Annotated in this window: 220 protein-coding genes and 2 pseudogenes (1 of these 222 cut by a window edge); 201 read left to right on the forward strand and 21 right to left on the reverse strand. The window is 41.0% G+C overall.

The genetic code is table 11. The features are described from left to right. From pknB to spoVM, 5 genes are all read left to right on the forward strand, one after another. On the forward strand, window positions 1-1,840 hold the 3' portion of the coding sequence (gene pknB / locus ACYH0L_RS07530) for a Stk1 family PASTA domain-containing Ser/Thr kinase (protein WP_249705499.1). Its footprint begins 116 nt before the window's first position; the window shows 1,840 of its 1,956 coding nt (coding positions 117-1,956); the start codon falls outside the window, past its left edge; the stop codon is at window positions 1,838-1,840. Window positions 1,841-1,852: 12 nt separating this feature from the next. Then, the gene (gene rsgA / locus ACYH0L_RS07535) at window positions 1,853-2,749 is read left to right on the forward strand and encodes a ribosome small subunit-dependent GTPase A (RefSeq protein ID WP_230031473.1); all 897 of its coding nucleotides are present in this window, start codon (window positions 1,853-1,855) and stop codon (window positions 2,747-2,749) included. 3 nt (window positions 2,750-2,752) lie between these two features. Next, a complete protein-coding gene (gene rpe, locus ACYH0L_RS07540) occupies window positions 2,753-3,403 on the forward strand; it encodes a ribulose-phosphate 3-epimerase (RefSeq protein WP_256499551.1) in 651 nt (216 codons plus the stop codon). Window positions 3,404-3,463: 60 nt separating this feature from the next. Beyond that, window positions 3,464-4,108, forward strand: a complete 645-nt coding sequence (locus ACYH0L_RS07545; RefSeq protein WP_099725894.1) for a thiamine diphosphokinase — start codon at window positions 3,464-3,466, stop codon at window positions 4,106-4,108. A gap of 71 nt (window positions 4,109-4,179) precedes the next feature. Next, window positions 4,180-4,260: a stage V sporulation protein SpoVM gene (gene spoVM, locus ACYH0L_RS07550; RefSeq protein ID WP_008354550.1), complete on the forward strand. Its 81-nt coding sequence runs from the start codon at window positions 4,180-4,182 to the stop codon at window positions 4,258-4,260. Window positions 4,261-4,329: 69 nt separating this feature from the next. On the opposite strand, the gene rpmB is transcribed toward spoVM, so the two are convergent. Continuing rightward, the gene (rpmB, locus tag ACYH0L_RS07555; RefSeq protein ID WP_003212514.1) at window positions 4,330-4,518 is read right to left on the reverse strand and encodes a 50S ribosomal protein L28; all 189 of its coding nucleotides are present in this window, start codon (window positions 4,516-4,518) and stop codon (window positions 4,330-4,332) included. A gap of 270 nt (window positions 4,519-4,788) precedes the next feature. Here rpmB and ACYH0L_RS07560 point away from each other — a divergent pair, with 270 nt between their 5' ends. From ACYH0L_RS07560 to ACYH0L_RS08020, 93 genes are all read left to right on the forward strand, one after another. Beyond that, window positions 4,789-5,151, forward strand: coding sequence for an Asp23/Gls24 family envelope stress response protein (locus tag ACYH0L_RS07560; RefSeq protein WP_099725893.1), 363 nt, complete (start codon window positions 4,789-4,791; stop codon window positions 5,149-5,151). Between the two features lie 15 nt (window positions 5,152-5,166). Beyond that, window positions 5,167-6,840, forward strand: a complete 1,674-nt coding sequence (locus tag ACYH0L_RS07565; RefSeq protein ID WP_256499552.1) for a DAK2 domain-containing protein — start codon at window positions 5,167-5,169, stop codon at window positions 6,838-6,840. A gap of 149 nt (window positions 6,841-6,989) precedes the next feature. After that, complete coding sequence (sdaAB, locus tag ACYH0L_RS07570; protein ID WP_099725891.1) at window positions 6,990-7,652, forward strand: L-serine ammonia-lyase, iron-sulfur-dependent subunit beta; 663 nt, start codon at window positions 6,990-6,992, stop codon at window positions 7,650-7,652. A gap of 20 nt (window positions 7,653-7,672) precedes the next feature. After that, window positions 7,673-8,575 (forward strand): L-serine ammonia-lyase, iron-sulfur-dependent, subunit alpha, encoded by a 903-nt coding sequence (sdaAA, locus tag ACYH0L_RS07575; protein ID WP_099726000.1) that lies wholly within the window; start codon window positions 7,673-7,675, stop codon window positions 8,573-8,575. Next, a complete protein-coding gene (recG, locus tag ACYH0L_RS07580; RefSeq protein WP_256499553.1) occupies window positions 8,553-10,601 on the forward strand; it encodes an ATP-dependent DNA helicase RecG in 2,049 nt (682 codons plus the stop codon). Before sdaAA ends, recG begins: the two co-directional genes overlap by 23 nt. A gap of 110 nt (window positions 10,602-10,711) precedes the next feature. Beyond that, window positions 10,712-11,278: a transcription factor FapR gene (gene fapR / locus ACYH0L_RS07585; protein WP_099725889.1), complete on the forward strand. Its 567-nt coding sequence runs from the start codon at window positions 10,712-10,714 to the stop codon at window positions 11,276-11,278. Between the two features lie 15 nt (window positions 11,279-11,293). Then, window positions 11,294-12,292 carry a phosphate acyltransferase PlsX gene (plsX, locus tag ACYH0L_RS07590; RefSeq protein WP_099725888.1) on the forward strand — a complete coding sequence of 333 codons (999 nt, stop codon included), beginning with the start codon at window positions 11,294-11,296 and terminating at the stop codon, window positions 12,290-12,292. A 15-nt stretch (window positions 12,293-12,307) separates the two neighbouring features. Beyond that, window positions 12,308-13,252 (forward strand): ACP S-malonyltransferase, encoded by a 945-nt coding sequence (fabD, locus tag ACYH0L_RS07595; protein ID WP_230031477.1) that lies wholly within the window; start codon window positions 12,308-12,310, stop codon window positions 13,250-13,252. Further along, on the forward strand, window positions 13,252-13,995 hold the full coding sequence (fabG, locus tag ACYH0L_RS07600) for a 3-oxoacyl-[acyl-carrier-protein] reductase (RefSeq protein ID WP_099725886.1): 744 nt from the start codon (window positions 13,252-13,254) through the stop codon (window positions 13,993-13,995). The genes fabD and fabG overlap by 1 nt, the downstream gene beginning before the upstream one ends. Before the next feature lie 80 nt (window positions 13,996-14,075). Then, window positions 14,076-14,309, forward strand: a complete 234-nt coding sequence (gene acpP / locus ACYH0L_RS07605) for an acyl carrier protein (protein ID WP_003212028.1) — start codon at window positions 14,076-14,078, stop codon at window positions 14,307-14,309. Between the two features lie 183 nt (window positions 14,310-14,492). After that, window positions 14,493-15,236, forward strand: coding sequence for a ribonuclease III (gene rnc, locus ACYH0L_RS07610; RefSeq protein WP_034317819.1), 744 nt, complete (start codon window positions 14,493-14,495; stop codon window positions 15,234-15,236). A 105-nt stretch (window positions 15,237-15,341) separates the two neighbouring features. Next, window positions 15,342-18,902, forward strand: a complete 3,561-nt coding sequence (gene smc / locus ACYH0L_RS07615) for a chromosome segregation protein SMC (RefSeq protein WP_256499554.1) — start codon at window positions 15,342-15,344, stop codon at window positions 18,900-18,902. Window positions 18,903-18,923: 21 nt separating this feature from the next. Then, window positions 18,924-19,910 carry a signal recognition particle-docking protein FtsY gene (gene ftsY, locus ACYH0L_RS07620; RefSeq protein ID WP_099725884.1) on the forward strand — a complete coding sequence of 329 codons (987 nt, stop codon included), beginning with the start codon at window positions 18,924-18,926 and terminating at the stop codon, window positions 19,908-19,910. A gap of 141 nt (window positions 19,911-20,051) precedes the next feature. Then, window positions 20,052-20,384 (forward strand): putative DNA-binding protein, encoded by a 333-nt coding sequence (locus tag ACYH0L_RS07625; RefSeq protein WP_099725883.1) that lies wholly within the window; start codon window positions 20,052-20,054, stop codon window positions 20,382-20,384. A gap of 13 nt (window positions 20,385-20,397) precedes the next feature. Continuing rightward, window positions 20,398-21,738, forward strand: coding sequence for a signal recognition particle protein (gene ffh, locus ACYH0L_RS07630; protein ID WP_230031480.1), 1,341 nt, complete (start codon window positions 20,398-20,400; stop codon window positions 21,736-21,738). Window positions 21,739-21,843: 105 nt separating this feature from the next. Then, window positions 21,844-22,116, forward strand: coding sequence for a 30S ribosomal protein S16 (gene rpsP, locus ACYH0L_RS07635; protein WP_003212139.1), 273 nt, complete (start codon window positions 21,844-21,846; stop codon window positions 22,114-22,116). Then, window positions 22,116-22,361, forward strand: a complete 246-nt coding sequence (locus ACYH0L_RS07640) for a KH domain-containing protein (protein WP_099725881.1) — start codon at window positions 22,116-22,118, stop codon at window positions 22,359-22,361. Before rpsP ends, ACYH0L_RS07640 begins: the two co-directional genes overlap by 1 nt. 103 nt (window positions 22,362-22,464) lie before the next feature. Next, entirely contained in the window at window positions 22,465-22,851 is a 387-nt protein-coding gene (locus ACYH0L_RS07645) for a YlqD family protein (protein WP_024424191.1), read from the forward strand. Between the two features lie 8 nt (window positions 22,852-22,859). Beyond that, entirely contained in the window at window positions 22,860-23,384 is a 525-nt protein-coding gene (rimM, locus tag ACYH0L_RS07650) for a ribosome maturation factor RimM (RefSeq protein ID WP_256499555.1), read from the forward strand. Then, window positions 23,381-24,115 (forward strand): tRNA (guanosine(37)-N1)-methyltransferase TrmD, encoded by a 735-nt coding sequence (gene trmD, locus ACYH0L_RS07655; protein WP_099725879.1) that lies wholly within the window; start codon window positions 23,381-23,383, stop codon window positions 24,113-24,115. The genes rimM and trmD overlap by 4 nt, the downstream gene beginning before the upstream one ends. A 137-nt stretch (window positions 24,116-24,252) precedes the next feature. After that, on the forward strand, window positions 24,253-24,600 hold the full coding sequence (rplS, locus tag ACYH0L_RS07660) for a 50S ribosomal protein L19 (protein ID WP_003212364.1): 348 nt from the start codon (window positions 24,253-24,255) through the stop codon (window positions 24,598-24,600). 90 nt (window positions 24,601-24,690) lie between these two features. Next, the gene (gene ylqF / locus ACYH0L_RS07665) at window positions 24,691-25,539 is read left to right on the forward strand and encodes a ribosome biogenesis GTPase YlqF (protein WP_099725878.1); all 849 of its coding nucleotides are present in this window, start codon (window positions 24,691-24,693) and stop codon (window positions 25,537-25,539) included. Window positions 25,540-25,615: 76 nt separating this feature from the next. Then, window positions 25,616-26,380 (forward strand): ribonuclease HII, encoded by a 765-nt coding sequence (locus ACYH0L_RS07670; RefSeq protein ID WP_256499556.1) that lies wholly within the window; start codon window positions 25,616-25,618, stop codon window positions 26,378-26,380. 27 nt (window positions 26,381-26,407) lie between these two features. Next, complete coding sequence (locus ACYH0L_RS07675; RefSeq protein WP_099725877.1) at window positions 26,408-28,144, forward strand: glycosyltransferase; 1,737 nt, start codon at window positions 26,408-26,410, stop codon at window positions 28,142-28,144. Next, entirely contained in the window at window positions 28,141-28,416 is a 276-nt protein-coding gene (locus ACYH0L_RS07680; protein WP_099725876.1) for a FlhB-like flagellar biosynthesis protein, read from the forward strand. Before ACYH0L_RS07675 ends, ACYH0L_RS07680 begins: the two co-directional genes overlap by 4 nt. Window positions 28,417-28,592: 176 nt before the next feature. Next, entirely contained in the window at window positions 28,593-29,753 is a 1,161-nt protein-coding gene (sucC, locus tag ACYH0L_RS07685) for an ADP-forming succinate--CoA ligase subunit beta (protein ID WP_024426972.1), read from the forward strand. 22 nt (window positions 29,754-29,775) lie between these two features. Continuing rightward, complete coding sequence (sucD, locus tag ACYH0L_RS07690) at window positions 29,776-30,678, forward strand: succinate--CoA ligase subunit alpha (RefSeq protein WP_099725875.1); 903 nt, start codon at window positions 29,776-29,778, stop codon at window positions 30,676-30,678. Between the two features lie 63 nt (window positions 30,679-30,741). After that, a complete protein-coding gene (dprA, locus tag ACYH0L_RS07695) occupies window positions 30,742-31,644 on the forward strand; it encodes a DNA-processing protein DprA (protein ID WP_256499558.1) in 903 nt (300 codons plus the stop codon). A 193-nt stretch (window positions 31,645-31,837) separates the two neighbouring features. Continuing rightward, complete coding sequence (gene topA / locus ACYH0L_RS07700; RefSeq protein WP_230030144.1) at window positions 31,838-33,913, forward strand: type I DNA topoisomerase; 2,076 nt, start codon at window positions 31,838-31,840, stop codon at window positions 33,911-33,913. Window positions 33,914-33,983: 70 nt separating this feature from the next. Next, the gene (gene trmFO / locus ACYH0L_RS07705) at window positions 33,984-35,288 is read left to right on the forward strand and encodes an FADH(2)-oxidizing methylenetetrahydrofolate--tRNA-(uracil(54)-C(5))-methyltransferase TrmFO (protein ID WP_034317774.1); all 1,305 of its coding nucleotides are present in this window, start codon (window positions 33,984-33,986) and stop codon (window positions 35,286-35,288) included. A 62-nt stretch (window positions 35,289-35,350) separates the two neighbouring features. Then, on the forward strand, window positions 35,351-36,268 hold the full coding sequence (xerC, locus tag ACYH0L_RS07710) for a tyrosine recombinase XerC (protein ID WP_099725871.1): 918 nt from the start codon (window positions 35,351-35,353) through the stop codon (window positions 36,266-36,268). 14 nt (window positions 36,269-36,282) lie between these two features. Then, a complete protein-coding gene (hslV, locus tag ACYH0L_RS07715; RefSeq protein WP_024424181.1) occupies window positions 36,283-36,828 on the forward strand; it encodes an ATP-dependent protease subunit HslV in 546 nt (181 codons plus the stop codon). Window positions 36,829-36,844: 16 nt separating this feature from the next. Next, window positions 36,845-38,245 (forward strand): HslU--HslV peptidase ATPase subunit, encoded by a 1,401-nt coding sequence (gene hslU / locus ACYH0L_RS07720; RefSeq protein ID WP_230030146.1) that lies wholly within the window; start codon window positions 36,845-36,847, stop codon window positions 38,243-38,245. A gap of 34 nt (window positions 38,246-38,279) precedes the next feature. Then, window positions 38,280-39,059: a GTP-sensing pleiotropic transcriptional regulator CodY gene (gene codY, locus ACYH0L_RS07725; protein WP_099725869.1), complete on the forward strand. Its 780-nt coding sequence runs from the start codon at window positions 38,280-38,282 to the stop codon at window positions 39,057-39,059. A 288-nt stretch (window positions 39,060-39,347) separates the two neighbouring features. Then, entirely contained in the window at window positions 39,348-39,737 is a 390-nt protein-coding gene (gene flgB / locus ACYH0L_RS07730) for a flagellar basal body rod protein FlgB (protein WP_180275453.1), read from the forward strand. Next, window positions 39,737-40,189 (forward strand): flagellar basal body rod protein FlgC, encoded by a 453-nt coding sequence (gene flgC / locus ACYH0L_RS07735; RefSeq protein ID WP_024424179.1) that lies wholly within the window; start codon window positions 39,737-39,739, stop codon window positions 40,187-40,189. The genes flgB and flgC overlap by 1 nt, the downstream gene beginning before the upstream one ends. Before the next feature lie 11 nt (window positions 40,190-40,200). Continuing rightward, on the forward strand, window positions 40,201-40,518 hold the full coding sequence (gene fliE, locus ACYH0L_RS07740) for a flagellar hook-basal body complex protein FliE (protein ID WP_007499609.1): 318 nt from the start codon (window positions 40,201-40,203) through the stop codon (window positions 40,516-40,518). Between the two features lie 49 nt (window positions 40,519-40,567). Beyond that, window positions 40,568-42,160 carry a flagellar basal-body MS-ring/collar protein FliF gene (fliF, locus tag ACYH0L_RS07745; RefSeq protein WP_099725867.1) on the forward strand — a complete coding sequence of 531 codons (1,593 nt, stop codon included), beginning with the start codon at window positions 40,568-40,570 and terminating at the stop codon, window positions 42,158-42,160. Window positions 42,161-42,171: 11 nt separating this feature from the next. Next, the gene (gene fliG, locus ACYH0L_RS07750) at window positions 42,172-43,188 is read left to right on the forward strand and encodes a flagellar motor switch protein FliG (RefSeq protein WP_034317753.1); all 1,017 of its coding nucleotides are present in this window, start codon (window positions 42,172-42,174) and stop codon (window positions 43,186-43,188) included. Then, a complete protein-coding gene (gene fliH, locus ACYH0L_RS07755; protein WP_256499559.1) occupies window positions 43,181-43,945 on the forward strand; it encodes a flagellar assembly protein FliH in 765 nt (254 codons plus the stop codon). The genes fliG and fliH overlap by 8 nt, the downstream gene beginning before the upstream one ends. Then, complete coding sequence (gene fliI / locus ACYH0L_RS07760) at window positions 43,942-45,258, forward strand: flagellar protein export ATPase FliI (RefSeq protein ID WP_099725865.1); 1,317 nt, start codon at window positions 43,942-43,944, stop codon at window positions 45,256-45,258. The genes fliH and fliI overlap by 4 nt, the downstream gene beginning before the upstream one ends. Before the next feature lie 7 nt (window positions 45,259-45,265). Next, window positions 45,266-45,709 (forward strand): flagellar export protein FliJ, encoded by a 444-nt coding sequence (fliJ, locus tag ACYH0L_RS07765; RefSeq protein WP_099725864.1) that lies wholly within the window; start codon window positions 45,266-45,268, stop codon window positions 45,707-45,709. A gap of 12 nt (window positions 45,710-45,721) precedes the next feature. Then, window positions 45,722-46,423: a MotE family protein gene (locus tag ACYH0L_RS07770; RefSeq protein WP_256499560.1), complete on the forward strand. Its 702-nt coding sequence runs from the start codon at window positions 45,722-45,724 to the stop codon at window positions 46,421-46,423. Next, window positions 46,424-47,746, forward strand: a complete 1,323-nt coding sequence (locus ACYH0L_RS07775; RefSeq protein ID WP_482354445.1) for a flagellar hook-length control protein FliK — start codon at window positions 46,424-46,426, stop codon at window positions 47,744-47,746. Further along, a complete protein-coding gene (gene flgD / locus ACYH0L_RS07780) occupies window positions 47,746-48,189 on the forward strand; it encodes a flagellar hook assembly protein FlgD (RefSeq protein ID WP_099725861.1) in 444 nt (147 codons plus the stop codon). Before ACYH0L_RS07775 ends, flgD begins: the two co-directional genes overlap by 1 nt. 21 nt (window positions 48,190-48,210) lie before the next feature. Beyond that, window positions 48,211-49,002 (forward strand): flagellar basal body rod protein FlgG, encoded by a 792-nt coding sequence (gene flgG / locus ACYH0L_RS07785; protein ID WP_099725860.1) that lies wholly within the window; start codon window positions 48,211-48,213, stop codon window positions 49,000-49,002. A gap of 37 nt (window positions 49,003-49,039) precedes the next feature. Beyond that, window positions 49,040-49,255 (forward strand): swarming motility protein SwrD, encoded by a 216-nt coding sequence (swrD, locus tag ACYH0L_RS07790; RefSeq protein ID WP_008344794.1) that lies wholly within the window; start codon window positions 49,040-49,042, stop codon window positions 49,253-49,255. Beyond that, window positions 49,252-49,680 (forward strand): flagellar basal body-associated protein FliL, encoded by a 429-nt coding sequence (gene fliL / locus ACYH0L_RS07795; RefSeq protein WP_099725858.1) that lies wholly within the window; start codon window positions 49,252-49,254, stop codon window positions 49,678-49,680. The genes swrD and fliL overlap by 4 nt, the downstream gene beginning before the upstream one ends. Window positions 49,681-49,712: 32 nt before the next feature. Further along, a complete protein-coding gene (gene fliM, locus ACYH0L_RS07800) occupies window positions 49,713-50,711 on the forward strand; it encodes a flagellar motor switch protein FliM (RefSeq protein ID WP_034317724.1) in 999 nt (332 codons plus the stop codon). Then, window positions 50,701-51,825 carry a flagellar motor switch phosphatase FliY gene (fliY, locus tag ACYH0L_RS07805; RefSeq protein ID WP_099725857.1) on the forward strand — a complete coding sequence of 375 codons (1,125 nt, stop codon included), beginning with the start codon at window positions 50,701-50,703 and terminating at the stop codon, window positions 51,823-51,825. Before fliM ends, fliY begins: the two co-directional genes overlap by 11 nt. A gap of 27 nt (window positions 51,826-51,852) precedes the next feature. Continuing rightward, a complete protein-coding gene (locus ACYH0L_RS07810; RefSeq protein WP_007499584.1) occupies window positions 51,853-52,215 on the forward strand; it encodes a response regulator in 363 nt (120 codons plus the stop codon). Between the two features lie 18 nt (window positions 52,216-52,233). Further along, window positions 52,234-52,893: a flagella biosynthesis regulatory protein FliZ gene (gene fliZ / locus ACYH0L_RS07815; RefSeq protein ID WP_099725856.1), complete on the forward strand. Its 660-nt coding sequence runs from the start codon at window positions 52,234-52,236 to the stop codon at window positions 52,891-52,893. Continuing rightward, window positions 52,886-53,551, forward strand: coding sequence for a flagellar type III secretion system pore protein FliP (gene fliP, locus ACYH0L_RS07820; RefSeq protein WP_007499580.1), 666 nt, complete (start codon window positions 52,886-52,888; stop codon window positions 53,549-53,551). Before fliZ ends, fliP begins: the two co-directional genes overlap by 8 nt. Window positions 53,552-53,567: 16 nt before the next feature. Then, window positions 53,568-53,837 (forward strand): flagellar biosynthesis protein FliQ, encoded by a 270-nt coding sequence (gene fliQ, locus ACYH0L_RS07825; protein WP_003211206.1) that lies wholly within the window; start codon window positions 53,568-53,570, stop codon window positions 53,835-53,837. A 6-nt stretch (window positions 53,838-53,843) separates the two neighbouring features. Beyond that, window positions 53,844-54,623: a flagellar biosynthetic protein FliR gene (gene fliR, locus ACYH0L_RS07830; RefSeq protein ID WP_099725855.1), complete on the forward strand. Its 780-nt coding sequence runs from the start codon at window positions 53,844-53,846 to the stop codon at window positions 54,621-54,623. Next, the gene (gene flhB, locus ACYH0L_RS07835; RefSeq protein WP_099725854.1) at window positions 54,620-55,708 is read left to right on the forward strand and encodes a flagellar biosynthesis protein FlhB; all 1,089 of its coding nucleotides are present in this window, start codon (window positions 54,620-54,622) and stop codon (window positions 55,706-55,708) included. Before fliR ends, flhB begins: the two co-directional genes overlap by 4 nt. A 29-nt stretch (window positions 55,709-55,737) precedes the next feature. Continuing rightward, on the forward strand, window positions 55,738-57,771 hold the full coding sequence (flhA, locus tag ACYH0L_RS07840) for a flagellar biosynthesis protein FlhA (RefSeq protein WP_099725853.1): 2,034 nt from the start codon (window positions 55,738-55,740) through the stop codon (window positions 57,769-57,771). Next, window positions 57,771-58,886 (forward strand): flagellar biosynthesis GTPase FlhF, encoded by a 1,116-nt coding sequence (gene flhF / locus ACYH0L_RS07845; protein WP_099725852.1) that lies wholly within the window; start codon window positions 57,771-57,773, stop codon window positions 58,884-58,886. The genes flhA and flhF overlap by 1 nt, the downstream gene beginning before the upstream one ends. Beyond that, entirely contained in the window at window positions 58,883-59,788 is a 906-nt protein-coding gene (locus tag ACYH0L_RS07850; protein ID WP_230030153.1) for a MinD/ParA family protein, read from the forward strand. The genes flhF and ACYH0L_RS07850 overlap by 4 nt, the downstream gene beginning before the upstream one ends. Continuing rightward, window positions 59,785-60,858, forward strand: a complete 1,074-nt coding sequence (locus ACYH0L_RS07855; protein ID WP_230030154.1) for a protein-glutamate methylesterase/protein-glutamine glutaminase — start codon at window positions 59,785-59,787, stop codon at window positions 60,856-60,858. Before ACYH0L_RS07850 ends, ACYH0L_RS07855 begins: the two co-directional genes overlap by 4 nt. Before the next feature lie 5 nt (window positions 60,859-60,863). Continuing rightward, entirely contained in the window at window positions 60,864-62,894 is a 2,031-nt protein-coding gene (locus ACYH0L_RS07860; RefSeq protein WP_099725849.1) for a chemotaxis protein CheA, read from the forward strand. Window positions 62,895-62,918: 24 nt separating this feature from the next. Beyond that, window positions 62,919-63,380, forward strand: coding sequence for a chemotaxis protein CheW (locus ACYH0L_RS07865; protein ID WP_099725848.1), 462 nt, complete (start codon window positions 62,919-62,921; stop codon window positions 63,378-63,380). 12 nt (window positions 63,381-63,392) lie between these two features. Then, on the forward strand, window positions 63,393-64,019 hold the full coding sequence (locus tag ACYH0L_RS07870; protein WP_099725847.1) for a chemotaxis protein CheC: 627 nt from the start codon (window positions 63,393-63,395) through the stop codon (window positions 64,017-64,019). Beyond that, window positions 64,019-64,519, forward strand: a complete 501-nt coding sequence (locus ACYH0L_RS07875; RefSeq protein ID WP_099725846.1) for a chemotaxis protein CheD — start codon at window positions 64,019-64,021, stop codon at window positions 64,517-64,519. Before ACYH0L_RS07870 ends, ACYH0L_RS07875 begins: the two co-directional genes overlap by 1 nt. Window positions 64,520-64,543: 24 nt before the next feature. Beyond that, the gene (locus ACYH0L_RS07880) at window positions 64,544-65,311 is read left to right on the forward strand and encodes a FliA/WhiG family RNA polymerase sigma factor (RefSeq protein WP_099725845.1); all 768 of its coding nucleotides are present in this window, start codon (window positions 64,544-64,546) and stop codon (window positions 65,309-65,311) included. Window positions 65,312-65,332: 21 nt separating this feature from the next. After that, window positions 65,333-65,869 (forward strand): Swarming motility protein SwrB, encoded by a 537-nt coding sequence (locus ACYH0L_RS07885; RefSeq protein ID WP_099725844.1) that lies wholly within the window; start codon window positions 65,333-65,335, stop codon window positions 65,867-65,869. 154 nt (window positions 65,870-66,023) lie between these two features. Next, a complete protein-coding gene (gene rpsB, locus ACYH0L_RS07890) occupies window positions 66,024-66,758 on the forward strand; it encodes a 30S ribosomal protein S2 (protein ID WP_024426991.1) in 735 nt (244 codons plus the stop codon). Between the two features lie 91 nt (window positions 66,759-66,849). After that, complete coding sequence (gene tsf, locus ACYH0L_RS07895) at window positions 66,850-67,731, forward strand: translation elongation factor Ts (RefSeq protein WP_482354446.1); 882 nt, start codon at window positions 66,850-66,852, stop codon at window positions 67,729-67,731. Between the two features lie 134 nt (window positions 67,732-67,865). After that, window positions 67,866-68,588 (forward strand): UMP kinase, encoded by a 723-nt coding sequence (gene pyrH, locus ACYH0L_RS07900; RefSeq protein ID WP_008344767.1) that lies wholly within the window; start codon window positions 67,866-67,868, stop codon window positions 68,586-68,588. 1 nt (window position 68,589) lies between these two features. Continuing rightward, the gene (gene frr, locus ACYH0L_RS07905; protein WP_024424150.1) at window positions 68,590-69,147 is read left to right on the forward strand and encodes a ribosome recycling factor; all 558 of its coding nucleotides are present in this window, start codon (window positions 68,590-68,592) and stop codon (window positions 69,145-69,147) included. Window positions 69,148-69,276: 129 nt separating this feature from the next. Continuing rightward, a complete protein-coding gene (locus ACYH0L_RS07910; RefSeq protein WP_099725843.1) occupies window positions 69,277-70,059 on the forward strand; it encodes an isoprenyl transferase in 783 nt (260 codons plus the stop codon). Window positions 70,060-70,071: 12 nt separating this feature from the next. After that, window positions 70,072-70,866, forward strand: coding sequence for a phosphatidate cytidylyltransferase (locus ACYH0L_RS07915; RefSeq protein ID WP_099725842.1), 795 nt, complete (start codon window positions 70,072-70,074; stop codon window positions 70,864-70,866). Window positions 70,867-70,905: 39 nt separating this feature from the next. Next, window positions 70,906-72,057 carry a 1-deoxy-D-xylulose-5-phosphate reductoisomerase gene (dxr, locus tag ACYH0L_RS07920; RefSeq protein WP_256499562.1) on the forward strand — a complete coding sequence of 384 codons (1,152 nt, stop codon included), beginning with the start codon at window positions 70,906-70,908 and terminating at the stop codon, window positions 72,055-72,057. Window positions 72,058-72,063: 6 nt separating this feature from the next. Then, window positions 72,064-73,329 carry an RIP metalloprotease RseP gene (rseP, locus tag ACYH0L_RS07925; protein WP_099725840.1) on the forward strand — a complete coding sequence of 422 codons (1,266 nt, stop codon included), beginning with the start codon at window positions 72,064-72,066 and terminating at the stop codon, window positions 73,327-73,329. Between the two features lie 80 nt (window positions 73,330-73,409). After that, window positions 73,410-75,107, forward strand: coding sequence for a proline--tRNA ligase (locus ACYH0L_RS07930; protein ID WP_099725839.1), 1,698 nt, complete (start codon window positions 73,410-73,412; stop codon window positions 75,105-75,107). Window positions 75,108-75,180: 73 nt separating this feature from the next. Continuing rightward, window positions 75,181-79,494: a PolC-type DNA polymerase III gene (locus ACYH0L_RS07935; RefSeq protein ID WP_099725838.1), complete on the forward strand. Its 4,314-nt coding sequence runs from the start codon at window positions 75,181-75,183 to the stop codon at window positions 79,492-79,494. 428 nt (window positions 79,495-79,922) lie between these two features. Next, on the forward strand, window positions 79,923-81,773 hold the full coding sequence (locus tag ACYH0L_RS07940; protein WP_256499564.1) for a glycoside hydrolase family 9 protein: 1,851 nt from the start codon (window positions 79,923-79,925) through the stop codon (window positions 81,771-81,773). A 32-nt stretch (window positions 81,774-81,805) separates the two neighbouring features. After that, window positions 81,806-83,911 (forward strand): glycoside hydrolase family 48 protein, encoded by a 2,106-nt coding sequence (locus ACYH0L_RS07945; RefSeq protein WP_256499565.1) that lies wholly within the window; start codon window positions 81,806-81,808, stop codon window positions 83,909-83,911. 85 nt (window positions 83,912-83,996) lie between these two features. Further along, window positions 83,997-85,223 (forward strand): endo-1,4-beta-xylanase, encoded by a 1,227-nt coding sequence (locus ACYH0L_RS07950; protein ID WP_410609285.1) that lies wholly within the window; start codon window positions 83,997-83,999, stop codon window positions 85,221-85,223. A 21-nt stretch (window positions 85,224-85,244) separates the two neighbouring features. Continuing rightward, on the forward strand, window positions 85,245-86,375 hold the full coding sequence (locus ACYH0L_RS07955; protein ID WP_099725835.1) for a glycoside hydrolase 5 family protein: 1,131 nt from the start codon (window positions 85,245-85,247) through the stop codon (window positions 86,373-86,375). A 240-nt stretch (window positions 86,376-86,615) separates the two neighbouring features. Then, complete coding sequence (gene rimP, locus ACYH0L_RS07960; RefSeq protein ID WP_003211398.1) at window positions 86,616-87,089, forward strand: ribosome maturation factor RimP; 474 nt, start codon at window positions 86,616-86,618, stop codon at window positions 87,087-87,089. Window positions 87,090-87,121: 32 nt separating this feature from the next. Continuing rightward, window positions 87,122-88,237 (forward strand): transcription termination factor NusA, encoded by a 1,116-nt coding sequence (gene nusA / locus ACYH0L_RS07965; protein ID WP_099725834.1) that lies wholly within the window; start codon window positions 87,122-87,124, stop codon window positions 88,235-88,237. A 15-nt stretch (window positions 88,238-88,252) separates the two neighbouring features. Beyond that, window positions 88,253-88,537, forward strand: coding sequence for an RNase P modulator RnpM (gene rnpM, locus ACYH0L_RS07970; protein WP_008344742.1), 285 nt, complete (start codon window positions 88,253-88,255; stop codon window positions 88,535-88,537). Beyond that, complete coding sequence (locus ACYH0L_RS07975; RefSeq protein WP_034317646.1) at window positions 88,530-88,832, forward strand: YlxQ family RNA-binding protein; 303 nt, start codon at window positions 88,530-88,532, stop codon at window positions 88,830-88,832. The genes rnpM and ACYH0L_RS07975 overlap by 8 nt, the downstream gene beginning before the upstream one ends. 19 nt (window positions 88,833-88,851) lie before the next feature. Beyond that, window positions 88,852-90,963 carry a translation initiation factor IF-2 gene (infB, locus tag ACYH0L_RS07980; RefSeq protein ID WP_099725833.1) on the forward strand — a complete coding sequence of 704 codons (2,112 nt, stop codon included), beginning with the start codon at window positions 88,852-88,854 and terminating at the stop codon, window positions 90,961-90,963. Then, on the forward strand, window positions 90,960-91,238 hold the full coding sequence (locus ACYH0L_RS07985) for a DUF503 domain-containing protein (RefSeq protein WP_099725832.1): 279 nt from the start codon (window positions 90,960-90,962) through the stop codon (window positions 91,236-91,238). The genes infB and ACYH0L_RS07985 overlap by 4 nt, the downstream gene beginning before the upstream one ends. An 18-nt stretch (window positions 91,239-91,256) precedes the next feature. Then, a complete protein-coding gene (gene rbfA / locus ACYH0L_RS07990; RefSeq protein ID WP_007499525.1) occupies window positions 91,257-91,607 on the forward strand; it encodes a 30S ribosome-binding factor RbfA in 351 nt (116 codons plus the stop codon). A gap of 68 nt (window positions 91,608-91,675) precedes the next feature. Then, window positions 91,676-92,605, forward strand: coding sequence for a tRNA pseudouridine(55) synthase TruB (gene truB, locus ACYH0L_RS07995; protein WP_099725831.1), 930 nt, complete (start codon window positions 91,676-91,678; stop codon window positions 92,603-92,605). A gap of 18 nt (window positions 92,606-92,623) precedes the next feature. Continuing rightward, window positions 92,624-93,589, forward strand: a complete 966-nt coding sequence (gene ribF / locus ACYH0L_RS08000; RefSeq protein WP_099725830.1) for a bifunctional riboflavin kinase/FAD synthetase — start codon at window positions 92,624-92,626, stop codon at window positions 93,587-93,589. Between the two features lie 140 nt (window positions 93,590-93,729). Next, the gene (rpsO, locus tag ACYH0L_RS08005) at window positions 93,730-93,999 is read left to right on the forward strand and encodes a 30S ribosomal protein S15 (RefSeq protein ID WP_008354438.1); all 270 of its coding nucleotides are present in this window, start codon (window positions 93,730-93,732) and stop codon (window positions 93,997-93,999) included. A 181-nt stretch (window positions 94,000-94,180) separates the two neighbouring features. Continuing rightward, window positions 94,181-96,298, forward strand: a complete 2,118-nt coding sequence (gene pnp, locus ACYH0L_RS08010) for a polyribonucleotide nucleotidyltransferase (RefSeq protein WP_099725829.1) — start codon at window positions 94,181-94,183, stop codon at window positions 96,296-96,298. Between the two features lie 171 nt (window positions 96,299-96,469). Beyond that, window positions 96,470-97,378: a polysaccharide deacetylase family protein gene (locus ACYH0L_RS08015; RefSeq protein WP_230030528.1), complete on the forward strand. Its 909-nt coding sequence runs from the start codon at window positions 96,470-96,472 to the stop codon at window positions 97,376-97,378. Between the two features lie 33 nt (window positions 97,379-97,411). Further along, window positions 97,412-98,644 carry a M16 family metallopeptidase gene (locus tag ACYH0L_RS08020; RefSeq protein WP_099725827.1) on the forward strand — a complete coding sequence of 411 codons (1,233 nt, stop codon included), beginning with the start codon at window positions 97,412-97,414 and terminating at the stop codon, window positions 98,642-98,644. Window positions 98,645-98,702: 58 nt separating this feature from the next. On the opposite strand, the gene ACYH0L_RS08025 is transcribed toward ACYH0L_RS08020, so the two are convergent. Further along, a complete protein-coding gene (locus ACYH0L_RS08025; protein ID WP_256499567.1) occupies window positions 98,703-98,966 on the reverse strand; it encodes an acyl carrier protein in 264 nt (87 codons plus the stop codon). Window positions 98,967-99,136: 170 nt separating this feature from the next. Between ACYH0L_RS08025 and ACYH0L_RS08030 the strand changes: the two genes are divergently transcribed. The 3 genes from ACYH0L_RS08030 to ACYH0L_RS08040 all read left to right on the forward strand — a co-directional run bounded on the left by ACYH0L_RS08030 (window position 99,137) and on the right by ACYH0L_RS08040 (window position 103,713). Further along, window positions 99,137-100,054, forward strand: coding sequence for an aminoglycoside phosphotransferase family protein (locus ACYH0L_RS08030; RefSeq protein ID WP_482354447.1), 918 nt, complete (start codon window positions 99,137-99,139; stop codon window positions 100,052-100,054). Window positions 100,055-100,231: 177 nt separating this feature from the next. Continuing rightward, the gene (locus ACYH0L_RS08035; protein WP_142353652.1) at window positions 100,232-102,001 is read left to right on the forward strand and encodes an ABC transporter ATP-binding protein; all 1,770 of its coding nucleotides are present in this window, start codon (window positions 100,232-100,234) and stop codon (window positions 101,999-102,001) included. Next, a complete protein-coding gene (locus ACYH0L_RS08040; RefSeq protein ID WP_256499569.1) occupies window positions 101,998-103,713 on the forward strand; it encodes an ABC transporter ATP-binding protein in 1,716 nt (571 codons plus the stop codon). The genes ACYH0L_RS08035 and ACYH0L_RS08040 overlap by 4 nt, the downstream gene beginning before the upstream one ends. On the opposite strand, the gene ACYH0L_RS08045 is transcribed toward ACYH0L_RS08040, so the two are convergent. Further along, window positions 103,700-103,960 (reverse strand): acyl carrier protein, encoded by a 261-nt coding sequence (locus ACYH0L_RS08045; RefSeq protein WP_099725822.1) that lies wholly within the window; start codon window positions 103,958-103,960, stop codon window positions 103,700-103,702. The two genes, ACYH0L_RS08040 and ACYH0L_RS08045, sit on opposite strands and share 14 nt — an antisense overlap. Window positions 103,961-104,061: 101 nt before the next feature. Here ACYH0L_RS08045 and ACYH0L_RS08050 point away from each other — a divergent pair, with 101 nt between their 5' ends. The 4 genes from ACYH0L_RS08050 to ACYH0L_RS08065 are packed head-to-tail and all read left to right on the forward strand — an operon-like array spanning window position 104,062 to window position 108,015. Next, window positions 104,062-105,072, forward strand: coding sequence for a hypothetical protein (locus tag ACYH0L_RS08050; RefSeq protein ID WP_256499570.1), 1,011 nt, complete (start codon window positions 104,062-104,064; stop codon window positions 105,070-105,072). Window positions 105,073-105,091: 19 nt separating this feature from the next. Next, entirely contained in the window at window positions 105,092-105,670 is a 579-nt protein-coding gene (locus tag ACYH0L_RS08055; protein WP_256499571.1) for a CYTH domain-containing protein, read from the forward strand. A 6-nt stretch (window positions 105,671-105,676) separates the two neighbouring features. Further along, window positions 105,677-106,822 (forward strand): nucleotidyltransferase domain-containing protein, encoded by a 1,146-nt coding sequence (locus tag ACYH0L_RS08060; protein WP_256499572.1) that lies wholly within the window; start codon window positions 105,677-105,679, stop codon window positions 106,820-106,822. A 23-nt stretch (window positions 106,823-106,845) separates the two neighbouring features. After that, window positions 106,846-108,015 carry a hypothetical protein gene (locus ACYH0L_RS08065; protein WP_482354448.1) on the forward strand — a complete coding sequence of 390 codons (1,170 nt, stop codon included), beginning with the start codon at window positions 106,846-106,848 and terminating at the stop codon, window positions 108,013-108,015. On the opposite strand, the gene ACYH0L_RS08070 is transcribed toward ACYH0L_RS08065, so the two are convergent. After that, complete coding sequence (locus ACYH0L_RS08070; protein WP_180275451.1) at window positions 108,012-109,094, reverse strand: serine hydrolase domain-containing protein; 1,083 nt, start codon at window positions 109,092-109,094, stop codon at window positions 108,012-108,014. The two genes, ACYH0L_RS08065 and ACYH0L_RS08070, sit on opposite strands and share 4 nt — an antisense overlap. 107 nt (window positions 109,095-109,201) lie before the next feature. Here ACYH0L_RS08070 and ACYH0L_RS08075 point away from each other — a divergent pair, with 107 nt between their 5' ends. From ACYH0L_RS08075 to mutL, 52 genes are all read left to right on the forward strand, one after another. After that, window positions 109,202-110,434 (forward strand): methionine adenosyltransferase, encoded by a 1,233-nt coding sequence (locus ACYH0L_RS08075; RefSeq protein WP_256499574.1) that lies wholly within the window; start codon window positions 109,202-109,204, stop codon window positions 110,432-110,434. 5 nt (window positions 110,435-110,439) lie between these two features. Then, window positions 110,440-111,483: a hypothetical protein gene (locus ACYH0L_RS08080; RefSeq protein ID WP_482354449.1), complete on the forward strand. Its 1,044-nt coding sequence runs from the start codon at window positions 110,440-110,442 to the stop codon at window positions 111,481-111,483. 13 nt (window positions 111,484-111,496) lie between these two features. Beyond that, window positions 111,497-112,048, forward strand: coding sequence for a P-loop domain-containing protein (locus ACYH0L_RS08085; protein WP_482354450.1), 552 nt, complete (start codon window positions 111,497-111,499; stop codon window positions 112,046-112,048). Window positions 112,049-112,052: 4 nt separating this feature from the next. After that, window positions 112,053-113,042, forward strand: coding sequence for a phosphotransferase enzyme family protein (locus ACYH0L_RS08090; protein WP_099725814.1), 990 nt, complete (start codon window positions 112,053-112,055; stop codon window positions 113,040-113,042). After that, window positions 113,039-113,767, forward strand: coding sequence for an SDR family NAD(P)-dependent oxidoreductase (locus ACYH0L_RS08095; RefSeq protein ID WP_099725813.1), 729 nt, complete (start codon window positions 113,039-113,041; stop codon window positions 113,765-113,767). The genes ACYH0L_RS08090 and ACYH0L_RS08095 overlap by 4 nt, the downstream gene beginning before the upstream one ends. A gap of 13 nt (window positions 113,768-113,780) precedes the next feature. Next, window positions 113,781-114,554 carry an SDR family NAD(P)-dependent oxidoreductase gene (locus tag ACYH0L_RS08100; protein ID WP_099725812.1) on the forward strand — a complete coding sequence of 258 codons (774 nt, stop codon included), beginning with the start codon at window positions 113,781-113,783 and terminating at the stop codon, window positions 114,552-114,554. A gap of 15 nt (window positions 114,555-114,569) precedes the next feature. After that, complete coding sequence (locus tag ACYH0L_RS08105; RefSeq protein WP_099725811.1) at window positions 114,570-115,376, forward strand: histidinol-phosphatase; 807 nt, start codon at window positions 114,570-114,572, stop codon at window positions 115,374-115,376. 24 nt (window positions 115,377-115,400) lie between these two features. Continuing rightward, window positions 115,401-116,483, forward strand: coding sequence for an inositol-3-phosphate synthase (locus ACYH0L_RS08110; RefSeq protein ID WP_257213594.1), 1,083 nt, complete (start codon window positions 115,401-115,403; stop codon window positions 116,481-116,483). A gap of 3 nt (window positions 116,484-116,486) precedes the next feature. Next, a complete protein-coding gene (locus tag ACYH0L_RS08115; RefSeq protein ID WP_099725809.1) occupies window positions 116,487-117,338 on the forward strand; it encodes an HAD hydrolase family protein in 852 nt (283 codons plus the stop codon). After that, the gene (locus ACYH0L_RS08120; protein ID WP_099725808.1) at window positions 117,339-118,475 is read left to right on the forward strand and encodes an aminoacyl--tRNA ligase-related protein; all 1,137 of its coding nucleotides are present in this window, start codon (window positions 117,339-117,341) and stop codon (window positions 118,473-118,475) included. After that, window positions 118,462-119,592: a nucleotidyltransferase family protein gene (locus ACYH0L_RS08125; protein WP_099725807.1), complete on the forward strand. Its 1,131-nt coding sequence runs from the start codon at window positions 118,462-118,464 to the stop codon at window positions 119,590-119,592. Before ACYH0L_RS08120 ends, ACYH0L_RS08125 begins: the two co-directional genes overlap by 14 nt. Window positions 119,593-119,596: 4 nt before the next feature. After that, entirely contained in the window at window positions 119,597-120,823 is a 1,227-nt protein-coding gene (locus tag ACYH0L_RS08130) for an ATP-grasp domain-containing protein (RefSeq protein WP_099725806.1), read from the forward strand. A gap of 16 nt (window positions 120,824-120,839) precedes the next feature. After that, window positions 120,840-122,129: a type III PLP-dependent enzyme domain-containing protein gene (locus ACYH0L_RS08135; RefSeq protein WP_180275450.1), complete on the forward strand. Its 1,290-nt coding sequence runs from the start codon at window positions 120,840-120,842 to the stop codon at window positions 122,127-122,129. Then, window positions 122,116-123,309 (forward strand): acyl-CoA dehydrogenase family protein, encoded by a 1,194-nt coding sequence (locus ACYH0L_RS08140; RefSeq protein ID WP_180275449.1) that lies wholly within the window; start codon window positions 122,116-122,118, stop codon window positions 123,307-123,309. The genes ACYH0L_RS08135 and ACYH0L_RS08140 overlap by 14 nt, the downstream gene beginning before the upstream one ends. Window positions 123,310-123,336: 27 nt before the next feature. After that, the gene (locus ACYH0L_RS08145) at window positions 123,337-124,329 is read left to right on the forward strand and encodes a hypothetical protein (protein WP_230030171.1); all 993 of its coding nucleotides are present in this window, start codon (window positions 123,337-123,339) and stop codon (window positions 124,327-124,329) included. Further along, entirely contained in the window at window positions 124,301-124,855 is a 555-nt protein-coding gene (locus ACYH0L_RS08150; RefSeq protein WP_327925263.1) for a hypothetical protein, read from the forward strand. Before ACYH0L_RS08145 ends, ACYH0L_RS08150 begins: the two co-directional genes overlap by 29 nt. A gap of 18 nt (window positions 124,856-124,873) precedes the next feature. Continuing rightward, complete coding sequence (asnB, locus tag ACYH0L_RS08155; RefSeq protein ID WP_327925262.1) at window positions 124,874-126,835, forward strand: asparagine synthase (glutamine-hydrolyzing); 1,962 nt, start codon at window positions 124,874-124,876, stop codon at window positions 126,833-126,835. Window positions 126,836-126,897: 62 nt separating this feature from the next. Further along, window positions 126,898-127,170: a YlmC/YmxH family sporulation protein gene (locus ACYH0L_RS08160; protein ID WP_099725800.1), complete on the forward strand. Its 273-nt coding sequence runs from the start codon at window positions 126,898-126,900 to the stop codon at window positions 127,168-127,170. 123 nt (window positions 127,171-127,293) lie between these two features. Next, window positions 127,294-128,196 (forward strand): dipicolinic acid synthetase subunit A, encoded by a 903-nt coding sequence (gene dpaA, locus ACYH0L_RS08165; RefSeq protein WP_099725799.1) that lies wholly within the window; start codon window positions 127,294-127,296, stop codon window positions 128,194-128,196. Then, complete coding sequence (gene dpaB / locus ACYH0L_RS08170; protein ID WP_099725798.1) at window positions 128,193-128,786, forward strand: dipicolinate synthase subunit B; 594 nt, start codon at window positions 128,193-128,195, stop codon at window positions 128,784-128,786. Before dpaA ends, dpaB begins: the two co-directional genes overlap by 4 nt. Before the next feature lie 139 nt (window positions 128,787-128,925). After that, window positions 128,926-129,945, forward strand: coding sequence for an aspartate-semialdehyde dehydrogenase (asd, locus tag ACYH0L_RS08175; RefSeq protein WP_099725797.1), 1,020 nt, complete (start codon window positions 128,926-128,928; stop codon window positions 129,943-129,945). A gap of 92 nt (window positions 129,946-130,037) precedes the next feature. Beyond that, a complete protein-coding gene (gene dapG, locus ACYH0L_RS08180) occupies window positions 130,038-131,252 on the forward strand; it encodes an aspartate kinase (protein WP_099725796.1) in 1,215 nt (404 codons plus the stop codon). A 30-nt stretch (window positions 131,253-131,282) separates the two neighbouring features. Then, window positions 131,283-132,149 carry a 4-hydroxy-tetrahydrodipicolinate synthase gene (gene dapA, locus ACYH0L_RS08185; protein ID WP_099725997.1) on the forward strand — a complete coding sequence of 289 codons (867 nt, stop codon included), beginning with the start codon at window positions 131,283-131,285 and terminating at the stop codon, window positions 132,147-132,149. Window positions 132,150-132,320: 171 nt separating this feature from the next. Continuing rightward, window positions 132,321-133,988, forward strand: a complete 1,668-nt coding sequence (gene rnjB, locus ACYH0L_RS08190; protein ID WP_099725795.1) for a ribonuclease J2 — start codon at window positions 132,321-132,323, stop codon at window positions 133,986-133,988. 120 nt (window positions 133,989-134,108) lie between these two features. Continuing rightward, on the forward strand, window positions 134,109-134,837 hold the full coding sequence (locus ACYH0L_RS08195) for a ClpP family protease (protein ID WP_230030173.1): 729 nt from the start codon (window positions 134,109-134,111) through the stop codon (window positions 134,835-134,837). Further along, complete coding sequence (locus ACYH0L_RS08200) at window positions 134,834-135,070, forward strand: YlzJ-like family protein (RefSeq protein WP_034317598.1); 237 nt, start codon at window positions 134,834-134,836, stop codon at window positions 135,068-135,070. The genes ACYH0L_RS08195 and ACYH0L_RS08200 overlap by 4 nt, the downstream gene beginning before the upstream one ends. Window positions 135,071-135,180: 110 nt before the next feature. Further along, window positions 135,181-137,550 (forward strand): FtsK/SpoIIIE family DNA translocase, encoded by a 2,370-nt coding sequence (locus ACYH0L_RS08205; RefSeq protein WP_142353648.1) that lies wholly within the window; start codon window positions 135,181-135,183, stop codon window positions 137,548-137,550. 164 nt (window positions 137,551-137,714) lie between these two features. Next, window positions 137,715-138,440: a GntR family transcriptional regulator gene (locus ACYH0L_RS08210; RefSeq protein ID WP_099725793.1), complete on the forward strand. Its 726-nt coding sequence runs from the start codon at window positions 137,715-137,717 to the stop codon at window positions 138,438-138,440. A gap of 105 nt (window positions 138,441-138,545) precedes the next feature. Beyond that, window positions 138,546-139,775 carry a bacillibactin exporter BcbE gene (gene bcbE, locus ACYH0L_RS08215; RefSeq protein ID WP_230030529.1) on the forward strand — a complete coding sequence of 410 codons (1,230 nt, stop codon included), beginning with the start codon at window positions 138,546-138,548 and terminating at the stop codon, window positions 139,773-139,775. Between the two features lie 316 nt (window positions 139,776-140,091). Next, window positions 140,092-143,208 (forward strand): MMPL family transporter, encoded by a 3,117-nt coding sequence (locus tag ACYH0L_RS08220; protein ID WP_327925261.1) that lies wholly within the window; start codon window positions 140,092-140,094, stop codon window positions 143,206-143,208. A gap of 145 nt (window positions 143,209-143,353) precedes the next feature. Then, window positions 143,354-144,634 (forward strand): EF-P 5-aminopentanol modification-associated protein YfmF, encoded by a 1,281-nt coding sequence (yfmF, locus tag ACYH0L_RS08225; RefSeq protein ID WP_327925260.1) that lies wholly within the window; start codon window positions 143,354-143,356, stop codon window positions 144,632-144,634. Further along, window positions 144,631-145,923 carry an EF-P 5-aminopentanol modification-associated protein YfmH gene (gene yfmH / locus ACYH0L_RS08230; protein ID WP_099725789.1) on the forward strand — a complete coding sequence of 431 codons (1,293 nt, stop codon included), beginning with the start codon at window positions 144,631-144,633 and terminating at the stop codon, window positions 145,921-145,923. Before yfmF ends, yfmH begins: the two co-directional genes overlap by 4 nt. 151 nt (window positions 145,924-146,074) lie before the next feature. Continuing rightward, window positions 146,075-146,551, forward strand: coding sequence for a MarR family winged helix-turn-helix transcriptional regulator (locus ACYH0L_RS08235; protein WP_099725788.1), 477 nt, complete (start codon window positions 146,075-146,077; stop codon window positions 146,549-146,551). Continuing rightward, window positions 146,529-149,648 (forward strand): MMPL family transporter, encoded by a 3,120-nt coding sequence (locus ACYH0L_RS08240; RefSeq protein ID WP_099725787.1) that lies wholly within the window; start codon window positions 146,529-146,531, stop codon window positions 149,646-149,648. The genes ACYH0L_RS08235 and ACYH0L_RS08240 overlap by 23 nt, the downstream gene beginning before the upstream one ends. Before the next feature lie 29 nt (window positions 149,649-149,677). After that, the gene (ymfI, locus tag ACYH0L_RS08245) at window positions 149,678-150,406 is read left to right on the forward strand and encodes an elongation factor P 5-aminopentanone reductase (RefSeq protein ID WP_249704915.1); all 729 of its coding nucleotides are present in this window, start codon (window positions 149,678-149,680) and stop codon (window positions 150,404-150,406) included. Window positions 150,407-150,479: 73 nt separating this feature from the next. After that, window positions 150,480-150,737, forward strand: coding sequence for a DUF3243 domain-containing protein (locus ACYH0L_RS08250; RefSeq protein WP_034317570.1), 258 nt, complete (start codon window positions 150,480-150,482; stop codon window positions 150,735-150,737). A gap of 131 nt (window positions 150,738-150,868) precedes the next feature. Further along, a complete protein-coding gene (locus tag ACYH0L_RS08255; RefSeq protein WP_482354451.1) occupies window positions 150,869-151,660 on the forward strand; it encodes a DUF3388 domain-containing protein in 792 nt (263 codons plus the stop codon). A 23-nt stretch (window positions 151,661-151,683) separates the two neighbouring features. After that, window positions 151,684-152,598, forward strand: coding sequence for a helix-turn-helix domain-containing protein (locus ACYH0L_RS08260; protein ID WP_327925258.1), 915 nt, complete (start codon window positions 151,684-151,686; stop codon window positions 152,596-152,598). A gap of 73 nt (window positions 152,599-152,671) precedes the next feature. Next, a complete protein-coding gene (gene pgsA / locus ACYH0L_RS08265) occupies window positions 152,672-153,253 on the forward strand; it encodes a CDP-diacylglycerol--glycerol-3-phosphate 3-phosphatidyltransferase (RefSeq protein WP_099725783.1) in 582 nt (193 codons plus the stop codon). 17 nt (window positions 153,254-153,270) lie between these two features. Further along, on the forward strand, window positions 153,271-154,521 hold the full coding sequence (locus tag ACYH0L_RS08270) for a competence/damage-inducible protein A (RefSeq protein ID WP_327925257.1): 1,251 nt from the start codon (window positions 153,271-153,273) through the stop codon (window positions 154,519-154,521). 177 nt (window positions 154,522-154,698) lie between these two features. Then, entirely contained in the window at window positions 154,699-155,742 is a 1,044-nt protein-coding gene (gene recA, locus ACYH0L_RS08275; protein WP_099725781.1) for a recombinase RecA, read from the forward strand. A 491-nt stretch (window positions 155,743-156,233) separates the two neighbouring features. Then, window positions 156,234-157,796 carry a ribonuclease Y gene (gene rny / locus ACYH0L_RS08280; RefSeq protein WP_007499477.1) on the forward strand — a complete coding sequence of 521 codons (1,563 nt, stop codon included), beginning with the start codon at window positions 156,234-156,236 and terminating at the stop codon, window positions 157,794-157,796. An 89-nt stretch (window positions 157,797-157,885) separates the two neighbouring features. After that, window positions 157,886-158,680 carry a TIGR00282 family metallophosphoesterase gene (locus ACYH0L_RS08285; protein ID WP_099725780.1) on the forward strand — a complete coding sequence of 265 codons (795 nt, stop codon included), beginning with the start codon at window positions 157,886-157,888 and terminating at the stop codon, window positions 158,678-158,680. A gap of 202 nt (window positions 158,681-158,882) precedes the next feature. Beyond that, on the forward strand, window positions 158,883-159,143 hold the full coding sequence (gene spoVS / locus ACYH0L_RS08290) for a stage V sporulation protein SpoVS (RefSeq protein WP_003211281.1): 261 nt from the start codon (window positions 158,883-158,885) through the stop codon (window positions 159,141-159,143). Window positions 159,144-159,347: 204 nt separating this feature from the next. Continuing rightward, window positions 159,348-162,395: an efflux RND transporter permease subunit gene (locus tag ACYH0L_RS08295; protein WP_482354452.1), complete on the forward strand. Its 3,048-nt coding sequence runs from the start codon at window positions 159,348-159,350 to the stop codon at window positions 162,393-162,395. Between the two features lie 174 nt (window positions 162,396-162,569). Beyond that, window positions 162,570-163,634, forward strand: coding sequence for an L-threonine 3-dehydrogenase (gene tdh / locus ACYH0L_RS08300; RefSeq protein WP_099725778.1), 1,065 nt, complete (start codon window positions 162,570-162,572; stop codon window positions 163,632-163,634). After that, on the forward strand, window positions 163,634-164,812 hold the full coding sequence (locus ACYH0L_RS08305; RefSeq protein WP_327925255.1) for a glycine C-acetyltransferase: 1,179 nt from the start codon (window positions 163,634-163,636) through the stop codon (window positions 164,810-164,812). Before tdh ends, ACYH0L_RS08305 begins: the two co-directional genes overlap by 1 nt. Window positions 164,813-164,973: 161 nt before the next feature. Beyond that, complete coding sequence (gene miaB / locus ACYH0L_RS08310; RefSeq protein WP_099725776.1) at window positions 164,974-166,500, forward strand: tRNA (N6-isopentenyl adenosine(37)-C2)-methylthiotransferase MiaB; 1,527 nt, start codon at window positions 164,974-164,976, stop codon at window positions 166,498-166,500. Between the two features lies 1 nt (window position 166,501). Next, window positions 166,502-166,936 (forward strand): regulatory iron-sulfur-containing complex subunit RicA, encoded by a 435-nt coding sequence (ricA, locus tag ACYH0L_RS08315; protein ID WP_099725775.1) that lies wholly within the window; start codon window positions 166,502-166,504, stop codon window positions 166,934-166,936. Window positions 166,937-167,410: 474 nt separating this feature from the next. Then, window positions 167,411-167,956, forward strand: a complete 546-nt coding sequence (gene cotE / locus ACYH0L_RS08320; protein WP_007499466.1) for an outer spore coat protein CotE — start codon at window positions 167,411-167,413, stop codon at window positions 167,954-167,956. A 124-nt stretch (window positions 167,957-168,080) separates the two neighbouring features. Next, window positions 168,081-170,657, forward strand: coding sequence for a DNA mismatch repair protein MutS (mutS, locus tag ACYH0L_RS08325; protein ID WP_482354453.1), 2,577 nt, complete (start codon window positions 168,081-168,083; stop codon window positions 170,655-170,657). A 21-nt stretch (window positions 170,658-170,678) separates the two neighbouring features. Continuing rightward, window positions 170,679-172,580 (forward strand): DNA mismatch repair endonuclease MutL, encoded by a 1,902-nt coding sequence (gene mutL / locus ACYH0L_RS08330; protein ID WP_482354454.1) that lies wholly within the window; start codon window positions 170,679-170,681, stop codon window positions 172,578-172,580. A gap of 227 nt (window positions 172,581-172,807) precedes the next feature. On the opposite strand, the gene bslA is transcribed toward mutL, so the two are convergent. Further along, entirely contained in the window at window positions 172,808-173,344 is a 537-nt protein-coding gene (gene bslA, locus ACYH0L_RS08335; RefSeq protein WP_099725772.1) for a biofilm surface layer hydrophobin BslA, read from the reverse strand. 126 nt (window positions 173,345-173,470) lie between these two features. Continuing rightward, on the reverse strand, window positions 173,471-173,872 hold the full coding sequence (locus tag ACYH0L_RS08340) for a hypothetical protein (protein ID WP_230030188.1): 402 nt from the start codon (window positions 173,870-173,872) through the stop codon (window positions 173,471-173,473). A gap of 591 nt (window positions 173,873-174,463) precedes the next feature. Here ACYH0L_RS08340 and ACYH0L_RS08345 point away from each other — a divergent pair. The 3 genes from ACYH0L_RS08345 to ACYH0L_RS08355 all read left to right on the forward strand — a co-directional run bounded on the left by ACYH0L_RS08345 (window position 174,464) and on the right by ACYH0L_RS08355 (window position 177,315). Beyond that, window positions 174,464-174,937, forward strand: a complete 474-nt coding sequence (locus ACYH0L_RS08345) for a CarD family transcriptional regulator (RefSeq protein ID WP_099725769.1) — start codon at window positions 174,464-174,466, stop codon at window positions 174,935-174,937. Window positions 174,938-175,251: 314 nt separating this feature from the next. After that, a complete protein-coding gene (locus tag ACYH0L_RS08350) occupies window positions 175,252-176,001 on the forward strand; it encodes a poly-gamma-glutamate hydrolase family protein (RefSeq protein ID WP_256499590.1) in 750 nt (249 codons plus the stop codon). Between the two features lie 165 nt (window positions 176,002-176,166). Then, window positions 176,167-177,315 (forward strand): response regulator aspartate phosphatase, encoded by a 1,149-nt coding sequence (locus ACYH0L_RS08355; RefSeq protein WP_230030190.1) that lies wholly within the window; start codon window positions 176,167-176,169, stop codon window positions 177,313-177,315. An 89-nt stretch (window positions 177,316-177,404) separates the two neighbouring features. On the opposite strand, the gene ACYH0L_RS08360 is transcribed toward ACYH0L_RS08355, so the two are convergent. Next, window positions 177,405-178,730: a S8 family peptidase gene (locus tag ACYH0L_RS08360; RefSeq protein WP_482354455.1), complete on the reverse strand. Its 1,326-nt coding sequence runs from the start codon at window positions 178,728-178,730 to the stop codon at window positions 177,405-177,407. Between the two features lie 584 nt (window positions 178,731-179,314). Here ACYH0L_RS08360 and ACYH0L_RS08365 point away from each other — a divergent pair. Beyond that, window positions 179,315-180,049: a poly-gamma-glutamate hydrolase family protein gene (locus ACYH0L_RS08365; protein WP_099725766.1), complete on the forward strand. Its 735-nt coding sequence runs from the start codon at window positions 179,315-179,317 to the stop codon at window positions 180,047-180,049. A gap of 77 nt (window positions 180,050-180,126) precedes the next feature. Continuing rightward, window positions 180,127-180,576: an OsmC family protein gene (locus tag ACYH0L_RS08370; RefSeq protein WP_099725765.1), complete on the forward strand. Its 450-nt coding sequence runs from the start codon at window positions 180,127-180,129 to the stop codon at window positions 180,574-180,576. A gap of 45 nt (window positions 180,577-180,621) precedes the next feature. Here ACYH0L_RS08370 and erbB read toward each other — a convergent pair whose 3' ends face one another. The 4 genes from erbB to ACYH0L_RS08390 all read right to left on the reverse strand — a co-directional run bounded on the left by erbB (window position 180,622) and on the right by ACYH0L_RS08390 (window position 182,221). After that, window positions 180,622-180,990, reverse strand: coding sequence for an SMR family multidrug efflux transporter EbrB (gene erbB / locus ACYH0L_RS08375; RefSeq protein ID WP_099725764.1), 369 nt, complete (start codon window positions 180,988-180,990; stop codon window positions 180,622-180,624). Between the two features lie 16 nt (window positions 180,991-181,006). Then, complete coding sequence (gene erbA, locus ACYH0L_RS08380; RefSeq protein WP_482354456.1) at window positions 181,007-181,324, reverse strand: SMR family multidrug efflux transporter EbrA; 318 nt, start codon at window positions 181,322-181,324, stop codon at window positions 181,007-181,009. 2 nt (window positions 181,325-181,326) lie between these two features. After that, window positions 181,327-181,869: a TetR/AcrR family transcriptional regulator gene (locus tag ACYH0L_RS08385; protein WP_099725762.1), complete on the reverse strand. Its 543-nt coding sequence runs from the start codon at window positions 181,867-181,869 to the stop codon at window positions 181,327-181,329. A gap of 112 nt (window positions 181,870-181,981) precedes the next feature. Then, window positions 181,982-182,221 (reverse strand): spore coat protein, encoded by a 240-nt coding sequence (locus ACYH0L_RS08390; protein WP_099725761.1) that lies wholly within the window; start codon window positions 182,219-182,221, stop codon window positions 181,982-181,984. Between the two features lie 104 nt (window positions 182,222-182,325). Between ACYH0L_RS08390 and ACYH0L_RS08395 the strand changes: the two genes are divergently transcribed. From ACYH0L_RS08395 to ACYH0L_RS08435, 9 genes are all read left to right on the forward strand, one after another. Continuing rightward, window positions 182,326-182,727, forward strand: coding sequence for a YmaF family protein (locus ACYH0L_RS08395; RefSeq protein WP_099725760.1), 402 nt, complete (start codon window positions 182,326-182,328; stop codon window positions 182,725-182,727). A 69-nt stretch (window positions 182,728-182,796) separates the two neighbouring features. Continuing rightward, window positions 182,797-183,753, forward strand: coding sequence for a tRNA (adenosine(37)-N6)-dimethylallyltransferase MiaA (gene miaA / locus ACYH0L_RS08400; RefSeq protein ID WP_256499594.1), 957 nt, complete (start codon window positions 182,797-182,799; stop codon window positions 183,751-183,753). A 25-nt stretch (window positions 183,754-183,778) separates the two neighbouring features. Then, complete coding sequence (gene hfq, locus ACYH0L_RS08405) at window positions 183,779-184,000, forward strand: RNA chaperone Hfq (RefSeq protein ID WP_003211269.1); 222 nt, start codon at window positions 183,779-183,781, stop codon at window positions 183,998-184,000. Between the two features lie 161 nt (window positions 184,001-184,161). After that, window positions 184,162-184,488 (forward strand): YmzC family protein, encoded by a 327-nt coding sequence (locus tag ACYH0L_RS08410; protein ID WP_099725758.1) that lies wholly within the window; start codon window positions 184,162-184,164, stop codon window positions 184,486-184,488. A gap of 79 nt (window positions 184,489-184,567) precedes the next feature. Then, on the forward strand, window positions 184,568-184,780 hold the full coding sequence (locus ACYH0L_RS08415) for a hypothetical protein (protein ID WP_099725757.1): 213 nt from the start codon (window positions 184,568-184,570) through the stop codon (window positions 184,778-184,780). Between the two features lie 265 nt (window positions 184,781-185,045). After that, window positions 185,046-185,438 carry a class Ib ribonucleoside-diphosphate reductase assembly flavoprotein NrdI gene (gene nrdI / locus ACYH0L_RS08420; protein WP_041816236.1) on the forward strand — a complete coding sequence of 131 codons (393 nt, stop codon included), beginning with the start codon at window positions 185,046-185,048 and terminating at the stop codon, window positions 185,436-185,438. Continuing rightward, window positions 185,398-187,500 (forward strand): class 1b ribonucleoside-diphosphate reductase subunit alpha, encoded by a 2,103-nt coding sequence (gene nrdE / locus ACYH0L_RS08425; protein ID WP_099725756.1) that lies wholly within the window; start codon window positions 185,398-185,400, stop codon window positions 187,498-187,500. Before nrdI ends, nrdE begins: the two co-directional genes overlap by 41 nt. A 17-nt stretch (window positions 187,501-187,517) precedes the next feature. After that, window positions 187,518-188,498, forward strand: coding sequence for a class 1b ribonucleoside-diphosphate reductase subunit beta (nrdF, locus tag ACYH0L_RS08430; RefSeq protein WP_024424085.1), 981 nt, complete (start codon window positions 187,518-187,520; stop codon window positions 188,496-188,498). An 84-nt stretch (window positions 188,499-188,582) separates the two neighbouring features. Further along, entirely contained in the window at window positions 188,583-189,200 is a 618-nt protein-coding gene (locus ACYH0L_RS08435) for a hypothetical protein (RefSeq protein WP_099725755.1), read from the forward strand. Between the two features lie 67 nt (window positions 189,201-189,267). Here ACYH0L_RS08435 and ACYH0L_RS08440 read toward each other — a convergent pair whose 3' ends face one another. Beyond that, on the reverse strand, window positions 189,268-190,026 hold the full coding sequence (locus ACYH0L_RS08440; protein ID WP_099725754.1) for an N-acetylmuramoyl-L-alanine amidase: 759 nt from the start codon (window positions 190,024-190,026) through the stop codon (window positions 189,268-189,270). A 320-nt stretch (window positions 190,027-190,346) separates the two neighbouring features. Between ACYH0L_RS08440 and spoVK the strand changes: the two genes are divergently transcribed. From spoVK to glnA, 5 genes are all read left to right on the forward strand, one after another. After that, window positions 190,347-191,306, forward strand: a complete 960-nt coding sequence (gene spoVK / locus ACYH0L_RS08445) for a stage V sporulation protein K (RefSeq protein ID WP_024424083.1) — start codon at window positions 190,347-190,349, stop codon at window positions 191,304-191,306. Window positions 191,307-191,427: 121 nt separating this feature from the next. Further along, window positions 191,428-192,690 carry a GTPase HflX gene (gene hflX / locus ACYH0L_RS08450; RefSeq protein ID WP_327925249.1) on the forward strand — a complete coding sequence of 421 codons (1,263 nt, stop codon included), beginning with the start codon at window positions 191,428-191,430 and terminating at the stop codon, window positions 192,688-192,690. Between the two features lie 18 nt (window positions 192,691-192,708). Next, a complete protein-coding gene (locus tag ACYH0L_RS08455; protein WP_099725994.1) occupies window positions 192,709-193,989 on the forward strand; it encodes a methionine gamma-lyase family protein in 1,281 nt (426 codons plus the stop codon). A 90-nt stretch (window positions 193,990-194,079) separates the two neighbouring features. After that, window positions 194,080-194,490, forward strand: coding sequence for a MerR family transcriptional regulator (locus ACYH0L_RS08460; RefSeq protein WP_099725752.1), 411 nt, complete (start codon window positions 194,080-194,082; stop codon window positions 194,488-194,490). A 60-nt stretch (window positions 194,491-194,550) separates the two neighbouring features. Continuing rightward, window positions 194,551-195,885, forward strand: a complete 1,335-nt coding sequence (glnA, locus tag ACYH0L_RS08465; protein ID WP_099725751.1) for a type I glutamate--ammonia ligase — start codon at window positions 194,551-194,553, stop codon at window positions 195,883-195,885. 350 nt (window positions 195,886-196,235) lie between these two features. On the opposite strand, the gene ACYH0L_RS08470 is transcribed toward glnA, so the two are convergent. Both ACYH0L_RS08470 and ACYH0L_RS08475 read right to left on the reverse strand, forming a co-directional pair. Further along, a complete protein-coding gene (locus ACYH0L_RS08470) occupies window positions 196,236-196,808 on the reverse strand; it encodes a hypothetical protein (RefSeq protein WP_327925247.1) in 573 nt (190 codons plus the stop codon). Window positions 196,809-197,197: 389 nt separating this feature from the next. Beyond that, window positions 197,198-197,329: a hypothetical protein gene (locus ACYH0L_RS08475; protein WP_257213593.1), complete on the reverse strand. Its 132-nt coding sequence runs from the start codon at window positions 197,327-197,329 to the stop codon at window positions 197,198-197,200. A 346-nt stretch (window positions 197,330-197,675) separates the two neighbouring features. Between ACYH0L_RS08475 and ACYH0L_RS08480 the strand changes: the two genes are divergently transcribed. From ACYH0L_RS08480 to ACYH0L_RS08515, 8 genes and pseudogenes are all read left to right on the forward strand, one after another. Further along, complete coding sequence (locus ACYH0L_RS08480) at window positions 197,676-198,812, forward strand: Rap family tetratricopeptide repeat protein (protein WP_230030194.1); 1,137 nt, start codon at window positions 197,676-197,678, stop codon at window positions 198,810-198,812. 729 nt (window positions 198,813-199,541) lie between these two features. Continuing rightward, window positions 199,542-201,308: a T7SS effector LXG polymorphic toxin gene (locus tag ACYH0L_RS08485; protein WP_327925246.1), complete on the forward strand. Its 1,767-nt coding sequence runs from the start codon at window positions 199,542-199,544 to the stop codon at window positions 201,306-201,308. Window position 201,309: 1 nt separating this feature from the next. After that, window positions 201,310-201,876 (forward strand): SMI1/KNR4 family protein, encoded by a 567-nt coding sequence (locus ACYH0L_RS08490; RefSeq protein ID WP_327925245.1) that lies wholly within the window; start codon window positions 201,310-201,312, stop codon window positions 201,874-201,876. A 483-nt stretch (window positions 201,877-202,359) separates the two neighbouring features. Beyond that, complete coding sequence (locus ACYH0L_RS08495; RefSeq protein ID WP_419180185.1) at window positions 202,360-202,521, forward strand: YolD-like family protein; 162 nt, start codon at window positions 202,360-202,362, stop codon at window positions 202,519-202,521. Further along, a pseudogene (locus ACYH0L_RS08500) lies at window positions 202,475-203,588 on the forward strand (DNA/RNA non-specific endonuclease); the annotation flags it as partial. The gene ACYH0L_RS08495 and the pseudogene ACYH0L_RS08500, both read left to right, overlap by 47 nt. A 5-nt stretch (window positions 203,589-203,593) precedes the next feature. Continuing rightward, window positions 203,594-204,079 (forward strand): antitoxin YezG family protein, encoded by a 486-nt coding sequence (locus ACYH0L_RS08505; protein ID WP_327925244.1) that lies wholly within the window; start codon window positions 203,594-203,596, stop codon window positions 204,077-204,079. A gap of 69 nt (window positions 204,080-204,148) precedes the next feature. After that, window positions 204,149-204,500, forward strand: a pseudogene (locus ACYH0L_RS08510) (DNA/RNA non-specific endonuclease); the annotation flags it as partial. A 3-nt stretch (window positions 204,501-204,503) separates the two neighbouring features. Then, entirely contained in the window at window positions 204,504-204,986 is a 483-nt protein-coding gene (locus ACYH0L_RS08515) for a TIGR01741 family protein (protein ID WP_482354457.1), read from the forward strand. A 75-nt stretch (window positions 204,987-205,061) separates the two neighbouring features. Here ACYH0L_RS08515 and ACYH0L_RS08520 read toward each other — a convergent pair whose 3' ends face one another. After that, window positions 205,062-205,310, reverse strand: coding sequence for a macro domain-containing protein (locus tag ACYH0L_RS08520; RefSeq protein ID WP_327925242.1), 249 nt, complete (start codon window positions 205,308-205,310; stop codon window positions 205,062-205,064). Between the two features lie 351 nt (window positions 205,311-205,661). On the opposite strand from ACYH0L_RS08520, the gene ACYH0L_RS08525 reads away from it, so the two are divergent. Next, on the forward strand, window positions 205,662-206,204 hold the full coding sequence (locus ACYH0L_RS08525) for a GNAT family N-acetyltransferase (RefSeq protein ID WP_249705571.1): 543 nt from the start codon (window positions 205,662-205,664) through the stop codon (window positions 206,202-206,204). Window positions 206,205-206,359: 155 nt separating this feature from the next. Continuing rightward, window positions 206,360-206,941, forward strand: a complete 582-nt coding sequence (locus tag ACYH0L_RS08530; RefSeq protein ID WP_249705570.1) for an undecaprenyl-diphosphatase — start codon at window positions 206,360-206,362, stop codon at window positions 206,939-206,941. Between the two features lie 52 nt (window positions 206,942-206,993). Here ACYH0L_RS08530 and ACYH0L_RS08535 read toward each other — a convergent pair whose 3' ends face one another. Then, window positions 206,994-207,365 carry an iron chaperone gene (locus tag ACYH0L_RS08535; protein WP_256499605.1) on the reverse strand — a complete coding sequence of 124 codons (372 nt, stop codon included), beginning with the start codon at window positions 207,363-207,365 and terminating at the stop codon, window positions 206,994-206,996. Window positions 207,366-207,840: 475 nt separating this feature from the next. On the opposite strand from ACYH0L_RS08535, the gene ACYH0L_RS08540 reads away from it, so the two are divergent. Both ACYH0L_RS08540 and ACYH0L_RS08545 read left to right on the forward strand, forming a co-directional pair. Continuing rightward, window positions 207,841-208,953: a response regulator aspartate phosphatase gene (locus tag ACYH0L_RS08540; protein WP_099725742.1), complete on the forward strand. Its 1,113-nt coding sequence runs from the start codon at window positions 207,841-207,843 to the stop codon at window positions 208,951-208,953. A gap of 457 nt (window positions 208,954-209,410) precedes the next feature. Further along, on the forward strand, window positions 209,411-209,629 hold the full coding sequence (locus tag ACYH0L_RS08545; protein ID WP_099725741.1) for a hypothetical protein: 219 nt from the start codon (window positions 209,411-209,413) through the stop codon (window positions 209,627-209,629). 43 nt (window positions 209,630-209,672) lie between these two features. On the opposite strand, the gene ACYH0L_RS08550 is transcribed toward ACYH0L_RS08545, so the two are convergent. Both ACYH0L_RS08550 and ACYH0L_RS08555 read right to left on the reverse strand, forming a co-directional pair. Next, on the reverse strand, window positions 209,673-210,368 hold the full coding sequence (locus ACYH0L_RS08550; RefSeq protein ID WP_099725740.1) for a YoaK family protein: 696 nt from the start codon (window positions 210,366-210,368) through the stop codon (window positions 209,673-209,675). 34 nt (window positions 210,369-210,402) lie between these two features. Then, window positions 210,403-212,268, reverse strand: a complete 1,866-nt coding sequence (locus ACYH0L_RS08555; protein ID WP_482354458.1) for a DNA ligase D — start codon at window positions 212,266-212,268, stop codon at window positions 210,403-210,405. Window positions 212,269-212,383: 115 nt separating this feature from the next. On the opposite strand from ACYH0L_RS08555, the gene ku reads away from it, so the two are divergent. Beyond that, complete coding sequence (ku, locus tag ACYH0L_RS08560; protein ID WP_327925238.1) at window positions 212,384-213,232, forward strand: non-homologous end joining protein Ku; 849 nt, start codon at window positions 212,384-212,386, stop codon at window positions 213,230-213,232. Between the two features lie 181 nt (window positions 213,233-213,413). Here the strand turns inward: ku and ACYH0L_RS08565 are convergent, their stop codons facing one another. Then, window positions 213,414-213,857, reverse strand: a complete 444-nt coding sequence (locus ACYH0L_RS08565) for a DUF2188 domain-containing protein (protein ID WP_367307599.1) — start codon at window positions 213,855-213,857, stop codon at window positions 213,414-213,416. A gap of 160 nt (window positions 213,858-214,017) precedes the next feature. Between ACYH0L_RS08565 and ACYH0L_RS08570 the strand changes: the two genes are divergently transcribed. The 8 genes from ACYH0L_RS08570 to ACYH0L_RS08605 all read left to right on the forward strand — a co-directional run bounded on the left by ACYH0L_RS08570 (window position 214,018) and on the right by ACYH0L_RS08605 (window position 222,011). Then, a complete protein-coding gene (locus tag ACYH0L_RS08570; protein ID WP_230030197.1) occupies window positions 214,018-214,491 on the forward strand; it encodes a VOC family protein in 474 nt (157 codons plus the stop codon). A gap of 48 nt (window positions 214,492-214,539) precedes the next feature. Further along, window positions 214,540-214,953, forward strand: a complete 414-nt coding sequence (locus ACYH0L_RS08575; RefSeq protein WP_230030198.1) for an Rrf2 family transcriptional regulator — start codon at window positions 214,540-214,542, stop codon at window positions 214,951-214,953. 139 nt (window positions 214,954-215,092) lie between these two features. After that, complete coding sequence (locus ACYH0L_RS08580; protein ID WP_482354459.1) at window positions 215,093-215,944, forward strand: SDR family oxidoreductase; 852 nt, start codon at window positions 215,093-215,095, stop codon at window positions 215,942-215,944. 254 nt (window positions 215,945-216,198) lie between these two features. Beyond that, entirely contained in the window at window positions 216,199-217,797 is a 1,599-nt protein-coding gene (locus tag ACYH0L_RS08585) for a M48 family metalloprotease (RefSeq protein ID WP_099725732.1), read from the forward strand. Between the two features lie 276 nt (window positions 217,798-218,073). After that, window positions 218,074-218,790, forward strand: coding sequence for a (Fe-S)-binding protein (locus ACYH0L_RS08590; RefSeq protein ID WP_099725731.1), 717 nt, complete (start codon window positions 218,074-218,076; stop codon window positions 218,788-218,790). 21 nt (window positions 218,791-218,811) lie between these two features. Further along, window positions 218,812-220,236, forward strand: coding sequence for a LutB/LldF family L-lactate oxidation iron-sulfur protein (locus ACYH0L_RS08595; protein ID WP_230030200.1), 1,425 nt, complete (start codon window positions 218,812-218,814; stop codon window positions 220,234-220,236). Further along, window positions 220,233-220,955 (forward strand): LutC/YkgG family protein, encoded by a 723-nt coding sequence (locus tag ACYH0L_RS08600; RefSeq protein ID WP_230030201.1) that lies wholly within the window; start codon window positions 220,233-220,235, stop codon window positions 220,953-220,955. Before ACYH0L_RS08595 ends, ACYH0L_RS08600 begins: the two co-directional genes overlap by 4 nt. Before the next feature lie 147 nt (window positions 220,956-221,102). After that, window positions 221,103-222,011 carry a DMT family transporter gene (locus ACYH0L_RS08605; RefSeq protein ID WP_230030202.1) on the forward strand — a complete coding sequence of 303 codons (909 nt, stop codon included), beginning with the start codon at window positions 221,103-221,105 and terminating at the stop codon, window positions 222,009-222,011. 12 nt (window positions 222,012-222,023) lie between these two features. Here the strand turns inward: ACYH0L_RS08605 and ACYH0L_RS08610 are convergent, their stop codons facing one another. After that, window positions 222,024-222,215, reverse strand: coding sequence for a hypothetical protein (locus ACYH0L_RS08610; RefSeq protein WP_327925234.1), 192 nt, complete (start codon window positions 222,213-222,215; stop codon window positions 222,024-222,026). Window positions 222,216-222,325: 110 nt separating this feature from the next. On the opposite strand from ACYH0L_RS08610, the gene ACYH0L_RS08615 reads away from it, so the two are divergent. Next, window positions 222,326-224,542: an RNA ligase gene (locus ACYH0L_RS08615; protein WP_482354460.1), complete on the forward strand. Its 2,217-nt coding sequence runs from the start codon at window positions 222,326-222,328 to the stop codon at window positions 224,540-224,542. Window positions 224,543-224,750: 208 nt separating this feature from the next. Here the strand turns inward: ACYH0L_RS08615 and ACYH0L_RS08620 are convergent, their stop codons facing one another. Then, window positions 224,751-225,338, reverse strand: a complete 588-nt coding sequence (locus ACYH0L_RS08620) for a DUF6944 family repetitive protein (RefSeq protein WP_099725725.1) — start codon at window positions 225,336-225,338, stop codon at window positions 224,751-224,753. A gap of 482 nt (window positions 225,339-225,820) precedes the next feature. On the opposite strand from ACYH0L_RS08620, the gene ACYH0L_RS08625 reads away from it, so the two are divergent. From ACYH0L_RS08625 to ACYH0L_RS08635, 3 genes are all read left to right on the forward strand, one after another. Continuing rightward, complete coding sequence (locus ACYH0L_RS08625) at window positions 225,821-226,399, forward strand: TetR/AcrR family transcriptional regulator (protein WP_099725724.1); 579 nt, start codon at window positions 225,821-225,823, stop codon at window positions 226,397-226,399. A 21-nt stretch (window positions 226,400-226,420) separates the two neighbouring features. After that, entirely contained in the window at window positions 226,421-229,564 is a 3,144-nt protein-coding gene (locus tag ACYH0L_RS08630) for a bifunctional cytochrome P450/NADPH--P450 reductase (protein WP_482354461.1), read from the forward strand. A gap of 186 nt (window positions 229,565-229,750) precedes the next feature. Then, window positions 229,751-230,659 carry a trypsin-like serine peptidase gene (locus ACYH0L_RS08635; protein WP_099725722.1) on the forward strand — a complete coding sequence of 303 codons (909 nt, stop codon included), beginning with the start codon at window positions 229,751-229,753 and terminating at the stop codon, window positions 230,657-230,659. Window positions 230,660-230,686 lie beyond the last annotated feature (27 nt).

Genomic DNA, 230,686 nt, shown 5'->3' on the forward strand with positions numbered 1-230,686 from the left:
TAAAATTTTACGATTTGACTTTGCAAGCGATGATGATTTTATTAGACGGTTCCGGCGAGAAGCGCAATCAGCAGCAAGCTTAGATCATCCGAACATTGTCAGCATCTACGATGTAGGAGAAGAAGATGACATTTATTATATTGTCATGGAATATGTCGAGGGAATGACGCTGAAGGAATACATACACGCCAATGGCCCGCTTCATCCGAAAGAAGCCGTTCGCATTATGGAGCAAGTCGTTGCGGCGATGGAAGAAGCCCATGCGAAACAGCTCGTCCACCGGGACATTAAGCCTCACAATATATTAATAGACAACATGGGGAATATCAAAGTCACTGATTTTGGAATTGCCATGGCACTCAGCTCAGCGACCATTACCCATACAAATTCTGTCCTAGGATCCGTGCACTATTTGTCTCCAGAACAAGCACGCGGAGGTCTTGCAACAAAAAAGTCAGACATCTATTCACTTGGTATTGTGCTCTATGAACTCATCTCAGGACGCATGCCGTTTGAAGGGGAATCAGCGGTTAGTGTCGCGCTGAAGCATTTACAATCAGAACCCCCATCTGTGAGAAGATGGAATCCTTCTGTTCCACAAAGCGTGGAAAACATCATTTTAAAGGCGATGGCCAAAGATCCATTTTATCGATTTGAAGATGCATCTGAAATGCAAAAAGACTTAAAAACAGCCTTCGACCCTGCAAGACTAAAAGAAAAACGCTTTGTCATTGAAGAAGATCATGAAGCAACGAAAGCCATCCCAATCATCCAAGATCATCAAGTCGGCCAAGACGTTGAAAAAACAGCCGTCCATCCTGCTCAAAAACCAAAGAAAAAAGAGAAACAAAAACCGAAAAAGAAACGAAAAAAATGGCCTTGGATTGTGGCATCAATCTTATTTATTCTGACAGCCGCGACAATTTTAGCCATCACTGTGTTTCCAGGGTTACTCTTTCCAAAAGATGTTGAGATCGCAGATGTATCGGGCATGACGGTTGAAAAAGCAGAAGACACCTTGAAGAAAGCTGGATTTACTGTCGCTGGTGAACCTATTGAGATCGCTGATGAGAAAATTGAAAAAGGGCTTGTCGTCAAAACAGATCCGAAAATCGGCACAAAGGTAAAAGAAGGAACAGAGATTCAGCTTTACGAAAGTACAGGCAAAGAAAAGACCGAATTACCTGATGTAACAGGCGAAAAGGTCGAGAAAGCAAAAGAATTATTAGAGAAAAAAGGGTTTAAACAGGTCGTTGTGGAGGAAGTGAATGATAATGACACCGAATCAGGGCTTGTCATGGAACAGCAACCTTCAGCGAATACAGAGCTTGTCGCAGCAGATGAAGAAGTGACTTTGACAGTCAGCATAGGCCCTGCCGATATTACATTAAGGGATTTAACGACGTATAGTAAACAGGCGGCATCGAATTATCTAGAGGATAATGGACTAAAGCTTGATGAAAAAGAAGCGTATTCTGATGATGTGCCAAAAGGTGAGGTCATGAAGCAGGAACCAGGAGCGGGAACTGCTGTCAAACCAGGTGATACGGTCAAAATCACATTCTCTCTTGGACCGAAGGAAAAACCGGCCAAAACGGTAACTGAAAAGATTGCGATCCCATATGAACCAGAAACAGAAGGGCAAGAAATGAATGTCCAAATTTCCATTGATGATGCAGAACACAGCATTTCTGATTTATATGAAACCTTTAAAATCAATGCCCCAACCGAACGAACCATTAAATTTAAGATTGAACCAGGTCAAAAAGGGTATTATCAGGTGACGGTTGATGATAAAGTGGTGAGCTCCAAAACGATCGAATACCCTGATGATGAATAAAGGAGGGACTTTATGCCTGAGGGCAAAATTATTAAAGCATTAAGCGGGTTTTATTATGTACTGGATGAGTCTGAAGAAAGTGGAAAAGTGATTCAGTGCAGAGCGAGAGGCATTTTTCGAAAAAATAAAATAACACCTCTTGTCGGAGATTATGTCGTCTATCAAGCAGACAACGATAAGGAAGGCTACTTATTGGAAGTAAAAGAGCGGACAAACGAGCTTGTTCGGCCGCCTATCAGTAACGTCGATCAAGCGGTGCTTGTTTTCTCAGCGATAGAGCCAACCTTTAGCACATCGCTTTTAGACAGATTTCTAGTACTTGTTGAAGCCAACCATATTGAGCCGATTATCTGCATTACAAAAATTGACTTGCTGAAAACAGAGCAAGAACGCAAAACCATTCAAGCATATGCAGAGGACTATCGGCAAATTGGATATGACGTTCATTTAACATCTACGATCGAGAGGGACGGAATTGAAAAGCTGACCCCGCACTTTCATCACAAAATAACCGTATTTGCAGGTCAGTCTGGTGTAGGCAAGTCCTCACTTTTAAATGCGATGAGCCCGGATTTGGCGCTAAAAACAAATGATATTTCATCCCATCTTGGCAGGGGAAAACATACGACAAGACATGTGGAACTCATTCGAACAGCTGAAGGACTCATTGCAGATACACCTGGTTTTAGCTCACTCGAATTTACAGGCATAGAAGCGGAAGATTTAGGTCTGTACTTTTTAGAAATCAGAGAGCGGAGTGCAGATTGTAAGTTTAGAGGCTGCCTGCACGTGAAAGAGCCAGGCTGTGCAGTAAAAGATGCGGTAGAACATGAGCAAATCAGAAAGTATCGCTATCAGCATTATTTAGAGTTTTTAACTGAAATCAAAGACAGAAAGCCGAGGTACTAAATCATGGTTTATATTGCCCCTTCCATTTTATCAGCAGATTTCGCCAATTTGGAGAAAGATATCCGTGATGTGGAACAAGGCGGAGCGGATTATATTCATATTGATGTCATGGATGGTCAATTCGTACCGAATATCACATTTGGGCCGAATGTAGTGGAAGCGATCAGGCCGCATACAAAGCTTCCGCTGGATGTTCATTTAATGATTGAACATCCAGACCGTTATATCCCTGCATTCGCAAAAGCGGGCGCTGACATCATTTCTGTCCATGTGGAGGCTTGTCCGCACTTGCACCGCACGATACAGCACATTAGAGAACAAGGTGTAAAAGCAGGGGTCGTCCTAAACCCGCACACACCTGTTTCTCAAATTGAGCATGTATTAGAGGATGTGGACCTTGTGTTATTCATGACGGTGAATCCTGGTTTTGGTGGACAAGCGTTTATTCCATCTGTCCTCACTAAGGTAAAAGAAGTGAAGGCACTTAGTGAACAAAAGGGCTTAACCGATTTACTTATTGAAATAGACGGCGGTGTCAATGTAGAAACAGCAAAGAGCTGCAAGGAAGCAGGCGCTAATTTACTTGTAGCCGGCTCAGCGGTATACGGTAAAGACAACCGCGCAGCAGCCATTCAAGCGATTCGAAAAGCGTAAAGAAAGGAACCAAAGGCATTGTGATCTTTGGTTCTTTTTACATGGAGAGGAGCGTATATCATGTACATACATATCGTAGCCGGCGGTCCTTTTGAATACATCCCGCCCCTTGAACGGGAAGCGTCTAAAGATGACATCCTCTGGGTCGGCGTAGACAGGGGAACCCTCTTCTTACTAGAGCATGGAATTTTACCTGCCAAAGCATTTGGTGATTTTGATAGTGTGACAGAAGAAGAGCTTCGCGAGCTAAAAAAGAAATTACCTGCCCTGAATGTATTTCAGGCAGAAAAAGATGAAACCGATTTAGAGCTTGCGCTTAACTGGGCCTTGCATCAGCACCCAGCCCATATTCAAATATACGGCATAACAGGCGGAAGAGCCGATCATTTTCTAGGAAATATCCATCTCCTTTACAAAGGCATTCAGCACAAGCAGACCATCACACTTGTAGACAAACAAAATATCATTCAAATGTTTGGACCTGGCACATACGAAATAAAACAAGACTTGGACAAAAAATACGTGTCGTTTCTCCCCTTTGGTACACCTGTTGAAAAGCTGACATTAAAAGGTTTCAAATATCCTCTGAAAAATTGTCATATTGAGCCTGGTTCCACACTATGTATTAGTAACGAACTCATCCACTCAAATGGTACTTTTTCTTTTCATGAAGGCATATTAATAATGGTAAGAAGCAAAGATTGACCAACCTATCAATGTGGATGGCTGATTAAGCTCAATTGTGCTGCAAGCGGTACTTTTAGGAGGGGGACAAAATGAAATTTTATACAATCAAACTGCCTAGATTTCTTGGGGGCATTGTCCGTGCGATGCTTGGTTCATTTAAGAAAGATTAATGAGTAATCTCCTTTATTTCCACATAAAAACGCCTGCTACAGTTAATTGTAGCAGGCGTTTACTCTTGCTTATACACGCTCAACTTTACCAGATTTCAAAGCTCGAGCTGATACATATACTCTTTTAGGCTTACCGTCCACTAGAATACGAACTTTTTGAAGGTTCGCGCCCCATGTACGTTTTGTAGAGTTCATTGCGTGAGAACGGTTGTTCCCAGCTTTTGTTTTTCTGCCTGTAATAACGCATTTACGTGCCATTTGTTTCCCTCCTAACTGCGAAAACATATCATATTCTTCATATACGTTCTTAGAGAAGCCTCAAGATACTTTAATAATTTACCACAGCTTCAAGGGGTTTGCAAGGATTGTTTGCTCCTCTTTCAAGAAAAACACCTTGACATCTTGATAAAAAATCAAGGCTATAGTATAAGTAGGATTGGGTCGGATTGAATGATTTCTTTTAAAAAGAAGGGTCTTATAGTAAAATAGTGATAACTCAGGGCAATTTCTCAAAAAGGGGGAACCAATGTGTCCATCGAACTTAGAACGAAATACGGACAAATTGATATATCAAATGAAGTCATTGCAATGGTGGCAGGAGGCGCTGCAATTGATTGCTATGGTATTGTTGGCATGGCGTCCAAAAATCAAATGAAGGACGGCTTGACGGATATTCTCCGCAAAGAGAACTTCAGCCGGGGTGTTCTTGTGCGTCAAAAAGAAGACAGCATTCATATTGATATGTACATCATCGTTAGCTACGGTACAAAAATATCAGAAGTCGCACATAATGTTCAAACGAAAGTCAAATATACGATTTCTCACACGATTGGACTTTCTGTTGATTCGGTCAACATTTATGTACAAGGAGTAAAAGTTACGAACCCGTAGTAAGGAGGAAATATATTGTCTATTAGAAATCTTGATGGCCGCTCATTTGCAAAAATGATTCTTGCAGGTGCTCACCATCTTTCTCAAAACGCACAAATTGTTGATGCGTTAAATGTTTTTCCAGTGCCAGACGGAGACACGGGGACAAATATGAATTTGTCGATGACTTCAGGGGCAAAAGCAGTTGAAGAAACAACTACCGATCATATTGGTAAGGTCGGGGTGGCCCTTTCAAAAGGACTATTGATGGGAGCAAGAGGAAACTCGGGTGTGATCCTGTCACAGCTCTTCAGAGGTTTCAGTAAAAATATAGAACAAAAAGAGTCGATTGATGCCAAAGAATTTGCCCTTGCCTTACAGGCGGGTGTTGATACAGCATATAAAGCCGTGATGAAACCGATTGAAGGGACCATCTTAACAGTTGCAAAAGATGCTGCAAAGAAAGCGGTTGCTGTTTCAGCGACAGAAGATCAAATTGACCGCGTGTTAGAATTAACAATTGAGGAGGCAAGAGCGTCACTTGAGCGAACGCCAGATCTGCTTCCTGTTTTAAAAGAAGTAGGCGTTGTAGATAGTGGAGGTAAAGGACTTCTTTGCGTATATGAAGGTTTCCTTGCTTCTTTAAGAGGAGAAGAGCTTCCTTCTAAAATGGCCTCTTTGCCAACCCTCAAAGAACTAGTAAGTGCAGAACATCATAAAAGTGCGCAAAGCCATATGAACACAGAAGATATTGAATTTGGCTACTGTACAGAATTTATGGTGAAATTTGAAGAAGACAAACAGTCCTTTGAAGAGAATACATTCAGAGAAGACTTAAGCGAATTCGGAGATTCACTTCTTGTGGTATCTGATGATACGCTAGCGAAGGTTCATATTCATGCAGAGCAGCCAGGAGATGTTTTGTCATATGCACAGCGCTACGGCAGCCTGATCAATATGAAAATTGAAAACATGAGAGAGCAGCATAGCTCGATCGTGAATGAAGAAAGAGATCACTCGCCTGCTGCACCAAAAGCACCCGCTGCTGAAAAACAGCGCTTCGGAGTAGTGAGTGTCGCAATGGGAGAAGGAATTGCTGACTTGTTTAAAAGTATCGGGGCTTCCGTCGTCATCGAAGGTGGACAAACGATGAATCCGAGCACAGAAGACATTGTCAAAGCAATTGATAGCATACATGCCGAAACCGTCTTTATCTTACCTAATAATTCTAATATTGTCATGGCAGCTAAACAGGCGGCAACTGTCTCAAGTCGTGAGGTCGTTGTCATTCCGACGAAGACCGTACCTCAAGGGATGTCAGCACTTCTTTCTCTAAATGAAACAGCTTCAAATGAAGACAATGAAGCAGCGATGTTAGAAGCGATTGATCATGTGAAAAGCGGCCAAATTACCTTTGCAGTGAGAGATACTCAAATTGATGGAATCGACATTGCCAAAGGCGATTATATGGGTCTATTCAACGGAAAAATCACCTTAACAGCGAAAAATCAATTAGATGCAGCCAAAGAGCTTTTGACCAAAATGGTGACAGAAGATGATGAGATTGTCACAATCATTAAAGGGGAAGACGCATCATCTGATGAGATGGAAGCGTTAGAAGCCTTTATTGAAGAAACATTTGAAGATGTAGAAGTTGAAGTCCACGATGGAAAACAGCCGCTTTATTCATATATTTTGGCTGTTGAATAACGAAAGAAGGGCAAATCAAGCCCTTCTTCTTCTTTTGCAATTTTTTACTAGGGATTCCTCGGTGAAATGAGTTGCGGGAAACGAATGAATCCATTAGTCTAAAGGAAGAAACAAACCAATACGTGAGTGGTTATGAGAGGGGAAGACCTATGAAATTTAGAAGTGTGTTTGATATTATTGGACCCGTCATGATTGGTCCATCAAGTTCGCACACAGCGGGTGCGGCTCGTATAGGAAGAGTGGCTCGCAGCTTATTCGGAAGAGAACCGAAACAAATTGTCGTTTCATTTTATGGTTCTTTTAAAGATACGTATAAAGGGCACGGTACAGATGTCGCGATTATCGGCGGTGTTCTTGACTTTGATACATTTGACGAACGAATCAAAACAGCGATTGATATTGCAAAAAGCAAGGGGATCGACATTGAATTTAAAGAAGAAGATGCAGTACCAGCGCATCCGAATACAGCAAAAGTAGAGATTTCAGATGCGAACGGAAAGCTTGAATTAATCGGGATTTCCATCGGCGGAGGTAAAATTGAAATCACAGAATTAAATGGCTTTGAGCTCAGGCTTTCAGGAAATCACCCTGCCATTCTTGTCGTTCATAACGATCGCTACGGTACAATTGCGGCAGTTGCCAATGTATTAGCGAAGTTCGCTATCAACATCGGTCATATGGAAGTGGCGCGTAAAGATGTCGGGCAAGAGGCACTGATGACAATTGAAGTGGATCAAAATATTGACCCAGCTGTCCTATCAGAGCTTGAAACGCTGCCTAACATTATTCAAGTCACACAAATTGCAGAGTAACAACAAGGAGGTAATGTATGATGTTTAAAAACGTCAAAGAACTCGTGCAGCTAACAGAAGAACGAAATACCTCCATTTCAGAAATCATGATCGCGCAAGAAATGGAAGTGACAGGGAAGTCACGTGAAGAGATATTTTCGCAGATGTATCGCAACCTAGAAGTGATGGAGCAGGCGGTTGAAAACGGACTTAAAGGTGTGAAATCATTATCAGGCTTAACAGGCGGAGATGCAGTCAAACTTCAAGCATATATCGCATCAGGCAAAACATTGTCTGGTCATACGATCTTAGATGCTGTCAGTAAAGCAGTTGCAACGAATGAAGTCAATGCAGCAATGGGGACCATCTGTGCGACGCCTACGGCAGGTTCAGCAGGTGTTGTACCTGGTACGTTATTTGCAGTAAAAGAAACATTACAGCCAACAAAGGAACAAATGGTCAGATTCCTATTCACTTCTGGCGCATTTGGTTTTGTTGTGGCCAATAATGCCAGTATCTCCGGTGCAGCAGGAGGCTGTCAGGCAGAGGTAGGCTCAGCATCAGGCATGGCGGCGGCAGCCATTGTAGAAATGGCGGGCGGCACGCCCCAGCAATCTGCTGAAGCGATGGCCATTACACTGAAAAATATGCTTGGACTTGTTTGCGATCCAGTAGCAGGACTTGTCGAGGTACCATGTGTGAAACGAAACGCAATGGGTGCATCTAATGCAATGATTGCAGCAGATATGGCACTTGCCGGCATTACGAGCCGTATTCCGTGTGATGAAGTCATTGATGCCATGTATAAAATTGGTCAAACGATGCCAACAGCTCTTCGTGAGACCGCACAAGGCGGACTCGCTGCAACACCGACAGCAAGAGAGCTTGAAAAGAAGATTTTCGGAGGTGTGACCTCATCTCGTGATACAGAAACTGCTAGATAATATCTCAGTCCTAAAAGGGATTGGAGCCGAAACAGAAAAAACCTTAAATGAACTTGGAATCCATACAGTAGCCGATTTACTCGGCTACTTTCCTTATCGATATGATGACTATGAGCTTCGCAACTTAGAAGAAGTGAAGCATGACGAACGTATCACAGTTGAAGGCAAAGTGCACAGTGAGCCCGTTCTCACCTATTATGGAAAGAAACGAAGCAGGCTGACATTCAGGCTGCTTGTCGGGCGTTTTCTCATTACGGCGATTTGCTTCAATCGCCCATATTTAAAACGAAGTCTTGTTTTAGGTGATACGGTATCAGTCACAGGAAAATGGGATAAAAACCGTCAATCCATTATGGTGCAGGAATTTAAAAAAGGGACACACGAGCAAGATGGCAGTATAGAACCTGTTTATTCGGTCAAAGAAAATGTAACGGTGAAGATGATGAGGCGCTTTGTGAAACAGGCTCTGTCGCTTTATGTAGACAAAGCCGAAGATCCACTGCCAAAGCAGCTTGCCTTGGCCTATAAACTCATGTCCTATCAAGACGCATTAAAAACCATTCATCTCCCTGAAACAAGAGACTCGCTCAAGCAAGCAAGACGCCGCTTTGTGTACGAGGAATTTTTAATTTTTCAGCTGAAGATGCAGGCGATCAGAAAGAAAGAACGAGAAAAAACATCAGGTATCCAGCATCCGTTTTCAAAAGAGGCTGTCTTTGAGTTTGTTCACGGCCTGCCATTTCCGCTGACGAAGGCACAATCAAGAGTGCTTGATGAAATTATGTCCGATATGGCGTCCCCTTATCGAATGAACCGGCTGCTTCAAGGAGATGTTGGATCAGGGAAAACAGCTGTTGCAGCCATTGCACTTTATGCTGCTCATTTATCCGGCTATCAAGGTGCGCTGATGGTGCCAACTGAAATTTTGGCAGAACAGCATGCAGATTCACTGTACCAGCTCTTTGAAAAATGGGGGCTGAATATCGCCCTGCTGACGAGCTCTGTGAAAGGAAAGCGCCGCAGAGAATTGCTGGAACGTTTGAAAGAGGGCGAGATTGATATATTAGTCGGCACGCATGCTCTCATCCAAGACGAAGTCGAATTTCAGCAGCTCGGTCTTGTCATTACAGATGAACAGCACCGGTTTGGCGTGGAACAACGGAAAAAACTGAGAAGTAAAGGGCAGGACCCAGATGTCTTGTTTATGACCGCAACACCTATTCCGCGAACACTTGCGATCACTGTATTTGGAGAAATGGACGTATCCGTCATCGATGAATTACCAGCTGGCCGAAAGCAAATCGAAACGTATTGGGTCAAGCATGACATGCTCGAGAGGATTCTTGCTTTTGTGGATAAAGAGCTGAAAAAAGGAAGACAGGCGTATATTATTTGTCCGCTCATTGAAGAATCAGACAAACTGGATGTTCAAAATGCGATTGATGTCCACAGCATGCTGACGGAGGCGTATCGCGGCAAGTGGTCGATCGGCTTAATGCACGGGAAGCTTGCAAGTGATGAAAAAGATCAGGTGATGAGAGCCTTTACTACAAATGAAGTCCAGATTCTCGTTTCGACCACAGTCGTTGAAGTAGGGGTTAACGTGCCGAATGCTACCATCATGGTCATTTATGATGCAGACCGATTCGGACTGTCTCAGCTTCACCAGCTAAGAGGACGTGTCGGCCGCGGAGAGCATCAATCATTTTGTATTTTAATGGCTGATCCGAAATCAGAGACGGGTAAAGAGCGAATGCGAATTATGTCCGAAACGACCGATGGATTTGAGCTGTCTGAAAAGGATTTAGAACTAAGAGGGCCTGGCGATTTCTTTGGCAAGAAACAAAGCGGGATGCCTGAATTTAAGGTGGCAGACATGGTCCATGACTACAGAGCACTTGAAACTGCTAGAAAAGATGCAGCAGACCTTGTGCAATCGGACGCCTTTTGGACAGATCCTGAATACAAAGAACTTCGGCAAACGCTTGTGGACAGCGGTGTGCTGGGCGGAGATAAATTAAGCTGATCGAGCTGGAGGAATTTTCTTGTCTTTTTGAAACAAGGATTGATTTATCATCTATGAGATTATATACTACTATTAGTACCTAGTCATAAATGTACGGATGGTGTCTGCATATGAAACTAAATAAAAAAGAACGTCAAAGGCTTCTCCAGCAAACGATCAGCTCGACTCCGTTCATTACTGATGAAGAATTGGCAAGTAAATTCGGTGTAAGCATTCAAACGGTTCGTCTTGATCGTTTGGAGCTGTCAATCCCTGAATTACGCGAAAGAATTAAGCATGTGGCCGAGAAGACATTAGAGGATGAAGTGAAGTCACTTCCGCTGGATGAAGTGATTGGAGAAATGATTGATGTAGAGCTTGATGACCAAGCCATTTCGATTTTAGAAGTAAGAAAAGAGCACGTATTTAGCCGAAACCAAATTGCCAGGGGACATCATCTCTTCGCCCAGGCAAATTCGCTGGCAGTGGCCGTCATTGACGATGAGCTGGCGCTGACAGCAAAAGCGAATATTAGATTTACAAGGCAGGTTAAACAAGGCGAACGAGTCGTCTCTAAAGCCAAAGTAGCCTCGCATGATAAAGAAAAAGGCAGAACCGTAGTTGAAGTAAACAGCTATGTGGGTGAGGAAGTTGTCTTCTCAGGTGACTTCGTCATGTATCGCTCAAAACAAAAGTAAAAGGTGGCACATAACATGAGAATTGCAGTCGATGCAATGGGGGGAGATCATGCCCCTAAAGCCATTATTGACGGTGTGCAAAAAAGCTTAGCAGCATTTTCAGATGTCGACATTACACTTGTCGGCGATGAAAGCAAAATCAAACCATACATAACAAATAACGAGCGCATCACGATTTTAGATGCAAAAGAAGTCATTGAACCGACAGATGAACCAGTGCGTGCAGTCAGACGTAAAAAGGATTCATCCATGGTGAAAATGGCCCAGGAAGTATCTGAAGGAAGAGCAGATGCCTGCATCTCAGCAGGAAATACGGGAGCACTCATGACAGCAGGACTGTTTATCGTAGGCAGAATCGATGGTATTGACAGACCAGCACTTGCTCCAACTTTGCCAACACTTGATGGCAGCGGGTTTTTATTACTAGATGTCGGTGCAAATGTCGATGCCAAGCCAGAACATCTGGTGCAATATGCCATGATGGGGTCTATTTACGCAGAGCGCGTCTTCCCGAAGAGCAATCCGCGCGTTGGACTTTTAAATGTAGGAACAGAAGATAAAAAAGGCAATGATTTAACGAAAAAAACCTTCGAATTACTAAAAGCATCAGACTTAAATTTCGTAGGAAATGTGGAGTCTCGTGATTTATTAGAAGGTGTAGCCGATGTCGTTGTCACAGATGGTTTTACAGGAAATATTGCGCTTAAAACGATTGAAGGCACAGCCCTTTCCGTATTTAAAATGCTGAAAGAAACATTAACATCCAGCTTTACTGCAAAAATAGCAGCTGGCATGATGAAGCCTAAATTGATGCAGATGAAATCTAAAATGGATTACTCCGAATATGGCGGTGCCGCTTTATTTGGTTTAAAGGCTCCTGTTATTAAAGCGCACGGCTCCTCTGATGAAAACGCCATTTTTCATGCAATTCGTCAGGCACGTGATATCGTTGAAAAAGACGTTTCAGCCATCATTCATCAAGAAGTCCAAAAAGAAAACACGAATGAGTCTTAATGGAGGTAGAGCAGCATGAGCAAAATTGCATTTTTATTCCCTGGCCAAGGCTCTCAAAAAATTGGCATGGGAAAAGATTTATTTGACCAAGAATCAGCATCTAAAGCTGTGTTTGAAGAAGCAGACAAGACCCTTGGTTTTGACTTATCTTCTATGATTTTTGAAGGGGAAGCAGAAGAACTGACGCTGACATATAATGCGCAGCCAGCTCTTTTAACAACAAGTATCGCCATCTTAAAGAAACTTGAAGAGAGTGGAATCAAAGCAGATTATGCAGCAGGACACAGTCTTGGTGAATACACAGCCCTCGTTGCAGCAGGCGCTCTTTCGTTTAAAGATGCTGTATACGCCGTCAGAAAACGCGGCGAATTAATGAATGAAGCTGTTCCAGCAGGTGAAGGCGCAATGGCAGCGATCCTCGGAATAGATCAAGCTTCGCTTTTGGAAGTAACAAAAGAAGTAACAGAGAGCGGTCATCTTGTAGAACTCGCTAACTTAAACTGCCCTGGACAAATCGTCATCTCTGGTACAGCAAAAGGTGTAGAACTTGCATCAGAAAAAGCGAAAGAAAAAGGCGCAAAACGTGCAATTGCACTTGAAGTGAGCGGGCCTTTCCATTCAGCTTTAATGAAACCAGCAGCTGAAAAATTCACAGATGTTCTGTCAAAACTAGACATTGCGGATGCCAAAACACCGGTCATTTCAAATGTAACAGCAGACATCGTGACATCTCGTGATAAGATTGAGACAAAGCTCATTGAACAATTGTATTCGCCTGTTCGTTTTGAAGAAAGTGTGGAACGCCTTATTGATTTAGGTGTGACAACGTTTATTGAAATTGGTCCTGGCAAAGTGCTTTCAGGTCTTGTGAAAAAGGTCAATCGCCGACTGACGACTATTTCCGTTTCAGATCAAGAAACAATTGAAGCAGCAATTCAAACATTGAAGGGGGATTCTTGATGCTTACAAATAAAACAGCCGTTGTAACAGGTGCATCACGCGGTATTGGCCGTTCCATCGCGATCGATTTAGCGAAGAATGGTGCAAATGTTGTCGTGAATTATTCAGGAAACGAAGCAAAAGCAAATGAAGTAGTGGATGAAATCAAAGCACTTGGCAAGCAGGCTTTTGCTGTCAAAGCTGATGTCTCAAATGCTGAAGAAGTACAAGCATTAATGAAACAAGCGATTGATACATTCGGCTCAATCGACATTCTTGTGAATAACGCTGGCATTACAAAGGACAACCTGCTCATGAGAATGAAAGAAAATGAATGGGATGATGTCATTAACATAAACTTAAAAGGTGTCTTTAACTGTACAAAAGCCGTGACGCGTCAAATGATGAAACAGCGAAGCGGAAGAATCATCAATGTGGCATCAGTCGTTGGCGTATGCGGAAACCCTGGACAAGCAAACTACGTTGCAGCAAAAGCTGGCGTCATTGGGTTAACGAAAACAACAGCAAAAGAGCTGGCAAGCCGCCATATTACAGTCAATGCAGTAGCACCAGGCTTTATTTCTACAGATATGACAGATAAGCTTGATGACAATGTGCAGACAGAAATGCTCAAACAAATCCCGCTTGCACGCTTTGGTGCGCCTGAAGATATTAGCAACGTTGTTGTCTTTTTAGCTTCTGAAGGAGCAGGCTATATTACAGGCCAAACCATCCAAGTGGATGGCGGAATGGTCATGTCCTAAGAAATATCAAATTTCGTTACGTTTTCTCTAGTTTTTTAAAAACGAATCAACTATAATACTTTGAGGGGAGGTGAAAGGCAATGGCAGACGTATTAGAGCGTGTATCAAAAATTATTGTAGACCGCCTTGGCGTTGATGAGGCTGACGTGAAAATGGAAGCTTCATTTAAAGAAGATTTAGGCGCTGATTCCCTTGATGTAGTTGAGCTAGTTATGGAACTTGAAGATGAGTTCGATATGGAAATTTCTGACGAAGATGCTGAAAAAATTGCAACAGTCGGTGACGCTGTGAACTACATAAATAGCCAGCAATAAGTGTAACAAAGTCCCGTCTACTTCCATGACGGGACTTTGAAAATTTATGTTAGTTTCAACACATTCAGCTGATCAATTGTCAGCCTTTTTCAGATGCTGGGAGCAATGTTTCCTTGCATGTAGAAAGAGAGACTCCATATAATCAGTATCCTTAAAGGCGATTAAGCCTACCTGGAGGTTGCTATGCCAAAACACTATAAAGACAAACAGAAACAGAGCAAAAAACTAGAGCAATTTAGAGAATTCCAGCAGCGTATTTCCGTACAGTTTAAAAATGAAAAGCTTCTATATCAAGCCTTTACACATTCCTCTTATGTGAATGAGCACCGGAAAAAACCTTACGAGGATAATGAAAGACTTGAATTTTTAGGAGATGCTGTTTTAGAATTGACCATCTCTCAATTCTTATTTGCGAAATATCCAGCGATGAGCGAGGGAGATTTAACAAAACTGAGAGCGGCGATCGTGTGTGAACCGTCACTTGTGTCACTGGCACATGAGCTGTCCTTCGGAGACCTTGTTCTTTTAGGAAAAGGCGAAGAAATGACTGGCGGCAGAAAGCGCCCCGCACTCTTAGCAGATGTATTCGAGGCCTTTATCGGGGCACTTTATTTAGATCAAGGGCTGGAACCTGTTGAACGATTTCTAGAAGGGTATGTGTATCCGAAAATTAACGACGGAGCTTTCTCGCATGTCATGGACTTTAAAAGCCAGCTTCAAGAATTTGTTCAGCGTGATGGAAAAGGTGTGCTGGAATACCGAATCCTGCATGAAAAGGGACCTGCACATAACCGGGAATTTGAAGCAAATGTATCACTTCGAGGAGAAGTGCTCGGGATTGGAAATGGCCGCTCTAAAAAAGAAGCAGAACAGCACGCTGCACAGGAAGCACTTGCTAAATTGCAGAAACATCATATGAACCAATAAAATCCCCCTCGTTATTCAGGGGGATTTCACTCTGTTTTCCATCATCTTTTTTCTCTTCATATGGTAAGATGATAGTACTTTAAATACATAAGGAGGATCACTCTCATGTTCCTCAAACGTTTAGACGTGATAGGATTCAAATCTTTTGCACAGCGAGTGACCGTGGACTTTGTCAAAGGTGTCACAGCTGTTGTTGGACCTAACGGAAGCGGTAAAAGTAATATTACTGATGCCATCCGCTGGGTACTTGGAGAACAATCGGCGAAAAGTCTCCGCGGAGGAAAAATGGAAGACATCATTTTTGCAGGAAGTGACTCAAGAAAAAGAGTCAACCTAGCAGAGGTGACTTTAACGTTAGATAACGAAGATCACTTTTTACCGATCGATTTTCACGAAGTCAGTGTAACAAGAAGGGTGTATCGTTCAGGAGAAAGTGAATTTCTCATAAACAATCAATCTGTCCGCTTAAAGGATATTATTGATCTTTTCATGGATTCAGGCCTTGGTAAGGAAGCTTTTTCTATCATCAGTCAAGGAAAGGTAGAGGAAATTCTATCGAGTAAGGCAGAAGAGAGAAGAAGTATCTTTGAAGAAGCGGCTGGTGTCTTGAAATATAAAACAAGAAAGAAAAAAGCTGAGAATAAACTGTTTGAAACGCAGGACAACTTAAACCGAGTAGAAGATATTCTGCATGAACTAGAAGAACAAGTAGAACCATTAAGAATGCAAGCATCCATTGCAAAGGACTATTTGCAAAAAAAAGAAGAGCTTGAAAATGTAGAAATCGCCCTAACCGTTCATGATATCGAAGCACTTCACGAAAAATGGACAACACTTGGAGAAGCTGTCGAGCGGTTCAAACAAGATGAAATGAAGCAGTCCACAGACATTCAAGCAAAAGAAGCCAAAATTGAAGAGTCGAGAGACCGAATTCAGGCGCTGGACGAATCCATTAATGACCTGCAAGAAGTCCTTCTGTTCACAAGTGAGGAATTAGAAAAGCTTGAAGGGAAAAAAGAAGTTCTAAAAGAACGAAAAAAAAATGCAGCCGCCAACCAAGGACAGCTGGAGGAAACGCTTGTTCGCTTAACTAAAAAGCAGGCGCTGTTAACCGAAAAGATTCAGCAGCAGAAAATCACACGGGACAGCCTGCAAAAAGAAGTGCAGCAGCTAAAAGATGAAGTGAAAACAAAACAGCATCAACTGTCACTTCACAGTGAAGATGTGGAAGGTCAAATTGAACAGCTGAAAAGCGATTATTTTGATCTGCTAAATGAACAGGCTTCAATCCGCAATGAACGTAAATTACTAGAAGAGCAGCAGCGCCAAGCGGCCATGCAGCTAGAGCGTCTAACGCAAAATAATCAGAAACATATCGAAGAACGTGTGTCTGTCAAAGAGCAGAAAACGGAAGCTGAGCAGCAGCTTTCAGAACTAGAAGAAGACATTTTGACTCAGGTGAAACGCTTTAGAGAGGCAGAACAAAAGCTTGAGCAAATGAAACGTCAATACGAAAAAAAAGAAACGACTCTTTATCAAGCCTATCAATATGTTCAGCAGGCAAATTCAAAAAAAGAGATGCTTGAATCCATGCAGGAAGACTTCTCAGGCTTTTTCCAAGGAGTGAAAGAGGTCTTAAAGGCAAAGGACCGGTTAGGCGGTATTCACGGTGCCATTGCAGAGCTGATTCAAACAGATCAGCAGCATGAGACAGCGATTGAAATTGCGCTAGGTGCAGCAACGCAGCACGTGGTTACGGAAAATGAAGCAGCGGCGAGACAGGCTATTGGTTACTTGAAGCAGCATTCCTTTGGACGTGCGACCTTCCTGCCAATGAACGTGATCAAAGAAAGAACCATTCAGTTCAGAGACGTCCAAACCGCTGAGCAGCATGCAGCGTTTATCGGCGTAGCGAGTAACCTCGTTTCTTTTGACGAAAAGTACCAAAAGGTCATTCAGAACTTGCTTGGAACCGTCCTAATTGTCAGAGATTTAAAAGGCGCCAATGAACTGGCGAAAATGCTCGGACATCGTTATCGCATCGTGACCCTTGATGGGGATGTTGTCAACCCAGGTGGTTCAATGACCGGGGGCGGCGTGAAGAAAAAGAGCAATTCCCTTCTTTCAAGAAATCGAGAGATCGAAACATTGACGAAGCAGCTCGTAGAAATGGAAGAAAAAACAACGATTCTTGAAAAAGAAACAAAAGAAACGAAGCAATCGATTGCAGCAAGTGAAACCCAATTAAATGAACTGCGTCAGCGCGGTGAGACGCTTCGAGAAAAGCAGCAAGAGCTCAAAGGGAAACTATACGAACTGCAAGTAGCAGAAAAAAATATTAACTCTCATCTAGAGATCTATGATCAAGAAAAAGCAGAATTGCAGCAGCGCTCTTCTGAACTTGCGAGTAAAGACAAAGAGCAGGTCACCCTTGAAGCCTCTATAGGTGAGAAACTGACGTCTCTTGATGAAGAGATCAACACATTAACAAAGCGTAAGCAGACCCAAAGCTCAACGAAAGAAACCATTTCTGCGGAATTAACAGAGCTGAAAATCTCGCTTGCGAAAAAAGAGCAGTCCTTAGCCAATGAACAAGAGAAGCTTTCGATCTTGATGGCTGAATTGGAAGAGGCGGAACAGACGCTGATTGAAACAAAAGAAGATCTGTCACTCTTAACAAATGAAATGTCATCAAGCTCAAGCGGAGCAGAACAGCTGGAAGAAGCTGCGAAAGAGAAGCTTGAAAATAAAAATAAAACGACAGCACTCATTTCCGAGCGTCGTAAACAGCGCCTGGCTCTTTCAGAAACATTAGAATTTGCTGAACGTGAACTCAAAGAGCAAAAACGTCTTTACAAGCAGCTCACCACAAGCTTAAAAGATGAAGAGATCAAGCTTGGCCGCATGGAGGTTGAGCTCGATAATCTTATCGCCTATTTGAACGAAGAATATGCACTTTCGTTTGAAGGAGCAAAAGAAATGTACCATCTGACATTAACGCCAGATGAAGCAAGAAAACGAGTGAAACTGATCAAACTAGCCATTGAAGAGCTTGGAACAGTGAACTTAGGCAGTATTGATGAGTATGAACGCGTGAATGAACGTTATCTCTTCTTAACAGAACAGCGAAATGATCTGACAGAAGCGAAAAATACGTTATTCCAAGTCATCGAAGAAATGGATCAAGAAATGACGAAGCGTTTCTCTGAGACATTTTCTCAAATCCGCGGGCATTTTGAATCTGTTTTCCAAGCATTATTTGGCGGGGGAAGAGCAGACCTGAAGCTGACCGATCCAAACGATTTACTCAACTCTGGCGTCGATATTGTCGCGCAGCCGCCGGGGAAAAAGCTGCAAAATTTAAGCCTGCTTTCAGGCGGAGAGAGAGCATTAACAGCGATCGCTTTACTATTTTCCATCTTAAAAGTCAGACCTGTTCCATTCTGCGTGTTAGATGAAGTAGAAGCAGCGCTTGATGAAGCCAATGTCTTCCGTTTTGCGCAATATTTAAAGAAATACAGCGAAGAAACACAGTTCATTGTCATTACGCACCGCAAGGGAACAATGGAAGAAGCAGATGTCCTGTACGGTGTCACAATGCAGGAGTCAGGCGTCTCAAAACTAGTATCCGTTAAACTAGAAGAAACGAAAGAGCTTGTCCAGTAATAAAAGGAGGTCTATGAACCAATGAGCTTTTTTAAGAAATTAAAAGAAAAATTTACGCAGCAAACCGATTCAGTATCAGAAAAGTTTAAAGATGGACTTGAAAAAACGAGAAACTCATTCCAAGGAAAAGTAAATGAACTGATTTCTCGCTATCGTAAGGTCGACGAAGACTTTTTTGAAGAATTAGAAGAAGTTCTTATCGGCGCTGATGTCGGTTTCACGACCGTGATGGAACTGATTGATGAGCTGAAAAAAGAAGTAAAATTAAGAAACATTCAAGACCCAAGTGAAGTACAGGTGGTCATCTCTGAAAAGCTTGTTGACATCTACAATAGCGGAGAGGAACAAATCTCTGCGCTGAACATCGAAGACGGGCGTTTAAATATCATTTTATTTGTGGGCGTCAACGGCGTTGGGAAAACAACGACCATTGGTAAGCTTGCAAACAAGCTGAAAAATGAAGGAAAATCCGTCATATTAGCAGCAGGAGATACGTTCCGTGCCGGTGCCATTGAGCAGCTTGAAGTATGGGGAGAGCGTTCAGGTGTCCCTGTCGTCAAACAGACGGCGGGCTCTGATCCAGCAGCGGTAATCTTTGATGCCGTTCAGTCAGCAAAAGCGAAAAATGCGGATGTCCTTATCTGCGATACAGCTGGAAGACTTCAAAACAAAGTCAACTTGATGAAAGAGCTGGAGAAGGTCAAAAGAGTCATTGAGCGCGAGGTCCCAGATGCACCGCACGAAGTACTGCTTGCCCTTGATGCAACAACAGGTCAAAACGCCATGGCACAAGCGAAGGAATTTTCTAAAGCGACAAATGTGACAGGAATTGCCTTAACAAAGCTTGACGGCACTGCAAAAGGCGGAATTGTGCTTGCGATTCGAAATGAACTGAACATCCCAGTGAAGCTTGTCGGTTTAGGTGAAAAGGTGGACGATCTACAAGAGTTCGATGCAGAATCATATGTGTATGGTTTATTTTCAGACGTGATTGATCAAGAAGACTAACAAAAATGCCGGCTAAGTTGCTGGCATTTTTGTTTATACACCGCCTCATGAAGTGACAAGATAAAAACTTGACACACAGGAGAGAACCGTGTAAACTTAGTTGATGTAAAGGGAATGAACTTAACAAAGGGGAGAGAGCCCATGACGCTTGAAAAAACAACGAGAATGAACTACTTGTTTGACTTCTATCAATCGTTGTTGACCGCAAAGCAAAAGAGCTACATGTCGCTTTACTACCTAGACGATTTTTCCCTCGGTGAAATTGCGGATGAATATGAAGTATCAAGACAGGCTGTTTATGATAATATTAAACGGACTGAAGCGATGCTCGAACAATATGAAGAAAAGCTGCTCTTGTTTAAGAAATTTAAAGAGCGTAAAGAACTTCTCAATAAACTGAGAGAGCTTGTAGCAGATTCCCCGCAAAAGGAAGAAGCAGAAGCTTTAATTGAATCGCTTGAGAAATTAGATTAGGAGGCGGCACAGTATGGCATTTGAAGGATTAGCCGACCGACTGCAGCAGACGATTTCAAAAATCCGCGGCAAAGGAAAAGTGTCAGAGCAAGATGTAAAAGAAATGATGCGCGAGGTACGCCTTGCCCTTCTTGAAGCTGACGTCAATTTTAAAGTAGTCAAAGACTTTGTGAAAAAAGTAAGCGAGCGGGCAGTTGGACAAGAGGTCATGCAAAGTCTTACCCCTGGACAACAGGTCATTAAAGTTGTAAAAGAAGAACTCACTGAATTAATGGGCGGGGAAGAGAGTAAAATCGCTGTGGCGAAAAAATCTCCGACAGTCATTATGATGGTCGGTCTTCAAGGGGCAGGTAAAACGACCACAACTGGGAAACTTGCCAATTTACTTCGCAAAAAACATAATCGCAAGCCGATGATGGTGGCTGCAGATATTTACAGACCGGCAGCGATCCAGCAGCTTCAAACCCTTGGGAAACAGCTTGATATGCCAGTGTTTTCATTAGGTGATCAAGTAAGTCCTGTCGAAATTGCCAAACAGGCAATTGAAAAAGCGAAAGAAGAACACCACGATTATGTCATTTTAGATACAGCAGGACGTCTTCATATCGATGAGGAATTGATGGATGAACTTCAGAAAGTAAAAGAAGTAGCAAATCCAGAAGAAATTTTCCTTGTTGTTGACTCTATGACAGGTCAAGATGCTGTCAATGTAGCAAAAAGCTTTAATGAACAGCTTGGCTTAACAGGTGTCGTTCTAACGAAACTAGACGGTGATACAAGAGGCGGAGCAGCACTTTCGATTCGTGCTGTCACAAATACGCCGATTAAATTCGCTGCACTAGGAGAAAAGCTTGATGCGATTGAACCATTCCACCCGGAGCGGATGGCATCAAGAATTCTTGGCATGGGAGATGTGCTCACACTTATTGAAAAAGCACAGGCAAACGTTGACCAAGATAAGGCGAAAGAACTTGAACAAAAAATGAGGACCATGAGCTTTACGCTTGATGATTTCCTCGAGCAGCTTGGCCAAGTTCGTAATATGGGTCCACTTGATGAGCTGATCCAAATGATGCCGGGAGCCGGTAAAATGAAAGGGCTCAAAAACGTCCAAGTAGACGAAAAGCAGCTCAATCACATCGAAGCGATTATTAAATCAATGACGACCGAGGAAAAAGAACAGCCAGAGGTCATTAATGCAAGCCGAAGAAAACGGATTGCAAAAGGAAGCGGAACATCTGTACAGGAAGTCAATCGCCTTTTAAAGCAATTTGACGAAATGAAAAAGATGATGAAGCAAATGACCAACATGTCCAAAGGAAAGAAAAAAGGCTTTAAATTACCATTTATGTAATTGGTTATACATGATAAAACCGTTGTTAAGAAAAAACACTTTACAAACCCTTTTATCATTGTTAATATACTATCTTGTTGAAATATTTTCGGAGGTGCTAGTAAAATGGCAGTAAAAATTCGTTTAAAACGTATGGGATCAAAAAGATCTCCTTTCTATCGTATTGTTGTAGCAGATTCTCGTTCACCACGTGACGGTCGTTTCATTGAAACAGTTGGAACTTACAACCCAGTGTTATCACCAGCTGAGGTGAAAATCAACGAAGAATTAGCGCTTAAATGGCTTCAAAATGGTGCGAAACCATCTGATACAGTTCGCAACCTTTTCTCAAGCCAAGGAATTCTTGAAAAATTTCATAATGCGAAAAACAGCAAATAATGAATGAGCTGTCCTTGGAAGAATTGATTGTGTCCATCGTCGAGCCACTTGTTGATTTCCCAGAAGATATTCATGTATCTTCATTAGAAAAAGATGAGCAGGTGATTTACACACTGTCTGTCAATGCCGAAGATACCGGAAAAGTGATCGGAAAGCAGGGGCGTACAGCAAAAGCGATACGAACAGTCATTTTTGCAGCAGGTGCAGAGTCTTCTAAGAAAGTTCAACTTGAGATTGCTGACTAAAAAGGGAGAGGGCTTAGGACCTCCCCTTTTTTTACACGTTTAAATCTATTTTTCGTTATACTGTAGAGGACAAATGCCTTCGGATAGGGGGACAAAAAGGAAGATGCAGATCATTCAACATGTCACCGTGATGCAAGTATTAACTGAAAGCAGTAAGGACAAACTGTTAACGACTTTTTTGGAGAAAAAAGAAAGACTAGAACGTGAATGCAATCAGCTATATTTTCAACTAAAGAAGCATGAAAAAGAACCACATCAGCAAGAAGCCATCCCTCAATTTCAAAAAGCCATTGATAAAAGGCAAGAGAAAATCAGACAAATTGATTTTCAAGTAGAGCAGCTGCATATCTTGCCGCTTGGAAGTGAAATGAAAGAAACAGAAGTGGATGCGCTGGTTGAAGTGAAAATAGGTGATAAATGGGATGACAAAATGCAAGATAATGTCATTGTCGTCAAAGACGGCACCATTGTTGAAATACGTCAGGGGTGATTGAGAACATGGAGCTAGATTGGTTGAATGTCGGAAAGATCGTCAATACACACGGAGTGCGCGGTGAAGTGCGCGTTGTGTCAAAGACCGATTTCCCGGAAGAGCGCTACAAAAAAGGAAGCGTCCTCTATATTTTTAAGCAAGGTCAAAAGGACCCGCTGAAAGTCACTATAGCATCACACCGGCAGCACAAACAGTTTGATTTGCTCACATTTGAAGAAATAGGCTCTTTAAATGAAGCAGAGCAATTGAAAGAATCAATTTTAAAAGTAGAAAAAGAACATCTCGTTTCATTAGATGAAGGAGAGTTTTATTTCCATCAAATCATTGGCTGTGAAGTATACGATGAAAAGGACAAACTCATCGGCCACATCAAAGAGATTTTAACGCCGGGGGCAAATGATGTCTGGGTCGTTGAAAGAAAAGGAAAAAAGGATGCCCTTATACCTTATATTCCACCTGTCGTCAAAAAGATCGATATCTCATCCAAAACAGTACACATTGAAGCGATGGAAGGACTCATTGACGAATGAAAATTGACTTTTTAACGCTTTTTCCTGAAATGTTCGAAGGAGTGCTACACTCATCAATCTTAAAAAAAGCACAGGAAAAAGAAGCTGTCTCATTTCATGTCGTCAATTTTAGAGAGTATTCGGATCATAAGCATAAAACAGTGGATGACTATCCGTATGGCGGCGGTGCTGGTATGGTACTGAAAGCACAGCCTGTATTTGATGCGGTAGAAGATTTGACGAATAAAGCAAGCAAGAAGCCCCGAATCATTCTTGTCTGTCCTCAAGGGGAAAGATACACACAAAAGAAGGCAGAAGAGCTTGCAAAAGAAGAGCATCTTATGTTCATTTGCGGCCACTATGAAGGCTACGATGAGCGCATCAGGGAGCATCTTGTCACAGATGAAATTTCAATTGGAGATTTCGTTCTCACAGGCGGAGAGCTGCCGGCGATGATGATTGCAGACAGTGTGGTCAGGCTTTTGCCTCATGTGCTTGGAAAAGAAGCGTCTCACATCGAAGATTCATTTAGTACAGGTCTGCTTGAGCACCCGCACTATACAAGACCAGCCGATTATAAAGGACTAAAAGTGCCGGATGTGCTCCTCTCTGGAAATCATGCCAAAATTGAAGAGTGGCGGCGCAAAGAATCCTTGAAGCGAACCTATACAAGACGGCCAGATTTGATTGATTCATGCAAAACTTTAACGGATGAAGAAAAAAGATGGCTTTGGCAGCTTCATAATGACTAGATTGTATTGCACAGGGCATAGAGGTATGGTATGATACTACTTGTGACTTGGACGGCTTGCCGATTCAAGTTTGAAAACGATGTTCCGCTGCAATGAAGAAAGAGGACATGAGCATCTGTTGGAAGGAGTTGAAAACGATGCAACATTTGATTGAAGAAATCACAAAAGAACAATTACGCACTGATCTTCCAGCGTTCCGTCCTGGTGACACTTTACGTGTACACGTTAAAGTTGTCGAGGGTACTCGTGAGCGTATCCAGATCTTTGAAGGTGTTGTAATTAAGCGTCGTGGTGGTGGAATCAGCGAAACTTTCACAGTTCGTAAGATTTCTTACGGTGTAGGCGTTGAGCGTACATTCCCTGTACACACACCAAAAATCGCTAACATCGAAGTTGTACGTCACGGTAAGGTACGTCGTGCGAAACTTTACTACCTACGTGAACTTCGCGGTAAAGCGGCTCGTATCAAAGAAATCAGACGATAATGATATCAAAGGAAAGAGCTTGTTACCCGTAACAGGCTCTTTTTTTGTACAATGTATATAGACAACTAATAGAAGAGAGAAGGTGCACCTATGACGATTCAATGGTTTCCAGGCCATATGGCAAAAGCAAGACGTGAAGTCACAGAAAAATTAAAGCTCATCGACATTGTATTTGAATTAACGGATGCAAGAATCCCGATGTCCTCTAGAAACCCAATGATCGAAGAAATCCTTCAAAATAAACCTAAAATCATGCTCTTAAACAAAGCAGATAAAGCAGATCCTCGTATGACAAAGGAGTGGCAGGCGTATTTTGAGCAGCAAGGCGTTCGGTCACTTGCCATTAACTCTGTCGATGGACAAGGGTTAAATCAGATCATCACGACTTCAAAAGAAATCTTAAAAGAAAAATTCGACCGCATGAAAGCAAAAGGCGTCAAGCCGCGTGCGATTCGAGCGCTGATTATCGGGATTCCCAATGTCGGGAAATCGACCTTGATCAATCGTTTAGCAAAAAAGAACATCGCCAAAACAGGAGACAGGCCTGGTATTACCACATCACAGCAATGGGTGAAGGTAGGGAAAGAACTTGAACTGCTCGATACCCCTGGAATCCTCTGGCCAAAATTTGAAGATGAGCAAGTAGGACTCAGGCTGGCGGTTACTGGAGCGATCAAAGATTCAATCATCAACTTACAGGATGTCGCCGTGTATGCACTGCGTTTTCTAGAAGAGAACTACCCAGAGCGATTAAAAAAACGCTATGACCTCGCAGATATACCTGAAGATACGGTTGAGCTGTTTGATGCAATTGGCACAAAGCGCGGCTGTCTGATGAGCGGAGGATTCATTAATTACGACAAAACCACCGAAATCATTATTCGGGATATTCGAACTGAAAAATTTGGTCCCCTCACTTTTGAGAAGCCTGAAAGCTAAAAGACACGCAGCTCATGCGGGTCTTTATTTTTTGTGAAAAACTGCCGATATAAAGAAGGAGGCTGCGAAAGAGCCTATGTACACTGTGAAACAAATAAAAGAACTGATAGAAAAGCATTCGCACGACGAGTCATACATTCGTGAGCTTGTAAAAGATGATACAAGAAAAAGTGTCCAAAAGCTTATAGAAAAGTGGCACAAAGAGAGAGAAAAGCAGCAAGAACTTCGTGCAGCATGGAATCAAATGATGCAATTTGAAAACCAAGCAAAGGCGCAAGGATACACGTGTATTGCAGGTATAGATGAAGCAGGAAGAGGCCCGCTGGCAGGCCCAGTTGTCGCAGCAGCTGTCATATTAAAAGAAGAAACAGTCCTGCTCGGTTTAAACGACTCAAAGCAACTATCTGAGAAAAAAAGATTGGCTTATTATGATTTGATTCAAGAAAAAGCACTCGATATCGGAATCGGCATTGTTGATGCGGCTACGATTGATGAAATCAATATTTACGAAGCATCAAGACTGGCGATGGTGAGAGCTGTGGAGCAGTTAACTCATACACCTGATTATCTACTCATAGATGCAATGACACTCCCGCTTCCTACTCACCAGGAGAATATCATCAAAGGAGATGCAAAAAGTGCATCCATCGCAGCTGGTGCATGTATTGCGAAAGTGACAAGGGATCAGATGATGGAGGAGTATGGACGTCAATACCCTGAGTACCAGTTTGAAAAACATAAAGGGTACGGAACGAAAGAGCACCTGGCTGCCATTCAAAAACACGGTGCCACCCCCATCCATCGATTATCGTTTGCACCAGTGAAATCCGTCATTTCATAAATTTTTGACATAAGGAGGCTGCCTGTGATGACAAGAGTGGAAGACATACATACAGCACTGAATAGCCGGTTAAATACGGCAGAATCTGTTCCATTAAACACCGAAGGAAAGGAAAATGTGCACCGGCTGATTCTCGGAAAAGTACTTAAAATGCTTGGAGATGATACAGCGCTTGTTCAAATAGGCTCGACCAAAATAAAAGCGCAGCTAGCAGCTCAGCTAAAAGCGGATGCATTCTATTGGTTCCAATTTGAACAAGAGGGTGGAGGCAGTCTCAATAAACTAAGGCCCGTTCAACAATTTGATCAAGATCCCAAGACGTTAAAGGATGCAGCAGCCAAACTATTAGAAGGCCTGTCACTTAAAAATGGGATTGAAAACATATTAACGGCTACAGCCTTTTTAAAAGAAAAATCGGTCATCAATGAAGCCGAGTTAAAAACGGCAGTGAAATGGATCGAACAGTTTCAAGGAGCCGATGTCAAAAAAGGGCTGCAGGCACTCCTGTTTGCTTTGAAGAAAGATTTACCGATTCAGCAAGGGGTTCTCCAATCGATATTAGCAGTGAAATCATCTTCTGCTCTTCATCAGGATATAAAAGCGCTGCTAGATCGTTTAACACAGCTGCCGAAGCAATCAGATGCCACACAGGCCCTTACACAAGCCGTTCGGTCAGTCATAGATGCTGAGACTACTGTTCATGCAGAAAAGCTCTTATCGGTCCTTCTAACAGCGAAAGAAGGCCAAGTGAAGCAGGGAGGCAGTATGACAGTGCCATCTCATTTCAATCCGTCTCAGCAAACAGAGAATAGCCAAGCTTCAATCGTCCAAGGGCGTCAGACAGTTTCAATCAATCAGCCTAACGCGCAGCAGTTGATAAGTCCAAAGCAGCTGCCTATCCCGATTCAGCAAATAGAGCGCATACTGACAAGCATGACAAAGCAAGGTGCAGACGGACAGCAGCAGCCCGACTTAAAACCGTTCACATCACTGCTTCAAGGGCTCCAGCAGGCAGGATCTCAGCCTGACGCAAAGGCATCCGTGCTTCTAAAAGAATTTCCGTTCCTTTCAAAAACAGAGGCGAATGCATTGGCTCAGGTCATTCAGCAGACTGAACCAACATTAAGCAATAAAACCGATGTGCTCGATTTACTTACGACGATGAAAAAGGCGATAGGTGTACGTGATGAAATCGGTATGCTGAAACTACTGGAAAAAGGCAGCCAGGATGTAAAAAGTCAGGAGCTTCATCAACTAAAGCTCGTCTTAAATGATGTGAGGCAGGCGGATTTACCGGAGCACGTTAAAAAAGAAGCGGATCAATTGTTTCATAGATTGAATGGCCAGTTATTCGTGCAGCAGGAAAACCAAACCGTCAGTCAGATGATGGTCTCCTATCCTCTTTTCTCAAAGCATAGTGTTCAAGATTTAACGTTTATTTTAAAAGGACATAAGAAAAAAGATGGTTCTATTGATATTTCTCAGTGCCGCCTCATGTTTTACTTAAACATGGAAAATCTTGAAGAAACATTAATAGACTGTACGATTCAGCAAAAGGTCATGGCGATTACAATTGAGACAGCCCATGAACTGCAAGGAACAATTAATCCGATGATTCCAGCTGTTCGAGAGAATTTAAATGCCTTAGGATATAGTTTAACGGGTATTACAGCAAAGAAGAGGCAAGAACAAATAGATCCGTCTCATTTTCTAGATGAACACTTTCATAAAATCAGCGAGAAAGGGCTGGACTTACGAGTATGAAGGATTCAAAACCGCTTAGAAGAGCGGTCGCTCTACATTACGATGAAGAAAAACAAAAGGCGCCAAAAGTCATCGCAACAGGAAGCGGCTATGTGGCAGATCATATTATTGAAGAAGCAAAGAAATCAGGAGTTCCCATCCAAGAAGACCCTAATTTAGTAGAACTCATGCGCCATTTAACGCTTGATGAAGAAATACCTGAAGCATTATACGATACTGTAGCAGAAATATTTTCGTTTATCTATAGGTTAGATCAAAAAATGAAAAAATAAGGTAAAATAAGTGATTTGGATGAAAAATTTATATTTTTAATAAAATAAAAGTTTGAATGTTTAGAAGGATTTTACGATTTTACATAGAACCCTAGACATTCTCTTTTTTATTCTTTAAAATGAAAGCGCAGTCTATTTTATAATTTTTGTTTCTACATATGTTGGGAGGATGGGAAATGAATATCCATGAGTACCAAGGAAAAGAAATCCTAAGAAAATATGGGGTTTCAGTTCCAAATGGTAAAGTAGCATTTACACCTGATGAAGCAGTGAAAGCATCAGAAGAGCTAGGAAGCTCTGTATATGTCGTAAAAGCACAGATTCATGCAGGCGGCCGTGGTAAAGCAGGCGGGGTAAAAATTGCAAAAACAAAAGATGAAGTGAAAGGGTTTGCAGAGGAATTGCTCGGCAAAACACTTGTCACACATCAAACTGGGCCTGAAGGGCGCGAAATAAAACGCTTACTTATTGAAGAAGGCTGCGATATTCAAAAGGAGTACTATGTTGGACTTGTTTTGGACAGAGCGACATCAAGAATTGTATTGATGGCTTCTGAAGAAGGCGGTACTGAAATTGAAGAAGTAGCAGAAAAAACGCCAGAGAAAATCGTCAAAGTGGTCATCGACCCAGCGATTGGCTTGCAAGGCTATCAGGCAAGAGAAGTAGCGTTTAAAATTAATATTCCAACAAAATTAGTTGGCCAAGCTGTTAAATTTATGACTAGCCTTTACAACGCGTTTATTGAAAAAGATTGTTCAATTGCTGAGATTAATCCACTTGTTGTAACAGGCGATGGAAAAGTCATGGCACTTGATGCGAAATTAAACTTTGATAGCAATGCCTTATATAGACAAAAAGATATATTAGAATACCGTGACCTTGATGAAGAGGACCCAAAGGAAATTGAAGCTTCTAAATATGATCTAAGCTATATTTCCCTAGACGGAAATATTGGCTGTATGGTCAATGGAGCAGGTCTTGCGATGTCTACAATGGATATCATCAAGCATTACGGGGGGGACCCTGCAAACTTCCTAGATGTTGGCGGCGGTGCAACGGCTGAAAAAGTAACGGAAGCATTTAAAATCATCTTATCTGATCAAAATGTAAAAGGGATTTTCGTGAACATTTTTGGCGGCATCATGAAATGTGATGTCATTGCAGAAGGTGTCGTTGAAGCGACGAAACAAGTCGGCTTAACATTACCACTCGTTGTGCGTCTTGAAGGAACAAACGTTGAATTAGGGAAGAAAATTCTGAGTGATTCAGGCTTAAATATCACTTCTGCTGAGTCTATGGCTGACGGGGCAGAAAAGATTGTATCTTTAGTCAAGTAGAGCAGAAAGGCAGGGAACCTAAATGAGTGTATTTATTGATAAAAATACGAGAGTAATTGTTCAGGGAATTACCGGTTCAACCGCATTGTTCCATACTAAACAAATGATTGAGTACGGAACAAATATTGTTGGCGGTGTCACACCTGGAAAAGGTGGAACTGAAGTAGAAGGAGTTCCTGTATTTAATACTGTATCTGAAGCCGTACAAACAACTGGAGCAAACGCTTCTGTTATCTATGTACCAGCACCATTTGCAGCAGATGCCATTTTAGAGGCAGTTGATGCAGACGTGGATCTAGTCATTTGTATTACTGAACATATTCCAGTACTTGATATGGTCAAAGTGAAACGGTATATGGAAGGTAAGAAGACAAGACTTGTTGGACCAAACTGCCCTGGTGTGATTACACCTGAAGAATGTAAGATTGGCATCATGCCTGGCTACATTCATAAAAAAGGTCATGTTGGAGTTGTTTCTCGTTCTGGAACGCTTACATATGAAGCGGTACATCAGCTTTCAGAGGCTGGCGTAGGTCAATCGACAGCTGTAGGAATCGGCGGAGACCCCGTAAATGGAACGAACTTTATTGATGTATTAAAAGCCTTTAATGAAGATCCTGATACACACGCTGTCATTATGATCGGTGAAATCGGCGGTACGGCCGAAGAAGAAGCAGCTGAATGGGTAAAAGCAAATATGACAAAGCCAGTTGTTGGCTTTATTGGCGGTAAAACGGCACCTCCAGGAAAACGCATGGGACATGCTGGTGCCATTATTTCTGGTGGTAAAGGAACAGCTGATGAAAAAGTAAAAACAATGCGTGAATGTGGAATTGAAGTGGCAGAGACACCATCTGTCATGGGAGAAACCTTGATTAAAGTGCTAAAAGAGAAGAATCTCTTCGAAGCTTGTAAAACGCATTAATGACACAAGAAGACTTGTTCTTTGACAAGTCTTCTTCTTTCTATCTTAAACTGGAGGAATGGTATGTACAACGTGTCCGAAAGAATGATTTTTCACCGCTTAAAAGGCCTCATCTCACCCTCTTTGTTAACAAAATGGTGGAAAGTTGATCCTGAGTTATATATAAATGAAGAAACACATCATTACAAACAGGATCGATCATTACAAACGATCGACTTTACCCGCTTAAAACAAGCTGAAGAAAATGAATTCCCCATTTTTCAACACATCGTTCAAGCCTATTTAAAGCAAAACATTCACATGATTCCCATCACATCACCCTTATATCCCAGAACACTAAAACATATTTATGATCCTCCCCCTGTGTTATTCCTAAAAGGAAACGTAACATATTTAAATGAAGAAAAAGGTTTAGGTGTAGTAGGCACGCGTGTTCCATCGTCTTATGGAGAAGCATGTGTGAAGAAAATTGTTGGTGAACTTGTTAAGGAAGATTGGATGATTGTCAGTGGCTTAGCAAAAGGAATCGATGGACTTGCACACAAGGAGTGCATCAGAAAAAAAGGGAAAACCATTGGTGTTGTAGCTGGCGGTTTCCAGCATTTATATCCAAAGGAACATGTGCAAATGGCTCAATACATGGGAGAGCATCATTTGCTTTTGTCAGAGCATCCGCCTTATATCAAACCAGAAAAATGGCACTTTCCAATGAGAAATCGTTTAATTAGTGCACTAACAAAAGGAACCATCGTGATCCAGTGTAAAGAAAAGAGCGGTTCGCTCATTACAGCGTATCAGGCGCTTGAGCAAGGAAAAGAAGTGTTTGCGGTGGCAGGATCAATCTTTGATCCTAATTCCACAGGTCCAGCTAGACTCATTCAGCAGGGAGCAAAGCTTGTTCATTCTACGAAGGATATTTTAGAGGAATTCTCCTTCCGTGGCGTTCAATATACTGAACTCTCATAAAAATATCGTTTGACAAACGACACAGGAATATTTAATAATAGTGAGGATTTAAGTTTACACTTCGTTTTTCGTGTTTATAATGATGTTCATCATAAAGAATTTTTAACGATTGCCTGTTAGATAGGTGCAATTAACATAAATATGAATTGTGAAATGTATAAAGAGAGAACACCTCTTAAGGGGGATTTTGAGTATGGCTGATTATTTAGTCATCGTTGAGTCGCCAGCAAAGGCGAAAACGATTGAGCGTTATTTAGGAAAAAAGTATAAAGTAAAGGCTTCAATGGGGCATATAAGGGATTTACCGAAAAGTCAGTTAGGTGTTGACACTGAGCATGACTTCGAACCGAGATATATTACGATTCGCGGAAAAGGCCCCGTTTTAAAGGAATTAAAAACAGCGGCGAAAAAAGCAAAGAAAGTCTATCTCGCAGCTGACCCCGATAGAGAGGGAGAAGCGATTGCTTGGCATTTAGCACACAGTCTTGACCTTGACCTCTCTTCAGATTGCCGCGTTGTCTTTAACGAGATTACAAAAGATGCGATTAAAGATTCCTTTAAGCATCCACGTATGATTAATATGGACTTGGTTGATGCGCAGCAGGCAAGACGGATTTTAGATCGTTTAGTTGGGTATAAAATCAGTCCGATTTTATGGAAGAAAGTTAAAAAAGGATTAAGTGCTGGGCGTGTTCAATCTGTAGCACTCCGCCTGATTATTGATCGCGAGAATGAAATTAATGAATTCAAACCAGAAGAATACTGGACAATTGATGGTACATTCCTAAAAGGAAAAGAAACCTTCGAAGCTAGTTTCTTTGGCGTGAGTGGCAAAAAGCACCCATTGAAAACAAAAGAAGATGTAAAAGAAATCCTTTCGAAACTAAAAGGTAGCAAATTCTCTGTAGAAAAAGTGACGAAAAAAGAGCGGAAACGCAATCCAGCTGTCCCGTTTACGACATCTACCCTACAGCAGGAGGCTGCAAGAAAACTCAACTTCCGTGCGAAAAAGACGATGATGATTGCGCAGCAATTATATGAAGGAATAGATCTTGGTAAAGAAGGTACAGTAGGACTCATTACATATATGAGAACGGACTCAACACGTATTTCCAATACGGCGATTGAAGAAGTATCTGCTTTCATTGATCAAACGTACGGTAAGAATTTCTTAAACACAACAAAACGAACCGCCAAAAAGAACGAAAATGCACAAGATGCGCACGAAGCCATCAGGCCTACTTCTACGCTAAGAAAACCGGCAGATGTCAAACATGTGCTAAGCAGAGACCAGCTTCGTCTTTATAAATTGATTTGGGAACGATTTGTGGCAAGCCAAATGGCGCCAGCTGTTCTCGATACAATGAGTGTGGATCTTGAAAATAACGGTCTTACGTTCCGTGCTAATGGAAGTAAGGTGAAATTCCCTGGATTTATGAAGGTATATGTGGAAGGGAAGGACGACCAGCTAGAAGAAAAGGACAAAATGCTTCCTGATCTAAAAGAGGGAGATACGGTTCTTTCAAAAGATATCGAACCTGAACAGCACTTCACGCAGCCGCCTCCGCGCTACACAGAGGCAAGACTTGTCAAAACGCTTGAAGAGCTTGGTATAGGCCGTCCATCTACGTATGCACCAACATTAGACACGATTCAAAAGCGTGGCTATGTCGCACTTGATAACAAACGGTTTATTCCAACTGAGCTTGGAGAAATTGTACTCAACTTAATTATCGAATTCTTCCCCGAAATCATTAACGTGGAATTCACGGCGAAAATGGAAAAAGAACTTGATAGCGTTGAAGAAGGTACGATTGAATGGGTTCGCATTATCGACAGCTTCTATCAAGACTTTGCCAAACGGGTAGAAAAAGCAGAAGCAGAGATGCAAGAAGTGGAAATTGAGCCTGAATACGCTGGAGTTGATTGTGAAGAGTGTGGGCATCCGATGGTGTACAAAATGGGTAGATACGGTAAGTTCATGGCGTGCTCTAACTTTCCTGACTGCCGTAACACGAAACCAATTGTCAAAGATATCGGTGTCAAATGCCCGACATGTCATGAAGGAAACATTGTTGAACGAAAATCTAAGAAACGCCGCATTTTTTATGGCTGTGATCGTTTTCCAGAGTGTGAATTCGTCTCTTGGGACAAACCAATTGAAAGAAAGTGTCCAAAATGCGAAAATATGCTTGTAGAGAAAAAGCTGAAAAAAGGCATTCAAGTTCAATGTGTGAACTGTGATTATAAAGAGGAACAGCAAAAATAGCGGTGAGCAACCTTGTTCACCTGCTTTTTTGTGTCATCAAACAGAACTTACGAAATAGGAGAGTTGTACAATGAGTCAATTTGTAAATGTGATCGGAGCAGGTTTAGCAGGAAGTGAAGCTGCATGGCAAATAGCCAAGCGCGGAATTAAAGTCAATTTGTATGAGATGAGACCTGTCAAACAAACGCCAGCTCACCACACAGATAAATTTGCGGAGCTCGTATGCAGCAACTCATTACGTGCGAACGCTTTGACGAATGCGGTAGGTGTATTAAAGGAAGAAATGCGTCATTTAGATTCGGCGATTATCGCAGCAGCAGATGAAAGCTCAGTTCCTGCTGGCGGAGCACTTGCAGTAGACCGTCATGAATTTGCAGCAAACGTCACAGATCGTGTGAAGAATCATCCGAATGTCACTGTCTTTCAAGAAGAAGTACAAAGCATTCCAGAAGGCCCGACAATTATCGCAACTGGCCCACTTACATCTGAAGCACTTTCAAAAGAATTAAAATCACTAACAGGTGAAGAGTATTTATATTTCTACGATGCAGCGGCACCAATTCTAGAGAAAGATAGCATTGATATGGATAAGGTGTACTTGAAATCACGCTATGATAAAGGGGAAGCCGCTTATTTAAACTGTCCAATGACCGAAGAGGAATTCGATCGTTTTTATGAGGCGTTAATTTCTGCTGAAACGGTGCCTTTAAAAGAGTTTGAAAAAGAAATCTTCTTTGAAGGCTGCATGCCAATTGAAGTCATGGCGAAAAGAGGAAAGAAAACGATGCTGTTTGGTCCGATGAAACCAGTAGGACTTGAAGATCCGAAAACAGGAAAAAGACCTTACGCTGTTGTTCAATTAAGACAGGATGATGCAGCAGGTACTTTATATAACATCGTTGGTTTCCAAACTCATTTGAAGTGGGGCGATCAAAAGGAAGTATTCCGTTTGATCCCAGGTCTTGAAGAAGCAGAGATTGTTCGTTATGGCGTGATGCACCGTAATACATTTATTAACTCTCCAAGCCTTTTAAGACCGACTTATCAGTTTAAAAATAGAGATGATCTATTCTTTGCCGGACAAATGACAGGCGTTGAAGGCTATGTCGAGTCCGCGGCTTCAGGACTAGTGGCTGGAATTAATGCGGCTCGTTTTGTCAAAGGAGAAGAGCTTGTCACACTTCCTGAAGAAACGGCGATTGGCAGTATGGCTTACTATATCACGTCGACAAACAAGAAAAGCTTCCAGCCGATGAATGCAAACTTTGGCTTGCTGAAAGATCTTGGCGTTCGGATTAAAAACAAACAAGAGCGGTATGCAGAGTACGCTAAGCGCGCAATTGAAACTATTCAAACTATTTCGAAATCTCTGTAGTAAAACATTGCACGGAAAGCAAGATATGTGATACCATTTAAAAGCCTTAAAGAGGTGTAAAAATGACGAATAAACAGCGTCTTGTCCACTTATTCATTGAATATTTGCAAATTGAAAAAAACTATTCAGCTTTAACGATCTCAGGATATTCAGAAGCCATTGAAGAGTTTGTCAGATTTATGAACATTCAAGGAATAGACGGTTTTGAAGAGGTATCCTATCAAGATACGAGAATTTATTTAACAGAAGCTTATGAAAAAGGCCTGACAAGAAGAACGATTAGTAAGAAAGTCTCTGCGCTTCGCAGCTTTTATAAATTTTTATTAAGAGAACAGCTTGTGAAAGAAAACCCTTTTTTACTCGTTAGCTTACCAAAACAGGATAAGCGAATTCCTTCATTTTTGTATGAAGAAGAACTAAAAGAGCTTTTTACAGTTTCTGATGTAAGCACACCGCTTGGACAAAGAAATCAAGCCATTTTAGAAATTCTTTATGCAACAGGTATGAGGGTCAGTGAGTTATGTTCATTAAAAGAATCTGATCTTGATTTATCGATGGATACAGTGCTTGTTCATGGGAAAGGCAGCAAACAGCGGTATGTTCCTTTCGGTTCGTACGCACATGAAGCGCTGGTCACTTATTTAGAGGATGGAAGGCAGAAGCTGACAGCTAAGGCGAAAGAGCGTGCTGATGCGTATGTGTTTTTGAATCAGCGCGGAGCCCCTCTTACAGATCGAGGCGTTCGATTCATTCTCACTGAATTAATGAAAAAGGCGTCAGGCACATTACATATCCATCCTCACATGCTAAGGCACACCTTTGCCACGCATCTCTTAAACGAGGGGGCGGATTTGAGAAGTGTTCAAGAACTTCTCGGTCACTCAAACTTATCATCAACACAGGTGTACACGCATGTATCAAAAGATTCTTTAAGAAAAACGTACATGTCTCATCACCCAAGGGCTTTTAAACGATCCTAAAAGGAGGTTTTTTCATGTCATCATTTCATGCAACAACCATCTTTGCCGTTCAACATAAAGGAAAAAGTGCGATGGCTGGAGACGGTCAGGTCACATTCGGGCAGGCTGTCGTGATGAAACACACAGCAAAAAAAGTGCGCCGTCTTTTTGGAGGCAAAGTGCTCGCAGGTTTTGCAGGTTCAGTAGCAGATGCATTTACACTCTTTGAAAAGTTTGAAACAAAGCTTGAAGAATATGGTGGTAACTTAAAGCGAGCAGCTGTAGAACTAGCGAAAGAATGGCGAAGTGACAAGATGCTCAGACAGCTAGAGGCTATGCTCATCGTCATGAACAAAGAAAGCATCCTGCTCGTATCTGGAACAGGAGAGGTCATCGAGCCAGATGATGGTATTTTGGCGATCGGCTCAGGCGGCAACTATGCGCTTAGCGCCGGGAGAGCACTCAAAACACATGCAGGTGATCATCTCTCAGCTAGAGAAATTGCAAAGGCTGCTCTTGAAACGGCAGGAGAAATCTGTGTCTACACGAACGACCAAATCACTTTAGAAGAGCTTGAATAGAAAGGACATGAGACGTATGGAGAAAAAGCCGTTTACCCCAAGAGAGATAGTTGAAAAGCTTGATCAGTACATCATTGGTCAGCTTGATGCGAAAAAAGCAGTGGCGGTGGCTTTAAGAAACCGTTACAGAAGAAGTCTTTTACATGATAAGCTAAAGGATGAAGTCGTTCCTAAAAACATTTTAATGATCGGCCCAACAGGTGTGGGGAAAACAGAGATTGCCCGCAGAATTGCACGAATTTCTGGTGCGCCTTTTATTAAAGTGGAAGCGACGAAGTTTACTGAAGTTGGATATGTCGGCCGTGACGTAGAGTCGATGGTCAGAGATTTAGTTGAGACTGCGATTAGACTTGTCAAAGAAGAAAAGATGAAAGATGTTCAAGAAGAAGCAGAAAAACAAGCAAACAAACGTCTTGTTCATTTGCTTGTTCCTGGTAAGAAAAAGAGCCAGTCTGTGAAAAATCCTTTTGAGATGCTGTTTGGCGGTTCTGATGCAGACGACCGTGATCGAGATGACTCAAATGAAGAAGTAGAGCTTGAATCGACAAGAAAACGTATTGCTCACCAGCTGGCTATGGGTGAACTTGAAGATCATTATGTCACAATCGAAGTGGATGAGCAGCAGCCGTCCATGTTTGATATGCTTCAAGGCTCGGGTATGGAGCAAATGGGCATGAACATGCAGGATGCGCTCAGCAATCTCATGCCTAAAAAGAAAAAACGCAAAAAACTGACCGTCAGAGAAGCTAGAAAGGCGTTAACTGCTGAGGAAGCTTCAAAACTGATTGATATGGATGAAGTCAGTCAGGAAGCCGTCTATAAAGCAGAGCAGCAAGGGATTATTTTTATCGATGAAATCGACAAAATTGCCAAAAGCGGCGGTGCATCATCTGCAGATGTTTCTCGTGAAGGGGTTCAACGTGATATTTTACCGATTGTAGAAGGTTCAACTGTGATGACGAAATATGGGGCAGTGAAAACGGATCATGTGCTTTTTGTAGCAGCAGGTGCATTTCATATGGCGAAACCCTCAGATTTGATTCCAGAGCTTCAGGGGCGCTTCCCAATCCGTGTAGAATTAGATAAATTAAGTATAGAAGACTTTGTGAAAATCTTAACGGAACCAGATAACGCGTTATTAAAGCAATATAAAGCTTTACTTGAAACAGAAGGTATATCTCTTGAATTTTCTGACGATGCTATTCATAAGATTGCCGAAATGGCTTATCACGTCAATCAGGAGACGGATAACATCGGTGCAAGAAGGCTTCATACCATACTTGAGAAGCTGCTTGAAGAGCTCTCATTTGAGGCACCGGATATTACACTCGAGACGGTGACCATTACCCCTCAGTATGTAGAAGAGAAGCTAGGAAAGATTGCAAATAACAAAGACTTAAGTCAATTTATACTTTAACAAATGAATAAAGTAATCTAGGAGGATCATTATTATGGCGTTACTACAAAAAACAAGGATTATTAACTCAATGCTGCAAGATTCAGCGGGGAAACCAGTTAATTTTAAAGAAATGGCGGAAACACTGAGAGATGTCATTGATTCAAACATTTTTGTGTTGAGTAGAAGAGGGAAACTTCTTGGTTACTCAATCAATCAACAGATTGAAAATACACGTATGAAAAAAATGCTTGAAGATCGTCAGTTCCCAGAAGAATATACGAAGAGTCTATTCAACGTACCTGAAACTTCTTCAAACCTTGATATTAACAGTGAATATACAGCTTTCCCAGTTGAGAACCGTGATTTATTCCAATCAGGTTTGACAACCATTGTTCCGATTATCGGCGGTGGGGATCGTTTAGGAACGTTAATCCTGTCTCGTTTGCAAGATAGATTCACTGATGATGATTTAATACTTGCTGAGTACGGAGCAACAGTTGTTGGAATGGAGATCCTTCGTGAAAAAGGAGAAGAAATCGAAGAAGAAGCAAGAAGTAAAGCAGTTGTTCAAATGGCGATTAGTTCTCTTTCATATAGTGAGCTCGAGGCGATTGAGCACATCTTTGAAGAACTTGATGGAAACGAAGGACTCCTTGTGGCAAGTAAAATTGCAGACCGTGTCGGTATCACTCGTTCAGTGATCGTGAACGCCTTACGTAAATTAGAAAGTGCAGGCGTGATCGAATCTCGTTCTCTTGGAATGAAGGGAACGTACATCAAAGTGTTAAACAACAAATTTTTAATTGAGCTTGAAAATTTAAAATCTCATTAATCCAAAAACCCTTTTCGGCCGAAATAAATGCTGAAAAGGGTTTTTTTGTATGATAAAGGGGGATTTGTCCGAAAAATGACACTCTTTTTTCCAAGAAACCCCTTACAATTCTGTAGTGCTTTGAATCTAGGTCTTTGTGCCTATCTGTAAAATAGATATATATTACGAGTTTTTTTTACATATACATCATAGACTTTAATCCTATTATTTCTTACAATGAACATATGGTTTTACAAATCTCGACATGATTAAATGGAATGAAATACATATGATTGGAGGTATATGGTTTTGGATATATTTTCTGGAACGATAAGCAACCTTGAGAATGCCTTGGGTAGAGCGAATGTTAAGCAAAAAGTCATAAGCAATAATATCGCGAATATAGACACACCGAACTACAAGTCGAAAAACGTCGCATTCCATGATATGCTAAATGACGCGTCAATCAAATTAGATGCCAAAAAAACATACGAAGGTCACATTGATTTTTCTAAAACAGGGTCTAATTATTCAGTTGTTTCGAGCAACCGTACTTCTTATCAAGAAAACGGAAATAATGTCGATATTGATCAAGAGATGAGTGAACTCGCTAAAAACCAAATTCAGTATAATGCGTTGGTTGAAAGAATGAGCGGAAAGTTCAATTCTCTTAAAACAGTTTTGACAGGAGGTAAGTGATGTCGATTTTTTCAGGAGTTAACGCTTCGGCCTCAGCATTAACAGCACAGAGGCTCAGAATGGACGTTGTATCCTCGAACCTTGCAAATATGGATACAACAAGAGCTAAACAGGTTGATGGTAACTGGGAGCCTTATAGACGTAAGCTCGTCACATTACAGCCGTCAGGTGAATCATTTTCATCTATATTGAACTCAAGTATGAATTCGAGCGGCAAATTAGGAAACGGCGTCAAAGTAACGAAGATTACAGAAGACGAAACTCCATTCAACCTTCAATATGACCCTACAAATCCCGATGCCAATGAAAATGGATATGTTCAAACACCAAATGTTGATCCATTAAAGGAAATGGTTGACCTCATCAGCAGCTCAAGGTCATATGAAGCAAATGTGACTGCGCTAAATGCGAATAAAAGCATGCTGATGAAAGCTTTAGAAATAGGAAAGTAAGGTGAAAAGAATTGGTTAATGCAATATCTCCTTTCCAGCTTCAAACCGCTCAGCAAGCAAGTGAATTGACGAATGCATCGTCTGTGCAGGCGGCTGCACCTAAAAGCCAAACGAATTTCTCTGATGTGCTGAAAAATTCCATTGAGGCATTAAATCAATCACAGCTGAAATCAGACCAGTATACAAATGCTCTTGCACAAGGTAAAGATGTCAATCTCGATGAAGTCATGATTGCTTCGCAAAAAGCGAGTGTGACACTCACAGCTGCGACGGAGTTTCGAAATAAAGCAGTCGAAGCGTACCAAGAGATTATGAGAATGCAGATGTAGGAGGTGCTGACGGACAAAAAAAGACTGAATGGAATGACCGGGGGTTAAGATGAATCGTACTTTAATGCAATTAAGGACAAAAACAGTTGAGTTTTGGCGAAATCGATCAAAATTACAAAAAATACTCATGATTGGCGGCGTTGCTGCCCTAGCAATCATTATTACGGTTGTTAGCATCTTTGCTTCTTCTGAAAAAATGGTTCCGCTGTTTAGAGATTTGTCTGAGGCAGAAGCAGGGCAAATTAAACAGGAACTGGATGGCAAAAACGTCAAATCGGAACTCGCAAATAATGGAACGACGATTTTAGTTCCAGAAAAGCAAGCAGATTCTTTAAAAGTCACTCTCGCATCAGAAGGACTTCCTAAGACAGGGAATATTGATTATTCCTTCTTTGCGAACAACTCCGGCTTCGGTTTAACAGATAATGAATTTGATGTTCTGAAAGTAGACGCAACTCAGACAGAACTATCCAATCTGATCAACACGATTGATGGGATTAAAGATTCAAAAGTTATGATTAACCTGCCTAAAGATTCCGTTTTTGTTGGAGAAGAGCAAAGTAATGCATCAGCATCAATTGTGTTGCAAGTTGAGCCTGGCTACACGCTTACTCAGCAGCAAGTAAAAGGCCTTTATCATCTTATTTCAAAAAGTGTGCCGAATTTAAAAACAGAAAACATTGTCATTATGGACCAAGATTCGAACTACTACGACTTAAATAGCAGCTCCGATTCCTATGCAAGTGGAATGGATGCGCAGCAGCAGAAAAAAGAAGAAATTGAAAAGAACCTTCAAAGAAAAATTCAACAGCTGCTCGGAACGATGATGGGTCAAGAGAAAGTGGCCGTATCGGTCACAACAGACATTGATTTCACTGAAGAAAAAAGAAAAGAAGACCTAGTAGAGCCAGTTGATAAAGAAAACATGCAAGGCATCGCTGTCAGCGCTGAAAAGATTGCTGAAACCTATTCAGGTAATGGCGCAGCAGCTGGAGGCACCGCTGGAACAGGCGACAATGATGTCACAAATTATCAAGGCGCCGATGGAGCAAATGGAAGCGGAAATTACGAAAAGAATGAAGATCGTATCAATTATGAGGTAAACCGCATTCATAAAGATATCAAAGAAAGTCCTTATAAAATCAGAGACGTTGGCATTCAAGCATTGGTTGAACCACCAACTGCAAACGATGCGAACTCTTTAACTGCTGAAAGGCAAGATGATATCAAAAAGATTCTTTCAACGATCATTAGCACATCGATTGATAAAGAATACACAAATGGTCAAGCGCTCACTCAGGCTGACTTAGACAACAAAATCGTTTTATCTGTATCAAAATTAGACGGTAAACAGCAAACAGCAGCAGAAAACCCTTCAAACAATATTCCGATCTGGGTTTATATTGTAGGCGGTGTGCTACTCCTTGCAATTATCGCTCTCATTATTCTTCTTGTGCGTAAGCGCAGAAAAGAAGAGGAAGAAGAGTTTGAGCTTGATGAACGTTCACCAATCCATGTTCCTGATATCGATACTGAACCAGAAACAGAAGAAATGGTGAGGAAAAATCAGCTTGAAAAAATGGCAAAAGAAAAACCAGAAGACTTTGCTAAATTGCTACGCAGCTGGCTGTCCGAGGATTAGGAGGAATACACATGTCGAGAAAAGATCCAAATCGACTAACAGGCAGACAAAAAGCAGCAATCCTAATGATTTCCTTAGGGCTAGACGTGTCAGCATCTGTATACAAACATCTGTCTGAAGACGAAATAGAAAAATTAACATTAGAAATTTCCAATGTACGAAGTGTAGATACTGCTAAAAAAGATGAAGTCATCGAAGAGTTTCACAGCATTGCCATCGCGCAGGACTACATATCACAAGGCGGCCTTATGTATGCAAGACAAGTGCTTGAAAAAGCGCTTGGTGAGGACAAAGCGGATAGCATCTTAAACCGATTGACATCCTCTCTTCAAGTGAAACCATTTGATTTTGCTAGAAAGGCTGACCCGGAGCAAATCCTAAACTTTATTCAACATGAGCATCCACAAACCATTGCGCTCATACTTTCCTACTTAGATCCAGTACAGGCTGGGCAAATTTTATCTGAGTTAGGCGAGGATGTACAAACAGAGGTTGCGAGACGAATTGCCTTAATGGACCGCACATCTCCAGAGATCATCAATGAGGTGGAACGCATTCTTGAACAAAAGCTTTCTTCAACCTTTACGCAAGACTATACCCAAACGGGCGGGGTCGAAGCGGTTGTGGAAGTGTTAAATGGTGTAGACCGTGCAACGGAGAAGACCATTTTAGATACACTTGAAATTCAAGATCCTGAGCTTGCTGATGAAATTAAGAAACGTATGTTTGTCTTTGAAGATATTGTCACTCTTGATAGCAGAGCCATCCAGCGAGTCATTAGAGATGTTGAAAATGATGACTTATTGCTCGCCCTCAAAGTGGCAAGCGAAGAGGTCAAAGAAATTGTCTTCCGCAACATGTCCCAGCGGATGGTCGAAACGTTCAAAGAAGAAATGGAGTTTATGGGGCCTGTCCGGCTTAGAGATGTCGAGGAAGCACAAACCCGTATTGTCAGCATCGTAAGACGACTCGAGGAAGCTGGAGAAATCGTCATAGCTCGAGGCGGAGGAGACGATATCATTGTCTAGGATTATCAAACATGAAACATCTGTTATTCCTGAGCAAGGCCGGCAAACGATTCCTTTGCAGCAAGTGGAGTTCAAAAAAGAACATCACGAAGAGGAGCTTTTCAATGAAACGGAAGCATCACAGCTTATCCTAAGTGATGCAGAAGATCAAGCAAGCCGTATTCTAGAACAAGCAAACAGTGAGCTAGAAAAAACAATGGCTGAAATCAATCAGCGCCGAGCTGATTTTGAAGCAGAAAGAATGCAGCTCATTGAAGAAGCGAAACAAACTGGTTATCAAGAAGGCTTCCAAAAGGGCGAGGCAGATGCGAACTTGCAGTACCAAGCTATGCTTGATCAAGCAAATGACATTGTCAATCTTGCGAAACAGGACTATGAAGAAAAAATTGAAAGCTCTGCTGAAGAAATTGTGGAACTGGCTTTCGAACTCGCCAAACGAGTTTGGTATGCAGCTGAGGACACGAAAGATCAATTTTTAGCTATTGTGAAGCAGGTCATTTCAGAAGTGAAAGAATATGATGATATTTCCATCTATGTCGACCCTGAACATTACGAGCATGTGATGCAATATAAAGACGAATTGATCAGAATTCTTCAAAAGGATACACATCTTGCCATATACTCGGATGAAAAAGCACCAAAAGGGACTTGTTACGTAGAAACAAGCTTTGGAAAAGTGGAAGCGAGTGTTGATACACAAATGAATCAGTTAAAAGAAAAACTCTTAGAAGTCATTGATTCAGGTGATCACAAATGAACATAGATGTGTTAAAAGAAACGATTGAAACCGCCGATCCTTATAAACGATTTGGTAAAGTCAATCGAGTTGTTGGGCTGATGATCGAGTCCAAGGGGCCAGAGAGCTCTGTTGGAGATGTTTGTCTCATTCATAAAAAAGGAAGTAAGCGCCATCCGATCAAAGCAGAGGTCGTTGGTTTTAGAGATGAAAACATTCTGCTCATGCCTTATGTTGAAGCATCCAATATCTCACCAGGAAGTCTAGTTGAAGCGACAGGTGAGTCGTTAAAGGTCAAAGTAGGTACTGGCTTAATTGGTGAAGTCGTTGACGCATTCGGTGATCCACTGGACGGCAGTATGCTTCCAAAGGGACTTGCACCTGTTTCGACAGAACAGTCTCCTCCAAACCCGATGGACAGGCCGCCGATTAGAGAAAAGATGGGCGTTGGTGTCAGAGTGATCGATAGTCTGCTCACAGTTGGCACTGGTCAAAGGATCGGGATTTTTGCTGGAAGTGGTGTTGGAAAAAGTACCTTAATGGGAATGATTGCAAAGCAGACAGAAGCGGATCTAAATGTCATTGCCCTTGTTGGAGAGCGTGGCCGTGAAGTTCGTGAGTTTATCGAAAAGGATTTAGGTGCTGAAGGACTGAAGCGTTCGATTGTTGTCGTCGCAACTTCTGATCAGCCCGCACTGACGAGAATGAAAGCAGCCTATACAGCGACAGCCATTGCGGAATATTTCAGAGACAGAGGCAAAAATGTCATGTTTATGATGGATTCTGTCACGAGGATCGCCATGGCACAAAGGGAAATAGGTCTTGCAACAGGCGAACCGCCAACTACAAAAGGATATACACCTTCAGTGTTCGCTATACTGCCAAAATTGCTTGAACGAACTGGAACGAATCAGCTTGGTTCCATCACAGCGTTTTACACAGTGCTTGTTGATGGTGACGACATGAATGAGCCGATCGCTGATACAGTCAGGGGGATTTTAGATGGCCACATTGTACTTGATCGTGCTTTAGCAAACAAAGGACAATTTCCCGCTGTCAATATTCTGAAAAGTATCAGCCGTGTCATGAGTAATATAGCAAGTCATGATCACAAGGAAGCGGCCAATCGGTTCCGTCAGCTTTTATCCACTTATCAAAACGCTGAAGACCTCATTAACATTGGAGCATATAAAAAAGGCTCCTCTAAGGATATTGATGAGGCCATGCAGGCTTATCCTCATCTTATTTCATTTTTGAAACAGGATGTAGAAGAGGCTGTATCTATTGAAGACAGTGTAAATTTATTGCTCGGTTTGATGAATAGAGAGGATTGACAAAAAAGTGAGATATCAATACAAATTTCAAAAGCTCTTGGAACTGAAAGAAAGTGAAAAAGACAAATCACTCTCAGCGTATCAACAATCCGTTTCCGCATTTGAGCAAGTCGCTGAAAAACTCTATGAAAATATGAGTAAAAAAGAGCTAATGGAAAAAAGCAAAGAAGAAAAGCTGAGAAGTGGAATGAGTGTCCAAGAAATGCGTCATTACCAGCAATTTGTGACCAACTTAGATAACACCATCCAGCATTATCAGCAACTTGTGATCATGAAACGTCATCAAATGAATGAAAAACAATCTGATTTAACTGAAAAAAACATTGAGTTTAAAAAGTTTGAAAAAATGAAAGAAAAGCAATTTGAAAAGTTTTCCCTTGAACATAAGGCAATTGAAATGAAAGAAATGGATGATATCTCTATCAGCCAATTCATGTTTCAAGGACATTAGGAGTCGAGATGAATGCCTAAGAAGGAAAAAGCGAAGGAATCAAGCGGCGGAAAATTTCAATGGATCTTGTTTATTGTCATCATCCCATTGATTGTGCTTGTGATTGTAACTGGCACAATCCTTTATATTGCGGGTTTTGATCTAAAGAAACCGCTCCAAAACATTCCAGTGATCAGCAGTTTGGTTGGTTCAGATGACAGCTCAAAAACGTCATCTTCACATAATGATCAACGTGATGAAGAGTTGGAAAAATTGAAAAATACCATTAAAGAGCAAAAAAATGAACTCGAAATTGCACAAAAAGACTTGAAAACAAGTGATGAAGAGATTAAAAGACTGAACCAAAAAATCAATTCACTTGAAAAAACAACTGAAAATGACGCAGAAAATACGTCAGCAAATGACAGTTCATCAAACAACAGCTCATCAAACAATACGTCAGGCAATAACGCAGCAGGGACAACCTCTGATGGGGCAGCAGCCTCTAACCAGAAAACTAAAGGGAAGATTACCAGCATTTATGAAAGCATGGACGCAGGGAAATCCGCCAAAATTTTATCAGAATTAAGTGATAAAGAGGCTTTGAAGATCCTTGAAGAGCTGAGCAAAAATAAACTAACAGACATATTAGCAAAACTAACACCTCAGAAGGCAGCTACGTTTACGAAAGAGCTTGCTAAAAAAGAAGAAAGTGAAAATGGGGGTGGACAATAAGTGAAGCTATTGGATATTGGAGCCTTACAGCAATCGTCTCAAGGTCTCTCGGGACCAAAGGGGGGCGGCGTGGCATCTGCACGCGGGTTGTTTAAACAATTACTTAGCGGGGCAGGCGTACAAAGCGGTCTAGTTAATGCTGAGACAGCGGATGCCTCTCTTTCCATCAATGATGCGATGCAAATCATTGAAAAATGGATGCAATCACCTGAAAAAGGGATCGACGGAGACCTTCTTGGCGCGCTTCAAACACTTCAAGGTCAAACGCTTGATTCGTCTGATCTCAAGTCACTAGAAGAGTTATTTCAAAAAATGGAATCATCCATTTACGGTGATCAAGCTGATAAGCAAACTTCTGAACATAGTGAGCAGCTCATACAAGTCCACTTTTTCTTATATCAACTGCTCAATCAACAGCCGCTCAGCTTTGATGCAAAGCTAGTGAAGGATATTGAAGCAAAGGGTCAAGACTTCATCCACTTTCTTTCGAAAAATGGGGTGGATGAGAAACTGATTCAGCAAGTAAAAGAGCAGTTTTTCTCGCAGGGTTCAGCACCAAAGCTGAATTCAATGTCTCAAAGTGAGCTGAAACACTTTAATCAGTTAATCGACCATATGATGGCGAATGCGAAAGGGTCAGATAAAGAGTGGAAAATTTCTCTAGGAGAGTTGAAAGAATTGGTCTCTCCAAGACAGGAATCTGCTCTTGCTTCCCCGGCAAAAGGTGATGCCTCCCTTGAATGGCTCATCAAAAAGGAAGTTGTCAAAGGACAAAGCACTTCTGCACCTGCTTCTGAAAAAACGATCACTCATACGCTTTTTCAAGGTCATAAGCAGTTTTTTCAATTGCAATCAGCAGCTCCTGTTCAGCAGACACATACAACTGATGAAAAGCCCGGAACGGTTGATCAGCAAATTCTAAATACGTGGAAGCAAATGAAATTCACGCCATTTGGCAACTCAAGCGGACGCTTTACCGTTCGATTAAATCCAGAGAATCTCGGATTTATCACAATTCAGCTGACGAAGCAAAATGGTATGTATGCGAGTAAAATTACAGCTTCGACACAGGCAGCGAAAGAGCTGTTAGAGCACCATCTGCCGCAGCTCAAACAGGCGCTTCCGAATATGTCGGTTCAAGTGGACCGTTTCCATATACCGCTTCAATCAAATGAACAGCCGTTATTTGGACAGTTTAGTGAAGAAAACAAACAGCACCAGTCAAAAGGGCAGAATTCTCAGCAGTCTGATGAACAGGAAGCGGAATTCCAGGATGTACTGGACGCTCTTGTTGGGTCAGATGAAGAAGAGGAGGAGATCTAATGGCAACAGTTGATTCTACTAATAGAGCAACCGCAACAACAGACACTTCTTCAAGTGCAGCAAAAAAAACAGACACGCTGGGACGAGATCAATTCTTGAAAATATTACTCACGCAGCTTCAAAACCAAGATCCGACAAACCCAATTGATGACCGTGAGTTTGTCACGCAGCTTGCAACATTTTCTTCTTTAGAACAGCAAATGAATATGAACGAATCAATCACCCAGCTGAATCAGGTCATGTCTACATTTGTTGCACACCAAGATCCATTTACGACATATGTAGGCTGGATTGGTAAAGAAGTAGCGGGCAAACAAGATGATAAAGACATATCTGGCACTGTGAAGTCTGTGAAAAACATAAACAATGAATATTTCCTATATCTAGAGGATGGAACGAAAATCAGCCCTTGGGACGTTACAACTGTTGGAGAAAAATCGTAAGCAAATCGAGGAGGAAAATAAATGTTACGCTCACTTTACTCAGGAATTAGCGGAATGAAAAACTTCCAAACGAAATTAGATGTTGTAGCCAATAACGTGGCCAACGTGAATACACACGGATACAAAAAGAGCCGAATCACTTTTAAAGATATGGTCAGTCAGACAATTGCAAGCTCTGGTGGACCGACAAACAACTCAGGTTCGATCAACTCGAAACAAGTTGGACTAGGATCTTCTTTGTCATCTATTGATAAGATCATGTCAGCGGGTGCTTCCCAAAATACAGATGAACCGTATGACTTCTATATCAATGGTGATGGATTCTTCCGTATTGAAAGCCAAGGAGAAATTCTTTATACAAGAACTGGGAATTTCAAACCTGATTCAGAGGGCAGCTTAGTCACTCCTGATGGAAACTATCTACTTGGAATGGATGGACAAAAAATAACGATTCCAGATGGCATTTCAAGTGTGAGTGTTGGTCCAGACGGAACGATTTCGGTTGTTGAAAATAATGTATCGAGAACCGTTGGACAGGTTTCACTCGTGTCATTCCGAAACGCAGGAGGGCTTGACAAAGTCGGAGACAATCTTTACCGCCAAACGCTAAGCTCAGGTGCACCAAGTAATGCCATCGTACCTGGTGAAGAAGGAACAGGTGTCATCCAAACAGGTAGACTTGAAATGTCAAACGTTGATTTAACAGACGAGTTTACAGAAATGATTATCGCGCAGCGCGGATTCCAATCGAATGCAAAGACGATCACAACATCAGATGAAATTCTGCAAGAGCTTGTGAATCTGAAACGATAGGAGGTAGGGGGAGCGGTTTATCGCTTCTCTGCTTAATATGATTGAAGTGACGAGATTAAATGGCAAAGGATTTATGCTGAACGCTCTCCATATCGAGCAAATCGAAAGCTTTCCAGACACGACCATTACACTCGCCAATGGAAAGAAATTCGTTGTGAAAGAAGATGAAGAGCAGCTTCAAGAGAAAATCATTTCTTTCTACAGAAAAATCCAAGTCATTTCATTGAATCAAGGAATAGAGGAGTTTGAATGAAGAAGAAATTAGTCGTAGTAATGCTAATCATGATTATTGCCATCGTCGGAATTGGAGCTGGCATTGTTTTTCTGCTGAATGGCTCAGACGAAGCAAAAGCAGAAAAAGAGCCGACAGCAGATGAAGTCGCAAAAGCTTCTATTGAAATTCCTGAGATTATTACCAATTTAAAGTCTGAAGGAAATGCCGTCAAACTTGTACTAAATATTGAAACGGACTCTGAAAAAGCAAAAGAAGAGCTTGAAAAAAGAAGTTTTCAAGTGAAGGATGCCGTGATCGACATTTTATCAGACACGAATGCAGATGAACTTGATGGCAAAAAAGGCAGAGATCATTTTAAAACACTAGTCAAAAACAAAGTGAATCACTATTTGCAAGATGGCAAGGTGAAAGAAGTTTATATAACCTCCTTTAATCTGCAATAGAGGCGATTAATTGACACGATGGAGGTGAAGAAATGTCAGGAGAAGTGCTTTCCCAGAATGAGATCGATGCATTATTATCTGCCATATCTACAGGCGAAATGGATGCAGAAGAGCTGAAAAAAGAAGAAACGACGAAAAAAGTGAAGGTGTATGACTTTAAACGTGCTCTTCGCTTTTCAAAAGACCAGATTCGAAGTTTAACAAGGATTCACGATAACTTCGCTAGACTGCTCACCACGCACTTTTCAGCGCAGCTAAGATCATATATTCAAATTTCTGTCAGCTCGGTTGACCAAGTACCATACGAAGAATTTATTCGTTCGATTCCTAATATGACCTTATTAAACTTATTTTATGTCAGCCCGCTTGAAGGAAGAATTATGCTTGAAGTGAACCCAACAATCGGCTATGCCATGATGGACAGGCTGATGGGCGGGATTGGCATTAGTCATAATAAGACAGAATCACTTACAGAAATCGAAACAAAGATTATCTCAAACATGTTTGAGGGAGCTTTGGAAAATTACAGAGAAGCGTGGCAGTCCATAACCGACATCGAGCCAGAGATGGCAGATTTCGAGGTAAATCCCCAGTTTGTTCAAATGGTGTCACCAAACGAAACAGTTGTCGTCATTTCTCTTAATACACAAGTTGGTGAGGTGAGCGGGGTTATTAACCTATGTATTCCTCACGTTGTATTAGAGCCTATTATTCCGAAGCTGTCTGTACACTACTGGATGCAGTCTGAACGAAATGAACCGAAACAAGAAGAAACAAAGGCCATTGAAAAACGGATTATGACGGCAAAAATACCGGTAGTCGCAGAGCTTGGGCAATCGGAAATGACGGTGGAAGAGTTTTTGAATTTGGAAATTGGTGATTGTATTGCCTTGGACAAACCAGTAAATGCGCCTCTTACTGTTATGGTCGGAAATAAACCGAAATTCTTGGGACAGGCCGGCCGCGTGAATCGGAAACAGGCGATTCAAATTCTAGATCACGACATAAGAGGTGAAGAAGATGGAGAATAACGGAAGTAAATTATCACAAGATGAAATCGATGCGCTCCTTAAAGGAGGCAGCAATGACGATATAGAGCCCGATACACTCCTTTCTGCAATGGAACAAGATGCCATTGGGGAAATCGGAAATATTTCATTTGGTAGCTCTGCAACAGCACTTTCAACCCTATTAAATCAAAAAGTGGAGATTACAACTCCAACTGTCACAGTGATTCAAAAAAGCAAGCTGAATGAGGAGTTTCCTCATCCATATGTTGCGATTGAAGTGAATTATACAGAAGGCTTTAGTGCAAGTAACCTGCTTGTGATCCAGCAAACAGATGCGGCAGTCATTGCGGACTTAATGATGGGCGGAGATGGAACAAATGCTGACCCGTCTTTAAGTGAAATTCACTTAAGTGCAGTGCAAGAAGCGATGAACCAAATGATGGGTTCAGCAGCGACATCTATGTCGACAGTCTTTAATAAAAAGATTGACATTTCTCCGCCGCGCGTCGAATTACTCGATGTAAAAGAAGGAGAAGGCACAGACCGCATTCCAGCTGAAGAAATGCTTGTCAAAGTGTCCTTTAGATTAACGATAGGTGAACTCATAGACTCAAATATTATGCAGCTTTACCCTATTACGTTTGCGAAGGATTTAATCGCAGAATTAACAGTCCCGACGCAAGAAGAAGAGCCTGTTCAAGAAACTCCAGTAAGCGCACCTGAACCACATCAGGCAGCTCCGCAAGCACAGTCTGCTCCTGTGCAGCAAGCGGCACCGCCGAAAAGACAGGCGAAGCAAAAGCCAGCAGAACCTGTAAATGTGGCGCCAGTTGAATTTGAAGCGTTCAGTGAGCCTCAGCATTCAACGAGCCAGCTAGGAAATCTCGATATGCTGATGGATATTCCGCTTTCTATTACGGTGGAACTTGGTAGAACGCAGCGCAGTGTGAAAGAAGTACTTGAACTTTCAGCTGGAAGTGTCATTGAACTGGACAAACTTGCGGGTGAGCCAGTCGACATTCTGGTTAACAAACGAATCGTCGCCAAAGGGGAAGTCGTTGTGATCGATGAGAACTTTGGTGTTCGTGTGACTGATATATTAAGTCAATCAGAAAGACTTTCTAATTTAAAATAAACAAACATATAGGGAGAGAATAAGTAAATGGCTACTAAGGTATTAATCGTAGATGATGCAGCATTCATGAGAATGATGATTAAGGATATTCTTGTAAAAAACGGATTTGATGTAGTAGGAGAAGCAGAAAACGGCGCACAAGCTGTTGAAAAATATAAAGAAACATCTCCTGATCTTGTGACAATGGATATCACAATGCCAGAAATGGATGGGATCACTGCGTTAAAAGAAATTAAACAAATCGATGCTTCTGCAAAAATCATTATGTGTTCTGCGATGGGACAACAATCAATGGTTATTGACGCCATTCAAGCAGGTGCAAAAGACTTTATCGTAAAGCCATTCCAGGCAGACCGTGTACTTGAAGCAATTAATAAAACGTTAGGCTAAAAAAGGGTGTAAGACTTGTTGAAAAAACGTTTGATATGTATAGCAATGATCAGTTTTATGCTTTTCTTGACGATGCAGCCTGCTTCACTGTTCGCTGAAACGAAAGATCCTGAAAATGGTACAGTGAATGACTGGATCAAAGGTGAGAAAGAAAGCAAAAAGGATACAGAAAAGAAAACCACTGACAATCAAACGAATCCGGCAGAAGAAGTTCCCTCTTCTTCTGTCTCCATTATGGATTTTGTCAAAATGATTGGTGCCTTACTTTTTGTCATCCTGCTCATTTATGGATTGGTGAGATTTGTTGGTAAGCAAAACCGCTTACTCAAACCATTCCGCTATGTTGAAAATATTGGCGGAACTACGGTTGGCCAAAACCGTTCGGTCCAGCTTATCAAAGTGGGCAAGCGTGTACTAGTTGTCGGCGTAGCAGACTCAATCCAGCTGCTAAAAGAAATTGACGATGAACAAGAATGTGAAGCGATTGTGAAACAATATGAAGAAGCGATGGAAAGCAAGACAGATTTACCAAAAATCGTTCAAAAATTCACATCGCAGGTGAAGAAACATGACCAGACAACCACTTCTTCTTTTTCAGCCAATTTAAAGGCGCAGTTAGCCGAATTGAAAAAGACCCAATCAGAAGTCAGAAAGAAAGGCCCGAAACAAAATGAATGAGTTTATCGATTTATTTAATTCCAGCGGCGCAGGGAATATCAGCACGTCTGTCCGTCTTCTTTTACTTTTGACCGTATTTTCGGTTGCACCAGGCATTCTCATTTTAATGACGTGTTTTACACGGATTGTGATTGTCCTTTCATTCGTCAGAACATCACTTGCAACCAACTCAATGCCGCCAAACCAAGTGCTTGTTGGACTTGCTTTGTTTCTCACATTTTTTATTATGGCACCCACGTTCTCAGAAATAAATAAAGAGGCGCTTACGCCGCTTTTAAATGATGACATTACGTTAAACCAGGCGTATGAAAAAGCCGAAGTGCCAATCAAAGAGTTTATGAGTAAGCATACGAGACAGAAAGATTTGGCTTTATTTCTTAGTTACGCAAAAATGGATACACCTGAATCGATTAAAGATATCCCATTAACGGCGATGGTACCAGCTTTTGCAATTTCAGAATTAAAGACGGCATTTCAAATTGGTTTCATGATCTTTATTCCATTTTTAATTATTGACATGGTGGTCGCAAGTGTCCTGATGTCAATGGGGATGATGATGCTTCCGCCGGTTATGATATCGCTCCCTTTCAAAATATTGTTATTTGTTTTAGTCGATGGATGGTATTTGATAGTAAAATCCTTGCTGCAAAGCTTTTAGAGTAGGTGCTTAAAACATGAGTTCAGAATTTGTCATTACGATGGCTGAAAGATCAGTGTATGTTGTATTGCTTGTCAGCGGGCCGCTTCTAGCGCTCGCACTAATTGTGGGACTGATTGTCAGTGTGTTTCAGGCGACAACCCAAATTCAAGAACAGACGCTTGCGTTCATTCCTAAGATTGTTGCTGTGCTCATTGGGCTTGTTGTGTTTGGTCCGTGGATGCTTTCAACAATTGTGTCCTTCACGACAGAGCTATTCTCGAATTTAGATCGATTTGCAGGTTAAACAGCGATGTCAATCATAGAATTATTCCCTGCTTTTCTTCTCGTTTTTATTCGGATCACCGCTTTTTTTGTGACAGTACCACTTTTAGCGCATAGAACGATACCAGCTGTACACAGAGTTGGATTCTCACTGTTTTTGGCTGTCATCAGTTTTAGCACGATTAAAGAACCGCCAGCACTCGATATAGACGGTCTTTATATGATGCTTGCGGTGAAAGAAGCCATGGTCGGACTTCTTCTTGGGCTGATTGCATATATCATGGTGTCCGCTGTTCAAATTGCCGGCTCATTCATTGATTTTCAAATGGGTTTTGCGATCGCCAATGTTATTGATCCGCAAACAGGAGCGCAAACACCGCTGATGGGGCAGTTTTTTTATACGGTCACACTGCTATTGATGCTTGCAACGAATGCACATCACCTGCTGCTTGATGGGATATTTTACAGCTTTCAATATATTGCAGTTGATCAGTACGCGCTGAATTTCGGCAGTGAATCCTTTGCTTCCTTTATCGCAAAGAGCTTCAACCAAATGTTCATCATTGCCTTTCAAATCTCGGCACCTGTTGTGGCAAGTTTGTTTTTAGTCGATTTGGCATTAGGGATTGTAGCACGTACGGTTCCGCAAATGAACGTATTCGTTGTCGGACTTCCTATTAAAATGGGTGTGAGTTTTATTATGATCATCATCTGTATGGGTGTCATCTTCGGAGTTGTCCAAAATACATTTGAAACGATTGTGCTCACCATGAGGAATTTCTTAGCATTGGTCGGTGGTTCGTCATGATGACAAGGCTTAGACTAGACTTACAATTTTTCGCAGGTGAAAAAACAGAAAAAGCAACGCCAAAAAAGAGACAGGATTCACGAAAAAAAGGGCAGGTTGCCAAAAGTACCGACGTCAATACAGCCATCTCATTTCTATTAATCTTTTTATCATTCTTTTTTATTGGGCCTTTTATGAAAGAGCGTATTATTGCGCTCATTGAACGTTTTTATTCAACAACAATGCTAATGAAAGTTAGCACATCTAATATTCATCAACTATTCTTGGAGTTGCTTCAAGAAACAGCACTCCTCCTCATGCCGATTCTTGGTGTTGGTATGCTGGCAGGTATCATCAGTAACTATTTACAAGTCGGGCTTCTCTTTTCGACAGAAGTGATCAAACCGAAATTAGAAAAGCTCGATCCAATCAAAGGGTTTAAACGAATATACAGTATTCGAGCCCTCGTAGAGCTATTAAAATCCATTCTGAAAATTGGTTTTGTTGGTTTTGCGACATTTATTGCACTATGGACGCACTTTGACGAAATCCTGCGGCTCCCTCTACTAACAGCGGAGGAAACCCTGCATTTCGTCGCAAATATGACCTTGATTATGGGTCTATATGCAGCATGTGCTCTTCTGATCTTAGCATGGCTTGATTACATGTATCAGAAATTTGATTATGAAAAAAACTTACGGATGTCTAAGCAAGACATCAAAGATGAGTATAAAAAATCAGAGGGTGACCCGCTCATAAAATCAAAGATTAAACAGCGCCAGCGGGAAATGGCCATGAGACGGATGATGCAGGAAGTCCCAAAAGCGGACGTCATCATTACAAACCCAACTCACTACGCAATTGCCTTGAAATATGACGAAGAAAAGATGGATGCGCCCTTTGTTGTAGCAAAGGGAACAGATATTTTGGCTATGAAAATTAGAACGATTGCGAAAGAGCACGATATCATGACCATAGAAAACCGGCCGCTAGCTCGTGCGCTATATGATCAGGTCGATATCAATCAAGCGGTGCCAGAAGAATACTTTAAGGCCATCGCAGAAATTTTAGCTTACGTATATAAAACGAAACAAAAGATTTTATGAATTTTTGGTTTTAAAAGGAGAGAACAGGCATGTCAGCAAGAGATTTATCTGTTTTATTCAGTGTTATTTTAATTGTGGCGATGCTGGTCATACCGTTTCCGCCCATTCTATTAAGTATTTTAATCATTATTAATATTTCTCTTGCGCTTATCGTGCTTCTCACCACAATGAACATGCAAGAACCACTGCAATTTTCGATTTTTCCATCATTGCTTTTGCTCTTAACGCTGTTTCGCTTAGGGCTTAACATCTCTACAACACGTTCTATTTTATCAACTGGAGATGCTGGAAAGGTTGTAGAAACGTTTGGTTCATTTGTTGTTGGAGGAAATGTACTCGTTGGTCTGGTTGTCTTCCTTATCCTGATCATCATTCAGTTTGTTGTGATCACCAAAGGGGCTGAGCGTGTATCAGAGGTTGCTGCAAGATTTACACTTGATGCGATGCCAGGTAAACAGATGAGTATTGACGCAGATTTAAATGCAGGAATGCTGACAGAAAGTGAAGCAAGAAATCGCCGTGAAAAGGTATCGAGAGAGGCAGACTTTTATGGTGCGATGGATGGTGCAAGTAAGTTCGTCAAAGGGGATGCCATCGCAGGTATTATCATCGTCATTATCAATATTATTTTTGGAATCATTATTGGGATGCTTCAACAAGGAATGTCGATTCAAGAATCAGCTTCCCACTTTACGCTATTAACGGTAGGGGACGGGATTGTTTCACAAATTCCTGCACTCCTCATTTCAACAGCGACAGGGATTGTCGTCACGAGGGCTGCTTCTAACGGAAACCTTGGGTCTGACATTACTAGTCAGCTCTTTGCATTCCCGGCTATGCTTTACGTCACAGCAGGCACGATCTTCCTTCTTGGTTTGTTTACTCCGATTGGCGTACTTTTGACAGGACCGATCGCAGGTTTTCTTGCACTCGGGGCATACATGATGTCGAAAAACAAACAGGATCAAGAAGAAATTGAAGAGGTGCTGGAGGAACAAGCTGAGGTAGAAGAGATGAAAAGTCCAGAAAGCGTCATTCATCTCCTGCAAATGGATGCCATTGAATTTGAATTTGGCTATGGTCTGATTCCGCTCGCTGATGCCAATCAGGGCGGTGACCTGTTAGATCGAATTGTGATGATCCGAAGGCAGCTTGCCCTCGAACTAGGCCTTGTCATTCCAGTTGTCCGAATTCGAGACAACATTGCACTTAACCCAAATGAATACCGGTTGAAAATTAAAGGGAACGAAGTGGCAAAAGGTGAGCTGCTGCTTGATCACTACTTAGCGATGTCCCCAACGCCGGATGATGATCCGATTGAAGGAATTGAAACGATCGAACCATCCTTTGGCTTGCCGGCTAAATGGATATCAGAAGCAGAAAAAGATCAGGCTGAAATGCTTGGCTATACGGTTGTGGATCCGGCATCTGTTGTGTCTACTCACATCACAGAGAAGATTAGACAAAACACACACGAACTGCTCGGACGCCAAGAAACGAAGCAATTAATCGATCATCTTAAAGAAAGTTATCCTGTCTTAGTGGATGAGGTGACACCAAATCCGCTAGCAGTCGGTGATATCCAAAAGGTACTGGCAAAGCTGCTGAAAGAAAAGGTCTCTATTCGAAACCTTGTGACCATTTTTGAGACGCTTGCAGACTATGGAAAATTAACGACGGATACAGATTTGTTAACGGAATATGTTAGACAGGCGCTGGCAAGACAGATTACTGCACAGTATGCAAGAGAAAATGAATCATTGAAAGTTGTGACATGCTCAGGCCGAGTTGAAAAGGTAATTGCTGACAGCGTACAGCAGACAGAGCATGGCAACTACTTATCGTTAGATCCAGAATCCTCTGAAAGTGTGATTCAATCCGTGGCGAGAGAAATTGAACAGCTTTCGCTTCGCCAGGAAACGCCGGTTCTATTATGCTCACCTCCTATAAGAATGTACGTCAAGCAGCTGTTAGAAAGATATTTTCCAGAATTACCGGTACTATCATATAACGAACTAGAAGCAAATGTGGAAGTACAGAGCATCGGAGTGGTGGATATCTAATGAAAATGAAAAAAATCACAGCGAATTCTATGCAGGAGGCAACGATTCAAATTAGGCAGCAGCTTGGGAAAGATGCCGTCATTTTAAATTCTAAAACCGTTGTCAAACGAAAGCTGTTCGGTTTAAAAAAACAGCAAATGGTCGAAGTGATTGCGGTGCTGGATCAAGATTTTGAAGAAAGAGCTGGTAATGGACTAAACCCACCGGCTCCTATCCCGGTGTTACCGAAAAAGGAGCCGGTTCAAAAGCAGGCGCAAGAACCAGCCTTTGCTCCTGAGGCAGTCAAAGCCATTTCCCCTCATTCTCAGCCTTTAGAATATACAAGGAACGAGCGGCATGCTGGCATTTTGCCTGATTCTCTTATGGCGGTCGATCAAAAGCTAAAGGATCAAGGTCTTGATGATGAGATTCGAGATGAGTGCTTAAAGGGTCTTTTAACGAAGGGTGCTGTCAAGGAAGATCAAATTAAAAAAGAACTTGAAAAACTGCTCACAGAGATGCTGCCAGCTCACACCTCTGATGAGCCGATGATTCGTTCGAAATATATTGTGCTGTTTGGTTCAACGGGCGCTGGCAAAACGACAACGATTGCAAAGCTGGCTGCCAAAACGGCTATTCAGCATCAAAAGAAAATCGCTTTTATTACAACGGATACGTACCGAATTGCAGCGATCGAACAACTGAAAACATATGCTGAACTGCTGAATGCGCCGCTTGAGGTTTGTTATTCAAGAGAGGATTTTGTGAAAGCGCAGCAGACCTTTAAAGATTATGATCATATTTTCATAGACACAGCAGGCCGTAACTTTAAAGAAGAAGCGTATATGAAAGAGCTGACAGACATTATTCCATTTGATGAAAGCATTCAAAGTTTCCTTGTCATGAGTGCAACGTCGAAGTATCAGGACATGAACGCCATGGTCAAACGTTTTGAACACGTTCCAGTCCATCAATTCATTTTTACGAAAGTAGATGAAACAGACACGATGGGAACGATCTTTCAAATCATTGCAGAATCTCAAATTGGGCTCGGCTTTTTAACAAATGGCCAAAATGTACCTGAGGATATTCTTGAGGGCTCTCCTCTTGAATTAACAAGGATGGTCTTACAATGATGAAGCCTGACCAAGCAGAAGGTCTAAGAAAACTTGTTCAGCAGAGTCAAACGATAACGCCGGCCCCTCTTAGCGTAAGCGGACTGGCAAAAACCATTGCAGTCATGAGCGGTAAAGGCGGGGTAGGTAAATCGAATTTGACGCTGAATATGGCACTGTCTGTCGCTAGTGCAGGTAAGCGAGTGTTAGTCATCGACCTTGATTTTGGCATGGGGAATATTGATATTTTATTAGGGAAAACATCGACTAGCTCTATATTAGATGTTCTCGTTAGGAAGAAATCCTTCCAAGCGGCTATGACAAAAGGAACTGACAATCTTTATTACATTTCTGGCGGAAGCGGACTTGAACAGCTGTTTTCTTTAGATAAAGAGCAATGGTCATTCTTTCTGGAGGAGATGGAGAGAATGATGCGTGATTTCGATTGTATATTCTTTGATATGGGTGCAGGCTTGTCAAAAGATCAACTGCCTTTTGTCTTATCGGCAGGAGAAGTGGTGGTCGTGACAACGCCAGAACCAACATCCATCATGGATGCCTACAGCGCGATTAAACACTTAACCATTCATCAGTTTGGGCAGTCAGTGCAAATCATTGTTAACCGGTGTAAAACCCCGTCAGAAGGGTCTGAAACCTACCGGAAATTAGCAGGAGTGGTCACATCATTTCTACACAGAAAGCTTGTGTTTGCTGGGGCTGTGCCTGATGATCCTGCGGTTCCTAAAGCAGTAGCGGAACAAATTCCATTTTATATCAAGCAGCCTCATTCAAGGCTGAGTAAAACAATTAAAATGCTTGCAGAAACACTTTATCATCAGCAGTTAAGAGAGGCACGGAGAGAGCAGCATACGTTTATAGATAAGTTGTCCTCTTTTTTTAAAAGGAGGAAGGTGGACTCATGATTAGAGTACTTGTAGTAGATGACTCGGCCTTTATGCGAAAGCTCATTAGTGATTTCCTAAGTGCCGAACAAGAAATTGAAGTCGTGGGAACGGCGCGAAATGGGGAAGATGCCTTAAAACGGATCAAGGAATTGAATCCAGATGTTGTCACACTAGATGTGGAAATGCCTGTTTTAAATGGAACAGAAGCATTAAAACAAATTCTGGCTGAACACGACCTTGCCGTGATTATGGTGTCAAGCCAGACAAAGCAAGGGAAGGATTTAACCATCCATTGCTTAGAGCTCGGTGCGTTTGACTTCGTGACAAAGCCTTCGGGAAGTATTTCGCTCGATTTACACAAAGTAAGAGGTCAAATTGTAGAGCGGGTACTTGCGGCAGGTCTGTCTAGGAAACGCACTGAGAAACAGGTTTCTCCTAAGCCAGTCATCAAGCCGCCAAGTCCAGTGGCTGTTCCCCGTCTGAAAGAAGTAAAAAGCGGCTCACTCCAAAAGATTATTTCAATCGGAACATCTACGGGAGGGCCAAGGGCGCTTCAACGAGTCGTCACGAAGCTGCCAAAGGACATAGAGGCGCCAATTTTGATTGTGCAGCATATGCCGGCAGGATTTACGGCATCACTTGCTACGAGGTTAGACCATTTATCACAAATTGCGATTAAAGAAGCACAAGATGGAGATATCGCTAAAAATGGAGTGGCTTACATAGCTCCTGGTGGAATGAATATGTCACTTCATGAACAAGGGGCGTCTTTAGTGATCAGGCTGTCCCCAGAAGATACTGACAGCCGGCACAAACCTTCTGTTAACTATTTATTTGAATCTATCAGCAACATAAAAGGTTACGAGAAAATTGCTGTCATTATGACAGGGATGGGTAGCGACGGCACAGAAGGTGTCAAAAAAATGGTCGCAAGCGGTCATACAAAAGTCATTGCAGAAAAAGAAGAATCATGTGTTGTTTTCGGAATGCCTAAATCAGTCATTAAAGCAGGCCTTGCACATGAAACAAGGCATGTGGATGACATCGCACATGCAATTATAAGCTCCATGAAAAAAGAGAGGGCGTGAACACGTTGGATGTAAACCAATACTTAGATATCTTTTTAGATGAAAGCAGAGAACACTTACAAGCTTGTAATGAAAAACTTCTCGAATTAGAAAAGAACCCAACCGACTTGCAACTAGTGAATGATATTTTCAGAGCGGCTCATACATTGAAAGGCATGAGTGCAACGATGGGCTATGCTGATATGGCTCAACTGACGCATCACTTAGAAAACATGTTTGATGCCATCCGGAATGAACAAATGATTGTCACTCCTGAGTCAATGGATACGATGTTTGAAGCACTCGACCACCTTGAAGCAATGGTTCAATCGATTGCAGAAGGCGGGGACGGGAAACGTGATGTCACAGAGATTAGTAAAAAGCTAGACGTGACAGGAAGCCATGCGGAGGCAGCTTCTAGCGTTGAGACAGCTGATGCATCAGCTCCTGCCGCTAACGACTTAGACTATAATGAATTTGAACGAACAGTTCTTGATGAAGCGAGAGAACAAGGCTTTAAATGCTATGAGCTGACCGTGACATTAAGCGACGCATGCTTATTAAAAGCAGTTCGTGTCTATATGATTTTTGAAAGACTCAATGAAGCAGGCGAGGTCGTCAAAACGGTTCCGAATGCAGAACTTTTAGAATCAGAAGATTTCGAATCTGAATTCAGTATTTCTTATCTATCTAAACAGCCAATGGACGAAGTGAAGAAAATCGTGACGGCGATCTCAGAGGTTGAACATGTTGAGATCTCTGAAGTCTCTGCATTTGAAGAAACTGCCTCGGCTGAAAAACGAGAAGCAAAACCTGAACAGAAAAAAGAAGAAGTATCCGTGCCTGCTGCTAAAGCGCCAGCAAACGAAGGGCCAAAAGCAAATGGCAATAACGGTGCAGCTGCCGGCGGTACGAAAACAATTCGTGTCAACATCGATCGTCTAGATTCTCTTATGAATCTGTTTGAAGAACTTGTTATTGATAGAGGACGTTTAGAACAGATTGCAAAAGAGCTTGAAAACAACGAACTCACTGATACGGTCGAAAGAATGACACGTATATCAGGCGACCTGCAATCGATCATCCTGAACATGAGAATGGTACCTGTAGAAACTGTGTTTAACAGGTTCCCGCGTATGATTCGTCAATTGACGAAAGAGCTTAATAAGAAAATTGAACTCATCATTGAAGGCGCTGAAACAGAGCTTGATCGAACAGTGATCGACGAGATTGGAGATCCGCTCTTACACTTACTCAGAAACAGTCTAGATCACGGGATTGAATCGCCAGAAGAACGTGTGAAAAAAGGCAAGCCAGAAAAAGGAACCGTTCTATTAAAGGCTTATCATAGTGGAAACCACGTCTTCATTGAAGTAGAAGATGACGGTGGCGGGATTAACCGTAAAAAGGTGCTTGAAAAAGCACTAGAGCGCGGGGTTATTACAGAAAGAGAAGCGGAAACCATTGAAGATCATCAAATTGATTCATTGATCTTTGCAGCAGGATTCTCTACAGCTGATGAGATATCTGACATCTCAGGCCGCGGTGTAGGTCTTGACGTCGTGAAAAACAAGCTGGAATCATTAGGCGGTTCTGTAAGCATCAACTCAACAGAAGGCCAGGGCTCATTGTTCTCTATCCAGCTCCCGCTCACATTGTCAATTATTTCCGTTCTTCTTGTGAAACTGGAAGAGGAGACATTTGCGATTCCGATTTCTTCTATTATTGAAACGGCTGTGATTAAGAAAAGCGACATCCTTCAAACGCATGATCGTGAAGTGATTGATTTCCGCGGATTTATCGTACCGGTCGTGTACCTGAAGAAACAATTCCACGTACCAAATGCGAATGAATTAGAGGAAGAACTGCACATCATCGTTGTTCGTAAAGGAGACAAGCTGACAGCATTTGTGGTCGATTCATTCATTGGTCAGCAAGAGGTTGTATTGAAATCACTAGGAGATTACCTGCCAAACGTGTTTGCGATCTCAGGCGCAACAATCCTAGGTGACGGTCAGGTTGCACTCATCGTTGACTGTAATGCACTGATCAAGTAAAAAACAATAGAGGAGCGGTCTGAAATGAGTACAGATATCAAAACTGGCGAAAAGATGATTGTGTTTATCGTAAACAAAAAAGAATACGCCATTTCAGTATCAGAAGTAAAGTCCATTGAAAAATGGCAGCAGCCGACAAGAATTCCTGGCGTTGCCCCTTATATATGCGGCGTCATTAATCTGCGCGGTGTGGTGACACCTGTCATCGACCTTAGGGTTAGACTTGGATCAACTGACAACGAGATTACAGATGAAACTAGAATGATTATTGTGCAAGTTGGTGACATTGAAGTCGGCTGGGTTGTTGATGAAGCAAATGATGTCATTACAGTCCATCAGGAAGAAGTAGAATCTTCTCCAGATTCAGCTGAAAAAGAAGGACAATCATGGGTGATAGGTATCATTAAGCATGATCAGCGTCTATTTAATATCATTCATGCTGGTGCTGTCCTCGACAATAGCGTTCAAGATGCACCTGTTCATTAAGGGGGATGTGAAATGAACATTTTCAGTGAAATAAAAGATGAACAGTTAGATGTATTAAGAGAGGTAGGGAATATCGGAGCAGGCCATGCAGCGTCTGCTCTTGCCAACCTATTAGATCGCAAAATAGATATGGCTGTTCCTTTTGTCAAAGTTCTCTCGTTTGAAGATTTAATGGATTTTTTTGGCGGTGCAGATCTTCCAGTTGCAAGCATTTTCCTGCGAATGGAAGGAGATTTATCCGGCTCCATCTTTTTCATTATGCCGTTTGAGCAAGCAGAGCAATTTGTAAGAGAGCTTGTACAGGATCCAGCGTTTGATATTGATACCATTCATGAACACGTGCTAGGGACGTCAGCACTTCATGAGCTAGGAAATATTTTAGCAGGCTCTTATTTATCAGCCCTTGCCGATCTAACAAAATTGAAGCTTTACCCAAGTGTTCCAGATGTCACTCTCGATATGTTCGGTGCTGTCATTAGTGAAGGGTTAATGCAGTTCAGTCCTCTCGGCGATCAGGCAATTGTGATTGATACATCCATTTTTGATGATCAAAATAAGCAAGAGCTGAAAGGAAATATGTTTCTATTACCAGACTTTGAATCGTTTGACAAACTGTTCAAAGCATTAGGTAACCTATAATGAACGTGCAGATTCCGGCAGTTGTAAAGGTTGGTATAGCGGATGTTCAGCTTGTGAAAACACCGGACCGTATTCGGACATCCGGTCTTGGTTCTTGCGTAGGTCTTGTCCTGTTTGACCAAGAGAAAAAGCTGGCAGGTCTTGTCCATGTCATGCTTCCAGACTCATCCCTTGCAAAAGGGGCGGTGGAGAACTTGGCCAAATATGCAGATACAGGTGTCAAGCATACAATTGATCTGCTCCTAAAAGAAGGAGCGCGCAAACATGCGCTAAAGGCGAAACTTGCTGGTGGCGCGGAAATGTTTAAGTTTAAGTCAACCAATGATTTGATGAGAATTGGACCTAGAAACGTATCAGCTGTTAAAGAACATCTGTCTCTTCATCATATCCCGATCATTAGTGAGGACACGGGCGGGAATAATGGACGTACGATTGAATTCGATCCGCTTACGACGGAGCTTGAGATCCGCACTGTGAAGCATGGCATTATGAAGATATAACTAAGGAAGTATAGGGGGAGAAAGATGCAATCCTTAAATTACGAAGATCAGGCGCTATGGGCTAGATGGAAAGAGTGGAAGGACCCAGCTGCTGGAGATGATCTTATGCGCCGCTATATGCCGCTCGTCACATATCATGTTGGAAGAATTTCCATCGGTCTCCCGAAGTCAGTGCATAAAGAAGACTTGATCAGTCTAGGGATGCTCGGTTTATATGATGCCCTTGAAAAATTTGACCCCGGAAGAGATCTGAAGTTTGATACATATGCATCCTTCAGAATCCGCGGAGCCATCATCGACGGTCTTCGTAAAGAGGACTGGCTGCCTCGTACATCAAGAGAAAAAACAAAAAAAGTAGAAGCGGCTATTGAAAAACTTGAACAGCGTTATTTGCGAAATGTGACAGCGACAGAGGTTGCCGAGGAACTCGGCATGAGTGAACAGGATGTTGTCACAACGATGAATGAAGGTTTCTTTGCGAATTTGCTCTCAATCGACGAGAAGCTGCATGATCAAGAAGACGGAGAAAACGTCCAAGTCATGATTCGCGACGAGAAGTCTGTGACACCTGAGGAGAAAATGCTGAAAGATGAATTAATTGAACAGCTTGCTGAAAAGATTACAGAGCTTTCGGAAAAAGAAAAGCTTGTGATCAGTCTTTTCTATAAAGAAGAACTGACATTAACGGAAATCGGTCAAGTGCTCAATTTATCCACCTCGCGCATTTCACAAATTCATTCGAAGGCATTGTTCAAGCTTAAGCATCTGCTTGATAAAGCCATTCAATCTTAAAGAGTTAGTGAGTGAAAAAATATGTTATGGCTGATTAGCTTTATGCTTCATGCTGCACTTATTTATTTTGTGATCATTTTATACACGAGAATGAATTCGCTGAAGGCAACTGAACAAAAGCAGCGAGAGCTTTTAGAAGAAACGGAAAATACCCTGGCTGCATTTTTGATGGAAGTCAAAGAAGAGAATGACAAACTATCAAAAGCTGCAGCCGCTTCCCCTGATTTTTTTGCTGAAGAGCTGAAATCGGATCTTCAGACACCAAAGCAACCACAACCAACTGAATCCCAGCAATCGGTAGAAAGTGAAGATCCAGTACCAGAGCACCTGTCGGCTCTCCTTAGCGAGGTTGAGGTGCAGGAAGAGAAGGTAAACGAACCCGTTCCAAATCTTGAAACAGAAGCTCCTGAGCCTTCTGAAAATGAAATAGAAGAAACATTCCAAGATCAAGTGAAGGCCTTATATGATCAAGGGCGGTCACTAGAAGAAATAGCGAAAGAATTGAAAACTGGTAAGACAGAAATCGAGCTTTTATTAAAATTTAGCGGAAAGCTGTAAAGGATTCTTGATTGTCAGTCCATCATGTGTTATATTATTTCTTGGTGTTAAATACACACGCTTGATGATTCATATGAAGGTGCTGCGTGGCGCAGTTTTATGTGAACATGACTTAAGCGGAGGAAAAAAAACCATTATATTAGGAGGCAACAAAATGTCAGTTATTTCTATGAAGCAATTGCTAGAAGCTGGTGTTCACTTCGGTCACCAAACTCGCCGTTGGAACCCAAAAATGAAGCGTTACATCTTTACAGAGCGTAATGGTATCTACATCATCGATCTTCAAAAAACGGTGAAAAAAGTAGAGGAAGCTTACAACTTCACGAAAAACCTTGCTGCTGATGGAGGAAAAATCCTTTTCGTTGGTACGAAAAAACAAGCGCAAGATTCAGTGAAAGAAGAAGCAATCCGTTCTGGTATGTTCTATGTAAACCAACGCTGGCTTGGTGGAACGTTAACAAACTTTGAAACAATCCAAAAACGTATCAAGCGTTTGAAAGATATTGAAAAAATGCAAGAAAACGGTACTTTCGAAGTTCTTCCTAAGAAAGAAGTCGTTCAACTGAAAAAAGAATTAGAGCGTCTTGAAAAATTCTTAGGCGGAATCAAAGACATGAAGAGTCTTCCGGATGCACTTTTCATTATCGATCCTCGTAAAGAGCGTATTGCAGTTGCAGAAGCTCGTAAACTGAATATCCCAATCATCGGTATCGTTGACACAAACTGTGATCCAGACGAAATTGATGTTGTGATCCCTGCAAACGATGATGCAATCCGTGCTGTAAAACTTCTAACTGCTAAAATGGCAGATGCGATTCTTGAGTCTAAACAAGGCGAAGAAGAAGCTGTTGTAGAAGAAACGACAGAAACTGAAACAACAACTGCGTAACCTATTCAAAAGGTGATAAGAGGGAAATGCCTTTTATCACCTTTTTTTCACCTAGTAATCCGTGTTTTAACATAGAAGGAGGAAATGTAAAATGGCAATTACTGCTCAATTAGTTAAAGAACTGCGTCAAAAAACGGGTGCAGGTATGATGGACTGTAAAAAAGCGTTAACAGAAACTGATGGTGACATCGACAAAGCAATCGATCTTCTAAGAGAAAAAGGAATCGCAAAAGCTGCGAAAAAAGCAGACCGTATTGCGGCAGAAGGATTAACTCTTATCAAAACTGACGGCAACACAGGCGTTATCCTAGAAGTGAACTCTGAGACTGATTTCGTTGCGAAAAACGAAGGATTCCAAACACTTCTTAACGAACTTGCTGATCATTTACTTGCTGCTAAACCTGCAACAATTGAAGAAGCTCATGCTTCTAAAATGGAAAACGGTTCAACAGTTGAAGAGCATATCACATCTGCAATTGCGAAAATCGGAGAGAAAATCACTCTACGTCGTTTCTCTGTCATCACGAAAGAAGATAACGCAGCATTCGGTTCTTACTTGCACATGGGCGGACGCATCGGTGTATTAGCGGTTCTTAACGGAACAACTGATGAAGAGCTTGCAAGACACATTGCAATGCACGTTGCTGCTGTAAATCCTAAATATATTTCTCGTGACCAAGTGTCAGAAGAAGAAGCAAACCGTGAGCGCGAAGTATTAACGCAGCAAGCACTTCAAGAAGGAAAGCCTGAAAACATCGTAGCTAAAATGGTAGAAGGCCGTCTAAACAAATTCTTCGAAGAAATTTGCTTACTTGACCAAGCGTTCGTTAAAAACCCAGATGAAAAAGTGAAACAAGTTGTAGGTGCGAAAAACGCAACTGTTCAAACTTATGTTCGCTACGAAGTGGGCGAAGGTATCGAAAAGCGTCAAGACAACTTTGCTGAAGAAGTGATGAGCCAAGTGAAAAAATAATGTTTGAAAAGCTCTCTGGGGCTTTTTTAGGGAGCACAAGCACTGTGTTCCCTATTTTTTAGAGGATATTGATTTACAAAAGGCGGTTTCTTACGCATAATAAGAGACGGTATAGTTTACACTTGGAGGTTATCATGAGCAAACCGAAATATAATCGCATTGTACTGAAGCTAAGTGGCGAAGCACTAGCAGGTGATGCTGGAAATGGAATTAACCCAACTGTCATTCAATCAATTGCAAAGCAAGTAAAAGAAATTGCAGAACTTGATGTTGAAGTTGCAGTCGTTGTAGGCGGAGGAAACCTTTGGCGCGGTAAGACAGGCAGTGACTTAGGAATGGACCGGGCAACAGCAGACTACATGGGCATGCTTGCAACAGTGATGAATTCACTGGCGTTACAGGACAGCCTAGAAACGCTTGGTATTCAGTCTAGAGTACAAACCTCTATCGAAATGAGACAGGTTGCAGAGCCATACATAAGAAGAAAAGCGATCCGTCATCTTGAGAAGAAACGTGTCGTGATTTTTGCTGCAGGTACTGGTAATCCTTATTTCTCTACAGATACAACTGCAGCACTTCGTGCAGCAGAAATTGAAGCAGATGTCATTTTAATGGCGAAAAATAATGTAGATGGTGTCTACAGTGCTGATCCTCGTACAGATGCGGATGCAGTAAAATATGATAAGCTTTCATATCTTGATGTACTAAAAGAAGGGCTTGCTGTAATGGATTCTACTGCGTCCTCATTATGTATGGACAATGACATTCCATTAATCGTATTCTCCATTATGGAAGAAGGAAATATTAAACGTGCCGTAAATGGCGAATCAATCGGAACGATCGTGAGGGGGAAATAACGTGTCAAAAGAAGTGTTGAACCAAACAAAAGAAAAAATGGAAAAAGCCGTTCAAGCATACGGACGTGAACTAGCAACTGTTCGCGCTGGTAGAGCAAATGCTTCACTACTAGATAAAGTGACAGTTGATTATTACGGTGCACAAACACCACTCAACCAAATTGCGTCAATTACAGTGCCAGAAGCACGTATGCTGATTATCACACCTTACGATAAAACAGCGATCGGTGATATCGAAAAAGCGATCCAAAAGTCTGATCTTGGCATCACGCCAACAAGTGACGGAAATGTGATCCGCATTGCGATCCCTGCGCTAACAGAAGAAAGACGTAAAGAGCTTGTGAAAGTTGTGAAAAAATACTCTGAAGAAGCAAAAGTAGCTGTTCGTAACGTTCGTCGTGATGCAAACGATGATTTGAAAAAGCTTGAGAAAAATGGGGAGATCACTGAAGATGAACTAAGATCATCTACAGAGGATGTTCAAAAATTGACAGATGAATATGTCGCTAAAATTGACGACGTGACGAAAGATAAAGAAAAAGAAATCATGGAAGTTTAAGAAAAAACTATGTACAATAGATAATAGTGAAAAGACCCTCTTCATGTTTACAGGGGGTTTTTTTGTTAATACTGTTGATGACTATATTATTAGCGGGAACGCAACCTTTTTGGGTGATGGAGGAATCTCATGCTCAATATACTCAAAAATTGGAAGAATCAGCAAACAGCAGCTTCCAACTTAGAAAGCCTGACAAAAGAAGACATATTAAATGGAGAAATTCCTGAACATATCGCCATTATCATGGATGGGAACGGAAGATGGGCGAAAAAACGCGCTCTTCCACGGGTAGCAGGACATCATGAAGGAATGAAAGTCGTCAAGCGCATGACAAAGCTTGCAAATGAGCTGAATGTCAAAGTGCTGACTTTGTATGCTTTTTCTACGGAAAATTGGAAACGTCCAAAACTAGAAGTAGACTTTTTAATGAAGCTTCCTGAAGAATTTTTAAACATCTATCTGCCTGAACTCATCGAGGAAAATGTTCGTGTGCGCTTAACAGGTGATCCAGACGGCCTCCCGCAGCATACAAAAAGAGCGGTAGAGAACGCAGTGAAGAGTACGGTGAATAATAACGGACTCGTTTTAAACTTTGCGCTCAATTATGGAGGGCGAACAGAAATCGTCTCAGCATGCAGACAAATTTCTGAAAAAGTCAAAGAAGGTAAGCTTAGAGCAGAAGACATTACAGAAGAGATGTTTTCAGCTTATTTAATGACAGAATCTCTTCAAGATCCGGATTTGCTTATTCGCACGAGTGGAGAAATTAGATTAAGCAACTTTATGCTTTGGCAAATTGCGTACAGCGAGTTTGTCTTTACGGATGTGCTTTGGCCTGACTTTTCTGATGAGCATCTTATAGGCGCTATCGGAGAGTACCAGCGTCGCGGCCGGAGGTTCGGTGGAATTTAGAGGGTGGTGCAGATGAAACAAAGAATTTTGACGGGTGTTTTGGCAGCTGCAGTGTTTTTATTTGCTGTTATTTATGGACAGATGCCTTTTACCCTGCTGATTTATTTAATGGGAAGTGTCGCTCTCTTTGAGCTTCTGAGAATGAAAAAGATTTCGATTTTCAGTTTTCCTGGTATTGTCAGCTTAATATTGCTTTGGCTTTTAATGGGCGGAGAGAATGGTTTCTTCCCGAACGTAGACGCATCAAAAATGCAGATTGCTTTATTTGCAATCTTAATACTTTTAACTTATACAGTTTTGAGCAAAAACTCTTTCACATTCGATGAGGTTGCTTTTGTTATATTAGCCACATTATATATTGGCGTCAGTTTCTATTATTTTATCCAAATTAGAGGCTTATATGGCATGAGTGCGATCTTCTTCGCAGCGGTGATTATTTGGTCCACTGACTCAGGTGCCTATTTTATTGGGAAATCTATGGGGAAACGAAAGCTTTGGCCAGAGATCAGCCCAAACAAAACAGTAGAAGGATTTATCGGTGGAATCGTCACAGCGGTCGTGTTGTCACTTGTGTTTCAGGCGGTTACAGGATTTTTGCCATCATATCTGCTTGTTATGTTTATTACGCTTTTGCTAAGTATTTTTGGACAGCTTGGCGACCTTGTGGAATCTGCTTTAAAGCGTCATTATCACGTGAAGGATTCAGGGACAATACTCCCTGGTCATGGCGGGATTTTGGACAGGTTTGACAGCTTTTTATTCGTTCTGCCGTTTTTATATTTATTGCTGGCCACATTTGCTAGCTAACCTCATAGAAACTTATTGAACGAGAGAAGGAGTGGCAATTTGAAATATATTTCGCTATTAGGCGCAACAGGATCAATTGGAGAACAAACATTAGATGTGATCAGGCAGCACCATGATAAATTTAAGCTGAAAGCCATGACGTTTGGCAGAAATGTAGATAAGGCTATTCCTATCATTGAGCGTTTTCAGCCTGAATTCGTCGGGTGTTTAGACGAAGAGACCTATCGCACGCTAAAAAGTCATTCATTTGAATACGATGTCAAGATGGCTGCAGGTGATGAAGCCAACATCGAGGCAGCGACCTATGATGCAGTGGACGTTGTGGTCAATGCACTTGTAGGAAGTGTTGGGCTTGTTCCAACATTAAAGGCCATTGAACAAAAAAAGACGATTGCACTCGCAAATAAGGAAACACTTGTGACAGCTGGTCATATAGTAAAAGAGTACGCCAAAAAATATGATGTACCTTTACTTCCTGTCGATAGTGAGCACTCCGCTATTTTCCAATGCCTGCAAGGTGAACAAGCTAAAAACATTGAACGTTTAATCGTGACAGCTTCAGGTGGTAGTTTCCGAGATAAAAAGCGAACTGAACTTGAAGGTGTTACGGTTGAAGAAGCGCTGAATCATCCGAACTGGTCAATGGGAGCAAAAATTACAATTGATTCAGCGACTATGATGAATAAAGGGCTCGAGGTGATCGAAGCGCATTGGTTGTTTGACATACCATATGATCAAATTGATGTGCTGTTACATAAAGAGAGCATGATCCATTCGATGGTAGAATTTCACGACAAAAGCGTCATGGCTCAATTAGGTACACCTGACATGAGAGTGCCCATTCAATATGCACTCACTTATCCTGACAGGGCGCCATTAAAAGAAGCGAAATCATTGAACCTTTGGGAGATTGGACAACTAAATTTCCAAAAAGCGGATTTTGACAGGTATCGCTGCTTACATTTTGCTTATGAATCAGGTAAAATAGGAGGGACAATGCCTGCTGTGCTCAATGCAGCAAATGAAATTGCAGTGGATGCATTTCTAAAAGGCAAAGTGACGTTCCTGCAAATTGAAGAATTGATTGAAAAGGCACTAATTAGACATCATGTGATTTCAAAGCCTAGTTTGCAAGATATCCATGAAGTGGACAAAGATACACGAAACTTTGTTCAATCAATCCTCACATAAGGTGGTATGTTCGTGAATACAGTGATTGCGTTTATTATTATTTTTGGAACGCTCGTTTTTTTCCACGAGCTTGGCCATTTAATTATGGCGCAGCGCGCGGGTATTTTATGCCGCGAGTTCGCAATTGGTTTTGGGCCGAAGATTTTCTCCTTTAAACGAAAAGAAACCGTTTATACCATTAGACTTCTACCTATCGGTGGATTTGTCAAAATGGCAGGGGAGGACCCTGAAGTCATTGAAATTAAACCAGGTCATACAGTGGGACTCTTATTCAATGAGCAAAATGAAGTAGAAAAAATCATTTTAAATGATAAAGAGAAATATCCTGATGCACTTGTCATCGAGGTCGAGCAGATTGATTTAGATCATGCCATGAGAATCTCAGGATATGAAGCTGGAAATGAAGATATTCTGACTGGCTACAATGTGAGTCAAACAAGTTTCTATATCGCAGATGGTGAAGAAATTCAAATCGCACCATACAATCGTCAATTTGGTTCGAAATCGGTATGGCAGCGTATTAAAGCCATCGCAGCTGGTCCGATCATGAACTTTATCCTGGCATATGTGATTTTAGTGGCTTTAGGTTTTATTCAAGGTGTAACTGTAGATGATCCTGTGCTCGGTAAGCTCACGAAAGATGGCCGAGCGGCGCAAGCTGGTCTCATGCAGGGGGATGAAATCGTTTCGATTAACGGGGATAAAATGAATTCTTGGACAGACGTGGTTCAAACGGTTCAAAAAAACCCCGAGAAAAAAATGAATGTCGTCATTGACCGAGACGGCAAAGAAAGCAACGTGCAGGTTGTACCAGAAGCTGTGAAAGCAGACGGGAAAAACATTGGCCGTTTTGGGTCATACCCGCCAACGGAAAATGGATTTTTAAAAGTCATTTCATCTTCGGGAACGACTGTGATATCAACGGCAGGTCTGATCTTAACGAACTTGCAAAAAATTGTCACAGGACAATTTTCACTAGATATGCTGGCAGGTCCTGTCGGGATCTATGACATGACAGGAGAAGTAGCCAAACAAGGTGTGTTAACATTAATGCAGTTTGCGGCGTTCCTCAGCATCAACTTAGGAATCGTCAATTTATTACCGATTCCTGCATTAGACGGAGGACGTTTACTTTTCTTATTTGTTGAAGCCATTCGCGGTAAACCAATTAATCGTGAGAAAGAAGCACTTGTTGTCTTCATCGGTGTTGCTTTCCTCATGCTGTTAATGCTAGTGGTTACGTGGAACGACATCCAGCGATTATTTTTATAAAAACCAATGTCTCTTGTTTCTCATCTTGGGAAACAAGAGTTTTTGTGAGAAGTCCTATTTCATAAATGAGGTGTAACGACATGAGACAATCCCTGACTTTCATTCCAACTCTTCGAGAGGTGCCGGCAGATGCTGAGGCAAAAAGTCATCAGTTATTAGTAAGAGCTGGATTCATTAGACAAAATACAAGTGGAATCTATCACTACCTGCCGCTGGCTCATAAAGTGATCCAGCATATTCAATCCATTGTTCGCAAGGAAATGGAAAAGGCAGGAGCAGCTGAGCTGTTAATGCCAGTGCTGCAGCAAGCAGAAATGTGGCAAGAGTCAGGAAGATGGTATACATACGGTCCAGAACTCATGCGTATGAAAGATCGTCATGGCCGCGAGTTCGCGCTTGGCCCAACGCACGAAGAAGTGATCACATCACTAGTACGCAGTGAAGTGAAATCGTATAAGAAGCTTCCTTTGACACTTTATCAAATTCAATCAAAATTCCGCGATGAACAAAGACCTCGTTTTGGACTGCTGCGCGGACGTGAATTTATTATGAAGGATGCTTACTCATTCCACTCTTCACCAGAAAGTCTTGATGACACATACAACAAAATGTTTACGGCTTACTCTAATGTGTTCGCCAAAGTGGGTCTTAATTTTAGACCGGTCATTGCAGATTCTGGTGCAATGGGAGGAAAAGATACCCATGAGTTCATGGCGCTGTCAGAAGTAGGAGAAGATACAATCGCTTATTCTGATACTTCTTCTTATGCAGCGAACATTGAAATGGCTGAGGCTGTGTATCAAGGAGAAGAAGCAAATCCTGCAGACTTTAAAGAACTTGAAAAAGTACACACGCCGCAAGTAAAAACGATTCAAGACGTGGCTGCATTTTTAGAAGTAGCTCCATCGGCATGTATCAAGTCTGTTTTGTTTAAAGCAGACGATGCGTATGTTCTTGTCCTCACTAGAGGTGATCACGAAGTAAATGATGTGAAAGTAAAGAACTTGGTTGGAGCACAGCTTGTAGAGCTTGCTTCACGCGAAGAAGTGCTAGAAGTCATTGGAACAGAGCCTGGATTTGTTGGACCTGTTAAGCTAGAAGCAGAAGTAGCTATTTATGCAGACCTCGCTGTAAAAGGAATGACAAATGCAGTTGCAGGTGCAAACGAATCTGATTATCACTATGTCAATGTCAACGCTGCACGTGATGTATCAGTGAAAGAGTTTACAGATCTTCGCTTGATTCAAGAAGGAGACGCCTCTCCAGACGGAGAAGGCACAATCCAGTTTGCAAAAGGAATTGAAGTAGGACAAGTCTTTAAGCTGGGCACACGTTATTCTGAGGCCATGGATGCAACGTATCTCGATGAAAATGGACGCGCGCAGCCAATGATCATGGGCTGCTATGGCATCGGTATCTCTAGAACCCTTTCAGCTATTGTTGAACAGCATCATGATGATAAAGGCATTATCTGGCCGGAAACCGTTGCGCCATATGACCTTCATCTCCTTGCCTTAAACATGAAAAATGAAGCACAAAAAGAACTGGCTGAAACGTTATACGAGCGCTTAGAAGATGAGGGCTTTGACGTACTTTTTGATGACCGCCAGGAGCGAGCAGGAGTGAAATTTGCAGACAGTGACTTAATTGGCCTGCCAGTTCGCATTAGCTGCGGGAAACGTTCAGAAGAAGGTATTGTAGAAGTGAAGTTTAGAAAATCAGGTGAATCACATGAAGTATCTGTTGATGAACTGATTTCATTTATACGCCAAGCATAAAACGAACAAAAAAATGAAGGTACCTCCTGTAGAAAAGAGGTACCTTTCTGATTTACAAAAGGAGGGTCCTGTCTTGGATGAACAATTACCGATCACCCGGCGGCAATTTCATATATTACTCAATCAGATTCAAATGACAGATGATGACCTCAGTCGTTACTTTGAAGAAGGTGAAATCGTCAAATTGACGGTGCATAAGGCGACGAAAACGTGGCATTTCCTTTTTAAATTTAAGGCACTTCTGCCTTACAAGGTATATGCAATGTTTCTGAGCAGGCTGACAAATGCATTTTCTCATATTGCACAAGTCACTTGTACGATTGAAGTCAATGATCCGCACATATCTGAGGAGCTTGTGCAATCGTATTGGTCACATTGTGTGGAAGAGCTTCAAGGAATTTCTCCCCCAATCATCAGCTTGCTTCAGCAGCAAAAACCGGCGCTGTCTGGGCATAAAATCATCATCAAAACGAAAAGCGAAACAGAGGCTTTGGCCATCAAAAAGAAGTACAGCCCAATGCTCCAGGCTGCATTGAAACAAGTTGGTTTTCCAGAGCTGCAATTTGATACAGAAATTTTTGTATCAGATCAAGAGATTCAGAAGTTCAGAGAACAAAAGCTTGCTGAAGACCAAGAAAGAGCGATGCAAGCCCTCACTGAGATGGAGAAGAAAGAAAGTGAGGATCAGGAGGAAGCGCCATCAGGCCCTCTGATGATTGGATATCAAATCAAAGACAATGAAGAAATTCGTACGCTAGATAGTATTATGGACGAGGAAAGAAGAATCACCGTCCAAGGCTACGTGTTTGATGCAGAAACGCGCGAGCTGAAAAGCGGCAGAACGCTTTGTATCTTTAAGATCACGGATTATACAAACAGTATTTTGATCAAAATGTTTGCGAGAGAAAAAGAAGATGCCCAGCTCATGAAATCCTTGAAAAAAGGGATGTGGGTGAAAGCAAGAGGAAGCATTCAAAACGATACGTTTGTCAGAGATCTTGTCATGATCGCCAATGATGTCAATGAAATGAAACCTCAGCTCAAAGAAGATACAGCACCTGAGGGTGAAAAGCGTGTTGAGCTTCATTTGCATTCCCCAATGAGTCAAATGGATGCTGTCACCGGCATCGGCAAGCTTGTTGAACAAGCAAAAAAATGGGGGCATGAAGCGATTGCTCTTACAGATCATGCCGTTGTGCAATCCTTTCCAGATGCGTATGCAGCAAGTAAAAAGCATGGCATCAAAATGATGTACGGTGTGGAAATCAACTTAGTCGATGATGGGGTGCCGATTGCATATAATCCAGAGCACCGCTTGTTAGAGGATGCGACGTTTGTCGTATTTGACGTAGAGACAACCGGGCTTTCTGCTGTTTATGATACGATCATTGAGCTTGCAGCAGTGAAAATAAAAGGCGGGGAAATCATTGACCGCTTTGAGGCATTTGCAAATCCTCATCACCCGTTATCAGCAACGACCATTGAGTTAACTGGTATTACCGATGATATGGTCAGAGATGCACCAGATGTCGTTGATGTTGTTCGGGATTTCAAAGAGTGGATTGGACAAGACATCCTTGTTGCGCACAATGCGAGCTTTGATATGGGCTTTTTAAATGCAGCGTATAAACGTCTGTTAAAAACAGATAAAGCATCAAATCCTGTCATTGATACACTTGAACTTGGCCGATTCCTTTACCCGGAATTTAAAAATCACCGGCTGAACACACTTTGTAAAAAGTTTGATATTGAACTCACGCAGCATCACCGCGCCATTTATGACGCAGAAGCGACAGGCTACCTGATGTTGAAGATGCTAAAAGATGCGGCTGAAAAAGAGATTGCCTACCATGATCAACTGAATGAAAACATGGGTCAGTCCAATGCTTACCAGCGCTCACGTCCTTACCATGCGACAGTGATTGCGAAAAATGAAACGGGACTCAAGAATTTATTCAAGCTTGTTTCACTTTCTCATATTCATTATTTCTACCGGGTGCCTCGCATTCCGCGCTCACAGCTTGAGAAATATCGAGAAGGTTTGATTGTTGGGTCGGCTTGTGATAAGGGTGAGGTTTTTGAAGGAATGATGCAAAAGTCGCCTGATGAGGTGGAAGACATTGCAGCATTTTATGACTATTTAGAGGTTCATCCGCCAGAAGTGTATCAGCACCTGCTACAGCTAGAGCTTGTTCGAGATGAACGTGCATTAAAAGAAATTATCACAAATATTGTGAAGCTTGGTGAAAAGCTGAATAAACCGGTCGTGGCGACTGGGAACGTGCACTACCTGCATCCAGAGGACAAAATTTATCGTAAAATCTTAATTTCATCACAGGGTGGTGCCAATCCACTTAACCGTCATGAACTGCCAAAAGTGCATTTTAGAACGACAGATGAAATGCTTGAAGCGTTCTCCTTCTTAGGAGACGAGAAAGCAAAGGAGATCGTCGTGACGAATACGAAAAAGGTATCTGAGATGGTCGAAAGCATTAAACCAATCAAAGATGATCTTTATACACCAAAAATTGAAGGTGCAGATGAAGAAATACGGGAAATGAGCTATCAAATGGCACGCAGCATCTACGGAGATGAATTACCGAAAATCGTAGAAGACCGTATTGAGAAGGAATTAAAAAGTATTATTGGTCATGGCTTCGCCGTCATTTATTTAATCTCTCATAAGCTCGTTAAGAAATCACTAGATGATGGATATCTTGTTGGTTCAAGGGGATCTGTCGGATCATCCCTTGTGGCGACATTAACAGAGATTACAGAAGTGAACCCACTTGCACCGCATTATGTATGCCCAAGCTGTAAGCACTCTGAGTTCTTTAATGACGGATCTGTTGGTTCAGGCTTTGACCTTCCTGATAAAGACTGTCCAGAATGTGGTGCGCCGTATAAAAAAGACGGACATGATATTCCGTTTGAAACGTTCTTAGGTTTTAAAGGAGATAAAGTGCCTGATATCGACTTGAACTTCTCAGGAGAATATCAGCCGCTCGCACATAACTATACAAAAGAGCTGTTCGGTGAAGAATATGTATACCGCGCAGGCACAATCGGTACCGTTGCAGAAAAAACGGCATATGGATACGTGAAAGGCTATGCAGGTGATCATAATCTTCATATGAGAGGCGCAGAAATCGACCGGCTCGTGCAAGGATGTACAGGGGTAAAACGGACAACGGGCCAGCATCCAGGTGGTATTATCGTTGTGCCGGATTATATGGACATTTACGATTTCTCCCCAATTCAATATCCAGCGGATGCGACAGGAGCCGATTGGAAAACGACGCATTTTGATTTCCATTCGATCCATGATAACTTGCTGAAGCTAGATATACTTGGACACGATGATCCAACGGTCATTCGTATGCTTCAGGACTTAAGCGGAATCGATCCAAAAACCATTCCAACAGATGACCCTGAAGTCATGAAAATCTTCCAAGGGACAGAGCCTCTTGGTGTCACAGAAGAGCAAATTGGCTGTAAAACAGGAACACTTGGCATCCCAGAGTTTGGGACAAGATTTGTTCGGCAAATGCTTGAGGATACAAAGCCAACTACCTTCTCAGAGCTCGTTCAGATCTCGGGTTTATCACACGGTACAGATGTATGGCTCGGGAATGCGCAAGAGCTTATACACAATAAAACGTGTGAACTAAGCGAAGTGATTGGCTGTCGTGACGATATTATGGTCTATCTCATCTATCAAGGACTAGAACCGTCACTTGCCTTTAAAATCATGGAATCAGTTCGTAAAGGAAAGGGACTTCCTCCTGAATGGGAAGAAGAAATGAAGAATAATAACGTACCAAACTGGTATATTGATTCTTGTAAAAAGATCAAATACATGTTCCCTAAAGCCCACGCGGCTGCTTATGTATTAATGGCTGTTCGGATAGCTTACTTCAAGGTGCATCATGCACTTCTGTACTACGCGGCATACTTTACCGTTCGTGCGGATGACTTTGATATCGAAACCATGACAAAAGGATCGAATGCGATTCGAGCTGTCATGGACGATATTAACTCAAAAGGTCTAGATGCATCACCGAAAGAGAAAAACCTATTAACTGTACTAGAGCTTGCACTTGAAATGTGCGAAAGAGGCTACCATTTTAAAAAAGTCGACCTATACCGCTCAAGTGCAACAGAATTTATCATAGATGGAGATGGGTTAATTCCGCCATTCAACTCGATCCCTGGGCTCGGAACGAACGTTGCGCTAAATATTGTACGCGCACGTCAAGATGGTGAATTCCTTTCAAAAGAAGATCTACAAAAACGAGGGAAAGTCTCTAAGACCATTCTTGAATATTTGGATCGTCAAGGCTGCTTAGAATCACTGCCTGATCAAAACCAGCTTTCTTTGTTTTAATGTGATAAATGAAGAGCGCCCTAAAAGGGGCGTTCTTTTTATTATAGACGATAATTTTATTATGTTAACTAACAAACATTTTTCACCAATTGGAATTATTTTCTTAATCGTTCATATATCTTGATTTAACGTGATGTTTTAAGAGAAGCGGTTGTGTGTCATTCTTTCTACCCAAATAGAGCAAAAAAGAGAATTTCGCCGTCTGAAATGTTCTCATCCGACATATGATCATTCTGGGTACAGTCACAAGGAGAATCAAGAAAACCTTCGATGAGCGTAAAGCTGATTGCTGTTTACTATGCTTATTTTTGAAACATGTTTGATTCTTTTCAAAACTGTACAGATCACGCACCAAATAAAAAGGAGGTGGTTCGTCTATTGATCAATGTTTCACGTTGCACGAAAAAGAAGGGGTGAACAGTAGGGAAATGTCATCTTATAACTATGTAGAGGTTCTTCAAAAATCAATTTTGTTCTACGAGGCGCAGAGGTCTGGAAGGCTCCCTAATAACAACCGTCTCAACTGGCGGGGTGATTCTGGACTAGAGGATGGGAAGGATGTGGGCCATGACTTAACAGGCGGCTGGTATGACGCAGGTGACCATGTGAAATTTGGACTTCCGATGGCTTACTCTGCAGCCGTGCTTGCATGGACAGTATATGAATACCGAGAAGCTTATGAAGAGGCAGACTTGCTGGATGATATGTTAGATCAAATCAAGTGGGCAACCGATTATTTTTTGAAAGCACATACAGGTCCGAACGAATTTTGGGCGCAAGTAGGTGATGGGAACGCTGATCATGGCTGGTGGGGACCAGCAGAAGTGATGCCAATGAGCCGGCCAGCTTTTAAAATTGATGAACACTGTCCAGGGACAGAAGTAGCTGCACAAACTGCGGCAGCTTTAGCAGCAGGTTCTATCATTTTTAAAGAGACTGATGCGTCATATGCAGCAAAGCTTCTCACACATGCAAAACAGCTTTATGCATTTGCTGATCAATATCGCGGCGAGTATACAGATTGTGTCACCAATGCTCAGCCGTTTTACAACTCATGGAGCGGCTATATTGACGAGCTCATTTGGGGAGGAATATGGCTGTACTTGGCGACAAATGAACAGTCATATTTAGATCAAGCGTTAAAGGCGGTAGAAGAATGGCCGAAAGATTGGGATTATACGTTTACCATGTCGTGGGACAATACTTTTTTTGCTTCACAAATCTTACTCGCAAGAATCACGAAGGAGAAAAGATTTATAGAATCGACAGAGCGTAATCTCGATTACTGGACCACAGGTCTTGTTCAAAATGGAAAAGTAGAAAGAATCACTTATACGCCTGGCGGTTTGGCGTGGCTGGATCAATGGGGGTCACTTCGTTATACAGCAAATGCAGCATTTTTAGCCTTTGTATACGCTGATTGGGTTTCTGATCAAGAAAAAAAGAATCGATACGAAACGTTTGCTATCAAGCAAACACACTATATGCTAGGTGATAATCCGCTAAATAGAAGCTATGTCGTTGGGTTTGGTCAAAACCCGCCGATGCATCCACATCACCGAACTGCACATGGCTCATGGTCTAACCAGCTGACAAATCCTCCATATCATCGGCACACTCTTTATGGAGCGCTTGTTGGGGGCCCTAATGCACAAGATCAATATGTCGATGACATCTCTGATTATGTATCAAACGAGGTAGCGACTGACTATAATGCCGCCTTTACTGGAAATATAGCCAAACTGGTGCAGCTGTTTGGTAAGGGACAATCCAAGCTACCAAATTTTCCGCCTAAAGAAAAGGTGGAGGATGAGTTTTTTGTGGAGGCAGCTGTGATGAATAACGATACAACATCTACTCAGATAAAAGCGATTTTATACAATCGATCAGGCTGGCCTGCAAGAAGCAGTCAAACACTTTCTTTTAGATATTACGTCAATCTTAGCGAGGTTTTTACAAAGGGATTCACTGAAAGAGATATTCAAGTGACGTCAGCCTACAATGAAGGCGCTTCCCTATCTCCGTTAACGGTATATGACACATCATCCCATGTATATTTTACAGAAATCGATTTTACTGGCGTAGCTATTTTTCCTGGAGGAGAATCACTGCATAAGAAGGAAATACAATTTCGATTATCTGCGCCAAATGGTGCGAATATATGGGATGCCTCAAATGATTATTCCTTTCAAGGGTTAACATCCAGTATGCAAAAAACAGCGAGGATTCCCGTCTTTGACAATGGTGCTTTAGTATTTGGCACGCTTCCAGACAAATAAAAATCAACTATATCAATTTAAAGGGTGAGGACATGACAAACAAAGAACGGTTTTTAACGCTTTATCATCAATTGAAAAATGATGCGAATGGATATTTTTCACCAGAAGGTATTCCGTATCACTCAATCGAGACGCTCATTTGTGAGGCTCCTGATTATGGGCATATGACAACTTCAGAGGCATATAGCTACTGGCTATGGCTTGAAGTTTTATATGGACATTACACAGGAGATTGGAGCAAGCTAGAAGCTGCTTGGGACAATATGGAGAAATTCATCATCCCAGTAAATGAAGACGGAAATGACGAACAGCCACATATGAGCTCTTACAATCCGTCAAGTCCAGCGACATATGCTTCAGAAAAGCCATATCCAGATCAATATCCAAGCCATCTGAGCGGCGCTCGTCCTGCTGGTCAAGATCCGCTTGATAGCGAACTGAAATCAACGTATGGGACAAATGAAACGTATTTAATGCACTGGCTCCTTGATGTAGACAATTGGTATAGCTATGGAAATTTACTCAATCCATCACATACAGCCGCATATGTAAACACATTTCAGCGTGGTCCGCAGGAATCAGTATGGGAGGCCATCCCTCATCCATCACAAGATGATAAAACATTGGGAAAGCCGAATGAAGGTTTCATGAGCTTGTTCACAAAAGAAAATCAAGCGCCAGCTGCCCAGTGGCGCTATACAAATGCGACGGACGCTGATGCGCGTGCTGTACAGGCGATGTATTGGGCAAAGGAACTTGGCTATAATCAGCCAACCTACCTTGATAAAGCAAAAAAAATGGGTGATTTTCTCCGTTACGGTATGTACGATAAATATTTTCAAACAATTGGAAGTGGAAAGCAGGGCAATCCGTCTCCTGGGAATGGAAAGAGTGCCTGTCATCACTTAATGGCATGGTATACCTCTTGGGGCGGGGGACTTGGAGATTATGCAAATTGGTCATGGCGTATTGGTGCGAGCCATTGTCACCAAGGGTATCAAAACCCCGTCGCTGCTTATGCTTTATCCTCAGATAAAGGAGGCTTAAAGCCATCGTCAGCTACGGGTGCAAGCGATTGGGAGAAAACGTTAAAGAGACAGCTTGAATTTTACGTATGGCTTCAATCAAAAGAAGGAGCGATTGCAGGAGGCGCAACAAACAGTTGGAATGGAGACTATAGTGCTTATCCTGCAGGAAGAAGCACATTTTACGATATGGCATATGAAGATGCGCCTGTTTACCATGATCCTCCGTCTAATAACTGGTTTGGGATGCAGGCATGGCCGATCGAGCGCGTAGCAGAGCTTTATTACATTTTTGCGAAAGATGGAGACAAAACATCTGAAAATTTTCAAATGGCCAAATCTGTCATGACAAAATGGATCAACTATTCATTAGATTATATTTTTATTGGCACACGTCCTGTGACGGACCAAGAAGGGTATTTTTTAGATGGTCAAGGACAAAGAATTCTAGGGGGGACGGATGTTGCTGTTGCGACAACGAGTGCACCTGGAGAGTTTTGGCTTCCTGGAAATATAGCTTGGAGCGGACAGCCTGATACTTGGAATGGGTTCCAGTCTGCGACAGGAAATCCAAACTTAACAGCTGTAACAAAAGATCCAACTCAAGATACTGGCGTCCTAGGGAGTCTGGTCAAAGCCTTAACATTCTTTGCGGCTGCCACAAAGAAAGAGACAGGAAACTATACAGCCCTTGGCATAAGAGCAAAAGATATAGCTGCACAGCTCCTTGATGTTGCATGGAATTACAATGATGGCATTGGAATTGTCACAGAGGAAGAAAGAGAAGACTACTATCGCTTCTTTAAAAAAGAAGTATATTTCCCAAATGGGTGGAACGGAACATTTGGTCAAGGGAATCCAATCCCTGGTGCCAACACCACCCCGTCTGATCCACAGCGGGGAGGTAATGGAGTCTATACGAGTTTTGCAGATCTTCGTCCAAAAATTAAACAAGATCCAGCATGGTCTGCACTTGAGAGTAAGTATCAAGCATCGTTTAATGAAGCAACAGGCAAATGGGAAGATGGAGCGCCTGTTTTCACTTATCACCGCTTCTGGTCGCAAGTTGATATGGCTACTGCCTATGCTGAATATCATCGTCTCATCAACTAGTAGGTCAAAATCAAGCTGCCGGCTTCTATTGGCCGGCAGTCTAATAGGAAATAATAAATCCACTGAAAGTAAGGGTGATTACAACATGGTCAAAGAAAGAAGCTTTATTCATCATTCATTAAACAGGGATGAAAATGGGCAAAAAAATCAAATGTGGAAAAAAGAGGCGAATGATCGAATCTCAGAGCATAGACAAAGAGAGCTTGTTATAAACGTCATAAATGGTGAAAAAAAGCCAGTAGCAGGTATAGAGGTTGAAGTGAAACAAATTAGGCATGAATTCGCATTTGGTTCAGCAATGAATGACCAAGTGTTATTTAATCAACAATATGCTGATTTTTTCGTGAAGCATTTTAATTGGGCTGTTTTTGAAAATGAGGCAAAGTGGTATGCGAATGAGCCAGAAAGAGGGAAAATCACCTACGAAAAAGCAGATGCCATGCTGAACTTTGCAGATAGACATCAACTTCCAGTGAGAGGGCATGCTTTGTTTTGGGAAGTAGAGGATGCGAATCCAAGCTGGCTGAGGTCACTGCCGAATCATGAGGTGTATGATGCCATGAAAAGGCGGCTTGAGCATGCGGGCAATCATTTTAAGGGAAGATTCCGTCATTGGGATGTAAACAATGAAATGATGCATGGTTCATTTTTTAAAGATCGCTTCGGGAAAAATATTTGGAAGTGGATGTATGAAGAAACGAAAAAAATTGACCCTCAAGCGCTGCTGTTTGTGAATGATTATAATGTGATCTCATATGGCGAGCATCATGCTTATAAAGCGCATATCAATGAACTTCGTCAGTTAGGGGCGCCAGTTGAGGCAATTGGTGTACAAGGACACTTTGAAGATCGGGTGGATCCAGTCATTGTAAAAGAAAGACTCGATGTACTAGCTGAGCTTGGTCTCCCCATTTGGGTCACAGAGTACGACTCTGTTCATCCAGATGCTAATAGAAGAGCGGATAACCTAGAGGCTTTATATCGCGTTGCTTTCAGTCATCCGGCGGTAAAAGGTGTGCTGATGTGGGGATTTTGGGCAGGTGCCCACTGGCGAGGTGAGCACGCAGCCATCGTTAATTATGATTGGTCTTTAAATGAAGCAGGAAAACGTTATGAAAAGCTTCTAAAGGAGTGGACAACACAAAGAGTTGAAAAAACAGATGCTAGCGGGAAAGTGGCATGTCCAGCGTTTCACGGAACATATGAGGTTCGAATTGGCCAAGAAAGTAGGGTGTTAAAGCAGCAGACGATTGAACTTGATTCAAATGAACAAACACCGCTTCAACTAGATGTTATCGTTCCTGCAGAATGATAGATTGTGAGGAGAATTTAAATGAAAAAATGGGCTCAACTGGTGCCTTGTTTTATACTCGTGATAGCTTTATGGGCTGGCTGGTTCTCTCTTACCGTAAAGGCCGCTTCTTTTGTGCAAACGTCTGGTACACAATTTTTGTTGAACAATCAACCATTTTACTTTGCTGGCACAAACAACTATTATTTTCATTACAAATCAAAAAAGATGGTAGATGCTGTTTTTGACGATATGAAAGCAATGAATCTAAAGGTCATTCGTATTTGGGGATTTCACGATGGAGCTCCTCAAGAGAACTCAGTTTTGCAATCTAGTCCAGGGGTTTATGAAGAATCGGGTTTTCGAAAATTAGATTATGCGATTCATAAAGCAGGGCAAGAAGGCATAAAGCTAGTCATCCCGCTAGTCAACAATTGGGATGATTTTGGCGGAATGAATCAATACGTTAAGTGGTTTCAGGCAGGCTCACACGATGCCTTTTATACTGATTCTCATATCAAAAATGCTTACAAAAATTATGTGCGCTATGTATTAGAGAGAACCAATACGTATACCGGTGTTCAATATAAAGACGATCCTGCTATTATGACATGGGAGCTTGCCAATGAGCCACGTGTGCAGTCTGATCCTACAGGGAATATATTAGTGAATTGGGCAAATGAAATGAGTACATGGATCAAATCGATAGATCAGCATCATCTTGTTGCAGTAGGAGATGAAGGATTCTTTCGCATAACAGGGCATGACGATTGGTTGTATGGAGGCGGAGAAGGCGTGGATTGGGACCGTTTGACCGCTCTGTCCAATATCGATTATGGAACCTATCATTTATATCCAGATCACTGGAACAAGTCAGCCGCTTGGGGAGTGAGATGGATTGAAGACCACATCACCCGCGGGGAGGCGATAGGAAAACCTGTTGTGCTAGAAGAGTTTGGTTATCAAAATCAATCAGTGCGTCCAGAGGTCTACCGAAGCTGGCTGTTAGCGATTGAGCGGCTCGGAGGGGCAGGCAGTCAATTTTGGATTTTAACAAGCATTCAAGACGATGATTCGCTCTATCCTGATTATGACGGTTTCCGAATCATAAAGGAGAGCAGGGAAGCATCACTCATCAGTGAACATGCAAAAAGAATGAACGAAAAGAACTGATGACGAATGCCCGTTTATAAGGAACTTCATTTGCATAAAAAAATTGGATATGGTATAGTTTTTATGGAAATGCTAACGATTACCGAGACAAGAGTGGGGAAACCCGCTCTTTTGTATTGAACAGGCAATTTTTGTCTCGACATTATTCATCCGTTTTCTGCTCCCCCTGCTCACATAAAGCAGGGTTTTTATGCAGAATGATTGATAAGAGCGTTTATCGAAAGCACAAGGAGGAAGAGAATGAGCAAAAAAGTAGTGGATGTCGTAAGCGAAATGGTGCAGCCAATTTTAGATGGCTTACAGCTTGAACTCGTTGATGTTGAATTTGTCAAAGAGGGTCAAAACTGGTTCCTTCGCGTGTTTATTGACTCTGATAAAGGCGTCGATATCGAAGAGTGTGCCAAAGTGAGCGAAGCCTTGAGCGAAAAGCTTGATGAGGCAGATCCGATTAGCCAAAACTACTTTCTTGAAGTGTCCTCTCCTGGAGCGGAGCGCCCATTAAAGAAAAAAGCTGATTTTGAAAAAGCACTTGGAAAAAATGTTTTCATGAAAACATATGAACCAATTGATGGTGAAAAAGCGTTTGAAGGTGAGCTTACAAGCTTTGATGGTGAGATTGCAACAGTGACAGTGAAGATCAAGACAAGAAAGAAAGAGATCAATATCCCATATGAAAAAATAGCGAACGCAAGATTAGCAGTTTCGTTCAATTAACCTTTCCATTGATATAAGGGGGAACCATAAAAATGAGTAGTGAGTTGTTAGATGCCCTGACTGTTCTTGAGAAAGAGAAGGGTATTAGTAAAGAAATTATTATTGAAGCGATAGAAGCTGCACTCATTTCTGCATATAAGCGTAATTTTAATCAAGCGCAAAATGTTCGTGTTGATTTAAACCGCGAAACGGGAACAATTCGCGTATTTGCAAGAAAAGATGTTGTAGATGAAGTGTATGATTCTCGCCTTGAAATCTCTGTAGATGATGCAGTCAGCATCAACCCGAATTACGTGGTAGGTGACGTGGTTGAGATTGAAGTCACTCCAAAAGATTTCGGACGCATTGCAGCTCAGACAGCGAAACAAGTTGTCACGCAGCGAGTGAGAGAAGCAGAGCGAGGTGTGATCTACACTGAGTTCATCGATCGCGAGGAAGACATTATGACGGGAATCGTTCAGCGAATTGACAGTAAATTCATTTACGTGTCACTTGGCAAAATCGAAGCTCTTCTTCCCGTCAACGAACAAATGCCAAATGAGGAATACAAACCACATGACCGCATTAAAGTGTTCATTACAAAGGTAGAAAAAACAACAAAAGGACCACAAATTTATGTCTCTAGAACACATCCAGGTCTTTTAAAGCGTTTATTTGAAATTGAAGTCCCAGAAATTTATGATGGTACTGTAGAGCTTAAATCGGTTGCTAGAGAAGCTGGGGACCGTTCTAAAATATCTGTTCGTACAGATGACCCTGATGTTGATCCAGTTGGTTCTTGTGTTGGGCCAAAAGGTCAGCGTGTACAAGCAATTGTCAACGAGCTAAAAGGCGAAAAAATTGACATTGTCCATTGGTCTAATGATCCGGTTGAATTTGTTGCCAATGCGTTGAGCCCATCAAAAGTGCTTGATGTCATTGTTAATGAAGAAGATAAGGCGACAACAGTGATTGTCCCTGATTATCAGCTGTCATTAGCGATTGGTAAAAGAGGTCAAAATGCGCGCCTTGCAGCGAAGCTGACTAGCTGGAAAATTGACATTAAAAGCGAAACAGATGCAAGGGAACTCGGTATTTTCCCAAGAACTGAAGACTCTGAATCTCTTTTCTTAGAGGCTGAACCAGTAGCTGAGGAATCTGACGAATAAGAGGTGATATAAAAGGTGAAAAGCCGAAAGAAAATCCCGCTTAGAAAATGCGTCGTGACGGGAGAAATGAAACCAAAGAAAGAGCTAATCCGTGTGGTTCGTTCTAAAGAAGGTGAAGTGTCTGTTGACGCAACCGGAAAAATGAACGGGCGCGGAGCTTACCTTTCTCTCGATAAAGAAACCATTCTTGCGGCAAAGAACAAACGCAGTTTACAGCAGCAATTTCAGACACAGATTGACGAACACATATTTGAAGAATTACTAGAACTAGCTGAAAAGGTGAAAAAACCAAATGACTGAATCTAAGTGGTATCCTTTGCTTGGTCTAGCAAATCGAGCTCGTAAAGTCGTGTCAGGAGAAGATCTGGTGATCAAAGAAGTTAGACATGCGCGTGCTAAGCTGGTTCTTCTTGCAGCAGATGCCTCACCGAACACAGAGAAAAAGGTATCTGACAAATGCAAATTTTATAATGTTCCGGTTAGAAAAATTGAAGACCGTTCCGTTCTCGGACGTTCTATTGGGAAAGAAGCTCGCGTAGTTGTCGCTGTCACTGACCAAGGCTTCGCTAAGAAGCTCATAAGCTTGCTCGATTAATTTATTTGGGGGTGAACGAATGGCTAAAGTGAGAGTATATGAATATGCAAAAGCCATAGATGTTTCAAGTAAAGATATTATAGCAGCGCTTAAGGATATGAACGTGGAAGTGAACAACCACATGGCGACGCTTGAAGACGACACTGTGAAAAAGCTAGACGCTATATATAAAAAAGCCAAAGCAAAAGAGACAACTAACGAGAAACCCGCAGAACAAAAAAAACAATCATCTAACAAAATCAATGATAGAAAGAAGAATGACGTGCAGAATAATCAATTTAATAAAAACAAAAAAAACAACAACCAAAACAAAAACAAACGCGGTGGCAACAAGTCACAGCATCAGCAAGCTAGACCTGTGAAGCCTAAAAAAGAGCTTCCTGAAAAAATTGAATTTACAAATTCAATGACAGTTGGCCAGCTTGCCGAAGAGCTTGGAAAAGAATCAGCTGAAATCATCAAGAAGCTGATGATGCTTGGTGTGATGGCAACCATTAACCAAGAGCTTGATAAAGATACAGTTGAATTAATCGCTTCTGAATATGGTGTTCCAGTAGAGGAAGTTATCATTTTAGAAGAAACTGAACTTGAAAAGTATGAAGTTGAAGATAAAGAAGAAGATATGCAAGTACGCCCTCCAGTTGTGACAATCATGGGACACGTTGACCACGGGAAAACAACCCTTCTTGACAGCATTCGTAAAACGAAAGTCGTTGAAGGCGAAGCTGGTGGAATCACGCAGCATATTGGCGCATACCAAATTGAAGAAAACGGCAAGAAAATCACGTTCCTTGATACACCTGGACACGCAGCATTCACAACGATGCGTGCACGTGGTGCCGAGGTAACTGATACAACAATCCTAGTCGTTGCAGCAGATGATGGCGTGATGCCGCAAACGATTGAAGCCATTAACCATGCGAAAGCGGCAGAGGTGCCAATCATTGTTGCTGTCAATAAAATTGACAAACCAACAGCTAACCCGGACCGTGTGATGCAAGAATTAACTGAACATGGTCTTGTACCAGAAGCTTGGGGCGGCGAAACGATTTTCGTTCCTCTATCTGCGAAAACAGGTGAAGGCATCGATGAATTAATCGAAATGATCCTTCTTGTCAGCGAAGTAGGAGAACTGAAAGCCAACCCACATCGTGCGGCTAAAGGAACTGTCATTGAGGCTGAGCTTGATAAAGGAAGAGGGTCTGTTGCAACCCTTCTAGTTCAAACTGGTACACTTCAAGTAGGTGACCCAATCGTTGTTGGAAATACATTTGGCCGTGTACGTGCAATGGTCAATGACATCGGACGCCGCGTGAAAACAGCAGGACCATCTACACCTGTTGAAATCACTGGTTTAAATGATGTACCAAATGCGGGCGATCAGTTCCTCGTATTCAAAGACGAAAAAACAGCTCGTCAAGTGGGTGAGGCGCGTGCTTCAAAACAGCTTGATGAACAGCGTTCAGACAAAGCAAAATTATCTCTAGATGACCTATTTGAGCAAATCAAACAAGGCGAAGTGAAAGATATCAACCTGATCGTGAAAGCAGACGTACAAGGTTCTGCTGAAGCACTGACGGCAGCTCTTCAAAAAATTGAAGTAGAAGGCGTAAAAGTGAAAATCATCCATACGGGTGTTGGAGCGATTACAGAATCTGATATCATTTTAGCAAGTGCTTCTAATGCGATCGTGATCGGATTTAACGTACGTCCTGATGGAAATGCGAAGAGCACAGCTGAAACAGAAAACGTAGATATCCGCTTGCACCGCATTATCTATAAAGTCATCGATGAAATTGAAGCTGCGATGAAGGGGATGCTTGACCCTGAATATGAAGAAAAAGTCATTGGTCAAGTTGAAGTTCGTCAAACGTTCAAAGTATCTAAAATCGGTACAATTGCTGGCGGCTATGTCACTGAAGGAACGATTACAAGAGATAGTGGTATCCGATTAATCCGTGATGGCGTCGTCATTTTTGAAGGCGAAGTCGACGTATTAAAACGATTCAAAGATGACGTGAAAGAAGTTTCACAAGGCTATGAATGTGGTATTACCATTAAGAAATACAATGATATCCGTGAAGGTGATGTCATGGAATCATTCGTTATGCAAGAAATCGAAAGAAAATGATCGGTTATACCGAATGTGAGTGCATCATCTATGATGCATCCTCACTGAAGGAAAAACGTGCGGTTCTTCAGCGTATATTGACAAGAACGCGCCATAAATTCAATGTGTCCATTGCTGAAATGGATTATCAGGATACATGGCAGCGTACATCAATTGGAATCGCCGTGATTTCCTCCTCTCGGGTTCAAGTGGAAAAAGAACTTCAGCGTGTATTAAGCTTTATTGATTCTTTTCCTGAAATTGAACGGACGATCACGAAAACTGAGTGGTTTTAAATTAGAGGTGATAAGATCATGAGCATGAGAGCAACCCGTGTGGGTGAGCAAATGAAAAAAGAATTGGGCGACATCCTTGGCAGAAAGCTGAAAGATCCAAGAATCGGCTTTTTGACTGTAACCGATGTCGAAGTGTCCGGTGATTTGCAAATTGCCAAAGTCTACATTTCTGTTCTTGGCGACGAGAAGAAAAGAGAAGAAACCTTAAAAGGCCTAGCAAAGGCGAAAGGGTATATCCGCTCTGAAATTGGCAATCGAATTAGACTTCGCAAAACACCAGAACTACACTTTGAATTTGATGAATCCGTTGATTACGGTAACCGAATTGAAAGCCTGATTGCTGAACTAAACACAAAAGATCACGAATAAGACGTTGAAATAAGGATAGGCGGTGATCGTCTGTCCTTTTTCATCGTTTATGAAAGGAGAGAACGCAGATGATAAATGGTGTTCTTTTATTACATAAAGAAAGAGGAATGACCTCTCACGACTGTGTGTTCAAAGTGAGAAAGATATTGCACACAAAAAAAGTCGGACATACAGGAACTCTCGACCCAGAAGTATCAGGTGTTCTGCCCATTTGTATTGGAAGAGCGACGAAAATCGTTGAGTACCTAACAGATAAATCGAAAACGTATGATGCAGAAATCACGATTGGCTTTTCGACGACGACAGAAGATCAAACAGGTGAAGTGGTTGAAGAAAAAAAGGTACAAAAGCCGATTTCAGAAGAAGAAATTGATGCTGCGCTGAAACAGTTTGAAGGAACCATTGAACAAGTTCCTCCAATGTTTTCTGCTGTGAAAATTGGCGGGAAAAAGCTCTATGAATATGCGAGAGAAGGAATTGAAATCGAGCGGCCAAGCCGTGAAATTACCATCCATCGCATCGAGCGGACTACACCTGTCACATTTGAAGATGGAAACGTGTCATTCAGATTCACTGTTCTGTGCTCAAAAGGTACGTATGTCAGAACCTTAGCGGTTGATATCGGAAAAAAACTAGGGTATCCGGCTCATATGTCACACCTCATTCGCACAGGGTCAGGCGACTTTACACTAGATGAATGTATTACCCTTGATGAGCTTCGTGATATGAGTGAGGAAGGAACGATAGGTGAGCACCTTGTACCGATCGAGCGCGCGCTCAATCATTTGCCGAAATGGGAGATAAATGATACATTAGCAAGTAAAGTGGAAAACGGTGCAGTCCTGCCAATGCCTGATGAATTCGCTCATTTTGCAGAGGAGGATCGTGTCGCTGTTTTTGCTCCTTCAGGTCATTGTATGGCGATTTATATGAAGCATCCGACCAAACAGAACCTGATGAAGCCGGCGAAGATCTTATCTCAGGACAAGCAATCTTAAAGAAAAGGTGACCATCTCGTGAAGACTATACATATTTCACACCCACATACATTGAATCAAAAGGATCAAGCCCCGTCTGTGATGGCTTTAGGGTATTTTGACGGTGTTCACCTCGGACATCAGAAGGTGATTGACGCAGCGAAAAGCATTGCGGAAAAAGCAGGATTGGCCTTAGCTGTCATGACCTTTCATCCGCATCCATCACATGTTCTACAAAAAGCACGTGAACCAAAAGACTTAATTACTCCGCTTGAGGATAAAATTGATTTCATTGAAAAGCTAGGCGCTGACTATTTATACATTGTGCAATTCAGCGAAAGCTTTGCAGCGCTGTCCCCTCAGGAGTTTGTAGATCAATATTTGGACGAACTGAATGTGAAGCATGCAGTAGCTGGTTTTGATTTTACGTTTGGCCGGTTTGGTGCAGGCACAATGGAAACGTTCGATGAATACGGGAAAGGGCGTATATCGGCAACCATCGTGCCTAAGCTGTCCAATCAAGACCGGAAAGTCAGCTCTACCCTCATACGCTCCGCATTAAAAAATGGGGACGTTGAGTATGTGAGTGAGCTTTTAGGAAAACCTTATCAGCTGCGCGGCATTGTCATCCATGGAGACAAACGCGGACGAACGATCGGCTTTCCAACAGCCAATGTCGGTTTATCTGCTGAATACATTATTCCTCCAACCGGCGTATATGCAGTGAGAGCAGAAGTGAAAGGCAAAGTGTATGATGGCGTTTGTAACGTTGGATACAAACCAACATTCTATGAAAAGCGTCCGGATCAGCCTGCCATTGAAGTGAATCTCTTTGATTTTAACGAAGAAATTTATGGTGAACCGATTAAATTACAATGGTACAAGCGTATCCGCAGTGAACAAAAATTTAACGGAATCCAGGAATTAACGGCTCAAATTAGTCTAGATAAAGAAGAAGCGATTCAGTTTTTTCAAGATCAGCTCAACCAAACAAAAAAATCATAGAAAAACGGCTCTACCATTTGCAAATTCAGCATATTTTTAGTATGATAATTCCTGTAGCTTTAAAACCACTTACTTGGCAGGCCGACTTCACCGACGGTTGCGAGGTAGATGGGGCTAACATGATTTGGAGGTGAAACAGGATGGCTATTACTCAAGAGCGTAAAACTCAATTAATTAATGAGTTCAAAACACACGAATCTGATACTGGATCTCCAGAAGTTCAGATCGCTGTCCTAACAGAATCAATTAACAACTTAAACGAGCATTTACGTACTCATAAGAAAGATCACCACTCACGTCGCGGTCTTTTGAAAATGGTCGGTAGACGTCGTAATCTTCTTACGTATCTACGTAATAAAGACGTAACTCGTTACCGTGAGTTAATTAACAAACTAGGCTTACGTCGATAATCGTAAAAAGCGGGAGGATTCCCGCTTTTTTATCGTATAATCACTAATATTTTATGGTTAAAATGTTGAAAGAATGGCAAAACCCTTCTACATACAGCTTTTACATTGATATGTGAAAATCATTTTGTTCATAATAAGAAATAACCTAAAACTTTACGACAAGAGAGGAGTTTTTCTCAGAATGGGACAAGAGAAACATGTCTTCACCATAGACTGGGCTGGACGTCAACTGACAGTTGAAACTGGCCAGCTTGCAAAGCAAGCAAACGGAGCGGTCCTCGTACGCTACGGGGATACGGCTGTGCTTAGCTCAGCAACCGCTTCTAAAGAACCTAAACCGCTTGATTTTTTCCCGCTCACTGTGAACTACGAAGAAAGATTATATGCAGTAGGTAAAATTCCTGGTGGCTTCATTAAAAGAGAAGGACGCCCAAGTGAAAAGGCAATCCTTGCGAGCCGCTTAATAGACAGACCAATTCGTCCATTATTTGCAGATGGATTTAGAAACGAAGTACAGGTCATTAGTATTGTCATGAGTGTGGATCAAAATTGTTCATCTGAAATGGCTGCAATGTTTGGCTCATCTTTAGCATTATGTGTGTCTGACATTCCATTTGAGGGACCAATCGCTGGCGTTACAGTAGGACGAGTTGATGGAAAACTGATCATCAACCCAAATGTTGATCAGCTTGAACAAAGCGACATCAACCTTGTTGTGGCTGGAACAAAAGATGCGATCAACATGGTAGAGGCTGGTGCAGATGAAGTGCCAGAAGAAACGATGCTTGAAGCCATCATGTACGGTCATCAAGAGATCAAACGCTTAATCGAATTCCAAGAAGAAATTGTCAAGGCAGTCGGTAAAGAAAAAATCGATATTCCTTTATATGAAGTGGATCAAACGTTAGCAGAAGAAGTAAAAGAACTTGCTGAAGCTGATCTGCTGAAAGCGATTCAAGTACATGAGAAGCATGCTCGTGAAGATGCGATCAGTGCTGTGAAAAAAGCTGTTGTTGAAAAATTTGAAGAAGAAGAGCGTGGCGAAGCGACGGTCAAACAAGCGAAGGATGTACTAAATAAGCTTGTCAAAAACGAAGTTCGCCGCCTGATCACTGAAGAGAAAGTACGTCCAGATGGACGCGGTGTAGATCAAATTCGGCCACTTTCTTCAGAAGTAGGACTTCTGCCAAGAACGCACGGTTCAGGATTATTTACGAGAGGGCAAACACAGGCGCTCAGCATTTGTACATTAGGTGCACTTGGCGATGTACAGATTCTTGATGGTCTAGGTGTTGAAGAATCTAAACGCTTCATGCACCATTACAACTTCCCGCAATTCAGTGTTGGTGAGACAGGCCCAATGCGCGGCCCAGGTCGCCGTGAGATCGGACATGGTGCACTAGGTGAACGTGCATTAGAACCAGTGATCCCATCCGAAAAAGATTTCCCTTATACGGTACGTCTTGTTTCAGAGGTATTAGAATCAAACGGATCTACATCACAAGCAAGTATTTGCGCAAGCACACTTGCAATGATGGATGCAGGTGTTCCAATTAAAGCCCCAGTTGCTGGGATTGCCATGGGACTTGTTAAATCTGGTGATTACTACACGGTGCTGACAGACATTCAAGGAATGGAAGATGCACTTGGAGATATGGACTTTAAAGTAGCAGGTACATCAAAAGGTGTAACAGCGCTTCAAATGGACATTAAAATCGATGGTCTATCAAAGGACATCTTAGAAGAAGCTCTTCAACAAGCGAAAAAAGGAAGAATGGAAATTTTAGATAGCATGCTGTCAACGATTCCAGCTTCTAGAGGAGAATTGTCACGTTATGCACCAAAAATCCTAACGATGAATATCAATCCTGATAAAATTCGCGATGTCATTGGACCGAGCGGTAAACAAATCAATAAAATCATTGAAGATACCGGTGTGAAAATTGATATCGAACAAGACGGTACAATCTTTATTTCTTCTACAGAAGAAGACATGAACCAAAAAGCGAAGAAAATCATTGAAGATCTTGTCAGAGAAGTTGAAGTAGGTCAGCTTTACTTAGGTAAAGTAAAACGCATTGAAAAATTCGGTGCTTTCCTTGAAATCTTCAGCGGAAAAGATGGACTTGTTCATATTTCTGAGCTTGCGCTTGAGCGTGTTGGCAAAGTAGAAGATGTCGTGAAGATTGGCGACGAATTACTCGTCAAAGTCACTGAAATCGATAAACAAGGCCGAGTGAACCTTTCTCGCAAAGCTGTTTTACGTGAAGAAAAGGAAAAAGAAGAAGAGCAGTCTTAAGTGAGAACAAATAAAATGTGTTAGAAGCCAGGTATTCGTGCCAGGCTTCTTTCTTTTCTTGCGGGTAACATTAGTTCTAGCTTGTTTCTCCCCATCATAATTTGTGGTAAAGGGGAGGGACAACCATTGAAAAAAACGGTACCAATCATTGTGTTTGTATTTTTACTGCTCATGTCATATCAAACGATGAAGCAGCCGGCTGCTGTCACATATATTGAATCAATGAAAGAGCATGCTGAGGTTGCATCTGTTTCGAAAGATATTTTGTATCAAGAGATTGAATCGAAGTCTTCTGACTATGAAGTAAAGGCGCAAAATGCTAAGATTGATAAAGTGTGGAAAAAGATGCCTGGTTTAAATGGACAGACTGTTGATATCGATGCTTCTTATGAAAAAATGAAGAAGCTTGGGACATTCGATGAAAAGCTGCTTGTTTTCAATGAAACAAAACCATCTATTCATTTACAGGAACTTGGTGCTGAGCCCATTTATAAGGGGCATCCAAATAAAAAAATGAATGCATTCCTCATCAATGTGGCTTGGGGTGACGAGCATTTGACAAAGATGTTGAATACGCTAGAAAAGCATCAGGTGAAGGCGACCTTTTTCTTAGAAGGCAAATGGGTGAAAAAGAGCACAAACCTTGCCAAAAAAATCGTGGCAGATGGTCATGAAATTGGAAATCATTCATACAATCACCCGGATATGCGCACACTGACAAGAGAACGAGCATTAGAGCAGATTACCAAAACAAATCGTCAAATTGAAGAATCCCTTGGAAAAAAACCGAAGTGGTTTGCCCCTCCAAGCGGTAGCTTTAAAGAAGAAACAGTGAAGCTTGCCGCAAAAGAAGGAATGGAAACCATCATGTGGACGGTAGACACCATTGACTGGCAAAAACCGTCACCAGACATTTTACAAAAACGGGTTCTTGGGAAAATTCACAATGGGGCGATGATATTAATGCATCCAACAGATGCAACGGCGAAAAGTCTTGACGCACTTATCACTCAAATCAAGGAAAGAGGATATGAATTAGGAACGGTTTCTGACCTCCTAAGTGAAAAAAGACATCCGTGATGCGATCTGTTTGTTGAATAGGAGGAGCAAAACTTGGTCAAAACGTATACATGCCAAAACGGAGTAAGAATTGTACTTGAAAACAATCCCACTGTGAGATCTGTCGCAATTGGCGTCTGGATTGGAACAGGTTCTAGACATGAGACACCAGAAATTAACGGGATCTCACACTTTTTAGAGCATATGTTCTTTAAAGGAACAAAGACGAGATCTGCACGTGATATCGCAGAATCTTTTGACCGCATTGGTGGTCAAGTGAATGCCTTTACGTCAAAAGAATACACTTGTTACTATGCAAAGGTGCTTGATTCACATGCTGGTTACGCCCTCGATGTATTAAGCGACATGTTCTTTCATTCCGCTTTTGATGAAAATGAGCTGAAAAAAGAAAAAAATGTTGTTTATGAAGAAATTAAAATGTATGAGGATACACCTGATGATATCGTTCATGATTTGTTAGGCAAAGCCATTTACGGTGAGCATTCATTAGGGTACCCGATTTTAGGAACAGAGGAAACACTCTCTACCTTTAATGGTGATTCCCTTAGAGCATATATGGATGAATTCTACACGCCGGATCGCGTCGTTATCTCAGTTGCAGGGAATGTAGATGACACCTTCATTCGCGAGGTTGAAAAATTGTTCGGCTCTTATGAAGGGAAAGGGAAAAAGCAGCCTGTAGAAGCTCCGCAATTTCATTATGATAAGCTCACTCGCAAAAAAGAAACTGAACAGGCACATCTATGCATGGGCTTTAATGGTCTTCCTGCTGGAGATAAAGGCATCTATGACTTAATCGTCTTAAATAATGTTCTTGGCGGAAGCATGAGCAGCCGTTTGTTCCAAGATGTAAGAGAAGACAAAGGGCTTGCTTATTCCGTATTCAGCTATCACAGTTCATTTGCAGATAACGGCATGCTGACGATCTATGGCGGGACTGGAGCGAAACAATTAAACCTGCTCTCTGAAACCATTTTACAAACATTAGACGTCTTAAAACGTGAGGGAATCACGCAGAAAGAACTTGAAAATTCTAAGGAGCAAATGAAAGGCAACCTCATGCTCAGTCTTGAAAGCACAAACAGCAAGATGAGCCGAAATGGTAAAAATGAATTGCTCCTTGGCAAACATCGTACGCTCGATGAAATTATTGATGAAATCAATCACGTCACATTAGACGGCGTGAATAACCTATCTAAACGAATCTTTACAGAAGATTATGCGCTCTCGCTTATTAGTCCGACAGGTGATGTTCCTTCTGTATAAACGAAAAACGGCATGTCTTTTGAAGAGATGCCGTTTTTTATGTCCAAAATTGTAAAGATTAATTAGCTAATTTGTTTTGAAGCTGCTGGACAATTTTATTGATTGTCGAAAAATTATCTGTCAATAATTCTTCATCTGCAAATTGAATATCAAAAACCTCTTCTAGTTCCAAAATGAGAGAAACTGCTTTGATCGAATCGAGACCGTGATTCGTTAACTCTTCGTCTGTACCAATAGAAATCTTGCTTTCATTGTCCAAAGAACGCAGGACCAAATCTTTAACTTGACTTGATAGTGAAAGGATATCCGTCGTTTCATTCATCTGCAACGCTCCTTTTTACAAATTTTCTATCATTTACATAAATTAACTATATTAGAATGGAAAAACATTGTAAAGCAGTTTCTACACAAATAGGAATTGTTGATCATTTTCTTCAAAAGAACTATTTGGTAGAGTGAGAAGAAAAGAGACTGGGAAGGATTGATCAATAGATGAATAAAAAAGACCTTGCGCAGCACATTCCCTTATTAAAAAAAGCGGTCTCCATAGACCAAATTGATAAAGGTTATTCCCGGGATCATAAATGGATCGTGACAATGTCATCAGGTGAAAAATACGTCCTTCGATTCACAGATCAAGACCAATATGAGAAAATAAAGACTCAGTTTGAGTTGCTTGCTAAATTAAAACATCTCGGGGTTCAGTGTGCTGCCCCAGTCAATATGGGTTACTTAGAAGAAAAGCAGCTAGTTTACTATATTTTATCGTTTGTAGAAGGTCAAGAAGCAAAAGAAATCATAACTCAATTAACAGAAGAAAAGCAGTATGCGATTGGGGTAAGTGCTGGAAGGGATTTAAGAAACATGCACAAATATCCGGCACCATCAAATATCGAACCTTGGGAAGATCGTGTGATCAAAAAACATCATCGGTATTTAGAGGCTTACCGAGCAAGTGGTATTTCCCTAGAAGGGGATGAAAAAGTTGCTCGATTTATTGCCGAGCATATAGATGTTGTCAAAAACAGACCTAACCAATTTCAGCATGATGATTTTCATTTAGGTAATATTATTATCAAGAAAAATAAATATGCAGGTGTCATCGATTTTAACAATTTTGATTGGGGAGATCCCATTCACGATTTTTATAAAGTAGCCCTTTTCAGCAGAGAAACAAGCCAGGCCTTTTCGGCTGGTCAAATCAATGGCTATTTTGATGACAAAGTGCCAGATGATTTTTGGCTTCTTTATTCTGTTTATGTCGCAATGAGTATCTTTTCATCGATTATGTGGGTCATTAAATTTGACCCAGGTCAAATGGATGAGATGATTGAAAGACTAGAAAATGTGTTAAAAGATCATGAATATTTTTATCAAATGGAACCACATTGGTATGCACCATATCGCTAGATCACAGTGAATTATAGGACAATTAGGCAGTGGTGGAAGTCACTGCCTTTTTTGTTATAATGATACAAATTACACATTGTCATCAGTAAAAACATTTTATATAATCCAAACAAGGATCAAAAAACATGTAAAAAAATTCCGTTTTTTGTTGAAAAAGAGCAAAAGGCTGGTGATGGATTGAAACAAATCGATAAGGATTCAAAGCAGTTATGGCATGTCTATTTATGGACACTTTCATTCTTAAAACCTTATAAAGGTAAAGTTATACTAGTCATGATGAGTGGTTTCATCATTACCTTGAGCGAACTCATTATACCGAAATTTATTCAATATTTTATTGAGACAATTTTGCCATCAAGAGACTTTTCAAAAATGAATGGATTATTGCTAGGGCTAACAGGCCTGATTACTTTTGGTATTATACTGACAGCCGCACGTAATTTATGGCAAAGAAAATTAATTGAACAAGCCTCAAGAGATTCACAATTTGCTGCCTTCCAGCAAATCCGTCAACTCGGTTTCTCATACTACGAACAACATTCTGTTAGTGAAACACTCTCCTTTGTGAACACACAAACACGAGCTGTACAAGAAATTTACAGACGATACTTCCCACAATTTATCAATCAAACATTATTTATCGCCATCTCACTCTACTTTATGATACAAATTTCTATCTTACTCACACTTATCATCATTCCAAGTTTTATTCTCTACTATATCTTTGGACCATGGCTTGAAAAAAAGGCAACCGTCTATGGCAGACAAAGTGCTGAAGGTTTTCGCACGCTGCAAACAAAATTATACGAAAGTCTTGCTTCGATGGAAGAGCTTAGAATATTAGGCTATATGAATTGGGATATGAAGCGGATTCAAAAACTTCATGAACAGGTAAGACAAGATCATGAAAAAAATGTTTTTTTCGCCTATTTACGAGGAAGCAACCGCCGTCTCACATATTATATTGGCGCTCTTGCTACTTTTGGTGTCGGTATCTACCTTGTGAAAAATGGCCAGCTGACAACAGGCGGTTTTGTGGCATATATACTATATTATTTTTCTGCAATGCATATGCTCACTTCCATTGTCACACTTTTAACAGAACAACGAATCTTAACCTTTCAAATTGAACCGTTATATCATTTTATGAAAAAAACACCTGATATTAGAGAACCTCAGCAGCCGATTCTGCTTGAACAGGTGAAAGGCGATATCGTGTTTCATGACATCGATTTTCACTATCCAAATCATCCGCCTTTATTAAAAGGGATGAATCTACATATTCGACGTGGTGAAAAAGTGGCGCTTGTCGGTACGAGCGGGGGAGGGAAAACTTCATTTCTCAAACTAATTGGTCGCTTTTATGACCCTGCATCTGGGGTCATTACAATTGATGGAATTGATTTGCGCCGTTTACCAACTAGTCAAATAAGAGCTGCGATGGGGTTTGTCTTTCAAGAAACATTTTTATTCAATATGAGTGTAAAAGACAATATTCGCTTTGGAGATACGAGTCTTACAGATCAACAACTCGTTGAAGCTGCTAAAAAAGCTGATTGCGATTCATTTATAAGAGAACTAGAACATGGATATGACACCATACTTGGGGAAAGGGGATTAAAACTTTCTGGCGGTCAAAAACAAAAGATAGCTATTGCTAGACTATTTGCTAAGAATCCAAGCATTGTCTTGCTCGACGAAGCAACAGCATCTCTTGACAGTGTCAGCGAGCAAAAAGTTCAGCAGGCATTGCATCAAACATTCAAAGAGTCCACTGTCATTGCAATTGCTCATCGGCTATCAACAGTGAGACATTTTGACAGAATTATCTTCATAAAAGATGGTTGTATATTAGAGGCCGGACATTTTAACGAATTGATGAGGAAAAAGGGTCATTTTTACCAATTAGCGTCTGACCGATCAGAAAAGGAGGCAGGTGTAACATGAAAAAAAACTGGCTGTTTCTTTTGATCGCAAGACAAAAATGGATGCTCTTCCTCGCCCTTTTATTTGTTTTGATAGAGGCTGCAGCGAATTTAGCAATGATTGGGCTCCAAAAGTGGCTGATTGACGATGTTCTTTTGAGTAATGGCGGTGAACAATTCCGTCATATCTTAATGCTGTTTGCCATTGTCTTCTTCGTATATGTTGTGATGTTTGTTGTCAGCCCATATGTAATGCATAAAAACTACCTTTCTATTCACCATTCATTGCAAAAAAAGATGATGGATCAGCTTCAGCAAGTATCGATGAGAAGCTATAAAAAACATCCTGTTAGTTTTTATTTACACAAGCTCAATCAAGATGTAAAGACAGTCGCTGTCACTGCTGCTTTACATATACCGAAAATCGTCCAAACCATTTTCATGGCTGTTGTTTTATCACTCATTTTACTATCTGTGAGTCCTATATTATTTTTCCTGCTTCTTTTTGCAAGCACTTGTTATTTCATTGTTGGTAAAACAATGGCGAAAAAGGCAACAATCATAGCAAAAGATGTGCAGGAGAGAAAGTCAGATTTATTTGTGCATGTTGAAGAAGGTATTTCTTCTACAAGAGAGATTGTGGCATTTGACCGGCGCAAATGGGAGATCAGTTTGTATGAAAAGCTATTCAACAAAATGATGGATAGCGTGATGAAAGAAGGTAAGTTTCAAAATAAGCTTCTTTTTTTGACAGAACCATTGAAATGGTTAGGCATATTGTCTGTGCTTTTGTTTGGAACGTATCAAGTAGCAGCAGGAAAAATGTCAATCGGTTTATTTGTCGTCATTTATCAATATGCATCTCAATTAATGAAGAGTTATCAGGAATTATTTCAGTATGTTTTTGAATTTTTTCACCAGCGTGCATCGATTCATCGAATCAGAGAAGTGTTGCATGTGGAAAGTGAATCAAAAGGAACAAAACGTATAGATGATGTTGAAGATATACTGTTTGAAGAGGTTTGTTTCTCTTATGAACAGACAGCAAAGGGGGCTTTAGACAGGCTGAACCTTCATATTCCAAAGGGGAAGAAAGTCGCCATTGTTGGTGCGAGCGGCAGCGGGAAATCGACCATTTCAAAGTTGGCTGTAGGACTCTATAGACCAGATAGTGGGAAGGTTCTAGTGAATGGAGTCGATCTAACAGACATCGAGGCATCCCACTTTTTAAAACGAGTAGCAGTTGTGCCCCAAGAGCCCTATTTTTTTCCGGATTCTATACGTATGAACTTAATCATGGGATTAACAGATATTACTAATGAGCAACTTGAACAAGTTTGTGAGATTGCGCAAATTCTTTCCTTCATAAAAGGGCTTGAAAAAGGGTTTGATACAGTGATTGGAGAGAGAGGGATTTCCCTATCAGGCGGACAAAGACAGCGTTTAGCTATCGCAAGAGCTCTTCTAAAACAAGCTGATTTACTGATATTAGATGAAGCGACATCCGCACTTGATCGGCAGACAGAAAGGATGGTGCAAAAAGGAATCGACGATGCTCAAGGGGGAAACACCATGCTGGTCATTGCGCACAGGTTATCGACCATACAAAATGCAGATATGATCTATGTACTGGAGGATGGTGTTGTTCAAAGCTGCGGCACCCACGAGGAGCTGATGGAAGCCTCCTCGCATTACCGCTCTTTATTTATGGCGCAAGTCATTACAGCGTCTTAGTTAGTTTGTTTTTAACCAAAGTAAAGAGTCGATCTAAGGTGCGGAAGTGGTCTGGGTGTAGTTCTTCGTCTTCAAACGCAACATGAAAGGTATCCTCAAGTGAAATAACAAAAGAGACGATTTGTACAGAATTTAATCCTAAAGCTTTTAAACTATCATCTCGACTTGGCTGCTCAGTGAGTGACAACTTATTCATCACCAGCTCGACAATCTTTTCTTCAACTGCTGTTAATGTCTGTTCATTCATGTCGTGGCTCCTTTCTAAGAGATCGATATACTCTACATTTTGGTTGATTCAGGAAAAAAATGCAATTGTTTTTACAAATCTATGATAAGGGGTTGCATTCATTGTCATATGTAAGCTATCAGAAAAAAGGTGTTCGTGTAGTATTAGGCGCAGATGAATCAATACAGAATCTAGTCATAAGTAAAGTTCATCCCTATATTGATTGCAACAAAACAACAGGGACACATGAAGGAATTTGGACGATTTTAACAGGTGAATACGCACAAAAAATTCAAAAGGAAATGACACTTGATGAAGTATTTTACGAAACCAAGATGGAACCGCGCTGCCGCTACCTTTATGACGGAGAGAAAAAAGTGATCGTCATAGACGAGCCAAAGGATGTGCGGTGGGTGACGCAACACGCATTACGGCTAATAAGAGTTCTGCTTCGTCTTATGTGTTATCAAAAGGGACTCATCTATTTGCACGGCGGCATAATGGAGATGAATCATAAAGGTGTTGCACTGATAGGTGGGTCTAGAGCGGGGAAAACGTCCACAATTTTATCCTTGTTAGCCTTAACCGATGCCCGTTATATAACAAACGATGACATAGGTATTGAATACAAGGACAATCAGTACACAGGAACTGGATGGCCGAGATCAATGAGTATTCGGAAAGATTCATTTGAAGCAATCGAAGCGCTCGATACTCAATACAGGCTTCAAACATCGAGTCATCCATTTAATCAAGATGATAAGAAATATCATTTTGTATATCCAGAGGAATTAGAAAAATGGTTTGCACGTGAAGTGAAAACAAAGGGGAAAATCGATGTGATCGTGTTTCCTGAATTTTTACCTCACGGACAAACTGGTGCAGCGCTTTCTAAAATCACTCCACAAGAGGCAGCTGAGCGCCTGAAGCAGCATGCGGTCATCAATCCTGGAAGACATAACGAGTTCTTACTACCTTATTTCACATTGCCGACAGCTCAAGAGTTAGAACCATTTCTTGACACACTTGCGAAAAAGATCCCTTGTTATTCATTAAAGCAGGCATTTACTTCTTTAGAGAAAGGAACGGCCTTACTTCAACAGCTTCTTGAACAATCTGACATTGTGGTTTAAGTCTTTTTGGAGGTGAATCATGGTTGAGCAGGAGTATAAATATTTGCTGTCACGGATAGATTTTCAACACATACACGACATGTTAAGTCGAAATCATCAACCTACTCATATACTTAACTTCAATTACTACTACGACACCCCAGATTTTTTATTTAAGCGATTTGGCTATACGATACGTATCCGTCAAATCGGCGATAAACTAACACTTGAGATAAAAAGTCCCAGTCAAACGTCTGGATATAAAAGAATAAGAGAAGAAACTTCATTTCCTGTTGATGATTTACCTCAAAAGTTAGATTTAAAGAACCTATTAACGTCTCTGCCTTTTACATTCACTCAACATCCAGAATTATTAGGGTTATTAGTAACGGAACGCACAACCTTTTACATTGAGACAGGCGTAAAAGTGGACTTGGATCAAAGCAGCTATCTTGGGATCACAGATTATGAATTAGAAATTGAATATGACAGTGAAAAGGCGTATGAGGCAGATAAATGCTTTTATACACTAACTGGTGATTTGGACATGCCAGCTAATCGAAAAGGGAAACGTTCTCGATTTATCACAAGATTTAAATCGTTATACGGGAAGGAGTAGTCAAGCATGCGGGCTGTTTTGGATCAATCGACTCTCTCAAATGAGCAGAGGCTGTTATTACTTGGCTCACGTATTCAATTAAATGAACAAGAAGAAGAGTCCATTAGAGACTTATTGAAAGATGGCATAGATATGCCGAAGTTTATCGGACTTGCATCTAGACATAAGGTGCTTCAGCTCATTACACCTCATTTGATTCGCCTTGATGTCGAAAAAAGCATAACGACGACGTACAAGTTTTTGCTTCACTATCAATATATAGGTAATCGTCAAAAGAATATGGTGAGATTTCAAGAATTCCAGCGTCTTTTACAAATATTTCGAGAGGCAAAGCTGAAAGCGGTCCCCCTCAAAGGAGCCATATTAACACCGCTTGTATACAAAGATTATGGACTGCGAATGATGTCGGACCTTGACTTCTTGATTCATCCAGATGATCGAAAGAGTGCTTCTTTATTGCTCAAGAATGAAGGTTTTATTATTGGGAAATATGATTGGACAACAGATCAGGAAATTCCGATTTCTCGTGAAGAAGAAATGATGTGGAGAATCAATGCGGGGAATCTCTATTCTCATGTTAAACGGAGCGGAGAAGACTTTTTGAAGGTACACCGCGTCGATTTTTCTTATGATGTTGAGCTCAAAAAAAACTATCAGGCAACAAGTTCCTTGCTGGATGCTTCAGAAGAAAAAGTATTTTTTCAAACGGACACCTATTTGCTTCAACCTTTAGATTTTCTCATCCATCTTGCTTTCCACCTATACAAGGAGGCAACAAATGTACAGTATGTCTACTTACATGCAGATCTTAATTTGATCAAGTTTTGTGATGTAAGGGAGTATGTCATGTACGCTGAAGAACAAAACCAGCTTGATTGGCATGCCTTGCAAGAAAGAGCGAAAGAACTAGGGGCTGAAAAAGCACTTTTTTACACGTTTACTTTTTTAGACTTATTGTATCAAACGAATTATATTGACCAAATGCCGCAGCTAGACATGAGTGATCAATCGTTCTTGGAAGCCTATGGTGAAAATGATTTCGGCTCTTTGAAAACCTGGAAAAAATCATTTGTCGATCGTTTTTTTAGTCTGGATAATCGCGATGAGCTTGAAGAGGAACCAGTTATACAGCTGTTTCCTGAAAGGCAATAGTCAATTGAAGAGGAGGAATCTAAATGGATTTAAAGGCGCTCTTTAAAAAGCCCGAGGAAGCGTTTCCATATAAAAAATCGTTTGTGTTTGCAGGTATTCATTTTCAAATTCTATCAACCGAATCGCTTGCTATTGAAGATATTGAACATTATATACCGAAAGAGCCAGTCAGCCATATGGGCGATCTACCTTCCCAGATTGACATACGATTTATCATTGATCCGGTGCTCGAACAATCCATTCGCAGCGATTGCTTCGAAACGGGTGAAACCATTACAGCAAAAAGGAAGTTTACTTACAAACGATTGAAGTCAGACGATCTCATCTTATTTGCATCACATGAAGGTGACGAGCCGCACAGTGTGGCGGTTGATAAAGGGCGCTATGCTGTGGTCGGAAAAAGCAAAAATGAGTCTGCCATACGCTGTCCACTGCGAATCGTTCGAGAAATTGCGCTTAGAACGCTAGAAAATCAGGGGGGATGTTTTACGCATGCAGCAGCGGTCTCTTTTGAAGAAGGTAAAAAAGGAGCGTTAATTATAGGGGATAAAGGTGCAGGGAAGTCTACCACTATGTGGCAGTTTTTGCATAATGGAGGAGCAGATTTTATCACAAATGATCGTTCCATTTCTATGCTTGAAGGTCAGGAGCTCACTGTTTATGGATGGCCGATGTGCTTGGCGCTTGGAGTAGGAACTGTCCAGGCAACAACGAACATACAGGAATTAAAAAATAGAACATTTAGCAGGTCTCAAGATGAAAGAATATGGGATGAAACCATTTCAACAGAAGAAGAAGCGAAAGAAAAATGGGCGAGCGGCTGTAAGTTTGAAATCACGCCAAAAGAAGCTGCTGAAATGACGGGAGCAACCATTCGAAGCTCAACTAAAGTAGATATGGTGATTTTCCCCTCACTCAAAATAGGGTCAGGTGAGATTAGGCTGGTGCCAGTAAAAAAAGATGATCAAAAAGCGAAAGACATTATGTTAGCAAATATAAGAGAGCCAGAAGATCCTGATTATTTAAAAGGCTGGCTCGGACTTCGAAGTGTTTCAGATACCTTTCTTGAACAAAAGGCATCTGAGCTCATCCATCACTTGTTTAATATGCCATGTTTTTATTTAGAGGGCGATCCCCGGAAGCTGCAGGAAGCGATTCCAGATTTATTAAACAAAAAAGCAAGTTCAATTTAAAGAGACGATTGTCTAAACATTCGCTTGAGCCGGTCTTCACGCTTTTTTATCTGTTCGTTATCTGCTGGCAGCATGAGCTGAAAGAGCCTATCGGCAATCGGCCTTGCGATCCGTTCGTCAGAGTTTAATAGAATGCAAATGCCTAATTTTTGTTTTGGGATGAATCCGATATAGGAGGTGAATCCTTTAATTTCTCCGCTATGTTCAGCTAAGGTGAATCCGTTGAAAGGTCTTAAAAACCATGAAAGGCCAACGCCTCTGCTGAAATCTTCTTCAACCATAACGGGGCTTTGCATTTCCTTTAACGAATGCTGATGAAGCAGGCGGCTTCCGCCATATTGAGCTTGGATGAGTTGAATCAAATCATCTGCGGTAGAGAATAGTCCACTTGAACCGTCTTCCCAAGATGGTGTTTCAGCACTTGGATAGGATATATCAGATAAGCCAGATGAAGAAACTGTATACCCTTTTGCTGTGAATGCTGTTTCAATAAACCCAGTTTGCTTCAAATGGAGCGGATCTAGAATGCGGGATTGCATTAACTTTCTAAATGGTTGGCCACTCACTTTCTCTAGTACTTTACTTAAAATAGAATAGCCAAGGCTAGAATAATTGATGATAGACCAAGGTGGTGTGAATATGGTGAGCAAGTCAATACACTCAGCTAATGTTATTTCTCTTATATGGCTCGCTTTATCGAGTGTTTTGGGCAGGCCCGATATATGAGAGGCAATCATACGAAAAGTGAGAGGAACTGGTTCAGACACATGACTTTTTAATAAAGATAGTAAAGGTTCGTAAGTATGAATGGGTTCATCGAGTTGAATCAACCCTTCATCTCGCAGTTTCATCATGACCATTGCAGTAAAAGGTTTCGTCACAGAACCAATTCGAAAGGTTGTGTCTTTTGTGACTGGAGTGCCACTATCCATATCAGCTAGGCCCTCATGCCATGACCAAATTTGTTCAGCTTCATGAGAAATGCAAATGGAGCAGCCGGGAATTTGATGTTGATTCAATAACTTCTTAATGTCAGTGGTTGTATCTTGCAAACGTTGCAGGGTCAATTCATTGATCAAAATAGACACCTCTTTCATACAGAATATATATATATTACCAAATATTTCGTGTGGAATTAAGGTGATCTATCATTACTTTTCATATTTTAAATGAGAGCGGGCGATAGATGATGAAAACAATTCAAAAAACAATTCTTGATATTTTAAAAGGTGATGGCCAAGATATTGAACAAATTCCATATGAGCTTGTGGAACGCAAAGGGGTAGGGCATCCAGATACCATGTGTGATGCCATAGCAGAAAGAGCTTCTCAATACTATTCTCAATATTGCATGGAGCATTTCGGAAGAGTAGCACATCATTGGTTTGACAAAGTGATGCTTCTTGGGGGAGATGCTGATGTACAGTATGGGAAAGGAACGATGGTCAAGCCTTATCAAGTTGTATTTGCTGGAAAAGGAGCGTATGCATACGGCGAAGAGCCAATCCCTCTGAAGAAAATCCTATTTGATGCGGCCAAGGATGTGTTATCAGAAGTGACAACAGGATTCGATCCTGACGAGCATCTCGTCATTGACTGCCGAATCGTCGATCATCAAGGGGCTGGTCGTAAAAACTCGAGATATCGTCCGATGATTGAAACAGACATGATTGAGATCGGCGATCCAAAGCTAGTTTCAAATGACTGTAACCTATTACATGCTCATGCACCATTAAGCCGTCTTGAAAAGTTGGTTCTTTATACAGAGCGTTATGTGAATGGGCCAGATTTCAAAAGGGTAAACCCAGATACCGGCTGGGACGTGAAAATATTTGGAAGCAGGCGGCATGAAGACTTCAAACTCATTGTGAATATGCCTTTTTTAGCAAAAGATATTCATAGCCTTGAAGAGTATTTTTCCCGTAAAAAAGAATGTCAGGATCAAATCGCACAGTATATTGATGAAACGTTAGGACTTAAACCGGATCTCATGCTAAACGCAACCGATCGCAACGGTCGTCCATATTTAACAGCACTTGGATCTGTTGCTGATACTGGGGATGTGGGAGTAGTTGGCAGGGGGAATAGACTAAATGGACTGATCACGCCAATGCGGTCGATGAGTATTGAAGCTCCAGCTGGAAAAAACCCACTTGATCATACAGGGAAATTGTACGGAGTGCTGGCTCAAAGGTTGGCAGATCAAATTTTTGAGACCATTCAAAAGCCGACAGAAGTGCATATCTTTACTTCAAAAGAGGCACCTCTCCATAACCCTGATGAAATTTCCGTCCGTATTCAACAATGGGATGGAGATGAGGATGAAAGAAAGCAAATTGAAAATCTCGTCATGAAGGCTGTTCATTCAATGGGCGATGTCACAAAGGATTTAATTTTTAAAGGCGTTACAATGTGGTAAAAAAGATGAAAAAAAAAGTCATTGATGCAGTCCATGCATGTGTGAATACAGAAGAGCCTTTGACAGTGACAATTCAACCATATGAAATCAAAAAACATCAGGATGTGAATCAACATCATGTTCTCATCATGCTCAAGCCTGAATTAACCAACATCAATCAGGGGGTTCAGCTGGATCGAATACTAGATGAATTACTGAACCGATTAGCTGATGATGATGTAGAAATAGGGGCCGTCCGCGTTTTGTCATCCTTATATTTGAAAGAAGAGAAAATATTAGAAAATCAATATGGGATGCTCAATCGGATTTCTAGAAACGGTTTGAGCGAATTGTCAGAAGCAGCAAAAAAGGTGCTGTCAACAAAATACCCGGAGTATAGAACGAAGGAACATTTGATTTATGGAGGACATCAATTTTTACAAAAGTATCAAGAGCTCACGCCATATGGTTTAGAGCTTTTAACAAGAAATGTCAAGGTGGATAAGTTAGGTGCAGGGACATATGCAATTGAGGCCGAGGTGGACGGAGAAAAGATGCTCCTGCTCAATTCATTCCATCCTTGTCAAATTGATTGGTTCACTGCTCCTAGGCGGTCTGTTATTGTCATTGAATGCTTTACCCAAAAGCCAATGAGGGTGATGAGAGAACACTTTATTGGTGCAACTGATCCTCACGAAGCAAGAGAAGGCTCTTTTAAACACATGCTGCTCACAGAGCAAAAAAGGTTCGGCATAACAAACGTGTGTACACGGTTTAACGGCATACATCTTTCGCCAGGTCCTATAGAGGCAATGGCCGGAATGATTCGTTATTTTAGTACATCTGGAAAAAGGCTGTCACCTTCACATACACTTTTTGGCCAGTTGTTAAGGGAAAATGGCTTTTCAGCGGAGGAATTAGATTTATTATGTGAAGATGTGTCCATCAGTTCAAGTGGTACAAGAGAAACACCTGTATTTGAATTAACTGAAAACCTAAACTGGGATGAAGCGCTCGCTTTACTATTAAAAGTAAAAAACGACATCCAAAAGCATGAACGTGTTCTGTAACGGAGGGAACAACTTGAGTAAAGAAGGAGTTAGCCAGCGCATCTGGATTGTTGGCCCACCTGGATCTGGGAAAACGACACTCGCAAGCCGATTGAAACAGGACTTATCCTTACCTCACTATGAGCTCGATGCCCTTTTCTGGCAAGCAGACTGGAACAAGACAGATAAAAAGCTGTTTATTGAAAACGTTCATGAAATTGTCAAACAAAGGAAATGGGTTGTCGATGGACAATATTCATCTGTTCATCACATATTGGCTAAATATGCTGATACGATCATTTGGCTCGATGTGAAGAGAAGACAGACGTTTCCTAGTCTCATCAAAAGGACGCTTAAACGTCTTATCACAAAAGAGAAGCTTTGGAATGGAAATAGGGAGAGGATTGGCAATGCACTGCAATTTTTCTCATATGCCTTTCACGTGTATCCAGAGGTCCTCCATCATAACGAAAAGCTTTTTCATCAATTAAAGGAAGCATCACATGTGACATGTCTGCGAATCAATAAGCGAGAAGAGGTAGAACAGGTGCTCAAGAAAATCAAACGTCTTGAAGAAAAGGGGTGAGGACATGACGAATTTAGATGTTGTTTACAATGTCCTGAAATGTTGGTTTTCGGAACAGCCTCACCGTGTAACACCTTTAAATGGAAGAAGTCCTAATGCAGGATGGCTTGTAGAATACACTAAAAACCGATTTGTATTAAAAAAATGTGTCAGGAATCATGATGCTGAATGGCTTCATTATTTAGAGGATTTAACAGATGCGTTGCTTGACCATGGGTTTCCGATTCAACCTATGATTGAGGCAAAGAACCAGCATAAAACCATTTTATACAAAGAGAGCTACTGGCAGCTACGGCCATATTTTGAAGGAAGACCATATGAAATGGGAAATCGTTCAGATGAACAAGAAGCCATTCAGGTGTTAAAAAAGCTTCATTCATTGAAAAATTTGCCGAAAGGTCCTGTGAATCCAAATTGTGAACTGAAAAACTGGATTACGTATCCTGATGACACGCTGAACGAGACGGCTTGTGCACTTAAAAAGATGGTTTCTTCGAAAAAGGCTGCTGCTTTACTCAAAGTCTATGAGCGGGAGCTAATGAATGTCCTCGTGATGCTAAATCCAAGTATTTATGAGACGTTACCTCATGCTGTCACACATGGTGACTTTCATTCTGGCAACCTGCTGATCCGTAACAAGAAGCTCGCCATGGTTCTTGATTTCGATACAGCAGGTTATAGACCGCGAATATATGATGCAGCCATATCCGCTTTTTTGTTAACGAGAATCAAGCGTGGGACGTTTCAACTAGATATTTTTAAAACAATTCAATTTTTAAAGACCTATGCCGAAGATTTATCGGAAAATGAATGGCGCTCTATATCTGCTTTTATCAGACTGTTATATATTCCAACAGGCCGATATTTAACGCTCCTGCAAAAGCATACGCCTCACTTCCTTAACTGGTATATTGATTGGTCTTTTCAAGCACTACAATCTGCATCGCACCAGCTGATGGAAAATTGGTATCTCCAAAAGGAGATGAGGATATGAAAGTGGCTGTTGTCACAGGTGGAAATAGAGGCATAGGAAAAGAAGTGTGCAGACAGCTTGCTCAAGATGGCATGATTGTGATTTTAACAGCTCGGCAGCTTGAAAGCGCCCAATTAGCTGCTTCTGAAATGAATGAGCAGGTTGTTCCGTTTCAACTGGATGTCACAAATGCAGAAACGGTTGATCGATTGTCGGCATTTATTAAGGAATCGTACGGAAGAGTGGACGTCTTGATTAATAATGCTGGTGTCTTTCATGACAATAGGAGGGATGACACATTTCCATCTTTTCTAGACCTTTCTGTATCGACACTCCAAGAAACGATGGATGTCAATCTATATGGTGCAGTCAGAATGACGAAGGCCGTTTTTCCTTACATGAAAGAGGCTAGGTATGGACGTATCGTCAATGTGTCTAGTGGTATGGGAAGGCTCTCTGCCATCCACGCTTCAGATGATGTCAGGCGTGACGGAAAAAGCGGCCCATATTATCGGATGTCAAAAGTTGCTTTGCACGTTCTCACAAAGGTCACAGCTTTAGAGGGAGCGCCCTATTCTATCCTTGCGAATGCTGTATGCCCGGGCTGGGTGCAAACGGACATGGGGTCATCAGAGGCTGTTAAAACTGTGCAGGAAGGTGCATCAGGGATTGTCTGGGCAGCGAAGCTACCTCGAGATGGACCAACAGGAGAATTATTGAGAGATGGAAATAGACTTCAGTGGTAGAGGAGGCAACTACATGCGAGGTATGAAAGAAAAGACAGTCATTGTCACAGGCGGAGCACAAGGAATTGGATTTGCGGTCGCAGAACGAGCAGCACAAGAAGGCGCACAAGTCGTGATTGCTGATCACCATGTGGAATACGGGAAAGAAGCAGAAAGACTGCTCAAAGCAAAAGGATATGAGGTTTTGTTTATAGAGGCTGATATTGCAGAGGAAGCAGCAATCATTTCAATGGTAGAAAAAACAGCCAATCATTTTAGGCGGATTGACATGCTGGTTAATTGTGCAGCGGTTTTTATTATGCGAGGCCTTGAAGCAACCGTTGAAGAATGGCGGCGCATCATGGATTTGAATATTATGGGACAAGCTCTTTGCGTCAAACATACTGCACCGCATATGGAGAAGACAGGAAAAGGCTCCATTGTCAATATTGCATCAATCTCAGGTCACATTGCCCAGCCGAAATATTTAACATATAACGCAACGAAAGCAGCCGTTGTGAATATGACGAGATGTATGGCAATGGATTTAGCTGATGCAGGTATTCGTGTAAATGCAGTCAATCCAGGTACGGTATGGAATAAAAATAACGAACGGTTTCATTTAGAAGAACTTGGTCTGACAAGAGAACAAGCGAATCAGCACCCTGATATTGGAGGAATGCACATGCTGAAACGAACAGCTGATCCAGAGGAGATCGCATCGGCTGTCATCTTCCTTCTTTCAGATGAAGCGAGCTTTATTACAGGAGAAAATTTAATGGTTGACGGCGGCTATACTGCCATGTAGAGGAGCAAAAATCTCATGAAATTTGATCTGCACACACATCACCAACGCTGCGGTCATGCGAAGGGAAAGATCAGAGAATATATCGATGAGGCTGTCAAATTAGGTCTGGAGTTTATTGGAATATCAGATCATTCCCCGTTTTTTGGTGAAGAGGTCGATCACTTTAAACCCTGGGTGGCAATGGCTAAAAGTGAATTTCATTCATATGTAGAGGAAGTCCTGCAATTGAAGAAGGAATATGACGGGAAAATTCATGTGCTGTTAGGCGTTGAATCTGACTATTTTCCAGAACACGAGGCCCTCTACCGAGACGTGTATCGACATTATCCATTTGATTATATCATCGGCTCAGTCCATGTCAGTAATGGATATGACCTATTTAACCGAAAGCGCTGGGAACGTATCACAGAGCAGCAAGCCATGATCGAAAAAGAAGCGTATTACCAGCTGATTCAAATGTCCGCAGAGAGTCGTATGTTTGATATTTTAGGTCATATTGACGCCTTAAAAGGATTTTACCCAGAGATTGCTCATATCAAAACAGAAGCTGTCGATGATGCACTGAAAGCGATTGCGGAGAGTGGTTCTGTCATTGAAGTCAATACATCTGGTAAAACAAAAGACTGCGGAGGATGGTATCCATCAATTGATCTATTAGAACGCGCCAAGTTTTATGGCATTGATGTCACGTTTGGCTCTGACGCACATGAGCCAGCCCGCGTGGCAGATGATTGGCTGGAAGTGAAACATACGTTGAAGGAACTGGGGTATCAAGAATGGTGCATTTTTCAATCTCGTCAAAAGCGCAAATTGGCTCTATAAATTTATAAAAAAGGGGTTATGAAAATGACAAAAGTTCGTGTAGCAATTGCTGGAGTAGGTTCATGTGCATCAAGTATCGTTCAATTTGTAGAAATGGCAAAGGAAAAAATGGATACGCCCTCTGGTGTTATGCATGAAGTCATTGGAGGCTATCAATTATCTGACGTGGAATTTGTTGCAGCTTTTGAAGTGGATCAAAATAAAGTAGGAAAAGATTTATCAGAGGCGATACTTACTAAACCAACGGCTGCCATTAAACATATAGAAGTTCCTTTTTTCCAAGTGTCAGTTGAAGCAGGCCCTTTATGTGATGGGCTTGAAGGAGATTTGTCCAACTGTATTCAACCGCATGAAGATTCCCTGAAAATCAACACACATGACGTGACGCAAAGACTGAAGGACGTACAGGCAGATGTACTTGTCTGCTTCTTACCGACAGGCTCGTTCGAAGCTGTTCGAGTATACGCAGAGGCATGTGCACACGCTCATACCGCCTTTATTAATGCAACACCAGAGCCAGTGGCAAATGACCCTGAATTTGTCAAAATGTTTGAAGACTCAGGTACCCCGCTTCTTGGAGACGATTTAAGAAGTCATTTAGGTGCAACGACACTGCATACAGCGTTGATTGAACTATTGAAATCCCGCGGCATTGATATCACCAATACGTACCAATTGAATGTCGGAGGCAACACAGACTTTTTAAACCTTGCCAATCCAATGAGATCAACGAGTAAGCAAAAATCGAAGAGAAAAGCATTATTTGCATCTGGTATTGATGCCAGTGAAGTCGCAGCAGGTCCAAATGGATATGTCAGCTATCTAGGTGATCATAAAGTCTGCTTTCTTCGTTTAGAAGGAAATTCTGTTTTAGATTCTGAGATTTCACTTGAAATCCGCTTACAAGTAGAAGATAGTCCAAATTCAGCTGGTGTTATTGCGAATGCGATGCGTGTAGCAAAAGCAGCTAAAGACTTGAATCACAGTGGTGTCATTCATGACGTCTGCCCATTCTTATTTAAAAGTCCTCCAATTGGACAAGTAGATTCAGAATCATTGCGTTTGTTCAATGATTATGTAGCAAATGCTGAGCTGAAAAAGGTGTAATAAGTGGAAGCGGAACTTAACCTTCGTGAGATAAAATTTGCCGCTTTTGACTTGGATGGAACATTAATTGACGATCGAGGTCAACTCATTGGTGATGTCCATGGCGCAGTGAACATACTGCGCCAAAGAGGCATTATTCCAATGATCGTGACAGGTAGAACCTATGATTCTTTCTTTTCTCTGAACTTAGATCCTTCTCTACTTCATTTGTTTCACCACGATGTTCTACTGAATGATGGAAATGTCGTTTGCCATCATCAAAAGAAAACATTTGACGTCAAACAATATCTAGATTCCGCTTTATGCAAACAAATCATCTCATTATTTGATAGAAAAGCTGAATTTGTCATGGAATCAAATGGGAAGCACGTGGCGTCAAGTAAAAGCGCTAAGTTGAAATACTGCATGCTTTACACATTTCCACGAGAAAAAATAGAGGTTGGTCACAAGAAAGAATTCCACTTTGACCGTGTGACGAAATTATTTATTTTACCAAAAGAAACAATAGATATCGCACATCAATTAAGAGATTGCTATTGTGAGGTAGCAGATGCCCAGTTTTTAAATGCTCAAGTGATTTCTCCGAAAGGAATTTGTAAGGCAGATATGCTGGGGCACCATTTATTAGACTGTTTTGGGGAAAGTGATTTAGGCCGCGTGATGGCTTTTGGAAATGGTCATAATGACAGGCTTCTGCTGAAGAAGGCCAAGTGGGGGGTGGCAGTTCAAGATAGTCATCCGTCAGCGATTGAGTTATGTGATGTTCATTTAAAAGAGCCTATTTATAACTATCTTCTTAAAGCTTTACAAACGCCTGAAGCACCACACGTAATCAATGAAAAGGGAGGTATTTAGTTGAGGACCCTTAAGCTGCCTTTACCAGACACACTAAAAGAAACAATGATACCGGATTTTATGGAAAGAGTTTCATTTCTATCTGCCCACATTCTGCATGTTGCCCTTCGTGAAGAGGAGTCTGTCATTGAAGTAACAGTAGATCAAAAGGGAGATGCGGATGCAATCTCAACGGCGTTTTTGAAGTTATCGTCGAACGCGGCTCAATTGCGCAGGTTTCGTGAAAAAGAAATGAAATCAAATATTCATTTAACCAGTGAGCCTGTTCATTCCAAATTAAGCGGGGATGACCAAATGCGAACCTTTTATGATGAAATTGAAATGGAACTCTCCCACTACTTTGACCAATTGTTTTTAAATATGGGGGCTTCACTAGGAGCCAAACAAAGACGATATCCTTCTACGATCAGTAAAGAGTTAATGGAGAAATGTAAATATCATACGAATTTTCCGCAAAATATTTATTCTGTTTTTGAAATACCGCATGATTATCAAATTATTGATGATATTCGAGAGAAGCATCATGGTTTTCTTTCTGAACACTTTCAGCAGGCAGGCCGTTTTTTACAACCGTGTATTTGTTATCACTGTTACGAGGAATGGGAAGGGAAGACGTATGCAGACTATCAGATCATGACAGCTGCGGGTCAATGCTTTAGACATGAAATTTCTTGGAAAGTTGATCCACTAAGGAAACTAGAATTTAGTATGCGTGAAATTGTGTTTATTGGTGACAGCGAATATATCAATGAAACAAGAAAAACACTCCTTGAAAACACATGGCAATGCTTTCATCAGCTTGGCCTTAGTGGAAAGGTGACGACAGCAAATGATCCCTTTTTCTTTTATGATGATATGGATAAAGCGAATTATCAATTAATGGCTAACAGCAAATATGAATTGGTAGCTGTTACAGAAAAGAAAGACGTATCGATCGCTTCTTTTAATGATTGTGGAGAGATGCTTTGTGACAGGTTCCAGATCAAAGGAGAAAATGGTCTGCCGCTTTATTCGGGTTGCGCCGCATTTGGTATCGATCGATGGGTTCAAGTATTTTTACAAACGTACGGTCGAAATCGAAAGAATTGGCCTGAAGAAATGCTTCATTTAAAGGAGGGTAGCTATGCTGCAAAGTAATCTCACTCAAGAAGAGCACACAGCCCTCATCTTATCGACTCCTTTTTTAAAAGACAACCAGATTAAGGAGATGCAGAAGCTTCTGTATCAGCAGCAAGACTGGAATGTCATTCTCGGAATGTTACATGTTCACCGGACAGCAGGTATTGCATGGAAGAATATTAAACAATATGCCATTCATTTAAGAAAAGATTTTAAAGCGACTTATTTTTTAAAGTCTTTAGAGATTATGTACAAGGGTCAGTTAGAAACAGCACGAGACAATATCACGTTAAACGATCGATTATTTCAAGCACTTGATCAAAAGGGAATTGAATATGCCATTGTAAAAGGAAGTGTGATTGGCCAGTGGGCGTATGGAGATGTAGGACTTAGGTTATTTGGAGACAACGATCTCTTTATCTCACAAGATCAGCTGCAAGAAACTGGACATATATTAAAAGACTTAGGTTATATTCAAGGTTCTTGGAACTATGAAACCGAGGCTGTCACACCTGCCAAACGTAGCGAAATTCTTTACCTCATCATGAACTCACATCAAACCTACACCTATATGAAACCTTCTCCAGAATGCCGTTTTATTGATTGTCATAAAATTGATGTTCAGTTTTCTGTAGACCTCATGACAGGAAACCGGACGGATTCAATTGTCCAAGAGATGCTGTCTAGACGAATTCAGACATCTGTTGATCAACACCTTGTATGGTCATTAAAAGAAGAGGATATGCTGCTTTTCTTATGTATTCATTTTTACAAAGAGGCCATTTATTTAAATGAAGTCGAATCAATGAAAGACTTACTTCTTTATAAACTGCTTGATATATATGGGATGTTTATGAGGGAAGACCTTGTTGATGTAGATCTATTTGTCAATCGAACGAAAACATATGGATTTGAAAAGATGGTCTATTTCGCTTTTCATTATGTGAATGAAGTCTTCCCGCATACCATTTCGGATATCATAATGGATGCACTTCAACCCGAATCGCTTACTTATTTATCGGAAGTGCTTGATGCAAATGATGTCATTCATACTTGGGATCAGCCGATTCGTAAACGCTTCTTTCATATTAATCGGTCTTTAGATATTAAAAAGCATTCTGTTCATAAGGAGTAGTGTGATGAAAGATCCGGCAACGCTATTTGATTTTGAGGGAAGAAACGACGTGATATGGTTTGGGAATATGAATCAAGAACAAAGCTGGGATCAAACAAGGGCTTTACCTGTGATGACAGACCATGTTCAAAATGAACTGGTACTTCAGCAAGAACAACAACTGCTTTTGATTGCATCTAAGGATCATCATGTCATCTTTCACCATCAGCCTGAAGCGGCTTTTTTAGCCTATTTGAAAAAAAGAGGTGTCCAGCTGCCACAGATCACTCAAAAAGAAGATGCGTTTAAACTTAAGGGCTTCATTGTCCCCTATCTTTTTGATGAGTCCCTTGAACAAGAAGCATTTATTGAAAATAGAAGGATATATGGATCAAATCCAAAACTCGTTAAGCGGTTCAATCATAAAGTTTTCACTAGAAGATGGGCGGAAAAGCATCAATTTAAAGTCACTTGCGGTGCTATTTGTCAAAATGCAGACGAGTTAAAACGGACGTATGAAGAATTAAGGGAGAAGAACTTCTCAAAAATGGTTCTCAAAATACCTTATGGATCATCTGGGAAGGGGCTTCGTATTTTAAAAAATGAACGAGATTTCATGCAGCTTTTGACCTTTATTGAAAGAAGAAAAATTCAAACAGACCTGATATTAGAGGGATGGCATCCGATTAAAAGATCATTAAATGCCCAACTGCTTATTCAAGATAAAGAGTCACACTTACTTTCAATTACAGAGCAGAAAATCAATGAAGACGGCATCTATTTAGGGACCGATTTTGCTCCTGTTTATGAAATGGACAAAAAACGTGAATACGAAGAAAGCATGCATCGAATTATAGAGCTTCTCTATGAAGAAGGATATAGAGGTGTGGTTGGAGTCGATTCGATTATTGATGAAGATGAACAGCTCATACCGATTATTGAAATAAATGCTCGTTTCACGCAGGTTACTTATTTACTCCCGATCATTTGCCGTTTTTTTTCAACGTACGAATATATCGAGAGCCGCTTGAAAAGATTCTCATGCAGCGCTGATTTGCCATTTGAAGATATTTTAAAGGCCATCACTAAAGCACTCAACCCAGGAGAAGATGGTGGGTTTTTTATTTATACATTTGGTAAGAAGAGAGCTGACGATATGTGGCACTATCGATTGTTCATATTGTTTTATCATATGAAAAAGGAGAAGCAGGACAAGATGCTGACAATTTTTGATGAAATGGAATTTTCTTAAGAAAGGAGGAGGGGATTTGCCGAAAAATGACACGTCACTCTTGGAGAAAGCGAATCGTTATGGGACGCCGATGTATGTATACGATGGAGATGAATTGAAAGATCATTATGATCGCATTACATCATGGCTCCATCAATCAGCAGAGGTGTTCTTTTCATTTAAGTCCAATGGAAATCTTTCGATTGCATCCTTGTTACGGTCTTTTGGAGCGGGGATAGAAGTGGCTTCTGTAGGCGAGCTTTTAATGGCTGTAAAAGCAGGATATTCTCCGCAGCACATCATTTTTTCTGGACCTGGTAAGCGGAAAGAAGAAATAGATACAGCCATTGAACACCAAATATACTGCATTATCGCAGAATCAAAGGAAGAACTGATTTATATCGCTGAGTCTGCAAAACATCAAGGCAAGCAAGTAGCAGCAGGCATTCGTATCAATCCTGAATCAATTGAGTCACGAGCAAAAATAAAAATGGGCGGTGTTCCAAGTCCATTTGGGATAGATGAATCGAAACTTGGCGATGTATTTGATCTTTTTCAGGCGTATGAAGACACTCTTTTGTTTAAAGGGATTCATATTTATTTGGGCACTCAAGTTCTTGATGAAACGTCGCTGTTATCATCGTTTGAATATACTCTCAACACAGCTGTTCGAATAAAGAATGACTATGGATTGACATGCGAAATGGTTGATTTAGGCGGAGGATTTGGGGTTCCATATTTTCAGCATGAAACACCCCTCAATGCTGAAAGGCTATTTCAAAAAGTAGCAGAATTGATTAGAGCGTATGAATCTGAGCTGGCGTTTCCGAGGTTTATGATCGAAATGGGGCGTTTCCTTTTAGCAGAATGTGGTGTTTACTTAACATCCATCCAATATGTGAAAAATTCAAAAGGGGAACCATTTTTAATTGCAGATGGCGGAATGCATCATCATCAAGCGATGACATTTAGAGGCAGGCTGCTGCGCAATAATTATCCAATGCGGCTCATCAAACATTCCAATAAACCCGCTGCTGTAGTGAAACAAACGATTGTTGGTCCACTTTGCACCCCAGAAGACTTAATTGGCAGGCAGGTGGAACTCCCGCAAGGTGAACCAGGTGATCTACTTTGTATAGAGAAATCAGGCGCATATGGTCTTTGCTACAGCCCTACCTTATTTTTAGGCCATTCTTCTCCGCTAGAGCTGCTTTTATTTGAAGGAGACGATTATATTATTCGAGATAGAGGCGACCCGGAAGATCTCTTATTAAAACAGAACATGCCGCTTTTTAAACAAAGGAGGGTTGAATGTGAAACTGACTGAGCTTCGTCAAGAAACGATTGATCGTCTCGTTCTCCATTTTTCTGAAAGAGCCAGGCAGCTTGATGCCGAATGTCAATTCCCGCATCAAAATGTTGACGAACTAATTGAATGTGGATTACATGTCGCCAATATGCCGAAAGAAGATGGAGGCCTTGGATATGGTTTTGAAGAAACGGTGACCCTCTTGTCACAAATAGCTAAAGGCTGTGCATCGACAGGTTTAATTATGGCGATGCATTACTATTCACTTGGCGCCTTTTCTGAAGTGCTTTCAAGTGAGCAGCAGTCCTCGGTTTTTGATGATATCCGGCGTTCAGGAGAGTTAATCGCTTCTGTTAGTGATCCGAATGTAATTTTTATTTATCAGCGAAAGCAAATGGACGGAATCCCCACCATTACAGCTGAAAAAACAGATGGCGGATATCTTGTAAGTGGGACAAAGTTTACAGTGACAGGTGCACCGCGCATTAAGTATTTACCAATTTATTGTGAGTATGCCCCGTCATCATGCACATCTCAATATGGAATGACTGCACTCTTAATGACGTTACCGAGTGAAGGTGCTGCAATTGAGGAGTCGTGGAATTATTCTGGAATGAGAGCATCTATGAGTCATCACATTCATTTTGATCAAGTATTTATACCCGATGATCATCTCATCGGGCGGGAAGGATACGCAATAGAAGATACTGAAAATTTGATCTATTGGTTTCGTTTAGCTGTTACAGCAGTTTATTACGGCATTGCAAAAGCAGCATATGAACACGCCCTCGATATGACTTATCAAAAAAATGATCGAATCTCCAAAAAGAAAACGGCTTTTTTACCGGGTCAACAATTTCGTATAGCTGATATGAAAATGAAGCTAGATGTTGCACACTCTCAGCTCATGGCCTGTGCCCAGCAAGCAGATAATGAAAAGGCACAAAATCATTACACAAGTGAGTTGTATACGAAGACGCTTATTACAAAACATTTTGTGACGCAGGCTGCAGAAGAGATCGTGCAGCTGGCCTCTCAAGTAGAGGGTTTTTCTTCATTACAACAAGGATCTTTTTTGGAACGTCTTAGCCGAGATGTCAAAGCGGCAAAATTCCATCCACCGTCTGAAGACTTATTAAAAGAAGTGATTGCGAAAAAAGAGCTTGGCATTATCCCATTAAAAAATCGCTGGGTATGATGGCAAGAAAAAAGGGAGGAGACTTATTTGACGATTACAACGCCCATCTTTCGAAACAATTATTTGAACTGCTCTCAATTAACGATTGCTGCCATGCTTCTTAGAAAAGGGATTAAAATCGACAGGATTTGGAGGCAAGCTGGCATTGTTTATAGATCTCAAGACCAAGGGTTTATTTTAATGGGTTCCTTTAAGCATTTTCGTGAGGATATTCTACAACATAATGGAATCCATTTAGAAGAAATTTTTTACACTGAAGAGGAATTAGACCTCTATATCAACAGGGTGTTCAAACAGCATCCGAGCAATGGGACAGTGTCTGTTTCACTGGATATTTTTGAATTACCATACTGTCCATTTTATGAAAGGGAACATGGGTATCACACATTGGAAGTACTTGAGGTAAAAGGTGATCATGTGGTAGTTAGTGATCATGCATATTCATATCATGGCACCTTAAGTAAAGACCATTTGATGAAAGCTGCCCGCTCTATATATGATCATACGCCTCGAACTGAAAATCGATATAAATGGATTAAATATGTAGATCGTCAGCAACAACCAGATGTGCTGACGATTTTAAAAGAGCATGTTGCCATTTTAGAAGGAGCACCGCCACATTTTGAATTGCCCGGGGTCGTCACAGGCTTGAAGGCTATTTCAATCATTGAAAGAGATTATATTGATAGTATCAAAGACAACGAAAACGGAAACTTATTAGACAATGTTTATTTTGAAGGATTAAAGGATGTCGCCAACTCGAGAAAACATATGGTGACATTCTTATCCTCTTATGAAAATGGGCATTTACAGCCTCTCATCCAAGCTTTTGAAGATGCATATCAAAGCTGGACAGTTCTCGCAAATTTTACGGCTAGAGTAGGTCTCAGTAAGAATCCCCGCAGCATGATTGAACGGACGTCAAATCGCTTTCAGAAAACATTAGACATTGAGACAGGCCTGCTCTCACAACTAAAAGAGGTGATTCAAAATGAAGACCTATCAAACCATCTCTCTTGATGATTATGTGAATAACAGAGGCATCACGCATCAAAATGAATATGACAAAGGCCAGTTAACCATTGGCGGAGCTTCTTTACCGGCTGAGTTAGTCATGAACCTGCAACATCATCTTGTCGAAGGAATCCCTTTTCAATTCATTTATAAAGATCAAGGAGACAATATTGAATTAGAGGGTCAATCTATTCACCTTCCGCTATTGGAAGCAGAAGCGCTACATGTTATTGGCTGTTCTTCTAATGGCAATCTATACGAAAATATTTCATTTTTACGAGAGGGGAATGTTGTTTATGAATCTCGGCTTTCCTTAACCGATGTCATTGAACAAGAACCTGCATTTAATGATCGCGTTGCATATGCATTTGATTATATTCATACGGTAGCAGGCATCAATCATCATTTGACATCAAGGCTATGGCTTAATTCGCTCTCCTTATCATACAAGGTAGTTTTTGATGAAATTCGCTTTCAAGATAATCCTTTTATGCATATTTTCGCAATGACGATCCAGCAGTCAGACAATTGATGGAAGGGAGACGTGTCTATGTGCGGCATTGCAGGTTATTGTCATTTTAACCAAGCACCACTTGACCATCACATCTTACTAAATATGAAAAACGCACTTGCTGTGCGTGGACCTGATGATAGTGGTGTATATCAAGACGAATCAGTTGGTTTGGTTCATACGCGGCTTTCAATTATCGATATTCATTCTGGCCCTCAGCCAATGACGAATGAAGACGATTCTATATTTGTGATTCTAAATGGAGAGATCTATAATTTTCAAGAATTGAGAGAAGACCTATGGAATAAAGGTCATACGTTTCGTACGCAGACAGATACAGAGGTACTGGTTCATGGCTATGAAGAATACGGGATTTCATTTATTGAGCAATTAAATGGAATGTTTTCAGCTGCTATATGGGATCGAAAGAAGAAAGTATTTTATTTATTTAGAGATCGGTCTGGGATTAAGCCGCTTTATTTTTCAGAATGCCGGGGAGGGCTTGTTTTTGGGTCAGAAATGAAGTCACTTCTTCAGCATCCAGACATACAAACTGTCGTTCAGCCTGAGGCTGTCATCAGTTATTTATCATTCCGTTATTCCATAGGGGAACAGACTTTCTTTCAAGGAATTCATAAATTACCTCCAGGCGTCTTTTTGAAAATGGATGAAACAGGAATAACAAAAGAGGCCTATTGGCAATATCCTCTCCCGTCGGATGGGGTCGATCGAGGAGAACACTATTATCAAAAAGCCTTATTTGAATTACTTCAAGATTCTGTACAAAAACAGATGATGTCAGATGTGCCAGTTGGAGCTTTTTTGAGCGGCGGGGTGGATTCGACTTCTATTGTTGCTTTCATGTCCAAGTATGCTAACGATGATATTCATTGTTTTTCGACCAGTTTTGAAGAGAAAGGATTTTCTGAAGAAAGTTATGCCAAGCTGGCAGCAGACCAATACAATGTCAAGCTCCACTCACATCGAATGAGTGAAGAAGAGTATTTTCAATTATTGCCTGAAGTTGTAAAGCGTAGAGATCACCCTCTCTCCATTCCTCATGAAGTCGCTTTTTACCGCATGTCACAGGAAGCAAAAAAGCATGTGACGGTTGTTTTATGCGGTGAAGGAGCAGATGAATTGTTTGCAGGGTATGGACGGGTGTTTAGAAGTCCGGCAGATTGGCGGAAAATTTTGCTGCTTCAAAAAAGCCGAAAGCTGTCACCAATGCTTTCAAGATTATTATTTGATCCATCCTTTCAGCAGCAATTGCATCAATTTATCCACCTTGAAGATGAAATGGATCATTACAAAAGAAGGTATGCGTGGTTTACTGCAGGAGAAAAAGGGCAGCTTTTAGATCATCAAGCTGCCTCATTCGATTCTTCCAATTCGCACATGGATCAGTTTATCGCGCAGTGCTTTCAAAAAATGGAAGGACAGTCGTATGAAAACAAATTGCTCTATTTATTTCAGCAGATCCATCTGCCGAATCTGTTAGACCGGCTTGATATCATGACCATGTCACACGGTCTTGAAGCGCGCGTTCCGTTTCTTGATCATCGAATCATCCAATTTGTCAATGACATGCCTTTTAAATATAAACTTCCTTACAAGGGATTACCTAGCAGGCTGCAAGCATTTTTTCAATCGAGTCTTAAAACAAGCGAGGTACAAGATATTCCGAAATATATGTTAAAAAAGACAATGGAGCAAACGGTGGATAAGCGTATATTATATAGAAGAAAAATGGGCTTTCCGGTTCCTGTGTATCATTGGATGAGCAAAAGGATGGGAGAAATCGAAGAGAAGCTTCTTGATGAACAAAGCTTTGCAACTGAATTATTTCAAAGAAAGCCGCTAGAACAATTCTTAAGAAATGACCCGAATCAGAAAAACAAAAATGGAGCTGACCAAAAAGTTTGGATGCTCTACAATTTGGAGCTATGGCATGATCACTATATCAAGTCGGCGCGTCTTCCTCTGCCATCTGGCCGTTAAATACATCCGGTCTATTCCCCCTGTCTGCTGCATATATGATATGGAAGGGAAGTGATGCGATTTTGAGGCTAAGTGAGCTGTCAGGAAAAGAGATCGTCGATATCAAAAGAGCGGAGCGGCTTGGCGTGCTGGGACAAACCGACCTTGAAATAAATGAACAGGACGGTCAGATTACAGCACTCATCATACCTTCCGTCAAGTGGTTTGGCTTTCGAAAACAAGGAAATGACATCCGCGTTCCGTGGAATCACATTCAAAAAATAGGATCAGATATGATCATTCTCGATGTGCCTGAAGAACTGCAGCCGTACGGGGAAAAAGAGCACCCATCATAAAAGGGTGCTCTTTTTCTTTTCTCTTCCCGATTTGTTCACAGGCTGAATCCTCTCCTCATATGCTGAAAGGGAGATTCAGAAAATATTACAGACTTTTTTAAATAAAGAAGGTGAACGGTCAGTATGTTGAGCGGTTTAACGGTTGCGGTGATCGGGGGAGATGCAAGGCAGCTTGAAATCATTCGCAAGCTGTCACAGCAGCATGCCAAAGTGTTTTTGGTCGGATTTGATCAGCTGGATCATGGGTTTATCGGTGCTGAAAAGCTTAAAATGTCAGAACTTCCATTTGAACAGGTAGACAGTATGATTCTGCCGGTATCAGGTGCAACAGATGAAGGCGTCGTCGCCACAGTTTTCTCAAATGAGCAGGTCGTGCTGGAAGCAGAATATTTAGAAAGAACTTCAGCACATTGTACCTTGTACTCAGGTATTTCTAATACGTACTTAGACAATCTGGCAAAGCAGGTGAACCGGAAGCTTGTGAAGCTGTTTGAGCGCGATGATATTGCCATATATAACTCTATTCCAACAGTTGAAGGGATTATCATGATGGCCATTCAGCAAACGGACTATACGATTCATGGATCACATGTCGCTGTCCTCGGGCTTGGGAGAACAGGGCTCACAATTGCCCGCACATTTCGGGCACTAGGTGCGGATGTGAAAGTAGGTGCTGCAGATACAGCCCATTTAGCTCGAGCCTTTGAAATGGGACTTGATCCGTTTTCAATGGATCGTTTAAAAGAAGAAGTAACAGATGTTGATATCATCATCAATACGATTCCGAGCTTAGTATTAGATTCATCTGTTATCGTCAGTATGACACCGAAGACACTCATTTTGGATATCGCCTCCCGCCCAGGCGGAACAGATTTTGACTTTGCGCAAAAGCACGGAGTGAAGGCGCTTCTTGCACCAGGTCTTCCAGGGATTGTAGCACCAAAGACCGCAGGGCAAATCATTGCAAAAGTGCTTTCCGGGCTCTTATGTGAACTTGCGGAGGAAAAAAGGGGGATGGAATCATGACAACATTAAGAGGGAAAAGAATCGGCTTTGGTTTAACAGGTTCCCATTGTACGTATGAAGCCGTTTTTCCGCAAATTGAAGCACTTGTGAAAGAAGGGGCAGAGGTGCGTCCTGTGGTGTCGTATACGGTGCAAAGCACGAATACAAGATTTGGAGAAGGAGCCGACTGGATTGAGCGGATTGAGAAACTGACGGGATTTCAAGCGATTGACTCTATCGTAAAAGCAGAGCCGCTCGGACCTAAGCTTCCACTCGATTGTATGGTCATTGCACCTTTAACAGGAAACTCCATGGCGAAATTCGCAAATGCCATGACAGACAGTCCTGTTTTAATGGCTGCAAAAGCAACCATTCGAAATCATCGTCCCGTCGTTCTAGGCATCTCGACAAACGATGCATTAGGCTTAAATGGTACAAATCTCATGAGGCTGATGTCGACAAAGAACATTTTCTTTATTCCATTTGGCCAAGATGATCCATTCAAAAAACCGACATCTATGGTAGCGAATATGGACCTTCTTTCTCAAACAGTAGAAGAGGCGCTTCAGCATAGACAAATTCAGCCGATTTTAATTGGACCAAACGATTAATAGATTCACTAGAAAATCATGAAAGATTCAAAAAAGATGCTTCAAGCCTTGCTTTTCTATGGTAAAATAAAATGTAAAAAGTCATAGGATGGCCATCCGAAAGAAAAGAATCATGGATGGGTCGGAAGGAGTTTTACTGATGGGAAGAGGATTGCATGTAGCTGTAGTTGGAGCGACTGGAGCTGTCGGTCAACAAATGTTAAAAACACTAGCTGACAGAGATTTTGAAATGGATACACTTACTCTACTATCCTCAAAACGTTCCGCGGGAACAAAATTGACATTCAGAGGTCAAGAGTATACCGTTCAAGAAGCAACACCTGAAAGCTTTGAAGGGGTCAACATTGCACTATTCAGTGCTGGAGGAAATGTTTCCAAGGCGCTAGCTCCTGAAGCAGTCAAACGAGGTGCGATTGTTGTAGACAACACAAGTGCTTTTCGTATGGACGAAAATATCCCTCTTGTCGTACCAGAGGTAAACGAAAAAGATTTGCATGACCATCAAGGGATCATTGCAAACCCTAACTGTTCAACTATTCAAATGGTGGCGGCATTAGAACCGCTTCGTCAGGCGTATGGAATGAAAAAAGTCATTGTGTCCACATACCAGGCAGTATCAGGTGCAGGACATGAAGCAATTGACGAACTATACAGCCAGACGCAAGCCATTTTAAATAAAGAAGATGTAACACCAGAAGTCATGCCTTATCAAATTGCATTTAATGCGATTCCGCAAATTGATAAATTCCAAGACAATGGCTATACATTTGAAGAAATGAAAATGATCAACGAAACGAAAAAAATTATGCATATGCCAGAGCTAGAAGTAGCGGCAACATGTGTGAGACTTCCAATTGAAACGGGACATTCAGAATCTGTTTACGTTGAACTAGAATCAAATGACGCAACGGTTGATGACATCAAGTCAATTCTAAAAGATGCACCAGGTATTACATTGCAAGATGATCCATCTCAGCAAATTTATCCAATGCCTGCAGATGCTGTTGGAAAAAATGACGTATTTGTCGGCCGCATTCGGAAAGATTTGGACCGTCCAAACGGGTTCCATTTGTGGATTGTATCTGATAACCTGCTGAAAGGCGCTGCATGGAACTCAGTTCAAATTGCAGAAAGCTTAAAAGCATTAAAATTAGTTTAACATTCAATGGATGATGAGGACGAACAGAAGAGAGTTAGGCATCTTTCGCCTGCTCTCTTCTGTTACGTCAGAATGAACTTGGAGTGAAAACAGTGAAAATAATTGTCCAAAAATTTGGCGGTACATCTGTCAAAGATGATCAAGGTAGAAAAAGGGCACTTGCACATATCTTATCTGCGAAAGAGAAAGGCTATAAATCGGTTGTAGTCGTTTCTGCAATGGGACGAAAAGGCGATCCTTATGCGACAGATACGCTGCTTGGATTGCTTTATGGCAGCGTGCAGCACATGACAAACAGAGAAAAAGACCTGCTCGTTTCTTGCGGAGAAAATATTTCAGCTGTTGTGTTTTCAAGTATGCTGAATGAAAACGGGCTAAAGGCTGTAGCGATGACAGGTGCACAGGCAGGATTTGTGACAGATCAAGAGCATACGAATGCGAAAATTATTGACATGAAGTGTGAACGTCTTGAAGCGGCACTTTCTGAGCATGATGTTGTCGTTGTCGCTGGGTTCCAGGGAGCCGCGAAAAATGGAGACGTGACAACGATTGGACGAGGCGGCAGTGATACGTCAGCAGCTGCTTTAGGCGCTGCATTGCAGGCAGACTTTATCGATATCTTTACAGATGTAGAAGGGGTTATGACAGCAGATCCCCGCATCGTAAAAAATGCAAAACCACTGAGAGTCGTGACATATACTGAAATTTGCAACCTCGCATATCAAGGGGCGAAAGTTATTCACCCGAGGGCTGTTGAAATTGCCATGCAAGCAAAAGTACCAATGAGGGTCCGCTCAACATACTCTGATGATGAGGGCACACTTGTGACGTCACACTACTCAGATAAAATGAGTCATGATGTGTATGACCGCCTCATTACGGGTATTGCACATGTCAATGATGTGACGCAAATCAAAGTCCCGGCGAAAGAAGGGCAATACAGCGTACAAACAGAGGTCTTCAAAGCAATGGCAAACGCACAAATCAGTGTCGATTTCTTCAACATTACACCGAGTGAAATTGTGTATACAGTGACAGGTGGAATGACTGAAAAGGCAACGTCGATCCTAAAAGACCTCGGCTATACACCTGTTGTGACAACAAATTGCGCGAAAGTATCAGCTGTTGGAGCAGGCATCATGGGTGTACCAGGTGTCACATCTAAAATTGTATCGGCTCTATCAGAGCAAAACATTCCGATTTTACAATCAGCAGACAGTCATACGACCATTTGGGTGCTAGTGCACGAAGAAAACATGAGAGCGGCTGTCAATGCCCTGCATGAAGTGTTTGAACTTTCAAGATAAATGTGATTGAATCATGATGAGGTGAAAAAAATGAATTTCGGAAATATCGCAACAGCTATGATTACACCTTTTGATAAAAAGGGCAACATTGATTTCCAAAAGTTATCAATTCTCATTGATTACTTGTTAAAAAACGGCAGTGACTCTTTAGTCGTTGCAGGTACAACAGGCGAATCGCCAACTTTATCGACTGAAGAAAAGGTCGCTCTTTTTCAGCAATCGGTGAAATTAGCAAATGGTCGTTGTAAAATCATTGCAGGAACAGGCAGTAATAACACAAATGCGTCTATTAAACTAACGAAAAAAGCAGAAGAAGCGGGCGTTGATGCAGTGATGCTTGTCGTACCTTACTACAACAAGCCATCACAGGAAGGCATGTATGCACACTTTAAAGCAATTGCCGAGTCTACATCTCTTCCTGTCATGCTTTACAATGTACCAGGAAGAACGGTTGCTTCATTAGCACCAGAAACAACGATTAAGCTAGCACAAATACCAAATATTGTCGCGATCAAAGAAGCAAGCGGCGATCTAGATGCCATGACAAAAATCATTGCAGAGACGCCAGAAGACTTCGACGTATATTCAGGTGACGACAGCTTAACACTTCCTGCTGTAGCTGTTGGTGCAACAGGAGTCGTCTCTGTGGCGTCTCATATCGTTGGACTTGATATGCAGCAAATGCTTAAAAGCTATGCTTCAGGTCAAACAGCCAATGCAGCATTGATCCATCAAAAGCTGCTTCCAATCATGAAACAGCTTTTCTCAGCGCCAAATCCAACGCCTGTCAAAACAGCCCTTCAGCTGAAAGGACTAGATGTCGGATCTGTTCGTCTCCCGCTTTTGCCTTTGTCAGAAGAAGAGAGACTGGATTTGAGCGGCGTATTAAATAGCTGATCAAAACAAATAATTTCGTAAGCGGTCATTCTCAGATGCCCCTGAGTATGACCGTTTTTTATACATAAACACTTTCTTAAAATGTGACTTCATCTTGTTTTCTAAAATTAGATTCAGTTATAATAGCATTAAGCGATGATGGACGGGCTTGAGACTAGGAGGATAAGAATTTTGAAAAAGAAAAATACAGAGAACGTAAGAATTATTGCACTGGGAGGCGTTGGAGAAATCGGGAAAAACTTATATGTCATTGAAATTGATTCAGACATATATGTTGTAGATGCAGGTTTAATGCATCCAGAAAACGAAATGCTGGGCATTGACGTGGTTATTCCTGATATCTCTTATTTAACTGAACGAGCTGATCGGGTGAAAGCAATTTTTCTTACCCACGGACATGATGAGGCAATCGGAGGCGTATTCCATGCCTTGAGTAAATTGTCTGTACCAGTCTACGGAACGAAGCTGACCCTTGCGTTACTTCGAGAAAAATTAAAGCAATATGGCTTCAATCAAAAAGCTGATTTGCGCGAGGTACATGCGAAATCGGTCATTACATTTGAAACAACAAAAGTATCATTCTTTAGAACGAATCATAGTATTCCTGATTCGGTCGGGATCAGCTTCAAAACCTCTCTTGGTTCAATCGTATGCACAGGTGATTTTAAATTTGATCAAACCCCAGCGCTTAACCAAGCCTGTGACATCGGAGAGATTGCGAAAATTGGAAACAATGGCGTTTTAGCACTTCTTTCAGATAGTGTGAATGCTGAAAAACCAGGCTATACACCGTCTGAGGCGATCGTCCAAGATGAAATCTCAAATGCGATGTACAATGCTGAGAATCGTGTGATAGTCGCTGTATCTTCATCAAATATTAACCGTGTACAGCAGATCATTAATGCAACCATTCAAAATGGCCGTAAGCTTGCAGTAGCAGGAAAGAATATGATGACAACTCTTCAGCTGGCAATCAAGCTTGGTTATGTCACAGCAGACGAAGAATTATTTGTGCCAGTTCAAGAAGTGAAGAAAATGGCGAAAAACGATGTGGTCATTCTGACGGCTGGAAGCCATGGAGAGCCTCTTGCTGCTTTAACAAAAATGGCCAAACAAAATCACAAACAGCTTCATATTGAAAAAGGTGATACCGTTGTGATTGCGTCTACACCTCTTCCTGGACAAGAACTCACGTATTCAAAAACAGTTGATTTCCTCACAAGAAGCGGAGCACAGGTCATTTTTGCTCAAAAGCGTGTACATGTATCTGGACATGGCTGTCAAGAAGAGTTAAAACTGATGCTGAACTTACTAAAGCCAAAGTATTTAATTCCAGTGAATGGCGAATATCGTATGCAAAAAGCACATTCTCGTATTGCTGAAGAAGTGGGAATGAAACGCAGTGACATTTTCTTGATTGATAAAGGGGATGTTGTTGAATTCAGAGGACAGAACGTAAAGATCGGCGAAAAAGTTCACCAAGGTAACATTTTGATTGATGGTCTTGGCGTTGGAGATATCGGTAACATTGTTTTACGCGATAGACGCCTACTGTCTCAAGATGGGATCTTAATTGTGGTCATTACGCTCGATAAACAAAAGAAACAATTAATTTCTGGACCTGAAATCATCACAAGAGGATTTGTTTATGTAAGAGAATCCGAAGAGCTGATTGTGAAAGCAACAGAGATGGTAAAAGGAATTGTCAAAGAGCAAACGGAAAACTCTATTGTTGAATGGTCAACACTGAAACAATCCATGCGCGATGTATTAAATCAATTCCTATATGAAAAAACAAAACGTAAGCCGATGATCATTCCAATTATTATGGAAGTGTGATGAGAAAGCCCAAGGAGCCCAAGCTCTTTGGGCTTTTTTGATGTGGCGTTAGGAATGCGGATGGAATACGACCTTCTTGTTCATAATAGGAAGAGAGTTTTTAGGAAAGGATGGAGACAAATGGACGAAAAGAATGAACAGCAGCCTGAGCGAAAGCCAGAAGAAAAAGATAGCATTATGAGCAAAATACAGCAGCTTGGTGAAACAGCAGTACCGCAGTTGCCACAGGATACAAATATACATTGCCTCACCATTATTGGACAAATTGAAGGTCACATGCAGCTTCCTCCACAAAATAAAACAACCAAATACGAACATGTCATTCCGCAAATCGTAGCAGTTGAACAAAACCCAAAAATCGAAGGGCTTTTAATCATCTTAAACACAGTGGGCGGCGATGTAGAAGCGGGTCTAGCCATTGCAGAAATGCTGGCGTCACTATCGAAACCGACTGTATCGATTGTGCTCGGCGGCGGCCACTCAATTGGTGTCCCAATCGCTGTATCGTGTGACTATTCCTATATTGCAGAAACAGCCACTATGACCATTCATCCTGTGCGTTTAACCGGTCTTGTGATTGGTGTCCCGCAAACCTTTGAATACTTAGATAAAATGCAGGAAAGAGTCATTAATTTTGTCACAAGCCACTCAGACATTACAGAAGAGAAGTTTAAAGAACTCATGTTTTCAAAAGGCAATTTGACAAGAGACATTGGAACAAATGTTGTTGGTCATGAGGCAGCAGAATATGGACTCATGAATGAAGTAGGCGGCGTTGGACAGGCGATTAAAAAGTTGAACGAACTCATTGGAGACAAGGCAGCTCAAAATGAGGGGCTGATCCAATGATTTTATATACACCTATGCCCTATGAAGCCATTTACGCTGAGGATCAAGGAGACCGCAAACTACAGCAGGTGAACATTCAAGGCGTGCCAGTGATGGTTGAAATGAAAGAAGATGAAGCAGAAATTGTTCAAGTGATGAGCACCAATCCAATGGACTTTTTGAATCAAGAGCTTGCACCAGGCAAGCGATTGAAGTTACATTTAGGCACCAATCAAACCGACTCATATGAATGATTCTATGCTATAATAAAGGGAAAACTTACAACAAGATGCAGCCAAAACCAGGCTGCTTTCTTTCTGATCTTTCGGTAGGTTATATTTTCTTTCGTAGTAAGGTGATGAGTATGGCTAAAAAGAGGAAACGTAAAACGAGAAAAAAACAAAATAAACAGCTAAAACTGAAATATGAATTAAATGGGTTAGTCTTTATTGCCATAGCGATCATTGCCATTTTACAGCTAGGTGTTGTTGGACAAACCTTTGTACATCTATTCCGATTCTTTGCAGGTGAATGGTTTATTCTCTGCCTTATCGGATTATTTCTTTTTGGTGTGACGATCTTTTGGAAAAAACAAATCCCAGATATGTTGACAAGAAGAAAAGTAGGTCTATACTGCATCATTGCAAGTATCTTGCTTTTGTCACATGTGAAGCTTTTTCAGCACCTGTCATCTGCAGGAGTCATAGGCTCTCAAAGTGTGATCAGAAATACGTTTGAACTTTTCTTAATGGACATGAAAGGTGAGACTGGGTCACCTGATTTAGGAGGCGGCATGATCGGTGCCGTATTATTTGCTGCTTCGTATTTCTTATTTGCACAAGCAGGCTCTCAAATCATGGCGATCGTTCTCATGCTGATTGGAATTGTTCTGATCACAAATCGATCACTGCAAGAAATGGTCAAAAAAGTGACACTCCCTGTATCACAATTTATGGTGAAGCAGTGGAAGGCGTTTGTTCAAGATATGAAGGGGATCAGGCAGGCGAAAAAGAGCGCACCCGCTCAGAAAACAGGTGAAAAGAAAAAGCGTTCACGCATTCAAGAAGATGACGAAGATGATCATATCTTGATCGAGGAGGAAACACCGGCTTCTGACAATAGTCAGCCCATTATTTCAAGCTTTGCAGACAGGGATGACATTCTCACCCCGCCGGTTCAAAAAGAGCAGGTAATAAAAGACTCAGAACCGCTTCAAGAGTCCGTGCAAAGTGCACCATCTCAAGGTACGGCTGATGAACCAAAAGAAGCTCCGCCTATGACGTTTACTGAACTGGAAAACAAAGATTACGAATTGCCGTCTCTTGATATTTTGGCAGAGCCGCAGCATTCAGGCCAGCAAACAGATAAGAAAAATATTTACGAAAATGCAAGGAAGCTTGAAAAAACGTTTCAAAGCTTTGGTGTAAAGGCGAAAGTCACTCAGGTTCATTTAGGGCCGGCTGTGACCAAATATGAAGTATACCCAGATGTCGGCGTCAAGGTAAGTAAGATTGTGAACTTAAGTGATGATTTAGCCCTTGCCCTAGCAGCAAAAGACATTCGGATTGAAGCGCCGATTCCTGGAAAATCAGCCATCGGGATAGAAGTTCCTAATGCAGAAATTGCCATGGTTTCTTTAAAAGAGGTCTTAGAATCGAAGCAAAATGACCGTCCAAATGCAAAACTGCTCATTGGACTTGGTCGAAATATTTCAGGTGAAGCCGTGCTCGCTGAAATGAACAAAATGCCGCATTTGCTTGTAGCAGGCTCGACTGGAAGCGGAAAAAGTGTATGTATCAATGGCATTATCACAAGTATTCTCATGAGAGCGAAACCTCATGAAGTGAAGATGATGATGATTGATCCTAAAATGGTTGAATTAAATGTTTATAATGGCATTCCGCATCTTTTGGCTCCAGTTGTAACGGATCCAAAGAAAGCCTCACAGGCACTCAAAAAAGTAGTCAGTGAAATGGAGCGCCGCTATGAATTGTTTTCTCATACAGGGACAAGGAATATTGAAGGATACAATGATTACATTAAACGAATGAATCAATCAGAAGAGGCAAAGCAGCCAGAACTTCCTTATATTGTCGTCATTGTAGACGAGCTTGCAGATTTAATGATGGTTGCTTCCTCTGATGTGGAAGATTCCATTACAAGACTTTCTCAAATGGCTCGTGCTGCCGGGATTCATTTAATTATCGCCACACAAAGACCTTCTGTTGATGTCATTACAGGTGTCATTAAAGCCAATATCCCATCCCGTATCGCCTTTAGTGTATCCTCCCAAACAGATTCAAGGACGATCCTTGATATGGGAGGCGCAGAAAAACTGCTCGGCAGAGGGGATATGCTGTTTTTACCTGTTGGAGCAAATAAGCCGGTTCGTGTGCAAGGCGCCTTTTTATCAGATGAAGAAGTGGAACATGTCGTTGATCATGTCATCACCCAGCAAAAAGCGCAATATCAAGAAGAAATGATTCCAACTGAAGAAACGCAGGATCAGCTTGCAGCTGTCGAAGATGATCTATATGATGAAGCAGTGGAACTCATCATCGGCATGCAGACAGCTTCTGTCTCTATGCTTCAAAGAAGATTCCGCATCGGTTATACACGAGCGGCACGTCTGATTGACGCAATGGAAGAGCGAGGGGTTGTAGGCCCATATGAAGGAAGTAAACCGAGAGAAGTTCTGCTCTCAAAAGAACAATATGACGAGCTCTCTTCATAAATAGAAGAGAGCTTTCCTAAAACAAAGTCAACGGTATAATGATTATGTTAACTGGATGTCAGACTATTTATTTATTTACAAAAACATGATATAGTTATGTTCATCTTATCTCGGAATAGAGATTTCTCATCTTATCATTTGCATTGATTAGACGGAGGGAAAACATGTCGACCAAAACAGACAATCGCCATTTATATTTGAAAGTGATTGACCGTATTAAAGAAGATATTCAAACAGGCGTATATGCGGAAAAAGAAAAGCTGCCTTCAGAGTTTGAGCTCTCAAAGCTTTTAGGCGTGAGCAGAGCGACACTGCGTGAAGCCCTTCGTATATTAGAAGAAGAGAAGTATTTAATTAGAAGGCATGGTGTGGGGACTTTTGTCAATTCAAGGCCGCTCTTTTCAACAGGTATTGAACAGCTGACAAGTGTCACGAAAATGATTGAGCAGGTCAATATGACCCCAGGTACCATCTTTTTATCTTCGCAAGAAGGGGAGCCGACAGAGAATGATGTCATTCGTTTTCAGTGTGATGAATCTGATGAGATTTTTTCAATGGAACGGGTTCGAACGGCAGATGGACAGCCAGTCGTCTATTGTTTAGATAAGATTCCGGTCAAGCATCTCCCTGCTTCTTTTACTCATGAAGAAGAGTCACTTTTTGAGCTGTTTGGAAGAGAACCACACAGCGGGATTAAATATGCAGTTGCTGACATCGAACCAATTGGCTATCACGATCAGGTCTCACCGATACTAGAATGTGATCCTGAAACGGCGTTACTATTACTGAAACAAATGCACTATGATCAGGATGATCAGCCGGTCTTATACTCACTCAATTACTTTCGAGCGGATAAATTCAGCTTTCATGTCATACGTAAACGATTTTAACTAAGCGGTCGCTCTTCCATAGGCGGTTGCTTTTTGTTTGTCCATACATAAAACCCATAAAACTTGCCACACTAATATGTAACAGTATATAGAATTGGGTGAATGATGTTGGGCGAGAAAACAGTCAGTAAAAAGAATATTATTGCATTATCATCAGTGCCTCTAATCATGACGCTTGGGAATTCGATGTTAATACCAGTATTGCCTGAGATAGAAAAGAAACTCTCGATTACTTCCTTTCAAGTCTCACTCATTATTACGGTATACTCCGTTGTGGCGATCTTATGTATTCCTATTGCCGGTTATTTATCTGACCGGATTGGGCGGAAAAAGGTGCTCCTGCCGTGCCTCTTAATTGCAGGACTTGGGGGAGCTGTGGCAGCTGTTGCCTCAACCATCATGAAAGAACCCTACATGTGGATTCTGTTTGGCAGGGTCCTTCAAGGTGTTGGCTCAGCTGGAGCGGCACCTGTCGTCATGCCGTTTATAGGAGATTTGTTTCATGATGATGAAGAGGTCAGTGCGGGGCTTGGAGCCATTGAAACCTCTAATACAGCTGGAAAGGTACTAAGTCCTATTATTGGGGCACTTCTTGCTTTATGGTTTTGGTTTGTGCCGTTTTGGTTCATTCCGTTCTTTTCGATCATAAGCTTTCTCATGGTACTGTTTATGGTCGAGACTGCGAAGAAAGAGGAGGACCCGCCTACTTTTAAAGAATTTTTAAAATCAACAAAGACCATTTTCAAGCATGAGGGACGCTGGCTTTATGCCATTTTTGCTATTGGCGGTTTTATTATGTTTCTTCTTTTTGGTGTGCTCTTTTACTTATCCGATAACCTAGAGGCGGCGTATCAAATAAAGGGGGTCAAAAAAGGGCTGCTGCTTAGTATACCGCTCCTTTTTTTATCGATAAGTTCCTACATTGCTGGGAAAACGATCGGAAAAGAAAAGGGGAAAATGAGAATCTTTCTAATCGTAGGCATGGCCCTTTTATCAATTTCCTATCTTTTTTTATGGTGGAATCACAGTTTTTACGTCTTATTTATCTGTTTAAGCATTGGCGGAGTGGGGATTGGTATTGTTCTTCCTGCACTAGATGCGCTGATTACAGAAGGAATTGAAAAAGAGCAGTGCGGGACCATTACGTCATTTTATAGCAGCATGCGGTTTATCGGTGTCGCTTTAGGACCTCCGATTTACGCCTATCTCATGGATAAAGGAGACTCAATCGTTTTTATTCTCTCGACTATTTGCAGTCTCATTTCATTATTTTTGGTGCTCTTTTTCATCCAGCCAGATGAAAAGGATGAAAGTGAACAATTGAAAACGGTTTAAACGTAGAAAAAAGATGCTATTTTGCCATCTTTTTTCTTTTTTATAAATTGACATGTAAAATTTTGATAGTTAAACTAATGTATAGTAATATCTTTTAAATTATCCCAAATAGGAGGTGTGGAAAACATTCATTTTCTGTCTTTCTTTAGGCAGAAATTGAGCTCGTGGCTGATGATGGATATGTGTTTCTTCAACACGAAAGGACAATTGAATAGGTCATCCTGCCATTAGCACGTTGAAGGAGACGAAGTCAGCACTTCAGACACGCTCAAATACAGCAAATTGATTGATGAACTAGAAGGAGCTTGAAGCAGCTATGTTGCAAATTATTAAAGCAAGATGGATTGTATTAATGGTGTGGATGATAACAGCTGTTATTCTGTTTATTACTGCGCCCGATTTAGAGGAATTAACAAGAGAAAAAGGGCAATTAAAGGTTCCGGAGGGGACACCAACAGCTGAGGCACTTCACTTATTGGATAAGCTATCAGATCATAACGGGAAAAAAGATACTGGTGTGATTGTATTCTCCGAACAACATCTGTTCCCTGCGAAAGAGCAGGAATTAAAAAAGGCTTTAGCTGCACTCATGACACATGCCCCAGAACTCCACATTGACGGAATTACTTCATACTTTCATGTAGATCCGGACATTCAAAAACAACTTTTATCAAAGGATAAAAGTACACTTCTTGTTCCATTCAAATTCGACCACTACGAAACAAAAGCTGTGAAGATTAAAGAACAAATTAAGGAAGTTTTAAAGCCCTACGACGTCTCATATGAAATGACGGGTCAAAAATTTGTGGATTCAGATGTTATTAAAAGCTCTCAACAAGGTCTGAAGAAAACTGAACTTATTACGATGATTTTTATTTTCTTTATTTTAATCATTGTATTCAGATCAATATTGGCACCTGTTGTTCCGCTCATTACGATCGGCATTTCTTACGCCGTCAGTCGGTGTATTGTGGCTTTTCTAGTAGAATATACGCAATTTCCTCTATCTAATTTTACTCAGATTTTTATGGTAGCCATTATGTTCGGTATAGGAACGGATTACTGTATATTGCTTTTAAGCCGTTTTAAAGAGGAGATTGGTCAGGGACGTGATGTCAAAGAGTCGATTATCATCACGTATCAATGTGCAGGAAAAACGGTATTTTTCAGTGGCTTAGCTGTGTTGGTCGGCTTCTCAAGTATTGGTTTTGCTAAATTCCAATTGTATCAATCAGCCGTCAGTGTTGCCGTAGGGGTTGGCATCCTGCTAATTGCCCTTGTCACGATTGTTCCTTTTTTTATGACCGTCTTTGGAAAATCCCTTTTCTGGCCATCTAAAAGAGAAAACATCCGGCATCCCCAAAGTAAGCTGTGGGAATGGGCTGGGCGCTTTTCATTCAAAAGGCCGCTGATTAGCTTAGGTTTAGTCGCACTTATCACTGTACCTCCTATCCTGATGTATGACGGCACCCTTTCTTACAACAGTTTAAATGAGATTGGGACAAAGTATGAGTCAGTGTCTGCATTTAATACGATATCAGAGCAATTTGGCTTTGGCGAAGCGCTGCCGCTGAATGTACTAGTCGAAAGTGACAATAAGCTAGATAATCAAGAAAATATTGTCTTGATTGAAAAACTGACCCGTAAATTATATGACATTGAGGAAGTAAAAGCAGTTCGCAGTGTCACTCGTCCTGTTGGAGACGGGTTAAGTCAGCTGTACGTCACCTCTCAAGCGAAAGAGCTGGGAGGAGAACTTGGGAAAGGTCATGAAGGAATCGGGAAAATTTCTGATGGCTTGACCGAAACAAACCTAGCCCTTCTCAAACAAAAACCAAAAATTGAAGAATCTGCTAAAGGTATTGACCAGCTGATTGATGGTACAAAAGCCATCAAAAACGGTATCGGAGAAGTAAGGAAATCCCTGATTTCTTTAGAAGATGGGGTCAGGCGCAGTAAAGATGGCGTAGGCACCATTCGAAGTAAAATCAAAGAAGCGAAAAAAGAATTAGAACAAGAATATCGCAGCAGTGAAGTCATGATTCAAGAGCTTGAACGAGTGGTGAGTACGCTGGAACGTCATGCGAAATCGAATCAGCAGCTGATGACAACCATTAAGAAAGTAAAACAATCCTATGAGAATCTATCATTTGAAGCACTTGAAAATCGGCTTCCAGAAGTAAAAGATATGGATGAATATAAGGAAATCAAAAAAGTATTCAAAGACACGAAAGGAATGCTTGATCAAGCTGGAGATCAAATGAGCTTATATGAAGATGAAGCATCTGCCTTTAAACAAAAGATCAAGAAAGCAGATCAAGTGATTCAAACCTTATCAAGCAAGCAAAAACAAGTAAAGCGTCAAGTACAAGCGCTAATGACAGGGCTGGATGAAATTTATGATGGTCTTGATCAAACAAATGAAGGGCAAAAACAATTAATCAAAGAAATGCCTAAAATCGAAGATGGCGCAGATCAGCTGACAGGTGGCCAAAAAGCCATCAAAAAAGGCTTTAACCAGTTATCATCAAAACTGACATTATTAACAGATGGTTTAGATGAAAGTATTTCAGGGCTTGAGCAAGTCAAAAGCGGCTTCACCGAGGCTGACAGCTACTTAAAGCAGCTTCAGCAAGCGCCAGATGAAGAAGTAACGGGCTGGTTTATCCCGAAAGAAATATTAAAACGCCAAGAGTTTAAGAGAATATTCGATACGTATATGTCTCCAGATCGTAAATTAACGACCTTTGAAGTCATTTTAAACGTGAATCCATACAGTAATGAAGCGATGAAAGGTGTAGCCAAAATCGAGGACACCCTTGATCAATATTTACCTGTAAGTGGACTGAAAAATGCCAATTACGGTGTATCCGGTATCTCAAGCTTAAATGTTGACTTAAAGGAAACGTCTGACGGTGACTTTATCAGAACGGTAATTTTCATGTTAATTGGCATCTTCTTTATTTTAATTTTATTATTACGGTCAATCGTCATGCCGATATACTTAACACTTTCACTTATTTTAACGTATTTTACATCCATCGGTTTAACAGAATGGATCTTTAAAACATTCTTTGGCTACGACGGTGTAAGCTGGGCTGTTCCATTTTTCAGCTTTGTCATTCTTGTCACACTCGGCATTGATTATTCGATCTTCCTCATGGATCGTTTTAATGAATGGAAGGGAGAGCATGTTCAAGCATCAATGATCTCAGCGATGAGAAATATGGGCTCAGTCATTATTTCAGCAGTTGCCATTTTAGCGGGGACCTTTGCCGCTATGCTGCCATCGGGTGTGTTATCACTTGTTGAAATTGCAACGGTCGTACTCATTGGACTATTATTATATGCTTTTGTTGTTCTACCGCTCTTTATACCGGTCATGGTTCGTATTTTCGGTAAATGGAATTGGTGGCCTTTTAGAATGAAATAACGCCAAGCGTCTCTGCTAATAGCAGAGGCGTTTTTATTTCCTATCCTTTCCTCTGATTGATATAATGACTATTAAATGGCTGTTTCACGTATATATCAGCTATGTTCTAATACATAATAAATAGGATGAACAAAGGAGGTTTCTCATGACGTACTTACAAGAGAAGACATTTGGTACACCCGGTCTTCATACTCATATTGTCAAAACAGAAAAATTTAAAACAGTGACGATCCTTTTTAAAATGCTTGCGCCTCTATCAAAAGATGACGTCACCATGCGATCCCTTTTCCCGCATGTGCTGTTAAGAGGAACAGAAAAAATGCCGAAAACAGGAGAATTGCGCGCTTATTTTGATGAGCTCTATGGTGCAACAGTTTCGGCTGACATGGCGAAAAAAGGAGAGAATCACATCATTACATTCCGCCTCGAAATGGCGAATGAAAAATATTTAAAAGATCAAACACCTTTACTAGAAAAAGGGATTGCATTGCTGTCTGACCTATTATTTCACCCGCACGTTGAAAATGGGGTGTTTAGTCATTTATATGTAGAGCAAGAAAAACGTACATTAAAACAGCGAATCCAGGCAGTGTATGATGACAAAATGCGTTATTCGAACTTAAGACTTGTGCAGGAAATGTGTAAAGGTGAACCATATGCACTGCACGTCAATGGTGAAATGGAAGATATCGAGAATATTACAGCAAACACGCTCTTTGAAGCATACGAGCATGCGCTTCAATCAAATCAGCTTGATCTCTATGTTGTGGGAGATGTTGACGAACAAGACATCAATCGAATGGTCTCGCAATACTTCAAAACAAGTGAGAGAGAGCCGGTCAAACAAAGCGCCGAATCATCAAGGTCACAAAAAGAACCAAACGAAGTCATTGATGAAGAAGACGTAAAACAAGGAAAGCTGAATATTGGCTTTCGCACGCATACAACGATTGCAGATGAAGATTATCCCGCGTTGCATTTGTTTAATGGCATATTCGGCGGCTTTTCGCATTCCAAGCTATTCATCAATGTTCGGGAAAAAGCAAGTCTTGCGTACTACGCTGTGTCTAGACTTGAGAGCTTTAAAGGCTTGATGATGGTCATGTCAGGTATTGAAGTCGGCAACTACCAGCAGGCAGTAGACATCATTAAAGAACAATTTGATGCGATGCAAAAAGGCGATTTTTCAGATGAAGCGATTGATCAAACAAAGGCTGTCGTCAAAAATCAGTTGCTGGAAACAATTGATACGTCTTATGGGACAGCGGAATATTTGTATCAGCATGCAGTCGTGCCAACAGGTGAGACCCTTGATTCCTTTTTAGAAGCGTTAGACCGAGTGACCAAAGAGGACATCATTAAAGTAGGGCAGAAAATCGAATGGGATACGACCTATTTTCTTAAAGGAACGGAGGGTGCTTCATGACGGTGAAAACAATTCAATTCGATCAGCTGCAAGAGACGGTGTATCATGAAAAAATGGACAGCGGACTAGACGTCTATGTGCTGCCGAAGCAAGGGTTTAATAAAACATATGCGACCTTTACAACAAAGTATGGCTCTGTCGATAACGAATTTGTGCCGCTTGGCAAAGAAGACATGATCCGTGTGCCTGACGGAATTGCCCATTTCTTAGAGCATAAACTGTTTGAAAAAGAAGATGGTGATGTGTTTCATACATTTAGTAAACAAGGAGCAGCCGCAAACGCTTTTACAACGTTTACGAGAACGGCCTATTTATTTTCAAGTACCGCAAATGTCGAACAAAACCTTGAGACACTCATTGATTTTGTGCAAGAGCCTTATTTTACCGAAAAAACGGTCGAAAAAGAAAAGGGCATCATTGGTCAAGAAATTAATATGTATGATGACAATCCGGACTGGCGTTTATTCTTTGGCCTGATTGAAAATCTTTATCAAGAACATCCGGTGAGAATTGATATTGCTGGAACAGTAGAGAGCATTGCTCCTATTACAAAAGATCATTTGTATGAATGCTACGAAACGTTCTATCACCCAAGCAATATGCTCCTTTTTGTTGTCGGTCCTGTTGATCCGAAGCAAATATTAGATCAAGTAAGAGCGAATCAGGCGAAAAAACCGTTTACAGACCAGCCTGAGATCAAGAGAAAAGAAATCAATGAGCCTGAAAGCGTGTATCGAAAAGAATACGAACTTAAAATGAACGTACAAGGCTCTAAATGTATGTTCGGTTTGAAAACAAAAAACCCGCATAAAAAAGGCAAACAGCTTCTAAAGCATGAGCTTGGAATGAATCTAATTTTAGAGACATTGTTTGGCAAAAGCTCCTTACAATATGAGCGGATGTACGAAAAAGGCTTGATTGATGAGACATTCAGCTACGATTATACAGAAGAGGGCGGCTTTGGTTTTACTTCAGTTGGCGGGGATACAAACGATCCTGATCAACTGGCAAAACAATTAAAAGAAACCCTTCTTCAAGCAAAGAGCCTGATCACAGAAGAAAAAATCGAGCTCGCGCGTAAGAAAAAAATTGGCAGCTTTTTAAAAGCCATGAACTCTCCAGAATACATTGCCAATCAATTCACGAGATATGCGTTCTTGGATATGAGCTTATTTGATGTCGTGCCAGTGCTCGAGCAAATCCAATTAACAGATATTCAGCAGATATTAGAGGAAGAAATTGATGAAGAGCGGATGTCTGTTTTCAAAGTCGTCCCGAAAACAAAATAAATGAAAAAAGACAAACTCAGGTCAAAGGAGTTTGTCTTTTTTATGTCTAATCGAAGAAAGCGCTTGATTTGTGAGGATAATGATTGACAATTGTTTTGGTCATTAGTTAAACTCTTTAATAGTTAAACACTTAAACTAAAAGGAGCAGCGTATGGAACAAAATAAAATTGCACAGCTCATTCAGAGGTATGCAGACGTTTATCTCATGATGGAGAAAAAAGTATCGAGTATGATCACAGAAAAGCTTGATAAAGAGCTTACCCTTGATCAGTATTACTCGCTTCGATACATCAATTTACATCCAGGGTGTACATCAACGGACCTAGCTTATGTATGTAATGTGAATAAAAGTGCTGTGACATCAATGACGAACCGTCTATTTACAAAGAACTATATTGTTCGTGAGCACGATCAAGCTGATAGAAGAAATGTGCACCTGTACGTCACGCCAGAGGGCAAAGATGTCGTCAGCCGAATGGAAAAGCAGCTTCAGGATCTAGTTCGATCTTATTTTGAAAAGCTGGAAGAAAAAGAAATGGAATCATTTATTCAAACATATGAAAAGATTTATCAGATTATCATCGAAGAGGAGGCACAAAGTAATAATGAGAGCAATCATAAAGGGTAGATGGCTTATCACGATCCTTTGGGTCGCATTAGCGGCAGTGTTACTTATCACCGCTCCTAATATGGCGCAATTAACAAAAGAAAAAGGGCAAATTTCTGTTCCGGATGGGTATCCGTCCTCATATGCCGATCAGCTATTAAAGAAAATGTCTGATAGCGGAGATACGGAAAAATCAATCGTCATTGTTTTTCAAGAAAAGAACATTGTCAAAGAAAGAGAAACATCTTTAAAAAAGGCAATGGAGATTTTAGAAAAGGATAAAGATCTCCACGTAGAAGACATCACTTCTTATTTTGAAGCGAACAAAGATATCAAAAAACAAATGCTCTCTAAAGATCAAACGACGCTCCTTGTTCCAGTTACATACGACTCAAGTAAAATCAAAGCATCCGATTTTAAAGAAAGAGTCAATGAAAAGCTAAAGAGCCTGAACCTAAAATTTGAAATGACAGGGCAGCCGTTAATCGATGATGATGTTCTCACAAGCTCCCAGGAAGGCCTGAAAAAAACGGAGTTCATTACGATCGGGTTTATTTTAGTCGTTCTTGTACTTGTCTTTAGGTCAGCGGTGGCACCACTCGTTCCGTTAGTCTCAGTGGCACTTTCTTACTTAGTCAGTCAATCGATCGTAGCTTACTTAGTCAAATATCTAGACTTTCCGCTTTCAACCTTTACCCAGATCTTTATGGTCGCGATCATGTTTGGGATTGGAACGGACTATTGTATTTTACTCCTAAGCCGGTTTAAAGAAGAGCTTTCACATGGAAAGGATAAAATTGAAGCGATTATTACAACGTATAAAACAGCAGGGAAGACGGTTTTATTCAGTGGTATTGCTGTGCTGATTGGCTTCACTTGTATTGGTTTAGCGCAATTCCAGCTTTATAAATCAGCTGTTGCAGTCGCTGTTGGGGTCGCCGTGTTAATCTTGGCACTACTTACCGTTGTTCCATTTTTCATGGCTGTTTTAGGGAAAGTGTTGTTTTGGCCGATTAAAGGTGATATCGCCCACCCGCAATCGAAAATATGGGAAACAGCAGGTCGTTTTTCATTTAAGAAACCGCTTTTTAGTTTATTAATCGTAGGGATCATCACACTTCCGCCAATTCTTATGTATAAAGGAACTCTTTCCTATAACAATCTTGATGAAATCGGTAATAAATATGAATCCGTCAATGCGTTCAATACGATTTCTGACAAATTTGGACCAGGGGAAGCACTCCCGGCAACGGTTGTGGTGAAATCATCTGATCTGTTAGACAACAATAAAGGGCTGATTGCCGTTGAAAAGCTCAGCCGTGCAATTGAACAAACAGATGGCGTAAGTAAAGTGAGAAGTGCGACACGTCCTGTCGGTAAAGGGCTGAGTGATCTATACGTGAAATCACAAGCCAAAGAGCTAAATACCGGACTTGATAAAAGTAATGAAGGCTTGAAAAAAATCCAAGATGCACTGACGACAATGAGTAAATCCATTGAGGATCAAACGCCGCAAATCAAATCATCTGGAAAAGGCATTAACAAATTGATTTCTGGTACAGAATCAGTGCAAACAGGCATTCAAAACGTCGAAAAATCGTTAAAAGATTTGCAAAGCGGAATCGATCAAAACAAAAAAGGTGTAGCAGCCATTAAAGAGAAAATCAAAGGTGCGAAAAAGGAATTAATGGCTCAAGTTGCACAAGTGAATCAACAAGTATCACTATACAAAAGCATTTCCAAAGAATTAAAGGCAGCATTAGCGCAAGTGGATACGTCATCCTCTGCCGCAGCGGATGTAAAAGCATTAATCACACAAGCAAATAAACAATTTAGTACACTCGAAAAACAAATTCCGCAGGTAAAAGAAAATCAATCGTATCAAGCCATTAAAGCTTCATATAATGAACTTTCTACGACCTTGCAAGAAGGGGCGAAACAGGCAGACAGCTATGCCAAACAAGCTAAAGAAGCCAAAAAACAGCTTGAAGCAGCGGATGCCTTTATCGCAAAAGCTTCAGAGCAGCAAAAAGTCTTGACGAGTCAAATCGATGAGCTCATTGCTGGCTTAGACGCAATTGAAACTGGACTGGATCAAACGTCTAAAGGTCAAGGACAGTTAGCTGATAATATGCCAAAGCTTGTAAATGGAGCTGGGCAAGTGATTGATGGTCAAAAACAAATGAAAGAAAAGATTGGCGGCTTTGGTGATAACCTGACCAAGCTGACAGATGGCCTGAACAAAAGTGTAGATGGACTTGAGAAAATTTCAAGCGGGTTAATGGGTGCAGGTGACTACTTAGACGAACTGAAAAATGCACCAGATCAAGACATGGCCGGTTGGTTTATCCCAAAAGACGTGCTGAAAAATAAAGCATTCAAGCAAGTATTTGATTCATATATGTCGGATGACCGCAAAATGACAAAGATTGATGTCATTTTAGAAAAAAATCCATATGGCAATGAAGCCTTGTCGACGATTAAGCAAGTGGAAGCTTCTGTCGAGCGGGCACTTCCTGAAACGAACCTAAAAGATGCATCATTCGGCGTTTCAGGTGTATCAAGTATGAACGCTGATTTAAAACAGCTGTCAGACCAAGATTTCAATAAAACAGTTCTTTACATGATGATCGGTATTTTCCTCATCCTGGTGATCCTGTTCCGGTCGATTGTCATGCCGCTTTACTTGGTTGGTTCACTCATTTTGACTTACTTTACAGCAATAGGTGTAACGGAATTTATTTTCACCCAATTCTTCGGATATCCGGGCATCAACTGGGCTGTTCCATTCTTTGGCTTTGTCATATTGATGGCGCTGGGAGTCGATTATTCGATTTTCTTAATGGAACGGTTCAATGAATACAAAACAAAAGACATTCAGTTTGCAATGACCGAATCAATGAAGAATATGGGATCTGTCATCATGTCTGCTGCCGTTATTTTGGCAGGAACATTTGCAGCGATGCTGCCTTCTGGTGTGCTGTCACTTTTACAGATTGCAACACTTGTCCTAACAGGACTTTTACTGTATGCACTCATTGTGCTACCATTGTTCGTACCTGTTATGGTCAAATTGTTCGGAGCCGCAAACTGGTTCCCATTTAAACGAAAAGAATAGGTATTTCATAAAGAAAGTAGGAACAATGTATGAGTCGTTGGGCGCTTATTACTGGTGCCAGTGGAGGGATTGGGCAGGCGGCAGCCAAAAAGCTTGCCCAAGAAGGCTGCCACTTGATGCTTCATTATCATCAAAATGAACAGGCAGCCATGCGTCTCTCCGCTCATCTGGAAGAGACATATGAAATAGAGACGCACATCGTTCGTGCAGATTTAGCTAAAACAGGCGGAGCAGATGAGCTTGTCAGGTGTCTGCCGTTATTTCCAGATATACTTGTTTTGAATAGCGGTAAGAGCCATGTCGGTTTAGTGACAGATACAGAAAAGGAAGTTCTAGCCAGCATGGTGCAGCTTCATGTCACAAGTCCATATGAGCTCACCCAATCCCTTTTGCCTGCAATGATTCAAAAAAAAGCAGGTCATATCATTGCGGTTAGCTCCATCTGGGGAGAAACGGGCGCATCGTGTGAAGTGCTGTACAGCATGGTCAAGGGTGCACAAAATGCCTTCATTAAGGGACTCGCAAAAGAGCTTGCCCCAAGTGGAATTAGAGCAAATGCCGTCTCGCCCGGTGCTGTTCAGACTGACATGATGCAAAGCTTCACACAAGAAGACATTGCGATGCTTAAAGAAGAGATTCCACTCGGCCGGCTTGCAGCACCCGAGGAGATCGCAGATGTCATTTGGTTTCTCGCCTCAAAGCAGTCAAGTTATATGACGGGTCAAATTTTATCCGTGAATGGCGGCTGGTACTGTTAAAAAACGTGTATAATTCGTCTCTCCATGACAAAAGCTATGGCTGTAATTCATCTTTTCGAATGGAGGAATCGACATGTCTGTACTTGAGAGCTGGGACCATTGGAAAAATTTTTTAGGTGACCGTTTAAATCATGCGCAGGATAAAGGTTTATCAGATGACACAATCAACAACCTTGCGTATGAAATTGGCGGATATCTAGCGAACGAAGTGGATGCAAAGAACGAGCAGGAAAGAGTGCTTGCTGACCTTTGGAGCGTTGCATCAGAAGATGAGCAGCGCGCCATTGCAAACATGATGGTCAAGCTAGTAGAAAATAATAGCTCACACTAAACAAAAAGAGGGGTCGTTTGTGCCTCTCTTTTTATTTTAACCGTTTAGCAACATTGTGCTTTCTAAAAATGTGAAAATGCTTTATGATAAAGGAAGGTAAAATTTTGCCACAATGAAGGGGGTAATATCATTTGGCAAAGCTCGAATGGTATTTTGAATATGAGATACATGTAAACCGTCCCGGACTTTTAGGAGACATTTCTTCTCTAATGGGGATGCTTTCAATTAATATTGTGACAATTAATGGTGTTGATGTATCAAGACGCGGAATGCTTTTGCGCTGTGACCACACAGATCAAATTAAGCGCCTTGAATCAATTTTAAATACAATGGAAACGATAAAAGTAACAAAATTAAGGCAGCCAAAACTTCGTGACCGTTTAGCTGTTCGTCATGGACGATACATCCAGCGGGATGCTGATGACAAAAAGACGTTCCGTTTCGAAAGGGACGAGCTCGGTCTTCTTGTTGATTTTATGGCTGAACTATTTAAAAAAGAAGGACATAAATTGATTGGGATTCGCGGAATGCCGCGTGTTGGAAAAACAGAATCAATTGTTGCTTCAAGTGTATGTGCAAGCAAAAGATGGCTGTTTGTATCGTCTACTCTTTTGAAACAGACCATCCGCAGTCAGCTGATTGCTGATGAATACAGCCCAGATAACGTCTTTATTATTGATGGAATTGTGTCGACAAGAAGAGGTTCTGAGAAACACTTACAGCTTTTAAGAGAAATTATGAGACTGCCTGCAACAAAAGTGGTCGAGCATCCAGACATCTTTATTCAAAATTCAGAATATACAATGGATGATTTCGACTATATCATTGAACTGCGCAATAGTGTAGACGAAGAAATTACATACGAGCACGCTGAAGAACCACAAGTATTTGATCATTCTGGTTTTTCCGGCTTCGATTTTTAATATGGTAATGGTAGGTGTTTGTTTTGACTGAATTGGGAAAACGGCTCGTTGAGGCCAGAGAGGAAAAAGGGATGTCGCTGGAGGACCTTCAGGCGGCGACCAAAATCCAAAAGCGCTATTTGCTAGCAATCGAACAAGGAAACTATGATATTATTCCAGGTAAATTTTACGTCAGAGCGTTTATTAAACAATATGCCGAAGCCGTTGGACTAAATCCTGAACAATTGTTCGAAGAATTTCGTAAAGATGTACCAAGCACGTATAACGATGAAGTATCTGATAAATTATCAAATATTAAACCGCAGAGAGAGCTGCCAAAACCTGCCTCGAAGGTGCTGGAGCTATTGCCGACGATCTTAATCATTGGAGGCATCCTTGTGGTGATCGCCATTATATATGTGATCGTGCAAGCGGTCAATCAGGATAGCGGACAGAAGAATAATCAGACAGCTCCTCAGAAATCAGAATCAAAATACGAAGTGTCTGAGGATTCATCACTCGCAAAGGATCAAAAGAAAAAAGAAAAAGCCTCGTCAGATGATAAAGAAAATACATCTAAAAAAGACGATTCATCAAAGGATGATTCATCAAAAGACGATGAAGCTGTTTCTTTGAAGGCCACGAATACAGAAGGATCCACGACAACATATGAAGTGTCAGGTGCAGATGAGATGGAGTTAACCATTTCTGCCTCGCAAGCTTCATGGCTGCGCGTGAGAGACGAATCTGGAAAAGTGCTGAAGATGGGTGAACTGAAAGATGGCGAATCGTTTAAAACAGACCTGTCGGAGCTCTCCCAGATCGATATCCGTCTCGGGAATGCGACTGGAATTGACATCAAGGTCAATGACGAGACACTTAAGTACGAATTAGACCCTAAAGACACGATGACACAAAACATTGTGATTGTGAATAAAGGAAAGGAAAAGTCATCTTAAGCAAGTAGATGACTTTTCTTTTGTTCCTACTATTATATACATAAAAAATTGCTTTATTGGAGGATTGGATTTCATGTTTAACTTACCGAATAAAATTACTCTTTCTCGGATCGCCTTGATCCCTGTTTTTATGATCATTATGCTTGCACCTTTTGACTGGGGTGTTGCACGCTTTGGTGATGTCAGCATTGAAGTGACTCACCTTGTCGGAGCGATCTTGTTTATTGTGGCTTCGACAACCGATTGGATTGATGGTTACTACGCACGTAAGTTCAATTTAGTGACGAATTTTGGTAAATTTTTAGATCCGCTTGCAGATAAATTGCTTGTTTCAGCTGCTTTAATTATACTTGTTCAATATCACCTCACGCCGGCATGGATGGCCATTGTCATCATTAGCCGTGAATTTGCTGTAACAGGTCTAAGGCTCGTATTAGCCGGAGGCGGTGAAGTGGTAGCGGCCAATATGCTTGGAAAAGTGAAAACATGGGCGCAAATCATTGCGATTTCGGCACTTCTATTGCATAACCTGCCGTTTGAACTTGTATCATTCCCGTTCGGTGATCTTGCGATGTGGGTAGCGGTGTTCTTCACTGTTGTCTCAGGCTGGGATTACTTTGCGAAAAACTGGGAAGCTTTAAAGAATTCTAACTAACAAAGGACGTGTACGCTTTGAAGTCAGAGAGAAAAGCAGAAATTATTGCAGTCGGTTCCGAACTTTTGCTAGGGCAAATTACGAATACGAATGCACAATTCATCAGCAAACAGCTAGCTGAAATTGGTGTGAACGTTTATTACCACACAGCAGTTGGTGACAATCCAGAGCGTTTAAAACAAGCCATTCAAGTAGCGCAGGAAAGATCTAATTTTATTATATTCTCAGGCGGTCTTGGACCAACAAAAGATGATTTAACAAAAGAAACCATTGCAAATACGCTCGGAAAAGAGCTTGTGCTAAATGAAGAAGCATTTGAATCGATTCAAGACTACTTTCGAAAGACCGGACGTGACATGTCACCGAACAACCGTAAGCAGGCACTCGTTCTAGAAGGATCTGATGTGCTGGTGAACCGGTTCGGGATGGCACCAGGTATGTTTATTCAAGAAGAAGATACGTTTTATATTCTGCTTCCTGGACCACCAAGTGAACTGCACCCGATGTTTGAAAACGAGGCGAAGCCGCTGATTTCTGAGAAACTTGGCTTAAAAGAAAAAATCGTGTCTGTTGTGTTGCGTTTCTTCGGAATCGGTGAATCACAGCTTGAAACAGACCTTGAAGATTTAATCGATGCTCAGACCAATCCGACGATTGCACCGCTTGCAGCTGACGGTGAAGTGACACTAAGGCTCACAGCCAAGCACGAGGATGAAAAAGAAACGGAGCGCCTGTTAAAAGAAACGGAAGCGCAAATTTTAGATCGGGTAGGCGAGTACTTCTACGGATATGGAGATACATCTCTTGTCCGTGAAGTTTCCAAGGCCTTGCACGAACACGGGAAAACAGTAGCAGCCGCTGAAAGTCTGACTGGCGGCATGTTCTCCGAATGGCTGACAGATCTCGAAGGGGCATCATCGATTTTTAACGGAAGTGTGGTTTGTTATACCAATCAAGTGAAGCAGCAGGTGCTTGGCTGCCGGGAGGCAACGTTGTCTTCTCATGGCGCTGTCAGCAAAGAGTGCGCTTTAGAGCTCGCTGAGGGCATTAGAAAGCTGACAGGAAGCGATATCGGTATTAGCTTCACTGGTGTGGCAGGACCTGCTAGCCAAGAAGGACAGCCTGTCGGAAAAGTGTTCATTGGGCTATCCACTAAAGGTCAGAAAGACGTGTTTGAATGGATGTTTACAGGCAGTCGATCAGGCATTCGAAAACGCGCTGTGAAATATGGTCTGCATCACTTGCTCAAATTATTAAAAGAGAGTTAATTTTGTTTTTTGTTAGGTTTACTCCTTTATAAAAGACTGTTTTTTCTAATAGAAACAGCTCTTTTCTTAAAAGATCTGCCAAGAAAAAATCGAATATGTGTTCGTTTTTTTCTTGGCAAATGACGTAAAACAAGGTATAGTATAGATAGTGGAATTGATAAAGGAGGAAACAATAGAATGAGTGATCGTCAAGCAGCCTTAGATATGGCTCTTAAACAAATAGAAAAACAGTTTGGTAAAGGCTCTATTATGAAACTAGGAGAGCAAACAGATACACGTATTTCAACAGTACCTAGTGGTTCGTTAGCACTTGATACTGCGCTTGGAATAGGTGGATATCCTCGCGGTCGTATTATTGAAGTATACGGTCCAGAGAGTTCTGGTAAAACGACAGTGGCACTTCATGCAATTGCTGAGGTTCAGCAGCAGGGAGGACAAGCAGCATTCATCGATGCAGAGCATGCACTAGATCCAGTTTATGCTCAAAAACTAGGTGTCAATATTGATGAGCTGTTACTTTCTCAGCCGGATACAGGAGAACAAGCACTTGAAATTGCAGAGGCACTTGTCCGCAGTGGTGCAGTTGATATTGTTGTCATTGACTCAGTAGCTGCTCTTGTACCAAAAGCAGAGATTGAAGGAGACATGGGTGATTCACACGTTGGTCTTCAAGCCCGTTTGATGTCTCAAGCACTTCGTAAACTATCAGGTGCTATCAACAAATCGAAAACAATTGCCATCTTTATTAACCAAATTCGTGAAAAAGTAGGGGTCATGTTCGGTAACCCTGAAACAACGCCTGGTGGACGTGCTCTGAAGTTCTATTCATCTGTTCGTTTAGAAGTGCGCCGTGCTGAACAGCTGAAACAAGGCAATGACATTATGGGAAATAAAACAAGAATTAAAGTTGTGAAAAACAAGGTTGCACCGCCATTCCGTATTGCGGAAGTAGACATCATGTATGGTGAAGGGATCTCAAAAGAGGGAGAAATCATCGACCTTGGAAGCGAACTAGATATCGTACAAAAGAGCGGAGCTTGGTATTCTTACCAAGAGGAACGTCTTGGACAAGGCCGTGAAAATGCGAAACAGTTCCTTAAAGAAAACAAAGATATCCTTCTCATGATTCAAGAACAAATCAGAGAACACTACGGTTTGGATACAAACGGAGTGAAAGCAACCGAAGAAGAGGGACAAGAAGAATTGGAATTTAAAGACTAAAAAGACGCTGAAAAGCGTCTTTTTAGATTGTTGACAAAGGGCTAAAATTGATCTTTTAGCCCTTTGTCTTCTTTTTCAGCTTCAGCGTGATAGAAAACCTTTGAAGTCTAGGAAGGACGAGTACCGGAGCGGAGTGAATGTGACATTCGTGAGCACCGGCACGCAGGACTGACACCGAATGCGAAGGTTTGTCTACACACTGAAAAGCGTCTTTTTTTTACAATTACATGACAGATAGCGGTCAAAAGTTCTGTCTTCGCTTGAAATAACGACTTACGCCTCAGTCTGACTAGCTTGACAAGTATTTCCGACACAATTACAATGGAAATGTATCACTTGTTTTTCTTAACATGATTGATAACTAATTTAAACTTGACAAGGGCAGTGAGGATCTCATTCCCTGTGAAGGCCCTGTATGTTGAGGTACAAAACAATGTACATGCCGACACTTTATTTGTAAAACCAAGTTCATAGCAAGAGGAGGTGAAAATATGTCGCCTACGATGTTTACGATCATCTCCATTTTGCTGAGCCTAATCTGTTTAGTTGTTGGCTACTTTGTTCGTAAAACCATTGCAGAAGCAAAAATATCCGGCGCAAGAAACATGGCCGAACAAATTGTTGAGGATGCAAAGCGTGATGCGGAAGCATTGAAGAAAGAAGCGCTCTTGGAAGCGAAAGATGAAATTCATTCGTTTCGTGTAGAGGCGGAGCAAGAAGTTCGTGAAAGACGTAATGAGCTTCAAAGACAAGAAAACCGTTTACTTCAAAAAGAAGAAAATCTTGATCGCAAAGATGAAACTTTAGATAAACGGGAGTCCCTGTTGGAGAAGAGAGATCATTCTCTGAATGAACGACAACAACATATTGAAGAGATGGAAAGCAAAGTGGATGATATGATTCGTTTGCAGAAAGCCGAGTTGGAACGCATTTCTAGTTTAACTCGAGATGAAGCGAAACAAATCATTCTGGATCAAGTTGAAAATGAGCTTTCCCACGACATTGCAGTCATGACGAAAGAATCTGAAAACCGGGCGAAAGAAGAGGCTGATAAAAAGGCGAAAAACATTCTTTCACTTGCGTTACAGCGTTGTGCAGCTGATCATGTAGCTGAAACAACGGTATCTGTAGTCAATCTTCCAAATGATGAGATGAAAGGTCGTATTATCGGACGTGAAGGACGAAATATCCGTACGTTAGAAACGTTAACAGGTATTGACCTGATCATAGATGATACACCTGAAGCTGTCATATTATCGGGCTTTGATCCGATTAGACGTGAAACAGCGAGGATAGCTCTGGACAAGCTAGTCCAGGATGGCCGCATTCATCCTGCACGAATTGAAGAAATGGTGGAAAAATCACGCCGTGAAGTCGATGATTATATCCGCGAGATGGGTGAGCAAACGACATTTGAAGTCGGTGTTCACGGTCTGCATCCGGATCTCATCAAAATTCTCGGTCGCTTAAAATTCCGTACAAGTTATGGACAAAATGTCCTGAAGCATTCAATTGAGGTTGCACATCTTGCAGGTCTCATGGCTTCAGAGCTTGGAGAAGATGCAAAGCTTGCAAAACGAGCAGGTCTTCTGCATGACATTGGAAAAGCCATTGATCATGAAGTAGAAGGAAGCCACGTAGAAATTGGCGTTGAGCTTGCGACGAAATATAAAGAGCATCCTGTTGTCATCAACAGTATTGCCTCTCACCACGGTGACCAAGAACCGACATCTATTATCGCTGTTCTTGTTGCGGCAGCTGATGCATTATCTGCAGCACGCCCTGGTGCAAGAAGTGAGACGCTTGAAAATTACATTCGGAGACTTGAAAAATTAGAAGATATCTCTGAATCTTATGAAGGTGTTGAAAAATCGTTTGCGATACAGGCTGGACGTGAAGTACGTATTATGGTGAAGCCAGATTCAATTAATGATCTTGAAGCTCACCGTCTAGCAAGGGATATTCGTAAGCGAATCGAGGACGAGCTCGATTACCCTGGTCACATTAAAGTGACGGTCATTCGAGAAACTCGCGCAGTAGAGTATGCAAAATAGAGCGGTGCGCTTAGCGCCGCTTTATTTTTTTGTGTAAATATGCAACACTGATAGGAAGATCAATTTATAAGAGAAAGGGTACAAAACGCATGAAAATATTATTTGTTGGAGATATCGTCGGTTCACCTGGCAGAGATACACTGAAAGAATACTTGCCGAAACTTAAGAAAAAATATCAGCCGCACTTTACAATTGTCAATGGAGAAAACGCGGCTCACGGGAAAGGTCTCACTGAAAAAATCTATCACGAGCTGCTGCAAGCAGGAGCTGACGTGCTCACAATGGGCAACCATACATGGGATAAAAGAGACATTTTCGATTTCATCGATGATGCAGCCAATATTGTTCGTCCTGCCAACTTCCCGCAAGGTACGCCTGGAAAAGGACTCACCTTCATTAAAAAGCAAGGAAAAGAATTGGCTGTCATCAACTTACAAGGACGTACTTTTTTACCTCCAATTGACTGCCCGTTTCAAAAAGTAGATGAATTAATTGCAGAAGCATCCAAACGTACACCATTTATTTTTATTGATTTTCATGGTGAAGCCACAAGTGAAAAGCTAGCAATGGGCTGGTATACAGATGGTCGTGCATCATGTGTTGTTGGAACGCATACACATGTTCAAACAGCTGATAACCGCGTATTGCCAAAAGGAACTGCGTATATTTCGGATGTTGGCATGACAGGTCCTTATGATGGCATTTTAGGTGTTGACCGGGAAACGATCATTAAGCGATTCAAAACGAGCCTTCCTGTCCGCTTTGACATTGCGGAAGGACGTACTACATTAAGTGCAGTGATCGTAGAAATTGACGAACAGTCGAAAAAAGCTGTCAAAATTGATCGAATTTTGATAAATGATGACCATATTTTCTTTGAATAAATGTTCACATATTTATTTCAGAAAAATATTAATCAGAAAGAAGGAATATGCGCCCTCTATCGTGAATATAGTAAAAATGGTAGGTAGCCTGCTATTTTTGAAAAACATTTTGGGGATGGATTTTCAAAAAAATAGCATCATCTAACAAAGATTGTTCTAATGAACACTCACTTATCCATTGTAAATTTAAGGGGGAGCAGAAATGGAAATTTTAAAAGTTTCAGCAAAGTCAAATCCGAATTCAGTAGCAGGAGCATTAGCCGGCGTTTTACGTGAACGCGGTGCAGCAGAAATACAAGCAATCGGTGCTGGAGCGCTGAATCAGGCAGTCAAGGCAGTGGCCATTGCAAGGGGATTTGTTGCGCCTAGCGGAGTGGATTTGATATGCATTCCAGCCTTTACTGACATTCTTATCGATGGAGAAGAAAGAACAGCAATCAAACTGATTGTTGAGCCACGATAATTCTAATTTTATTATTTTCAACCTGCTTACATCATGTAAGCAGGTTGTTTTTGTTTACTGCTATACATTTCTTATATAACATATTCAGTTCATGAAATAGATAAAAAAACTACATATTAGAGCTTGCATTTTTTCACCATGATGATAAATTAAGATTAAGTTGAAAATACTTCATCAAAAATAAATATTTAAGTAGGTGAAATAATGATTGAAGCTTTTTTGAAAAGAGGAAAGCTTGTTTTTATTTTGTTTTTTATCGTTCTCATTGCCGGGGGCTATCTATTTACGCAGCTTCCTAAACGAGAACTGCCAGAATTCCAAGCAAATATCGTGACCATCTCCACTGTTTTTCCTGGTGCTGATGCAAAACAGGTGGAAAGTGATGTAACCAATAAGCTGGAATCAGCCATAACTGATATCAATGGTGTAGAGAAAACGAGCTCTGTTTCTGCCATTGGTTTTTCAAATATTGTGCTTGAAATTGATGATCAAGCCGATTTTCAAAAGGTGGCAGGTCAAATTAAAAATGAAACCACGAGTGCCGCATCTTCCTTTCCTGACGGTGTGATGGAGCCAGATGTAAAGGATGAGTTTGGCAACGTGCCGGTTGGTTCTTACATGATTGTGTCGAGTAAGTCATCTGACTTAGCGAAAAGTCAGGAATCGCTTCGTGCGTTGAAGGAAAAAGTAGAGGACATCAAAGGTGTTGACGGTGTCGTCATCAAAGGCTTCAATGACAAACAAGCGATATTGAACTTAGATTCAAGTAAGCTTGAGGATGAGGGGTTAAATGTGACCGATGTCACAAATGCCATCAATCAGGAATTTGACACTTCTCCACTAGGTGACATTCGGGCAGACGGAGAGAAGGTCAAGCTGTCCATTGATGCCTATGACCGCTTAGATCAAGTCGAAAAAATTGAGCTTTTCTCAAAAACGAATCGAGAGCCAGTCACAATTAGTCAGCTTGGCAGCTTAAAAGAAGTAGAAAAAGAGAAAAGTGATATTGTTTCGTATAACGGAAAGCCCGCCTATTCGTTTACAGTCAATATAAAACCAGGGCTTGATATTCCTAAAATGTATGACAAAGTCAGTGTTGTCATTGAAAAAGAGAAACAGCTGCCAAATGGTGTAGAGTGGGTAGACTATTATTCTCAAAAAAGTGAAGTAGATGCCATTTTTAATGATTTAATCAAAGAAGCCATCGTTGCAGTCATCGCTGTCATTATCGTCACCACACTTGGTCTCACCATTGGCGGTGCCTTTATCGTTTCACTAGCGATTCCATTATCGATCACGATTGGAACCATTCCGCTGCCATTTTTACAAGTGGACCTTAATCAAATTTCAATCATTGGCTTTATCATTGCCTTAGGGATACTTGTGGATGATGCCATTGTCGTTAACGATAATATTTTAAGGCAGATGAAAAAATACGAAAGCCCGCTTAAAGGAACGATTGCAGGGGTGAAAGAGGTCGCAGGCTCCATTTTGACATCAACGCTTGCGGTTGTGTTTGCCTTCTTGCCACTTGTTTTCCTATCTGGTGCGAACGGTTCATTTATTCGAGCATTACCGTCTGTTTTAGTGACGACTGTGCTTGCGTCTATGGTCATTTCATTGACACTTGTCCCAGTCTATCAATATACAGCGAACCGGAAAAGAAAGAACAAGAAGATTCAAAAGGAGCCGGGATTCTTAGGCAAACCATTAAAGAAATTAGCAGATTTTTATGCAGACCGCGTGCTGACAAAAATCGTGAGGCGTCCACTTCTCATTGGACTAAGTGGTTTGCTTGTTGCCACACTTGCCTTTTTACTTATCTTCGTCACACCGTTTGAATTTTTCCCTGCGGCGAATAAGAAAGAAGTTGTTGTCACTGTCACACTTCCAAGTGAAACGACATTAGACAAAACAAATGAAACATTAGAGAAAATAGAACAAGAGATCAAACAGCAAAAAGGCACTGAAGAGACGGCCATTTTTGCAGGTGGCGGTGTGCCGAACTTGTTTAATGAAAGCATCTCAAACGCAAGTGACCATACTGGTCAGGTTGTCGTGAGAGTAGACAATGAACAGATGACAAGTAAAGCATTGATTGACCGTATGACAGAGCCTTTGCGAGAGAAATTTAAAGATGCTGATATCTTTATGAAAACCATTGTTCAAGGGCCGCCAACCGGAGCGCCTGTGACTGTAACCATTGCGGGTGACTCTTTTTCAAAGCTGATTGATATCAAAGGAACGCTTACAAAAGAAATGAAAGAAAATGGAGCAAGCTTGATCACGGACGATGTCAATCAGCCGGTGAAAACCATCTCATTTGAATTAAACCGTGATCGTATGGCAGAGGATGGGCTCAGTGCTCAGTTTGTCAGCAGACAGCTTGGTCTTGTGACAGAAGGACTCCCATTAGGCACCTTTAAACAAGGAACAGAGGACATTGATCTCGTGGTCAAACAGGACATGGGTACACATCAAAATAGCCTGAAGCTAAACGAAATCAAAGTGCCTGTGAATACAAATGAGGGTGGTGTGCCTTCACTGGAGCCACTTAGCCGATATGTGAAAGAAAAAGAAACAGAGCAGTACGAGAGCATTCCACATGAAAATGGTATTCCGACCATCACGTTAAAGGCGTACCCTGGAACGTCAGATACATTTAAAGACGATATGAAAGAAGTTGTCAATCAAGTCGAAAAAAGTGATGCAGCGAAGGACTTGACCATTTCTCAAGGTGGAGAAAATGAAGATCAGACCCAATTCTTTATTGAAATTAGTCTTTTATTTGGAGTTGTCTTGCTGCTCATTTATGTGACGATCGCCTTCCAGTTCAATTCATTGATGCTTCCGCTTTTAGTGATAGGAACTGTTTACTTAGCGATATCAGGAGCCGTTATCGGACTGTTTGTCACGCAAACGCCGTTCAGCTTTATGGCGACAATGGGGATTGTATCATTAGCTGGCATCGTGGTTCGAAATGCGGTTGTCTTATTCGAATTTATTGAACAGCGGCGCAAGCTAGGTCTTGATCAACGAACAGCCGTGATTGAAGCGGGAAGAGCAAGGATTAGACCAATTTTATTAACGGCATTTACAGCACTAGTTGCCCTAATGCCTGTTGCGTTAAGTAATGACCCACTCTTTAAGCCGCTTGCAATCTGCATTGTATCAGGTGTCTTTTTCTCAACGATTCTGACACTATTAATTGTACCGGCCCTATATGTTGTTGCCGTTTCAAAAAAACGCTGACAGTTAAAGCAAATCTCCTTCTATTCGGAGATTTGCTTTTTTTTTAGAAAAATATCTAAAAAATTATGTGGAGTGTTCATTTGTCTCTACTGAGTAGACAGTGGTATTTACGACTAAAATAAGACGTGTTAAAATCTGATTGGGAGAAGTTTTTTAACAAAGGGGTTGTACGTCATGTGTGGAACGATGAAAGCGATTGTTAAAAAAGAAAGCGCTTACGGAGCGGTGTTGATAGACATGCCGATTCCAGAAATCAATGATCATGAAGTATTGATCCAGGTGAAAGCCACATCGATATGCGGAACAGATGTGCATATTTATAATTGGGATGATTGGGCAAAGGGAAGGGTCAAAGCACCTTACATTTTCGGACACGAATTTACAGGGGAAGTTGTCAAAGTGGGTAAACAAGTCTCACGTGCAAAAGTAGGGGATTTTGTATCGGCTGAGACGCATATTGTATGTAATCAGTGCTATATGTGTTTAACAGGACAGCAGCATTTGTGCAGTGAAACGAAAATTTTAGGGGTAGACATTGATGGCTGTTTTGCTGAATATGTCAAAGTACCTGCACAAAATCTGTGGCACAATCCAGCTCAAATGCCAGTAGAGCTTGCATCCATTCAAGAGCCGCTTGGAAATGCAGTTCATACGGTTTTGCACACACCTGTTTCAGGTAAAGCAGTGGCGATTTTTGGCTGCGGACCCATTGGTTTAATGGCCATCGCAGTCGCAAAAGCCTCTGGGGCTGTCCAAGTGTTTGCCGTTGATAAAAATGAATACAGGCTTGAGCTTGCAAGGAAAATGGGCGCAGACCATATCGTGGATATCGGAAAAGATGATCCTGTTGCGATGATTAAGCAGCTCACGCGAATGGAAGGGGCAGACGTGATGTGTGAGATGTCAGGACACCCAGTGGCGATTCATCAAGCACTCGAAGCTTGTGCAAATGGAGGGAAAGTCAATATACTGAGTTTGCCAGAAAGGCCAGTGACAATTGACATTACGAATCAAATTGTTTTTAGGGGATTAACCGTTCAAGGGATCACGGGGAGAAAAATGTTTGAAACGTGGCGTCAAGTATCTGAGCTTTTAAGAACGAATACAATTGATGTACAGCCGGTTGTCACCCATACGCTGCCATTTGAAGATTTCGAAAAGGGGTTTGAACTCATGAGAAATGGTACATGCGGAAAGGTCGTGCTTATGATGCCATCATATCAAAGGGGGAAGAAATGATGAAAGAATTCACGTATTTACAAGATGAATTAGAAACAATGAAGCAGCAAGGTACCCACCAAACGCTCAAAGAGATTGACTCAAAACAATCATCCGTGGTCACATTAAATGACCAATCCGTTATACAACTCTCCTCAAATAATTACTTAGGCCTCACCTCGCATCCACGGCTGATGAAAGCAGCGAAAGAGGCGATTGATGAATTTGGTGCTGGGACAGGATCCGTACGAACCATTGCCGGTACAATGACGATGCATGAACGTCTTGAAAAAAAGATCGCTGCATTTAAGAAGACAGAGGCAGCCCTTGTGTTTCAGTCAGGTTTTACGACCAACCAAGGGGTCTTATCAAGTATCTTAACAAAAGATGATATTGTGATTTCAGATGAGCTCAATCATGCCTCGATCATCGATGGCATTCGATTAACAAAGGCAGATAAAAAAGTATACGCCCATTCCAATATGGAAGAGCTTGAGAAAATTTTAAAAAAATCTATGAATTACCGCGCCCGGCTTATCGTAACAGATGGTGTGTTCTCGATGGATGGAGATATTGCACCGCTTCCTGAGATTGTGAGACTTGCAGAAGCATATGACGCATTTGTAATGGTTGACGATGCGCATGCGTCAGGAGTACTTGGCGAAAATGGACGCGGGACAGTCAACCATTTTAAACTCGACGGCAGAGTGCACATTCAGGTTGGGACACTTAGTAAGGCTGTCGGTGTGCTAGGCGGCTACGTGGCTGGTTCTGCGGTTTTAATCGACTACTTAAAGCATAAAGCAAGACCGTTTTTATTCAGCACCTCACATCCACCAGCTGTGACAAGAGCGTGTGAAGAAGCAATTGAAGTACTGTTAGACGAACCAGAGCGAATTGATACGCTTTGGGAAAACGCTGCCTATTTTAAAGAAAAGGTCATCAATCTGGGATTTCAGGTTGCACCAACAGAGACACCGATTATTCCGATGATGATTGGAGACGAGGCACTTACTTTCCGTTTTTCAAAGGCATTAATAGAGCGAGGTGTCTTTGCTCAGGGCATAGCCTTCCCAACTGTGGCCAAAGGAAAAGCGAGAATTAGAGCCATCATCACAGCAAAGCACACAAAAGAAGAACTTGACCGTGCACTGACAATCATTGAAGAAGAAGCGAAAAAACTGAACATACTTGATTGAGAGAGCGTGGGCTCTCTTTTTCTTTTTATAAAGAGAATGGTTATGACTGTCCTGTTAAATAGGCATTTTTCATAGAAAAACCTCGTATGAATTTATTTTCAATTGATCAGAAAATAGTCTATACTGTAGGGTGGAGCTTGGTTTGAAAGGAGTACAAATTCATGAATGAAAAGCAGAGAAAAGCAAGCGGACAAGTAAGTTCATCGGACAAAAAATCCGAGAAGGACTACAGCCAATATTTTGAAGCTGTTTACATTCCGCCTTCCTTAAAAGATGCAAAAAAACGGGGTAAAGAAGAAGTCGAATACAATCAATTTCAAATTGACGAGCGGTTTCAAGGGTTAGGGAACGGCCGCAAGTTTTATATTCGCACTTATGGCTGTCAAATGAATGAGCATGACACAGAGGTGATGGCTGGTATTTTTATGGCGCTTGGCTATGAACCAACAAACTCTACTGAAGATGCGAATGTCATCCTATTAAACACCTGCGCCATTCGTGAGAATGCTGAAAACAAAGTGTTTGGAGAGCTTGGTCATTTAAAAGCATTAAAACGCGAAAAGCCAGATTTGATCTTAGGTGTCTGTGGATGTATGTCACAAGAAGAATCTGTCGTCAACCGTATTTTGAAAAAACACCCATTTGTTGACTTGATTTTTGGAACGCACAACATTCACCGCTTGCCGGAGCTTTTATCTGAATGTTACCTTTCAAAAGAAATGGTCATCGAGGTTTGGTCGAAGGAAGGGGATGTCATTGAAAACCTTCCAAGAGCCCGCCAAGGTAAAATCAAAGGCTGGGTGAATATTATGTACGGCTGTGATAAGTTCTGTACATACTGTATCGTACCTTACACACGCGGCAAGGAAAGAAGCCGCCGGCCAGATGAAATTATTCAAGAGGTAAGACGTTTAGCGGCAGAAGGATATAAGGAAATTACCCTTCTTGGTCAAAACGTGAATGCGTATGGAAAAGATTTTGAAGACATGGAATATGGTCTTGGCCATCTCATGGATGAGCTGCGTAAAATCGATATTCCGCGTATCCGTTTTACAACAAGTCATCCGCGTGACTTTGATGACCATTTAATTGAGGTGCTTGCAAAGGGCGGCAACCTGCTCGATCATATTCACTTGCCAGTTCAATCAGGAAGTTCTTCTGTGCTGAAACTCATGGCGAGAAAATATGACCGTGAACGTTACCTTGATCTTGTGCGCAAAATCAAAGAAGCGATGCCAAATGCTTCCCTGACAACAGACATTATCGTTGGGTTCCCAAATGAAACAGATGAGCAGTTTGAAGAAACCCTTTCCCTCTATCGTGAGGTGGAGTTTGATGCGGCTTATACGTTCATTTACTCTCCAAGAGAAGGAACACCAGCAGCCAATATGAAAGACAATGTCCCAATGCGTGTGAAAAAAGAACGCCTTCAGCGCCTGAATGCACTCGTGAATGAAATTTCCGCGAAAAAAATGAAGGAATATGAAGGGCAGACTGTCGAAGTATTAGTAGAGGGTGAAAGTAAAAATAATCCTGAGATCCTAGCCGGATATACAAGTAAAAGTAAGCTTGTGAATTTTAAAGCACCAAAAGAAGCGATTGGCAACATCGTCAAAGTGAAAATCACACAAGCGAAAACTTGGTCTCTTGACGGAGAAATGGTTGGAGAAGCTATCGAGGTGAATTAAAATGACGCTTTATTCAAAGAAAGAGATTGTCGAGCGCGCAAGAGAGCTCGCTAAAATGATTTCTGAAACAGAAGAAGTTGATTTCTTCAAGAAAGCAGAAGCACAAATCAATGAAAATACAAAAATTTCGACGATCATTAATCAAATTAAGGCGCTTCAAAAACAAGCAGTAAATTTAAAGCATTACGGCAAACACGAAGCCTTAAAGCAAGTCGAAGAAAAAATCGATGCCCTGCAAGAAGAACTGGATGAAATCCCAGTGATTCAAGAATTCAAAGAATCACAAATTGAGGTCAATTCCCTGCTTCAGCTTGTAGCGCACACGATTTCTAATCAAGTAACGGATGAAATCATTCTTTCAACCGGCGGAGACCTATTATTAGGAGAAACCGGTTCAAAAGTGAAAAACTCATCACCAAGTTGCTCCATTAAATGAGAAAACCCCGCATCTGCGGGGTTTTTTGTTTTAGATTATATGTAATTTTTAATTTACTACTGCATCAACAACAAAATGTTGATGCAGTAGCCCCTTTATTTCATAAAATAATTTATCTTGAAAATGTTGTAGTGAAGCGTAATAAACTGAGAATCAATTGATTTTAATGATTAAAAGATCTGAATCTAAATTTAACGCTTAATCCAAAGAAATTTATAACAATATGATATTCTCTCATCGGATTCCCTCCTTATTAAGAAGGGCTACTCTCTTTATTACACCAAATTACCCCAATCTAATCAACCCCCAATCTTTCACTCTCCAACTTTTCCAATTTTCAAGGCAAGTTTATGGGCGACCATGCATACACTGAAACAGAAATGAATTTAATTGAACATGAAGCTCAAAATCGTGACACACTAGACGAATGCCCAGCATAAGATAAAACGATCAAGAACAAGGAGGCATGCCGGAATGTCTGAATACAGAGAGATTATTACAAAAGCGGTGGTTGCAAAAGGGAGGAAATTCACCCAAAGCACACACACCATTTCTCCATCGCAAAAACCAACCAGCATCCTAGGTGGTTGGATCATTAATCATAAGTATGATGCTGAAAAGGTCGGTAAAACTGTTGAGATTGAAGGAACATTTGATATTAACGTGTGGTATTCATATGCTGACAACACGAAAACAGAAGTGGTCACAGAACGTGTGAAATATGTAGACATCATCAAACTGAGATATAAAGATAAAAATTTCCTTGATGATGAACACGAAGTGATTGCGAAAGTGTTGCAGCAGCCCAACTGCTTAGAGGTGACCATTTCTCCTAATGGCAATAAAATTGTCGTTCAGGCAGAGCGTGAATTCATTGCTGAAGTGGTAGGAGAAACAAAAATTGTCGTAGAGGTCAATTCAAGCTGGAAAGAAAAAGATGATCACGAGTGGGAAGAAGAAGTGGATGAGGAGTTAGAGGATATTCATCCAGAATTCCTAGCAGGTGATCCAGAAGAGTAATAGATGACTAGGGCGCATATCTCCCTAGTTTTTTTGTGCCTCGATCTAGGGAAAAAAGGTGCTTTTTTATGCTATAATGGAAGATGGTATGAATTCGAAAGTGATATAGTGAGGGATTAGAAATATGGCAAGTTATACGCCCATGATACAGCAATATTTAAAGATCAAGGCAGATTATCAAGATGCCTTTTTATTTTTTCGCTTAGGCGATTTTTATGAGATGTTTTTTGATGACGCAAAAGAAGCGGCACAAGAGCTAGAAATTACGTTAACAAGCAGAGACGGCGGGACGATTCCAATGTGCGGCGTCCCTTACCATTCTGCTTCTGCATACATAGAACAGTTGATTTCAAAGGGCTACAAAGTCGCCATTTGTGAACAGGTGGAAGATCCTAAAACGGCAAAAGGTGTGGTCAAAAGAGAAGTTGTTCAACTCATTACACCAGGGACGGTCATGGATGGCAAAGGGCTGAGTGAAAATGAGAACAACTTCATTGCGTCTGTTTCCAGCTTTCAAAATGGGTACGGCCTTGCGCTTTCCGATTTATCAACAGGAGAAAACATGGCTGCTTTCATCGATCGATTAGATGAGGTTGTGTCTGAAATTTATTCTGTCGGTGCAAAGGAAATTGTGGTTTCAAAGCAGCTGAATGAGGAAACAGTGAAGACCCTTAAAGAGCGCTGTCATGCAACGATTTCATACGAAGATAGCGGCCAATTAATGGATGAAGCTGAACCGCTCGTTTCCCACCTTGACGAAAATCTGAGATCAGCATTTTTAACGCTATATGCCTACTTAAGAAGAACGCAAAAAAGAAGTCTTGATCACCTTCAGCAAGTTCAAGTGTTTGAGCTTGAACAAACGATGAAAATTGATCTTTACTCAAAGCGAAATCTTGAATTAACAGAAACGATCCGTTCAAAAAGCAAAAAGGGCTCTTTATTATGGCTGCTAGATGAAACAAAAACAGCGATGGGCGGAAGACTGCTCAAGCAATGGATCGATCGGCCGCTCATTCGCCTTTCGCAAATTGAGGAACGCCAGGAAATGGTGCAAATTCTCATGGATCATTTCTTTGAACGAGAGGATCTGCGTGAACGATTAAAGCAAGTATATGATCTTGAGCGTCTAGCAGGCCGCGTGGCATTTGGAAATGTGAATGCCCGCGATCTCATTCAGCTGAAGGAATCCTTAAAACAAGTACCGGCCATTAAAGAGCTCGTCCATTCACTGCCAGAGGAAATGGCAAAATCAAGAGCGAATGATATTGACCCTTGTGGTGACTTGCTTGATTTATTAGAAGATGCTCTTTATGAGAATCCGCCGATGACGTTAAAAGAAGGCAATTTGATTAAAGATGGCTACAATGCAAAATTAGATGAATATCGTGATGCCAGCCGAAACGGTAAGGACTGGATTGCACGGCTTGAACAGCAAGAAAGAGAATATACCGGCATTCGTTCCTTAAAAGTCGGTTTTAATAAAGTATTTGGTTATTATATCGAAGTGACCCGGGCGAATACACATCTGCTGGAAGAGGGTCGTTATGAAAGAAAACAAACCCTTGCCAATGCAGAGCGGTATATCACACCTGAATTGAAAGAAAAAGAAGCCCTTATTCTTGAGGCAGAATCAAATATTAGCGAATTGGAATATGAACTATTTTCAGCTCTTAGGGAACAAGTGAAAACATATATTCCTAGATTACAGCTGCTCGCAAAACAAATGAGTGAGCTGGATGCGCTGCAATGCTTTGCGACTGTCAGTGAAAAACGCCGTTATGTCCGTCCGGAATTCTCAGAGGATGAGGTGGATGTCATTGATGGCCGTCACCCTGTCGTTGAAAAAGTGATGGATCACCAGGAGTATGTGCCGAATGACTGTCATATGGGAAGAGGCAGACAAACCTTGCTTATTACGGGACCGAATATGTCAGGGAAAAGCACGTATATGAGACAAATGGCGCTCATCTCGATTCTTTCGCAAATTGGGTGTTTTGTGCCAGCATCAAAGGCGACCCTTCCGATTTTTGATCAAATCTTTACACGTATTGGTGCGGCAGATGATTTGATTTCAGGTCAAAGTACTTTTATGGTAGAAATGCTCGAAGCAAAAAATGCGATGGTGCATGCAACGAAAAACAGTTTGATTTTATTTGATGAGATTGGACGCGGGACAAGCACCTATGATGGAATGGCTCTTGCACAGGCGATCATTGAATTTGTTCATGATCATATTGGTGCCAAAACCCTCTTCTCCACACATTACCATGAGCTTACGGTACTTGAGTCTCAATTAAGTGAGCTGAAGAATGTCCATGTACGAGCTGAAGAGCATGAAGGAACGGTCGTTTTCTTACATCAAATCAAAGAAGGTGCAGCTGACAAAAGCTATGGCATTCATGTAGCGCAGCTTGCTGAATTGCCTGATGCCATCATTGATAGAGCCCAGACGATCTTAACGGAGCTTGAGAGCGGATCACATGAAGTGATTCCGCACGTGGCTCCAGCTCCAAAAACAGAAAAGCCCGAGGAGAAGCAGCAGCTTTCTTTCTTTGAAGTGGAAGAAAAACCGCAAACAAAAGCCGTCCTCAAAAACAAAGATCAAGCGGTGATCGACGAATTAAAGTCATTTAATGTAATGGATATGACACCACTGGAAGCCATGACAAAGCTATATGAATTGCAAAAGAAATTATAATGTAAGGTGAGGTGAGCAGAAATGGCAAAGATTATTCAGTTATCCGATGACCTATCAAATAAAATTGCTGCTGGTGAAGTGGTCGAACGGCCGGCTTCTGTCGTAAAGGAGCTTGTGGAAAATGCGATCGATGCAAGTAGTACAGTCATTGAAATCGATGTAGAAGAAGCAGGTCTTTCTTCTATTAGAATCATTGATAATGGTGTTGGAATCGATGCTGAAGATTGTAGGCTCGCCTTCCAGCGCCATGCAACGAGTAAAATCAAAGATGAAAATGATTTGTTCCGTGTCAGAACACTAGGCTTTAGGGGAGAGGCGCTGCCAAGTATCGCGTCCGTCTCTCACCTAGAAATGAAAACAAGTACCGGTGAAGGAGCTGGAACGCACTTAGCCCTCCAAGGCGGGAAGATCATTTCAGAGAAAAAAACCTCTGGCCGTCGCGGCACCGAAATTGTGGTCACCAACTTATTTTATAATACGCCAGCCCGATTAAAATACATGAAAACCGTTCATACAGAGCTTGGCAATATATCGGATGTCGTTAACCGAATTGCACTTGCTCATCCAGAAGTATCGATTCGCTTGCGTCATCAAGGGAAAGTCTTGCTTCAGACAAATGGAAACGGAGATGTACGGCATGTGCTTGCGGCCATTTATGGAACGGCTGTGGCGAAAAAAATGCTGCCACTTCACGTACAATCACTTGATTTTGAAGTGAAAGGGTATATTTCCTTACCAGAAGTGACGAGAGCATCGCGGAATTATATGTCTTCTGTTGTAAACGGCAGATATGTCAAGCATTTCCCGCTCGTGAAAGCCATCCATGAAGGGTATCACACGCTGCTTCCGATCGGTCGCCATCCGATTACATTTATTGAGATGAAGATGGACCCCATTCTAGTGGATGTGAACGTGCACCCGTCAAAACTTGAAGTGAGACTTAGTAAAGAACAGGAACTTCATGAGCTGATCAAACAAGGAATTAAGGAAGTGTTTCAAAAGCAGCAGCTCATTCCAAGTGCTTCAGTGCCAAAAAAAGCACCAATGCCAGCTGTGAAAAATGAGCAGCAATCCTTAATCTTCGATTCAAAACAAGCAAATACAGGCCGAACGGAAACACCTATATCCTATCAGCCGGTCCCGATCGAATCGGTTGTATATGAGACCAATCAAAATGAAACATACGGGCTGCCTGAGCTGGAAAGTACGGAAGCGTCATTACAAGTATCGTATGAAAAAAAGCCAGCTGCGAGCGTTCATGTAGAGGAATCGGCGGCTTCTCTTGAACATGAGGAGGCTGTGCTGAAAGAAGATGAAGCCGAAAACATTTCAGAAAATGAACGCGTCCCTGTCATGTATCCCATCGGTCAAATGCACGGCACATATATTTTGGCTCAAAATGAACGAGGGCTTTATATTATCGATCAGCATGCGGCTCAGGAGCGAATCAAGTATGAGTATTATCGTGAAAAAGTAGGAGAGATCGAACAGGAAGTGCAAGAAATGCTCGTCCCATTAACATTCCACTACTCGAAAAACGATATGCTGATCATTGAAGAGCATAAGGATATTCTAGCGAAAGTGGGTGTCTTCTTAGAGCCCTTTGGTTCAGGAAGCTACATCGTTCGATCGCATCCGCAGTGGTTTCCGAAAGGAGAAGAGGCTGAACTAATCGAAGAGATTATTCAACAAGTGCTTGATGAAAAGCGTGTTGATATCAAGAAACTGAGAGAAGAAGCGGCGATCATGATGAGCTGTAAAGGTTCTATTAAAGCAAATCGCCATTTGCGTCATGATGAAATCAAAGCCTTATTAGATGAACTCCGGCAAACGAAGGACCCATTCACATGTCCGCACGGCCGGCCGATCATCATTCATCACTCCACGTATGAAATGGAGAAAATGTTTAAACGGGTCATGTGACCAATGAGAAAAAGCGCTCTTAGAGCGCTCAGCGTGTAGACAAACCCTCGCATTCGGTTGTCACTCCTGCGTGCCAGTGCTCACGAATGTCAAATTCGCTCTGGTACCCGTCCTTACTAGACTTCAAGGGTTTTCATATCACGCTGAAAAGAAGACAAAGAGCTAAAATAATCTTTATTTTAGCTCTTTGTGAAAAATCTGAAGGCGCTCTTAGAGCGCTTTTTTATTTAGCATCCACAAGGATTTGGCGGTGTGACGACAACTGGTCGTTTGTTAATATCAATCGTATCTTCTGCATAAAATGTGGAACCAATGCTGATTGCACGATTTTCTGCGCGGAATGTATATGTACCTGCCGCGGGGAGTATTTTATGTGAAAGCTGTAATGTATATTGCGAACTTCCAAATAAATCAAATCTAGCTGGAATGCGGACTGTTTTTCCGCTATTCAAAATGTAGCTGTCTTTTAATGCTTTTCCGTTAAAGATGTCTTTTGTTGTGGCTTGAAAGCCTGCAGGCAATGTAAACTCAATTGCACCGATACTTAAGACTGAATTTGGTCGGTATGTCAGCTCAATGTCAGAAAAAGACCATTCTTGCTTACTTGCTCCTGTAATTTTCGCATAAAGTGCAGCTGGCCTTGCATTGGTCGAAGCTTTGCCTTCCTCCGTCTTGGCTCCTTCAGCGGATGCGGCAAGCGGTAGCGATAGTGCCATGACCAGTGTAAGCATCCCCATCATTAAGATTGTCCATGTTTTTTTCATTTCTTCCTTCCCCCTTGGTTGATTATAGGTAAATAATAGATAATAACATCCATTATTTACCTACAAGATTACCATATTCCTATATGTCATTAAATGGTATATTGTACCCTTATTTTGTCTATTTGTTTAGTAATAGCGGGGGAGGAACGCATTAGGTTGATTCATTCCGTAAGCGTGGCCTGCCATATGATGGTGTGGCATCATATGCATATCTTGATACCCGTATGGCTGCTGATATGGATGCATCCCATATCCACCACCATAGTGGCCTAGATGTTGGTGATCTTTCATTGGAACATGTGAAAATGAATCATGCTGATTCGTATACGGAGAATATGGTGAATGGTGATGCGGGTAGTGTCCGCTATAAGCATCTTTTTTACCAGTATGATAATGGTTTGGCATATTCATATGCTCCTGCATGTTTGGTGCGATCACATGCTCATGATTGGCTGTATACACATTTTCAAACGTGTGATAGGGATTTCCTTGGTGGTAATGATTGGTCTGGTTATTCATATTGTTCATTTTGTATCTCATCCTTTTTGTCAGGTTGCCATATCCTATGAGGGTCACCCGTTTCATGAGCCTATCCATATGAAAGAAAAAGTGCATTACACAAGAAAAAAAACCGGCTTTTCAGCCGGGAAAACAAAAAGCAGGTGAAGCGTCAAACACTAAAATGAGGTGCTATGCTTTCTTCTGCGACGCTTCTTACAGCTGCTGCAGACACTTTTAGGATAATAATAGGGATCGTAGCTTCTAGAAGTATCCCAAAAATCGCTCTCAAACCAATCATCTTTTTTATGATAAAACTTCTTTTCTTTACATGGATCAACATGGCGATGATCGTCATGCTTCTTATAACAGTTTGAGTGGGAATGTTTGCACTTGCATTTGCACATTGTCATCCCTCCTAAATGTGACTCAATGCTAGTATATGCACGGAAGATACACGAGGACTGGATGGTGGTGCTTCTTTTGTAAAAAAGGCTTTTTCTTTAAAAACTCAAATGAAAAGAATTGACTAGTGCTAAAATAACATGATAAAATATAAATTTTTATCCTCTGCTGAAATGTGTTATAATCATATTGTGAATACTTTCGGAGGTGGCGGATTTGTTTCAAATAGGTGATAAAATTGTTTATCCTATGCATGGAGCCGGTGTGATTGAAGGAATGGAAGAAAAAGAAATTTTAGGTAAGACGGAGGAATATTTTCTGATTCAAATGCCGAATATGCAGATGATGATCCCAAGAGGCAGAATCAATCAACTAGGTATACGTCCGGTAGTTGATCAAGCAACGTTGAAAGTTGTGATGAACAATTTTGCAGAAGAAACAAACGACGACGCGCTTACTTGGAAGCAAAGATATGATGAAAATCTGAAAAAGCTAAAAACAGGTACGATCGAAGATGGTGCAGACGTTGTGAAAGATCTGATGAGACGAAATCAGAAGAAAGCATTAAATTCAAGTGAAAAGAAAATGCTTGAAGATGCACGAGGCATGTTAGTGAGTGAAATTTCACTTGCACAAGGGTTATCACAAGATGAAGTGCTAACAGCCTTAGAGAATGAATTAAGAGTTTAAAGATGGATATACAGTAATTGGCTGTAAACAGAAGGGTATACACCTTTTGTTTACAGCTTTTTTGTTTGGAAAAAGAGTCATATTTCCATTTTTGTAGGATATTTTTACTGAAACTGAAATAAGGTCATAGGATTTAGTTTTTACTTGCAAACGGAGCGTTTCAAAGAAGTCTGAAATACCTAGACAACATAAAAAAAACAGGTAAGTTCTCCTGATTCGTTAAAAAGAGCCGGACATTCTTTGAATTCTCTTAGTCATTGATAGTAAAATAATGCGATAAGAAGGCATCTAAGAGAATGAAAAGGAGCGGTGAAATGAAAAGGCTACTTATAAGTGGATTCATCTTTCTGATCCTGTGTGCTCTTTTAATGGTGAAATGCAGCCATTCCGTTCAAGAAAAAAAAGAGCAAAAACAACATCAAGAAGAAGTAGAAAAGTATAAGAAAGAGCGAAAAAAAGGTGATCAATATGAAAGTTTTAAACAGCTCATACGACATGAAAGGGACGGCTATGAGATAGAATTTCACGAAAAGGGTGGTAGTGATTTACTCGTATTTTCTCCTCATGGAGGTGAAATTGAACCAGGAACAAGTGAAATTGTAGAAGCATTTCAAGAAAGGTACTCTACGTATTTGTTTGAAGGTACAAAAAAAGACAATAATCGAGACTTGCATATCACGAGTACAAAATTTGATGAACCCATTTTGGTTCAAATGATTAAAACGTATCCCTTTTCAATTTCCATCCACGGCTATAAAAGTGATAAAAGGCATACGCTAGTTGGCGGGACAAACCCAGAAATGCAAAGAGCTGTTGTACGAGAATTAAAAGATCGTGGCTTTTCCGCAGAAATGGTGCAAGAGGGGGAACGGCTTTCAGGAACAGATCCCAAAAATATTAATAATCGAAATGCAAGTGGTGAAAGTGTTCAGCTAGAAATTAGTACGGCGCAGAGAGAAGCCTTTTTTGACAATTTTGATACGAGAAAAGGAAAGAAGAAAGCATTCAGACGTTATATCAGTGCTTTAAAAGAAGTATTAAGAGAATTTGACCCATCTTCGTAGAAAAACCGTTTTGATGGGCAAAAGTACTCTATTTAAACTTGGTAAAAAAGATAGAAATATGCAAAATGAACATAAATTATGTAATAACTTACAATTTGCCTTAAAAACATAAATTATGTAAAATAATAGTTATCAGTTTGATATGATAGAATGGGGCTGAAGTGGATGGCACACAAAATACCATCTTCCGAAGTAGGTGTAAAGATCAATCAATGGTACACGCATATTTGCAAATTTGAAGTGGAACAGGCAAACGACATGAAGCGCCTTGTTGAAGAAGAAATTCATGAGATGGAAGAGGATCAAGATTTATTACTTTATTATTCTCTAATGGATTTTCGCCATCAAATGATGCTTCAGCACTTAACGCCAGTCCATGCAGGGAGTGAAACGCTTCAAGCTGTGTCCTTTCCTAAAGAAATTGAAGATGCAGAAGATGAGATGACAGGCTTACTGGGCTATTACTTTCATTTTTTCCATGGGATGTATGCGTTTATCCAGCGCCGATATATCGAGGCCATTTCATATTACAAGCATGCGGAACATCAACTGATCTTGGTGACAGATGAAATCGAGAAAGCGGAATTTTACTATAAAATCGCTGAAGTATACTATCATATGAAACAAACCTATTTCTCTATGCACTATGCCAAAAAAGCGAGAGACATCTATAAGAAACATCAGCTTTATGGAAAAAGAAGCATTCAATGTGATTTTGTGATGGCAGGTAATTGGATTGATGTAAATCAGCACCAAAAAGCGCTTCCTTATTTAGAAAAAGCGTTAAAGGTCTGTGAAGCGATGGAAAGACAAGAATGCACGTCTTATTTTAAAGCGATGGCTCTTAATAACTTAGGAACTTGTCATTATAGCATGGGCACTTACCATACAGCGACTGTTTTTTTTGAACAAGCCATTTCACTTTATCAAAAAGACCAAGCAGCCACGATGATAAAATCATTGTTTTCACTTGCTCTTACTTGTTTTAAACTCGGAGATATGGAGCGAGCGAGTGAAGCCATAACCAAAGGAATGAATCAGGCTTGTTTATTGGAAGATGAGATTTATCAGTTGAAATTCCAATTTTTGCAGGCGCTCTATATAGAGAAAGACAGCGGTGATCAATTGAGATCGGCACTTTTTGGTCTAAGAAGCAAAAAAATGTTTGCTGATTTAGAGGAATTAGCACTTGATGCGGCTAATTATTATAAGGAACGCGACATGTACAAGGAATCTTCCACTTTTTTTGAAATTGTGATCGAAGCGCGTACGCACATTCAAAAAGGAGATGAGATGTATGAGAACGAAGCATAACATGTCAGCTGCTCAAGTAGATGAAAGACTTCACACATAAAAACAGACAAACAACACCCTTTACGTAAAAACGTAAAGGGCTTTTTTATTTATTCTTTTATCGCTTTCTCTGCGTCAATGGCACCTGCTCCATAAATCATTGGATCATCTCCAGACCACTTGCTTGTATTTTCTATTAATAGGGCTTTGACATCATCAGGTGTTAAATCCGGGGAATGCTCTAAAAGAAGAGCGCAAATACCGGCGCAAATCGGTGTTGCCATTGATGTGCCAGATAGCGTTGTATAATCATCCTCGACTCTGCTTGATTTATCTAGTTTATCCAAAAAGGATCTTGGTGATCTGAGAGATACGATGTTGACTCCTGGTGCAAGGACATCTGGCTTTGCTTCACCATAAACAGTTGGGCCTCTGCTCGAAAATGGTGCCACGACATCGTCACTTGATTCTGGTGTATTCCGGTCATCATAGGCGCCGACCGTAATGACTTTTTGACTGACAGCCGGGCTCGCAATCGTTTGACTGTTAGGACCAGAGTTTCCAGCAGCGACGCAGACAACAATGCCTTGATCCCAAGCAGCATTGACAGCGCGCACCATCGGATCATCTTCTTCATCATCATAACGCTGAGCCTCTCCGCCTAGTGACATACTCATAATATGAATTGGATCATTGGGATGGTCTTCGTTAAACTGTATGCACCACTCAACACCTTCTATAATAGTAGAAAGTGATCCAGCGCCTTGTTTATTTAACACTTTCACGCCAATGAGATTTGCTTTTGGGGCAGGTCCCTTGTATAAGCCGTCTGAGGCGCCTCCGTCTCCAGCCACATCTCCAGCGCAGTGAGTACCGTGCCCGTTATCGTCATAAGGCTTCGTTTTTTGTTTGACTAAATCCACAAATCCGCGAATCCGTCCATCTAAATCTTCATGCGGATAAATCCCTGTGTCAATGACAGCCACCGTCATGCCTTCACCGGTTAATGTCGTGCCATTTCGGATGACTTGGTCAGCATGACTTGCTTGTGTTGCGACATCGAGCAGCGCATGAACTTGTCGGTCTAAATAAATCTTTCGAATATGCTCCCCATTCGCTAACAGTTCCTCTAAAGCAGCAGGTGTCAAATCAGCTGCGCAGCAATCGATGTGGGTAAAGTGCTGTTTTATCTTTGTTTTTCTATTTTTTTTCATTAGCTGCTTTGTGCTTTGAATACCTGCTTCGACTGCATCCTCCTTAAATTCAATGATCACACGAAGCTTCTTTTTCTTCTTTAATCTTCCTTCAAAAAAGCGATGAAAAAAACAAGGCGTCCACTTAAAGGGTTTATAAAGGTGAAGGACGGTTTCTCTTAACGGCTGATCCAGTTTACTAGCATGCGTTCTGACCATTTGCACCATGGAAAATCCAAACATGTGATGCCCTCCATTCTAGCTATCAATTCTCGTACACTCTTACGTTATGAGACTGAAAGCTGCTTTGTTCGGATTCTTGTCCCTCCTTTTCTTCATATTGGCGGCTTGCTCATTTCTTCTAAAAAGAAAAACGCTTACATTTTGTAAAATAATAGAAAAAGGTGGAAATCATATAGAATCTGCCGATGATAGGTGGGAGAGTTTTTCTTAGAGAACCAGTGAAACAATGGATTTTGCAGAAAAAAGGGGGGGGCTGGACAGGGTCAATGCTCATACAAATGTGATGCGTCACAGTTGAAAAAAATCAAATTCGCATAAAAAAAAGCCGAATTAAAGAAAACAGACTGGGTAGGACTAGGTCATTTTAAACATAACTTCATTTGTTTGTCATACTATTCTAACTCTGTTTTCAAACAGGAGAGACGTTTCTGTGTATATAAATGCAATTATCTTATTTTTGAGGAATCTCATGATCTAGAGTGTTATGATCAAATTTGAAGAGAAAATGTGGAAAAAATGAAAAGAAATGATGATTCAATATTAATCATAGAAACGGCTTAGAAATCTGTTAAAGGAGAACGGGAATGAAGAAGTTTTTTGCTTTGCTTCTCCTGCTTGCGATCGGATGGGGCGTTTATTATACCATGCAAGCACAGGAACATGATGAGCCATTTTCATCAGGTGGGGAAGACGAAAGCGGTTCAAATGATATTTATCGCAATTTTAAAGAACTGGAAGAGAACGAATCAACTAGCAGCTATCAAATTACAGCCAACCCAGTGCCTGGCAGCCGTCTTCTTGTGATGTCACCCCATGGCGGGAGAATTGAAGGCGGCGTTAGCGAGATCGTCCATTTTTTTGATAACGATTTTTCTACGTATTTATTTGAAGGTTTAAGAGAGAATGCGTCAGAACTTCATATTACTAGCACAAACTTTGATGAACCTATCGGAGTCGCACAGGCAAAAGCACATGATTATGTATTAGCAGTGCACGGCTATAGAGGTGAGGAAGGAATTGACCATACTCTTGTAGGCGGAACCGATTACGACCGTGCAGAGAAAATTGTGAACTCATTAGAGCGGAATGGATTTTCTGCTGAACTTGCTGTTGCACACGCATCCCTAAGCGGAACGAGCAATCATAATATTAATAATCTTACAAAAACAGGGCAAAGTGTGCAGCTTGAGATCAGTAGAAGTCAACGTGAAGCTTTATTTGACAGTTTCGATTTTCGGAGGCGGTCGAGTACGAAAAATGAAGCGTTCTACCGTTATGTGAGGGCGATTCGGACGGTGCTGGATGAAGAATATACATAAGGATTGTGCACATCTTAAGACAAGCAGGGTGACTTCTTGTTACACTATAAAAAGTGATAACAAAAGGAGAGACGGATATGGCGCGTCATCATTTTCATCTTCAGGCAAACTGGCCTGGTCTGCGTAACGATGTTGGTACAATTACATGTGAGCAATTAAAAACGAAGATTTCGATTCCAAAAGAAATGGACGGCCCGGGCATCGGAACAAATCCAGATGAGATGCTCTTAGGTGCAGCGGCCACGTGTTATATCATTACACTTGCCGCCATGATGGAGCGGAGTCAATTAGAGAAAGAGGATCTATCGATGAGCTCTGAGGCCGTCGTAGATGTGACAAATGGTGTGTTTACATATGAGAAAATCATTCATCGACCTGTCATTATCCTCAAAGAGTCCGCTTCCACGTATGATATTGAACTAGCTCGTAAGCTTGCACATAAAGCCGAAAGCTCATGTATGATCTCAAGAGCTGTTCAGGGAAATGTGGACATTTCCTTAGAAGAAACCATTCAAGTCGGCCGTTAAGGCAAAAAAGTCATTTTCCCTTTTACATGGAGAAAATGACTTTTTTTATGACGTCCATTCGGTTTGATCCATTTGTTCTTTGTTTTCTTCCTTTTGTTTCTTGGACTGATTTAAGACAATCACACCGCATATCACGAGTGCAAGACCGATGAAGCCTTTCATATGAATGGTTTCGTTAAATAACACGAGCCCTACAAGAGCGGTGAGTGCTGTTCCGACGCCAGACCATGTGGCATAGGCGGATGAGAGCTCAATTGTTTTAAGTGCCAAACTAAGAAAAGTAAAGGCACATCCAAATCCGATCAGCACCCCAATACTCGGCAGCACTTGTGTAAAACCTTGCGAAAGCTTCAGCATCGTACTGCCAAAAACCTCCGTCAAAATGGCCCCTGTTAAATAGAGCATTCCTTTCATGATCTCCTCACATCCTTTATGACATATTTAAAAGTACGACCCCTAAGACAAGCATAGCCATTCCAATGATTGCTCTCTGGTTCAAGGTTTCTTTAAAAAAGAGCACGCCAAAAAAAGCCGTGAGGACGGTACCAACCCCAGACCATGTTGCGTACGACATGCTAAGTGGAATGATGTTAAGTGTTAATGACAGCATATAAAAAGCAAGTGTATAGAAAGCGACAACGACAGCGCTAGGTTTAATGCGCGTAAAGCCATTTGATAGTTTTAACATCGCGGCCCCAATTGCTTCTGAAAAAATGGCAACTGCTAAAAAAAGATATCCGAGGATCATCATCATCCCTCCTCTAATATGTGTAAAATCCGATGAAGTAAAAGGGTTTTTTCCTCTCGGTTCAGTGGTTCAAGCTGAAACATCTCTGAAAACCATATCCCATCACATGCAAGGCGGATCAGCTGGCTCAGCGCAGGATCGTTTATTTCCTCTGCTGCTTTCTCTTTGAACTCCGCATAAAAATCACGCCAAGGGTTCAATAACGCTTCATCAAATGACATAGTGGCCAGCATGCTTGTACATAACTGGGTCGTATTTTGCATATCAAGATCATTTAATGTCGCCAAAATATATGCACGTACATAAGGAGCCTTTTCGTTTTTGCATGTTTCCTGATACGACTCGAGCTGCTGACGAAAGCAGACGATCGCGTGCTCATTCATTTTTTGGATGAGCTCTTCCTTGCTTGAAAAATGATAAAGCAGGCCGGCTTTGGTCATATTTGCATGCTCTGCTACCTGCTGAAGGGTCAGCTGACTTAATCCTTCTTTTAAAATCGTACGAGCAGCTGCCTCAAAAATTTGTTCTTTTTTGGTTTTAGACATAAAAAAAACACCTACTTTACTGAACGGTCGGTAAAGTAAATGTTAACCCATGAAAAACTAGTGTGTCAATTGATTCATTTTATGAAAGGATGTTTTCACTAAATAGTCATATTTAATAATAAGGGTATGGTCCATATGGCGGATATGGCGGTGGATAAGGATATCCATATCCTGGAGCGAGCAGGGATCCAGCAAGTAGTCCTCCGGCAAAACCACCTAAAAATGGAGGTCCAAAAAATCCAGGTCTCCCATAACCGAAGCCAGGTCTTCCAAACCCAAAGCCAGGGCGTCCAAATCCAAAAGGTCTTCTCATGTCTTCTTGAATAAACGGCGGTGTTTCAAAATAATTCATAAAAAAAGGCTCCTCTCACATAAAATCACTGTAACTGACATCAGTGTATGCAAATGGCCTACATGTGTTTGGGTGACCGCCTAATATAAGGAGGAATGTCTTAAATGGGCCTGTATCCATCTGATTGGGCAAAATGTCCGCCGCATGCTCATGCATATAAAGCACGTACGGATGTAACAGAAGAGCATTATCATTTAATAGAAGGGATCTCTCAGCCTGTAAATGGAAGCAGTACTGACAAGCATACGCATTACTATCGAGGGGTCACTTCTTTTGAAAGGGGTCATTTTCACAGATATTATGGCATCACAGGACCTGCTATCCCAAGAGCCGATGGCACACATTATCACGAAATTCAGGAAGTCACATATTCTGCTTATACAGATCCTGTCCCCATCCCATACGGAGGTGTCGTCTATAGTCCAGATGAAGAGAGGCCAACGCATACCCATCGTTTAAAAGGAAAAACATATGAAGTGGTTGGAAATGAACCACTCGGCTGGTGATGGGCAGTATATAGGAGAGAAACAGAAGTTATGCTATACTGTAGGCAGTTTGTAAAAGAGAGTGATGTTATGAAAAAAGCGAAACAACCAGTGATTGTGTTAGTAGGACCGACGGCTGTCGGCAAAACAAAGCTGAGCATTGATATAGCCAAAGCATTTAATGGAGAGATCATCAGCGGAGATTCTATGCAGGTTTATAAAGGAATGGATATTGGAACAGCGAAAATCACCCCTGAAGAAATGGATGGCGTCCCGCACCATCTAATTGATATGAAACAGCCGGATGAATCGTTTTCTACAGCTGAATTTCAGCAGCTTGTCCGTTTGAAAATCAAAGAGATTGCGGGTAGAGGAAAAACGCCAATGATTGTCGGCGGAACAGGTCTGTATATTCAATCTGTTTTATATGATTACACATTTACCGAAGAGAAAAGTGACCCCGCCTTTAGAGAGGAAATGACGCTGTTTGAACAGCAGCATGGGCCGCTTCGGCTGCATGAAAAGCTAAAGGCAGTAGATCCTGACGCTGCAAAAGCGATCCATCCGAATAACGTCCGCCGTGTGATCCGGGCGCTAGAGGTGATACATACAACCGGTCAAAAAATGTCTGAGATGCAAAACGGGCATCAGGAAGTTCCTCTTTACGACACAGCCTTCATTGGGCTGAAAATGGAGCGAGAGCTTTTGTACGAGCGCATTCATCAAAGAATTGATATGATGTTAGATGAGGGCTTAATGGAAGAAGTGAGAGCGCTATATCAATCTGGTTTGAAGGATTGTCAGTCTGTTCAAGCGATTGGTTATAAAGAACTGTATGCCTATTTTCAAGGTGACTGCTCTCTTAATGAAGCCATCCGGCAATTAAAGCAAAATTCCCGGCGATATGCGAAGCGTCAGTTTACGTGGTTCCGTAATAAAATGGATGTCACCTGGTTTGATATGACACCACCTTGCCACTTTTCAGACAAAAAAGAGGAAATTTTCGCATATATAGCAGGAAAGCTTGGACTTAAAGCGAAACTGTAGTTATCAGAATCAAGGAGGACGAAACATGAAACCGATTAATATTCAGGACCAATTTTTGAATCAGATCCGCAAAGACAATACATTTGTCACCGTATTTTTACTGAATGGCTTTCAGCTTCGCGGTCAAGTGAAAGGATTTGACAATTTTACAGTGCTGCTTGAGACAGAAGGGAAGCAGCAGCTTATTTATAAACACGCCATTTCTACATTTGCACCTCAAAAAAATGTAAATCTAGAATTAGAATAGGACAATTTGTATCTAATAGCCCCATGCATCTGCGAATAAACCGGCCGGAACCCGCTACGTTTTTTGTCAGTGCAGAGGGGCTATTTTGTATGCCGTGAAACTTTTCTGTCCATTTTGCGTATGATTCCTTATTGGACTTTTAAAAAGGTGAGGGGATTTATATGGAAAATGCAGAACTTGAATTAAGAAGGATTAGAGTGATACTCCTTTTGATTGGAATCGTTGTCTTATTTGGATCGTGTGCCATTTCAAACATTGAAACGAGACAGGAAAGCTGGCATAACCATTCTTATCAAAATGATAATGGAAATATAGAAGGCCTTTTACAATCAGCTGTTGCGCTAAAAAATAATCACTTTGCTGTTGTTAAGGATGATGAAGTACATGTGTACCGGTTTGATGAAAAAGAAGGGGAGCTGACCCTCGTTAAAACGGAATACATAGATGAATGGGACGAAGAATATGATGATGGGCTTGATGAAGAGTAAGCACGTCAATTTACAAATGTATGTGAAGTCGCTACACTATAATCATGCATCAGACATCTAGACAGAAAAGGATGAGTTCATGTCACACAAAATTAAAATTAATCACTGGGAACAAACTTGTGAAGACGACTCCTGTTTCGAATATGGAACAAGTGTTTCTGTAAATGGGAAAGAATTAGTGAGAGAAGCTTCAATCGTTTCTGCGCTTGAAGCGGTGCTAAAAGAATTAGGTGTTGAAGTGGAAATAACAGAAGTGTCAGAAGATTTACAGTGCGATGCCTACAAAAAATAAAACAAAAAGTCTAGTCTACTAAGCGATTTTTTTTCGTGTTATGATAGATTTCGGTTTCAGTTGAATAGGGAGTAGGGCAGTCTATTTTTAGATCCTGCTCTGCTCTATTTATTTGAACGTACGAGTTCGGCTATGAATGTTCGGCCGGGTTGGTTGATTTTTTTCGTTTCGAACATCTATATGTTGTGTTTTAAAAAAACATAGTATACTATATATAGTGAATAACGAAATGATCAACAATACTAAAAACTAGGTCGTGATGGAATTGATTCAAATCGTATTTGATTCAAAAACAGGAAATGTTCAACGCTTTTTGGACAAGACCCCTTTTACAGACAAACAAAAATTGACTGGAGAAGAGTTTTTGGATACGCCGTTTATTCTCGTCACCTTTACGACAGGATTTGGACAAGTCCCTAGTACCACTCAGTCCTTTTTAGAGAAAAATGCTCACCTTTTACTAGGTGTAGCGGTGAGTGGCAACAAAGTGTGGGGAGATAATTTTGCAAAAAGCGCCGATACGATTTCTAAACAATATCAAGTTCCTATTTTGCACACCTTTGAACTAAGCGGAACAAAAAGGGATGTTGAATTGTTTACACAGGAGGTAGAAAGAATTGTCACAAAATCAGGTTCCAAAGTGGATACAATTAAATAACGAGATTATGATTCAAAAAGAAGGAAAGTTTCAGTTCGATAAGGACAAAGAAGCTGTACATAGTTATTTCGTAGATTATATTAATCAAAACACGGTCTTCTTTCACAACTTAGAAGAGAAGATTGATTACTTAATAGAAAACGACTACTATGAGGAAGAATTTTTAAGGCAATACAGCATGGCAGATATTAAAGAAGTATTTGAAGCTGCATATGCCAAAAAATTTAGATTCCCATCATTTATGAGTGCGTTTAAGTTTTACAATGATTATGCACTGAAAACAAATGATAAAAAGAAAATCCTTGAACGCTATGAAGACCGCATTTCAGTTGTGGCTCTTTTCTTCGCGGGCGGAGACAAAGAAAAAGCACTTGAGTTTGTAGAACTAATGATCAACCAAGAATATCAGCCAAGTACTCCAACATTCTTAAACGCTGGACGTAAAAGACGCGGTGAGCTTGTGAGCTGCTTCTTGCTTGAAGTGAATGACTCTTTAAACGATATTTCAAGAGCGATTGATATTTCCATGCAGCTTTCGAAACTAGGCGGCGGCGTCAGTTTGAACCTGTCAAAACTTCGTGCGAAAGGCGAAGCAATCAAAGATGTAGAAAACGCGACAAAAGGTGTCGTAGGCGTGATGAAGCTTCTTGATAATGCATTCAGGTATGCAGATCAAATGGGACAAAGACAGGGGTCAGGCAGTGCCTACCTCAATATTTTCCACAGAGATATCAATGATTTCTTAGATACGAAAAAAATCTCTGCTGATGAAGATGTTCGTGTGAAAACACTTTCCATTGGTGTTGTCATCCCAGACAAATTTATCGAGCTTGCAAGAGAAGATAAAACAGCTTACACTTTCTATCCGCACACAGTCTATAAAGAATATGGACAGCATCTTGATGAGATGGACATGGAAGAAATGTATGACGAGCTTGTGGAAAACCCGAAAGTCAAAAAAGAAAAAGTCAATCCGAGAAAACTTCTTGAAAAATTGGCTGTTCTGCGCTCAGAATCAGGCTATCCATATATCATGTTCCAAGATAATGTGAATAGAGAGCATGCGCTGAACCATATTTCACGTGTGAAATTCTCAAACCTTTGCTCAGAAGTGCTTCAGGCTTCAGAGGTATCTTCTTACACGGACTATGATCAAGAAGATGAGATCGGTCTGGATATTTCTTGTAACCTTGGTTCATTAAATATCATGAATGTCATGAAAAACAAATCAATTGAAAAAACAGTCAAGCTTGCAACAGACTCGTTAACGCTTGTATCTGAAACAACGGATATTCGCAATGCACCGGCTGTTAGAAAAGCAAACAAAGCAATGAAATCAATTGGGCTTGGCGCAATGAACCTTCACGGGTATTTAGCTCAAAATCAAATGGCATATGAAAGTGAAGAAGCAAGAGATTTCGCTAATACGTTCTTTATGATGGTGAACTATTACTCGATTAAACGCTCAAGTGAGCTTGCAAAAGAAAAAGGAGAAACATTCCACCGTTATGAGGGTTCTGGCTATGCAACTGGTGAGTACTTTAATAAATACGTGGAGAATGATTTCACACCAAAAACAGAAAAAGCGGCAGCACTATTTGAAGGCATGCACATTCCAACAAAAGAAGACTGGGCAGCACTTAAAGAATTTGTAGCGGAAAATGGGATGTACCATAGCTATAGATTATGTATTGCACCAACAGGTTCGATTTCTTATGTTCAATCGGCAACAGCATCTGTTATGCCAATTATGGAACGTATCGAAGAAAGAACATATGGCAACAGCAAAACATATTACCCAATGCCAGGTCTTTCAGCGCAAAACTGGTTCTTCTATAAAGAAGCGTACGATATGGACATGTTTAAAGTGGTCGATATGATCGCAACGATTCAGCAGCACGTCGATCAAGGAATCAGCTTTACATTATTCCTAAAAGATACGATGACAACGCGTGACTTAAACCGCATTGATCTTTATGCACACCATAAAGGCATTAAGACACTTTATTATGCAAGAACGAAGGATACAGGGCAGGAAGGCTGTCTTTCTTGTGTTGTTTGATTAAAGGAGAGTTTAACGTGACAAAAATTTATGATGCAGCCAACTGGTCAAAACACGAAGACGATTTTACACAAATGTTTTACAACCAAAATGTGAAGCAGTTCTGGCTTCCTGAAGAGATTTCCTTAAACGGGGATCTCTTGACATGGAAATATTTAGGTGAAAAAGAGCGGGATACGTACATGAAGGTACTTGCTGGACTGACTTTACTTGATACAGAACAAGGAAATACAGGGATGCCGATTGTGGCAGAACATGTAGACGGTCATCAGCGTAAAGCGGTGTTGAACTTTATGGCGATGATGGAAAATGCGGTACATGCGAAATCATACTCAAATATCTTCATGACACTTGCACCAACTGAAACCATTAGTGAAGTGTTTGAATGGGTCAAGAAAAATAAATTCTTGCAGAAGAAAGCGGATATGATTGTAAGTCTATACCGTTCGATTCAAAAGGATGATCCTATTTCCTTGTTTAAAGCAATGGTTGCTTCTGTTTATTTAGAAAGCTTCCTATTTTATAGCGGCTTTTACTACCCGCTTTATTTCTATGGACAAGGAAAGCTCATGCAAAGTGGTGAAATTATTAACTTGATTTTGCGCGATGAAGCGATTCACGGTGTGTACGTTGGGTTATTAGCGCAAGAAATCTACAACAAACAAACACCTGACGTGCAAAAAGAGCTATATGATTTCTCCATTGATTTGCTGAACGAGCTTTATGAAAATGAGCTTCATTACACTGAGGATATTTATGACCAAGTCAATTTATCGCATGATGTGAAAAAGTTCATTCGTTACAATGCCAATAAAGCGTTAATGAACCTTGGATTTGCCCCTTACTTTGAAGAAGAAGAGATTAACCCGATTGTATTGAACGGACTCAATACAAAAACAAAGTCACATGATTTCTTCTCAATGAAAGGGAACGGCTACAAAAAAGCAACAGTTGAGCCGTTAAAAGATGACGACTTCTTCTTTGGAGATGAATCATAAGTAAAACGCAAAAGTCAAAACGCATCACTCGTTTTGGCTTTTTGCCATTTCTTACAACGTGTTACAAACTGGAGGTTACTGAACATGGGAAAAATGGATGAAATCATTTTAGTCGCACCGCGCAAACGTGTTTTCCAAAACGAAACACTTGCGTTTAATGGGGTGAATAGTGAAGAGGAAACAATCAAAACGATCATGAAAGAAATCGAAGAGCACTTCGAGCAGATGCGAAGAGGGGATGCAGAAGAAAATCCTGACTTCAAACAGCCGATTCCTTATGTCGTCATTAAGCGTGAAGACGAAGTATATGTATATGAAAGACTTCAAGGCGGGGGAGAGACAAGATTACATCATAAGTTATCTCTTGGTTTTGGCGGTCATATGAATTTTATCGAAGGAAAAGACTTTGCTGAGATCCTAAAAGAAAATACGGATCGTGAGCTGGACGAGGAACTTTCGATTCAAGAAGAAGACAAACTTGAGATGAAAACCCTTGGATTAATCAATGATGATGACAACAGTGTCGGCCGTGTGCATATTGGGCTGTTATCAGCACTTGAATTATCACCTGGTGCTCATGTGGAAGTAAAAGAAATAGATCAAATCTCAGGAAAATGGATGAAAGCAGCAGACTTGAAAAAGCCTGAATACTTCGATCGTCTTGAAACGTGGTCTCAATTTGTCGTGAACATCTTAGCATAAATCAATAGACAACAAACCGGCTCTGCAGATGACTTGAGCCGGTTTGTTTCGTTATAACAGCTTCAGTTTATTGGAAAACGAATGCGTCGTGACCAGCCTGCTTCAATCTGACTACGAGGTCATCCGCATTTTGCTTTGAACGAAAAGCCCCAGCTTGTACCCGGAACATACCGCCTTCTAGTACGACTAATGCTTCGAATCCTTTGGATCTAAGTGTGGCAGCCAGCTTATCAGCATTGGCTTTCACCTTGAAAGCCCCTGCCTGCACTTTATAAAGATTACCTGCTTTTTTTTTCAACTGAAAGGCCTTCTCTAATCCATTGGCATGAGCGCGAGCAATGCCTTGAAGAAAGGAAGCATTGCGGAGCTTATTTGCATCAGCTGTCGTATCAATGAAACCGTTCTCTGTTAAAATAGCGGACATAGAAGTTTCCCGAAGAACGTGGAAGTTTGCAGTTTTCTTGCCGCGGTCGGCAAAATCAACCGAGCGGACAATTTCATCATGAAGGGCATTGCGATACGTGGTGGTCGGTGCTGAAACGCCAGGATACACAAAGCTTTCAAAACCAGTGCCCCCGCCAGCATTAATATGAATAGACACGAAATAGTCAGCTCCCCAGCTATTTGCCGCATTCGTACGCTGGGATAAAGTGACGGATTGGTCAATTGAACGACTTAAGCGGACGGAAACCCCATCATATTCACTAATCAAGATATCTCTTAGTAAAAGCGCAATTTGAAGTGTTATATTTTTCTCCAAAAGTCCATTCGCAGCAGCTCCAGAATCTGTTCCTCCGTGGCCAGGATCAATAAAAATTTTCACCATCTATTCATCACCTCGTCTTTATTTTATGAGGAAATGGAAGAATTGCCTGTACAAAATGCGGAAATCATTGAGACTCTTTTCTGCATCATTTGTGATCAAAAAGCTACATTTTTCTAAGAAAAAGCAAATTGTTGGTTTGTCCGCCCAAAATGGATGAATACAATAGAGATAGCACATCATTTCCTGGGAAACCGCAGAAATCCCTACAATAACAGGTATCTCGGGTCATTTTGACAGCAAACCTGGGCTTAAGCGGGCGATTGTCACGATTACAGCTCCACCCGAATAGAATAAAGAGAGAAGAGCGAGAGGTGAATACGTTGGAGCGAGCTGTCACATATAAAAACAACGGCCAAATCAATATTATACTTAACGGACAAAAGCAAGTATTGGTTGATGCAGATTCAGAGGCAGAATACCTAGAAGCCTTGCAGAAAAATGAGGCAAAACACAGCATCTTACGGGAAATAGAGCGTGAAATGAACAGCCTTGTCGGTATGGATGAAATGAAACGAAACATAAAAGAGATTTATGCCTGGATTTTTGTCAATCAAAAAAGACAGGAACAAGGATTAAAGGTAGGAAAACAAGCACTTCATATGATGTTCAAAGGGAATCCAGGCACAGGGAAAACAACGGTTGCGAGGCTTGTCGGAAAGCTATTCTTTGAAATGAATGTCCTCTCAAAGGGGCACTTAATTGAAGCTGAGCGCGGTGATCTCGTCGGAGAGTACATTGGGCATACTGCGCAGAAAACAAGGGATTTAATTAAAAAATCACTAGGCGGCATCTTGTTCATTGACGAAGCCTATTCTCTTGCCCGCGGAGGAGAAAAGGATTTTGGAAAAGAAGCGATTGATACCCTTGTTAAACATATGGAGGATAAACAGCACGAATTTATTCTCATCCTTGCTGGTTACTCTAAGGAAATGGATCATTTTCTGTCTTTAAATCCCGGCCTTCAATCAAGATTTCCAATCAATATCAGCTTTCCTGATTATACAGTCGATCAGCTTATGGATATTGCAAAACGAATGATGGCTGACAGGGAATATGTCTTTACCCAAGAAGCAGAATGGAAGCTGCGAGATTATTTGATGCACATTAAGAGTACCACAAGTCCTGCAAAATTCAGCAATGGCCGGTTTGTGCGAAACACCATTGAAAAAGCCATTCGAACCCAGGCGATGAGACTGCTTCTTGTTGATCATTACGATAAGAAAGATTTGCTGACCATTAAAAGTCACGACCTTCAAATGAAAGAGGATACGCCTTCTTGAAATGGCGTATCCTTTTTGTGAAGAGACGCTAAAATAAACCTTCCGAATAGTGGTATACGTGTGATGTGTTTGGTATGATGGTACTACTGAAAACTTAAGTACAGAAAGGAAACAACTGACGTTGAATGAACATGAAATGACTGAAAAAGCGATCCTTGTCGGCTGTCAATTGCCGCATGTAACGGATGAACGCTTTCAATACTCAATGGAAGAATTAGCTTCCTTAACCAAAACAGCTGGCGGTGAAGCTGTCAGCGTGATGACGCAGAAAAGAAATAGACAAGACAGCGCAACATACATCGGAAAAGGGAAAGTAGAAGAGCTTGAAGTACTTTGCGAGGAATTAACATGTGATGTTATTATTTTTAACGATGAGCTCTCTCCAAGCCAGTTAAAAGCGTTGGCGACTGCCTTAGATGTGAAAATTATTGATCGTACGCAATTGATTTTAGACATCTTTGCTAAAAGAGCCCGTACAAGAGAGGGGAAGCTGCAAATAGAGCTTGCCCAGCTTCAGTATGCCTTGCCGAGACTAAGTGGACAAGGGATCAGCCTCTCAAGACAAGGGGGCGGAATTGGCGCAAGAGGTCCAGGTGAAACAAAACTTGAAACAGATAGACGCCATATACGAAGCCGCATTCACGAAATTCACGGGCAGCTATCTGCAGTAAAAGAACACCGAACAAGATACCGAGAACGACGGAAGAAAAATGGTGTGTTTCAAATTGCCATTGTCGGGTATACGAATGCCGGAAAATCCACTTTGTTTAACCAGTTAACAGATGCTGATAGTCATGAAGAAGATTTGCTGTTTGCGACACTTGATCCAATGACACGTAAGATGACATTAGAATCTGGCTACAGTGTGCTGATTTCAGATACAGTTGGTTTTATTCAAGACCTTCCAACAACACTCATTGCCGCATTTCGCTCCACACTCGAAGAAGTGAAGGAAGCAGATTATTTGCTTCATGTGATCGATTCATCTAATGAGGATTACGAAGGACACGAACGGACGGTTCATGAGCTTTTAGAGGAATTAGAAGCAGACCGTATTCCTATGCTGACCGTCTATAACAAAGAAGATCAAATCAGACCGGATTTTATCCCATCTTCAAAGCAGCGACATATTTTAATCAGTGCTAGACGCGAGGAAGATGTGAAGCGGTTGAAAGCGGATATTATGGCTGAGCTGAAAAAAAACTTTTTAAAGCCATATCACGTGAAGATTCCAGCGTATGAAGGGAAGCTCATATCCGCATTAAAGTCAGAAACCCTCGTGGAATCACTAGAATTTCAAAAAGAAGCAGAGCTTTATGACATCACCGGATTTAGTGGTGAGGAGCAGACCATATTAGGTCAAATCAAGAAGTATATGTTGTAGGAAAGGAACTAAATGAAGATGTTTCACACTTTAAAACATGGCACCATTTTAGAAAAAGTAGCAGCAGAAACAGAACAAGAGATTTTACACATGCATCAGCAAATTGATCAAACGAGCGAACAAAATGAGTGGCGGGTGCTTGAAAGCTACCGAAAGCATAAAGTCAGTGACTCTCACTTTAATCCGACAACTGGATATGGCTATGATGATATGGGGAGAGACACATTGGAAAAGATCTATGCGGATGTATTCGGAGGAGAAAGCGGCCTTGTGCGCCCGCAAATTATTTCCGGAACACATGCGATTTCCATTGCCTTATTCGGTGTGCTAAGACCTGGCGATGAATTGATCTACATGACAGGGAAGCCATATGACACCCTAGAAGAAATTGTCGGGATTCGCGGGAAAGAAGGGACAGGCTCGTTAAAAGACTTCAAGATTGACTACAAAGCCATTGATTTGCGCCAAGATGGATCAGTTGATTACGACAAAGTAAAAGAGTCTATTTCCTCTAAAACAAAAGTCATCGGCATCCAGCGTTCAAAAGGCTATGCTTCAAGACCATCCTTTACAATTGAAGAAATCGGACAAATGATTTCATTTGTGAAAGAGATCAATGAGGAAATCATTGTGTTTGTTGACAACTGTTATGGTGAATTTACTGAATTACAAGAGCCGTGTCATGTGGGAGCGGATCTTATGGCTGGTTCTCTCATTAAAAATCCAGGCGGCGGTCTTGCCAAAACAGGCGGTTACATCGTCGGAAAAGAGAAATGGGTAGAAGCTTGTTCTTATCGAATGACATCTCCAGGCATCGGCAGTGAAGCGGGTGCATCGCTGTATGCGCTCCAGGAAATGTATCAAGGATTTTTCTTAGCACCGCATGTCGTTGCGCAGAGCTTAAAGGGTGCAGTGTTTACGGCTCGTTTTCTTGAAAAGATTGGGTTCCAAACAAACCCTGCGTGGAATGCGAAAAGAACGGACTTGATTCAATCTGTAGAATTTGGAGATCCTAAAAAAATGATTGCGTTCTGCCAGGCCATTCAATATGCATCTCCGATCAACAGTCACGTCACACCGCATGCAAGCTATATGCCGGGCTATGAGGATGATGTCATTATGGCAGCTGGCACTTTTGTGCAAGGAGCTAGTATCGAATTATCAGCCGATGGTCCGATCAGGCCTCCTTATACTGCCTACGTTCAAGGCGGCCTCACGTATGCCCATGTGAAAAATGCGATTTGCAGTGCTGTAGATGCCTTATTGGAACAAGGTTTTATCGAAGTGCCTGCTCAATAAAAAATCCATGTTAATATTCCTAACATTTCGTTGACACATAATATAACATGACATATAATAAATTTAAGCAAAGAGGAGGAGACAGTTGAGATGAGTGATAACATTCGCCGCTCAATGCCTTTATTCCCAATTGGGATTGTCATGCAGCTAACAGAATTATCTGCAAGACAAATTCGCTATTACGAGGAAAATGGTTTAATATTTCCAGCAAGAAGTGATGGGAATCGCCGATTATTTTCTTTCCATGATGTTGATAAATTACTAGAAATTAAAAACCTCATCGAACAAGGTGTAAACATGGCAGGAATCAAAAAGCTTTTTGCCAAAGCTGAGTCGGAGAATCCTGCGTCTGAAACAAAGACTGAGGAGAAAACCACAGCGAAGCACAACTTGACAGATGATGAACTCAGGAAGCTACTGAAGAAGGAACTCATTCAGGCTGGACGTTTCCAACAAGGAACGACCTTTAGGCAGGGGGATATGTCAAGGTTTTTCCGTTAACAGATTAGCAAAAGCATTGCTATAAACATTTTACCTTTTGTAGGGGAGGAGTTTTACGAAATGGCAAAGTACACAAGAGAAGATATCGTAAAATTAGTAAGTGAGGAAAACGTAAAGTACATCCGTCTGCAATTTACAGACATTCTCGGAACGATTAAAAATGTTGAGATTCCTGTGAGCCAGTTAGAAAAAGCTCTCGATAACAAATGTATGTTTGACGGTTCATCTATTGAAGGTTTTGTACGTATTGAGGAATCAGATATGTATCTATACCCAGATCTCAACACATTTGTTATTTTCCCTTGGACAGCAGAAAAAGGTAAAGTTGCACGCTTTATTTGTGACATTTATAAGCCAGACGGGACGCCATTTGATGGAGACCCTCGTAACAACTTAAAGCGTGTCTTGAAGGAAATGGAAGAACTAGGATTTAGTGATTTCAACCTTGGACCTGAGCCAGAATTCTTCTTATTTAAACTAGATGAAAAAGGCGAGCCAACGCTTGAATTAAACGATAAAGGTGGATACTTTGACCTTGCACCAACAGATCTAGGCGAAAACTGCCGCCGTGATATCGTACTAGAGCTTGAAGAAATGGGCTTTGAAATTGAAGCATCTCACCACGAAGTAGCACCTGGGCAGCATGAAATTGATTTCAAATATGCAGGCGCGATTCGTTCTTGTGATGACATTCAAACGTTCAAACTCGTTGTCAAAACGATTGCGAGAAAGCACGGTCTTCATGCGACATTTATGCCAAAACCATTGTTCGGTGTAAACGGATCTGGTATGCACTGTAACCTATCATTATTCAAAAATGGCAAAAACGCATTCTTTGATGAAAAAGCAGATTTACAATTAAGCGAGACGGCTAGACACTTTATCGCAGGTATCGTAAAGCATGCAACAAGCTTTACAGCGGTCACAAACCCTACGGTGAATTCTTACAAGCGTCTTGTACCCGGTTATGAAGCACCTTGCTACGTGGCATGGAGTGCACAAAACCGCAGCCCATTGATCCGTATCCCTGCATCACGCGGCATCAGCACACGTGTAGAAGTGCGCAGCGTAGACCCATCTGCAAACCCATACCTTGCACTAAGCGTATTACTTGCAGCAGGTCTAGACGGAATCAAAAACAAACTAGACGCACCAGCGCCAATCGACAGAAACATCTATGTCATGGACAAAGAAGAGCGTCTTGAAAACGGCATCTCTGACCTGCCTGCAACACTTGCAGAAGCGCTTGAACTGCTGAAATCAAACGAAGTCATGATCAACGCACTAGGCGATCACCTATTCGAACACTTCATCGAATCAAAAGAAATCGAATGGGATATGTTTAGAACACAAGTTCACCCATGGGAACGCGATCAGTATATGTCTCAGTATTAATCGGGAAATCCCTTGGAGCCATTGGCTTCAGGGGGTTTTTGTTTTTGTGGGTGTTTTAGATAAAACATTCATCACCCGCAAAAAATCTAGAGAATTATACATCAAGCAATGATCAAAGCAGGTTCTTTCTTTAAGGTTCCTGCTGTTCACAAAATCAATTATGACGGCTAACAATCAGGTGCGGCTTAGGTCAAATAAAAGGAGACTGTAACCATGCGTATTTAATAATCAAAAGCCGATCCGCTTTAAGCAATAAGGCAAAAGTCAGGCTAGAAACCTATTAAAATAAAATATATGCGAATGTCTATAAGTGTTAGAAAAAGCATTAAAATGAGTAACCCCCCTGTCTTTTATTGGATAGGGGGTTCTTCTTCTATGTCCTGATTTTTTTGATCAAGTGCCGAGGAAATAATATCAAGACCAATATATAAAAAACTAACAAAAAAAGATAAAATCAATACACCGTTGCCCCAAATAGAAACTTCAACTATATTCAAGTTGAGTACATATTTAATCGAGAAATAAATAAGGGCCCATGAAGCAAAAAATTCTAAAATATAGGTGGCCCATTTAGGTACCTTTAACAAAAAAGTGATTCCTTTTCCTATGATTAACACTATGAATGACCAAAAAATCACAATGATACTAACCAGCAATGAGAAAGTCATCAAAGAAAAAAACGAATCATAAGTTATGTATTCTCCAAAAAGAAAGTTTACTCCTAATGAGACTAAATAAAGCAAGGCGCTCGGAATTGCGATAACGAAACTTAGGGAAAATAATATTAGTAAAATAAGAAGTGAGGCAACAGTGGTGCCAGGGGCTTCATCTACAATGTTTTTCTTTCTTAAAATAGTATAGAGTATGATCGATACTAAAAGGAGCACTAAAAAAGTCAGTGAAATAACATAAGAAAAAGACATGAATACCCTCCATAAAAAAGCGCTATTAGAAAACTAATAGCACTTTTATTTATTCAAAGAAGATTAATGATGAACTTTACCAAAGTCTTAGCAACATCTCTAGGCACGCCCAATTTGATAAAAGCAATTTGTGAACTGTTTTTCCGTCCACTTTTCCCCATTATTTTTGCAATTTTAACTGAATTCTTTCTAATCCAAGCAGCAGCCTTTGGTTTAAAGGGTTTCAACGCTTTCGACAGCACCCAACCACCAGAACGTAAAGTACCGAGGAAAAGTTTGACACCACCCCTTGAGTAGAAACATCCCCGTTTGTGGCAGTTTGAGTGGCTCAAGCCCTGGACTGAACAGGACTGATATTATTATTTGTAGCTGCTTCTTGTAAAGAGGTTTTATACACTTTCGTATGTACTGGTGGTGTTGATTTTAGCTGGTTCTGCTGCAAAAGCAGTAGTCGTACCAAAACCAGAAGTTAATAAAGTTGCACTGAGTAGTACAGGAACAAATTTTTTTCTGAATGTCATGTTAAATTCGCCTCCGAAAAATTTAATGAAGAGGCTGTTTATATTGTTAGAAAAGTCTTGTTGTTTATGCCTCAATTATAAAATAATGTATCAAAAAAAACAGTGAAATTCTCCCTATTCTCTTTATATTACTGGTATTAAAATCACTTCACTTTATATTACAAAGATTGTTACAAAATCCATATTAAGCGTTAATGGTGACTTTGAACTGTATTTTATTATAATATGAGATAGATTCATGTATTCATTTCAATGTATTTTGGTTTAATAGAATAATTGCGGTTTCTTTTCGGTGTGGAATTATTCTGAAAATGATAATATATGTCATTATAGAGAATGGAAGGGGATGCCGGGATTGGAAAAAATTCTTTCTTCTCAAGTTGGTATCAAGATAAATGAATGGTATAGATTTATAAGAACATTCAGTGTGCCAGATGCAGAGTATTTAAAGGAACAGGTAGAAAGAGAAATAGAGAATATGGAAGAGGATCAAGATTTACTACTTTACTATCAATTGATGGAATTTAGGCATCGACTTATGCTTGAGAGCCTTGAGCCTATTGAAATGAATCAACAACGCCCCACTTTACCCAACTTACTCAAAGAAATCGAGCACAAACAATCCCACGTCAAAGGGACGCTTGACTACTATTCAAACTTCTTTAGAGGTATGCACGAATTCCACAACAAAAATTATGTTGCTGCTATTAATTTTTACAAGGTGGCAGAAGAACATTTGAAGAATGTACCTGATGATATCGAGAGAGCAGAATTCCATTATAAACTAGCTGACGCTTATTATCGCATTGATCAACATTTTGTTTCATTGAACCACTTGGAAAAAGCAAAAGAAATGTATTCAACGAGTGAATTTTACAAAGCAAAAGTAGTAGGTTGTAATATTAAATTTGGAGCGAATATGTACGACTTATATCGTTTAGACGAAGCAGAATCTTATTATAGAGAAGCTTTAAGTCTAGTTCAAGAGCTTAATGAAAAGAAAGCGCGCAGGATCGTTGGTGTTATACACCATAATATAGGACTAGTCAAAAAAAGAGCAGGGAAAATTGAAAATGCAGAAGATGAATTCCAAAAATCAATTCAAATCAAAGAACACGCCGAAACCATTTCGGGAATCAAAACCCTCTACATGTTATCATGGTTATTCTACGAAAAAGGTAAAACAGATAAAGGAAATCAATACTTTACCGATGGTATAAGCAGAGCAAATATTGCAGACGATCAAGAATATATCTCTAAATTAAAAATCATTTATGCGCTCTATGAAGAATATAATGAATTGGAGGTAAATGAAAGCCTTGTTTATTTAGAAGATAAAAATTTATGGCAAGATGTAGCAGAATTATCAGAAAAGCTTGCGGATTATAATTATCAAAAAGGGAATTTTGAAATGAACAGAGAATATTTAAAAAGGACCATCAAAGCTCAACAACAAATATTGAAGATGACGGAGGCGTTATGATGAAAAAGTTATTTCTAAGTTTAACAATTTTTTCTGTGTTATTCGCTGCCGGTTGGTCGCTTGATAAAATCATTACTTCTAAAACTTATCATGTTACAGAAAAGGCTATTACAATATAAAAAAGCCCCGCAAAGGGCTTTTTTATTTGAATATCTTTTTCATTAACTTCTCGGATGCTTTACCGGCAGCACGTCGCATAACACGTTTCCCGATAGTACCCATTTGAACGGCGTTAACGTCACCTGGGATTTTTGATGTTTTATAAAGGAATCATCTAATTTTTGATCAATAGCTTTATCCAATAATTGTCTATCTATATCAAAATTTATTTCTAGCGTCACGCACGTACTCCCTTACTTTTATTATAGGAATAATCCTTCAATCATTTATTTGAAGCTAGTGGGCGCACCCACTAATCGTCCACGAAACACCCACAATGTCATTTATGAAAACATAAAATCTTTACAATGTTCGTGATCGAAAATAATATCCAAAGAAAATGCAGGTCATAATCCGCACCGAAGTTCACCCATCGAAACGCGATCAGTATATGTCTCAGTATTAATAAAGAAAACCCTCATTGCCAAGGCGATGGGGGATTTGTCTTTTACACTGAGCAAGTTTTAATGAGTAAATTAATTGGTTAAAAAACGATAAAGTGGATTAAAGTGTAAGACTCTTTATGGTATTCTAGTAAAAGAATATGCCATTAAAGGAGTCTTTTTTTATATGAAAATATTAGATGCTCCCTCGCTAATATCAGCTATAGAACAAAGGTCAAAAGCCTATCATGAACTTCAAGAAGAAATGAAACATGTGAAAAAAGCATTAAAAAGTGTGTCGGGATTAGGTGATGAATTTACTGGAAAAGGTGCAGATAACATCAAAGCTTTTTATAATGACCTTGCACTATACACGGACACTTATCTTGATTTTATCGATATGCAAAAGGCTTTTTTAGATGGAGTGAAAGGAAAGCTTGATGATGAATCATTAGGCGGAAGCACATTTATTGATGAGCACTTCTTAGAAGCTCAATTGAAGCAAGGTATTCAGAACAATAAAGATATGATCAAGGAACAAAAAGAAGCCTTATCAACTATTTTTGATGATATCAGTGATTTAATTGAATTGCAGACGTTTTCCAGCAAAGAGATAGATGATCATTTAGACGATGCGAACAAAAAAAGAAAAGAGACAATTGATGCTTTACATAAAATAGACAATGATTTGAAAACGGAATACGCAAAGACAGAAGCAATTGAGAATCACCTCAAAACTTTTTATACAAAAATGATGGCTGCAACAGGAAAAGGAAAGAACGCTCAGCCAATGTATTATGATGCAAAAGCATTTCATGAGACAGATGTGTACAAAAACCATGAGAAAATTGATGCTCAAGTGAAAGCATATTTAAAGGTGAAAAAAGAAGAAAAAGAGAAACGAAGAATCAAAGAGCTGAAAGAAAAGCTCAATGATCCTTCGTGTATATCAGAAGAGAAATACTTTGAGATTGTAGATGAGATAGGATATGAAAATCTCTCATATGATCAAAAAATGTATTACAGCCAGCTCCTCCAAATCAAAGCACAAGAAGAAGCATCAGAGGTATTCGTTGATAGTGTAAAAGGTGCTGCAGTTGGTCTATATGATGTGGCCAAAGATACAGTAGTTGGAATCTACGATCTTGTGACAGACCCTGGGGGTGCCGTTGAATCAGTCGTAACAGCTGTTTCCCATCCAATTGAAACGTCGAAAGCGATTGGAAAAGCGATTTCAGACTCCTATGAAAGAGATATGGTAAACGGTGACTCTTATTCTAGAGCACATTGGGTTAGCTACGCAACAGGTACCATAGCCACTTCTATATTTGGAACGAAAGGTTTAGGATCTGTTTCTAAAACTGGCGTAGCAACAACGAAAACAGCTGTTGTAAGTGGTGTGAATAAAACTAAGCATCTCGCTAATAACATTACCATCTACGACTTGCTACCTTATTCACCAAAGCATCAACTAGCAGGAATTTCAAATGTTCCTTATAATGTAGTAGACGGAGCTTCGTTAAAAGAACGTTTAGCAATGCTGGCTGAAGGAATAAAAAACCCAAGAACTCGTCTTCCAAGATCGAATGGAAGATGGGAAGGTGTGCCAGGTAACGGAAAATGGTATTCAGATAACCCAAAAGTAAAGGCCGTTACTGGAGGAAAACCAGTTGAATTTATAGATAATCGCCCAAATTTCACTCCTTGGGAAAAAGGGCGACTTCATTTCAAAGAGGGGAAATTGACTGGTAAGAAATCTGATTTTAGTTTGGTTTATAAAAAACTAAAAAAACAGTATGGGTTTAAATCTCAACATGAGGCGAAAGAATGGCTTGCAAAAGTGAAGCTAACTCCTCATCATTTAGATAATAAAACAATGCAACTTGTTCTGACTGACTTACATAAAAATGTGCCACATATTGGCGCTGCATCAGACTTAAGAGGAGGCTATTAAAATGAGTTTTAAACGGATTAAAGACAAACTTGATCAGTACACTATCGATATTAGATCAACCAAAACAAATAACTCATTAAACGAAATAAATAAAATAGAAGAAGAAAACGGATATTATATTTCTTCTGATTATAAGAGTTTTATAAGCGAATATGGAGAATGTTGGATTGAAGATAACGTATACACCGATTTAAGAGAGAAACCGGTGTGGTTAGGTGGTGAATCAGTGCCGGTCGAATTGTTTTATGGATTAGAGCAGAATGATTATGATATCCGAGAAGCTATAAAAACATATAAAGAACAATTACCAGAACACATAATTCCTATCGCAGATGCAGACGGAGGAGACCAAATTTGTTTAGATGTTAGTGAAATAAATCAAGGGAAAATTTATTTTTGGGATCATGAACTAAGAGATGGCGAAAAAGATCTATTCCTAATTGCGGAGACGTTTACTGAATTTATTGAAGGCTTATATGTTGTTGAAGAAGATGATGATAGTGATATAGAAGATATTGATATCCAACTTAGTGACGATCTGTTAAAAATGTTAAAGGAAAGAAATTAAAAGTTAGACAAACTATCTATGAATGACTTTTAACTTTAAGTTTAAAGGGTGCTAAAAAGCATCCTTTTCTATTATTAAAAAACACCCAAATAAGGGGTGTCTTAATTTGAATTAGCTTTAGAACTTAAAGCATCATCATAGTCAGTTAGATTATAAAAAGGATTATTTTTTAATTTTGTATACTTAACAGATTTAAGAATTGCTCAAAGAGTATTCAGCAAGTCTCTTAAGCGCAGCACGAATATCTTGTTCATTGATATCATTAAAATCAAAGTATTCGCATTCACCAAATCTTGCTTTATAAAGACACACTTTGCCTAAGTTCGATGTAAGTGAAATTGTTAACCTCCTAATTTTTATACATAAATTGCCAAAAGGATTTAATTAGTATACCAGAATTTACATCGAACAAAAGTTCTTGAAACCCATTGGTAAAGAACGTTTGTTCTGTTACTATTTAACCATTCAAGAAGGAGTGATTAAATGCTTAGAGACAGAGGTGCGATTAAATGGACAGCTATGATGTTGCCTGAGCATGTAGCACGACTTAAACACGATTTAGCAGAAACGAAGAAAACAGATAAACCAATTATAGATGAACAACAAAATGTATTACAGCCAGCTTCTCCAGATCAAAGCGCATGAAGAAGCATCAGAGGTTTTCATTGATAGTGTAAAAGGTGCTGCAGTGGGTCTATATGATGTGGCCAAAGATACAGTAGTTGGCATCTACGATCTTGTAACAGACCCTGGGGGTGCCGTTGAATCAGTCGTAACAGCTGTTTCCCATCCAATTGAAACGTCGAAAGCGATCGGAAAATCAATTTCAGACTCATTCCAAAAAGAAGTCATAGATGGTGATGCGTATTCTCGGTCACACTGGTTCGCCTATGCGACTGGTTCTCTAGCGGAAATCGTATTTGGCTCTAAAGGGGCAGGAGCCATTACAAAAACGGGGACAACAGCGGCCAAAACTACAGTGAAGAAAGGCCTTGAACAAGGAGCAAAATCAATAGACAGAGTCTCCATTCCGAATCTATTGCCATACTCACCAAAGTTTCAAATAGCTGGTGGGGGGAAACTGCCGTATAACGTTTTTGACGGAGAAAATCTCAAAAATAAACTCCTCTCCATGGCAAAGCGTCTAGACAACAATTCAGGCTATGGAATCTCTCAGACAGGCAGACGATTACCAGCACCTAAATCACCACCAACCGTTGTCAGTTACGGAGTTCACTATGTGAGATGGAAACGTAAAAAAGTATTAAAACCGAATATTGTCTATTCAACCCAAACAAGGCTACACCTACACAACAGATCACTACGGACGGATTGTCAAAGTCGAAGCAAGTGATTTAAAATACGGAGAGGTCAAAAGAAACCAATATGCTCAATCCAATTCAGGCAAGCCGGACCGATTATCAAAAGATGACGGAGGTCATTTGATCGCATCTATTTTCAAAGGGTCTGGGGATATTGATAATCTTGTGCCGATGAATTCACAGATCAATCGTAGTGGCGGGAAATGGTATCAATTGGAACAAGAGTGGTTGGCAGCCTTGAGGAAAGATCCACCTGAGACAGTGTCAGTTTCCATAGAAAGCATTAGATATGAAGGAGATTCTATGCGACCAACTTTATTTAAAATTAAGTATAAAATTGGAGATCGGAGAGTTAAAAAGGTATCGATTGAAAATAAGTTAGGAGGTTAATTCAAATGGAAATGGAACCATCGAATGAAGTTTATCAAGAAATTTTGAATACAATAAATGAAATAATACCTGTTGATTGGGAGAATGTTTTGCTATATGCGGAAATTCTGGATGACTCTCGTGAAGTTTATTTTTTCTTTAATACAAACAAACAACAAGAATATATTTATTCTCATGATATTCCTGATATATTTGAGGTCAGTGAAAATATATATGATGACTTATTAATTAATTTACAGAATTCTTTTAAGAAACTCAGAGATGAATTTAAAATTAACGAGCAAAAAGCTTGGACAAATTTAACGCTAAAAATCAAGAATAGGAATCAATTTGCCATTGATTTTAATTATGATGATGTATTGAACTCTCATTACAATACCTATCAACGAATGGCTATTTGGGAATATGAAAATTTGGGAATTCTCCCTGAAAATGAGGAAGATAGAGAAGTTGTGTTGGAGTTTATTAAAAACAAAGAAGAAAACAACTAACACATTGCCCTCCTATAATTTGGAGGGTTTTTTAAATACCAATATTTACATCAAACCTCGCCGACAGTCGTTAAATACGGAGAGACCAAAAGAAACCAAAATGCACAATCAAACATAGGGAAGCCATACCGATTACCAGATGATAATGGAGGACATTTAATTGCCTCTATTTTTAAAGGGGTCTGGAGATATTGATAACCTACTGCCGATGAATTCACAGATTAATCGAAGTGGCGGGAAATGGTATGAGATGGAACAGAAGTGGAAAAAAGCATTAACGGCTGACCCTCCAAAGCATGTAGAGGTTAAAATCGAACCTGTCTATAAGAATGATTCATTAAGACCTGCAGAATTTCTTGTAGAATATAAAATCGGAGAGCAAAAGAGATTTAGAACTATTAAAAATAAACCAGGAGGTTGAAGCATGGAAAAAATAGAAGAAAACTATAAAGAAATAGCAGAAATAATTAATGAAATGATTCCTGCGGAATGGGATAAAGTTTGGATGTATGCAGAAATCGTTGATGATTCGTCAGAAGTGAACTTTTATTTCTGCAACCTAGGCAATGAAGAATTGATATATGGTCATAATATTCCTGAAAAGTACAGTGTTAGCAACTCTATTTATAAACAGTTATTATTAAAACTTCTCCATTCTTTTGAAGACTTGAAAAAGAAATATGTAAAAAGTGGATTAGGAGATTGGACGACAGCAATTTTAAAGATGGAGCAACCAGGGAAATTCTCGATTGAGTATGGGTACGAAGATATTTATTCATTAGGTACTGATGGTGATCAAAGAATAGCAGTTTGGGAATATGAAACGTTCGGATTTTTACCCGACGATGAGGAAGATAAAGAAGCTGTACTGAATTATTTAAAAAATAAAGAAGAAAACAACAATTAGTTCTTTACCCTCCAAATTAAGGAGGGTTTTTGTATACCTGTATTTACATTTTTTCATAAGAACCTCTCATTCCCTTTATTTAAACCGATAAACCGTCACTTCACAATCACCAAGTACCTCTTCAATCATGTCTTCGACAATCGTCCAATCGCCGCCCGCCAATCCGCAGCCTATCCCATAAGGAATGGCGATGGAATTTCGGTTTTTCTCTTCATGTGAATGTGTCACTGTATCCTTTAGGCTTTGCAAAGCAGCTGCGTAAAGCGTCGTAGTCGGTTTGCTTTCTTTTTCTTCCGTACCCAACTTGAGCAAATAAGCTGGCAATTGTTTTTCCGTCACTTGTTGTGATGAGCTGAACGGAACTTAATAAATCATTTCCTTGTTCTGAACATAAACGTTTATAGTCTTTGGATAATGCTTTTGATTTGTTTTGCTAATCCAGCTTCCATGCCTCCTTTACAGCTCACCTGGTGACAGATGATGTCTTCACTTGCCTCTCTAAGATGTTGCCATCCACCGTTTTGATCATGTTATTTAATAGCTAAAATGCTTTTGATGAGTTTAGTTTATTTGAAGACACTTCACAATGATCTGATTGTCAAAGGTGGTGCATGTCATCTAAAATATGGAGAGACTAAAAATACGAAATAAAGCAGAAACAGTGAGGAGAGCCTAATGAATCAATTAGAAACGAATCGGTTAATTCTTAGACCATTTTGTGATGAAGATGCAGCAGGAATGCTAGATTACTTGTCTAATCCAAGAGTGAATTGTTTTCTTGATGATCAAATCTCTACATTAGAAGAAGCTGCCGCTAAGGTGCAAAAAAGAAAAGCAGATCACTCTTATACAGCAGTTTGTTTAAAAGAAAGTCAACAGATTATCGGTGAATTATTTCATTTAAAAGAGGAGCCTGACACGTATTCAATTGGCTGGAATTTCAATGCAGTATATGAAGGGAAGGGATATGCGCGTGAGAGTGCTGAAGCTCTCTTGTCCTATTTATTTGTGGAAAAGGGGGCGAGGCGGCTTTATGCATACGTAGAGGATGATAATGACCGATCCCGAACATTATGTGAGCGATTAGGGATGCGGAAAGAAGGCCTTTTTCTTGAGTTTATTTCATTTACTACATATGAGGATGGCACACCTAAATATGAAAACACCTATCAATATGCTTTGCTGAAAAAGGAATGGGAGCAGCATCACTCTCAATAGTCTCAGCTACGAAAGGGTTTTGCATCTTGATATCAAGATGACAAAGAAGTGACAAAAATGTGAGATGATCCCTCTATTTTGTTCGCTCGATCGATGTAACGGACATCTTTTTTCATTTATCCTTTTCATAAATCGAGTAAAAGGAATGAAATGAGATGCAGGAGTATAATGAACGGTTGTTTAGATCGATCAATCAGCTCAGTATCGATCACGATTATTTGAATCCGTTGCTGATTGGATTAGCTGAATATACAGTGCTGTTAGTAGCGCTCATGCTTCTTGTCATGTGGCTTCAAAATCGAAGCAGAAAAAATAGGATGGTGGTCATATCTGCTGGACTTACCTTCACATTGGCAGAGTTACTTGGGAAAGTCGCTGGGTTCTTTTATTCTAATCAGCAGCCCTTTGCAGAATTGAGTCATGTCAATCTTCTGATCCATAAGGAAGTGAACAACTCTTTTCCGAGTGATCACACGATTTTTATTTTTTCTATTTGCCTGATCTTTTGGCTGTTTCACAAGCGGCATATTTATTGGCTTTTTATTGCAAGTGCTGTTGGGTTTTCAAGAATTTGGGTGGGGGTTCATTATCCATTTGATGTCTTAGCAGGTGCTGTCATAGCATGTTTAACAGCGGTCGCTGTTATTGGTTTGCCGATATTCCAAAAGTTTATTGATGCCATCCTGTCATGTTATGAATGGTTTGAACAGAAATGTGTAGGGAAGAGAACGGAATAAAATGTTGCAAAAAAACACCCCAATCTGTTTTGGAATCAGATCGGGGTGTTGATTATTTTCGCCAAAACGTTGAACAATCCGCTTTGTCTTCGATATTAAATTCGATGATTTTTTTAAGTAGAGGATAATCGATGGGCAAGCTTTCTTTCATGCGAAACATCTTTTTCCCATGATCATAACCAGCTTGTACAATTTCAGCTGAAAAGTGATCAATTCCTTTTCCTTCTGGTGCGACAGAAATGTGATGTTTTGCCACACTAAACCCAATAATAAACGTGCCGTGATCTGTGAACATGGGCTGATTCCATGCAATTCTTGGCTCTAATTGTGGAAATGTGTCTTCAATCCATTTTAATATGTCTTGAATGCGCTGCTTCAGCTCTGGGTTACCAATATTGCTTACATATTCTTCAAACACATGCATGATGTTTTATCCTCCATTTCCATCGACCTCATAAGCCTCAGACGGGATCCGAATCCCGCTAGGGCAATATGCTTCCCTAAGAATTTCACCTGTCTCAGCCTTTATGCTTTTCGGTGCTTCTGAACCCCTTGCCTTGCCACCTGTCAGCTACAATTTGTTTTACGGCTTTTTTCCCTGCTCGAGCTACTGAGGCACTGAAGTTCTTGGTCATATTATATAGAGAAAGATAATAAAAGAAAACCTGCGCAGATGATTGGTGCTGATGATCTTTTGCTTTTAATCAGAAAAAAGACGGGATTTTTAGCGCAAACATCATTGACTAGGAGAAAGAAACGCATTTTCAAAGGAAACGGTTGTTGAAGATTCAAGTGATTCATATTAAAATGATGTCAAATGGGCTAATTAGCAATTGCTAATAGAAGTTCCACATTTAGTGAAATCATGTCATGTAGCTGAAGGTGATTGGGGGTGTAGAATGAGCAAAGTTCCTGTTGCGGAATTGGCATCACTATTAAATGACTGGAACATGGAAATCAAAAAAGATCATGCAGATGAGGCAGAACGATTATTTGCTAAAGCGAAACAAGCAGTAGAGGAAATTGACGATGCTGATATCCTCATGTATTATTCTCTGCTTGAGAAGAGGCATCACATTCTCATGTACAATTTGAGAGGGCAAAAGGGTGATGTATCAACGAAAAGTATAGAAGGTCATTATGGGAAAAAGGATGATGATCTGTCTCATCGCCTTGCCTATTATTTCGATTTTTATGAGGGTGTGTATGAGCAGCACCAAGGAAATTATGAGGTAGCATTGCAAATGTATCAAAGTGCTGAAAAGCTCTTAGATAAAATTCCAAGTGAGATAGAACGTGCTGATTTTGATTTTAAGGTGGCATGGCTTTACTATCGACTTAGTCATATTATGCTCTCATTAAGCTATATTCGCAGAGCCCTCCACGTCTATAAACGTCACAAGCATTATGAAAGAAGAACGGCACTTTCATACTCTCTCGTTGCAGCTAATCTAACAGAGATCGGGCGGTACGAAGAGGCGCTTGAGAATTATCGTCTGGCGGAAGAGGTTTTGACAAGCGAGCAGGATGACTTTATGCTGGCTCAGCATCACCACAATGTGGCTATTTTATATTCATTTTGGAACAAACCGAAAGAATCGATACGTCATCTTGAAAAAGCGCTGTCCCATCAAGAGTATTATGATTCAGATTTCTTTTTCCATTCTACGTATCTGATCAGCCGGGAACTCTGTGTGATTGGTGAAAAGCAGCGTGCAAGCCAATATATAGAGGCTGCATATGCCAGAATAAAAGATGCTTCTCATGAAGTGTTTCAGCTCAAAATAGGCATCGTACATGATCTTTACTTAACGAATGCGCCACAAAGATTTCAGCAAATTGATGAAAAATTAAGAAAGTTAGAAGAGAAGAATGAATATCATGAAGTAAAAGAGCTTTCGCATTTTGCGGCAAAATATTGTGAAAAGCAAGCACTTTTTGAGCAGTCTGTTTTTTACTTGAACAAAAGTTTAGAAGCGGATTTACATATGAAAAGAATGGGGTTGATTTAAGATGAAAACAGGAGTAAAAGTATTATTCGTTGTGGGTTTAGCGATCGCTGCGTCTGTTCTAACTCAAAACGTTGCGGGTTCATTCGAAGTAGCAGAAAAAATCATTGGTGGTTAATCACTAATCTATATCTCGCCCTTGTTGATGATCGTCAGCAAGGGTTTTTTTGTTTAAATAGGCTCTTCTTATTAAACGCTGCAAGAACGTTTAATAAGAAGAATTCGCAACAAAGGGGGTGTGCAAATTTGTTACCTGCCCCATTATTCTAAATAAACATAGGGCAGAGCAACAAGTTAAAAAGGTCACCTTTCTTTGCTTAATTTAATTTTTTGCAGGACTTTTCATTCAAATTTTATCAAATTGGTCTATTGTACATAGAAGTGAAAGAAAAAGCGCGAACACCGCTCCATTTGTCATGCATATGATGAGCTGAGGTGGATCTTGAAGGTAGGTGATTGTATGTATCCACGGGTATATGGAGGCTTTCACGGAGGCGGAGCACATATCGGACCGGTTGGCACTCATATCGGCTTTGGCGGATATTATGTGAGCCCTGGTGTGTTCTCTGGCTTAGGCGGTTTCCCTGGGTATGGTGGATTTGGGACATTTTCTGGATATCCGTATGGCTCCACGTCCATCATGGGGCGTCCTCCTGGTTTTTATGTGAGAAGTTATTAGTGGTTCATCACAATGATGAAATAGCCATCTAGAGAGAGATTGGCTATTTCAATTGGTGAAAGTGCATGAATGTAGCAGTGATCACAATGACCCCAAGGATGCAGATAGGCAGCCAAATGATGATAAACGGATCGTAAGCATCAGTGTATGCAGCTAAAGCGGCACCTAGGCAGTAAAAGACAATAGAACCGATTCGCATCAAGCTCGCATGCTGAATAGGGGCTTTTCTTTTTTCCCTGTGTGATAAGCGCTGAGCCAAATCTTCAAACAGGTTAGCGAGTGTGCTCGTTAGAACAGTTGTGGAAATGCCAGCAACATTTAATTTACGTGCGGCCGTCGTCTGCATGCCCATGGCCATACTTAAAAGAATAATCAGCATAAAATAAGCACCCTGTGTATAAGGAAAAATGGTCATAAGAGCAAATAGAAGCAAGATCATCACTTCTATAATAAAGATACGTGTAACGGCTTTTGGCCAAAACGTTTTTTCATGCTTCCCGCCCATCACAACGGCAAGTAAAACACCTAGAACGAACCCACTCAGTGCAGTGATGGAATGAAGGGCTGTTAGCTGCAATGAACTTCCTGCTGCAATGCCAAGCAGTACAATATTACCCGTCATATTTGCTGTAAACACATGTCCTAGGCTCAAATAGCCAATCACATCCACAATTCCTGCGGAAAGACATAAGAAGATCAGTGATATGTTTCGAAATGAATGTGCGGTCAAGATGGTCATCCCTTTCTTACTCTCTAATGAATAAGTGTAACGCTTAATGATCGCGAAAGTCCATCTTATGAGCTGGTAAAATGTCTTGAAGCTGATGTAAGACTTGTCTAAAAGCATCATCATTCACAAGGTGTCTCATGCGGCGAAACGGATCGCCTTTTTCCTTTAGCCGCTCAATGACAGACGGCATGGTAAACATAGATGGATGAAGCTCTTTCTGATACAGTTCTTCCCATTCAAGTGGTGTCGCAACGAGTCCAAGCTCGTTTCCTCTTGGGGAATATGGGGCGATGATTGTTTTTCCAGCATCATGCTGAAGGTAATCTAAATATAAACGATTGCCGCGATTTTTCTTTAAACGTTCCAGAGTAAAGAGATTAGGTGCTTGTTCGCATAAAAATTGGCATATAAAAGCTGTGAATTGTCTCGTTTCATCGTATGTGAAGGCGTTTTTCTTTAATGGAATGTAAATTTGAAGTCCTTTTCCCCCGCTTGTTTTGATAAAAGCTGTGAGAAAGAGTCCATCTAAAAGCGCTTTGATTCGCTTGGCTGCTTCTATGGCTAGGTGAAATTCTTTGACAGATGGCGGGTCTAAATCAAAGACGATTTCTGCCGGCCGATCGGTATCTCTTGTTTCAAAAGGAATATGAAATTCCATCGCCAGCTGGTTACCGAGCCAAAGAAGCGTACGAGGATCATTACAGACCGTGTAAGAAATATCATCAACCTCATCTGTCAAAACAAAATCTGGTGCATAATCAGGTGTCGACTTTTGATAAAAGTATTCGTCCCCAGTGCCATGAGGATACCGAATTAAAGTAAGACGCCTTTCACGTAAAAAGGGCAAAAGGTAGGGAGCCACTTGTCTCAAATAAAGTAAATAATCTGCCTTGTTCAGTTGAAGGGCTGGCACAATGGGTTTCTCAGGGTGAGTGACGTCTATAACAGCAGGGAGTGGATACAGCTGTTTGAGCATTTGCTGAAAGGTGCACGCTGCTGGATCAGTATCTAGTAAAAAGGAAGAAAAACGCGGCTCCCTTAAGGCTGATCCATCAAAGGATATACAAGCAATGCTGGCAACGATAGAAGGAGGGATTTCATATGATGATGCCCCTGTTAACTGGCCTTTTGTTTGAAAGAGCGTACGCAGCGTTTGTTCTTCTTCTTTAGAAAATCCATGCTTAAATTGAACAACCTCGATGAGAGCCGAATTTTGATAAATGGAGCCTTGAAAATAGCCATTTTCTTTATCAAAACGGGTTACAATGACAGAGACATACCGCCAGTTTTTGATTTTTAGCCATTCTTTTGAGCGAGTATTGTCCTGCCATTTACTCGTCCTTTTTTTCGCCACGAGTCCTTCCGCTAAATATGTCGTCATCAGCTCTTTCATGTATTCGGGGTTTGGATCTGTATGAATGACCTGAAGAAGGGAAGGGTGCTCCAGCTGAACAGATGAGGGAAGCTTTATTTCTTGAAATACTTGCTGTAACCGTTCTTTTCTTTCTATCAACGGTAAATCAACGAGAGATTTTCCTCTGCATCTTAATAGATCAAACGCAATGAAGTGACATGGAAATCGTTCAGCCTGTCGTTGTATGGCTTCTTTGTTTTTCAGCCTGCCTCTTTGCTGAACCTTCGCAAAATCGCTTTGCTGTTCACTCAGTAAAAAGACCAATTCTCCGTCAAGCGTCAGCGGTAAAAAAGGAGCAAACTGGTCTTTTAATTGTTCGCACTGATCCACCACTTCAGGAAATTGCTCATTTAGCCGTTTTCCAGCTCTGCTTTCTAAATGAATCTCGCCTTCTTCCCATACAAGAATGGCCCGAAAGCCATCATATTTTAATTCAAACACCCAGTCTGCACCGGCCGGAATATCATGTGCTGCCGTTAATCGCATAGGTTTCATTTTGTATGTCACTTCCTTATATCATGTGTTCTTAGAGTGGGATGAAATTTTCATTCACATACATAAGTCTGCTGAAAACATTACATAGTAAGGAGAAAAGAACGGAGGCAACGCGATGCATACAGTATGGAAAGGCGGCATTAGTTTCGGATTGGTCAACATTCCAGTCAAGCTGTTTACCGCTACAGAAAATAAAGATATAAAGTTAAGACAGCTGCATAAGGAGTGTCACACGCCTATTAACTACAAGAAAGTATGTGCCAATTGCGGTGAAGAGGTAGCGCCAGAACAAATCGTGAAAGCGTATGAATATGCGAAGAATAAATTTATTGAATTAGATGATGAAGAGCTAGAAAAACTGCGAAAAGAAAATGAAGAAAAAGCCGTTGAAATCATTGATTTTGTGAAGATAGAGGAGATTGATCCAATCTATTATGAAAGAAGTTACTTTTTATCACCAGATACAGGCGGAGCAAAGGCTTATTCATTATTAAGAAAAGCTCTAGAGGAATCAGGTAAAATTGGTGTGGCAAAGATGATGATCCGCTCAAAGGAGCAATTAGCGATTGTTAGGTGCTATGAACATATTTTGCTGATGGAAACCATTCATTTCCCTGACGAAATTAGACAAGTAGCAGACGTACCGAATATCCCCCAAGAGGAGAACATTGTCAAGAAAGAGTTAGATACAGCGCTCCTTTTGATCGAACAGCTGACCACCACATTCGATCCAGCGGCATATCAGGATGAATACAGAGAACAGCTGATGAATTTAATTGGCAATAAAATATCTGGAGAACATACCGTTCAGCCAGAAACGACTGGCAAAAAAGATCCTGCATCCAATGTGACGGATTTAATGGCCGCTCTGCAGGCTTCGATCGACCGCTCAAAACCAGCCAAAGCAAAAAAAGCAGCGCCTAAGAAAAGAAAAGCACCAGCCAAAAAAGAAAAAAATGCATAAAGAAAAGACCGCTGACGTTCGGTCTTCACTCTGTCTTCTTTTCTGCGTGATAGAAAACCTTTGAAGTCTAGGAAGGGCGAGCACCGGAACGGAGCGAATTTGACATTCGTGAGTAACGGAGCGCAGACCTGACACCGAATGCGAGGGTTTGTCTACACGCTGGGACCGCTGACGAGCGGTCTTATTGCGGCTTTAACACGTCCTGAATCGTCCCGTTTTTTCGGTGGATGACAACAGAAGTTCCTTTATTAGCTGAAATCTCTTTTGCCCGGTCAATTGCTTCTTGTTTCGTTTCTTTAACCTCACTTGCTCGTTTCGCTTTTTCTGTCTGAACCGCCCATCCTTCTTCATGTTTGACGACATGCTGCGCATGATCCATGAGCTCTGGTCTTGCGGAGCTGCTGTCTTCAGAAGGTTTAATAGAACCATGAGATGAGAAATTTTCTATCTCTTTCTCCGTGGCATTCTTTTTCCACTCTTTCGCTTGACTGATCGCGATTGGGATGGCTCTATTTTCGTCATAGCCTTCCTGTATCATTTTATTGGCAATCTCAAGCGCTTTTTTTCGAATGACGCTGTCTAACGATTGAAATACAGCCGGATAATCGTTCATTGTCCAAGGCATATGAAACGCTCCTTTCTTTTATTTGAACACCTTCCCCTATCTGCAATCGATCAAACATACAAGTCCTCTCAAACCAATGACGGGGATAAAATACATCGTTTTGCTGAGGCAGCATCTTATCAATTCCCGCAGAATAGAAGATAGAAAAGGAGTGATTTTAATGATGATGAAAGGTCTGTATGAAGCACATTTACCTGTGAGTGACTTGAAGGCATCTATTGCATTTTATGAAAAATTGGAATTGACACTCGCTCACGAAAATGAACGAGTTGCTTTTTTATGGATTGAGAAAGGAAAGAGCTGGATTGGTCTGTGGAAAGTAGATATAAACGCCTTTCCATACCATCCAGCGACTCGGCACGTTGCCTTTCAAATTACAACGTCCAGTATCGAACAGATCAAGGATTGGCTGGTTGAAAAAGGTATTAGCATTCATCCGATGTTCGGTTTTTCAGAAGAGGAACAGCCTTTAGTTCTCGATAATCCGCCGCAATTTCATGCAGCGATCTATTTTCTTGACCCAGATGGGAATCTGCTTGAATGCATTGCACCGCTTAAGCTTGATGCAGCGGAAGAATACGATATGATGACATTTGAGCATTGGGACCAAAAGAAAAATCCGTTTATTGATTGACAAAATCACTCATTGTAACTATATTGATTACAACGGTGGTGAAAGATTGTGAAACAAATTAGCAGCAGGTATTCGATCGCTGTTCATATTTTGTCATTTATTGCAGGTGTTCCAAAAGAGTGTACAGGTGATTTTATTGCAGAGAGTGTCAATTCAAACCCTGTCATTGTTCGAAAAATGATGGCAATGCTCAAACGAGCGGGTCTCATTGAGATTCGCCGCGGAGTAGGCGGTGCTTATTTAAAAAGGCCGGCAGAGGACATCACGCTGTTAGATGTGTACCGAGCTGTAGATGTAAGCGCTGATGAAGAGTTATTTAACTTTCATCAGCCAGTCATCGCATGCCCGATCGGTCAAGCCATGGATACGAGACTGCGGCACGAACTCAAAGAAGCGCAGTCTGCACTTGAAAATCGCCTAAGACAAGTGACAATCAAGCAATTATTGACGGAGGAAGATTAGAAGAAGCTCATACCCTTTGAGCTTTTTTTACACCTTTTGTTGTAACCGATATGATGATAACAAATGACCTAATATGTGCCTGAAGCTGTTCTACCCATGAAGCATCACCGTTGAATGACAAAATGAGGAGGTCAAACAAATGAAATTATTAGTAACAGGGGCAACAGGACAACTTGGATCGCTCGTCGTTAAGCATTTGCTGACAAAAGTACCGGCTGAACAAATTGCGGTGAGTGTTCGAGATCCGCAGAAAGCAGCGCATTTGAAGGAAGCTGGGGTGGATGTACGCCACGGAGACTTTACTCAGCCAGACACTCTTGCATCAGCGTTTCAAGGCATTGACCGTCTTTTGATCATTTCAACTGCTGATGGAGACCGCGTGAAGCAGCATACGGCTGCCATCCAAGAGGCGAAAGCAGCAAATGTATCCTTTATTGCTTATACGAGCGTGGTCAATGCAAGAGAGAGTCAGCTTGTCCTTGCCCATGACCATGCAAAAACAGAAGAAGCGATTTTGGCCTCTGGCATCCCTCATGTGTTTTTAAGAAACAATTGGTATGTAGAAAATGAAAAAGACACCATTCTGGCATCAGTCAGCGGCGCACCATTTTTAAGCCCTATTGGTGAAGGGAAAGTTGGCTGGGCGACAAGAAATGACTATGCAGAAGCGGCGGCAAATGCGTTAACACTTCCGGTGCATGACCAGGAAATATATGAATTGTCAGGACCTCTTCGGACGCACACTGAACTTGCACAAATTGTCAGTGAGGTGAGCGGAAAAGAGATCAAAGTAGAGAAAATCGATGTAGACACATTTGGAGAATTTTTAGCTTCAAATGGTGTACCAAAAGAGGCTGTTCCATTTGTCAAAGCCATTCAAAGCGGCATTCGCGATGGTGCTCTAGCCGTTGAAAGCCAAGATTTCGAATCATTACTAGGCCGTCCGTTAACGCTTATTGAAGAAAGAATTCGTGAATTGATTTCAAACTAAACATCAAAAAACGCCTATCAAAAGGGCGTTTTTTTTCATGCTGCCACACGAGCATTAAGTACAAATTTTAGACAAATCACTTCGTTGAAATTTCAGAAATTTGGGATTAAAATGAAATTAATGCCTGTTATTTAGTCATCAGATGACCAGATATAAATCAAAGTAGAAGGGAAGTTCGCCGATGAAAGTCAGTTTATTCGTCACTTATTTAATTGACACAATGCAGCCTAAATATACCAGCAGGATGTGATGAAATGTTACGAAAAGCCTCACTTTCTTATCTTATTGCAAGCATTATTACAATAATAGTCATTTTGATTGAAGTTGGTATCCGTTCAGCAGTTGTTTCCCCATTTGTTCTACTTGACTCGAACAAAGAAAACAATCCCAAAGTATTAATTTCCCATTCTCTATTTCAAGGTGATTTTTTATTGACCTATCAAGATGGCTCCTCCAATGAGCATTCAGAAGCAGCCTTTCAATTGGGTGGAAAGCAAATAAATTTCACAGAGATTCCATCTGCTAATGGAACCAACACGATTGAAACAGACAAAATAATGAATGATAAGGCAGTGGTTTTTCTAAGAAGAGGTTTTGTACCTATTCATGACGATACGACCTCGATGGAACAGGTATCACAAAATCCTTTTTTCTCCAAATACAATCTAACGAATCTAACAGAAACTACTAAGGTCAAAACAGGTTTTAAGCATAATACCACATATATTATATTAATTACCTTAATGGGAATCCTTTTGCCCGCTCTGTTATTTTTATTTTTTAACCTTCATGAATCTATGAAAAACCTATTCACATTATTTATTCCTTTTGTTCTAGCCATTTTTCTTCCCTTGGGATTAAATTATTATTTCTTAATGGGATATGTGCTATCAATAACAGGATCTTATGTCTTAAGTATCTTTCTCTCTATACTTGTGCCAACTTTCCTGTCAGTCTTATTGACAGCTTATTCATTTGAGTATACTACAAAAGATTCGCCTGAAGAATTAGAAGAAAATGAAGGCACGTTAGGAAATTCATTCTTAATGAATGTTAGGGAGCAAGTCGTTTTGTTTGGTGCCGTCACATTATCCTTGTTATATTTCGGCTCTTATTTATTACTTTCTTTGTCGTTTCAAGCGAAGATCATGGATAATCTTTTTCTTTTTTGTGCATGGTACTTCGCCCTAGTAATCTTATTTATTATTGGTTACTCAATCATTCAAAAAATAATAAATAAATATGAAGTCTTACATACGGACGAATTCATGAATATTCGCAACGATATTGAGTATAAGACAAAACAAAAGCTAAATATTTGGATAAAAAAAGGCTCGCAACATGATGTGAATGCCTGGATATATTCATTTCAACTTCCATTTACAAGAAGAGTCAATGTTTATGTGACCGAAGGGTTATTAGATAAGTTTGATACAGAGGAAATTCGTGCTATCTTATACCATGAAATGGGACACGTGAAATTAAAACACGCGCATTTCACCATTTACCTAACTTTGATTGTAACATTACTTATGGGAATCAGTATGTATTATGCGAGACAATTTATGCTTGCCAATGGATGGTGGCAATATATTCTTATTTTCCCAGCAGGTGTATTGATCATGATCTTTATTACGGAATGGTTACCAAAGAAAATCAGCCGGTTATTTGAGATTCAGGCTGATAACTTTGCTGTTTCCCACCTTGAAAATAAAACACTGTATCTCAATACTTTGATTAAATTAAGCAGCCTTATTGAAGAAGTAGATGGAGATTATGGAAGAAAATCTGAATGGCGTGAAAGTCATCCCTCTTTCGAAAAACGAATTGAGAACATAAAGAAAACCGATTAAATCAAGGTGATTATTTGAAGACTAAACTGTACCATTCCATAACATAAGCCATTCAAAGCGGAATTCGCGAATTGATTTCAAAATAAACATCCTCATACGCCCTGTAAAAGGGCGTTTTTTTCATGAAGCAATAATGGCAATATGGACAAATTTTAGACAAACCACTTCGTTGAAATTTCAGAAATTTGGGATTAAAATGAAATTAAGGCCTGTTATTTAGTCATCAGATGACCAGAAGGATGAATCAAAATGCAGCAAAAGAAGGGAAGTTCGCCGATGAAAGTCAGTTTATTCGTCACCTGTTTAATTGACACCATGCAGCCGAATGTAGGAAAGGCGACAGTCGAGGTGTTAGAACGGCTCGGTGTTGAAGTGGAATTTCCAGAAGCACAAGTGTGCTGCGGACAGCCAGCCTTTAACAGCGGCTATACAAAAGAAACAATCAAAGCAGCGAAAAACATGATCAAAGCCTTTGAATCAGCTGAATATGTCGTGACACCATCAGGTTCTTGTAAGGCGATGTTTCTAGAATATCCTCATCTTTTGAAAGAAGATCCAGAGTGGACAGCTCGGGCTGAGGCACTTGCCGCGAAAACATATGAATTAACGGAATTTATTGTAGATATTTTACACGTAACAGATGTAGGTGCGAGTTTTAAAGGAAAAGCAACCTACCATACCTCCTGCCATATGACGAGACTGCTAAGAATTATGGAAGCGCCTTTCACACTGTTGTCAAATGTCAAAGATTTGACGATAGAACCTTTGCCCCGAGCAGAAAATTGCTGCGGATTTGGAGGTACCTTTTCAGTAAAAATGACACCCATATCTGAGCAGATGGTCGATGAAAAAGTGCAAAGCATAGAGGAAACAGGCGCTGAATATATCATTGGTGCTGACTGTGGATGCCTGCTGAATATTGGCGGAAGATTGAACCGCCTTGAAAAGCCAATCCAGGTGATGCATATCGCAGAAGTATTAAATAGCCGCTGATGCGAAGAAGGGGAACGGCATATGAGTATGAAAATTGGAGAGAAAGCCTTTAAAGAGCGAATCGGGGAAGGCTTAGAAGACGCTGTCATGAGAGGAGCTGTTTCTTCGGCACAAGAGCGCCTGTATCAAAGGCGGATGACTGCAAGCGAAGAGCTTGGCAATTGGGAAAAGTGGCGTGAACTTGGCGAGGAAATCAGACAACATACACTTGCTCACCTTGATGACTACTTATATCAATTAAGCGAAAGTGTGAGTGAACGCGGAGGTCATGTCTTTTTTGCGAAAACAAAGGAAGAGGCATCAGCGTATATTCAAGGTGTGGCACAAAAAAAAGCGGCCCAAAAGATTGTCAAATCAAAATCAATGGTCACTGAAGAAATTGAAATGAATCAAGCACTTGAAGAGATCGGCTGTGAGGTGATCGAAAGCGATCTTGGCGAATATATTCTGCAAGTAGATGATCATGAACCGCCTTCACATATCGTGGCACCTGCTCTTCATATGACGAAAGAACAAATACGGGACGTGTTTCACGAAAAGCTTGGATATGACATGTCAGAAACCCCTGAAGATATGACGAGCTTTGTGAGAGCAATCTTACGAGAAAAATTCCTCGAAGCAGATATTGGCGTGACCGGCTGTAATTTTGCTGTGGCCAACACAGGTTCCATTTGTCTTGTGACAAATGAAGGGAATGCGGATCTTGTCACGGCCATACCAAAGACGCATATAGCTGTCATGGGGATGGAGCGGCTTGTTCCAACAATGGAGGAGCTGGATGTCCTTGTTGGTCTTTTGTGCAGAAGCGCAGTTGGCCAAAAATTAACAAGTTATATTTCTGTCGTGGGGCCAAAAGGAGAAGAAGAGGTCGATGGGCCAGAAGAATTTCATTTGGTCATTGTTGATAACGGAAGGTCAAATATATTAGGTACAGCCTTTCAGCCTGTTCTGCAATGCATCCGGTGCGCAGCCTGTATCAATGTGTGCCCGGTTTACCGGCATGTTGGCGGACATTCGTACGGATCGATTTATCCGGGTCCGATTGGAGCTGTTCTCTCACCTCTTCTAGGCGGCTATGATGACTATCAAGAGCTTCCCTTTGCGTCAAGCCTTTGCGCAGCTTGCACGGATGCTTGTCCAGTGAAGATTCCACTTCATGAGCTATTAATTAAACATAGACAAGTCATCGTTGAGAAAGAGGGGAGAGCGCCTAAAGCTGAAATGATGGCGATGAAAATGTTCGGAATGGGGGCATCGACTCCCGGGATGTATCAATTCGGAACAAAAGCAGCACCTGTTTTGATGAATCGTATGGCTTCAAACGGACGGATTTCAAAAGGAATGGGTCCTTTAAAGAATTGGACAGATATTCGTGACCTGCCAGCTCCAAGTAAAGAAAGATTTCGGGATTGGTTTAAAAAGAAACAAAAGGAGGAACGGTCATGAAGGGAACCATTTCTCATCGAGATTCGTTTTTAGCTCATATCCAGCAGCAATTAGGCAAAGGCTCCTCTCCATCTACATCTATTCAGCGTCCGGGATGGAAGCATCAAGTACAGTGGGAAACAAACGGACTTCTGTCTAAAGAAGAATTGGTGGATCAATTGAAGAAGCAATGTCAACAAATTCATACAAGAGTGATAGAAACAACGCCGGAGGAAGCGCCCTCTCTATTACGATTATTGATGACAGAGTATGGAGAGGGTCCCGTGATGACCTCGCGTGATAGACGTTTTGAGCAATATGGATTCAATCCTATGTTTGCTTGCTTGCAAAAAGAAGGAATCTCGGTCACCAGCTGGGATGCAGATGCATCAAGGGATGAAAATATAAGGCAGGCAGAACAAGCGAAATATGCGGTTGTGTTCAGTGATTACACACTTGCAGAATCTGGCACAGTTGTTCTTTCATCTCATCAAGGTCAAGGAAGAGCGCTTCATTTTTTACCGATGATGTATATCGTGTGTATAGAAAAAAGCTCGATTGTTCCGCGGATGATTCAGGCCGTCTCGGCTCTTAATTGCTTGGTAGAGGAGGGAGAGCAGGCGAAAGGAGCCATTCATTTCATATCAGGCCCGAGTAATTCTGCCGATATTGAAATGAATTTAGTGGTTGGGGTTCATGGTCCGGTTCGGGCCGTTTATCTATTAATAGATGATGAATGAGGGCTTTCGTGAAGAGAGCCTTTTTTTATATGAAAACAGCTTTCAAACATTTTAAAAAATCATCTTGCCTCTAGGTGAATGGACATAGTAAGATGACGACATACAAGGTGAGAAGTTCATCTACTGCTGATGTAAAGGAAGCTGCTTATGGAAATAATTACAACTGTTCCAAAGAAGTCAATCGCAGTGCCGCTTGTAATTTCAATTATTGCCATTTCGTTCTCTGCAATTATTGTGAAATGGTCAAGTGCTCCTGCTGCTATTTTAAGTATGTATCGAATGATCTTGGCGGCTGTTTTGATGCTTCCGTTTATCCTGCCGCGGAAAAAAGAGTTTCTCTCGATTAAGCGTAGAGACTGGTTTTTATTATGTATGTCAGGCTTCTTTTTAGGACTTCATTTTATGTTGTGGTTTGGCTCACTGAAGCTGACCACAGTGGCAAGTTCTACGATTATCATCGCTCTTCAGCCGATGGTGTCCCTGTTAGGTGGATTTCTCATTTTCCGTGAACGAACAACGATGTCTGCTATATTCACGATGTGTGCGGCGATTGTTGGTGCACTGATGATTGGGTGGGGAGATATAGGGCATAGCCAGGAAGCAATTGTAGGAGATATTTTATCCTTTTTAAGTGTGATTGCAGTTGTTTGTTATTTATTAATAGGCCAACAAGCTGTGAGAAAAATATCTCATTGGATTTATAGTTTTTGTGTATTTGGTTTTGCCGGCCTTTTTTTAATTCTTTTCAACCTGCTTCAGCACACTCCTTTTACAGGCTATCCGGGAAAAGAATGGGGAATCTTTTTATTGCTCGCCATTATTCCCACCATGTCTCATGTCATTAACAATTGGTTATTAACCTATGTCAATGCGACAACCATTTCAATGAGTATTCTCGGTGAACCTGTTGGGGCCACGATACTTGCTGTATTGCTGCTTGGAGAGAAAGTCACACTGTTTCAAATGTTAGGCGGTCTGCTTGTCCTTTTAGGTGTCTTTTTCTTTTTGATGCAGCAGCGTCAAGGGATCGTGATGAAAACAAAAAAATCCGGTTAATCTCCGGATTTTTTACTCTTTTAAATGATTTTTTTCAATGACTTGGTTTAATCTAGCCTCGACTTTCTTTAATTCCATTCGTTTCTTTCTAATCATTCGAAATGCGCTGACAATGCTTGTTACGATAAATGCGATGAATAGAAGAGGAAATACTTGAAATATGATATCTCCAATGTTGAATGCAACATTCTCTCCATTAGACATGTGTAAAACCTCCTTCTCTATCTATATATTACCATAATCAATAAAAGATTGAGATTTATCCATAATTTATCTATAATAGGTAAAATATCAGTCATTAAAGGAGAACCAATATGAGAACTTTAGTCCTTTTACGAGGTCTCCCAGGTGTAGGTAAATCAACATGGATCAAAGAGCAAGGCTTAGAGCCATATACTTTATCAGCTGATCAGATCCGTTTGTTGACCCAGCCGCCGCAGTTATCAGTCAATGGGAAACCGGAAATTACGAGCAAGCATGATCATAAAGTGTGGTCTTTATTATTTGATTTACTCACAGCCCGAATGGAACGCGGAGACTTTACTGTGATTGATGCGACACATGTCACAAGCAAGTCGATTTCTCAATATAAGTCGTTAGCTACTACGTATCGTTACAGGGTGTATGTCGTCGATTTCACGCAAGTGCCACTTGAAACAGCCCTCCTGCAAAATCGCTCACGAGAACCGCACAAAGTTGTGAGGGAGTCTGTTTTGTATCAAATGAACGAACGGTTAAAAACAGAAAAGGTACCGTCGTGGGTGACCGTTTTGCAGCCAGAGGAATATCCGCACGTGATGACCTATCAGTCTCGATCCTTTGATCAATATGAGGCCATTCATGTCTTCGGTGATATTCACGGTTGTCATACAGCCCTTAACACCTATTTGCAAGGGGACATCAAAGAAAACGAACTTTACATCTTTGCAGGTGATTTGCTTGATAGAGGAATAGAAAACAAAGAAGTTTTAGAATGGATGCTCGCACATCGAGAATGCCGGAATGTCATTGTGATCGAAGGCAATCATGATCAGCATTTATACCGGTTTGCACATGGCGAAAAAGTAAGAAGCAACATGTTTAATCGTCATACTGCGCCTGAAATCGAAGCAGGGGACTTTGATTTAAAAGAAGTAAGAAAGTTTGTCAGAACATTTCATCAGCTTACTTATTTTACGTACCATGGCCAGACATATCTTGTCACCCATGGCGGGCTTGCTCATTTGCCAGAAGAGCTTCTGCATGTCTCGACCCAGCAGCTTATTCACGGAGTAGGGGAATATTCAGATGACATTGACCACTTATTCGTTCAAAACACAGCTGGATTAGATATCATTCAAATTCATGGACATCGCAATTTATACAGGCTGCCTATTCAAGCAGCAGATAGGTCTTATAACCTCGAAGGTCAGGTTGAATTTGGCGGACAGCTGCGGGTGCTGAAAATCACAGCTGACGGGATTGAGACATATGAAATTGACAATCCTGTATATAGAGCCTCTGAGAAAAAACAATCGGTCTCTGTTCAACCAGATATTTCGCTGGAGGATTTTTTGGCTCATTTAGATCAGCATGAGTACGTACAGGAATTAAAGCTTCCGCACCACATTTCATCTTTTAATTTTACAAAAAAGGCTTTTAGTGAACGGCAATGGGACGACGTGAATGTGAAGGCAAGAGGTTTGTTTGTCAATATGGCTTCAAAGCAGATTGTTTCTAGAAGCTATAATAAATTTTTTAACATTGATGAGCGTCCTGAGACAAGAATGCAGCATTTAGTGAATCACCTACAATTCCCTGTCACCGTATATGATAAAGCAAATGGATACTTAGGAACTGTTGGGTATAACGAAATGGAGGATGAATTGGTGTTTACATCCAAATCGTATACATCACATGTGAAGCAAAATCCGCATGCTTCCTGGGTCGAAGAGCTATTTTTTGCAACCTTTGACAATGTGCAGGTCGACTACATCAAATCATACGTACGTGACAACAATGTATCTCTTGTGTTTGAAGTCATTTTGCCAGAGAAAGATCCACATATTATCACATATGATCAAGATCAACTTATTTTACTTGATATTGTGAAGCGGCAGCTGAGCTATGAAAAAGCACCATTTGCTGAAGTGAAAAGATTAAGTGAACAGCTTGGAATGTCATCCAAGCAGAAAGTGGCTGCGTTCCAGGATTGGACGTCTTTTTATAAATGGTATCAGGCAGTATCTCATGATAACTCGATTAAAGAAGAGGGATATGTCATTGAGGATGACAGAGGCTTTATGACCAAGCTCAAGCTTCCTTATTATCAATTCTGGAAGCAGATGCGTGCTATTAAGCAGCGCGTTGCAGAGAAACGTTCCGCGCAAAAATATATGCAGGCTTTGCAAACGGCGGAGCAAGCAAGATTTTATACGTGGCTGCTTGAGCAAGAACCAGAGAATGTGAGAAAACGCTCAATTATTGAGCTGCGATCACAATTTGAGCAAAATGAAGCAGCCCAATTGAATCATGACGAAATAAATGCATAGTGTAAAAAAGAGTCTTTCTAAACAAGAGCTGAGATAGTTGCCAGAGGGACTAAAATAATCTTTGTTTTAGTCCTTTCTCTTCTTATGTGCAGAAAATATGCAGAAAAAAAGATTATTAAAAGTGTTGATATATGGATCAGGGAAGGTTGAAATGGCTTAAAGAGGAATAAGCGGCGAGCGCAAGTAGTCTCAATATATAGGTCTATTTCTAGCCCCTCCAAGTCTCTTTATATGGACATATGTTGCTGGCTATGAACTCATCAGTTAAGAGAAGGGCAACAAAGTTTGAACCAATTGCCTGTGAAATAGCCCCCAAAGTGGATAGAATTTGTGCTCCTTCTTCCTTGTTTTTTAATTCATAAACGCCACCAATTGCTTCTAAACCAGCACCTAATGCTTGAATCGAATTACCAACAGCAAATAGTTGCTCTCCAATGATATAATCTCCAGTAGCAGCGATAGAGGCACCAATCGATTGAAAGGAATCACCAAGTATCTCTAGACGAAGATTATCTGAATTTTCACCCTCCACATCTTGTAAATAAGCAGCTAATGAGCTTGTTGATGCACCAGCACCATCAATTAAGTTTCCAGTAAAAGCATAAGAATTCTCCTCAGGCGCTATTGCTATAACAAAAGATCCGACTGCTTGCAGACCTTCTCCGATTGCTACAAGTTTATTATTGATTTCATTCATTCCTGCTAAAGATCTGATTTCTGCAATTGCAGAAATGATTGTACCAAGCGCATCAATCCAAGCTCCTGTTAAAATGTTGTACTCATCAACATTACACATGTTCCACCTCAAATTGTTGTAGATTAACTGGCAGCAATATCACCGATTTCTGAATTCCCTTTTTAATAATATAGTCTGAACAAAGGAAAGGAGTGAAGGTCAAAATGCTTTCCATTAAAGAAATCATTGAATCGAACAAAAAAGCTTATCATGATGTTGTAATGGGTACATGAGGATACGCCGTCCACGCAAGTAAAGGGAGGTATATATTGATGCCTATGATGATCACATTCATTCTCCAATCGATCAGGAATGAATATATAGTGCTGAGGACACCCGTATGTCACAAAACTGCCAATATTTATAAGTCCTTTGGATGCAATGTAACTAGGTATCATTTCTCAATTATTATTATTTTCAGAAAATGTGGTGACGGGGTAAAATAAGTGTGTTTAAGTATAAATAGAAGAAATTAAAATATTAATATAATATACCCCATGCGGAATGAACATTCATTACTAAAGCGAGAGGAGGGGGATAAAATGCCAGCAGCTCCTGATAAACAAGAGCAGATCATGAAGGCTTCACTGGACTTATTTATTGAACGAGGCTTTGATGGCACCACGATGCCGATGATTTCAAAAAGAGCCAACGTCGGAGCAGGTACCATTTATCGGTATTTCGATAGCAAAGAAGCACTCGTCAATATTTTGTACCAGCGCAGCCTCACTGCATTTATCGAAAAAATGAACAAAAACAGTCCAGATCCAAGGGTAAGTATTAGGGCTTACTTCAAGCATGTATTTTATTGCTTGGTTTTGTTTACAAAGGAGAATCCAAGCGGTCTTTATTTTTTAGAAATTGATAAACGGTCACATTACTTAGATGAGACGAGCAAAGAGAAAATGCAGCTTTTATTAAATGAACTATTTCACATCTTTGAAGAAGGGAAGAAGGATGGGATTCACCCAAATCTCTCTGGTAGAACCATTTTATCAATTGTATTTGGCGCCTTTGTACAGCTTCATAAACAGATCCTTGCAGAAGAAATAGAGCCAACGATTGAATTTTTAGAGGAAATTGAGCAATGTTTATGGCGCGCCATTAGCGTTGCATCATAATGAAATAAAGGGAGTGGGAACATGCAACAAACATCAATCATTCCAAAACCAAAAACATACGGACCGTTAAAAAATATTCCCCTACTGAAAAAGGGAGAGCTTTCTCAAACTTTTTGGCGGCTGGCAGATGAGCTTGGACCGATCTTTCAATTTGAATTTTCAGAAACAACTAGTGTTTTTGTTTCCAGTCATGAGCTTGCTCAAGAAGTATGTGATGAGAGCCGTTTTGATAAATACATTGGGATTAGCCTCGATAAAGCAAGAGCATTTGCTGGGGATGGGTTATTTACGAGCTGGACAGAAGAACCAAACTGGAGAAAAGCTCATCAAATCTTGATGCCGGCGTTTAGCCAGCAGGCCATGAAGGGCTATCACGAGATGATGCTCGATATTGCAACGCAGCTTGTGCAAAAATGGCAAAGATCAGGCCTTGATGAAGAAATTGAAGTAGCAGAGGATATGACAAAGCTTACGTTAGATACGATCGGGCTTTGCGGTTTTGATTTTCGATTTAACAGCTTTTATAAAGAAAATCAGCATCCATTCATCGAAAGCATGCTGAAAGGCTTAAATGAAGCGATGGACCAATCGAAGAGATGGCCGATTGCAGATAAGTTAATGATCAAAAGAAGAAAAGAATTTGAGCATAATGTCGACTTCATGAAACAGTTAGTAGATGACATTATTAAAGAACGTAAAAAACAAGATGAAACGGGCGATGATTTGCTGTCCCTAATGCTGCATGCAACGGATCCTGAAACAGGTGAGCGTCTGTCAGATGAAAATATCCGTTATCAGATTATTACCTTCTTAATAGCGGGGCATGAAACGACAAGCGGTCTGCTATCATTTGCGATTTATTTCCTACTAAAGAATCCAGATAAATTAAAGAAAGCCGTTCAAGAAGCAGATGATGTGCTGCAAGGCGGGCTGCCGACATTTAAGCAGGTACAAAAGCTAAGCTACACCCGTATGGTGTTAAATGAGGCACTTCGACTTTGGCCGACTGCCCCTTCTTTCTCACTTTACGCTAAAGAAGACACAGTGATCGGAGGGGAATATCCGATTGAGAAAAATCAAAGTGTGACGGTGCTGCTTCCAAAATTACACCGTGATCAAGCGGTTTGGGGACAGGATGCAGAAGAATTTAAACCAGAGCGGTTTATGCATCCTGAAAACATCCCACAGCATGCCTATAAGCCTTTTGGGAACGGCCAGCGTGCATGTATTGGTATGCAATTCGCACTTCATGAAGCCACTATGGTTCTGGCTATGGTTCTGCACAATCTGGAATTGATTGATCACACATCATATGAACTTGATTTTAAAGAATCTTTAACGATTAAGCCAAACGATTTTAAAATCAAAGTGCGGCCAAGGAAGCAGCAATTCTTTATGGCACCTCCGAAAGAGGAATTGAAAAAAAGCACTGCTTCTGATGAGTCAAAAGTGGCCAGTCACGGTACACCTCTGCTTGTCTTGTATGGATCAAATCTTGGCACAGCGCAGCAAATGGCAAACGAATTTGCTGAAGACGGAAAAGCAAAAGGGTTTGACGTAACCACTGCACCACTTGATGACTATACACGCCAATTACCAGATTCAGGCGCTGTATTGATCGTGACGGCTTCCTACAACGGACATGCGCCTGACAATGCGAAACAATTTGTGGATTGGGTGACGCAGGATGAGGAGCAGGATTTATCAAACGTGACATTTGCAGTCTTTGGATGTGGAGATCGAAATTGGGCGAGTACGTATCAGCGTATTCCACGTCTCATTGATGAGGCATTTGAAAGAAAAGGAGCGAAGCGTGTTGCTGATTTAGGCGAAGGCGATGCAGGCGGTGACATGGATGAAGATAAAGAAATATTCCAGAAGACTGTTTTCGAAGAGCTTTCAAAAGAATTTAATATCACTTTCCAAGAGAAAAATCAGGAAAAGCCAAATTTATCAGTTGCTTATACGAATGAGCTAGTGGAACGTCCTGTGGCGAAAACATATGGTGCCTTTTCAGCTGTTGTCTTGAGAAATACAGAATTACAATCTGAAAAAAGCCCGCGGCAAACAAGGCATATTGAACTGAAATTGCCTGAAGGGAAACAATACAAAGAAGGGGATCATATCGGGATTGTACCGAAAAATAGTGTTGCACTCGTTCAGCGGGTGACCAATCGCTTTAAACTAGATCCTCAGCAGCATATTAAGCTTTCTTCTGAAAAAGAGGCAAGTCATTTACCATTAGATCAGCCGGTTCAAATCAGAGAACTACTCGCGTCACATATTGAGCTTCAAGAGCCTGCGACACGTACGCAGCTAAGAGAGCTTGCAAAATATACAGTATGTCCGCCTCACCGAATAGAACTTGAACAAATGGCTGGTGAATCCTATCAAGAATCCATATTAAAGAAGCGAGTGACCATGCTGGATTTATTAGATCAATATGAAGCGTGTGAGCTGCCCTTTGTACACTTTTTGGCGCTTTTACCAGGTTTGAAGCCGCGTTATTACTCGATTTCTAGCTCACCAAAGGTAGATGAAGAAAGGGTCAGTATCACAGTAGCAGTTGTGAAAGGCGAAGCGTGGAGTGGCCGCGGAGAATACGCCGGGGTCGCATCAAACTATTTATGTGATCTGCAAGAAGGAGGAGAAGTGGCCTGCTTCCTGCATGAAGCGCAGGCAGGATTCCAGCTGCCGCCTTCACCTGAAGTACCGATGATCATGATCGGACCAGGAACAGGAATTGCCCCATTTAGAGGGTTTGTTCAGGCAAGAGAAGTGTGGCAGCATGAAGGAAAACAACTTGGTGAAGCCCATCTTTACTTTGGCTGCCGTCACCCTCATGAAGATGATCTGTATTTTGAGGAAATGCAGCTGGCAGAGCAAAAAGGAGTTGTCTCTATCCACAGGGCTTACTCTCGTTATGATGAGCAAAAAGTGTATGTCCAGCATTTGATGAAAGAGGATGGCGACATGCTTATTGAATTACTTGATCAAGGTGCGTATCTGTATATTTGCGGGGATGGAAAAGTCATGGCACCAGATGTAGAGGCTACACTTGTCGATCTGTATCAAGCCGTGAAACAGTGCTCGAAAGAAACAGCTGAAAATTGGCTGACATCACTTTCAAATGACAATAGATATGTAAAAGATGTATGGAGCTAACAAACAGCGAAAACCGCCAATTTGGCGGTTTTTTTCTACATAGAAAGAGATAGAATGAATGTTGGGAAGATACAAAACACCTAATTTAAAAATGAAATATTTTGTAAAAAATAAGAATATTCTCTCATTTACTCCAATATGAAACAATCGTATGATTTTTGATATAGGACATAAAGGAGGAATATGATGAAAAAGGTGAAAATGTTAATCCCTTCTCTACTCGTTTTTGGTGCTTTAAGTGTGCCTAGTTTTGCTCATGCCGCCTCGGATTCAGTACTAACGTCTGATTATGATATGGTGACTTCTGATGGAAAGGTAATCTCTTCAAGTGATTTCCACAATGATACGAAAGCCCCCTCATCCTTTGACAAAGTGGATGATCTTTCTTCTACTGTTGGCGAAAAAGTAAAACCACTAACAAAATATTTAAAAGACTTTCAAACAAAAGTAGTCATTGGAGACGATGGTAGAACAAAAGTAGCGAACACAAGAGTTGCGCCATACAATTCGATTGCTTATATTACATTTGGCGGGTCCAGCTGTACTGGTACACTCATTGCCCCCAACAAAATTTTGACAAACGGACACTGCGTGTACAATACAGCATCGAGAAGCTATAGTGCAAAAGGGTCTGTGTATCCAGGCATGAATGATAGTACGGCCGTGAACGGCTCAGCAAACATGACTGAATTCTATGTCCCAAGCGGATATATCAATACAGGTGCGAGCCAATATGATTTTGCCGTCATTAAAACAGATACGAACATCGGAAATACGGTCGGTTACCGCTCCATCCGTCAGGTGACAAATCTGACTGGAACAACGATTAAAATTTCTGGATATCCAGGAGATAAAATGAGGTCGACTGGCAAGGTGTCACAGTGGGAGATGTCAGGTCCTGTGACGAGAGAAGATACGAATCTAGCATACTATACGATTGATACGTTTAGCGGAAATTCAGGTTCTGCGATGCTCGATCAGAACCAACAAATCGTCGGGGTTCATAACGCAGGCTATTCAAATGGAACGATCAATGGTGGTCCAAAAGCTACAGCTGCCTTTGTTGAATTTGTAAACTATGCGAAAGCGCAATAAAAAATAGAGCATAAAGCTCGTTTCCTT

Source organism: Bacillus sp. MC1252 (assembly GCF_056838025.1).

Excerpts from the sequence above, each read along its gene's own strand:
- rpsP (WP_003212139.1), top strand. The coding sequence starts at position 21,844 with ATGGCAGTAAAAATTCGTTTAAAACGTATGGGATCAAAAAGATCTCCT.
- pnp (WP_099725829.1), top strand. The coding sequence starts at position 94,181 with ATGGGACAAGAGAAACATGTCTTCACCATAGACTGGGCTGGACGTCAA.
- ACYH0L_RS08385 (WP_099725762.1), bottom strand. The coding sequence starts at position 181,869 with ATGTCTAAAACCAAAAAAGAACAAATTTTTGAGGCAGCTGCTCGTACG.
- ACYH0L_RS08635 (WP_099725722.1), top strand. The coding sequence starts at position 229,751 with ATGAAAAAGGTGAAAATGTTAATCCCTTCTCTACTCGTTTTTGGTGCT.
- ACYH0L_RS08370 (WP_099725765.1), top strand. The coding sequence starts at position 180,127 with ATGGCGCGTCATCATTTTCATCTTCAGGCAAACTGGCCTGGTCTGCGT.
- ACYH0L_RS08150 (WP_327925263.1), top strand. The coding sequence starts at position 124,301 with ATGAAGACCTATCAAACCATCTCTCTTGATGATTATGTGAATAACAGA.
- pyrH (WP_008344767.1), top strand. The coding sequence starts at position 67,866 with ATGAGCAAACCGAAATATAATCGCATTGTACTGAAGCTAAGTGGCGAA.
- fabD (WP_230031477.1), top strand. The coding sequence starts at position 12,308 with ATGAGCAAAATTGCATTTTTATTCCCTGGCCAAGGCTCTCAAAAAATT.
- topA (WP_230030144.1), top strand. The coding sequence starts at position 31,838 with ATGGCTGATTATTTAGTCATCGTTGAGTCGCCAGCAAAGGCGAAAACG.
- ACYH0L_RS07625 (WP_099725883.1), top strand. The coding sequence starts at position 20,052 with ATGACGCTTGAAAAAACAACGAGAATGAACTACTTGTTTGACTTCTAT.
- ACYH0L_RS08395 (WP_099725760.1), top strand. The coding sequence starts at position 182,326 with ATGGGCCTGTATCCATCTGATTGGGCAAAATGTCCGCCGCATGCTCAT.
- codY (WP_099725869.1), top strand. The coding sequence starts at position 38,280 with ATGGCGTTACTACAAAAAACAAGGATTATTAACTCAATGCTGCAAGAT.
- ACYH0L_RS07810 (WP_007499584.1), top strand. The coding sequence starts at position 51,853 with ATGGCTACTAAGGTATTAATCGTAGATGATGCAGCATTCATGAGAATG.
- ACYH0L_RS08040 (WP_256499569.1), top strand. The coding sequence starts at position 101,998 with ATGAAAAAAAACTGGCTGTTTCTTTTGATCGCAAGACAAAAATGGATG.
- pgsA (WP_099725783.1), top strand. The coding sequence starts at position 152,672 with ATGTTTAACTTACCGAATAAAATTACTCTTTCTCGGATCGCCTTGATC.
- ACYH0L_RS07930 (WP_099725839.1), top strand. The coding sequence starts at position 73,410 with ATGAGACAATCCCTGACTTTCATTCCAACTCTTCGAGAGGTGCCGGCA.
- bslA (WP_099725772.1), bottom strand. The coding sequence starts at position 173,344 with ATGAAAAAAACATGGACAATCTTAATGATGGGGATGCTTACACTGGTC.
- ftsY (WP_099725884.1), top strand. The coding sequence starts at position 18,924 with ATGAGCTTTTTTAAGAAATTAAAAGAAAAATTTACGCAGCAAACCGAT.
- ymfI (WP_249704915.1), top strand. The coding sequence starts at position 149,678 with ATGAGTCGTTGGGCGCTTATTACTGGTGCCAGTGGAGGGATTGGGCAG.
- hslU (WP_230030146.1), top strand. The coding sequence starts at position 36,845 with ATGGAGAAAAAGCCGTTTACCCCAAGAGAGATAGTTGAAAAGCTTGAT.
- ACYH0L_RS08415 (WP_099725757.1), top strand. The coding sequence starts at position 184,568 with ATGTCACACAAAATTAAAATTAATCACTGGGAACAAACTTGTGAAGAC.
- ACYH0L_RS07975 (WP_034317646.1), top strand. The coding sequence starts at position 88,530 with ATGACTGAATCTAAGTGGTATCCTTTGCTTGGTCTAGCAAATCGAGCT.
- ffh (WP_230031480.1), top strand. The coding sequence starts at position 20,398 with ATGGCATTTGAAGGATTAGCCGACCGACTGCAGCAGACGATTTCAAAA.
- rny (WP_007499477.1), top strand. The coding sequence starts at position 156,234 with ATGTCGCCTACGATGTTTACGATCATCTCCATTTTGCTGAGCCTAATC.
- sdaAA (WP_099726000.1), top strand. The coding sequence starts at position 7,673 with ATGTTTAAAAACGTCAAAGAACTCGTGCAGCTAACAGAAGAACGAAAT.
- ACYH0L_RS08390 (WP_099725761.1), bottom strand. The coding sequence starts at position 182,221 with ATGAATTATTTTGAAACACCGCCGTTTATTCAAGAAGACATGAGAAGA.
- fabG (WP_099725886.1), top strand. The coding sequence starts at position 13,252 with ATGCTTACAAATAAAACAGCCGTTGTAACAGGTGCATCACGCGGTATT.
- ACYH0L_RS08610 (WP_327925234.1), bottom strand. The coding sequence starts at position 222,215 with ATGTCTAATGGAGAGAATGTTGCATTCAACATTGGAGATATCATATTT.
- ACYH0L_RS08095 (WP_099725813.1), top strand. The coding sequence starts at position 113,039 with ATGAAAGTGGCTGTTGTCACAGGTGGAAATAGAGGCATAGGAAAAGAA.
- fliM (WP_034317724.1), top strand. The coding sequence starts at position 49,713 with ATGTCAGGAGAAGTGCTTTCCCAGAATGAGATCGATGCATTATTATCT.
- ACYH0L_RS08235 (WP_099725788.1), top strand. The coding sequence starts at position 146,075 with ATGGAACAAAATAAAATTGCACAGCTCATTCAGAGGTATGCAGACGTT.
- ACYH0L_RS08075 (WP_256499574.1), top strand. The coding sequence starts at position 109,202 with ATGATGAAAACAATTCAAAAAACAATTCTTGATATTTTAAAAGGTGAT.
- ACYH0L_RS08105 (WP_099725811.1), top strand. The coding sequence starts at position 114,570 with ATGAAATTTGATCTGCACACACATCACCAACGCTGCGGTCATGCGAAG.
- ACYH0L_RS08065 (WP_482354448.1), top strand. The coding sequence starts at position 106,846 with ATGGATTTAAAGGCGCTCTTTAAAAAGCCCGAGGAAGCGTTTCCATAT.
- ACYH0L_RS07870 (WP_099725847.1), top strand. The coding sequence starts at position 63,393 with ATGAACATTTTCAGTGAAATAAAAGATGAACAGTTAGATGTATTAAGA.
- ACYH0L_RS08210 (WP_099725793.1), top strand. The coding sequence starts at position 137,715 with ATGTCGACCAAAACAGACAATCGCCATTTATATTTGAAAGTGATTGAC.
- fliQ (WP_003211206.1), top strand. The coding sequence starts at position 53,568 with ATGAGTTCAGAATTTGTCATTACGATGGCTGAAAGATCAGTGTATGTT.
- smc (WP_256499554.1), top strand. The coding sequence starts at position 15,342 with ATGTTCCTCAAACGTTTAGACGTGATAGGATTCAAATCTTTTGCACAG.
- flgG (WP_099725860.1), top strand. The coding sequence starts at position 48,211 with ATGTTACGCTCACTTTACTCAGGAATTAGCGGAATGAAAAACTTCCAA.
- hslV (WP_024424181.1), top strand. The coding sequence starts at position 36,283 with ATGTCATCATTTCATGCAACAACCATCTTTGCCGTTCAACATAAAGGA.
- tsf (WP_482354446.1), top strand. The coding sequence starts at position 66,850 with ATGGCAATTACTGCTCAATTAGTTAAAGAACTGCGTCAAAAAACGGGT.
- dprA (WP_256499558.1), top strand. The coding sequence starts at position 30,742 with ATGTACAACGTGTCCGAAAGAATGATTTTTCACCGCTTAAAAGGCCTC.
- sucD (WP_099725875.1), top strand. The coding sequence starts at position 29,776 with ATGAGTGTATTTATTGATAAAAATACGAGAGTAATTGTTCAGGGAATT.
- rbfA (WP_007499525.1), top strand. The coding sequence starts at position 91,257 with ATGAGCATGAGAGCAACCCGTGTGGGTGAGCAAATGAAAAAAGAATTG.
- ACYH0L_RS07955 (WP_099725835.1), top strand. The coding sequence starts at position 85,245 with ATGAAAAAATGGGCTCAACTGGTGCCTTGTTTTATACTCGTGATAGCT.
- ACYH0L_RS08535 (WP_256499605.1), bottom strand. The coding sequence starts at position 207,365 with ATGCATGTGTTTGAAGAATATGTAAGCAATATTGGTAACCCAGAGCTG.
- ACYH0L_RS08355 (WP_230030190.1), top strand. The coding sequence starts at position 176,167 with ATGGCACACAAAATACCATCTTCCGAAGTAGGTGTAAAGATCAATCAA.
- ACYH0L_RS08440 (WP_099725754.1), bottom strand. The coding sequence starts at position 190,026 with ATGGTGAAAATTTTTATTGATCCTGGCCACGGAGGAACAGATTCTGGA.
- swrD (WP_008344794.1), top strand. The coding sequence starts at position 49,040 with ATGATTGAAGTGACGAGATTAAATGGCAAAGGATTTATGCTGAACGCT.
- miaB (WP_099725776.1), top strand. The coding sequence starts at position 164,974 with ATGAATGAAAAGCAGAGAAAAGCAAGCGGACAAGTAAGTTCATCGGAC.
- rpsO (WP_008354438.1), top strand. The coding sequence starts at position 93,730 with ATGGCTATTACTCAAGAGCGTAAAACTCAATTAATTAATGAGTTCAAA.
- erbB (WP_099725764.1), bottom strand. The coding sequence starts at position 180,990 with ATGAAAGGAATGCTCTATTTAACAGGGGCCATTTTGACGGAGGTTTTT.
- ACYH0L_RS08110 (WP_257213594.1), top strand. The coding sequence starts at position 115,401 with ATGACAAAAGTTCGTGTAGCAATTGCTGGAGTAGGTTCATGTGCATCA.
- fliP (WP_007499580.1), top strand. The coding sequence starts at position 52,886 with ATGAATGAGTTTATCGATTTATTTAATTCCAGCGGCGCAGGGAATATC.
- ACYH0L_RS08630 (WP_482354461.1), top strand. The coding sequence starts at position 226,421 with ATGCAACAAACATCAATCATTCCAAAACCAAAAACATACGGACCGTTA.
- ACYH0L_RS07675 (WP_099725877.1), top strand. The coding sequence starts at position 26,408 with ATGACAAGAGTGGAAGACATACATACAGCACTGAATAGCCGGTTAAAT.
- rimM (WP_256499555.1), top strand. The coding sequence starts at position 22,860 with ATGGAGCTAGATTGGTTGAATGTCGGAAAGATCGTCAATACACACGGA.
- ACYH0L_RS08045 (WP_099725822.1), bottom strand. The coding sequence starts at position 103,960 with ATGAATGAACAGACATTAACAGCAGTTGAAGAAAAGATTGTCGAGCTG.
- ACYH0L_RS07770 (WP_256499560.1), top strand. The coding sequence starts at position 45,722 with ATGCCTAAGAAGGAAAAAGCGAAGGAATCAAGCGGCGGAAAATTTCAA.
- hfq (WP_003211269.1), top strand. The coding sequence starts at position 183,779 with ATGAAACCGATTAATATTCAGGACCAATTTTTGAATCAGATCCGCAAA.
- rpsB (WP_024426991.1), top strand. The coding sequence starts at position 66,024 with ATGTCAGTTATTTCTATGAAGCAATTGCTAGAAGCTGGTGTTCACTTC.
- fliR (WP_099725855.1), top strand. The coding sequence starts at position 53,844 with ATGTCAATCATAGAATTATTCCCTGCTTTTCTTCTCGTTTTTATTCGG.
- ACYH0L_RS07545 (WP_099725894.1), top strand. The coding sequence starts at position 3,464 with ATGTACATACATATCGTAGCCGGCGGTCCTTTTGAATACATCCCGCCC.
- ACYH0L_RS08250 (WP_034317570.1), top strand. The coding sequence starts at position 150,480 with ATGTCTGTACTTGAGAGCTGGGACCATTGGAAAAATTTTTTAGGTGAC.
- ACYH0L_RS08200 (WP_034317598.1), top strand. The coding sequence starts at position 134,834 with ATGATTTTATATACACCTATGCCCTATGAAGCCATTTACGCTGAGGAT.
- ACYH0L_RS08620 (WP_099725725.1), bottom strand. The coding sequence starts at position 225,338 with ATGTGTAATGTTGATGAGTACAACATTTTAACAGGAGCTTGGATTGAT.
- bcbE (WP_230030529.1), top strand. The coding sequence starts at position 138,546 with ATGTTGGGCGAGAAAACAGTCAGTAAAAAGAATATTATTGCATTATCA.
- rsgA (WP_230031473.1), top strand. The coding sequence starts at position 1,853 with ATGCCTGAGGGCAAAATTATTAAAGCATTAAGCGGGTTTTATTATGTA.
- ACYH0L_RS08305 (WP_327925255.1), top strand. The coding sequence starts at position 163,634 with ATGAAAGAATTCACGTATTTACAAGATGAATTAGAAACAATGAAGCAG.
- dapA (WP_099725997.1), top strand. The coding sequence starts at position 131,283 with ATGAATTTCGGAAATATCGCAACAGCTATGATTACACCTTTTGATAAA.
- ACYH0L_RS08340 (WP_230030188.1), bottom strand. The coding sequence starts at position 173,872 with ATGAACAATATGAATAACCAGACCAATCATTACCACCAAGGAAATCCC.
- ACYH0L_RS07945 (WP_256499565.1), top strand. The coding sequence starts at position 81,806 with ATGACAAACAAAGAACGGTTTTTAACGCTTTATCATCAATTGAAAAAT.
- yfmF (WP_327925260.1), top strand. The coding sequence starts at position 143,354 with ATGACGTACTTACAAGAGAAGACATTTGGTACACCCGGTCTTCATACT.
- ku (WP_327925238.1), top strand. The coding sequence starts at position 212,384 with ATGCATACAGTATGGAAAGGCGGCATTAGTTTCGGATTGGTCAACATT.
- ACYH0L_RS08055 (WP_256499571.1), top strand. The coding sequence starts at position 105,092 with ATGGTTGAGCAGGAGTATAAATATTTGCTGTCACGGATAGATTTTCAA.
- ACYH0L_RS08285 (WP_099725780.1), top strand. The coding sequence starts at position 157,886 with ATGAAAATATTATTTGTTGGAGATATCGTCGGTTCACCTGGCAGAGAT.
- ACYH0L_RS08615 (WP_482354460.1), top strand. The coding sequence starts at position 222,326 with ATGAGAACTTTAGTCCTTTTACGAGGTCTCCCAGGTGTAGGTAAATCA.
- ACYH0L_RS08240 (WP_099725787.1), top strand. The coding sequence starts at position 146,529 with ATGAGAGCAATCATAAAGGGTAGATGGCTTATCACGATCCTTTGGGTC.
- fliG (WP_034317753.1), top strand. The coding sequence starts at position 42,172 with ATGTCGAGAAAAGATCCAAATCGACTAACAGGCAGACAAAAAGCAGCA.
- ACYH0L_RS07875 (WP_099725846.1), top strand. The coding sequence starts at position 64,019 with ATGAACGTGCAGATTCCGGCAGTTGTAAAGGTTGGTATAGCGGATGTT.
- xerC (WP_099725871.1), top strand. The coding sequence starts at position 35,351 with ATGACGAATAAACAGCGTCTTGTCCACTTATTCATTGAATATTTGCAA.
- ricA (WP_099725775.1), top strand. The coding sequence starts at position 166,502 with ATGACGCTTTATTCAAAGAAAGAGATTGTCGAGCGCGCAAGAGAGCTC.
- ACYH0L_RS08530 (WP_249705570.1), top strand. The coding sequence starts at position 206,360 with ATGCAGGAGTATAATGAACGGTTGTTTAGATCGATCAATCAGCTCAGT.
- miaA (WP_256499594.1), top strand. The coding sequence starts at position 182,797 with ATGAAAAAAGCGAAACAACCAGTGATTGTGTTAGTAGGACCGACGGCT.
- ACYH0L_RS08570 (WP_230030197.1), top strand. The coding sequence starts at position 214,018 with ATGATGATGAAAGGTCTGTATGAAGCACATTTACCTGTGAGTGACTTG.
- mutL (WP_482354454.1), top strand. The coding sequence starts at position 170,679 with ATGGCAAAGATTATTCAGTTATCCGATGACCTATCAAATAAAATTGCT.
- cotE (WP_007499466.1), top strand. The coding sequence starts at position 167,411 with ATGTCTGAATACAGAGAGATTATTACAAAAGCGGTGGTTGCAAAAGGG.
- ACYH0L_RS08515 (WP_482354457.1), top strand. The coding sequence starts at position 204,504 with ATGGAAAAAATAGAAGAAAACTATAAAGAAATAGCAGAAATAATTAAT.
- ACYH0L_RS08350 (WP_256499590.1), top strand. The coding sequence starts at position 175,252 with ATGAAAAGGCTACTTATAAGTGGATTCATCTTTCTGATCCTGTGTGCT.
- yfmH (WP_099725789.1), top strand. The coding sequence starts at position 144,631 with ATGACGGTGAAAACAATTCAATTCGATCAGCTGCAAGAGACGGTGTAT.
- ACYH0L_RS08550 (WP_099725740.1), bottom strand. The coding sequence starts at position 210,368 with ATGACCATCTTGACCGCACATTCATTTCGAAACATATCACTGATCTTC.
- ylqF (WP_099725878.1), top strand. The coding sequence starts at position 24,691 with ATGACGATTCAATGGTTTCCAGGCCATATGGCAAAAGCAAGACGTGAA.
- ACYH0L_RS08540 (WP_099725742.1), top strand. The coding sequence starts at position 207,841 with ATGAGCAAAGTTCCTGTTGCGGAATTGGCATCACTATTAAATGACTGG.
- fliY (WP_099725857.1), top strand. The coding sequence starts at position 50,701 with ATGGAGAATAACGGAAGTAAATTATCACAAGATGAAATCGATGCGCTC.
- mutS (WP_482354453.1), top strand. The coding sequence starts at position 168,081 with ATGGCAAGTTATACGCCCATGATACAGCAATATTTAAAGATCAAGGCA.
- fliF (WP_099725867.1), top strand. The coding sequence starts at position 40,568 with ATGAATCGTACTTTAATGCAATTAAGGACAAAAACAGTTGAGTTTTGG.
- rplS (WP_003212364.1), top strand. The coding sequence starts at position 24,253 with ATGCAACATTTGATTGAAGAAATCACAAAAGAACAATTACGCACTGAT.
- rseP (WP_099725840.1), top strand. The coding sequence starts at position 72,064 with ATGTTCGTGAATACAGTGATTGCGTTTATTATTATTTTTGGAACGCTC.
- ACYH0L_RS08365 (WP_099725766.1), top strand. The coding sequence starts at position 179,315 with ATGAAGAAGTTTTTTGCTTTGCTTCTCCTGCTTGCGATCGGATGGGGC.
- ACYH0L_RS08205 (WP_142353648.1), top strand. The coding sequence starts at position 135,181 with ATGGCTAAAAAGAGGAAACGTAAAACGAGAAAAAAACAAAATAAACAG.
- fapR (WP_099725889.1), top strand. The coding sequence starts at position 10,712 with ATGAAACTAAATAAAAAAGAACGTCAAAGGCTTCTCCAGCAAACGATC.
- ACYH0L_RS08545 (WP_099725741.1), top strand. The coding sequence starts at position 209,411 with ATGTATCCACGGGTATATGGAGGCTTTCACGGAGGCGGAGCACATATC.
- nusA (WP_099725834.1), top strand. The coding sequence starts at position 87,122 with ATGAGTAGTGAGTTGTTAGATGCCCTGACTGTTCTTGAGAAAGAGAAG.
- ACYH0L_RS08080 (WP_482354449.1), top strand. The coding sequence starts at position 110,440 with ATGAAAAAAAAAGTCATTGATGCAGTCCATGCATGTGTGAATACAGAA.
- flgC (WP_024424179.1), top strand. The coding sequence starts at position 39,737 with ATGTCGATTTTTTCAGGAGTTAACGCTTCGGCCTCAGCATTAACAGCA.
- ACYH0L_RS07880 (WP_099725845.1), top strand. The coding sequence starts at position 64,544 with ATGCAATCCTTAAATTACGAAGATCAGGCGCTATGGGCTAGATGGAAA.
- ACYH0L_RS08625 (WP_099725724.1), top strand. The coding sequence starts at position 225,821 with ATGCCAGCAGCTCCTGATAAACAAGAGCAGATCATGAAGGCTTCACTG.
- ACYH0L_RS08580 (WP_482354459.1), top strand. The coding sequence starts at position 215,093 with ATGAAATTATTAGTAACAGGGGCAACAGGACAACTTGGATCGCTCGTC.
- ACYH0L_RS08475 (WP_257213593.1), bottom strand. The coding sequence starts at position 197,329 with ATGACATTCAGAAAAAAATTTGTTCCTGTACTACTCAGTGCAACTTTA.
- ACYH0L_RS08220 (WP_327925261.1), top strand. The coding sequence starts at position 140,092 with ATGTTGCAAATTATTAAAGCAAGATGGATTGTATTAATGGTGTGGATG.
- ACYH0L_RS08015 (WP_230030528.1), top strand. The coding sequence starts at position 96,470 with ATGTCATATCAAACGATGAAGCAGCCGGCTGCTGTCACATATATTGAA.
- plsX (WP_099725888.1), top strand. The coding sequence starts at position 11,294 with ATGAGAATTGCAGTCGATGCAATGGGGGGAGATCATGCCCCTAAAGCC.
- ACYH0L_RS08525 (WP_249705571.1), top strand. The coding sequence starts at position 205,662 with ATGAATCAATTAGAAACGAATCGGTTAATTCTTAGACCATTTTGTGAT.
- ACYH0L_RS08585 (WP_099725732.1), top strand. The coding sequence starts at position 216,199 with ATGTTACGAAAAGCCTCACTTTCTTATCTTATTGCAAGCATTATTACA.
- ACYH0L_RS08600 (WP_230030201.1), top strand. The coding sequence starts at position 220,233 with ATGAAGGGAACCATTTCTCATCGAGATTCGTTTTTAGCTCATATCCAG.
- dpaB (WP_099725798.1), top strand. The coding sequence starts at position 128,193 with ATGACAACATTAAGAGGGAAAAGAATCGGCTTTGGTTTAACAGGTTCC.
- ACYH0L_RS08195 (WP_230030173.1), top strand. The coding sequence starts at position 134,109 with ATGGACGAAAAGAATGAACAGCAGCCTGAGCGAAAGCCAGAAGAAAAA.
- ACYH0L_RS07850 (WP_230030153.1), top strand. The coding sequence starts at position 58,883 with ATGATGAAGCCTGACCAAGCAGAAGGTCTAAGAAAACTTGTTCAGCAG.
- ACYH0L_RS08435 (WP_099725755.1), top strand. The coding sequence starts at position 188,583 with ATGGGAAAAATGGATGAAATCATTTTAGTCGCACCGCGCAAACGTGTT.
- ACYH0L_RS08025 (WP_256499567.1), bottom strand. The coding sequence starts at position 98,966 with ATGAATGAAACGACGGATATCCTTTCACTATCAAGTCAAGTTAAAGAT.
- ACYH0L_RS08480 (WP_230030194.1), top strand. The coding sequence starts at position 197,676 with ATGCCGGGATTGGAAAAAATTCTTTCTTCTCAAGTTGGTATCAAGATA.
- ACYH0L_RS08485 (WP_327925246.1), top strand. The coding sequence starts at position 199,542 with ATGAAAATATTAGATGCTCCCTCGCTAATATCAGCTATAGAACAAAGG.
- tdh (WP_099725778.1), top strand. The coding sequence starts at position 162,570 with ATGTGTGGAACGATGAAAGCGATTGTTAAAAAAGAAAGCGCTTACGGA.
- ACYH0L_RS07855 (WP_230030154.1), top strand. The coding sequence starts at position 59,785 with ATGATTAGAGTACTTGTAGTAGATGACTCGGCCTTTATGCGAAAGCTC.
- rpe (WP_256499551.1), top strand. The coding sequence starts at position 2,753 with ATGGTTTATATTGCCCCTTCCATTTTATCAGCAGATTTCGCCAATTTG.
- ACYH0L_RS07910 (WP_099725843.1), top strand. The coding sequence starts at position 69,277 with ATGCTCAATATACTCAAAAATTGGAAGAATCAGCAAACAGCAGCTTCC.
- recA (WP_099725781.1), top strand. The coding sequence starts at position 154,699 with ATGAGTGATCGTCAAGCAGCCTTAGATATGGCTCTTAAACAAATAGAA.
- ACYH0L_RS08470 (WP_327925247.1), bottom strand. The coding sequence starts at position 196,808 with ATGTCTTTTTCTTATGTTATTTCACTGACTTTTTTAGTGCTCCTTTTA.
- ACYH0L_RS08555 (WP_482354458.1), bottom strand. The coding sequence starts at position 212,268 with ATGAAACCTATGCGATTAACGGCAGCACATGATATTCCGGCCGGTGCA.
- rimP (WP_003211398.1), top strand. The coding sequence starts at position 86,616 with ATGAGCAAAAAAGTAGTGGATGTCGTAAGCGAAATGGTGCAGCCAATT.
- ACYH0L_RS07985 (WP_099725832.1), top strand. The coding sequence starts at position 90,960 with ATGATCGGTTATACCGAATGTGAGTGCATCATCTATGATGCATCCTCA.
- ACYH0L_RS07645 (WP_024424191.1), top strand. The coding sequence starts at position 22,465 with ATGCAGATCATTCAACATGTCACCGTGATGCAAGTATTAACTGAAAGC.
- ACYH0L_RS08130 (WP_099725806.1), top strand. The coding sequence starts at position 119,597 with ATGAAAGATCCGGCAACGCTATTTGATTTTGAGGGAAGAAACGACGTG.
- ACYH0L_RS08460 (WP_099725752.1), top strand. The coding sequence starts at position 194,080 with ATGAGTGATAACATTCGCCGCTCAATGCCTTTATTCCCAATTGGGATT.
- asnB (WP_327925262.1), top strand. The coding sequence starts at position 124,874 with ATGTGCGGCATTGCAGGTTATTGTCATTTTAACCAAGCACCACTTGAC.
- ACYH0L_RS08360 (WP_482354455.1), bottom strand. The coding sequence starts at position 178,730 with ATGTTTGGATTTTCCATGGTGCAAATGGTCAGAACGCATGCTAGTAAA.
- flhA (WP_099725853.1), top strand. The coding sequence starts at position 55,738 with ATGTCAGCAAGAGATTTATCTGTTTTATTCAGTGTTATTTTAATTGTG.
- ACYH0L_RS07915 (WP_099725842.1), top strand. The coding sequence starts at position 70,072 with ATGAAACAAAGAATTTTGACGGGTGTTTTGGCAGCTGCAGTGTTTTTA.
- trmD (WP_099725879.1), top strand. The coding sequence starts at position 23,381 with ATGAAAATTGACTTTTTAACGCTTTTTCCTGAAATGTTCGAAGGAGTG.
- ACYH0L_RS08090 (WP_099725814.1), top strand. The coding sequence starts at position 112,053 with ATGACGAATTTAGATGTTGTTTACAATGTCCTGAAATGTTGGTTTTCG.
- ACYH0L_RS08125 (WP_099725807.1), top strand. The coding sequence starts at position 118,462 with ATGCTGCAAAGTAATCTCACTCAAGAAGAGCACACAGCCCTCATCTTA.
- asd (WP_099725797.1), top strand. The coding sequence starts at position 128,926 with ATGGGAAGAGGATTGCATGTAGCTGTAGTTGGAGCGACTGGAGCTGTC.
- ACYH0L_RS08410 (WP_099725758.1), top strand. The coding sequence starts at position 184,162 with ATGGAAAATGCAGAACTTGAATTAAGAAGGATTAGAGTGATACTCCTT.
- ACYH0L_RS07670 (WP_256499556.1), top strand. The coding sequence starts at position 25,616 with ATGTACACTGTGAAACAAATAAAAGAACTGATAGAAAAGCATTCGCAC.
- erbA (WP_482354456.1), bottom strand. The coding sequence starts at position 181,324 with ATGATCCTCGGATATCTTTTTTTAGCAGTTGCCATTTTTTCAGAAGCA.
- ACYH0L_RS08590 (WP_099725731.1), top strand. The coding sequence starts at position 218,074 with ATGAAAGTCAGTTTATTCGTCACCTGTTTAATTGACACCATGCAGCCG.
- glnA (WP_099725751.1), top strand. The coding sequence starts at position 194,551 with ATGGCAAAGTACACAAGAGAAGATATCGTAAAATTAGTAAGTGAGGAA.
- infB (WP_099725833.1), top strand. The coding sequence starts at position 88,852 with ATGGCTAAAGTGAGAGTATATGAATATGCAAAAGCCATAGATGTTTCA.
- ACYH0L_RS07940 (WP_256499564.1), top strand. The coding sequence starts at position 79,923 with ATGTCATCTTATAACTATGTAGAGGTTCTTCAAAAATCAATTTTGTTC.
- ACYH0L_RS08505 (WP_327925244.1), top strand. The coding sequence starts at position 203,594 with ATGGAAATGGAACCATCGAATGAAGTTTATCAAGAAATTTTGAATACA.
- ACYH0L_RS07865 (WP_099725848.1), top strand. The coding sequence starts at position 62,919 with ATGAGTACAGATATCAAAACTGGCGAAAAGATGATTGTGTTTATCGTA.
- ACYH0L_RS07950 (WP_410609285.1), top strand. The coding sequence starts at position 83,997 with ATGGTCAAAGAAAGAAGCTTTATTCATCATTCATTAAACAGGGATGAA.
- spoVS (WP_003211281.1), top strand. The coding sequence starts at position 158,883 with ATGGAAATTTTAAAAGTTTCAGCAAAGTCAAATCCGAATTCAGTAGCA.
- ACYH0L_RS08295 (WP_482354452.1), top strand. The coding sequence starts at position 159,348 with ATGATTGAAGCTTTTTTGAAAAGAGGAAAGCTTGTTTTTATTTTGTTT.
- acpP (WP_003212028.1), top strand. The coding sequence starts at position 14,076 with ATGGCAGACGTATTAGAGCGTGTATCAAAAATTATTGTAGACCGCCTT.
- truB (WP_099725831.1), top strand. The coding sequence starts at position 91,676 with ATGATAAATGGTGTTCTTTTATTACATAAAGAAAGAGGAATGACCTCT.
- ACYH0L_RS07885 (WP_099725844.1), top strand. The coding sequence starts at position 65,333 with ATGTTATGGCTGATTAGCTTTATGCTTCATGCTGCACTTATTTATTTT.
- ACYH0L_RS07640 (WP_099725881.1), top strand. The coding sequence starts at position 22,116 with ATGAATGAGCTGTCCTTGGAAGAATTGATTGTGTCCATCGTCGAGCCA.
- sucC (WP_024426972.1), top strand. The coding sequence starts at position 28,593 with ATGAATATCCATGAGTACCAAGGAAAAGAAATCCTAAGAAAATATGGG.
- fliL (WP_099725858.1), top strand. The coding sequence starts at position 49,252 with ATGAAGAAGAAATTAGTCGTAGTAATGCTAATCATGATTATTGCCATC.
- dpaA (WP_099725799.1), top strand. The coding sequence starts at position 127,294 with ATGTTGAGCGGTTTAACGGTTGCGGTGATCGGGGGAGATGCAAGGCAG.
- ACYH0L_RS08490 (WP_327925245.1), top strand. The coding sequence starts at position 201,310 with ATGAGTTTTAAACGGATTAAAGACAAACTTGATCAGTACACTATCGAT.
- ACYH0L_RS08030 (WP_482354447.1), top strand. The coding sequence starts at position 99,137 with ATGAATAAAAAAGACCTTGCGCAGCACATTCCCTTATTAAAAAAAGCG.
- flgD (WP_099725861.1), top strand. The coding sequence starts at position 47,746 with ATGGCAACAGTTGATTCTACTAATAGAGCAACCGCAACAACAGACACT.
- ACYH0L_RS08455 (WP_099725994.1), top strand. The coding sequence starts at position 192,709 with ATGTTTCACACTTTAAAACATGGCACCATTTTAGAAAAAGTAGCAGCA.
- ACYH0L_RS08595 (WP_230030200.1), top strand. The coding sequence starts at position 218,812 with ATGAGTATGAAAATTGGAGAGAAAGCCTTTAAAGAGCGAATCGGGGAA.
- trmFO (WP_034317774.1), top strand. The coding sequence starts at position 33,984 with ATGAGTCAATTTGTAAATGTGATCGGAGCAGGTTTAGCAGGAAGTGAA.
- ACYH0L_RS08100 (WP_099725812.1), top strand. The coding sequence starts at position 113,781 with ATGCGAGGTATGAAAGAAAAGACAGTCATTGTCACAGGCGGAGCACAA.
- sdaAB (WP_099725891.1), top strand. The coding sequence starts at position 6,990 with ATGAAATTTAGAAGTGTGTTTGATATTATTGGACCCGTCATGATTGGT.
- flhF (WP_099725852.1), top strand. The coding sequence starts at position 57,771 with ATGAAAATGAAAAAAATCACAGCGAATTCTATGCAGGAGGCAACGATT.
- ACYH0L_RS08605 (WP_230030202.1), top strand. The coding sequence starts at position 221,103 with ATGGAAATAATTACAACTGTTCCAAAGAAGTCAATCGCAGTGCCGCTT.
- fliI (WP_099725865.1), top strand. The coding sequence starts at position 43,942 with ATGAACATAGATGTGTTAAAAGAAACGATTGAAACCGCCGATCCTTAT.
- ACYH0L_RS07680 (WP_099725876.1), top strand. The coding sequence starts at position 28,141 with ATGAAGGATTCAAAACCGCTTAGAAGAGCGGTCGCTCTACATTACGAT.
- ACYH0L_RS08565 (WP_367307599.1), bottom strand. The coding sequence starts at position 213,857 with ATGCCTTGGACAATGAACGATTATCCGGCTGTATTTCAATCGTTAGAC.
- rpmB (WP_003212514.1), bottom strand. The coding sequence starts at position 4,518 with ATGGCACGTAAATGCGTTATTACAGGCAGAAAAACAAAAGCTGGGAAC.
- ACYH0L_RS08495 (WP_419180185.1), top strand. The coding sequence starts at position 202,360 with ATGCTTAGAGACAGAGGTGCGATTAAATGGACAGCTATGATGTTGCCT.
- spoVM (WP_008354550.1), top strand. The coding sequence starts at position 4,180 with ATGAAATTTTATACAATCAAACTGCCTAGATTTCTTGGGGGCATTGTC.
- ACYH0L_RS08060 (WP_256499572.1), top strand. The coding sequence starts at position 105,677 with ATGCGGGCTGTTTTGGATCAATCGACTCTCTCAAATGAGCAGAGGCTG.
- rnc (WP_034317819.1), top strand. The coding sequence starts at position 14,493 with ATGCCAAAACACTATAAAGACAAACAGAAACAGAGCAAAAAACTAGAG.
- flhB (WP_099725854.1), top strand. The coding sequence starts at position 54,620 with ATGATGACAAGGCTTAGACTAGACTTACAATTTTTCGCAGGTGAAAAA.